At 61.4% G+C, this 230,686-nt stretch carries 194 protein-coding genes, 2 tRNA genes and 1 pseudogene (1 of these 197 cut by a window edge); 101 read left to right on the top strand and 96 right to left on the bottom strand.

Going from position 1 to position 230,686, the window contains the following annotated elements; genetic code table 11:
• Positions 1-149: the 5' end (the start) of a TonB-dependent receptor gene (locus tag MJQ68_RS12675; RefSeq protein WP_238751489.1), read on the bottom strand. 2,683 nt of this gene lie to the left of the window's left edge; 149 of the gene's 2,832 nt are visible here — the first part of the coding sequence; the start codon lies at positions 147-149; the stop codon falls past the left edge of the window.
• A 276-nt stretch (positions 150-425) separates the two neighbouring features.
• Entirely contained in the window at positions 426-4,619 is a 4,194-nt protein-coding gene (locus MJQ68_RS12670; RefSeq protein ID WP_238751488.1) for an ATP-binding protein, read from the bottom strand.
• Positions 4,620-4,880: 261 nt separating this feature from the next.
• Here MJQ68_RS12670 and MJQ68_RS12665 point away from each other — a divergent pair, with 261 nt between their 5' ends.
• Together MJQ68_RS12665 and MJQ68_RS12660 are read left to right on the top strand one after the other, a co-directional pair.
• On the top strand, positions 4,881-6,734 hold the full coding sequence (locus MJQ68_RS12665; protein ID WP_238751487.1) for a carbohydrate-binding protein: 1,854 nt from the start codon (positions 4,881-4,883) through the stop codon (positions 6,732-6,734).
• Positions 6,735-6,780: 46 nt separating this feature from the next.
• Complete coding sequence (locus MJQ68_RS12660) at positions 6,781-8,475, top strand: glycoside hydrolase family 88 protein (protein ID WP_238751486.1); 1,695 nt, start codon at positions 6,781-6,783, stop codon at positions 8,473-8,475.
• Here the strand turns inward: MJQ68_RS12660 and MJQ68_RS12655 are convergent.
• The gene (locus tag MJQ68_RS12655; RefSeq protein ID WP_238751485.1) at positions 8,472-9,236 is read right to left on the bottom strand and encodes a hypothetical protein; all 765 of its coding nucleotides are present in this window, start codon (positions 9,234-9,236) and stop codon (positions 8,472-8,474) included. The genes MJQ68_RS12660 and MJQ68_RS12655 overlap by 4 nt on opposite strands.
• An 86-nt stretch (positions 9,237-9,322) precedes the next feature.
• Between MJQ68_RS12655 and hemH the strand changes: the two genes are divergently transcribed.
• From hemH to MJQ68_RS12640, 3 genes are read left to right on the top strand one after another with little or no spacing between them, the layout of a single operon-like run.
• On the top strand, positions 9,323-10,405 hold the full coding sequence (gene hemH / locus MJQ68_RS12650) for a ferrochelatase (RefSeq protein WP_238751484.1): 1,083 nt from the start codon (positions 9,323-9,325) through the stop codon (positions 10,403-10,405).
• Positions 10,402-11,025 carry a dethiobiotin synthase gene (gene bioD / locus MJQ68_RS12645; protein WP_238751483.1) on the top strand — a complete coding sequence of 208 codons (624 nt, stop codon included), beginning with the start codon at positions 10,402-10,404 and terminating at the stop codon, positions 11,023-11,025. Before hemH ends, bioD begins: the two co-directional genes overlap by 4 nt.
• Positions 11,026-11,058: 33 nt before the next feature.
• Positions 11,059-12,051, top strand: a complete 993-nt coding sequence (locus MJQ68_RS12640; RefSeq protein ID WP_238751482.1) for a glycosyltransferase family 9 protein — start codon at positions 11,059-11,061, stop codon at positions 12,049-12,051.
• Here the strand turns inward: MJQ68_RS12640 and MJQ68_RS12635 are convergent.
• Positions 12,031-12,426, bottom strand: a complete 396-nt coding sequence (locus tag MJQ68_RS12635; protein WP_238751481.1) for a DUF4783 domain-containing protein — start codon at positions 12,424-12,426, stop codon at positions 12,031-12,033. The two genes, MJQ68_RS12640 and MJQ68_RS12635, sit on opposite strands and share 21 nt — an antisense overlap.
• Before the next feature lie 198 nt (positions 12,427-12,624).
• Here MJQ68_RS12635 and rplS point away from each other — a divergent pair, with 198 nt between their 5' ends.
• From rplS to MJQ68_RS12600, 7 genes are all read left to right on the top strand, one after another.
• A complete protein-coding gene (rplS, locus tag MJQ68_RS12630; protein WP_238751480.1) occupies positions 12,625-12,972 on the top strand; it encodes a 50S ribosomal protein L19 in 348 nt (115 codons plus the stop codon).
• Positions 12,973-13,188: 216 nt separating this feature from the next.
• On the top strand, positions 13,189-14,562 hold the full coding sequence (locus tag MJQ68_RS12625) for a lactate utilization protein B (protein WP_238751479.1): 1,374 nt from the start codon (positions 13,189-13,191) through the stop codon (positions 14,560-14,562).
• Entirely contained in the window at positions 14,559-15,131 is a 573-nt protein-coding gene (locus MJQ68_RS12620) for a LutC/YkgG family protein (RefSeq protein WP_238751478.1), read from the top strand. The genes MJQ68_RS12625 and MJQ68_RS12620 overlap by 4 nt, the downstream gene beginning before the upstream one ends.
• A gap of 147 nt (positions 15,132-15,278) precedes the next feature.
• Positions 15,279-16,295, top strand: a complete 1,017-nt coding sequence (locus tag MJQ68_RS12615; protein ID WP_238751477.1) for a hypothetical protein — start codon at positions 15,279-15,281, stop codon at positions 16,293-16,295.
• A gap of 99 nt (positions 16,296-16,394) precedes the next feature.
• Complete coding sequence (locus MJQ68_RS12610) at positions 16,395-16,712, top strand: hypothetical protein (protein ID WP_238751476.1); 318 nt, start codon at positions 16,395-16,397, stop codon at positions 16,710-16,712.
• A gap of 22 nt (positions 16,713-16,734) precedes the next feature.
• Positions 16,735-17,361: an O-methyltransferase gene (locus MJQ68_RS12605; protein ID WP_238751475.1), complete on the top strand. Its 627-nt coding sequence runs from the start codon at positions 16,735-16,737 to the stop codon at positions 17,359-17,361.
• A gap of 72 nt (positions 17,362-17,433) precedes the next feature.
• Entirely contained in the window at positions 17,434-18,300 is an 867-nt protein-coding gene (locus MJQ68_RS12600; protein WP_238751474.1) for an alpha/beta fold hydrolase, read from the top strand.
• Between the two features lie 72 nt (positions 18,301-18,372).
• Here the strand turns inward: MJQ68_RS12600 and MJQ68_RS12595 are convergent, their stop codons facing one another.
• From MJQ68_RS12595 to MJQ68_RS12575, 5 genes are all read right to left on the bottom strand, one after another.
• Positions 18,373-19,407 carry an NAD(P)/FAD-dependent oxidoreductase gene (locus MJQ68_RS12595; RefSeq protein WP_238751473.1) on the bottom strand — a complete coding sequence of 345 codons (1,035 nt, stop codon included), beginning with the start codon at positions 19,405-19,407 and terminating at the stop codon, positions 18,373-18,375.
• 59 nt (positions 19,408-19,466) lie between these two features.
• Positions 19,467-20,153 carry a phosphoadenylyl-sulfate reductase gene (locus MJQ68_RS12590; protein ID WP_238751472.1) on the bottom strand — a complete coding sequence of 229 codons (687 nt, stop codon included), beginning with the start codon at positions 20,151-20,153 and terminating at the stop codon, positions 19,467-19,469.
• Positions 20,153-20,902, bottom strand: a complete 750-nt coding sequence (locus MJQ68_RS12585) for a precorrin-2 dehydrogenase/sirohydrochlorin ferrochelatase family protein (protein WP_238751471.1) — start codon at positions 20,900-20,902, stop codon at positions 20,153-20,155. Before MJQ68_RS12585 ends, MJQ68_RS12590 begins: the two co-directional genes overlap by 1 nt.
• Entirely contained in the window at positions 20,895-21,722 is an 828-nt protein-coding gene (gene cobA, locus MJQ68_RS12580; protein ID WP_238751470.1) for a uroporphyrinogen-III C-methyltransferase, read from the bottom strand. The genes MJQ68_RS12585 and cobA overlap by 8 nt, the downstream gene beginning before the upstream one ends.
• Before the next feature lie 80 nt (positions 21,723-21,802).
• Positions 21,803-23,926, bottom strand: coding sequence for a nitrite/sulfite reductase (locus tag MJQ68_RS12575; RefSeq protein ID WP_238751469.1), 2,124 nt, complete (start codon positions 23,924-23,926; stop codon positions 21,803-21,805).
• A gap of 702 nt (positions 23,927-24,628) precedes the next feature.
• Here MJQ68_RS12575 and MJQ68_RS12570 point away from each other — a divergent pair.
• Positions 24,629-25,210: an RNA polymerase sigma factor gene (locus MJQ68_RS12570; RefSeq protein WP_238751468.1), complete on the top strand. Its 582-nt coding sequence runs from the start codon at positions 24,629-24,631 to the stop codon at positions 25,208-25,210.
• Positions 25,211-25,291: 81 nt separating this feature from the next.
• On the opposite strand, the gene MJQ68_RS12565 is transcribed toward MJQ68_RS12570, so the two are convergent.
• Positions 25,292-26,587, bottom strand: coding sequence for a RagB/SusD family nutrient uptake outer membrane protein (locus tag MJQ68_RS12565; protein ID WP_238751467.1), 1,296 nt, complete (start codon positions 26,585-26,587; stop codon positions 25,292-25,294).
• Positions 26,588-26,637: 50 nt separating this feature from the next.
• Positions 26,638-29,568 (bottom strand): SusC/RagA family TonB-linked outer membrane protein, encoded by a 2,931-nt coding sequence (locus tag MJQ68_RS12560; RefSeq protein WP_238751466.1) that lies wholly within the window; start codon positions 29,566-29,568, stop codon positions 26,638-26,640.
• A 309-nt stretch (positions 29,569-29,877) separates the two neighbouring features.
• Here MJQ68_RS12560 and MJQ68_RS12555 point away from each other — a divergent pair, with 309 nt between their 5' ends.
• Positions 29,878-30,993, top strand: a complete 1,116-nt coding sequence (locus tag MJQ68_RS12555; protein WP_238751465.1) for a GumC domain-containing protein — start codon at positions 29,878-29,880, stop codon at positions 30,991-30,993.
• Positions 30,990-32,420 (top strand): O-antigen ligase family protein, encoded by a 1,431-nt coding sequence (locus MJQ68_RS12550; RefSeq protein WP_238751464.1) that lies wholly within the window; start codon positions 30,990-30,992, stop codon positions 32,418-32,420. Before MJQ68_RS12555 ends, MJQ68_RS12550 begins: the two co-directional genes overlap by 4 nt.
• On the opposite strand, the gene crcB is transcribed toward MJQ68_RS12550, so the two are convergent.
• The 7 genes from crcB to MJQ68_RS12515 form a co-directional block, all read right to left on the bottom strand.
• Positions 32,414-32,788, bottom strand: coding sequence for a fluoride efflux transporter CrcB (crcB, locus tag MJQ68_RS12545; protein WP_238751463.1), 375 nt, complete (start codon positions 32,786-32,788; stop codon positions 32,414-32,416). The genes MJQ68_RS12550 and crcB overlap by 7 nt on opposite strands.
• The gene (locus MJQ68_RS12540; protein WP_238751462.1) at positions 32,785-33,918 is read right to left on the bottom strand and encodes a glycosyltransferase family 4 protein; all 1,134 of its coding nucleotides are present in this window, start codon (positions 33,916-33,918) and stop codon (positions 32,785-32,787) included. Before MJQ68_RS12540 ends, crcB begins: the two co-directional genes overlap by 4 nt.
• A gap of 119 nt (positions 33,919-34,037) precedes the next feature.
• Positions 34,038-34,802, bottom strand: a complete 765-nt coding sequence (locus tag MJQ68_RS12535) for a tRNA pseudouridine synthase A (protein WP_238751461.1) — start codon at positions 34,800-34,802, stop codon at positions 34,038-34,040.
• Complete coding sequence (gene tsaB, locus MJQ68_RS12530) at positions 34,799-35,488, bottom strand: tRNA (adenosine(37)-N6)-threonylcarbamoyltransferase complex dimerization subunit type 1 TsaB (RefSeq protein WP_238751460.1); 690 nt, start codon at positions 35,486-35,488, stop codon at positions 34,799-34,801. Before tsaB ends, MJQ68_RS12535 begins: the two co-directional genes overlap by 4 nt.
• Positions 35,488-35,811, bottom strand: coding sequence for an MGMT family protein (locus MJQ68_RS12525; RefSeq protein ID WP_238751459.1), 324 nt, complete (start codon positions 35,809-35,811; stop codon positions 35,488-35,490). The genes tsaB and MJQ68_RS12525 overlap by 1 nt, the downstream gene beginning before the upstream one ends.
• Positions 35,812-35,814: 3 nt before the next feature.
• Positions 35,815-36,474 (bottom strand): sterol desaturase family protein, encoded by a 660-nt coding sequence (locus MJQ68_RS12520; RefSeq protein WP_238751458.1) that lies wholly within the window; start codon positions 36,472-36,474, stop codon positions 35,815-35,817.
• A 3-nt stretch (positions 36,475-36,477) separates the two neighbouring features.
• Complete coding sequence (locus MJQ68_RS12515; protein ID WP_238751457.1) at positions 36,478-37,563, bottom strand: PLP-dependent cysteine synthase family protein; 1,086 nt, start codon at positions 37,561-37,563, stop codon at positions 36,478-36,480.
• A gap of 129 nt (positions 37,564-37,692) precedes the next feature.
• Here MJQ68_RS12515 and MJQ68_RS12510 point away from each other — a divergent pair, with 129 nt between their 5' ends.
• The 5 genes from MJQ68_RS12510 (at position 37,693) to accC (ending at position 41,452) form a co-directional block, all read left to right on the top strand.
• The gene (locus MJQ68_RS12510) at positions 37,693-38,118 is read left to right on the top strand and encodes an NUDIX domain-containing protein (RefSeq protein WP_238751456.1); all 426 of its coding nucleotides are present in this window, start codon (positions 37,693-37,695) and stop codon (positions 38,116-38,118) included.
• A gap of 67 nt (positions 38,119-38,185) precedes the next feature.
• Complete coding sequence (gene radC / locus MJQ68_RS12505) at positions 38,186-38,908, top strand: RadC family protein (protein WP_238751455.1); 723 nt, start codon at positions 38,186-38,188, stop codon at positions 38,906-38,908.
• Between the two features lie 85 nt (positions 38,909-38,993).
• On the top strand, positions 38,994-39,554 hold the full coding sequence (efp, locus tag MJQ68_RS12500) for an elongation factor P (RefSeq protein ID WP_238751454.1): 561 nt from the start codon (positions 38,994-38,996) through the stop codon (positions 39,552-39,554).
• A 12-nt stretch (positions 39,555-39,566) separates the two neighbouring features.
• Positions 39,567-40,097, top strand: coding sequence for an acetyl-CoA carboxylase biotin carboxyl carrier protein (accB, locus tag MJQ68_RS12495; RefSeq protein WP_238751453.1), 531 nt, complete (start codon positions 39,567-39,569; stop codon positions 40,095-40,097).
• 2 nt (positions 40,098-40,099) lie between these two features.
• Positions 40,100-41,452 carry an acetyl-CoA carboxylase biotin carboxylase subunit gene (accC, locus tag MJQ68_RS12490; protein WP_238751452.1) on the top strand — a complete coding sequence of 451 codons (1,353 nt, stop codon included), beginning with the start codon at positions 40,100-40,102 and terminating at the stop codon, positions 41,450-41,452.
• A 6-nt stretch (positions 41,453-41,458) separates the two neighbouring features.
• Here accC and MJQ68_RS12485 read toward each other — a convergent pair whose 3' ends face one another.
• The 3 genes from MJQ68_RS12485 to MJQ68_RS12475 are packed head-to-tail and all read right to left on the bottom strand — an operon-like array spanning position 41,459 to position 45,799.
• On the bottom strand, positions 41,459-41,722 hold the full coding sequence (locus MJQ68_RS12485) for a hypothetical protein (RefSeq protein ID WP_238751451.1): 264 nt from the start codon (positions 41,720-41,722) through the stop codon (positions 41,459-41,461).
• A complete protein-coding gene (locus MJQ68_RS12480) occupies positions 41,723-42,676 on the bottom strand; it encodes a sugar phosphate isomerase/epimerase family protein (RefSeq protein ID WP_238751450.1) in 954 nt (317 codons plus the stop codon).
• Positions 42,677-42,685: 9 nt separating this feature from the next.
• Complete coding sequence (locus MJQ68_RS12475; RefSeq protein ID WP_238751449.1) at positions 42,686-45,799, bottom strand: PQQ-dependent sugar dehydrogenase; 3,114 nt, start codon at positions 45,797-45,799, stop codon at positions 42,686-42,688.
• Between the two features lie 946 nt (positions 45,800-46,745).
• On the opposite strand from MJQ68_RS12475, the gene corA reads away from it, so the two are divergent.
• The 11 genes from corA (at position 46,746) to MJQ68_RS12420 (ending at position 59,405) form a co-directional block, all read left to right on the top strand.
• Positions 46,746-47,831, top strand: a complete 1,086-nt coding sequence (gene corA, locus MJQ68_RS12470) for a magnesium/cobalt transporter CorA (protein ID WP_238751448.1) — start codon at positions 46,746-46,748, stop codon at positions 47,829-47,831.
• Between the two features lie 33 nt (positions 47,832-47,864).
• Positions 47,865-48,794 carry a hypothetical protein gene (locus MJQ68_RS12465; RefSeq protein ID WP_238751447.1) on the top strand — a complete coding sequence of 310 codons (930 nt, stop codon included), beginning with the start codon at positions 47,865-47,867 and terminating at the stop codon, positions 48,792-48,794.
• A 71-nt stretch (positions 48,795-48,865) separates the two neighbouring features.
• The gene (locus tag MJQ68_RS12460) at positions 48,866-49,822 is read left to right on the top strand and encodes an acetyl-CoA carboxylase carboxyltransferase subunit alpha (RefSeq protein WP_238751446.1); all 957 of its coding nucleotides are present in this window, start codon (positions 48,866-48,868) and stop codon (positions 49,820-49,822) included.
• Positions 49,823-49,824: 2 nt separating this feature from the next.
• Complete coding sequence (gene dapA, locus MJQ68_RS12455; RefSeq protein WP_238751445.1) at positions 49,825-50,730, top strand: 4-hydroxy-tetrahydrodipicolinate synthase; 906 nt, start codon at positions 49,825-49,827, stop codon at positions 50,728-50,730.
• Between the two features lie 14 nt (positions 50,731-50,744).
• Entirely contained in the window at positions 50,745-53,273 is a 2,529-nt protein-coding gene (locus tag MJQ68_RS12450) for an AsmA-like C-terminal region-containing protein (protein WP_238751444.1), read from the top strand.
• A 78-nt stretch (positions 53,274-53,351) separates the two neighbouring features.
• Complete coding sequence (locus tag MJQ68_RS12445) at positions 53,352-55,085, top strand: T9SS type B sorting domain-containing protein (protein WP_238751443.1); 1,734 nt, start codon at positions 53,352-53,354, stop codon at positions 55,083-55,085.
• Positions 55,086-55,144: 59 nt separating this feature from the next.
• Positions 55,145-55,215, top strand: a tRNA-Cys gene (locus tag MJQ68_RS12440).
• A 201-nt stretch (positions 55,216-55,416) separates the two neighbouring features.
• Positions 55,417-57,576 carry a 30S ribosomal protein S1 gene (rpsA, locus tag MJQ68_RS12435; protein WP_238751442.1) on the top strand — a complete coding sequence of 720 codons (2,160 nt, stop codon included), beginning with the start codon at positions 55,417-55,419 and terminating at the stop codon, positions 57,574-57,576.
• A 65-nt stretch (positions 57,577-57,641) separates the two neighbouring features.
• A complete protein-coding gene (locus MJQ68_RS12430; protein WP_238751441.1) occupies positions 57,642-58,580 on the top strand; it encodes a GYDIA family GHMP kinase in 939 nt (312 codons plus the stop codon).
• A complete protein-coding gene (locus MJQ68_RS12425) occupies positions 58,577-59,308 on the top strand; it encodes a ferredoxin--NADP reductase (RefSeq protein WP_238751440.1) in 732 nt (243 codons plus the stop codon). The genes MJQ68_RS12430 and MJQ68_RS12425 overlap by 4 nt, the downstream gene beginning before the upstream one ends.
• 24 nt (positions 59,309-59,332) lie before the next feature.
• A tRNA-Ile gene (locus MJQ68_RS12420) sits at positions 59,333-59,405 on the top strand.
• Positions 59,406-59,411: 6 nt separating this feature from the next.
• On the opposite strand, the gene MJQ68_RS12415 is transcribed toward MJQ68_RS12420, so the two are convergent.
• The 4 genes from MJQ68_RS12415 to MJQ68_RS12400 all read right to left on the bottom strand — a co-directional run bounded on the left by MJQ68_RS12415 (position 59,412) and on the right by MJQ68_RS12400 (position 63,938).
• On the bottom strand, positions 59,412-59,612 hold the full coding sequence (locus tag MJQ68_RS12415; RefSeq protein ID WP_238751439.1) for a hypothetical protein: 201 nt from the start codon (positions 59,610-59,612) through the stop codon (positions 59,412-59,414).
• 81 nt (positions 59,613-59,693) lie between these two features.
• Positions 59,694-60,503 carry a 3'-5' exonuclease gene (locus MJQ68_RS12410; RefSeq protein WP_238751438.1) on the bottom strand — a complete coding sequence of 270 codons (810 nt, stop codon included), beginning with the start codon at positions 60,501-60,503 and terminating at the stop codon, positions 59,694-59,696.
• Positions 60,504-60,512: 9 nt separating this feature from the next.
• Positions 60,513-61,502, bottom strand: coding sequence for a glycosyltransferase (locus tag MJQ68_RS12405; protein WP_238751437.1), 990 nt, complete (start codon positions 61,500-61,502; stop codon positions 60,513-60,515).
• Between the two features lie 3 nt (positions 61,503-61,505).
• Positions 61,506-63,938: a DUF3536 domain-containing protein gene (locus tag MJQ68_RS12400; RefSeq protein ID WP_238751436.1), complete on the bottom strand. Its 2,433-nt coding sequence runs from the start codon at positions 63,936-63,938 to the stop codon at positions 61,506-61,508.
• A gap of 134 nt (positions 63,939-64,072) precedes the next feature.
• Here MJQ68_RS12400 and MJQ68_RS12395 point away from each other — a divergent pair, with 134 nt between their 5' ends.
• Complete coding sequence (locus MJQ68_RS12395) at positions 64,073-64,678, top strand: superoxide dismutase (protein ID WP_238751435.1); 606 nt, start codon at positions 64,073-64,075, stop codon at positions 64,676-64,678.
• A gap of 81 nt (positions 64,679-64,759) precedes the next feature.
• On the opposite strand, the gene MJQ68_RS12390 is transcribed toward MJQ68_RS12395, so the two are convergent.
• From MJQ68_RS12390 to MJQ68_RS12370, 5 genes are all read right to left on the bottom strand, one after another.
• Positions 64,760-65,569, bottom strand: coding sequence for a hypothetical protein (locus tag MJQ68_RS12390; protein ID WP_238751434.1), 810 nt, complete (start codon positions 65,567-65,569; stop codon positions 64,760-64,762).
• A gap of 259 nt (positions 65,570-65,828) precedes the next feature.
• Positions 65,829-66,713: an NAD kinase gene (locus MJQ68_RS12385; RefSeq protein ID WP_238751433.1), complete on the bottom strand. Its 885-nt coding sequence runs from the start codon at positions 66,711-66,713 to the stop codon at positions 65,829-65,831.
• 62 nt (positions 66,714-66,775) lie between these two features.
• Complete coding sequence (locus MJQ68_RS12380; protein ID WP_238751432.1) at positions 66,776-68,179, bottom strand: BamA/TamA family outer membrane protein; 1,404 nt, start codon at positions 68,177-68,179, stop codon at positions 66,776-66,778.
• 76 nt (positions 68,180-68,255) lie between these two features.
• The gene (locus tag MJQ68_RS12375) at positions 68,256-69,140 is read right to left on the bottom strand and encodes a DMT family transporter (RefSeq protein WP_238751431.1); all 885 of its coding nucleotides are present in this window, start codon (positions 69,138-69,140) and stop codon (positions 68,256-68,258) included.
• Between the two features lie 36 nt (positions 69,141-69,176).
• Positions 69,177-70,148: a Gfo/Idh/MocA family protein gene (locus MJQ68_RS12370; protein WP_264759012.1), complete on the bottom strand. Its 972-nt coding sequence runs from the start codon at positions 70,146-70,148 to the stop codon at positions 69,177-69,179.
• A gap of 388 nt (positions 70,149-70,536) precedes the next feature.
• On the opposite strand from MJQ68_RS12370, the gene nadA reads away from it, so the two are divergent.
• Positions 70,537-71,544 carry a quinolinate synthase NadA gene (gene nadA / locus MJQ68_RS12365; RefSeq protein WP_238751430.1) on the top strand — a complete coding sequence of 336 codons (1,008 nt, stop codon included), beginning with the start codon at positions 70,537-70,539 and terminating at the stop codon, positions 71,542-71,544.
• A gap of 81 nt (positions 71,545-71,625) precedes the next feature.
• Here the strand turns inward: nadA and MJQ68_RS12360 are convergent, their stop codons facing one another.
• The 10 genes from MJQ68_RS12360 to MJQ68_RS12315 all read right to left on the bottom strand — a co-directional run bounded on the left by MJQ68_RS12360 (position 71,626) and on the right by MJQ68_RS12315 (position 79,563).
• Positions 71,626-71,892: a hypothetical protein gene (locus MJQ68_RS12360; RefSeq protein ID WP_238751429.1), complete on the bottom strand. Its 267-nt coding sequence runs from the start codon at positions 71,890-71,892 to the stop codon at positions 71,626-71,628.
• Positions 71,889-74,459 carry an OmpA family protein gene (locus MJQ68_RS12355; protein ID WP_238751428.1) on the bottom strand — a complete coding sequence of 857 codons (2,571 nt, stop codon included), beginning with the start codon at positions 74,457-74,459 and terminating at the stop codon, positions 71,889-71,891. The genes MJQ68_RS12360 and MJQ68_RS12355 overlap by 4 nt, the downstream gene beginning before the upstream one ends.
• A 61-nt stretch (positions 74,460-74,520) precedes the next feature.
• The gene (locus MJQ68_RS12350) at positions 74,521-75,627 is read right to left on the bottom strand and encodes a PorP/SprF family type IX secretion system membrane protein (RefSeq protein WP_238751427.1); all 1,107 of its coding nucleotides are present in this window, start codon (positions 75,625-75,627) and stop codon (positions 74,521-74,523) included.
• Positions 75,628-75,663: 36 nt separating this feature from the next.
• Positions 75,664-76,170: a DUF2480 family protein gene (locus tag MJQ68_RS12345; protein ID WP_238751426.1), complete on the bottom strand. Its 507-nt coding sequence runs from the start codon at positions 76,168-76,170 to the stop codon at positions 75,664-75,666.
• Positions 76,160-76,756, bottom strand: coding sequence for an SMC-Scp complex subunit ScpB (scpB, locus tag MJQ68_RS12340; RefSeq protein ID WP_238751425.1), 597 nt, complete (start codon positions 76,754-76,756; stop codon positions 76,160-76,162). Before scpB ends, MJQ68_RS12345 begins: the two co-directional genes overlap by 11 nt.
• On the bottom strand, positions 76,753-77,190 hold the full coding sequence (locus MJQ68_RS12335) for a MarR family winged helix-turn-helix transcriptional regulator (RefSeq protein ID WP_238751424.1): 438 nt from the start codon (positions 77,188-77,190) through the stop codon (positions 76,753-76,755). The genes scpB and MJQ68_RS12335 overlap by 4 nt, the downstream gene beginning before the upstream one ends.
• 4 nt (positions 77,191-77,194) lie before the next feature.
• Positions 77,195-78,040: an alpha/beta fold hydrolase gene (locus tag MJQ68_RS12330; RefSeq protein ID WP_238751423.1), complete on the bottom strand. Its 846-nt coding sequence runs from the start codon at positions 78,038-78,040 to the stop codon at positions 77,195-77,197.
• A 40-nt stretch (positions 78,041-78,080) separates the two neighbouring features.
• Entirely contained in the window at positions 78,081-78,764 is a 684-nt protein-coding gene (aat, locus tag MJQ68_RS12325) for a leucyl/phenylalanyl-tRNA--protein transferase (RefSeq protein ID WP_238751422.1), read from the bottom strand.
• 3 nt (positions 78,765-78,767) lie between these two features.
• Entirely contained in the window at positions 78,768-79,064 is a 297-nt protein-coding gene (locus MJQ68_RS12320) for an ATP-dependent Clp protease adaptor ClpS (RefSeq protein ID WP_238751421.1), read from the bottom strand.
• A 28-nt stretch (positions 79,065-79,092) separates the two neighbouring features.
• Entirely contained in the window at positions 79,093-79,563 is a 471-nt protein-coding gene (locus MJQ68_RS12315; RefSeq protein ID WP_238751420.1) for a redoxin domain-containing protein, read from the bottom strand.
• A 72-nt stretch (positions 79,564-79,635) separates the two neighbouring features.
• Between MJQ68_RS12315 and MJQ68_RS12310 the strand changes: the two genes are divergently transcribed.
• Positions 79,636-79,959 carry a hypothetical protein gene (locus tag MJQ68_RS12310; RefSeq protein ID WP_238751419.1) on the top strand — a complete coding sequence of 108 codons (324 nt, stop codon included), beginning with the start codon at positions 79,636-79,638 and terminating at the stop codon, positions 79,957-79,959.
• Positions 79,960-79,963: 4 nt separating this feature from the next.
• Here MJQ68_RS12310 and hscA read toward each other — a convergent pair whose 3' ends face one another.
• Together hscA and MJQ68_RS12300 are read right to left on the bottom strand one after the other, a co-directional pair.
• Entirely contained in the window at positions 79,964-81,844 is a 1,881-nt protein-coding gene (hscA, locus tag MJQ68_RS12305; protein WP_238751418.1) for a Fe-S protein assembly chaperone HscA, read from the bottom strand.
• Between the two features lie 32 nt (positions 81,845-81,876).
• A complete protein-coding gene (locus MJQ68_RS12300; protein ID WP_238751417.1) occupies positions 81,877-82,800 on the bottom strand; it encodes a hypothetical protein in 924 nt (307 codons plus the stop codon).
• Between the two features lie 91 nt (positions 82,801-82,891).
• Between MJQ68_RS12300 and MJQ68_RS12295 the strand changes: the two genes are divergently transcribed.
• Positions 82,892-84,121, top strand: a complete 1,230-nt coding sequence (locus MJQ68_RS12295) for an ABC transporter permease (protein ID WP_238751416.1) — start codon at positions 82,892-82,894, stop codon at positions 84,119-84,121.
• A 63-nt stretch (positions 84,122-84,184) separates the two neighbouring features.
• Positions 84,185-84,796, top strand: a complete 612-nt coding sequence (locus MJQ68_RS12290) for an L-threonylcarbamoyladenylate synthase (RefSeq protein WP_238751415.1) — start codon at positions 84,185-84,187, stop codon at positions 84,794-84,796.
• Positions 84,797-84,804: 8 nt separating this feature from the next.
• Here MJQ68_RS12290 and MJQ68_RS12285 read toward each other — a convergent pair whose 3' ends face one another.
• The gene (locus MJQ68_RS12285; RefSeq protein ID WP_238751414.1) at positions 84,805-85,026 is read right to left on the bottom strand and encodes a hypothetical protein; all 222 of its coding nucleotides are present in this window, start codon (positions 85,024-85,026) and stop codon (positions 84,805-84,807) included.
• A gap of 152 nt (positions 85,027-85,178) precedes the next feature.
• Between MJQ68_RS12285 and MJQ68_RS12280 the strand changes: the two genes are divergently transcribed.
• Both MJQ68_RS12280 and MJQ68_RS12275 read left to right on the top strand, forming a co-directional pair.
• Complete coding sequence (locus MJQ68_RS12280; protein ID WP_406612997.1) at positions 85,179-85,991, top strand: beta/alpha barrel domain-containing protein; 813 nt, start codon at positions 85,179-85,181, stop codon at positions 85,989-85,991.
• Between the two features lie 88 nt (positions 85,992-86,079).
• Positions 86,080-86,697, top strand: coding sequence for a DUF4294 domain-containing protein (locus MJQ68_RS12275; protein WP_238751412.1), 618 nt, complete (start codon positions 86,080-86,082; stop codon positions 86,695-86,697).
• Here the strand turns inward: MJQ68_RS12275 and MJQ68_RS12270 are convergent.
• A complete protein-coding gene (locus MJQ68_RS12270; RefSeq protein WP_238751411.1) occupies positions 86,681-87,238 on the bottom strand; it encodes an FKBP-type peptidyl-prolyl cis-trans isomerase in 558 nt (185 codons plus the stop codon). The genes MJQ68_RS12275 and MJQ68_RS12270 overlap by 17 nt on opposite strands.
• Before the next feature lie 10 nt (positions 87,239-87,248).
• Between MJQ68_RS12270 and MJQ68_RS12265 the strand changes: the two genes are divergently transcribed.
• The 3 genes from MJQ68_RS12265 to MJQ68_RS12255 are packed head-to-tail and all read left to right on the top strand — an operon-like array spanning position 87,249 to position 89,875.
• Positions 87,249-87,992, top strand: a complete 744-nt coding sequence (locus MJQ68_RS12265) for a toxin-antitoxin system YwqK family antitoxin (RefSeq protein WP_238751410.1) — start codon at positions 87,249-87,251, stop codon at positions 87,990-87,992.
• A gap of 37 nt (positions 87,993-88,029) precedes the next feature.
• Positions 88,030-89,073 carry a type IX secretion system protein PorQ gene (gene porQ, locus MJQ68_RS12260; RefSeq protein WP_238751409.1) on the top strand — a complete coding sequence of 348 codons (1,044 nt, stop codon included), beginning with the start codon at positions 88,030-88,032 and terminating at the stop codon, positions 89,071-89,073.
• Between the two features lie 55 nt (positions 89,074-89,128).
• A complete protein-coding gene (locus MJQ68_RS12255) occupies positions 89,129-89,875 on the top strand; it encodes an MIP/aquaporin family protein (protein WP_238751408.1) in 747 nt (248 codons plus the stop codon).
• A 9-nt stretch (positions 89,876-89,884) separates the two neighbouring features.
• On the opposite strand, the gene MJQ68_RS12250 is transcribed toward MJQ68_RS12255, so the two are convergent.
• Positions 89,885-90,583 carry a hypothetical protein gene (locus MJQ68_RS12250; protein WP_238751407.1) on the bottom strand — a complete coding sequence of 233 codons (699 nt, stop codon included), beginning with the start codon at positions 90,581-90,583 and terminating at the stop codon, positions 89,885-89,887.
• 242 nt (positions 90,584-90,825) lie between these two features.
• Between MJQ68_RS12250 and secDF the strand changes: the two genes are divergently transcribed.
• Positions 90,826-93,891 carry a protein translocase subunit SecDF gene (secDF, locus tag MJQ68_RS12245; protein ID WP_238751406.1) on the top strand — a complete coding sequence of 1,022 codons (3,066 nt, stop codon included), beginning with the start codon at positions 90,826-90,828 and terminating at the stop codon, positions 93,889-93,891.
• A gap of 142 nt (positions 93,892-94,033) precedes the next feature.
• Positions 94,034-95,188, top strand: a complete 1,155-nt coding sequence (locus tag MJQ68_RS12240) for a Gfo/Idh/MocA family protein (RefSeq protein WP_238751405.1) — start codon at positions 94,034-94,036, stop codon at positions 95,186-95,188.
• Positions 95,189-95,313: 125 nt separating this feature from the next.
• Here MJQ68_RS12240 and MJQ68_RS12235 read toward each other — a convergent pair whose 3' ends face one another.
• On the bottom strand, positions 95,314-95,667 hold the full coding sequence (locus MJQ68_RS12235; protein WP_238751404.1) for a hypothetical protein: 354 nt from the start codon (positions 95,665-95,667) through the stop codon (positions 95,314-95,316).
• An 89-nt stretch (positions 95,668-95,756) separates the two neighbouring features.
• Between MJQ68_RS12235 and MJQ68_RS12230 the strand changes: the two genes are divergently transcribed.
• Positions 95,757-97,046 (top strand): metal-dependent hydrolase family protein, encoded by a 1,290-nt coding sequence (locus MJQ68_RS12230; protein ID WP_238751403.1) that lies wholly within the window; start codon positions 95,757-95,759, stop codon positions 97,044-97,046.
• Positions 97,047-97,079: 33 nt separating this feature from the next.
• Here MJQ68_RS12230 and MJQ68_RS12225 read toward each other — a convergent pair whose 3' ends face one another.
• The 3 genes from MJQ68_RS12225 to MJQ68_RS12215 all read right to left on the bottom strand — a co-directional run bounded on the left by MJQ68_RS12225 (position 97,080) and on the right by MJQ68_RS12215 (position 101,938).
• Positions 97,080-99,221, bottom strand: coding sequence for a T9SS type A sorting domain-containing protein (locus tag MJQ68_RS12225; RefSeq protein WP_238751402.1), 2,142 nt, complete (start codon positions 99,219-99,221; stop codon positions 97,080-97,082).
• Between the two features lie 232 nt (positions 99,222-99,453).
• Positions 99,454-100,959 carry a hypothetical protein gene (locus MJQ68_RS12220; protein ID WP_238751401.1) on the bottom strand — a complete coding sequence of 502 codons (1,506 nt, stop codon included), beginning with the start codon at positions 100,957-100,959 and terminating at the stop codon, positions 99,454-99,456.
• A gap of 193 nt (positions 100,960-101,152) precedes the next feature.
• A complete protein-coding gene (locus MJQ68_RS12215; protein WP_238751400.1) occupies positions 101,153-101,938 on the bottom strand; it encodes a ParA family protein in 786 nt (261 codons plus the stop codon).
• Between the two features lie 75 nt (positions 101,939-102,013).
• Between MJQ68_RS12215 and MJQ68_RS12210 the strand changes: the two genes are divergently transcribed.
• From MJQ68_RS12210 to MJQ68_RS12150, 14 genes are all read left to right on the top strand, one after another.
• Positions 102,014-102,541, top strand: a complete 528-nt coding sequence (locus tag MJQ68_RS12210) for a GNAT family N-acetyltransferase (protein ID WP_238751399.1) — start codon at positions 102,014-102,016, stop codon at positions 102,539-102,541.
• Positions 102,542-102,649: 108 nt separating this feature from the next.
• Positions 102,650-102,892 carry a hypothetical protein gene (locus tag MJQ68_RS12205; RefSeq protein WP_238751398.1) on the top strand — a complete coding sequence of 81 codons (243 nt, stop codon included), beginning with the start codon at positions 102,650-102,652 and terminating at the stop codon, positions 102,890-102,892.
• The gene (locus MJQ68_RS12200; RefSeq protein WP_238751397.1) at positions 102,889-103,548 is read left to right on the top strand and encodes an ATP-binding cassette domain-containing protein; all 660 of its coding nucleotides are present in this window, start codon (positions 102,889-102,891) and stop codon (positions 103,546-103,548) included. The genes MJQ68_RS12205 and MJQ68_RS12200 overlap by 4 nt, the downstream gene beginning before the upstream one ends.
• A 140-nt stretch (positions 103,549-103,688) precedes the next feature.
• Positions 103,689-104,543: a type I methionyl aminopeptidase gene (gene map / locus MJQ68_RS12195; protein WP_238751396.1), complete on the top strand. Its 855-nt coding sequence runs from the start codon at positions 103,689-103,691 to the stop codon at positions 104,541-104,543.
• Positions 104,544-104,669: 126 nt separating this feature from the next.
• Positions 104,670-104,888 carry a translation initiation factor IF-1 gene (gene infA / locus MJQ68_RS12190; RefSeq protein ID WP_099105792.1) on the top strand — a complete coding sequence of 73 codons (219 nt, stop codon included), beginning with the start codon at positions 104,670-104,672 and terminating at the stop codon, positions 104,886-104,888.
• A 34-nt stretch (positions 104,889-104,922) separates the two neighbouring features.
• Complete coding sequence (gene rpmJ / locus MJQ68_RS12185) at positions 104,923-105,039, top strand: 50S ribosomal protein L36 (RefSeq protein WP_183496124.1); 117 nt, start codon at positions 104,923-104,925, stop codon at positions 105,037-105,039.
• 9 nt (positions 105,040-105,048) lie between these two features.
• A complete protein-coding gene (rpsM, locus tag MJQ68_RS12180; protein WP_238751395.1) occupies positions 105,049-105,426 on the top strand; it encodes a 30S ribosomal protein S13 in 378 nt (125 codons plus the stop codon).
• Positions 105,426-105,827, top strand: coding sequence for a 30S ribosomal protein S11 (gene rpsK, locus MJQ68_RS12175; RefSeq protein ID WP_238751394.1), 402 nt, complete (start codon positions 105,426-105,428; stop codon positions 105,825-105,827). Before rpsM ends, rpsK begins: the two co-directional genes overlap by 1 nt.
• A gap of 13 nt (positions 105,828-105,840) precedes the next feature.
• Positions 105,841-105,969, top strand: a complete 129-nt coding sequence (locus MJQ68_RS17940; RefSeq protein WP_264759008.1) for a hypothetical protein — start codon at positions 105,841-105,843, stop codon at positions 105,967-105,969.
• A 21-nt stretch (positions 105,970-105,990) separates the two neighbouring features.
• Complete coding sequence (gene rpsD, locus MJQ68_RS12170; RefSeq protein ID WP_238751393.1) at positions 105,991-106,605, top strand: 30S ribosomal protein S4; 615 nt, start codon at positions 105,991-105,993, stop codon at positions 106,603-106,605.
• A 168-nt stretch (positions 106,606-106,773) separates the two neighbouring features.
• The gene (locus MJQ68_RS12165) at positions 106,774-107,775 is read left to right on the top strand and encodes a DNA-directed RNA polymerase subunit alpha (protein WP_238751392.1); all 1,002 of its coding nucleotides are present in this window, start codon (positions 106,774-106,776) and stop codon (positions 107,773-107,775) included.
• A 135-nt stretch (positions 107,776-107,910) separates the two neighbouring features.
• Positions 107,911-108,507 (top strand): 50S ribosomal protein L17, encoded by a 597-nt coding sequence (gene rplQ / locus MJQ68_RS18040; protein WP_238751391.1) that lies wholly within the window; start codon positions 107,911-107,913, stop codon positions 108,505-108,507.
• A gap of 113 nt (positions 108,508-108,620) precedes the next feature.
• Positions 108,621-109,643, top strand: a complete 1,023-nt coding sequence (locus MJQ68_RS12155) for an LLM class flavin-dependent oxidoreductase (RefSeq protein ID WP_238751390.1) — start codon at positions 108,621-108,623, stop codon at positions 109,641-109,643.
• 41 nt (positions 109,644-109,684) lie between these two features.
• Complete coding sequence (locus tag MJQ68_RS12150; RefSeq protein ID WP_238751389.1) at positions 109,685-110,962, top strand: metal-dependent hydrolase family protein; 1,278 nt, start codon at positions 109,685-109,687, stop codon at positions 110,960-110,962.
• Between the two features lie 641 nt (positions 110,963-111,603).
• Here the strand turns inward: MJQ68_RS12150 and MJQ68_RS18035 are convergent.
• Positions 111,604-111,801, bottom strand: a pseudogene (locus MJQ68_RS18035) (TM2 domain-containing protein); the annotation flags it as partial.
• Between the two features lie 196 nt (positions 111,802-111,997).
• Here MJQ68_RS18035 and MJQ68_RS12140 point away from each other — a divergent pair.
• The gene (locus tag MJQ68_RS12140; protein WP_238751387.1) at positions 111,998-112,411 is read left to right on the top strand and encodes an acyl-CoA thioesterase; all 414 of its coding nucleotides are present in this window, start codon (positions 111,998-112,000) and stop codon (positions 112,409-112,411) included.
• Positions 112,401-113,402 (top strand): YihY/virulence factor BrkB family protein, encoded by a 1,002-nt coding sequence (locus MJQ68_RS12135; protein ID WP_238751386.1) that lies wholly within the window; start codon positions 112,401-112,403, stop codon positions 113,400-113,402. Before MJQ68_RS12140 ends, MJQ68_RS12135 begins: the two co-directional genes overlap by 11 nt.
• 52 nt (positions 113,403-113,454) lie before the next feature.
• Here the strand turns inward: MJQ68_RS12135 and MJQ68_RS12130 are convergent, their stop codons facing one another.
• Positions 113,455-114,027, bottom strand: coding sequence for a type 1 periplasmic binding fold superfamily protein (locus MJQ68_RS12130; protein ID WP_238751385.1), 573 nt, complete (start codon positions 114,025-114,027; stop codon positions 113,455-113,457).
• Positions 114,028-114,099: 72 nt separating this feature from the next.
• Here MJQ68_RS12130 and MJQ68_RS12125 point away from each other — a divergent pair, with 72 nt between their 5' ends.
• Entirely contained in the window at positions 114,100-114,498 is a 399-nt protein-coding gene (locus MJQ68_RS12125; protein WP_238751384.1) for a Fur family transcriptional regulator, read from the top strand.
• A 7-nt stretch (positions 114,499-114,505) separates the two neighbouring features.
• On the opposite strand, the gene MJQ68_RS12120 is transcribed toward MJQ68_RS12125, so the two are convergent.
• Positions 114,506-116,350: a T9SS type A sorting domain-containing protein gene (locus MJQ68_RS12120; RefSeq protein WP_238751383.1), complete on the bottom strand. Its 1,845-nt coding sequence runs from the start codon at positions 116,348-116,350 to the stop codon at positions 114,506-114,508.
• 160 nt (positions 116,351-116,510) lie between these two features.
• Here MJQ68_RS12120 and metH point away from each other — a divergent pair, with 160 nt between their 5' ends.
• The 3 genes from metH to MJQ68_RS12105 all read left to right on the top strand — a co-directional run bounded on the left by metH (position 116,511) and on the right by MJQ68_RS12105 (position 122,860).
• On the top strand, positions 116,511-120,773 hold the full coding sequence (gene metH, locus MJQ68_RS12115; RefSeq protein WP_238751382.1) for a methionine synthase: 4,263 nt from the start codon (positions 116,511-116,513) through the stop codon (positions 120,771-120,773).
• Positions 120,774-120,862: 89 nt separating this feature from the next.
• Positions 120,863-122,017 carry a T9SS type A sorting domain-containing protein gene (locus MJQ68_RS12110; RefSeq protein ID WP_238751381.1) on the top strand — a complete coding sequence of 385 codons (1,155 nt, stop codon included), beginning with the start codon at positions 120,863-120,865 and terminating at the stop codon, positions 122,015-122,017.
• A 36-nt stretch (positions 122,018-122,053) separates the two neighbouring features.
• A complete protein-coding gene (locus tag MJQ68_RS12105) occupies positions 122,054-122,860 on the top strand; it encodes a sterol desaturase family protein (RefSeq protein ID WP_238751380.1) in 807 nt (268 codons plus the stop codon).
• 2 nt (positions 122,861-122,862) lie between these two features.
• Here the strand turns inward: MJQ68_RS12105 and MJQ68_RS12100 are convergent, their stop codons facing one another.
• Complete coding sequence (locus MJQ68_RS12100) at positions 122,863-124,272, bottom strand: exonuclease domain-containing protein (RefSeq protein WP_238751379.1); 1,410 nt, start codon at positions 124,270-124,272, stop codon at positions 122,863-122,865.
• On the opposite strand from MJQ68_RS12100, the gene MJQ68_RS12095 reads away from it, so the two are divergent.
• The 5 genes from MJQ68_RS12095 (at position 124,271) to MJQ68_RS12075 (ending at position 130,189) form a co-directional block, all read left to right on the top strand.
• Positions 124,271-125,533, top strand: a complete 1,263-nt coding sequence (locus MJQ68_RS12095) for an exo-beta-N-acetylmuramidase NamZ family protein (protein ID WP_238751378.1) — start codon at positions 124,271-124,273, stop codon at positions 125,531-125,533. The two genes, MJQ68_RS12100 and MJQ68_RS12095, sit on opposite strands and share 2 nt — an antisense overlap.
• A 108-nt stretch (positions 125,534-125,641) precedes the next feature.
• On the top strand, positions 125,642-126,658 hold the full coding sequence (locus MJQ68_RS12090; protein WP_238751377.1) for an SAM-dependent methyltransferase: 1,017 nt from the start codon (positions 125,642-125,644) through the stop codon (positions 126,656-126,658).
• Positions 126,659-126,721: 63 nt separating this feature from the next.
• Positions 126,722-128,155 carry a nicotinate phosphoribosyltransferase gene (locus tag MJQ68_RS12085; RefSeq protein ID WP_238751376.1) on the top strand — a complete coding sequence of 478 codons (1,434 nt, stop codon included), beginning with the start codon at positions 126,722-126,724 and terminating at the stop codon, positions 128,153-128,155.
• A 51-nt stretch (positions 128,156-128,206) separates the two neighbouring features.
• On the top strand, positions 128,207-128,920 hold the full coding sequence (locus MJQ68_RS12080) for an NUDIX hydrolase (RefSeq protein ID WP_238751375.1): 714 nt from the start codon (positions 128,207-128,209) through the stop codon (positions 128,918-128,920).
• 3 nt (positions 128,921-128,923) lie between these two features.
• Complete coding sequence (locus tag MJQ68_RS12075) at positions 128,924-130,189, top strand: pyridoxal phosphate-dependent aminotransferase (RefSeq protein WP_238751374.1); 1,266 nt, start codon at positions 128,924-128,926, stop codon at positions 130,187-130,189.
• Positions 130,190-130,241: 52 nt separating this feature from the next.
• On the opposite strand, the gene MJQ68_RS12070 is transcribed toward MJQ68_RS12075, so the two are convergent.
• Positions 130,242-131,420 (bottom strand): cystathionine gamma-synthase, encoded by a 1,179-nt coding sequence (locus tag MJQ68_RS12070; protein ID WP_238751373.1) that lies wholly within the window; start codon positions 131,418-131,420, stop codon positions 130,242-130,244.
• Positions 131,421-131,500: 80 nt separating this feature from the next.
• Here MJQ68_RS12070 and MJQ68_RS12065 point away from each other — a divergent pair, with 80 nt between their 5' ends.
• The 4 genes from MJQ68_RS12065 (at position 131,501) to MJQ68_RS12050 (ending at position 135,800) form a co-directional block, all read left to right on the top strand.
• Positions 131,501-133,669 carry an outer membrane protein assembly factor BamB family protein gene (locus tag MJQ68_RS12065; RefSeq protein ID WP_238751372.1) on the top strand — a complete coding sequence of 723 codons (2,169 nt, stop codon included), beginning with the start codon at positions 131,501-131,503 and terminating at the stop codon, positions 133,667-133,669.
• A 56-nt stretch (positions 133,670-133,725) separates the two neighbouring features.
• On the top strand, positions 133,726-134,286 hold the full coding sequence (locus MJQ68_RS12060; RefSeq protein WP_238751371.1) for a hypothetical protein: 561 nt from the start codon (positions 133,726-133,728) through the stop codon (positions 134,284-134,286).
• 466 nt (positions 134,287-134,752) lie between these two features.
• Entirely contained in the window at positions 134,753-135,313 is a 561-nt protein-coding gene (locus MJQ68_RS12055; RefSeq protein ID WP_238751370.1) for a phosphoribosyltransferase, read from the top strand.
• A gap of 1 nt (position 135,314) precedes the next feature.
• The gene (locus MJQ68_RS12050; protein WP_238751369.1) at positions 135,315-135,800 is read left to right on the top strand and encodes a GNAT family N-acetyltransferase; all 486 of its coding nucleotides are present in this window, start codon (positions 135,315-135,317) and stop codon (positions 135,798-135,800) included.
• Here the strand turns inward: MJQ68_RS12050 and MJQ68_RS12045 are convergent.
• The 3 genes from MJQ68_RS12045 to MJQ68_RS12035 are packed head-to-tail and all read right to left on the bottom strand — an operon-like array spanning position 135,784 to position 137,732.
• Positions 135,784-136,554 (bottom strand): TIGR03915 family putative DNA repair protein, encoded by a 771-nt coding sequence (locus MJQ68_RS12045; protein ID WP_238751368.1) that lies wholly within the window; start codon positions 136,552-136,554, stop codon positions 135,784-135,786. The genes MJQ68_RS12050 and MJQ68_RS12045 overlap by 17 nt on opposite strands.
• The gene (locus MJQ68_RS12040; protein ID WP_238751367.1) at positions 136,551-137,453 is read right to left on the bottom strand and encodes a TIGR01777 family oxidoreductase; all 903 of its coding nucleotides are present in this window, start codon (positions 137,451-137,453) and stop codon (positions 136,551-136,553) included. The genes MJQ68_RS12045 and MJQ68_RS12040 overlap by 4 nt, the downstream gene beginning before the upstream one ends.
• Positions 137,454-137,732: a hypothetical protein gene (locus MJQ68_RS12035; RefSeq protein ID WP_238751366.1), complete on the bottom strand. Its 279-nt coding sequence runs from the start codon at positions 137,730-137,732 to the stop codon at positions 137,454-137,456.
• Positions 137,733-137,893: 161 nt separating this feature from the next.
• Here MJQ68_RS12035 and MJQ68_RS12030 point away from each other — a divergent pair, with 161 nt between their 5' ends.
• On the top strand, positions 137,894-139,384 hold the full coding sequence (locus tag MJQ68_RS12030) for a Na+/H+ antiporter NhaC family protein (protein WP_238751365.1): 1,491 nt from the start codon (positions 137,894-137,896) through the stop codon (positions 139,382-139,384).
• Positions 139,385-139,488: 104 nt separating this feature from the next.
• Here MJQ68_RS12030 and MJQ68_RS12025 read toward each other — a convergent pair whose 3' ends face one another.
• The 5 genes from MJQ68_RS12025 to MJQ68_RS12005 form a co-directional block, all read right to left on the bottom strand.
• Positions 139,489-141,015, bottom strand: a complete 1,527-nt coding sequence (locus MJQ68_RS12025; RefSeq protein ID WP_238751364.1) for a GH3 family domain-containing protein — start codon at positions 141,013-141,015, stop codon at positions 139,489-139,491.
• Positions 141,016-141,094: 79 nt separating this feature from the next.
• Positions 141,095-141,790, bottom strand: coding sequence for an outer membrane beta-barrel protein (locus tag MJQ68_RS12020; protein ID WP_238751363.1), 696 nt, complete (start codon positions 141,788-141,790; stop codon positions 141,095-141,097).
• An 80-nt stretch (positions 141,791-141,870) separates the two neighbouring features.
• Complete coding sequence (locus tag MJQ68_RS12015; protein WP_238751362.1) at positions 141,871-142,413, bottom strand: RsmD family RNA methyltransferase; 543 nt, start codon at positions 142,411-142,413, stop codon at positions 141,871-141,873.
• Between the two features lie 22 nt (positions 142,414-142,435).
• Positions 142,436-143,284: a DUF3822 family protein gene (locus MJQ68_RS12010; protein ID WP_238751361.1), complete on the bottom strand. Its 849-nt coding sequence runs from the start codon at positions 143,282-143,284 to the stop codon at positions 142,436-142,438.
• Positions 143,275-143,856, bottom strand: coding sequence for a hypothetical protein (locus MJQ68_RS12005; RefSeq protein WP_238751360.1), 582 nt, complete (start codon positions 143,854-143,856; stop codon positions 143,275-143,277). The genes MJQ68_RS12010 and MJQ68_RS12005 overlap by 10 nt, the downstream gene beginning before the upstream one ends.
• A gap of 171 nt (positions 143,857-144,027) precedes the next feature.
• Between MJQ68_RS12005 and tsaD the strand changes: the two genes are divergently transcribed.
• Positions 144,028-145,020, top strand: coding sequence for a tRNA (adenosine(37)-N6)-threonylcarbamoyltransferase complex transferase subunit TsaD (gene tsaD / locus MJQ68_RS12000; RefSeq protein WP_238751359.1), 993 nt, complete (start codon positions 144,028-144,030; stop codon positions 145,018-145,020).
• 4 nt (positions 145,021-145,024) lie between these two features.
• Here tsaD and MJQ68_RS11995 read toward each other — a convergent pair whose 3' ends face one another.
• The gene (locus tag MJQ68_RS11995) at positions 145,025-146,149 is read right to left on the bottom strand and encodes a glycosyltransferase (RefSeq protein ID WP_238751358.1); all 1,125 of its coding nucleotides are present in this window, start codon (positions 146,147-146,149) and stop codon (positions 145,025-145,027) included.
• 3 nt (positions 146,150-146,152) lie between these two features.
• Complete coding sequence (locus MJQ68_RS11990; RefSeq protein WP_238751357.1) at positions 146,153-146,635, bottom strand: hypothetical protein; 483 nt, start codon at positions 146,633-146,635, stop codon at positions 146,153-146,155.
• Positions 146,636-146,775: 140 nt separating this feature from the next.
• Between MJQ68_RS11990 and MJQ68_RS11985 the strand changes: the two genes are divergently transcribed.
• Positions 146,776-148,125: a TlpA family protein disulfide reductase gene (locus MJQ68_RS11985; protein ID WP_238751356.1), complete on the top strand. Its 1,350-nt coding sequence runs from the start codon at positions 146,776-146,778 to the stop codon at positions 148,123-148,125.
• A gap of 27 nt (positions 148,126-148,152) precedes the next feature.
• Positions 148,153-148,641 (top strand): signal peptidase II, encoded by a 489-nt coding sequence (gene lspA / locus MJQ68_RS11980; RefSeq protein ID WP_238751355.1) that lies wholly within the window; start codon positions 148,153-148,155, stop codon positions 148,639-148,641.
• A gap of 143 nt (positions 148,642-148,784) precedes the next feature.
• Here lspA and queG read toward each other — a convergent pair whose 3' ends face one another.
• The 4 genes from queG to MJQ68_RS11960 form a co-directional block, all read right to left on the bottom strand.
• A complete protein-coding gene (queG, locus tag MJQ68_RS11975) occupies positions 148,785-149,714 on the bottom strand; it encodes a tRNA epoxyqueuosine(34) reductase QueG (protein ID WP_238751354.1) in 930 nt (309 codons plus the stop codon).
• A 65-nt stretch (positions 149,715-149,779) separates the two neighbouring features.
• Positions 149,780-151,012, bottom strand: a complete 1,233-nt coding sequence (gene porK, locus MJQ68_RS11970; protein ID WP_238751353.1) for a T9SS ring complex lipoprotein PorK/GldK — start codon at positions 151,010-151,012, stop codon at positions 149,780-149,782.
• 150 nt (positions 151,013-151,162) lie between these two features.
• Positions 151,163-152,143, bottom strand: coding sequence for a PorP/SprF family type IX secretion system membrane protein (locus MJQ68_RS11965; RefSeq protein ID WP_238751352.1), 981 nt, complete (start codon positions 152,141-152,143; stop codon positions 151,163-151,165).
• Positions 152,140-154,137, bottom strand: coding sequence for a thioredoxin domain-containing protein (locus MJQ68_RS11960; RefSeq protein WP_238751351.1), 1,998 nt, complete (start codon positions 154,135-154,137; stop codon positions 152,140-152,142). Before MJQ68_RS11960 ends, MJQ68_RS11965 begins: the two co-directional genes overlap by 4 nt.
• A 410-nt stretch (positions 154,138-154,547) precedes the next feature.
• On the opposite strand from MJQ68_RS11960, the gene MJQ68_RS11955 reads away from it, so the two are divergent.
• Positions 154,548-154,811 carry a GNAT family N-acetyltransferase gene (locus MJQ68_RS11955; protein WP_238751350.1) on the top strand — a complete coding sequence of 88 codons (264 nt, stop codon included), beginning with the start codon at positions 154,548-154,550 and terminating at the stop codon, positions 154,809-154,811.
• Positions 154,812-155,132: 321 nt separating this feature from the next.
• Complete coding sequence (locus MJQ68_RS11950; RefSeq protein WP_238751349.1) at positions 155,133-157,208, top strand: hypothetical protein; 2,076 nt, start codon at positions 155,133-155,135, stop codon at positions 157,206-157,208.
• Here MJQ68_RS11950 and MJQ68_RS11945 read toward each other — a convergent pair.
• Together MJQ68_RS11945 and MJQ68_RS11940 are read right to left on the bottom strand one after the other, a co-directional pair.
• Positions 157,205-158,071, bottom strand: coding sequence for a sterol desaturase family protein (locus MJQ68_RS11945; protein ID WP_238751348.1), 867 nt, complete (start codon positions 158,069-158,071; stop codon positions 157,205-157,207). The genes MJQ68_RS11950 and MJQ68_RS11945 overlap by 4 nt on opposite strands.
• Positions 158,072-158,108: 37 nt before the next feature.
• On the bottom strand, positions 158,109-159,026 hold the full coding sequence (locus MJQ68_RS11940) for a hypothetical protein (RefSeq protein ID WP_238751347.1): 918 nt from the start codon (positions 159,024-159,026) through the stop codon (positions 158,109-158,111).
• 368 nt (positions 159,027-159,394) lie between these two features.
• Between MJQ68_RS11940 and MJQ68_RS11935 the strand changes: the two genes are divergently transcribed.
• The 5 genes from MJQ68_RS11935 to MJQ68_RS11915 all read left to right on the top strand — a co-directional run bounded on the left by MJQ68_RS11935 (position 159,395) and on the right by MJQ68_RS11915 (position 167,170).
• Positions 159,395-162,331 (top strand): DEAD/DEAH box helicase family protein, encoded by a 2,937-nt coding sequence (locus tag MJQ68_RS11935; RefSeq protein ID WP_238751346.1) that lies wholly within the window; start codon positions 159,395-159,397, stop codon positions 162,329-162,331.
• Positions 162,328-163,032: a hypothetical protein gene (locus MJQ68_RS11930; RefSeq protein ID WP_238751345.1), complete on the top strand. Its 705-nt coding sequence runs from the start codon at positions 162,328-162,330 to the stop codon at positions 163,030-163,032. The genes MJQ68_RS11935 and MJQ68_RS11930 overlap by 4 nt, the downstream gene beginning before the upstream one ends.
• Positions 163,029-163,490 (top strand): DUF3592 domain-containing protein, encoded by a 462-nt coding sequence (locus MJQ68_RS11925; protein WP_238751344.1) that lies wholly within the window; start codon positions 163,029-163,031, stop codon positions 163,488-163,490. Before MJQ68_RS11930 ends, MJQ68_RS11925 begins: the two co-directional genes overlap by 4 nt.
• Before the next feature lie 142 nt (positions 163,491-163,632).
• Positions 163,633-165,981, top strand: a complete 2,349-nt coding sequence (locus MJQ68_RS11920) for an acyl-CoA dehydrogenase family protein (RefSeq protein ID WP_238751343.1) — start codon at positions 163,633-163,635, stop codon at positions 165,979-165,981.
• 97 nt (positions 165,982-166,078) lie between these two features.
• Positions 166,079-167,170 (top strand): alkene reductase, encoded by a 1,092-nt coding sequence (locus tag MJQ68_RS11915; protein ID WP_238751342.1) that lies wholly within the window; start codon positions 166,079-166,081, stop codon positions 167,168-167,170.
• Here the strand turns inward: MJQ68_RS11915 and MJQ68_RS11910 are convergent.
• Both MJQ68_RS11910 and MJQ68_RS11905 read right to left on the bottom strand, forming a co-directional pair.
• A complete protein-coding gene (locus MJQ68_RS11910) occupies positions 167,154-168,650 on the bottom strand; it encodes a rhodanese-like domain-containing protein (RefSeq protein ID WP_238751341.1) in 1,497 nt (498 codons plus the stop codon). The genes MJQ68_RS11915 and MJQ68_RS11910 overlap by 17 nt on opposite strands.
• Positions 168,651-168,701: 51 nt before the next feature.
• The gene (locus MJQ68_RS11905; protein ID WP_238751340.1) at positions 168,702-168,965 is read right to left on the bottom strand and encodes a hypothetical protein; all 264 of its coding nucleotides are present in this window, start codon (positions 168,963-168,965) and stop codon (positions 168,702-168,704) included.
• Between the two features lie 133 nt (positions 168,966-169,098).
• Between MJQ68_RS11905 and MJQ68_RS11900 the strand changes: the two genes are divergently transcribed.
• Positions 169,099-170,178 carry a sensor histidine kinase gene (locus MJQ68_RS11900; RefSeq protein WP_238751339.1) on the top strand — a complete coding sequence of 360 codons (1,080 nt, stop codon included), beginning with the start codon at positions 169,099-169,101 and terminating at the stop codon, positions 170,176-170,178.
• A 317-nt stretch (positions 170,179-170,495) separates the two neighbouring features.
• Positions 170,496-171,221, top strand: a complete 726-nt coding sequence (locus MJQ68_RS11895; RefSeq protein WP_238751338.1) for a LytR/AlgR family response regulator transcription factor — start codon at positions 170,496-170,498, stop codon at positions 171,219-171,221.
• A 160-nt stretch (positions 171,222-171,381) separates the two neighbouring features.
• On the opposite strand, the gene MJQ68_RS11890 is transcribed toward MJQ68_RS11895, so the two are convergent.
• Positions 171,382-177,423, bottom strand: a complete 6,042-nt coding sequence (locus tag MJQ68_RS11890; protein ID WP_238751337.1) for an alpha-2-macroglobulin family protein — start codon at positions 177,421-177,423, stop codon at positions 171,382-171,384.
• Positions 177,424-177,556: 133 nt separating this feature from the next.
• On the opposite strand from MJQ68_RS11890, the gene MJQ68_RS11885 reads away from it, so the two are divergent.
• Positions 177,557-178,558, top strand: coding sequence for a tocopherol cyclase family protein (locus MJQ68_RS11885; RefSeq protein ID WP_238751336.1), 1,002 nt, complete (start codon positions 177,557-177,559; stop codon positions 178,556-178,558).
• A 5-nt stretch (positions 178,559-178,563) separates the two neighbouring features.
• Here the strand turns inward: MJQ68_RS11885 and MJQ68_RS11880 are convergent, their stop codons facing one another.
• Entirely contained in the window at positions 178,564-179,718 is a 1,155-nt protein-coding gene (locus MJQ68_RS11880) for an SPL family radical SAM protein (RefSeq protein ID WP_238751335.1), read from the bottom strand.
• Between the two features lie 108 nt (positions 179,719-179,826).
• Positions 179,827-180,507, bottom strand: a complete 681-nt coding sequence (locus MJQ68_RS11875) for a DUF4349 domain-containing protein (protein WP_238751334.1) — start codon at positions 180,505-180,507, stop codon at positions 179,827-179,829.
• Positions 180,508-180,698: 191 nt separating this feature from the next.
• On the opposite strand from MJQ68_RS11875, the gene argE reads away from it, so the two are divergent.
• Positions 180,699-181,880, top strand: a complete 1,182-nt coding sequence (gene argE / locus MJQ68_RS11870; protein WP_238751333.1) for an acetylornithine deacetylase — start codon at positions 180,699-180,701, stop codon at positions 181,878-181,880.
• 101 nt (positions 181,881-181,981) lie between these two features.
• Here argE and MJQ68_RS11865 read toward each other — a convergent pair whose 3' ends face one another.
• Positions 181,982-182,491: a DUF4385 domain-containing protein gene (locus MJQ68_RS11865; protein WP_238751332.1), complete on the bottom strand. Its 510-nt coding sequence runs from the start codon at positions 182,489-182,491 to the stop codon at positions 181,982-181,984.
• Between the two features lie 99 nt (positions 182,492-182,590).
• Here MJQ68_RS11865 and MJQ68_RS11860 point away from each other — a divergent pair, with 99 nt between their 5' ends.
• Positions 182,591-183,784, top strand: a complete 1,194-nt coding sequence (locus tag MJQ68_RS11860; protein WP_238751331.1) for an OmpA family protein — start codon at positions 182,591-182,593, stop codon at positions 183,782-183,784.
• 5 nt (positions 183,785-183,789) lie between these two features.
• On the opposite strand, the gene MJQ68_RS11855 is transcribed toward MJQ68_RS11860, so the two are convergent.
• Positions 183,790-185,352: a YifB family Mg chelatase-like AAA ATPase gene (locus tag MJQ68_RS11855; protein WP_238751330.1), complete on the bottom strand. Its 1,563-nt coding sequence runs from the start codon at positions 185,350-185,352 to the stop codon at positions 183,790-183,792.
• Positions 185,353-185,452: 100 nt separating this feature from the next.
• On the opposite strand from MJQ68_RS11855, the gene MJQ68_RS11850 reads away from it, so the two are divergent.
• From MJQ68_RS11850 to MJQ68_RS11835, 4 genes are all read left to right on the top strand, one after another.
• On the top strand, positions 185,453-186,658 hold the full coding sequence (locus MJQ68_RS11850; RefSeq protein WP_238751329.1) for a hypothetical protein: 1,206 nt from the start codon (positions 185,453-185,455) through the stop codon (positions 186,656-186,658).
• Positions 186,659-186,999: 341 nt separating this feature from the next.
• Positions 187,000-188,511, top strand: coding sequence for an SUMF1/EgtB/PvdO family nonheme iron enzyme (locus tag MJQ68_RS11845; protein WP_238751328.1), 1,512 nt, complete (start codon positions 187,000-187,002; stop codon positions 188,509-188,511).
• Positions 188,512-188,538: 27 nt separating this feature from the next.
• Complete coding sequence (locus MJQ68_RS11840; RefSeq protein ID WP_238751327.1) at positions 188,539-189,243, top strand: T9SS type A sorting domain-containing protein; 705 nt, start codon at positions 188,539-188,541, stop codon at positions 189,241-189,243.
• Positions 189,244-189,289: 46 nt separating this feature from the next.
• Positions 189,290-190,438 carry a M23 family metallopeptidase gene (locus MJQ68_RS11835; protein ID WP_238751326.1) on the top strand — a complete coding sequence of 383 codons (1,149 nt, stop codon included), beginning with the start codon at positions 189,290-189,292 and terminating at the stop codon, positions 190,436-190,438.
• Between the two features lie 160 nt (positions 190,439-190,598).
• On the opposite strand, the gene MJQ68_RS11830 is transcribed toward MJQ68_RS11835, so the two are convergent.
• The 3 genes from MJQ68_RS11830 to MJQ68_RS11820 all read right to left on the bottom strand — a co-directional run bounded on the left by MJQ68_RS11830 (position 190,599) and on the right by MJQ68_RS11820 (position 195,334).
• A complete protein-coding gene (locus tag MJQ68_RS11830) occupies positions 190,599-191,180 on the bottom strand; it encodes a Crp/Fnr family transcriptional regulator (RefSeq protein ID WP_238751325.1) in 582 nt (193 codons plus the stop codon).
• Between the two features lie 80 nt (positions 191,181-191,260).
• Positions 191,261-192,685, bottom strand: a complete 1,425-nt coding sequence (gene rlmD / locus MJQ68_RS11825; protein ID WP_238751324.1) for a 23S rRNA (uracil(1939)-C(5))-methyltransferase RlmD — start codon at positions 192,683-192,685, stop codon at positions 191,261-191,263.
• 123 nt (positions 192,686-192,808) lie between these two features.
• Positions 192,809-195,334 (bottom strand): PIG-L family deacetylase, encoded by a 2,526-nt coding sequence (locus MJQ68_RS11820; RefSeq protein ID WP_238751323.1) that lies wholly within the window; start codon positions 195,332-195,334, stop codon positions 192,809-192,811.
• 58 nt (positions 195,335-195,392) lie between these two features.
• On the opposite strand from MJQ68_RS11820, the gene MJQ68_RS11815 reads away from it, so the two are divergent.
• Positions 195,393-196,262 (top strand): alpha/beta hydrolase, encoded by an 870-nt coding sequence (locus MJQ68_RS11815; protein WP_238751322.1) that lies wholly within the window; start codon positions 195,393-195,395, stop codon positions 196,260-196,262.
• Here the strand turns inward: MJQ68_RS11815 and MJQ68_RS11810 are convergent.
• A complete protein-coding gene (locus tag MJQ68_RS11810) occupies positions 196,222-197,217 on the bottom strand; it encodes a tetratricopeptide repeat protein (protein ID WP_238751321.1) in 996 nt (331 codons plus the stop codon). The genes MJQ68_RS11815 and MJQ68_RS11810 overlap by 41 nt on opposite strands.
• Before the next feature lie 39 nt (positions 197,218-197,256).
• Between MJQ68_RS11810 and ftcD the strand changes: the two genes are divergently transcribed.
• Positions 197,257-198,264 (top strand): glutamate formimidoyltransferase, encoded by a 1,008-nt coding sequence (gene ftcD / locus MJQ68_RS11805; protein ID WP_238751320.1) that lies wholly within the window; start codon positions 197,257-197,259, stop codon positions 198,262-198,264.
• Here ftcD and MJQ68_RS11800 read toward each other — a convergent pair.
• Positions 198,194-198,688 (bottom strand): hypothetical protein, encoded by a 495-nt coding sequence (locus MJQ68_RS11800; RefSeq protein ID WP_238751319.1) that lies wholly within the window; start codon positions 198,686-198,688, stop codon positions 198,194-198,196. The two genes, ftcD and MJQ68_RS11800, sit on opposite strands and share 71 nt — an antisense overlap.
• A gap of 84 nt (positions 198,689-198,772) precedes the next feature.
• Positions 198,773-199,636, bottom strand: coding sequence for a hypothetical protein (locus MJQ68_RS11795; RefSeq protein WP_238751318.1), 864 nt, complete (start codon positions 199,634-199,636; stop codon positions 198,773-198,775).
• Positions 199,637-199,722: 86 nt separating this feature from the next.
• On the opposite strand from MJQ68_RS11795, the gene MJQ68_RS11790 reads away from it, so the two are divergent.
• Complete coding sequence (locus tag MJQ68_RS11790) at positions 199,723-200,874, top strand: glycoside hydrolase family 130 protein (RefSeq protein WP_238751317.1); 1,152 nt, start codon at positions 199,723-199,725, stop codon at positions 200,872-200,874.
• 47 nt (positions 200,875-200,921) lie between these two features.
• On the top strand, positions 200,922-202,688 hold the full coding sequence (locus tag MJQ68_RS11785) for an acetate/propionate family kinase (protein WP_238751316.1): 1,767 nt from the start codon (positions 200,922-200,924) through the stop codon (positions 202,686-202,688).
• Here MJQ68_RS11785 and MJQ68_RS11780 read toward each other — a convergent pair.
• The gene (locus MJQ68_RS11780; RefSeq protein ID WP_238751315.1) at positions 202,636-203,523 is read right to left on the bottom strand and encodes a histidinol-phosphatase; all 888 of its coding nucleotides are present in this window, start codon (positions 203,521-203,523) and stop codon (positions 202,636-202,638) included. The genes MJQ68_RS11785 and MJQ68_RS11780 overlap by 53 nt on opposite strands.
• A gap of 228 nt (positions 203,524-203,751) precedes the next feature.
• Here MJQ68_RS11780 and MJQ68_RS11775 point away from each other — a divergent pair, with 228 nt between their 5' ends.
• Entirely contained in the window at positions 203,752-205,329 is a 1,578-nt protein-coding gene (locus MJQ68_RS11775; protein WP_238751314.1) for a M43 family zinc metalloprotease, read from the top strand.
• Between the two features lie 92 nt (positions 205,330-205,421).
• Here the strand turns inward: MJQ68_RS11775 and MJQ68_RS11770 are convergent, their stop codons facing one another.
• From MJQ68_RS11770 to MJQ68_RS11720, 11 genes are all read right to left on the bottom strand, one after another.
• Positions 205,422-207,620, bottom strand: a complete 2,199-nt coding sequence (locus MJQ68_RS11770; protein ID WP_238751313.1) for a xanthine dehydrogenase family protein molybdopterin-binding subunit — start codon at positions 207,618-207,620, stop codon at positions 205,422-205,424.
• Positions 207,620-208,081 carry a (2Fe-2S)-binding protein gene (locus MJQ68_RS11765; RefSeq protein WP_238751312.1) on the bottom strand — a complete coding sequence of 154 codons (462 nt, stop codon included), beginning with the start codon at positions 208,079-208,081 and terminating at the stop codon, positions 207,620-207,622. Before MJQ68_RS11765 ends, MJQ68_RS11770 begins: the two co-directional genes overlap by 1 nt.
• Before the next feature lie 109 nt (positions 208,082-208,190).
• Entirely contained in the window at positions 208,191-209,411 is a 1,221-nt protein-coding gene (locus MJQ68_RS11760) for a M14 family metallopeptidase (protein ID WP_238751311.1), read from the bottom strand.
• On the bottom strand, positions 209,411-210,823 hold the full coding sequence (locus tag MJQ68_RS11755; protein ID WP_238751310.1) for a SusD/RagB family nutrient-binding outer membrane lipoprotein: 1,413 nt from the start codon (positions 210,821-210,823) through the stop codon (positions 209,411-209,413). Before MJQ68_RS11755 ends, MJQ68_RS11760 begins: the two co-directional genes overlap by 1 nt.
• Positions 210,823-213,951 (bottom strand): SusC/RagA family TonB-linked outer membrane protein, encoded by a 3,129-nt coding sequence (locus MJQ68_RS11750; RefSeq protein ID WP_238751309.1) that lies wholly within the window; start codon positions 213,949-213,951, stop codon positions 210,823-210,825. Before MJQ68_RS11750 ends, MJQ68_RS11755 begins: the two co-directional genes overlap by 1 nt.
• Before the next feature lie 85 nt (positions 213,952-214,036).
• Positions 214,037-216,334, bottom strand: coding sequence for a transglycosylase domain-containing protein (locus MJQ68_RS11745; protein ID WP_238751308.1), 2,298 nt, complete (start codon positions 216,332-216,334; stop codon positions 214,037-214,039).
• 70 nt (positions 216,335-216,404) lie between these two features.
• Complete coding sequence (locus MJQ68_RS11740; protein WP_238751307.1) at positions 216,405-217,994, bottom strand: T9SS type A sorting domain-containing protein; 1,590 nt, start codon at positions 217,992-217,994, stop codon at positions 216,405-216,407.
• Positions 217,995-218,140: 146 nt separating this feature from the next.
• Positions 218,141-218,512, bottom strand: coding sequence for a LytR/AlgR family response regulator transcription factor (locus MJQ68_RS11735; RefSeq protein WP_238751306.1), 372 nt, complete (start codon positions 218,510-218,512; stop codon positions 218,141-218,143).
• 107 nt (positions 218,513-218,619) lie between these two features.
• Complete coding sequence (locus tag MJQ68_RS11730; RefSeq protein WP_238751305.1) at positions 218,620-219,426, bottom strand: hypothetical protein; 807 nt, start codon at positions 219,424-219,426, stop codon at positions 218,620-218,622.
• 162 nt (positions 219,427-219,588) lie between these two features.
• Positions 219,589-222,480 carry a PKD domain-containing protein gene (locus MJQ68_RS11725; RefSeq protein ID WP_238751304.1) on the bottom strand — a complete coding sequence of 964 codons (2,892 nt, stop codon included), beginning with the start codon at positions 222,478-222,480 and terminating at the stop codon, positions 219,589-219,591.
• A 143-nt stretch (positions 222,481-222,623) separates the two neighbouring features.
• A complete protein-coding gene (locus tag MJQ68_RS11720; RefSeq protein WP_238751303.1) occupies positions 222,624-223,346 on the bottom strand; it encodes an inorganic pyrophosphatase in 723 nt (240 codons plus the stop codon).
• Between the two features lie 224 nt (positions 223,347-223,570).
• On the opposite strand from MJQ68_RS11720, the gene MJQ68_RS11715 reads away from it, so the two are divergent.
• Positions 223,571-226,201, top strand: coding sequence for a CHAT domain-containing protein (locus MJQ68_RS11715; protein WP_238751302.1), 2,631 nt, complete (start codon positions 223,571-223,573; stop codon positions 226,199-226,201).
• A gap of 23 nt (positions 226,202-226,224) precedes the next feature.
• Here MJQ68_RS11715 and MJQ68_RS11710 read toward each other — a convergent pair whose 3' ends face one another.
• Positions 226,225-226,980 carry a hypothetical protein gene (locus MJQ68_RS11710; protein WP_238751301.1) on the bottom strand — a complete coding sequence of 252 codons (756 nt, stop codon included), beginning with the start codon at positions 226,978-226,980 and terminating at the stop codon, positions 226,225-226,227.
• A 378-nt stretch (positions 226,981-227,358) separates the two neighbouring features.
• Here MJQ68_RS11710 and MJQ68_RS11705 point away from each other — a divergent pair, with 378 nt between their 5' ends.
• Positions 227,359-230,145, top strand: coding sequence for a type I restriction endonuclease subunit R (locus tag MJQ68_RS11705; RefSeq protein WP_238751300.1), 2,787 nt, complete (start codon positions 227,359-227,361; stop codon positions 230,143-230,145).
• Positions 230,145-230,588 (top strand): restriction endonuclease subunit S, encoded by a 444-nt coding sequence (locus MJQ68_RS11700; RefSeq protein ID WP_238751796.1) that lies wholly within the window; start codon positions 230,145-230,147, stop codon positions 230,586-230,588. Before MJQ68_RS11705 ends, MJQ68_RS11700 begins: the two co-directional genes overlap by 1 nt.
• Positions 230,589-230,686 lie beyond the last annotated feature (98 nt).

Below are 230,686 nucleotides of genomic sequence, written 5' to 3'. Positions count from 1 at the left end.
GAGTAGCCGAGGTATGATGCCTGCAGCTCGTACTCGCCGGCGGGTAGGCTCATGCGGTAGCTACCGTCCAGATCCGTGATCGCTCCCAGACTAGTACCCGGTACGTTCACATTGGCGGCCAGCAGAAGCTCCCCCCCGGAATCTTTCACCAGTCCATTTATGTAGCCCTGTGCGTAACTACCTCCACTGAGCGCGCACGCCAGTAGGAGGAGGAGAACTATTCGGAGGAAAGGCGTTTGTTGATCGACTATGCTCATATGATACTATACCAGTGACCCGCAGAACATCCTTCTGCCGATCCGAATGGTAAGTTATCCTACCCGCCTACCCATGCCCTTTCCGCGGAGTACCAAAAGCGTCCAATATAGTACCACACCGTCCAACTTGTTGATAGTCAATCAACTAAACACCCGCCTATACGCTGTCTACGGGATTTGTTCCTCTTCACTCCCCACTGGATACTGGCTGGGGGGCACCCCGAATTTCTTCTTGAAGTAGGTGGAAAAGTGGTTGGGCGCGTTAAAGCCCGTCCGGTAGGCTACCTCGGCTACCGTTAGCTCACCCGCTTCGAGTAGTCCGGCCGCGTGACGCAGGCGGACCGACCGGATAAACTGGCTGACCGTCTGCCCGCTAAGGGCCTTGAGTTTTCGGTACAACTGGATACGGCTCACGCCCACCTCATGAGCCAGTTGCTCCGCATCCAGCTGCGCGTTGTCCAGATGATCCTCCACGGCCTGGTGGATGCGCTGCATGAATTGCTGATCGACGGAGAGCAGTTCCGGCTGACCCACCGCAGCTACCGCCTCTCCATCGCGAAACCGCTGCCGCAATTGGTCACGCTGCCGAATCAGGGCCCCCACCCTGCTGCGTAGCAACTGCCAGCTACAGGGCTTATCTACGTACGCATCAGCCCCGGTTTCGTAGCCCGTGATCTTATCGTGCTCCGCTGTTCGCGCCGTCAATAAGATCACGGGGATGTGGCTGGTATCGAAGTCGGCCTTTAGCCTGCGACACAGGGCGAAGCCGTCCATACCCGGCATGGACACATCGGATACGATCAGGTCAGGAGCTTCTTGCCGCGCCAGTTCCAACCCCTGTTGCCCGTCGGCAGCCTCGATGACCGTATAGGCCGGTGCGAAGCAGTCACTCAAAAAATGACGCGTATCGTCGTCATCCTCCACGACCAGGATCTTGATCGAGCTGCTACCCGGTGCCCGCTCCGTTGCAGGAGGCGGCTGTGTGTCATCCATACTCTGACCGAGCAGCGAGACCGCCTGCTGCAGGGCCGGGCTTATCTCCGGGGCGTCTGTCGGTAGCGCCTGCTCGCCGACCGGTAACCAGGGAAGCGCCACGGTGAAGGTGGTAGCGACCCCCGGCTGGCTCTCCGCGGTAATCTGCCCACCGTGCGCCTTCACCAGCTGGGTCACGTAGGCCAGACCGATCCCCAGCCCCGTATGGAAGGGGGAGTTCTGTCCGGCCTGCGTGTGGAAGAACCGCTCGAATATCCGGTCGAGTTTATCGGGCGGGATGCCCCGGCCATTGTCCCGCACGCAGAGGCGTATCATCCGCTCCTCCCGTTCGGCCGTCAGGCCTACCTCGATGCGCCCGCCGGAGGGGACATTCTTGAAGGCATTCGATAGTAGATTGAACAGAATTTTCTCCACCTTATCCGCATCGAAGCGGGCTGCCAGCGGCTGAGGAGGTAGGCTACAACTCAGGCTTACCCCACCCCGCTCCGCCAGGGGCTGGAACAGGGCCGTCATCTCCGCGCACTGTAGGGCCAGATCACCCGGCGCGGGCGCAAAGTCCAGCGTAGTCTCCTCTACCTTATAAATATCCAGGATCTGCTCGATCAGCTGCAGAATACGGTTGGCGTTGCGGAGCACGATCCCGTGGTAGCGCTTAAGCCGCCCCGCGGAGATCGCTCCACCCGCCCGCAGTAGCTCTTCTACCGGACCGATGATGAGGTTGAGGGGGGTGCGAAATTCATGACTCACATTAGTAAAGAAGCGGAGCTGCGACTGCGACAGTTCGCTCACCTGCTTGACCGTTTCCCGCAGTCGATCGCGCTGCCTGGCTACCTCGGCGCTACGATCCTGTAACTCACTGGACTGCTGCTCCAGTTGGTGGTTCAGTTCGAACAGTCGCTTGTTGCGCGAGAGGATCCGAAACTGTAGAATGATCAGACCCGAACCGGCCAGCAGCAGGAGTAGTACGAACTCCCAGCGCTTCCACCAGACCGGCAGCACGGAGAAGGACAGGACGGCCGGGCTGGGGTCCACCTGATTGTCCCGGTCCCTGGCCCGTACTTCCAGCAGGTAATCTCCCGGGGAAAGCGACGCAAACCGCTGGTAGTCAGCTACCGAATAATCCGACCAAGCCCCCCCGTTGAGGCGCCAGGCATAGCGTAAGTCGGTTGCCTTTGTGGCATTGAAGTGATCGGTCCCCTCCCAGAAGATCGTAAGGTCTCCGGCCGTTTCGACCTCATCGATGTCCGTGAGTAGCTGGGTCTGGGGTGCGAGCTTGTTATTGCGGTAACTTACGGTACGGAAGGACGAGAAATCCGATTGGTCAACGCCCCGTGCTGCGAATAGCTCCCTGCGCTTCCAGTCCAGGGGCGTATGGTTGAACCATAGTAGTCCGGCTTCGTCCTCCCGTAGACTGGCCCCCTCCTGGGTCTCGGCCAGACTCGTCGGGAACAGTCCGCTACTCCAGTTCCTGCCGTCGAAGTAGCCGTAGCCTCCGTAGGTCGTAGCCCATAGTGTACTGTCCCCCTCCGCCTGTAGGATCAGCGTGTTGTTACTTACGATCCCGTCGTTCATGGTGTACCGGGTCCACTGCGCCCCGTCAAAGCGGAAGATCCCGTAGAACCGACTGCCCAGCCACAGCTCGCCCGCCGGAGTGGTCTCGACGTAGTCGACGTAGTCCTGTACCGCGGGGATAGAATCGAAGATGCGCCACTGCTGCCCGTCGTAGGTCCACAGCGGCTTGCCGCCGACCCAGATGCGCCCGTCCAGGCTCTGACCGATGCCGTAGCTGGTAGTGATACGCGTGCCCTGCGTGGCTGCATGGTGTTCGTAGCGGTCCTTGTGGTGGCGGGGTTCCGGCAGGCGAATCACTCCACCACGGAAGCTGGCCGTCTGCATAAAGTCAGTGCTACACCCAAACCAGAGGCTACCGTCGTGCGCCTCGAAGGCTGCCCGGGGGTCGAAGCCCCAGGACACTTCGGAATACTTTTGGTGGTGCCACCGTTGCCCGTCGAAGTAGGCCAGGGCGGCTACGCCTTCGTGGCTACCACTGGCCCAGAGCTCCCCGTAGCTGGTCCGAAGCAGGCGCACGGGGGTATCGATGAGTCCGGACTCCGTACCGTAGGCGGTCCAGCGCGCACCTCGTTCCACCACCGCCCGCCCGTCGATGGATAGGTACCACCGCTGGCTATCCGTACCGCCCACCTGAAAGTTGAGTCCGGGGTAGCTAGCCCAGGTGGCGTACGTATTGTCGAAGCGGTACACCTGCCCCAGGCGTCCGGCGATCCAGAGGTGATGATCGCGGTCTTCGTACAGAATAAAGCGAGAAATAGTAGTAATGGGAATATCCGGATACTTGAACTCCATCCACGTCCCCTGCTGATAGCGGAACAACCTGCCGTGGCCATCTATCCATACCGAGCCGTCCGTCGCGACCATCAGGTTGCTCTGAGAATCGACCCCGCCGAAGCGGTCGCTCAGCTTTTCCGACCGCCAGACCTTGCCATCGAAGCGGTACAGCCCCAGTTCGTAGGCGTTGCTGATCACCCAGAGGTCGCCGTTCAGGTCCTCTTCTACCTTCACTTTGCTTCGTATGCGCAGCCCGTCGCGCTCCCCGTACGCATGCCGTACCGTAAACGGTTGTCTGCCGGCCCCGTAGTCCAGGACCAGGAGCCGTCCGGCCCGCTCCGTATCACTTATGGCCGCCAGTACCTGACCGTTCCGTCGCAGCGCCAGGTCGCGTACGTTCAGTACGTGCGCACTATCCTGTTGTACACGCCCGGGAGGGTCGGATAAGACCTCGACGGCCACCCCCGCGATACCGCCCTGCCGGGCCAGGTGCCGGGCTACGGCTGGACTGGTGTAGAGGGTGTAGGTAGCCCCGCGCTTGTGCAGTAAGCCACTCAGACAGTCCTGCCCCGTACGTTCAGCCAGCGCAAAGAGGAGGCTACCATCCGGCAAGCCTATGATGTCCTCCACGTTGACGGCCAGTGCCTGCGGTACGGTCAGTACGGCCCGCCAGCCCTGCGGACCTACCCGGTAGATTCCGTCGTCGGTACCTACGTACAGGCTATCGCCGGCTACCTGATACATAGCCTGGATGGAGCGCGGCCGCAGGTGCGGGGGTTTGTCCCAGCGTTCCCAGCCGTATCCATCGTAGCGGATCACGCCGCTCTCGACGCCGAAGAGCATGTCTCCGTCAGCTCGCTGTGTGATGACCCGGGTCTGTTCACTGTCGAGCTGATCGAAGTGCGTCCAGCGCCAGGGCTCGCCCATCGGATCGGCCAGGACCGGCTGGTAGGCCCGCTGGGCCTGTAGGGACAGGCAGCAAAACAGACAGAGAGGGGTAAGCCACGGGAGCCGTCCGGGCATAGATCGATGGGGTTATACTACGGGTAAGGTAGCCCGGCTTTCGGCAACGCGGAGCAGGGAAAACTTCCAATGTCAATATGCAGTCATTCGCACGCGCCCCGGCCCCGCACCCGCGCGCCGCCGCCCCATATCTCGCACAACTGGCATCCGGCTGGACACTTATGATACGCCACGGGACGCCACGGGGGGAGGCCACACCTAGCTTTGGCACCTCCGGTATGCACCGCTGCCTACCCATCCTTCCTACTCAATTTTCTACTCATGCCACACCAGTTTTCCAGCTTTTCCCGCACCCTTAGTAGCTCCGCTGCGCTGCTACTCACTAGCTGCTTACTCTTCCTATCGGTCAGCCTGGGGGCAGTGACTACCATCTACGTGAATAACGGCGGCAGCGACAACAACCCCGGCACCCGTAGCGCACCGGTGAAGACGCTGCTTCGCGCCAAGCAACTCATCGAGAATCAGTACCGGTCTAAGCCGAGCACGGAGCAGTACGAGATCCTACTGGCGGGCGGTCAGACCTTCGAAGGCTTCGCCCCCCAGACCAATCAGTTGCTGATCGACTTCGACGCAGCACGCAGCACCTTCGCCTTCGTATGGGACATCAACCGTCAACTGCGACTGTCCACCTACGGAGACAACAGCAAGGCCACCCTGATCGGTGACCGCTACACCTACCAGGGGGGACCCACCAACTGCATCGCCGTGGTAGCTCCGAGCACCCGCCAGGTAGAAATCCGCAACCTGCGGATCCAGCGCTTTCAGGTCGGGGCCATCTTTATCCACGAAACGCGCAACGTGATCGTGCGCGACAACGAGGTTTCCGAGATCGGTACGCTCTACTTCCCCGACGAGCAGGACGACGACATCTACTGTGCCGGAGTGATCTACCCCCGCAACTCGACCAACATCACGGTACGGGGCAATACGATCCGCAACTGCCACAACCAACGCGCATTCAAGCAGGAGCTGCACGGCGTATACATGACCCGCCTGGGCAACTCCTCGGTGTTCGACAATACCCTGGTCAACATCAGCGGCTCGGCCCTGAAGGTGCGCCGCCAGATCCGGTCGCGCGACGCCCCGAACAATATTGCCATCTACAACAACGACTTCATCCATACCAGCATCTCCGACCAGACACAGAACGTAGTGCAGCGGGGTTGGATGCGGCTGAGCGGCGACTCGCCCGACAACTGTGCCTACGGCATATCCATCTACGACAACAAATTTTACTATCCCTTCTGCGATACGGAGATCGAAGACTGTGGCAGCGCCCGGGCACGTAAGTGCAGCGTGAGCAACGGCCAGGCCTGCGGCCCGGACGGCTGCGACACCCGCATCGACTGGACGAACAACGACTACCGCTACAGCTGGGCCCGCCCGGCTGCCTACGCCAATCCGGTAACGCTACTCCGCGCCGAGAACCGTAACGTGCAATCGGGTACGCAGACCGAGAACGAGCATCCGGGCTACTACGGCAGCGGCTACGTCAACTTCGGCGGTCCCGGCACCTTCATCGAGTGGTCGCGCGTGAATGGCGAAGGCGGTGGCCGGCGGCGGTTTGAAATACGCTACGCCAACGGCTCCGGCAGCAGCCGGCGCTGCCACCTGCGCGTGGACGGGCAGTACATCGGTGCCGTTTCGTTCCCACCTACCGGCAGCTGGCAGACCTGGAAGACGGCCCAGGTGTGGGGCGACTTGCCACACGGAGACCACGTGATCCGACTCACGGCCAGCCCCGGCTACGATGGTCCGAACGTCGATCAGATCCGGATCGTCGACGCCACCCCCTCCAGCAGTGCCACCACCTCCTCGTTCCGGGCTCCCCTGGAAGCGCCTGCTACGGGTACGGTCAGTGTGTTCCCCAATCCTACTTCCGGTCAACTGACCTTCGCCTACGAGCTGGCCCAGCCGCAGCGGGTAAACATCGCCCTGTTCGATCTATTCGGCCGCCGGGTGGCTCAGGTGGTGGATAGTGAGCAGTCCGCCGGTCCGCAACGCATTCGGTGGCATGCCCGTGCCGCGACCGGAGGCGCCCTGCCCGCCGGCTCCTACGTATACCGCATCCAGACGGCGGATCGACAGTACCAGGGCAGTCTCGTGCTGCGCTAGATAGCCACCTCCCGTCCCCTACCCTATTCGTACAATTAAGCGCTTCATGGTTATTTCGTTTCGTCTATTCTATTTCTCGTTTGCCCTCCTGCTCGGACTACCGGCATCCGCGGTCACCGCCCAGGCACCACCGGCTCCCAAAGAGCTGGTGGCCCGGGTATTCAGCATGGTCGAGCGAAACACACGCTTCGAATTGGACTACGGTGGGGGCAGCGAACCACAGGAAAAGATCTACCTCTTTGATGCCGACTATCAGCAGGAGGGGCAGACCATCGACTCGTCCTATACGATTAGCTGGACCTTCTCCACCCGGGCGGATGACCTACGCATCGGCCTGTCCGGGTATCCCGCGGACTTGGAGCTATATATAGACGATGAGCGGATCAGCAGTACCCACGTAGGGGCGGGCGCGCCGGTGCGGTTAGATTACAGTTACTCCACCTTCGAGCGGCAGCTACCCCTACCGGCCCGGTATGCGGATGGGCAGCCGCACCAGCTGGAGGTGCGCGCACTGACCTTTGATCCGGCAACTACGCAGCGCCAACTGTTTCTCAGCTTCCTGGCTCCCAACGGCACCTCCGTCGGGGGGGTGGCGCAGGCCGTCCCGGTGGGTGAGGCGAGCTATCCCTACCGCTGGTGCTCCGGGCGTACTGACTGGCGGGCACCGACCTTCCCCGAACTACCCGAGAGTGGGGAGCAGCTGGACTGGTCTGACTTTCGCTACTTCACCGGTGCGTTGCTCGCTGCCCTGGGTGATGCCGAGCATTACTTCGATCAGTCCGCCTACGGTGAGTACGTCGACCGCCATCACCGCTACTTCTTCGATCACCGTGCGGAGGTGCTGGAACACCGGGCCACCTACGGTCACCGGGGAGGGCTGTTCAACCACTACGCCCGCTTCCGGATGCTGGATGACTTCGGGCCCCAGGGCGTGAGTCTGGCGGAACGGCTAAGTGATGCAGCCCCACATACCAATAATACCGAGTCGACCCAGGCCTCTCAACTCGTGCATGCCATTGCTCAACAGATCCTGACGGGTGTACCCCGGCTGGCGGACGGCACCCTCTGCCGCATTACGCCGGATAGCTTTACGGTGCAGTCTGACGATCTGTTCATGGCCAATCTATTCAGTCTACGGGCCGGGCTGGCGCTGGGACGGGAGGACCTGCTGGAGGATGCACTACTGCAGTCCGTCAACTTCAGTAGCTACCTGACGGATGCCGAAACGGGACTCTACCGCCATGCCTACAGTACAAAGACCGAAGACCAGAGCACGACCATCTGGGGCCGGGGTATGGGGTGGACCATGGTCGTCGACGCCATGCTACTGCAGCGGCTGGGTGACCGGCAGGACGAGCGGATCGAGCAGATCAGACGGAGCTTCGTAGCGCGCTGCGAGGCCCTGCTGCCGTACCAGGCTGCCGATGGCCGCTGGCACCAGGTGATCACCGACCCCACGACTTACCTGGAGACATCGGCTACGGCTATGTTCACCTACGCGCTGGCTACCGGCTACCGGGAGGGGTGGCTACCGGAGCCGCGGTTCAGCGAGGCCGCGCTGCGCGGCTATGCAGGGATGAGCAGTCAGATCGCGGCCGACGGTACGGTCGAGGGCATCGTCAGCGGTACGCCGATCCTGCCCAGTCCCGCGGCCTACAATGGGCATCCGACGCGCACAAACGATCCGCGGGGCATCGGCGCTATTATCTGGGCCGCCCTGGCGGTGGATGCACTGGACTAGCCCCGACCGACCGCATAGAACGCCCGCCGCTCGCTCAGCCAGATCCATACGCAGAGTCCTACCAGAAATACCGCACCTGCGCCGCCCGCCCAAAAAAGTAGGGGTGCATCCTGCTGCTTTATGGCTACTGCCACCAGCGCCCAGGCTACGGTACCGGCGTAAACGATGTCGGCCCGCAACGCTAAATAGGTGCCCAGGGCGGTGAGTACGCCCACCAGCGCCGTAGCGATGTATACGGCTGTATCTGCTTCGAAGGTGACCCCCAGCTGGTCGAGGGCCAGGGAGGCGGAGATCACGGTGGCCGCGCTGATCCACCCCAGGTACATGGAGGGGGCGAAGTAGCTCCAGCCGTAGGCCGGGGGCTTTATCTCGGCGACGTGAATGCGCAGGGAAGTATAGGCGGCCAGTAGGGCGAGCAGGTGCCACAGCAAGTCTGCGAAGCCCAGTACCTGGTCGCCGTACAGGCTGATGGGTACGAAGGCGATGCTGGCCAGACCGGCCAGCACCAGGTACTTGTAGGCCCGCTTGAGTGCCTTGGTCTTGCGCAGGGTGCGGAGCTGCACGGCGGCAAAAACGATCATCCCCGTAAAGATGACGCCCCAGATACTGAAGGCATAGCCCGCCGCGCTGACCCGCGTGGTCACATCATCAGTAAATCGGTCCTGCGAAATATCGAGGACGATCGGGAGGTAATTGACTATCGGCACCGTAATAAAGGTGACGAGCGGAATATAGCGCCAGGTTCGGGTGGATAAGTGCATGAGAGTTTAGGTAGTAGGTTAAGATAAACCCAATGCCCGCTCCGGGGTTAACTCCACGGACCCTATTTAACGTCACCTCCCCCCTTATGCCCCTTCAGCCCCACTTCGGAAAACAGGGCGTGCTGCTCGTCAACCTCGGCACACCGGACGCCCCCACGCCCAAAGCGGTGAATCGCTACCTGGGGGAGTTCCTCACGGATCCGCGGGTCATCGACAATCTGCCCGGCGTAGCCCAGCAGGTACTGGTGCGTGGCATCATCGCGCCCATCCGCTCCGGCATCGTCAATCCCTTCAAGCCGGGGGGGTCTACCAAACTGTACCAGGAGCTGTGGACGGAAAACGGCAGCCCCCTCAAGTACTACGGTGAGGTGGTCACCGAGAAAGTAGCCGCCGAGTTAGGGGATGAATTTGTGGTCCGCCTGGCCATGCGCTACCAGAGCCCCAGCATCGAGACCGCCCTCAACGAGCTGTTGGCCGAGCAGGTGTCCAGTATCCTGGTTTTTCCGCTGTTCCCCCAGTACGCCAGCGCCACCACGGGCTCGGTGCACCAGGAAGTGATGCGCCTGCTGAGCAAGCAGCAGACCATCCCCGACGTCAAGCTGGTCAACAGCTACTACGAGCAGCCCGATCTGATCAAGGTATTCGCCGACAACGCCCGCGACCTGGGCGACCTGGGCCGCTACGACCACATCATCTTCAGCTACCACGGCCTGCCGCAGCGGCAGCTCAAGAAGGCCGACGACTGCAACCACTGCTACGTTAAGGACGGCTGCTGCAGTACGATCAGTCGCGTCAACCAGTTCTGCTACTCGGCCCAGTGCCACGCGACCACCCGTGCCATTGCCGCCGAGCTGGGGCTAGCCGAAGATCGCTACACCACCAGCTTCCAGAGCCGGCTGGGCTTCGACGACTGGGCCAAGCCGTACACCATCGACACCCTCGAGACCTGGGCCAAGGAGCGCGGTGCCAAAAAGATCCTCTGCTTCAGTCCGGCCTTCGTTGCTGACTGCCTGGAGACCACCATCGAGATCGGTGTAGAGTATCAGGAGGAGTTCGAAAAATGGGGCGGCGAACACATCGACCTGGTGCCCAGCCTCAACGATGACCCCCGCTGGATCGCGGCCCTCACCAGCATGATCCGCGCCGAGACCACCGAGCCGGTCGCATGAGCAGTACGGGCTACTTCATCACCGGCATCGGTACCGAGGTGGGCAAGACCGTCGCCAGTGCCTACCTGCAGCTGGCCCTCGACGCCGACTACTGGAAACCCGTGCAGGCCGGCGACCTGGACTTCGGCGATACCGACCGCGTACGCAGCTACACCGGCATGGCGCGCGACCGCTACCACCCCGAGCGCTACCGACTCAATACCCCGGCCAGTCCGCACTACGCGGCACGGGTAGACGGGTTGGATATCTCTCTCGACGATTTCCAACTGCCCGATACCCACGGTAAGCCCCTACTGGTCGAAGGTGCAGGCGGCATCATGGTACCCCTGAACGAGCGGGACACGATGCTGGACCTAATCGTCCACCTGGGTCTGCCGGTCGTCGTGGTATCCCGGCATTACCTGGGTAGCATCAACCACACCCTGCTCACTTTAGCGGTTTTGCGGGGCCGCGGGTGCAAGGTTGCCGGGCTGGTGTTCAGCGGGCACAACCCGGAGTCAGCGCGTATCATCACTCAAATGGGGCAGGTAGCCGTGCTGGCGGAGATTCCGGAGCTTGAGGAGGTCAGTGCGCAGGCTGTGCGCGAGCTGGTAGCTGCTCGTCCGCCGAGCGTTGCGTAGCTTCGCTCGTCGGCCGAGCCCCTTCCCTATTATATGAAACTACTCATCGTTCGCTTCTCCTCCATCGGCGATATCGTGCTCACCACGCCCGTGATTCGCTGTCTGAAGCAACAGACCGGGGCCGAGATCCACTTCCTGACCAAGGCCGCCTTCGCCCCTACCCTACGGCACAATCCCCACCTGACCCGGCTGTGGACCATCAAAAAGGATATCCGGGAGGTAGGAGATGAGCTGATAAGCGAGCGGTTCACCCACCTGATCGACCTGCACGGCAACCTGCGCACGCTGGAGCTCAAGCAGCGCCTGACCTTCGGGCACCTGCGTACGGGCGTGCGTCCCCCACGCAGCAGCACCTTTAATAAGCTGAACGTGCAGAAGTTCCTGCTCACTCGCTTTCGGATCGACCGGATGCCGGACGTACACATCGTAGACCGCTACCTGGCTACGGTAGCCGACCTGGGTGTAGTCAACGACGGACAGGGGCTGGAGTATTTCGTAGGACCCGGGGAAGAAGTCAGCCCACCCGTAGCCGACTACCTGGCCTTCGTGATCGGTGCGGCCCACGCCACCAAGCGGCTGGAGGAGGGGCAGATGATCGACCTGTGTAAGCAGATTTCCTACCCCATCGTACTACTAGGCGGACCGGGGGAGCAAGAAATGGGCGAGCGAATCGCCACCACCGGAGACCATATATATAATGGTTGCGGGGCCTACGCGCTGAACGGCTCGGCGGACCTAGTGCGCAAGGCGCGGGCAGTGATCACCCACGATACGGGATTGATGCACATCGCGGCGGCCTACCGCAAGCGCATCATCAGTGTATGGGGCAATACGGTGCCGGAACTCGGTATGTATCCCTACCTACCGAACGCGCAGCCGCAGACGATCGCGGAGGTGAAGGGACTGAGCTGCAGGCCCTGCTCAAAGATCGGGTATGCGGCCTGTCCTAAGGGGCACTTCCGCTGCATGCGGGACCAGAATATCGCCGAGATCGCCCGTCGGGCCCTACTCGCGGTCGAAGCGTAGCTCCTGAAGCACGGTGCGTTCGCCCTTCTTGGCTACGTAGATGTAGACCCGGTAGACACCATTGGAGGTGGTGAGATTACCGATACAGTATTCGGCGTTGTCGGACTTAGAGGAGCCCTGGTGAACCTGACTGAAGCCGGAGGGGGTATTGGCGGCGAAGAAAGCCGTGAGCTTCTGCCGGGCCTGTTCCTTGGCGTAGGTGTTCTCGTCCGCCAGGATGCTGAGTTCCACCTCGGCGTCCATAAGATCGGTGAGGGTAGCGAGATCGCCACTGCCAAGGGCCCTGGTGATATCGCTGATGGACTGGGCGCTGACTGACTCCGTAACCACGAAGGGCGCAAAGGCCAGGGCGAGGGTAAGGAGGAGGGAGTTCATACGCAGTGAGTTTGTGGGGTAAAGACGGGAAGGTCCTTACTACCAGTTGCTCAGGCAAAACGTTGGGTTTGGGACATTAGGTCTATAAGGCCGCGTTAAAGTAAGCCAGAAAAAACTACTGCCTCAGCATTTGGCCGTGATCTGAATGCAGTGTACCTTTGCGGGCCGCTAAGCGCGGTAGGTAAAATTTAAGCAGCCATGGACGCCATTTCCTTCGTACACAATCAGGTCACCAAGCAAAAGGAGCTCCCCGCCTTTCGGGCCGGTGATACGGTGGTCGTAGACTACATCATCACGGAGGGCGAGAAGTCGCGTATCCAGCAGTTTCGCGGCGACGTGATCCAGATCAAGGGTGAGGGATCGACCAAGACCTTTACCGTCCGCAAGATCTCCAACGCCGTAGGCGTAGAGCGCATCTTTCCCCTGTTCAGCCCCAGTATCGACAAGATCACCATCGTCAAGCGCGGTAAGGTGCGTCGTAGCCGCCTGTTTTACCTCCGCGACCGGGTAGGTAAGAAGGCACGCATCAAGGAGCGTCGCGTCTAGTACTCCCCCGCCGGGTAGCCAGCACAATAAATCGGAGCTCGTTCTTTCTTTGGAAGGGACGGGCTTCTCTGTGTGGGGTAAGGTGGTGGAGGGGGGAGGTGGTGAGGTACGGCAGTGCTTCCTTCAGTCGTACGATCGCACCTGCGGCCCCGCCCCCTCCCTATCTTACCACCTTAGCACCTCACTACCTCACAAACTCTTCCGTACCTTTCTCCCATGACCACGCACGCCCAACGCGCCGCAACCTTCCTGGAAGACGGCCCCCGTACCGACTGGCACGATAAATCACTCTGGCACGTCCGCAGTAAGCGGGACGGCAGCATCGCCGGGATACCCGAATGGGAGGCGCTGCGGCAGTTGGGGTCGGATATAAAGGACAACGTGCTCAGTAATCTGGATACCTACCTGGAGGAGTTCGAGCAGCGGGCCACCGCCAATGGCGTGATCGTACACTGGGCTAAGGACGCGGAGGAGCACAACCGGATCGTACACGGTATACTGGCCCGCCACCGGGTGGACCGCATCGTGAAGTCCAAGTCGATGCTCACCGAAGAATGTCACCTCAATCAGTACCTGGAGGAGCAGGGCGTCGAAGTGATCGATACCGACCTGGGCGAGCGGATCATCCAGATGCGCAACGAACCGCCCAGCCACATCGTGATGCCGGCCATCCACCTGAAGAAGGAGGAGATCGGTCAGCTGTTTCACGAGCAGCTCGGTACGGACGAGGGGGCCAGCGACCCGCAGTACCTCACCGAAGCCGCGCGCCAGCACCTGCGCGCAAAATTCCTGGCCGCGAAGGCCGGTATCACGGGGGTCAACTTTGCCGTGGCGGAAACCGGCGGTATCGTCGTCTGTACCAATGAGGGCAACGCCGATATGGGGGTCCACCTAGCCCCGGTACAGATCCACTGCATGGGTATCGAGAAGGTGATCCCACGCGCCGAGCACCTGGGCGTATTTACCCGCCTGCTGGGCCGCAGCGCGACCGGACAGCCCATCACGATCTACACCAGCCATCACCACAAACCCAAGCCCGGTGGGGAGATGCACGTAGTGATCGTCGATAACGGCCGTACCGAGCAACTGGGCCGTGAAGACTTCCGCAACAGCCTGAAGTGTATCCGTTGCGGTGCCTGCATGAATACCTGTCCGATCTACCGCCGCAGCGGCGGGCATAGCTACGACCATACCATACCTGGTCCGATCGGCAGCATCCTCTCTCCCGGTCTGGATCTCAAGAAGCACGGTGATCTGGCCTTCGCCAGCACCCTGTGTGGCAGCTGCTCCGATGTGTGCCCCGTCAAGATCGATATCCACGCTCAGCTCTATAAGTGGCGGCAGGTCGTGAGTGAGGAAGGGCACCTAGCGAAGAGTAAAACTATCCCCCTACTGGGTGCCGGTGCGGTACTGAGCCGCGGCGGACTATACAATTTTATGGGCAAGGCCGCCCGCACCGCCCTCAACATCGTGCCCCGCGCCGTGGTCTATAACCGCTTCAACCCCTGGGGGGAGAGCCGCGAACTGCCCGAAGTACCGAAGGAGAGCTTCAAGGAATGGTATGCCCGCACCCAAACTCCCGAAGCGTGAGCAGTAAATCACTCATTATGGAAGGGATCCGGTCGAATAAGCCCGGTCCGCGACCATTGCCTACCCTACCCCCCGATCCACTCTCGCTGGATATCGACGAACTCGAGCGGGCGTTCCGTGAAGTATTATCCGCCAGTAAGACGACTTTCCTGGAGCCGGAGAAGCTGGCCGGCTACGTACGGGATTTCGGCGCGGACAAGACCATTGTATCTACCCTTCCCGAGCTGGGCGGCACCCTCGATCTGGTAACCATCGACGACCCCCTGCAACTGGCCGGTGTGGACCTGACTATCCTGCACGCCCGGCTCGGCGTAGCGGAGAACGGAGCTATGTGGCTGAGTGAGACGGAGATGGTACACCGCGTGCTACCCTTTATCACCCAGCACCTGGTGCTGATCGTGGATCGGGCTACCCTGGTGCCTACCATGCACGCAGCCTACCGGCGTATCGATATTTGTGAGACGGGCTTCGGGGTATTCGTTGCCGGTCCGAGCAAAACAGCCGATATTGAGCAAAGTCTGGTGATCGGTGCCCACGGCCCCCGTAGCCTCATCGTTTGCCTGCGCTAGGGTCATCAACAATTTAACACTATTTAGTAATACTTCTTCTGCCTGGAACGTTATGTATGCCGCCTTACCCAAGAGGTGGGTACTATCGGAATCCCGGGTGGCAATTGCACCAGTCTTCCCGACGATTCTTAATCAAACCAACGCCATATGGCTACTATTCAGAATAATCCCGATCCCAAGTTCACCCCGGCCCCCAAGCCCGAAAAGAACCGCACTCCGCTCCTGGCGGGCATTATCGGTGTCCTACTGATCGCCCTCATCGCCCTCGGTATCGGGTTCATGAATCGCGGCACGGACAACGCCAAGATCAGCACCGACCTGGTCGAGATGGAGCAGTTCAAGGCCCAGGCCGAAAAGCAGTACTACGAGTCGCTGGCCGAACTGGAGGAGATGCGCGGCAGCAACGAGGAGCTCAACGCCATGATCGATCAGCAGAAGGAAGAACTGCGCCTACAGAACGAAAAGATCACTAGCCTGACCAACAGCAACCGCAACCTGGAAGCAGCCCGCCGTGAACTGGCCGACCTGAAGTCCAAAACGACCGGTTACCTGGCCGAACTGGAAGAACTGCGTGCGTCCAACGAGCAACTCACCCAGGACCGCGACCGGCTCTCCACCGAGCGCGACCTGCTCAGCAACGACCTGCAGGTGGTGCAGCAGACCAATGAGCAACTCAGCACCGAACGGGCCAGCCTGGTCAGTGAGCGCGAAGAACTGGCCAATAAGAACAGCGAACTGAGCCGCAAGGTCAATGTAGCCAGCGTACTCAAGACCAACAACATCACCGTAGAGGGTCAGAAGCAGCGCAACAGTGGCCGCTGGGTCACCCGCACCAACGCCAAGAACGTAGAGCGGCTGTACGTCTGCTTCAATAGCCTGGACAACGCCGTAGCCCGTGCCGGCGAGGAGAACTTCCAGCTGCGGATCGTCAACCCGACCGGGGAGACCATGAGTATCGAAGCCGAAGGCAGTGGCGTACTCACCACCGATGCCGGTGAGCAGGTACCCTACACCAAGTCCGTACCCTTCGATTTTCAGGGCGATGCGGCCAACCACTGCGCCGAATGGAATATCCCCGGCCAGGAATTCGCCGAGGGCACCTACACCATCGAGCTGTACAATAAGGGCTTCCTGGTGGGTAACACCTCCATCGAGCTGAAGTAATTTCGAGATCGTGTCAGGCCGGGGCGTTGTACACCGAGTAGCTGCTTTCCCTAGTAGCTACTCGGCGTATAACGCCCCGGCCTGTTTATACCCTCTACTATGGCTCCGGATCCGGAAAGCATCGCCCTGCTGCGGCAGGACTTCGACCTTCCCGCCGGGGGGATGACGGAAGCCGAACTCCTCGACTGGCTGGCCCGGCAGATCGAGCAGATGTTGTGTACACGGCCGGACTACCTGATGAGTCTTTGCTACACCCTGGACGTCGATCAGGTACGTCTAGCGCGCATCCTGCATCCCTCCGCACCGGCGGCCCCGCCCCTAGGATTGGCCCGTTTGCTGTACGAACGGCAGTGCGCCCGGGTACGCAGTAAACAGGCCTATACGGTACCACCACTAGATAGCGAAGATGCCTGGTAAGCCCATCTCTTTACGTGATCAGATGGATCCTACCGCGGCCTACGCCGAGGCCTACAGTGGTCCCGTCCCGGATTACCTCCATGACGTAGCGCGACAAACCCACCTGCGCACCGTAGCGCCGCAAATGATGAGTAGCCGGTTACAGGGTCGGCTACTTGCGCTGCTTAGCACGCTACAGCGGCCCGAGCGGATACTGGAAATTGGCACCTTCACGGGATATGCGACCCTCTGCCTGGCCGAAGGGCTGGCGGAAAACGGACGGATCGATACCATCGAGGGGGACGAGGAAATGGCCTTTTTAGCCCGACGTCACTTTGCCGCCTCACCGTATGCGGACCGGATTACGCTGCACGGCGGTCAGGCCCAAACCGTGCTTGCCAACCTACTCGGTCCCTACGAGCTGATCTTTCTGGATGCGGACAAGCGGGGGTATCCGGATTACCTCCCCTCGCTGATCGAACGCCTCCGGCCGGGGGGGCTCCTACTGGCCGACAACGTACTCTGGGACGGGGCCGCGGGTGCGAAAGCGAGCGATAAGTCGGCCGCCGCGCTACACAGGTACAATGTGTTGGTACACCAAGACGAGCGGTTAGTCAACCTCATCCTTCCGCTACGTGACGGACTGTCCGTAGCGCGCCGCGTGGAGTGAACAAGCAACTAATGTACCGACATATATAGGGGTGAGTGTATCATTCACATTTATCTTAAAAAACCCCTATATATGCTTTTCGTCAAAACGACCGACCAACAATCCGGAAAAGAAGTCCGCCTACGCTACCAAGAATACGGCAGTGGTAAGCCCGTGGTGTTCATCCATGGCTGGCCCCTTACGGGTGACATGTTTGAATACCAACTGGAACCCCTGAGCCGGGAGGGCATGCGCTGTATCGCGTACGATCGCCGGGGCTTCGGCTTTTCCTCTAAAGTGGGTAACAGCTACAACTACGATACCCTGGCCGACGACCTGAACGCGGTACTGACCGAACTCGACCTGAAGGACGTGACCCTGGTCGGCTTCAGTATGGGCGGCGGCGAGATCGCCCGTTACATCGGCAAGTACGGCAACGACCGCATCAGCGCCGCTATTCTCGTAAGTTCGGTGACCCCCTATATGCTCGACACCGACTCCCACGACGGAGTAGAGTGGAGTGTCTTCCAGGGTATGATCGACGGCATCCGTGAAGATCGGGCCGACTTCTTTGCCACCTGGGCCAAGCAATTCTACGGTATCGGTCTGCTGAGCCACCCCGTCAGCGACTCCTTCCTAGGCTGGACGCAGGGCATGGCCCTGATGGGTTCGAGCCGGGCGGCCATCGACTACATCGAGGCTTTCGCCAAGACGGACTTCCGGGAAGACCTTAAGAAGTTTACCGTACCCACCCTGATCGTACATGGGGAAGACGATAAGATCGTACCCATCGAGGTAGGCGGTAACGCTACCCACGCACTGCTACCCAGTGCGACCTACCACAAGTACGATAATGCACCCCACGGACTGTTCTACACCCACCGCGAGCGGCTGAACCGCGATATCCTGGCCTTCATCCGCACGAAGGCGAGCACGAACCGCAGCATCTCTGTCAACTAGATTGGCTGATCACTGACGTAAAGAAGCCGGCCGCCCCCTAGGGGACGGCCGGCTTCTTCTGTATAGGTATAATCAGGCCGTTACCGATGCTTCCTCCTCCTTCGGCAGTCCCTGCACACCGTTGACGGTGGTGTACTTGAAACTAAGTTTCTTGTCGGGATAGATGTAGCTGAAGGCGGACTGTACCGCCAGCGTGCCCTCGTGGAAGCCGCAGAGGATGAGCTTGAGCTTGCCGGGGTAGGTATTGATGTCCCCGATAGCGTAGATGCCGGGTACACCCGTGGAGTAGTCCTTGGTGTCTACTTCGATGGCGTTCTTGTCGATGGTGAGGTTCCAGGCGGCGATGGGGCCGAGCTTTGGTGACAGTCCGAACAGGGGCACGAAGGCATCGACGGCGATGACCTCTTCCGTTCCGGACTTATGCTTGACGGTAATTCCCTCTACGGCACCGTTACCAACAATGCCCACTGCCTGCGCATTAGTGACCAGATTGACGCGGCCGGCCTGTGCCAGGTCGTGCACCTTTTCTACGCTGTCGAGGGCGCCCCGGAAGCTTTCGCGGCGGTGCACCAGGGTAACCTCCTTGGCTACGTCGGCCAGGAAGATGGTCCAGTCGAGGGCCGAGTCGCCGCCACCGGCCAGCAGCACCCGCTTGTCGCGGTACACCTCCGGATCACGGATCACGTAGGCTACGCCACTATCTTCATACTGTTCGATGCCGGGAATGGGCGGCTTGCGGGGCTCGAAGCAGCCCAGTCCGCCGGCAATGCAAATGACGGGCGCCTGGATGACGGTGCCCCGGCTGGTCGTGAGCCGGTACATCTTCTCTCCTACCTGCTCCAGCCGTTCGGCGCGCTCGCCCAGGGTGAAGCCCGGATTGAAGGGGGCGATCTGCTCCATCAGGTTTTCGACCAGCTCACCGGCCAGTACGCTGGGGAAGCCGGGAATGTCGTAGATCGGCTTTTTGGGGTAGATCTCGGTGAGTTGTCCGCCCGCCTGGCCGAGGCTATCGACCAGGTGGCAGCGCAGCTTCAGCAGACCGGCTTCAAAAACCGTGAAAAGGCCTACCGGGCCGGCACCGATGATAAGGATGTCGGTTTGGATCATAACGCTTGTTCTTCTGGGGGTTAGCTAGTTAACAACGGCTACGGACGCTGGTTGCCGGTTTACAAATGGAGGCCGCATTCATCCTTGCTTTGCCCGGCCCACCGCCCGGCCCGGCCCTGCCCCGGCTGGGTACAGTGGGTACAGCCAATGGATCCGTAGCCGAGGGCCTCCAGGGGGTGGCGCGGCAGGTGGTCCTTTTCGAGCAGGTACAAAAACTCGCCCTCCTCGATGTCGATCAGGGGATGAAAGTGGATGAGCCCGTCCACCAACTCGAAGATCTCCATGGCCGCCCGGTTCATGGTCTGGTAGCTGTGCACACCCGACATCCACACCGTATGGCGGGCCTTGACGGCCTTCAGCGGCAGCACTTTGTTGTAGTGACAGCAGCGGCCGGGCTGGCCCTCCCACATCTGCGTAGCGCGGCTAAGCTGGTGGCGCTGCGGATCGGGTAGGATCTCGACCACTTCCAGTCCGGTGAGTTCGGCCAGGGTATCCTTATAGGCCATGGTTTCCGGAAAGTGGTAGCCCGTATTGAGCATGTGCACTTTCTGCAGCGCGTTGGCGCGGCTGACCAGGGTGAGCATCACCACCGATTTGGTGCCGAAGCTAGAGGTGAACAGCACCTCCCGTACCGGGAAGTAGTCGTACAGGCGCTGGATGCGCGCCTGAAAGTCCAGATTGGCAAATTCCGCGTTCAGTGCCGCCAGGTCAGTAGTGATGGCGGTAGTAGTATGGGGTAAGCTCATCAGTCGGGTAGTGTAGGTTCGTCCGCAGGGGGCGATACGGCCAGGGCGGTGGAGACCATCAGGCAGCCGCCGGCCGGGCAGCGGTGTCCGCGCTGCGGAGAAGCCAGCAGTTCGCTGGTCACGGTATTGAGATCGCGCACCTTGGTCTGAAAGTCACCGGTGAGTCGGTCGCGAAACAGTTTGAGGTTATCGATAAGGTCGGTGGTTTCCAGCTCGGGAAGTTCGGCCTCCAGCCACTGCCGGAACCGTTTGGCAAAGGTAGGGCTCTGCCCGTTGGTGCTGATGGCCACCTTGAGTGGTCCACGGGTGACGATGCTGCCCAGGTAAAAGTCGCACAGTTCGGGCGTATCGGCAATATTGCAGAGCCGGCGCGCCGCCTTGGCCGCATCGTATACCGCCCGGTTGACGGCGCGGATGTCCGTAGCCGCCACTACGAGGTCCGCCTGCTGTACGTCTTCCGGTCGAAATTCCCGGGCGTAATATGCTACGCGCCCTTCTTCGGTGGTATGCCAGACGCCCGCCGCGCCCTCCTGGGACCTACCCGGCACCGGCGACCCCGCCCCCTTGTCGTAGCCGTCCAGCGCCGCCCGTAAGTCCTCCCCCATCCAGGGGGCGATCACGGTCACCTGTGCGTTCGGACTACTCTTGAGGATGAAGCGCAGCTTCTCTTCGCCGACCTGACCGGCCCCGACGACGAGTAGTTGCAGACGGTCCAGGCGGAAGAAGGCGGGGTACAGTGGGTTATTCATGTGCGGTGTACGCTTGTGCGGCGTGGGTAAAGGGGGTGAAATCTCGGTGCTGACGTACCGTTTCTCCAAGCACGATGATGCCCGGTCCGCGATCGCGCTCGGCAGCCACCCGTGCGGCGATGTCATTGACGGTGCCGACCCAGCAACGCTCGTCCGGCCGGCTACCGTTCTGGATCACCATGGCCGGTAATTCACCCTTTCCTTCCGCATCCCAGAGGGCGCAGATCTGGTCGAGCCGCCCCAGGCCCATGAGGATGATCACCGTAGCGGAGGACTGGGCGGCGCGGAACAGGTCCTGACTGATGCCCCCGTCGCGGGTGTGGGCAGTGAGCACCCAGAAGCTATCGGCGTAGCCCCGGCTGGTCGGTGCCACGCCCTGTAGCTCCGGCAGGCTGATGCAGCTACTGATGCCCGGCACCACCGCGACCGGGATACCGTGCTGTTCGGCGTAGGCCTTCTCTTCCTGTCCCCGCCCGAAGACGAAGGGGTCGCCGCCCTTGAGCCTGACGACGTGGCCATACTGCCGGGCACAATCGACGATGAGGGCGTTGATCTGCTCCTGCTTCCGGTAGTGGCAGCCGGCGCGCTTACCGACGAAGATGTGGCGGCAGTGGGTGGGGGTTTCGTGCAGTAGTTCGTCGCTGCTTAGTGCATCGTACAGCACTACGTCGGCCGTAGCGAGCGCCCGTAATCCCCGGCGGGTGATCAGGTCGGGATCGCCGGGGCCGGCACCTACCAGGGTGAGTCGCGGCGCTCGTCCGCCGAGCGCTGGCGTAGCCTTCGTTCGTCTGCCGAGGGGTGGATTGAGAAATTTAGGCATGTGTAGATAAGGTTTGTAAGATCCTCGGCGGACGAGCCAAGCTGCGCAAGACTCGGCCGACGAGGATGCGCCGACGAAGATTATGCTTTATAGTATTCGCTGACCACCGTTTTATCCAGCTGCCGCTCGCGGGTCGCGATCGCTTTACTGACAAAGGCCCGCGCCATAGCCAGGTAGTCGATGACAAAGTCGGGGGTAGGCTCATTCCGCTTGATTCGCAGCACCGTGGCCGGGAACGGACTCACCTCCGCAAACCGTTGACCGAAGTGGGTCTCGAAGTCGCCCAGTAGCTTGATGTGGGTGTTGCACTTGATGTCATCGGCTAGCAGCAGGGCCTTTGCGGCGGTGACCATGGCGGAGTAGGCGTGGTAGCCTGCGTCGGCATAGGCTTCTTCGGTGAGGCTACGGTCGGCAGCCACCAGTTTGTTGCTGCTGTCGTTAAGGATAGCTCCGACGACATCCAGGCTCACCCCGGCACACTCCCCTACCCCGATCTCCTGCCGGTAGTCTTCGTCCTGCCCCCAGTCGTAAAACTCCGTATCCAGGATATCGCTGGTATCTCCGAGGGGTTTGAGCAGACTGTAGAAGTAGCGCTTGCCCTGCCGCACGGCATAGTCGTTGTAGTACTCCCCCTCCGTAGCCTGCAGCCGGTAGTCCTCGAAGAGGATGCGCACCACCTCCGGTACCCGGCGGGTGGGCACCTTGATGACCTTCTGGGCGATGAAGCCCCGTCCGTCGGGCGCGATACCGCCACCTACGACCACCTGCATGGCCGGCGCGATCCGCTCCCCCACCCGGATACTAGAGCCGTGGAAGCCGATATTAGCGGCCATGTGCTGCCCGCAGGCGTTCATGCAGCCGCTGATCTTGATGCGGATGGCGGATTCCGTGACCATCTCGGGGTATTCATCGCGCACCAGGGCTTCCAGCACCTGGGCCAGTCCCGTCGAGTTCGTCACGCCCAGCGCGCAGGTATCGGTGCCGGGGCAGGCGGTGATATCGGCGGTAGTATCGTAGCCGGGCAGCCCCAGGTCCAGCGCGTACAGTGCGTTGAACAGGTGCGGCAGGGCGGAGGGCGGTACGTAGCGCAGCACCATACCCTGCTGTACGCTCAGGCGGATGTCGTCGCTGGCGTGGGTACGGATCACGCTGGCTAGCAGGCGCGCCTGTTCGGCCTCCAGGTTGCCTAGGGGGATGCGGATGGCCACGGCGCGGTAGCCCCCCTGCTTCTGCTCCAGTACATTGGTCGTAAGCCATTCGCGGTACAGGGCGGGGTGCGCCGGTGCGATGTCGGGAAAATTATCGGCGGGCACACTGCCCAGTTGCGGCACCAAAGACTCATCGATCGCGTAGCTTTTGTGGGCCACGGCGGGCCACTCCTCGTGGACCAGCTCCATGAAACGGTCAAAGCCGAGGTCCTTGATCAAAAACTTCATACGGGCTTTCATGCGCTTTTCGCGCTCACCGTAGCGATCGAATACCCGGATGGCCGCTTCCTGGAAGGGGATGATCTGGTCGGCCGGCAAAAACTCGAAGGCGGTGTGGGCGACCATGGACACGGCCCCCAGTCCTCCCCCTACCACGACCTTGAATCCCTTCTGCCCCTCCTTGATGCGTGGGATAAAGCCGAAGTCGTGGAAGTAGGTGAAGGCACTGTCGCGGTCGCTGCTCGAAAAGGCGGGCTTGATCTTGCGGCCCATCTCCTGGCAGATCGGGTTGCGCAGGAAATAGTCGAAGGTGGCGTATACATAAGGACTCACGTCGAACAGTTCCTCGGGGTCTACCCCGGCTAGCGGACTGGCGGTCAGGTTGCGGACCGTATTGCCGCAGGCCTCCCGGGCGGTCATGCCGGCGGCTACGAGCTCCTCCCAGATGGCGGGGCTATCGTTGAGTTTGACGTAGTGCAGCTGCACGTTCTGGCGGGTAGTGATGTGCAGCCGGCCATTGGTGTACTTCTCCGAGATGTCCGCCAGGGCGATGAGCTGGTCGGGCGTGAGGTGGCCAAAGGGGATCTTAGTGCGGAACATGTGTACGCCGACCTGCCGCTGCCCGTATACACCGCGCGTGAGGCGGTAGTGCTTGAAGCGATCCTCATCCTCCCTACCCCGCTGGTAGGCGTAGATCCGTGCACTGAGCTCTTCGATGTCCGCGCGGTTAGCCGCATCATCCGGGCGGTACGGTGGGGTACGTTCGGTCCTTGTCATACCCAAGCATACTACCAATCAGGGCACTCGGTCGAATCGCCGTAGGATCAATCGATCATATGAACGGACAATTCATAGATGCATGGTTCTGGCTATCAGCGACATACACATAGAGATAATCCTATACATGAGCAAGTTAACATATATTTTAAACCTACATGTATTCAAACCTTCCGTTCTGTAGGTGTACGGCCCGTTACTTCAGGTCATGATCGGGTAGCACGGGGGCCGGTCGCGGACTCAGGGGTGATGTCTGTCCCCGGCGGGTCCGGTTGTAGAAGGGATCTTGTCGAGTCTGCCTCCTTCAACACGCCTGCCGAAGACAGAAAACCTGGGGCATGGGGTAAGCAAAACCCCATAACCTCGCGTATTGTCGTCTAAATCTTAAAGTTCAAAATAAGATGTTATTCCAATTATTATTTTGACAGAAAGTCCATTTTTACGATCTAGCCACCATAAATTACTTAACGTACCGCAGTAAATTCTGTAGATACCGTTAAATCGGCGTTAAAAGACTTCTCAAACAGAAGAAATAATTGCGGAAGTCGCGGGGGCCGCCCTATATTTGAATCATTCAACGGGGCTGCACCCCCACTTACTTTTCCTAAAGTCTTTATATAGTCTAACGTCTACTAACTGTTGACTGGTCTCAGTACCAGGCTCCCACTTCGGGGATAATCCCAAATTGAAACATTGTTAGTTATGGACGTTACTACCTACAACGATCAGGAACTGATCAACCTTTACCTGTCTGGCACCGATCGCGCATTCGAGGAGCTCCTCGGCCGTCACCAGCAGAAGATCTACACCTCCATTTACCTTTTCACCAAGGACCACAGCAAGGCGGAGGACATCTTCCAGGAGGTGTTCATCAAGATCATCGATACGCTGCGCCGCGGCAAGTACAACCACGAGGGCAAATTCCTCCAGTGGGCGATGCGTATCTCCTACAACATGTGCGTGGACTCGTTCCGCCGCAACAAGCGCCGCCCCCAGGTCGGCCAGACCGAAACCTTCAACATCTTCGACGTCCTACAGTCGTCCGAAGACAACGCCGAGCAGGGAATGATCCGCTCGCAGACCCACGACAAAGTACGCAAGCTAGTCGACGCCCTGCCCGCCGAGCAGCGTGAAGTAGTCATCCTGCGGCACTACGCCGACATGAGCTTCAAGGAGATCGCCAAGCTGACCCGCGTCAGCATCAACACGGCCCTGGGCCGGATGCGCTACGCCCTGATCAACATGCGCAAGATGGTCGAGGAGAAGGAGATCGTGCTGCAGTAAGCACACCCCACCCGAAGAATAGAAAAGCCCCGCTCCCTTACCGGTAGCGGGGCTTTTTTTGGTCCTGCCGGACGGAACCGACTAGATCCCCTCACTCAGCGGAATTGGAAACTGCGTAAACACATCGTCCCCCGACCGGTCGATGGGCAGAAAATCAGCATTCAGCCGCCCGTAGCGGCGCAGGTCGAACATCCGGTGGCCCTCCCCCCAGAGGCTGTAGCAGCGCTGATAGAGTAGCTCGTCGATCAGTGCCTCCTGGGTCATGGCCCCACTGTAGTCATCGAGCCCGGCTGCGTTGCGTACCACGTTGAGCGCCGCTACTCCTTCCTCCAGATTACCCAGGTTGATGTTGGCCTCGGCGTAAATGAGTACGAGCTCTTCGTTGCGGATTATATCGATGGGGGAAGTGGCGGATTCGTAGAGAGCCGTTTCGAACTGTCCGTTCAGGCCATCCTGTCCGGCCGTCTGTTCCCGTTGCCTAAATTTATCGAGCCGGTTATCGCCCTCGGTTGCGTTGCCGATGATGCGGGGATGCACGACGAGCTGGTCACCGCTCTGTCCGGGTGTCTTAAAGAGCGGATTGAGCAGGTCACCCGGATTGGTACTGAATACGTGCTCTACCCCCTCCTCCAGATCGCCCGACAGGTCGAGAAAGCTGGCGTTCACATAGTCTAGCGCGGCCTCGTAGCGTGCTGCGCGCGTAGCGACGCGGGCCGCGATCGCCCGGTTGAATTCGGAGAAGGACTCTGGAGTATTGAAGCCGGCAAAGCCATCGGAAAGCGTGAAGGTAAATTCGGCTCCGCTCAGCTGTGCATTCGCCTCATCCAGCAGACCGAGGATGGCATCGTAGCTAGCCGACTCGCTCAGGAAGGGGCCGAGATTCTCGGGATCCGCTACGTCGACGCGTATCCCGTTAGTCCCCAGCATATCCAGCACCTGACTTAGCATATACGCCTTGATGGTATTGGCGAAGGCACGGTATCCCGCCTTTTCGGCATCCGTCACCAGGGTGGTGTTATCCAGTGCCTGTAGTAGCACGTTAGCAACCTTTACTACGGTGTAGCGGGAGGCAAAGGGGGCGGTGATGTAGAAGGTATTCGCATCCAGGGTCAGCTCTTCTTTGCCCAGCAGGTCCTCGGTATTACGGGGGTCGGCATCGAAGATGTACAGTTCGCGGGCGATCGTACCGGTAGCCGTGACGTAGCTGGCGTAGCCGACCCGCATGTCCGCTTCGATTCCGGTAGCCAGTAGGTTGAGTTCGGCCGGCGTGGCGTTATTAAGTACACTGGCTATGCTGGGCCCATTGGGGTCGAACTGCTCGTCAAGCTCGCAGGCCGTACATAAGCACAGTAAGAATACGTATAGTAGGGTGCGCATCGTGATTGTTTGATGGATAGTGGCAGGCAGAAAGTAGTAGGAGGATCCGGCTAAAAGTCGATACCGAGGTTGAGGTAGAACTGCTTACTGCTCGGGAAGGGAGCTACCTCCAGATTGGTGGATAGTCCACTACCCCCCTTGACCGAGGTTTCGGGATCGTAGCTGCTGTAATCCGTGATGGTGAATATGTTGCGCCCGGATACGCCGATGCGGAGTCCTTGCACCACCTCACTATTCAGGGGGACGCGGTACGTAATGCCCGCTTCGCGCAGCCGGAAGTAGGAGCCGTCTTCAATGAGACCGTCCAGATTGTCAAATTCTCTGGGCGTGGTATTACCCAGATCCGTCAGCAAGCGGGTGAGGTTGAGTACGTCGCTACCCTGCCGCCAGTGGAAGAGGAAGCTGACGTCCAGATTCTGAAGAATAGTCAGGTTATTGCTCCAGCCGAACTGGAAGTCGGGTTCGGTATTGCCGGTCTGCGTGGGTACCCCGTCGACGTTGTTCCACAGTCCGGTAATGGGTGAGCCTTCGTTGAGGTAGAAGGTACCCAGGCCGAGTCCGAACCCTACCCCGGGGGGCACGAAACTGGGTATGTCCTCCCCCTCGCTGCCATCTTCGATGCCCAGACGGGTGATCTCGCTACGGTTCAGCCAGAAGTTCAGGCTGGTACGGTACTCGAAGGCGGGTCCACGGAAGGGCGTCAGACCGAGCTGTAGTTCGAAGCCGCGGTTGCGCAGGTCCAGGTCGTTGCGGATCTCGCTGGTGAAGCCGGTAGAGGTAGGAATGGAGCGGTCATACAGCAGATTATCCACGTCACGGATGTAGTAGGTAGCCGTCACATTGATCTTGTTATCGAACAGTCCGAAGTCGGTACCGAATTCAAGCTCCTTACTCGTTTCGGGCTCGAGGTCTTCCCGTCCCTGAGAACCTACTACCGTAAGTCCGGAGCGGGCGCCTACGCTGTTGTTGGTCAGGGAGGTAAACAGGCGACCGAAGGTGGCACTGTTACCGGTCTGTCCGTAGGCGAGCCGCAGCTTGAACTGATCGACGGGGCCACCGTCCTGCCAGAAGTCGAACTCGCTCAGGTTGAGGGCTACCGAAGCGCGGGGGAAGGCAAAAAACTTGTTGGGATCGCCGTTCAGGGAAGACTTATCGAAGCGCACGCCGGCCGTCATGATGACCCGATCGTTGACGTTCACCTCTTCCTGGACGAGGTAGCCGAATTCTTCCACATCAGACAGCGTCTGGAAAATGGCCTGGGCACCTCCCTGAGACAGGTTCGTCTGTACGGGAATCAGCTGGGTCGTCTGGGCTAGCAGGTTGTCGGCCGACTGGTTGAGGTAAGTGATGCCGGCCTGCGTCGTGAAGTTGATGCCCCCGTCGGTATAGTAGTCGTATACCGCGATGGCACTGTAGTTGTAGTTGAATATATCGTTCTTCCCTTCGGCGAGAAAGCCGTTTTGCTGACCGCGCTGCGACTGGAAGGTCTCCGGCACGTAAACGAAGGTCTTACCCAGGATGAAGTCAAGACCGCCGTTCAGTACCAGATTGAGGGACTGCTGATTGGTCTGCAGCAGACGGTAGTTGATGTTTACTCCCTCGAGAATCCGGTCGATGTTCTCTTCGTTGCGGGTCTGGTCACGGGTTTGTAGCGGGTTGCCCGAGAAGTTCGGGTTGTCAGGATATATCCCGTTCTCGTCCGGGAATAGATTGACGTAGTCCCGCGTAAAGGCCAGGGTATATCCATAGGATAGCCCGCCCTCGTTTTCATTGCCGCTGAAGGAACGCGACGCGGTGGAGCGCACGTAGCTGGTATTGGACTGGATCTTGAGCCGGTCGTTTACCTGGTGGGTGACATTGCCCCGGAGGGTAAAGCGTTCGTAACCGGTGTTCTTGATGATGCCGTCTTCATCGCGCCAGCTGCCACTGACGAAGAAGTTGGTCTTTTCGCTACCTCCGCTCACCTTGAGCCGGCTATCGGTGATAAAGCCCTGCTCGCCGTAGATGATATCCTCGTAGTCGAATATTTCCCCGCGTGCCAGAGCAGCTTCGTAGTCTGCCCGGGCCTGGCGGCCCGCGGCCTGCTGATCGGGCTTCTCGCCGCCGAACTCTTCCTCCACCTGGGCGGGAGTGAACGTGCGCCGGCCGACCTTGCGGATGATGGTATTAAAGCCCAGGTCCTGATTAAAGGTCACCTTAGTGCGCCCGGAGGTACCCTTCTTGGTGGTGATGATGACTACGCCGGCGTTCGCGCGCGTACCGTAGATCGCCGCGGCCGAGGCTCCCTTGAGCACCTCGATACTTTCGATGTCGTCGGGGTTCAGGTCGGCTACCCGATTGGAAGATGACTCCTCGTTGGCGGCATTGGCCCCTGAGGCAAAGCGCGATCCACTGGGGATTTCTACATTAGAAATATAGATGCCATCCACGATGAACAGCGGCTGGTTGTTACCGGAAAGTGAGGATACGCCCCGTAGTCGTACCGCATAGCCACCGCCCGGTGCCCCGCTGGTCTGGGTGATGTTCACTCCGGTCATCTTACCGTACAGCGCACCGTCGACCGTCTGCTGGGTAGTGACCCCGGTGAGATCTTCCCCACTTACTACGGATACGGCATTGGCCAGATTGGATCGCTTGATCGTACTGGCCAGTCCGGTCACGACCACCTGCTCCAAATTGGCCACGTCCTCTTCCAGGGTGATCTGTAGCGGTCCGATATCGCGTGTCACCTCCACTACCTGGGGAGCGAAGCCGGTATAGCTCAACCGCAACTGACTCCGCTCGTCGGGCACTTCTACCTCGAAATTCCCGTCGAAGTCCGTGACTCCACCAGTGGTGGTGCCAACCACCAGGATGGACACACCCACGAGGGGTTCACCCGTGGCATCCTTGACCGTACCGGTCACGGGATACTGTGCCAGTAACGTACAGGGTAGTAAAAGAGCGAACAGCAAAGTCCAGGGGATGCAGATGCGTTTCATACCGTACGGAGTTAGTGTAATATAATACCAGGCAACAGCAGGATAGAGCGAAATTTCGCCCTTCCACCGGTTAAAACTACCGCAATAGTGGAATTTTACAAATCTATTCACGCATTATTACCGCTAATACAGAAGATTACGATAGCGGTGTCCGCTTCAGGGAGGCATCCGTGCCGGTTTTGCGTAGGCAAAAGGCAACGACATGCTGCACTCACCGTATCTACTTCCGCACCGGCGGACGCGCCAACTACCCTGTGTAGTCGGGATGGCCCCGGCCCCTTTGTACCTTTGCGCGCCTGATTCCTTTTTATGCTCTACACCACGTCTGACCGCCGCGACCCTCCTACTCACCTGCTGGGGGTGCTGCGTACCCTCTGGCAATGGCGTAAACCGATCGCGCTGACTACCCTGGCTGGCGCGCTACTGGCTATCGTCATTTCACTGCTGCTACCGGCCTACTACACGGGCTTCACCTCCTTCGTAGCCATTAGCCCCGAGCAGGTCTCCATCGAGAGCACCTTCGGTACGGGGGGCAACCGGACGCAGTTTTACGGCACGGGCGACGATATAGACCGCCTGCTGAGCATCGCGGAAAGCAATGAAGTGGTGCACTTCATCGTGGACAGCTTTAACCTCTACCGGGCGTATGGCATCGACAGCACGACGCTAAAGGGGCCGGTGAAGGTGGCCCAGAAGTTCCAGAGCTTTTACGACGTGGAGCGTTCCCCCCGCGATATCATAGAGCTGAGCGTCGAGGACCGCGACCCGATGCGGGCCGCCGCCATGGCCACCGCCGCCCGCCGGCGCATCGACGCACTAAATTTGGCCCTGATCCGGGCCACGCATAGCCGCAACGCCAATGGCCTCGCCGTGGAGATACAGCACAGCGAGCAGCAGCTGAGCGAGCTGAACGAGCGCCTGTCTACCCTGCGCCGGGATTCGGGGGTGTACAATACCGAGGCCCAGAGCGAAGCGCTATCCATACTATCGAGTCAGATCGACCAGCAGCTAGCGATCACCGAGGCCCGGCTGTCCGCCTTCCGCGAGCGGGGCGTGCGCGATAGCATCGACCGACTGAGCATCAATCTGCTCGGGCTACAGCGCTCGCGCAACTCCCTGGACGAGCAGCTCGTGAAGTACAACGGCAGCGTGAGCCAGATCGAAAACCTGGAGGAGGAGCGCCTACAGGCCAATGAGGCGCTCACGGAGAACCGCCTGCGCCTGAAACAATACCAGACCATCCTCTCGGGAGACCGCCGCACGCTGGAGGTCATCGAGGAGGCCCAGGTCCCCCTGGTCAAAAGCTCCCCCATCCGCTGGCTCATCGTGAGTGTAGCTACGGTGGTCACCTTCCTGTGTGCCGTGGTCGGGGTACTGCTACTGGAGAACGGGCGGCGCTACGACTGGGCAAGCATCACGCGATGACCTCCGGTCTGCTACGGATCTACCTGGGCTACGCCGCTGCCGTACTGCTGAGTCTGGCGGTCGCGATCGCTAGCGGAGCCTACTGGGTGGCGGGCCTGCCGCTGCTGCTCTGGGTGGCCGCACAGGCCGTGATGGACTTCAAGCCCCTCTTCTGGCTGCTGCTGATCATGATCCCCCTGGGTACGGAAGTGTATCTGCCGGGAGGGATCGGGACGGACCTACCCACCGAGCCACTGGCCGTAGGCCTGACCGGACTGCTCATACTGCACCTGGCCCGGCACTGGCCAAGCTACGATCACCGCGCCTTTCTGCACCCCATCGCGCTGCTACTCTACCTACACGTGGGGTGGATCCTGGTGGCCAGCGGCTTCAGTGAGATTGGCGTGATCAGCCTGAAGTTTTCGCTAGCGAAGCTGTGGTATGTAGGCGCCTTCTTCCTGCTGCCGTTGCTGTTGCTCCGTACGCCCCGACGGGTGCGCATATTTGCCCACTGCATTTTCTGGCCCTTGCTGTTCGTGGCGGTACAGTCGCTGCTGCGGCACGCTACCTATGGCTTCAGCTTTGCCGATCAGTTTCGTACGCTGCACCCCTTTATGCGCAACCACGTGAGCTATGCGGGTTGCATGGCCACCTTCACCCCCTGGCTGGGCTACCTGATCGTACAGCGCCGACGGGAGGGGCGTAGCTACAAGTGGCTGCTGTACGGACTGGGCACGGTATGGATGCTGGCCATCGGCCTGGCCTTTACCCGCGCGGCCTACGTCGCCCTGGCGGGTGCGGCGGCGGCCTTCTACGTCATCCGGTACCGGTTCATCCGGCCCGCCCTGGCCCTCGGGCTGGTGGGTGCGCTGGCTACGGCAGTCTACTTCACCCACAATGACAAGTACCTGGACTACGCCCCGGACTACGCTACTACTATCTCCCATCAGCAATTCAACGACCTGATCTCGGCGACCTATCAGCTGGAGGATATCTCCACCATGGAGCGTTTCTACCGCTGGGTAGCCGGGGGGAACATGGTTCCCTACCGCCCCCTCACCGGTTTCGGGCCGGGTAACTTCGTGGAGCTGTACCGGGGCTACACCAACAACAACTTCGAGACCTACGTAAGTGACAATCCGGAAAAGAGCGGGATCCACAATTACTACCTCATGACCCTGGTGGAGCAGGGCTACCCGGGGCTATTCTTCCTGCTGCTCTTCATGGGCGGCATCTGTGTATACGGCGAGTCGCTGTACCACGGACAGTCCGACCCGGCGGCCCGCGCGGCGGTCATGTCCGGGCTACTCTCCGTACTGATTGTAGTAGCCTTCTGTATTATCAATGACGTACTGGAGACGGACAAGATCGGCTCGCTGTTCTTCCTGAGCACCGCCATCATCATTACTATGGGCACCTACCGCAGGGTGGATGTACCCCCTCAGTAATCCGTGAGCCAGTACAGTACGGCCAGCAAGCTGACTATCCCCGTAACTAGGCTGACGAGTAAGTAGACGGCCGCTACGGCCCACTGTCCGGCGTGGGCCAATTCGAGAACCTCCGCCGCGAAGGTGGAAAAAGTAGAAAACCCGCCACAGAAGCCGGTAAGCAGGAAGAGCTGTGCCGGGCGGCCGAGCTGGCCACGGGTCATCAGTACCAGACCGAACGCAAGCAGAATACAGGCCAGTAAGTTAGCACCGAACGTGCCCCAGGGAAAGCCCCCTTCCCGCAGGGAGGGAGCAGGCAGCAGTAGGGCTACCCCGTAGCGGGTCACGGCCCCCAGCCCTCCCCCGAGGAAGACCCAGAGTAGGTTCATACGGGCTGGCTCACCTGCCGGCTACGGGCGGGTGCGGTAGTGGTGGCGAGGGCAGCCTCCTGCAGGCGGCGCTTCTCCCGCTTGATCACCACGGCGTGGGCATTGAGCCAGTAGGTCAGGCCCACCGCCAGGGCGATCTCGATACCAAGAATCAGGTGCAGATCCAGTACGGGATCCAGGAACAGGGCCAGACTGATGAAGAACAGATTGACCAGCGCCAGGATGAAGGTGGCCTGGATGTGGCTAAAGTTTGAGTCGATCAGCAGATGGTGTATGTGCCGGCGATCGGGCTTCATGGGGCTCACACCGCGCAGCGCCCGCGTGACGAACACCCGAATGGTATCGAACAGGGGGATGATCAGGATACCTACCGCCACGCTGATGGGGTTCTCGAAGCGGTACACGGCGGGAATGGCACCGGTGGAGCAGATGTCGATGAATTCGACGGTCATGATGCCGAGCAGGGTACCGATCACCAGGGCACCGGTATCCCCCATGAAGGTCTTCTGCGTCTTGGAAATGTTGTAGTACAGAAAGGCCAGTAGCCCGCCTGCCGTAGCCAAGGCCAGAATACCCAGGTGGGCCATACCCACTACGAAGAACCAGGTGCCGAAGGTCAGCATAGCGATGATACCGATCGTACCGGCCAGGCCGTCGATCCCGTCGATCAGGTTGAAGGCGTTGCTGATGACCAGCAGGGTAAACACGCTGAACGCAATGGATAGCCAGTAGGGCAGCTCACCGGATACGTAGAATAGATCGTAGAGCCCCTCCAGGCGTACCTCCCCGCGGGTGACCAGTATGGCGATGGCGATCATCAGACCGGCCGTCTTCTTGCCGGCCGAAAGCTCGGTGATATCGTCCTTGGTCCCGATCATAAACACGATCACCAGAGCGCACAGGATGTACTGCAGGCTGTCCCACTGCCCCATCGGGGTGAGTAAGAGCGAGCAAAAGAGCACGCCCAGGAAGATCGGGATGCCCCCCAGACAGGGCGTAATGATGTCGTGGCTGCTGCGGGCCTCAGGGTGCGCCACCAACTTCTTCTCAATAGCAATGCGGATCACGTTGGGCATGATCGCAAAAACTAGGGCAAACGAAATTAAAAAGCTGAGTATAAATTCAAACATACGCGCTAGGTTGGCTACAGTAAGTCGGCACTGCTAAGACTAACAAAATTACGCCCGGGGCTATTGTAAATACGTTACCCCCGGGTTAATTTTCGCAAAGATATACCGGTCCGTGTGCATTACGGACTCAATTCCCAGCTTGTTCGGTCATACGACACATGGGTCAGGTAAAGTCCGCCAGCCGGCACACTCCACGGTTGGGCTAGGCGCTTCTGCTCATCCAGCGCCCTGCGTACGTCCGCCACCGTCAGCCTGCCGCTACCTACCCGCAGGCACATGCCCACGATCAGGCGCACCATACCGCGTAGGAAGCGATTCGCCGTTACCGTGTAGTACATCTCCGTATCCCCAAACTCCCAGCGGCTCTCCGTCAGGCTACAGCGTAGCGTGTAGGCATCCGAGTTCGTCTTGCAGAAGGGCGCAAACTCCCCGTACTCCAGCAGCAGGTCTGCCGCCCGTTGCATGAGCGTGCGGTCCAGGTCCGGCAGGCTAGGCAGCCAGGCCACCGTATCGATCCGGAAGGGGTCCTTGGCGTAGCTGATGCGGTATACGTACGTACGCCCCGTAGCGGAAAAGCGTGCGTGTACGTCTCCGGGCACCGTATACAGCCTGTACAGGGCGATGTCCTCCGGCAGGTACCGGTTGAGCCGACCGAGTAGGCGCGGCGGCAGTGCCCCCCCGTAGTCGAAGTGGGCGGCGTAGTTGCTGGCGTGCACCCCGGCGTCCGTGCGCCCACAGCCGACCAGCTTAATGGGCTGCCCCAGCACGGTGCCCAGCGCCGTGTCGATCACTTCCTCTACGGAGCGGGCGTTGGGTTGTCGCTGCCAGCCGGCGTAGGCCGTGCCCCGGTAGGCCAGCTCCAGCATGTACCGTGTATCGCTCACAGCAGCGGACGTTTCTTCGACTTCGTCACGAAGGGAGGGTTCAGGTAGAACGGCTCGTACGACGCGACCGGCGGGCGGCGGCGCGCAGGTGCAAGGAGTAGTCCGGCGGAGCAACTCACGGGCCCCGCGAACCGAAAGGCGTTGTCCGCCTCATCCAGTGCCGCCCGCAGGCGCGCCTGCCCCGGGCCGCACACCACCACCCTGCCGAAGCTTTCCCCTCCGAGTAATTTGCCCCGCCACTGTGGGTCGGTAAGCCGTACGTTCATGATCTCACTGCGTGGCACGGGCGGTGACCCGGCGGTGAACAGCTGCCCGTACACCTCGCCCCTCCGGGAGGTGAGGGTAGCCATGATGTGATCCGCCCCCACGCTATCCGCTACGCCGTGCGCGAGTGCGGCCAGGGTGGGCACTACCGACAGGTGCAGGCCGGGCAGGGCCATACAAAGTCCCTTGGCGGTAGCTGCCCCTACCCGCAGACTAGTGAAGCTTCCCGGTCCGTCACTCAGTACGACCTCGGTGAGCTGGGCCATCGTCACGCCGGCCTCGGCAAGGGCCCGGGTGATGAAGCGCGTCAGGTGACTGGCGTGCTGCTGCACTTCAGCAGCGGCCACCTCCGCCAGAATGCGTCCTTCGTGCGCTACGGCTACGGAGCATACCTCCGTAGCGGTTTCCAGGAGCAATTCCATTAGTCGAGTAGTTCGGTGGGTGACCAGAAAACGGTGGCGAAGTCCTGCACGGTATCGTTTGCTACCCGTACCCCTTCCGCCTCCAGCCGTTCCTGCATCAGGGTGGGCGTACGAAAGTGGTTGCGGCCGGTGAGCTCCCCCTTGCGGTTGACGACGCGGTGGGCGGGTACATCGTCGGCGGTTACGCACTGAAACATGGCCCAGCCAACCATGCGGGCACTGCCCAGGGTAAGGTAGTCGGCGATGCTCCCGTAGGTAGTCACCCGGCCGCGGGGGATGAGGCGGGCTACGTCGTGCACGTCTGCGATGTACTGGGCAGCCAAGGACTAGCGGTGGATCTCGCGGGCCATTTGCTTATCCTTGACCGACTTTGGCATAGTGCCGAATACATAATCCCACAGGGGCTGAGAGACGCCGAAGAGCACCTCGTCCTCGCTGTAGTGGTGGATAGAGTGGTTGACCCAGAGCGCCCGCAGGAAGTTGCGCGGCGGTGCGTACATGTGTACCGTATAGTGGACCACCAGGTACAGGGCGTAGCCGACCACGAAGCCCGCCAGGTACGCAAAGGCATACTGACCGAGCAGGAACTCAAAGAAGAACAACAGACCCGTAGCCAGTGCGATGGCTACTACGGGGGGCATCGCCAGCCGCTTCTTATCCTTGGGGTAGTCGTGGTGCATTCCGTGCATCTTGTAGGTTGCCCGCTTATAGGTCTCCGAGGCCCCGTGGGGTGGGTGGTAGACCCAGCGGTGTACCGCGTACTCCATAAAGGTGAAGCCCAGCGTACCGGCCAGGAAAACGAGGATGACGATCAGGGTTGGAATGTCCGTGTGGGTCTCGGTATACCAGAGCAGCCCGATGGCGTAGACGAAGAAGATTACGATCGGTGTAGCTATATGGGTCTGACTCAGGCGGTTGAGCAGCTTGTTCTCAAACATCGGGGGGGACTCGTCCGCGTTCGACTTGTATTTTCGGGTGCGCGTCATAGCTTAGACCAGATTAAGGCGTTGTTTAATCTTACGACCGTACATACGTTTGTACACCCGGTACATACGCTGCAGGTGCTTCACGCTGTAGGTCGCGGGCTCGCCATTTGGCTTCAGGTACCCCTGCTCCTGCATCCAACCATCGTTAAACACTTTACCCAGGTACTTGCTACCGTGGTCGGGGAAGAGCACCACGACCACATCCTCCGGCGTGAGCTGCTTGCGGATGCTAAACACCGCCTCCAGGGCCGCTCCACTGCTGTAGCCGAGGAGTAGTCCTTCCCGCTGGGCCAGTTCGCGGACCCGCAGCGCTGCGGCCCGGTCACCGACCTTGATAAACTCATCGATCAGATCGAAGGCCACATTGTCCGGGATGATGGTCTTACCCAGCCCCTCGACCTTCCAGCTAAAGATCTCGTCGGCATCGAAAACACCCGTCTGCCAGTACTTCTTGAGTACGGAGCCGTAGGCGTCTACTCCGATGACCTGTATATCCGGGTTCATCTCCTTCAGGTAGCGGGCCGTGCCGGACAGCGTACCCCCCGTGCCCGCGCAGCAGACGTAGTGGGTGACCTTGCCTTCGGTATCCTTCCAGATCTCGGGTCCGGTGCTGTGGTAGTGGGCGCCGCTGTTATCCAGGTTCCAGTTCTGACGCAGGTAAAAGCTATTGGGGATGGTGCCGGCCAGCTCCTCCGCCCGGCTGTAGTAGCTCTCGGGGTCTTCGGGGGCGGCATCCTTGGGGCAGAGCACGATCTTGGCACCCAGCGCCTTCAGCAGCGCCTGCTTCTCGGGGCCGGCCTTGTCCGTAAGGGTAAGGATACACTTATAGCCCTTGATCGCTGCGATCATGGCGATGCTGAACCCGGTATTGCCGCTCGTAGCCTCGATCAGGGTAGCACCGGCCTGGATGCGGCCCTTGCGTTCGGCCTGCTCGATCATGTAGAGGGCGGCGCGATCCTTGGCTGACTGTCCCGGATTCATCGATTCCATCTTACCGTATACGGGGGCTGAAATGCGGGTCCCGCATATCCGGTCAAGACGGATCAATGGGGTATTGCCGATGGCTTGCAGGACACTGTCGTAGCGCATAGAGTAAGGTGAGATTTATAATAAGGGCTCGGGGCAAAGTTACTAGCTACGCGCTTAACGCGGGCAGCCCCCCGGGAGTTGGATGCATATCTTGCGCCACTCCTACACTAGTATACTAATTTATTTCGCATGGCAAATTTTCGGGTCTCCCTCAAGGCCAGGCTCATCCTGGAAGACCGTGGCCGCATATTGCTGCTCAAGCAGACCAAGCCCAATGGGGGAAACTACAGCCTGATCGGCGGCACCATCGAACGCAAGGAATACGCCGCCGAGACCCTCATCCGTGAAAGCTACGAGGAGGCGGGGGTAGAGCTCACTCGGGCCGATCTCACCCTGGTCCATATCCTGCACAAACGCTACAAGAAGGCCCACCGCATCGTCCTGTACTTCCGGGCCCACCACTTCGAGGGCGAATTGCGCAGCCGCGAACGCAAGAAGTTCGAGAACGTAGCCTGGCACCCCTACGACGCCCTACCCGACAACCTGACCCAGACCGTACGCCACGTACTGAGTGAATACGGCAAGGGCCGCCTGTATTCGGAAATGGAGAAATAGCCGGGCACCCTATCTTTGGCACCGCAAAAATTGTCTTCCCTTCCGGTCCCGTATCCCCTAGCGGAACATGACCAAGCCACCCTACCCGCCAGCAGCCCTACGCATCTGCGACCTGGCCGAAGACGAACAACCCCGTGAAAAGCTTTTGGCGCGGGGGCCCCGTGCCCTGACCGACGCCGAAGTACTGGCTATCCTCATCCGCAACGGTACCCAGGGCACGTCCGCCCTGGACCTGGCCCGCCGGGTGCTCCTATCCACGGGCCACGACCTACACGAACTGGCGCGCCGGGAAGTGCAGGACCTGACCCGCATCAGCGGTATCGGCAAGGTGAAGGCCATGCAACTGATCGCCGCCCTCGAGTTGGGCCGCCGCCGGGAGGCCTCCCTTACCCGCGCGGCCCCTACCCTATCCAACAGCGAGAGCTGCTTTCGCTACCTACGCCCGCTGCTGAGTGATCTCTACCACGAAGAGTTTCACCTGCTGTGCCTGAACCGGGCCAATCAGCTACTGGGCGCCCACCTCATCAGCCGCGGGGGCACTACGGGTACGGTAGCGGATGCCAAGACGATTTTCCGTACCGCCCTACAGCACGGCAGCGTGACCTCCCTGGTACTGGCGCATAACCACCCCAGCGGACAGACGCAGCCCAGCAGTGCGGACATCCGTCTAACGCGTAAACTCAGCCGCGCCGCCCGCGATCTGGATATGCACGTGCTGGACCACCTCATCCTGGCCGGGCAGACGTACTATAGCTTTGCCGACCACCAATTATTGGAGCGGTCGGAATGACTACGGGGAGAAAACATATCTTCGCCCTTCCTTAACCAGATTCAGCTACTGGGCTTCGATTGGCAGTAGCGACAAACGCACCCGTATGGCCACCTCCTCCGACATCAAGAACGGATTTACCTTCCGCCACAACCACGACATCTACAGCGTCGTCGAGTTTCAGCACGTAAAGCCCGGTAAGGGGGCGGCCTTCGTGCGCACCAAGATCAAAAGCCTCAGTACCGGTCGCGTACTGAGCGAGACCTTTCCCTCCGGCCATAAAGTGGACGAAGTACGCGTAGAGCGGCACAAGATGCAGTACCTCTACAAGGACGACATGGGCTTCCACTTCATGAATACCGAAACCTACGAGCAGGCACGCATTCGTGAAGAACTGATCGATAACCCCGGGTTCATGCGCGAAGGCGATACCATCGAGGTGCTCTACAACACGGAAGACAACACCGCCCTGACCGTCGATCTGCCCCAGTACATCGAGATGGAGATCACCTACACCGAGCCCGGCATCAAGGGGGACACCGCCACCAACACCCTCAAGCCCGCTACCATCGAGACCGGCGCCGAAGTGCGCGTACCCCTCTTCGTAAGCACGGGCGACCGCATCAAGATCGACACCCGAAACGGTGCCTACGTTAGCCGCGTTTAATCACATACCCATATGACGCTTAAAGACATCCAGGAGCTGATCAAACTGATCGCGAAAACCGAAATCTCCGAATTCAAGTACAAGGACGGGGATACCGCCGTGCACATCCGCGGCAAGTCCTACAACCCCGTCGGCCCGGCCCGCAGCGCACAGGCCGGTCCGTCGATCATCAACGTACCTGCTCCAGCTGCCGTAGCCCCGCAGTTTGCCGCTCCGGCCGCAGCCCCCGCACCCGCGGCCGCGGCCGCCGCAGCTGCCGCCCCTGCACCCGCCGGGGAAGATGCAGCACCCGACCAGAGTAAGCTGGTGGAGATCAAATCCCCCATGATCGGTACGTTCTACCGCTCCTCCTCCCCCGACAAGCCCGTCTACGTAAAAGTGGGCGACCGGGTAGCCAAGGGCGATACGGTGTGTATCGTAGAGGCGATGAAACTATTTAATGAGATTGAGTCCGAAGTAGCCGGCAAGATCGTCAAGGTGCTAGTCGAAGACGCCCAGCCCATCGAGTACGATCAGCCCCTCTTCCTGGTAGACCCCGCCTAGACATGGTGAAGAAATTCAACAAGATCCTGATCGCTAACCGCGGTGAGATCGCCCTGCGCATTATTCGCACCTGCCGCGAGATGGGCATCAAGACCGTAGCGATCTACTCCACCGCCGACCGCGAGAGTCTACACGTGCGCTTCGCCGACGAGGCCGTCTGTATCGGCCCGCCCGCCTCGGCGGATAGCTACCTCAATATCCCCCGCATCATGGCCGCCGTGGAGATCACCAACGCCGATGCGGTGCACCCGGGCTATGGCTTCCTGAGCGAAAACGCCGACTTTGCCGAGATCTGTACCGACTATGGCGTGAAGTTTATCGGCCCCGACCCGGAGCAGATCCGGACCATGGGCGATAAGATCACCGCCAAGGACACCATGATCCGCGCCGGCGTACCCGTCGTACCCGGTGACGGCACCCTGCTGAAGAGCGCCGAAGACGGAATCGAACGCGCCGAGAAGATGGGCTACCCCGTGATGATCAAAGCCACGGCCGGTGGCGGTGGCAAGGGGATGCGCATCGTGACGCGCCGGGAGGATTTCGTGAAACTGTGGGACAGCGCCCGCGCCGAAGCCAAGGCGAGCTTCGGCAACGACGGCATCTACATGGAGAAGTACATCGTGCAGCCCCGCCACATTGAGATCCAGGTCATCGGCGATCAGCACGGTAACGTAGTACACCTGAGCGAGCGCGACTGCTCCGTGCAGCGTCGCCACCAGAAGCTGCTCGAGGAGTGCCCCAGTCCCTTCATGACCGACACGCTGCGTGAGCAGATGGGGCAGGCTGCCATCGAGGCCGGCAAGGCCATCAACTATGAGGGCGTCGGTACGGTAGAGTTTCTGGTCGATGCCGACCGCAACTTCTACTTCATGGAGATGAACACCCGCATTCAGGTCGAGCACCCGGTGACGGAAGAGAGCATCGACCATGACCTCATCAAGGAACAGATCAAAGTAGCCTACGGTGAGGTACTGACGGGAGAGAATTACTACCCCAAGGGCCACGTCATCGAGTGCCGCATCAACGCCGAGGATCCCTGGAACAACTTCCGGCCTAGCCCCGGCAAGATTACCAGCTTCCATAGCTCGAAGGGCCACGGCGTACGCGTCGATACCCACGTTTACGCGGGTTACACCGTAAGTCCATACTACGATAGTATGATCGCCAAGCTGATCGTACGTGCGCCGACCCGCGCCGAGGCGATCACCAAGATGGAACGGGCGCTGGACGAATTCATCGTCGAGGGCATCAAGACCACCGTACCCTTTCATCAGTGGCTCCTGCGGCAGGAGGACTTCCGCGACGGCAACTTTGATACCGGCTGGCTGGCCAAACAGGAGATACCTACGAAGTAGGCTTACCTACAGGCCCCACCAGCCGAAGTACAGGCACAGTCGGTAGATGCCGTAGATCGCCGCGGTCACGCCGAGCAGCCATCCAATGAGTTCTAGAATGAGCTGGGGAGAGAAGGGCCGCAGGATCGGCAGTTCCTCCTCGTCGCTCATGATCACGGGTTCGGGAATGCCATCGAAGAGCATTCCGATGGGATCGGGCCGGGGCGTGTGCTTAGGCTGTTTGCCCTGCTTGCCGGTCGGCCAGTCGTCTAGTAGTTCGTCCTTACTCACCTATACCATACTGCCGGCACGGCGTAGCAGTTCAATGGTGGCCCGAATACCGGCCTCGGGGGTCATGCTACTGCCCTCGTACTCGATGCCCACCCAGCCGCGGTAGCCGGCATCCTTGACGATCTTGAGCATGCGCTGGTAGTCGGTGTGCGTCTCGGTGCCGTCGGGGTCGAAGTCGTGGGTCTTGGCGGAGACGGCCTTAGCGTAGGGCATCATTTCCTTCACCCCCTTATAGCGGTCGTACTCATCAGCACAGCCGTCGGCGGTACGCTGAATACAGAAGTTGCCGAAGTCGGGCAGGGTGCCGCAGTTATCCATGCCGGTAGCGGCGATGACGTCACTCAGCCACTTGCCGTCGCTGCTGTAGCTGCCGTGGTTCTCTACGATGATGTTGAGTCCGGCCTGCTGTCCGTACTCGCTCAGGCGCGCCAGTCCGTCGGTAGCCGCGGCGGCCACTTCCTCGCGCGTGCCCTCCCCGGCGGCGTTGACCCGGATGCTGTGGCAGCCCAGGTACTTGGCGGCATCGACCCACTTGTAGTGATTCTCCACCGCGGCGGTGCGCTCCGTTTCGTCGGTAGCGCCGAGGCTGCCCTCCCGGTCGACCATGATGAGCAGGGAGCGGACGCCGTTGTCCTCCGCCCGCTGCTTGAGCTGCCCGAGGTAGGCCTGGTCACCCGCCTTGTCGGGGAAGAATTGGTTGACGTACTCGATGCCGCCCAGCCCGTAGGTATCGCGGGCTACTTTGGCAAAGTCCAGATTATCCAGCTCCCCGGAGAAGAAGGCCTTGTTAAGGCTCCACTGCGCCAGACTGATATCGAACCACAGATCGCCCTCCGGCGCGGCGGCCGTGGCGGGGGATGTACTGATGGTATTCTTCTCGGCGGTAGGTGTGCAGCCGGCGAGGGTGGCGGCAGTCAGGATACCGGCGGTCTGAAGGAATTTTCTGCGTTGCATGATCTGGACTTATTTAAGGGACGTATAGCGGGCTGACCCACCCTGCCTGAAGGTAAGGTAATCGATCCAGCCGATATCCGCCGGGCGGTGGTGGCCCATGTCATCAGCTACTACGCCGCCTTCTCCGGACCAGACCAGGTACAGATCACCCCGCTCCCGACGGGGCGCGATGGACAGCTCCACCTCCGTGTATTCATTCCATTCGCTGCGGCCGGCTACGGACTGGCTGGCGAGCAGTTCTCCGTCCGGACTGCCCAACCGCAGCTCGATATCTCCGTCGCTACGGGGGTGCAGGTGTAGGTTGAGGCTACCGATATTCGTCAGGTCGATGTCGGCCATACGCATGTGACCCCCCGGTCGGAAGGCCACGACCTGGAAGGCATTGGGCTGACCGCTACCCGGTACTTCGGCGCGGTATAGACCGTCGGCGGCCGCTTCCGCTTGCAGGGTTGGTGGCCGGAGTACGATCACGCCCTGCCCTACCAGCGGAGGAGTGTCTCCCGCACCGCCGCCGTCGCGGTAGGTAGCGGCCAGTACGTAGCTACCCTCCCCCACTCCGGGTCGGGTGGTACCGGCCAGTGGCATCCGCCCACCGTTGTTGAGGGAGAGAATGTAGCCCACCATAGTCTCCGCGTCTTCCGTGCTGAGTGTGGGGTGGGCGGACATCAGGCGCTCCCCCCACACCCCGTTGCCGCCCCGGATAACCTTTTTCGCGATAGTGCTTACTGTAGCTTGAGCATCGTCGTAGTGCTCGGCCACCTGGAGGAATGAGGGGCCTACGTTCTCGCTGCGTTCTTTATGACAGGTGTAGCAGTCGCTGGCTTCGATCAGTGTTTCTCCGGCGGCATAGCGCAGGTCGCCGGCGGGCAGTTGGCGCTCGCCGCGGCGGATACCGTCGACGAGGGTCACATCGGTGATCCATGCGGCATTCACCACGGCCTTGCGGGTATCGAGGGTGCCGGCGGCGGCGTCTTCCGGGTCGCTGACCTGGGTACGGTACGGCAGTGCGCTGCCCGCGTCAAAGAGGAAGCTGCTGTTGCCGTCAGCCTGCAGGGCTACCTGCGGACGGGCATTGCCCACCGTGACCACCTGCGTTACCTCGCTGCGCGCGCCGGCCCGGTCGTACACTTCGAGGCGCACCGTATGCTTGCCCGCCCGACTGATGACGGGCGTGAGTCGTGCTCCGGTACCGGCTGTTTCCCCATCTACGTACCAGCGGTAGCTCAGGCGGTCCTTCGGATCCGGATCGGTGCTCGAAGCTGCGCTCAGTACGGGCCGGAAGGGGATGCCTCCGGCGGTTTCGTCGACCTCCAGGCGGGCCACGGGGGGGCGGTTGCCTTCGGAATAGCTGATGCGGACCAAGCGGGCATCGGGGTTGTTGAGGAAGTAGTCGTTGCCGTACTCCAGCAGGTAGATCGCGCCATCCCGGCCGATCTTGAAGTCGATCGGCTTGCTGATGGGTACGTCGGGCAGGAAGTCCTCGATCTGTACGATCTGCTGGCGCGCGCTATCCAGGGTCACCACTTTAATCCAGCTGCGGGCCCACTCGTAGATGAACCACTTGCCGTGGTAGTACGCCGGCAGGGCCTGACTGGCGATGGGGAACAGCCCGTCCGCATTATAAAAAGGTCCCGTCATGGCCGAGCGTGAGCCCTCCCCAAGCTGCGGGAACTCCTCGCTCGGTCCGTAGGGGTACCACATCAGCGCCGGCTGGGCGGGGGGCAGCTCGCGGCTACCGAAGTTGTTCGGACTCTCATTCACAGGAGCGGCGGGGTCGAAGAAGTCGCCTACCTCGTCCGTAGCAAAATCCCGTTCCCGAAAGGCGTAATTGTCGCCTACGAAGTAGGGCCAGCCGAAGTTGCCCGCCCGCCGGGCCTGGTTCCACTCGTCGTAGCTCTCGGGGCCGTACTTACCGGGCTCGCCCACATCGGGGCCCACGTCGCCCCAGTAGAGGTAATTGCTCCAGGGGTCGATGGTGATGCGGAAGGGGTTGCGCGCACCCATCACATAGATTTCCGGCCGACCGTCGCTGCCATCGGCCGCAAACAGGTTACCCTCCGGCACTTCGTAGCCTCCCGCGACAAGGGGGCGAATACGCAGGATCTTACCCCGCAGATCGTGGGTGTTGCCGGATGACTTTTGCGCATCCCAGGGCCCCCGGCCCGGCCGCTCGTCAATGGGTGAGTAGCCGTCGCTGGCCTTGCTGCTCGTGTTGTCGCCGGTGCTGAGGTAGAGCAGTCCGTCGGGCCCGAACTCCACGCTACCCCCGCTGTGGCAGCACTGCTCGCGCTGTACGGCTACCCGCAGCACCTCCGTCTCGCTATCCTCCTCCAACTGTCCGTTCTTAAACACCCAGCGGCTGAGCAGCTGATCGGTCGAGTCGCAGGGGGCCGGGCTGTAGTAGAGGTACACGTAGTGGTTCTCCTTGCCGTAGCCGGGGTCTAGCGCCAGGCCGTGCAGCCCGTCTTCATAATTGCCCTCGGTGCATACATCGAAGTCCTTCACCACCGTGGTCGTACGCCGGAAGGGGTCGTAGAGCTTCATTTTTCCACGCCGTTCCAGGAACAGCACTTCGCCCCCGGGCAGCACCTCCATCTCCATGGGCTCGTAGATATTATTGTCGAGCACCTCTACCTGAAAGCGGTCCCAGCGGGGCGCGGCCGGCACTAAGGCGGGCGGGGCCACGGGTGCAATGGCAGTGGTGAAGTACTGTCGCGAACTAGCCGTATCCAGTGGCGAGGTCGGTGCATATACCAGTCCGGCACCCAGCGGGGAGGCCTCCTTGGCGCCCGCCCGCCGTGCCTTGGCGTACCAGGGCCAGGCGTAGGGTATATCAGGCTGTGCATCACGAATGAGCAGACGGCCGCCCGCCAGTACGAAGCGCTCCACGGCCCGGCGGCGGTGCACCGTCAGGCTATCCGGCTCAATATCGATCAGGGCCAGGTTGCGGTACTGGAACAGGGAATCTTCGTCCAGCATCCGGTAATTGCCGGGCTGTATCGTTAGTAGGGGACTGTCCTCGGGCAGGTCGATCCGTTCTAGTTCCCGGCGCTCGTCTGCACAGGACTGAACTAGCAAAATGAACACTACAGAAAACAGAAGAAGCAGACGGGAAACGGTCATACAGAATGGGCCACCGGTGATATGGATGAATACGTCCAGCAAGGTAAGGTGGCTAAGGGGATTAAAACGTCAGCCGCCCGGCGGCTCGCACCGGCTCGCACCTTGCAGGTGCGGCGCCTGCGGGTCAGCACAAGCTTCTCTCACCCGACCCGCCTACACCGCGGCTGCAAGCCACGAGCCGGCCCTGACCCCCACAGATGGCACCGAGGAACGGCTCCCCCCTCCCGGCTCGCACCTTGCAGGTGCGGCCCCTGCGGATCTGCACGAGCATTTCCGGCGTGACCCGCCTACACCGCGGCTGGACCGCCGAAGGTAGCAGCGTAGCTAAGCCACGAACCGGCCCAAACCCCCACAGCTGGCACCGCGGAACGGCTCCCCCCTCCCGGCTCGCACCTTGCAGGTGCGGTCCCTGCGGATCTGCACGAGCATCTCCGACGTAACCCGCATGCACCGCGGCTGGAAGCCACGAACCGGCCCAAACCCCACACTTGGCACCGCGGCTGCAAGCCACGAGCCACCCCTACCCCCACAGCTGGCATCCCGGAAACGGCCGCCCCTCCCGGCTCGCACCTTGCAGGTGCGGTCTTTGCGGATCTGCACGAGCATCTCCGGCGTGACCCGCCTACACCGCGGCTGGACCACCGAAGGTAGCAGCGTAGCTAAGCCACGAACCGGCCCAAATCCCCACAGCTGGCACCGCGGAACGGCGGCCCCTCCCGGTTCGCACCTTCCAGGTGCGGTCTCTGCGGATCTGCACGAGCATTTCCGGCGTGACCCGCCTACACCGCGGCTGGACCACCGAAGGTAGCAGCGTAGCTAAGCCACGAACCGGCCCTGACCCCCACAGCTGGTACCAAGGAACGGCGGCCCCTCCCCCCCCAACTGGTTTCTACGAACCGCTCCCGCTACGGAAGCTCGCACCTGCGTCCCCGCCCTATTTTGCGGCATGCGTATTACCAACCTACTCCGCTCGAAGGAAGAAAAAGCTACCCTGACCCGCAAGAAGGCCGGTGCCCCCCCCGGCACCATGGTGTACACCGGACACCGGCACATGGAGCAGATCCACGTGCACCTGACGCAGTACCACGGCGATTTCTTCGACGTGCAGACGGCCCAGGACGCCTTCCCCGAACCCCAGACCGAGCGGGCTACGCTCTGGTACGATATGCGGGGCCTCCACCACGTCGAGCTGGTGGAGCAGCTGGGCAAGAAGTACGGTATGCACCCCCTGGCCCTGGAGGACGTAGTAGACGTACAGCAACGTCCTAAGATGGAGCTGTTCGAAAATGGCGTGATGTTCGTGATCAAGGCCTTTGCCTTTAATGCCGAGCGGCTGGAGCTGAGTATCGAGCAGGTGAGTATCTACGTGACCGACGGCGTAGTACTGAGCCTGCAGGAAGACAGCGGTGACCTGTTCAAGAGCGTGCGCAAACGCCTGGAGACCAGTACCGGTCGCATCCGCAGCCGGGGGGCGGACTACCTGGCTTACGCACTGGTGGATAACGTAGTGGACAAGTACTACACGGTCATCGATCAGATCGAGGAGGAACTCGATAAGGTGGAAGAGACCATCATGCGCTCGCCCGAAGTGGAGACCAAGGCCAAGATCCACGACCTGCGCCTGTCGCTGCTCACGCTGCGTAAGAGCATCAGTCCGCTGCGCGAGCTCATGAACCGCTTTGCCGATACGGAGAGCACCCTCATCACCGCCGATACCCAGCTGTACGTGCGCGACCTGCGCGACCACGTGATCCAGATCACCGACCTGGTGGAAACCTACCGCGACGTCACCAACGGACTGTACGACCTCTACACCAGCGAGATCAGCTTCCGGATGAACAGCGTGATGCAAACACTGACCATCGTATCCACCATTTTTATCCCCCTGAGCTTCCTGGTGGGCGTGTACGGGATGAACTGGGATAATATGCCGGAGCTGCACAGCCAGTACGGCTACTTCATTCTGTGGGGGGTGATGATCAGTTTGATCCTGGGTATGCTGGGGTGGTTTCGCTCGCGTCGTTGGATTTAGTCGTAAATTTGCCGCCTCACTAGCCTGCGGCATATGAACAAGCGTACCATCACCATCATCGCCATCCTGCTGGCCCTGCTTTTCGTGGGTAGCCTCATCTGGGGGGTGACCACCAAGAATAAGCTGGAAGCCAACTATACGGAGAAGTCCAGCGAGGCCGAACAGCTCACGCTGCTACGCGACAACCTGATGAAGTCCGTCGACAGCCTCGACCAGGCCTTTCAGGAAGTGAGCGGCGAAAACGCCCAGCTACAGGGCGAGCTCACCACCGCCCAGGAGACCGCTCAGGCGGCGCTTTACGATATGCGCCGGGCCCAGAAAGCCCGGAAGAACGACAATGACGTAGCCTACGAAATGCGCAAGCAGATCGAGGATCTCATGAACGTGCGCAGTATGCTGGAGACCAGCATCACCGAGCTCACCGAAGAGAATAAGGACCTACGCCAGCGCAACGTCGTGCTGCGGCAGGACCTCAGCACCGCCAAGACCGAAGCCTACGAGAGCAACAAGAAGGTCGACAACCTGAGCCGCCTCAACGAGAGCATCGAGGCCGACCTGGAACGGATGACGCTGGGCAACTTCAAGGCCACCGCCATTCAGGTAGATCTGCTACGCAAGAACGGCAGCAACACCGCCAACGCCAACCGCGCCCGGCGCATCGCCGTGAGCTTCGACCTGACGGACGTGCCCAGCGAGTTCCTCGGCGTACGCCCCATCTTCCTGGTGCTGACGGACGAATCGTCCACCCCCGTGATCAGCGAGAACCCTGTGCGGGCCAAGTCGATCGTCAATGGTGCCGAGAAGGACATCATCGCCCTCGAGGGCCGCGACGTCAACCTGGAACGCAACCAGCGCATCAGCTTCACCCACGAACTGAGTGATAAGCTGGATGAGGGCTTCTACCGCGCCGAAATCTACACCGACATCGGGATGTTGGGATCGGCTAAGGTGCAGCTCAGGTAGTACTCCCTCGGCCGACGAGCCAACCTGCGTATAGCTCGGCGGACGAGTGACTACCTCACTAAACGACTAACATGGTATTTCTAGATTTCGAGAAGCCCCTGGAAAAGCTGTACGAGCAGCTGGATAAGGTGAAGGAGGTCAGCGATGACGGAGTGGTAGATATGAAGCCCACCATCGAGGAGCTGGAGGGGCGCATCAAACAGACCCGCCGCGACATCTACAGCAACCTCACGGGCTGGCAGCGGGTGCAGCTCAGCCGCCACCCCGAACGGCCCTACACCCTGTACTACATCGAGCAGATGTGCCGCAAATTCGTGGAACTGCACGGCGACCGCTACTACGGCGACGACAAGGCCATCGTGGGCGGCATCGGGAATATGGACGGGCAGACCGTCGTCTTCATCGGCCACCAGAAGGGCGTCAACACCAAGATGCGGCAGTACCGCAACTTCGGTATGGCCAACCCCGAGGGCTACCGCAAGGCCCTGCGGCTGATGAAGCTGGCCGAACGCTTCGGCTTCCCGGTCGTCTCGCTGATCGACACCCCCGGTGCCTTCCCCGGCATCGAGGCCGAGGAGCGCGGACAGGCCGAGGCCATCGCCCGCAATCTCTTCGAGATGGCCCAGCTGCGCGTACCCATCGTCTGCGCCGTGATCGGCGAGGGGGCCAGTGGCGGAGCCATCGGCATCGGACTCGGCGACCACGTGATGATGCTGGAAAACACCTGGTACTCGGTCATCTCCCCCGAAAGCTGCAGCAGCATTCTCTGGCGGAGCTGGGACTTCAAGGAGCAGGCCGCCGAAGCCCTCAAGCTGACGGCTGAGGACATGTACGGCTTCGGTATCGTAGACGAGATCGTCAAGGAGCCCCAGGGCGGCGCCCACAACGCCCCCGAGGAGATGGCCAAACTGCTGAAGCGGCACCTCAAAAAGGCCATCGCCGCGGTGCAGGAGAAGTCCGTAGACCAGATGATAGAGGACCGGATCGAGAAGTACGCCGTGATCGGACAGGTCACCCACGTAGACTAATTATGCAAGCATTCCCCCCCCGCTTTACCGGCACCGGCGTCGCCCTGATCACTCCCTTTCGGGCCGATAAGTCCGTGGACTATCCCGCCCTGGGCCGCGTGATCGACCATGTGATCGCCGGTGGGGTGGACTACGTCGTCTGCCTGGGCACTACGGGGGAAGCCATCACGCTCAGCGCACAGGAGTGCCGTGAGATCCTCGACTTCACCATTCGCCACGTTGACGAGCGGGTGCCTATCGTCGCCGGCTTCTTCGGCGGCAACTACACGGAAAAGCTGGTGGGATTCATCCGCGACTACAACTTCGACGGGGTGGCCGGTATCATGTCCAGCAGCCCGGCCTACAGCCGGCCGCCGCAGGAGGGCATTTTTCAGCATTATATGCGCGTGGCCGAGGTGGCCCCGCTCCCCCTGATCATCTATAACGTGCCGGCGCGCACCAGCAGCAACGTACTGCCCGAGACCGTGCTACGACTAGCCGAGGCTACGGACCGCTTCGCCGCCGTCAAGGAAGCCAGCGGCATTCTGGGTCAGGCTACCGAGATCCTGAAGCACCGGCCCGATCACCTGGCGGTGCTCTGTGGCGACGACCCTCTGGTGACAGCCACGATCGCGGTGGGCGGCCACGGCGGTATCAGCGTCATCGCCAACGCCCTACCCGCCCAGTTCAGCCGCATGGTCCGCGCGGCGCTCGACAACCGCATCGACGAGGCCCGTCAGCTCAACTTCGACCTGCTGGACGTACACCCCCTGCTGTACTGCGAGGGCAATCCGGTCGGCATCAAGGCGGCCGTCTCGATCCTGGGGCTGTGCGATAATTACCTGCGCGTGCCCCTCGTTCCCCTTTCGGCACCGAGTATGGAGCAGTTGCGGCAGGTGCTGCACCGCGTCCCGGAGTTGGTGCCGTAACGGCTACCCCACCTATGCGATTTCTTCGGCGTGCCCTCTTTCTGATCTTCCTCCTTGCCCTATTGCCCCTGCTGGCGATCGAGCTGTTCGGTGACCCCATCGCCCGGCGGGTCGTAGCGGCCCTCAACGAGCGGGTGCAGACCCGCATCACGGTGCAGGAGTATGACCTGAGTCTGCTGCGCGCCTTCCCGCAACTGGCGGTCGATCTGCAGGGCGTGCAGGTCGAAGGCAGCGACGGCAGTGCCCTGCTGGAGGCCGATCACCTGGCGTGTGTACTGGACCTGAGCAGTCTGCTGGGTACCGTGCGGGTCACGAGCATTCGGCTCTCCGACGGTAAGCTCCAGTTATTCACCGACCGCGACGGCAACACCAACTACCAGATCACCCACACCTCCATAGGCGACCAGGCGGCAGCGGGCAAAGCGGAGGGCGGGGCCGCAGGTGCGCTATTCTCCCTGGAAGCGGCGCAACTGGACCGCATCACCCTGGTCTACCAGGATGCCCGCCTGCAGACCGATGCATTGCTAACCATAGATGAAGGGATACTCAGTGGCGACTTCGGTAGCAGTCAGTATACCCTGGAGGTAGACGGGACGGTAGGGGTAGGCTACTTCGACCAGGACGGCACGCGCTACCTGGACGGTAAGGCGTTGGGCCTGAGCGGTCAGCTCACCGTAGACCATGTCACAAACAGCTACCGCTTGACCCCGCTCCGTATCGCCAGCCGCGCGCTGGAAGTGGAGGCAACCGGTGTACTCACCCTCACCGATGCAGGGGTAACGACGAACCTCCGCCTCAGCAGCACCGCCGGGGAGCTGGAGGACGTCCTTAGCCTACTGCCCCCTACCTACGCTGCTACCCTCGGCGGGTTGGAAACCGACGGCCGGCTCAGTCTCCAGGCTGATATTACCGGTGCGTGGACCGACCGGACCTACCCCCGGCTCACCGGCACCCTCGACTTCCGGGACGGCAAACTGAGTAGCCCCCGGATGAACGCTACCGCGCGGGAGGTTGATCTACAGGCCACTTTCGACTACGTGGAGGGGCCCGGCGGCGGGGTGCAGACCATCGCCGTAGAGCGACTGACCGGCAGCTTCCGCGGCGCGCCCTTCGATCTCCGGTTCCGGCTGGAAGATCTATACGACCCCGTCATCGCCTTCAGCGCCAATGGTAGCCTGCCGCTGGATGTGCTACCCGCTTTTCTACCCACGGCTACCGTGACCGGGGCGGACGGGCTCCTACATTTCACTGACCTCTCCCTGACGGGCCGCTACGCCGATATGATCGAGCCACGGCGGGCCGCCCGATTAGGGTCAGGTGGTACACTACGGGCCGACGATATAGTATTCACGCTAAATGAGCAAACAATCTCCCTACCCTCCGGCACCCTCGAGCTAAACGATAATGAAGTAGCCGTAACAGCACTGCAAGTGGTCCTAGATGGTACGGATGTACTACTGGACGGTCGGGGCAGCAACCTTATTCCCGTACTGTTCGCCGACAGCCTCAACTCCCGCGATGCGGCACTACGCTTCGAGGCTACACTGGAGGGGAAGTCGCTGGACGTGGCGGAATTGCTTGCCGTAGCTGGGTTCGGTGATTCCGAAATTACTGTAGACCGTACACCGACTAGTACGCCGGAGCCAACCGCCCAGATCAGAGCCCAACTCACCGATCTGCTGCACGGTACCTTCGAGGCCCGTGTGGCGGACTGGCAGTGGGATGCCTACCGGGGAGCGACCTTCCGGGGTCAATTCGTTTTCCTGCCCGGCCGGCTCGACGTGCGCGGGCTCACTACGGCGATGGGAGGAGAGATCGGGCTGGATGCGATCACCTACTTCGACCAAACTATCGCGGTCGATGCGCGCCTCACGGCCCGGGGCGTCGATGCCCGGGAATTCTTCCGGCAGTCCGCCGACTTCGGGCAGGAGGTGCTTACCTCCGACCACCTGACCGGCACCATGAACGCCAAACTGCTCCTCGACCTGCACTACGACGACGCCGGCGAACTGGAGTACGAGGACCTCGGCGTACTGGCAAGTATTGAGATCCTGGACGGCGAACTGCGTGACTTCGACCTACTGGAGAACTTTGCCTTTGCCCTTAAGTCGGGGGATCTGGAACGGGTACGCTTCACCCGCCTGGCCAATGTCTTCGAGATCCGCGACCGGACGGTGTACATCCCCGCCATGTTCATTCAGAGCAGTGCCATCAACCTGACGCTAAGCGGCACCCATACCTTGGATCAGTACCTGGACTACTACGTGAAGGTGAACGCGGGACAGGTAGTGACCAATAAGCTTAGTCGCCACGACAATAGCCTAGAGGTGTTACCGGCGCGCAACGGGCTGTTCAACGTTTACTACACCATCAGAGGCCCGCTGGAATCCTATGGGGTCGAGAGTGATAAGCAATCCGTAAAGACCAACTTCAGGCGAAGCGACTACCGACGTGATCGTATCCGTAAGGCACTCGCTGACCGTTTTCGCACGCCGATCGCCCTGTTTGACCTCCAGGGAGAGCAGGACGACGTGGCGGACTGAGCGCCTGTCTGCCGTATGCTATAACTTGGTGGGTAGCTTCTGCGTTTTCTAAGCGACTGACACTAAGCACACCACATTTTGTTCCTACGCTTCTTACTCTTTGGCCTGACCGTATGCAGTTGGCTCTCCGCTCAGGAGATCGCCGCGCCGGATTTTTTGTGTACCCGCTCGGAGGCCGGCGGCGAGGTGCTGAGCTGGGAGAACGTTACGAATCCCTGTGGTCCGTACGTGGCCACCGATGTCTACCGGAGTACTGACGAAGCGGGTCCCTATAATTTACTGACTAGTATCACGGACCTATCGGACACCGAGTACCGGGACGAAAACCCTACCGGAGCCCAGTTTTTCTACTACCTCAGTTACCGTTACGACTGCCCGGGAACTACGGCGCTGACCAGTGACACGCTCGACAATCGCATTCCCGACCCCGTCATCCTGCGCTCCGTAAGTGTGGAGGAGGGTGATCTGGTAGTGGGTTGGGACCCGTCACCGTCGCCGGAAGTCAGTGGGTACGTGATCCTGGAGGTGACCGCCGCGGGTACCTTCCCCCTGGACACGGTGACTACGGAAAACAGCTACCGCATCACCGGGGTCCCGGCGGATTCCCTGACCACTCGGGAGTACGTGGTGGTGGCCATCGATCCCTGCGGCAACGATACGCCCCAGAGTCAGATCACCTCGGCCACCGGGCTGACCGGGTCAGGGGGTACGGGCTGTACCTCCGAGGTAAGTCTTACGCGCGTGCAGACCGCCACGTCCACTAATCTGGATACGCTTGCCGAGCCCCTTTTGCTCTTCGCATCCGTAGATGGGGGTCCGTTCACCGAGCAGCCCTACCGCATGGGAGGAGGCGACACCCTGGTGTACGATGAAGGCAATGACGGGGAAACCATCTGCTTCTATCAGCAGGGACAGTACGCTACGGGGGAGACCGTGCGTACCGATACCTTCTGCATCACGCTCGACATCGTTCCGCCCCTCCGCCCCTTCGACGTGTACGGCATCGAGGTGAACGGCTCGATGGCTCGCCTGCCCTTCGAGGCGACGAACAACCCCCTACCCGTACAGGCCCGATTGGAACTGTACCGGCGTGGTGTGGTGGAAGAGCTTCCCCTCCTACCCGATGACTTTGCGGTGAGTGGCCTGACGGTCCCCTTCGCCGGATCACCGCAAGAGATCATCGATTCAGCCCGCCTGGTACTGGAAGATGCCTGTGGCGATATTCTGATTACCAATACGGTAGGCCCCGTTTACCTCTTTGCCAGTCCCGGAGCGGGGGGTACTAGGCTGGACTGGACCCCGCTGGTCAACAACCTGCCGGGTACGGTGACCTATGACGTCCTGCGGGTGAACCCCGACGGTAGTTTCACCTCCCTGGCCGACTCGCTCACCGACCTGACGTACCTCGACCAATCTGCCCCGCCCACTGAGGGGCCGAACTGCTACGTCATCACGGCTAACTACAGTCCTGCCGACACGGACAGTTCCTTTCCCTTCCTTTCCAACGTGGCCTGTGTATTCGAAGAGCCGGAGGTTTTCTTTCCCAATGTATTCAGTCCGGCCGCGCAGCAGCCCGAGAACCGGGTCTTCGGTCCCTTCTTCAACGCGGCGCCGCAGTTGGTGGACTACGAATTTCTGATCTTCAACCGCTGGGGCGCACTGGTCTTTTCTTCCGACAACCCCGGCCTACCCTGGACGGGGCGCATCGACGGCCGGCCGGCGGCTTCCGGCACCTACCTATACACCCTGAAGTACACCACCCCCACCGGCAACTTAAGCCAGCGCACGGGCGTTGTGCACTTGATCCGGTAAATAAACCGGCGGCAAAGTTTGGTACTGCCCCCGTGGCGCACCTACTTTTGCCCTCCCCTGGTTGGGTGGCCGAGTGGCTAGGCAAAGGTCTGCAAAACCTTGTACGGCGGTTCGAATCCGCTCCCAACCTCTTGTTAAACCGCGTCGGGCTTTGCCCTGACGCGGTTTTTTTGATTAGAAGTTTAGTGTTGCAGTTTAACTAATCTTCGCAGCGGCACACCAACAAAATGCCGTATCTTTGCGCTCCCTTACGCGGACCCATCCGCCCGGGGAGGGCAACAGCTGCCCCTGAAGCAGCTCAACCGTTTCACCCTTTTAACCCCTTTTCGCTATGCCAGTAGACGAAAACAAGGACCCGCAAGTAGACGGGACCGAAAAGACCTCCACCGAGTCGCTGACTCCGGAGACCACCCCCACCATCGAAGAACAAGTGAATCCCGGCGCGGCCGCCGACGGCTCCATCGCCGTGACCGAGACGCAGTCCGTGATCAAGCCTACCCCCGGCGCACCCGCCGAGGTCGTAGACGAAGCACTCGAAGAAGCTTCCGATAGCCTCGAAGAAGAGGAAGAGGAAGAAAAAGCCCCCACCGCCAAGGTGATCCGCAAGGAATCGTCTAAGGTATCCGTAGCCCTCACCGAAGAGGTCAAGGAGGAAGCCGTAGAGATCGAGGAGGCCGACACCAGTGGTGCGACCGGCTCGGCGCACGACGATTTTGCCTGGGACGCCATCGCGCGCATCGACAACCGCTACAGCGATGCCGAGCGCACCGCCATGGAGAAGGAGTACGAAGCCTCGATGACCAATATCCAGGAAGCCGAGATCATGTCGGCCAAGGTATCGGCCATCATTGACGGCGACGTGGTCCTGGACCTCAACTACAAGAGCGACGGCCTGCTGCCCCTGTCTGAATTCCGCGACCAGGACATCGAGGTCGGCACGACCGTAGAAGTCTACGTAGAGCAGCAGGAAGACGAAAAAGGACAGCTCGTACTCAGCCGCCGCAAGGCCAAGCTGCTGCGCGCCTGGGACCGTATCCGCGACAGCTACCAGAACGGTACGGTCATCAACGGTAAGGTGATCAGCAAGACCAAGGGTGGCCTCATCGCTGACTGTGGCGGACTGGAGACCTTCCTGCCCGGCTCGCAGATCGACATCAAGCCCATCATCGACTACGATGCTTACGTAGGTAAGACCATGGAGTTCAAGGTGGTCAAGATCAACGAGACCATTAAGAACGCCGTCGTTTCGCACAAGGCCCTCATCGAATCCGATCTGGCCGAGCAGCGCGAAGCCATCATCGCCAGCCTCGAGCGCGGACAGGTACTGGAAGGTATCGTCAAGAACATCACCGACTTCGGGGCCTTCCTCGACCTGGGTGGCGTCGACGGACTCCTTTACATCACCGATATCAGCTGGGGACGGATCAACCACCCCTCCGACGTACTCGAGCTCAACCAGAAGGTCAACGTGGCCGTACTGGATTTCGATGAGAACAAGAAGCGGATCAGCCTCGGCCTCAAGCAACTCCAGCCCCACCCCTGGGAAGTACTGGACGAGACCATCACCGAAGGCAGCACCGTCGAAGGCCGCGTAGTCAATATCGAAGACTACGGTGCATTCCTCGAGATCATGCCCGGCGTAGAAGGCCTGGTACACGTGAGCGAAGTGACCTGGAGCAACCAGCCCATCAACGCCCGCGAATACTTCACCGTCGGGGAGACCCGCGACGCCAAAGTAGTGACCATCGACCGTGACGATCGCAAGATGTCGCTATCGATCAAGCAGCTGCAGCAGGATCCCTGGGATACGATCAACATCAACTTCCCCGAGGGCAGCAAGCACAGCGGCAAGGTCAAGAACCTCACGCCCTACGGTGTATTCGTCGAGCTTAACGACGGTATCGGTGGCATGATCCACATCAGCGACCTGAGCTGGACCAAGCGCTTCGGCCACCCCAGCGAGTTCGTCAAGGTGGGTGAAGACATCGACGTCGTAGTCCTCGAAGTAGATGACCGCGACCGCAAGATGTCACTCGGCCATAAGCAACTCGAGGAGAACCCCTGGGATAGCTTCGAGAGCGTCTTCCCCGAAGGCAGCTACCACGAGGCTACCGTCCTGCGCAAGGACGACCGCGGCGCCATCGTACAGATGCCCTACGGCCTGGAGGCTTACGCCCCCATCAAGCTCATGCGCAAGGAAGACGGCAGCATCGCTGAAGTAGACGAAACCCTGACCGTTAAGGTCATCGAGTTCGACCGCGATCAGAAGAAGCTGATGGTCAGCCACAGCCGCTACGTCAACGATATCCGCCGCGAGGCCAAGGATACCGTAGTCCGCGAGCGCCGCGAGGAGCAGCAGTACACCCGCAAGGCCGTCAAGCAGACCAACTCGAGCAACGAGCGGTCTACCCTCGGCGACCTCAGCGCTTTCGAGCAGCTGCGCGAGCAACTGAACAACGACGGAGACGAACCCACGGAAGACGACAAGTAGTCCGCCGACTACTAGCTAATCTAAGGCCACGCTACTTCGGTAGCGTGGCCTTTTCTTTGTGCCCCATGCCCCCCAAACCCACTACCTACTACTTCCACGGCAAACTGCTGCTCACCGGGGAATACTTCGTCCTCGACGGTGCCACCGCCCTGGCCATCCCCACCAAGCTCGGGCAGCGCTTCATGGTGCGTACGAAGCCCGCCGCTTCGGAGGCCGAAACGGTCTGGAACATCCACTACCCGGACGGTAGCGCGAGCCGGCAGATCCTACTCTACCCGGGTGATTGGACTACCGATCCGCAGCCGAACGAAGCTTCCTTCAAGGAGGGGTTACTGCGCCTACTCCAGGCTGTGCGCCGGCTAGGGATAGACAGTCGCGCCATCGTACAGCATAAACAGATAGACTGCTACCTCGAATTCCCATCAGACTGGGGGCTAGGCAGCAGCTCAACCCTCGTTGCCTTTGCCAGTCAGTTATTCAGCGTAGATGCCTACGCGCTACTGGCCGGCTGGCTGGGGGGCAGTGGCTATGACCTGGCTTGTGCTACGGCCCGGGGCCCGCTGCTGTACCGGCGGACGGAGAGTAGGCCCGAAGTCACCCCCCTCGACTGGTCGCCCGCCTGGCTGCAGCAGACCTACTTCGTCCACCTCAACCGTAAGCAGAATAGCCGGGAGGGCATTGCGGCCTACCGGGCACGTGATCCGGAAGTGGAGGACCTTGCAGCGATCAGTCGGATCAGTACGGCCCTCTTGGAACCTACCCTGCACCTGCGCGCCGCCGCCCGCCTGCTGGAGGAGCACGAATATCTGGTGGCACATACTCTGAAGTTACAGCCGGTGAAGGAGCGGTTGTTTCCTGACTTCCCCGGTACGGTCAAGAGTCTGGGGGCGTGGGGGGGCGACTTCGCATGGGTGCTGAGCGAACGACCAGCGCAGGAAGTAGCGGCTTACTTCAACTCCCGGGGCTATACCACCTTTCTACCCTATAAAGATCTAGCCCTATGAGTAAGTGGAAGGAGGCCGTCATTACCCGCATCGCGGACCGCAGTCCCAGCGTGCGCAGCTTCTGGCTGGCCCTGCCCGATCGGGAGCGACTGGAGTACCGGCCCGGACAGTTCCTAACGCTCGACCTACCCATCAGCGAGAACCGACGCGAACGCTGGCGCAGCTACTCCATCGCAGCTGCCCCCGACGGCACAAACGAGGCGGAGCTCTGCATCGTACAACTGCCCGACGGGCGTGGCACCAGGTATTTATTCGAAGAGGCGGAGGTAGGGACCCGGGTACTCACGAAGGAGCCCGGCGGCGTGTTCACGCTGCCCGAGCGGCCGCTCGACTATGATGTGGTGATGATCTGTACGGGTACCGGAGTGGCCCCATTCCGCGCGATGCTGCAGGAACGACTCGGACGCGAGACCCGCCGGTTTCACCTAATATTTGGCTGTCGGACTGCAGAAGATCTACTGTACCGGGAGGAGTTCGAGGCGTTGGCCCGTAAGCACCCCCACTTCAGCTATACGGCTACGGTGAGCCGCGAGCGGGTGGAGGGTACGGCTGAGCTGGAGGTCCTATCCGGCTACGTACATCAGGTCTATCAGCGCGACTACGCTACGCCGCGGCCCGACCTGCGGTTCTACCTCTGTGGGTGGAGTCAGATGGTGGATGAGGCCGCGGCCAACCTACTCGCGTTAGGGTACGCGAAGGAGCAGGTAATTTTGGAGCTCTACGGCTAGCCGGTTATCTTTGCGTCCGCACTGGGGCCCATAGCTCAGTGGTTAGAGCCGCGGACTCATAATCCGTTGGTCGTAGGTTCAAATCCTACTGGGCCCACTCACTTTACTCCTTACTGAAGCCGGTACCGTCGCCGTAGCCGCCCTTGCTCTGGTCGACGTTCTTCAGGTCGTCATCGTCCTGATTAGGGAAGTCCTTTTTGGGATCTTTATCGGTCTGCTTGTCCTTCTTATCGTCGGCGAGGATCGGACGCTGGGTCTTAGCGTCGAATAAGCGGTAGCGGGAGGGGGTGCGATTGAATTGCATGGTCGGGTCTTTCTGATCTAACCGATCCGCCCGATAGCTGGTTCAGCCCCGGGCACCACACGATACCCTTTACCGAACGCCTTATTTGCCCTTTCGCCGCTGCTCGTCGATCACCTGCACCAGCGTTTTCACCTCCGTGCTAAAGTCCTTTTCCAGAATCCAGCGCAGGTAACTGGGCTCCTTGGCGAAGACCTCCGCGACCGGCTTGCCGGCGTGCTTGCCGAAGTTGAATACGGGGATGCCGTCCGGACCGCGCTTGAGCCGCCGGGTAGCGTCCAGGAAGCGATCGTCCTTACAGAAATCCGCTACCGCGTCGAGGTCCGTAAACGGCTCGATGACGGTGCCGTCGTCCTTGGTATAGGTCGCTCCGGCGTAGTGCTTGAGTTGTCCGGCGAATACATCTACGGTGGCGCGCACGTCGGCCAGGGCGTCGTGGGCATTCTCCATTTCCTTACCCGCGTAGAACTTCAGCGCCGCACCCAGCGTCCGCGGCTCCATCTGGTAGAAGATCTGCTGGGCATCGATCAGCCGGCGACCATTGGTGTCGAAGAAGATGCCCGCACGGTAGAATTCCTCCTGTAGCAGGGGCACGTCGTAGCGGTTGGAGTTGTAGCCCGCCAGGTCCGCATCTCCGATGAAGTCCTGAATACGGGCGGCTACTTCCGGAAAAGTAGGCTCGTTGGCTACGTCTTCGTTGCTCAGTCCGTGGATCGCACTGGCCTCGGCGCTGATCGGCACAGTGGGGTTGAGCTTCATTTCCAACTCCTCCTGCGGCCGTCCGTCGGCGAACAGTTTGATCAGCGCGATCTGTACGATCCGGTCACGGGTGATGTTGAGCCCGGTGGCCTCGAGGTCGAAGAATACCAGATCGTTGGGCAGGGAAAGCAGCATAGGATAAAATTAGGCGGTCAGGCGAAGGTACAGCGCGTGGTAAGCGTCGATCATCTTCTGTACGTGGAAATGATCGACTGCATAGGTACGACACGCAACGCGATCCAGCCCGGCAGCCTGAGGAATCGCCTCCGCCAGTCGCAGCACGTCCCCAACGGGAACTAGCCGACTGACCGCATCCGTCACCAGCTCGGGCGCCGCTCCACTCGCGAAGCCGACCACCGGCGTTCCACAGGCCAGCAGCTCGGGAATGACCAGTCCGAAGGGCTCCTCCCACACCGAAGTGAATAAGCCCACCGCGGCATTCCCCATATGTGGTAGTAGCGCATGCTGATCGAGATGCCCCAGGTACTCCGCATCCTGACCCAGCAAGGGCAACAGCCGGTCCCGGTGGTACGCCGCGTCACCGACTGGCCCCGCGAGTCGGATCCGGTAGCCCGCCCTACGCGCTGCCAGGATCGCCAGGTGGGGGGCCTTCTCCGGCGTGATCCGTCCGTACCACAGGGCGCTACACGCAGGTGCGCTGCTGGTGAAGGACCAGTCCGCGGGGTCGATCCCGTTGTGAATGACCGTACACGGCCCGGTATACCGCTGCCACCGGCGGGCCAGGTGCCTACTGATGGCTACGAAACTCGCCCCCCCCAGTACGCGCGCACTCAGTGCACCCGGCAGTAGGCGGCGGTAGGGCGGCGTGTGTAGGGTGGTCACTACCGGATAGGGCAACCGGAAGGACAGCAGCGTAGGCAGGAAGTTGATCGTGTTGTTGTGCAGCAGGTCGTAGTCTGCCGTACGCAGGTGGCGCAGTAGCTTGCCGTAGTTCGTAAAGTCGGTTACCAGTTGTATACCCGGTAGGGGTTCGGAGCCCGGCCGTGCGAATAGCGTCAACTCGTGACCCAGCGCGGCCAGTCCCCGGGCCAGCTGCACGGTATGCCGTTCGAGCCCACCTACGTAGGGTTGCGTGAGCGGATACTCCAACGGAGCGAGCAGGGCGAGACGCACGACCTAGGCGGACTGTAGTTCGACTACCGCGGGCGCGACGTCTACAAATCCCAGTTGAAGCTCCAGCTCCCGGGCCAGGGCCAGGCCTGCTGTGCGGTGCTCGTCGCTACAGGAAGCTGCGTATGCGGCGGTCCACCGCTCCATCATACTGGTCTGTGCCCGGTAGAGATTGGGTCGCAGTCCGAGTTCACGTAGTCCGCGCACCAGCTCCAGCGTCCAGTGCCAAAGATCGGGACGACGCACGGCGGCCTGGACCAGCACGTGTACGGCGTGGGCGGCGGTCGTTTCCAGGAGGGCCGTCTGCTTGTAGCGATGGTTCCAGTGGCGGTGATCGGAGACGATACGCTGTAGGCGCGGCCGGTCTGCTTTTTTCGGTGTTTGCAGCAGGTCGAGCAGTCGCCGCCGCATATTGAATTCGATGGCAGCCCGGTAGCTGTCCGGCAGGGGCAAGCCACTGGCCCGCATGGTACTCATGAGCTGGTAGCTATCGTAGTACACGTCGGAAAAGCTCGCCGCGGCGATCTCCAGCGTACGCTCGGTCATTTCGAGCAGGATCTTGCGCTTCTCGTCGCGGAACAGGTGGTGCACCGAAAAGCTCTGGTGACAGAAATGGTCCTTCATCAGATTGATCACCTCACTGACGTGGCCGTCGCGAAATTCCTGCTCCAGCTCAGGAAGCACGGCAGCAAACTGCTCGGGCGTCATCTCCCGACAGATCTCCCCGATCATTGCCTGCTGGCCGAGGTAGAGCACTGCGTAGCTGAAATCTGAAGAGCTGTAGGTAAGTTTGGAGGTGATCCGCATCTGCCCCACCGACAGACGGAAGGATCCGGCCCGGTACTGCCGCAGGCTCTGTAGCTGACTCCGGTAATTGAACAGCTCCAGTTGGGCGGGTTCCTCCTCGAATAAGCTGGCTGCGGCAAAGTGCATTCCCACGCGTAGCAGACCGACCCGTGCCGGCATCACCGTAGCGGCGTAGGCTACCGCTGCATTAGGCAGTACGTTACTCTCTATGCCTTCCAGATCGGTCAGGAATTCGGGATGGTAGTCCCGACCCGTTAGCACCTCACACAGGTGGAGGGCCCGGTTAGCGTACTGGAGCACCTGCAGGGTTTCGATGCCGGTGACTTCGTTGAAGAACCAGGCGCAGCTGGTATACATCAGCATGGCGTGCCGTTGCATCTCGAGCAGACGCAGGATGCGTACCTGCTGCTCTTCGGTTACCTCCTCCTGCTTGGCAAACTGCTGTAAAAAGGCTGCGACCCGCTCCGGCGAACGGTCCAGTACCAGGCCAATGTAGGCATCGCGTGCCGTCCAGCAGTCGGTCAGCAGGTCGGCAGACTCTGCCTCAAAGACCTGCACGAGGCGGTCGCGGACCCGGTCCAGCGCGGCCCGTAGCGGCGCGCGCCAGCGCTGATGCCAGCCCGGGCCACCGCCCGTCTCGCAGCCGCAGTCGCTGCGCCAGCGTTCCACGCCGTGTACGCAGGACCAGGAGCTGTTTTCGTGAATCTGAGCTTCCCACTCCGGGGGGTGTAGTGCCAGAAATTCCCCGTAATTCGTCAGCTGGTAATCGGGGTGCTGGTCGATATCGTCCAGGCAGGCGGCCAGGGCCATTTCACCCTTACCGTGGTGGTGGCCGTAGCTCTCGCCGTCGGTGGCGATCTGAGCCAACTGCACTTCATCTCCCCCGTCCAGACTATTCATCAGCCGCTGCGCGAGTAGCCTGCCGTCATTGAGTAGCCCCTCGAAGGCTACGGCCTTGGCTACATCGCCGTCGTAGAAGAACAGTGCGATAGAGCGGCCACTGGGTAGTGTGCAGCGGTAGGCCCGGCGTGGGTCTACCCCCCCGTGCACTTCCCGCCAGTCGGCGGACGTTGCGGGCCGCACCGCCCTGCACTGTCGGGGAGCCAGGATGGTATACAGTATATCATTATCGACGAGCGCCTCCAGGCAGTCCGTATCGACCGCTGTTTCGGCTAGCCACATCCCTTCGGGTTTGCGGCCGAAGCGCTGCTCGAAGTCTGCAATGCCCCACCGGATCTGCGTCTGCTGATCCCGGGCGTTGGCCAGCGGCATGATGATGTGGTTGTAACTCTGTGCTACGGCCGAGCCGTGTCCGCCGAACCGTTGCTGGCTCTGTTGGTCGGCCGCTAGTACGTGCGCGTAGGTAGCGGGGTCATGCTCCTGCAGCCAGGATAGCAGGGTGGGCCCCATATTCCAGCTGATGCGCGCGTAGTTGTTGGAGATCGCGGCGATGTGTTGTTCCGCGTTCAGTACGCGCGCCGTGGCGTTGGGGGCGTAGCATTCCTCGTTGATGCGTTCGTTCCAGTCGTGGTAGGGCGCTGCGCTATCCTGGATCTCGATGGTTTCTAGCCACGCATTCTCCCGGGGTGGTTGGTAGAAGTGACCGTGAATACAGATGTACTTATGGGGCATAGCCCAAAGGTAGTACGCTCAGGTACTGTGGGGTCAACACTCCATGGGGTGTGGCGTTGTACAAAGGCGTAGTTACTAGCCCCGCGTTGGTAATCTCGCCTACATTACCTCATTTTCATTTATATCATCCCACTATGTTTACCCTACCCGATCTTCCCTACGCCTTTAATGCACTCGAGCCCCACATCGACGCACGTACGATGGAGATCCACCACGGCAAGCACCATGCCGGCTATACCAACAAACTAAACGCTGCCCTGGAGGGCACCGATATGAGCGGTAAGTCCATCGAGGACATCCTCAAGAACGTCGGTAGCGCGAGCACCGCCGTACGCAACAACGGCGGCGGCTACTACAATCATAAACTCTTCTGGACCGTCATGAGCCCCAACGGCGGCGGCAAGCCCAGCGGTGCGCTTGCCCAGGCCATCGACAAAGCATTCGGAAGCTACGACAGCTTCAAGGAGAAGTTTGCCACCGCTGCCGGCGGACAGTTCGGCTCCGGCTGGGCCTGGCTCATTGTCAAGAGCAACGGCGAACTGGCCGTTACTTCTACCCCCAATCAGGATAATCCCCTGATGGATGTAGTGGACGTAAAGGGCACTCCGATCCTCGGGCTTGATGTCTGGGAGCACGCCTACTACCTCAACTACCAGAACCGGCGGCCGGACTACGTGTCTGCCTTCTTCGACGTAGTCAACTGGGAGGAAGTCAGCAAGCGTTACGCTGCAGCGAAATAAGCACGTTGCTTACCCACATTAAAAAAACCGCCACCCGTTTCCGGGTGGCGGTTTTCTTTTTAAAGCCGTAGTGGGATCTGTCTAGGACTCCGAAGACTGCATGGCATCACGGGCGGCGCTGCGGTAGCTCTCCATGCGGGTAGCATCGGCACTGCGGTAGCGGGGACCACACTTCTGCAGTACCTCCTTCATGTCGTCGTCCGACAGCTTAGCAAACTGCTCTACGGTGGTCACGCCAGCCTCTTCGAAGCGGGTAGCCATGGTAGCGCCTACGCCATTGATCTTGGTCAGGGGGCTGGCGGGCGGCTTGGTGGAGGGGCGACCGCGACGTCCGGTACCGCTAGTAGCTCTGGGCTTCTTCGCAGCGCTAGCCTTGGGGGCACCCGATTTGGCGGGGCGGCCCCGGCGGGGCTTGGGGCTGGTCTTTTCGGCAGCGGCTTCGCTTACGGTATCGGGAGCGTCGGAAACAGCCTGAGCCAATTCTTCGGCGGATACGTTGTTGTTGTACTGCTTGGCAGACTTAGCTGTTTTGCTTCCGTTGGAAGACGACGTACTGGACGAGTCGCTCTTTTTGGGCCGTCCGCGACGTGCGCCGGTAGATTTAGCGGCACTGCCGGAAGAGTCCTTCGACGCGCGTTTTGGCTTACTGGCCGTGGTAGCGGTAGAGTCGACGGGAGTAGCGGGGGCCTTGGAGGCTTTGCTCTTCTTGCGGGCCAGTTTTAGCTCCTGCTTGAGGCTGGCTACCTTTTGCTCCAGGCTCTTGATCTTGGCCTTGGAAGCCTTAAGCTTCTTCTTTGATTTCTTGTGCTTATCGGCACCTTCGGTAAAGGCTTCCTGTGCCGCGTCGAAGCGCGACATGATTGCCTTTAGCTCTTTTTTAAAACTTGCCATTAAGGTTGAATTGAGTGAATCGGACGGTCTATACTGGAGAATACCGCCTCGGGAGGAAGCAGCAGTAAAAACATCCGGTGAATAAATGAAAAAAGGACAGTTCTCCTAGGTTATACTTAAGCGTGTGCGTTTAACTAGGGTATAGGCTTCGCGCAGAGCATTGAGGGCCCGGCGCACCATCCATTTGGATATAGTATATAATACACGAATCCTTCAGATGTTCCAAGTATACTAAAAATATACTAAAAAAGGCTGTCCTTTAATGATTTCTCCGGTCCTCCCCCCAATTCAACTTCCCCCGTAGCGTATCCATGAAGGTAATTTCGGGCAATTTGACCAACTCGATACCGAAATCGTTCTTGCGCACCGCCAGCTCGTGCACCGCCGTAACGGTCTCAAACCGGCTATCGAGCGTAGACAGGAAGTTCTCCGCCCGTCCCTCGATCTGAAAGCTGACCACCGCATCATCGCTAATGACGATCGGCCGTACGTTCAGGTTGTGCGGCGCTACGGGTGTGACTACAAAATTACCGCTGCCGGGAAATACGATCGGCCCCCCGCAACTCAGGCTATAGCCCGTACTGCCCGTAGGGGTGGCCACGATGATGCCGTCCGCCCAGTAACTGTTCAAATATGCGCCATTGATATAGGTATGGATGGTGATCATCGAGGAGGTATCCCGCTTGAGCAGCGTAAAGTCATTGAGGGCATAGGGCGTATCGCCGAATATCGGCAGGTTGCTTTCCAGGTAGAGCATGTCTCGCCGCTCGGTCTCGAACCGGCCCCGGGCCAGTAGGCGCATGGCCTCCACCATCTTGGTCTTCTCTACCCGCGCCAGAAAGCCCAGCCGCCCCAGATTGATACCGAGGATGGGGATCTGGTAATTTTTGACCATTAGTAGCGCACTCAGGATCGTGCCGTCCCCACCCAGCGTGATGAGGATATCAAACTTCTTAATCCGGAAATCTAGATGGGTGTCAAAGATGCCCACATCCCGGCTGAAATTGATATGTGGCCGAATTTGCTCCAAGTAAGGCCCGTATACATACGTGGAAAATTTCTCAATTGCCAGCAAATTGAATAATTCCTGTACCGGACCCCGGTCATCTTCCTTAAATACCTGACTGTAAATGACTACCTGCATAATGGAGCCGATTGACGCGCGACCTATGGCAAGGTTACGAAATATACGGGGCACCCGGGTGGCTAGAAGGAAAGATTGAGGTTGAGGTACACCCCACCCTCTCCCAAATGGTTGCGGTTGTACTGTACACCAGCCACCATGTCGTAGTACAATACCACATCGAGGCCCGCCCCGACGCCGGTAAGCAGAATGTTGTTCAGGCGGTTCGATCCATCCACAAAGGGCGCATTGGCAATGCCCTGGTTGAACTGTAGGCTGAACAGCATCCGTAGGGGGATATACCGAAACGCATCAATAAATACGAGCTTACCCAGATCAAGTTTGGTCTCGAATAGTTCCCGCCGTACCCCCAGGCGCCAGATCAGCATATCCAGCCCGTCCACTACGTAAAATTGGTAGCCAATAAGGCCATTACTGCCGAACCCGATGGCCCGGTTCTCCAAAAATGGCTGGCGCGTACGGATCAGGCTGTACTTGCCCGCTAGACTATAGTTAAGGGAATACCGCTTGCCAAAGGGCACGAACCGCCGGTAATCGCCGTGTACCTCCAGTCCGTCCCGCTCTCCGTATATCCCGAGTCCTTCCTTGGCTATTCCGGCCGATAGATAGGTACCCTTCCAGGGGTAATTGCGCACGTCGCGCCGGTCGTTTGTAAAATCGTATCCCAATCGCACGTAGCGTTGATCGGTCCGGCCGCCACCGAAGAAATCCGGATTAAGCACCTGACCGATCGTATCGGCGATCTCCGAATGCCGCCAGCCGAACGAGACGCTGTGGGATACGTAGATACGGCGGCGGTACGACAGGGAGACCTCCGCCGAAGACCGCCGGTACACGAAGTTGTTGGGGTCGGAGTAGAATTCCTGCCGGTTATTACGCGTCAGGTAGTTCTGCTCCCGCCGCCGCAGGTAGTTGAAACTGACGTCCATTCCGATCGAGCCGCTCCGGTTGAGGTAGGGAAAGCCGTAGCTAGCCTGTAAGGATCGCGTATAGCCCGTAGTGAACCCCAGCTTGAGCCGGTCGCGCTGCCCGGTAAAATTGTAATAGTTCAGCTTCCCCCCTACGTTCACGCGGTCTAGCGAGCGGTCCTGCTCGTTCCACCACACGTTGAAATTGCGATCCGCCAACGAGAATACGGGGACGGGATAGATATACCAGGTTTCGCGCATGCTCACGATGAGGGTCATCTGCCCGCCATCCATCAGCTGCGCTGTATCGTAGGTGACCGTGGCCGAAGCAAACAGCCCCGTATTCATCAGGTTGTTGTAGCTGCGCGCCACCTCCTGCTCGAAGTCCGCTACGGCCAGCCGGTCGCCCCGCCCGAAGGTCATCTCCCGGTACACCACCCGGGGCCGGGTCTTCTTGTGGCCCACGAGATAGACCTCCTCTACGGTGAGGGAATCCCCCGGTCCCGCCCAGCACGGCAGACACAGTAGAGTAAAGGCAGCGAGTAAAAAAATCTTCATGCAGCAAGCTTAACACCACCCACGGGCTTTAAGTGGCGGACCAAGAACGACAAAAGCGAGGACTTAAACTGTCCTGTCAGCTACGCTTGCTCATAAACACGCCGACTAATACCAGTGCAATAGCCGGAACCTGTATCCAGACGACCCCTTCACCATCCACTACTCCCCACAGCAGGGCCACCACCGGGATCAGGTAGCTCACCGTACTGGCGAACACCGCCCCCGTACGCTGCACCAAACGGTAGTAGACCAGGCCGGCCAGCACGGTACTGCCTACCGCCAGAATACTCACGTACAGCAGGGCCATCGCACCGGCGTGCCCCGCCCCCACTACCGTAGGAATGACCTCGCCCACCGCCACGGCATAGACCAGCGCCGGCAGCCCCACCAGAAAGTAGCTCACCACCGTGATGGTCAGCGCCGGTACGTCCTGAAAGTAGTTCGCCACCAGATTGGCCGAAGTGCCGTAGCAGAAGCAGGCCAGCAGCACCAGCCCCGCGTACAGTAGCTGCTGGGTACCGCCCTGTCCGCCGGGGGAGTAGTAGGCCAGCGCAATGGCCCCCAGCAACCCTAGCGCAATGCCGATCACCTGCCGCTGCGCCGGCCGGTCGCGGAACACCAGCCAGGCCACCAGAAAGGTACACAGCGGCACCAGGCTGCTGAGCATACCCGTCAGACTACTGCTCAGGTACATCTGCGCCACGGGAAACAGAAAAGCCGGCAGCGCCGTCCCCGTCAGTCCTACTACGATCAAGAGCGGGATCTGCCCCAACCGCACCCGCCGCAGGTGGGTGATCGCAAGCGGCGCCAGGGCGATGGCCGATAAGCCCAGCCGCAGCACCGCCACCTGCCGGGCCGTGAAGACGTCCAGGCCCCACTTGATGAGTACGTAGCTACTTCCCCAGATCAGGCTCAGACCAAGTAACGTAAGAAAATCGCGCGCCGTAGGCCCTTCCTGCATGGCGGCGAAGGTACGTGCGCGGCCGCTGGTGCGATGCTACTCCCCGGGGTAGGTGACGCCGATGGTGTGCCGTACCTCCGTCAGCGTACGGTGTAGTAACAGACTGTCGTCGAGCGACCAGCGGGCAGACTCCCTAAGGCCCGCACGCACGTCCTCCATCACGGCCTGGGCCTCGTACAGGTAGCCCTTGCCCTCAAAGGCGTGGTAGTGGTTTTCCGGGGGTACGTCTTTGCCCCGCAGGATGCTGTAGCCCCGGGCCTCGTGGAAGCGGGGGTGGATGTGCAGACTCCCCTCGGTGCCCAGAATGAGGGCGTCGCACTTCGTAATGCCGAGTAGCGTGGAGTAGCAGTGGGCCAGCTTGCCCCCGGCGTATTCCAGGGTGACCTGGGTATCTACGTCGGCCCCCAGTGCGGTGCGTCGGGCCGTAGCGTGAATGGCCTGGGGGGCACCGAAAATGTACTGCGCCAGCCAGATGGGGTAGATTCCGATGTCCAGCAACGCGCCGCCGCCCAGGGCGGGGTTGAAGAGTCGGTCGCGATCGAAATCCTCGCGGGGCTGCCCCAGGAAGCCGAAATCGGCCCGCAGACTCTGCACCTCGCCGATACCTCCGGCGTCGATCACCTGCTTGGCTTCCAGTAGCGCCGGCAAAAAGCGAGACCAGAGGGCCTCCATCAGGTAGGTGCCGCTGCTACGCGCTGCGGTAATCATTTCGTTCACTTCCTCCAGGTTCAGTCCTAGGGGCTTCTCGCAGAGCACGGGGATGCCCCGTTCGAGGCACAGCAGGGTGAGCTCGCGGTGGCTGGTGTGGGGGGTGGCGATGTAGACGGCATCCACGCGGGGCCCGTCGAAGGTAGCCGCGTAACTGCCGGCGGCGTGGGGGGCGCCGTATTCGGTGGCGAAGGCTTGGGCGCGCTCCTGCGAGCGGGAGCCTACGGCGATGAGTTTAGCGTCGGGCAGGTGGCGGAGGTCCTGTGCGAAGCTGTGGGCAATCTTGCCGAGACCGAGAATGGCCCAGTGGAAGGTGGCGATGGTGGGGTGGTTTTGTGGGGGGGAAGGTAGGGGTTAGACGCCTTTGGCTGGTAGATCGCTTTGCTCGTTAGACGCCTTCGGCTGGTTAGACCCCTTCGGGGGTAGACCGCTGCGCGGGTAGGTGGGGATGCTCGCTTCGCTCGTGGGTGTGGTAGGTGGGAATGCTCGCTTCGCTCGTGGGTGTGGTAGGTGGGGATGCTCGCTTCGCTCGTGGGGTGTGGTAGGTGGGGATGCTCGCTTCGCTCGTAAGGTGTGATAGTGGGGATGCTCGCTTCGCTCGTGGGGTGTGATAGCTTAGCTTTAACTTTAAGCAAAGCAACCTTGTTGGGGGGGATCCGTTATATTGCCGTTCATTAAACTATCTGCTATGTCTGTTCAGCTTGATCTTGCTACTACGAATTTGAAACGCCGGGGCTTTTTGGACCTGGATGTGGATCCTACGCTGGACCTGGCGGCGGAGATCAACCGCCTGAAGAAGGAGCGCAATGCGGTGATCCTGGCGCATTACTATCAGGAGTCCGAGATACAGGATATTGCTGATTATATCGGGGATAGCCTGGGGCTGAGCCAGCAGGCGGCCTCTACGGATGCTGATATCATCGTGTTTGCCGGGGTGCACTTTATGGCGGAGACGGCGAAGATGCTGAGTCCACAGAAGAAGGTGTTGCTGCCGGACCTGAAGGCGGGCTGTAGCCTGGCGGATAGCTGTCCGGCACCCGTTTTCAAAAAATTCAAGGAAAAATATCCCGATCATGTAGTCGTGAGCTACATCAACTGTACGGCGGAGCTGAAGACGCTGACGGACATTTGCTGCACTAGTACGAACGCCCGCCACGTGATCGATTCGATCCCCCGCGACCAGCCCATCATCTTTGCGCCGGACGTGAACCTGGGCCGCTGGCTGATCAAGGAGACGGGCCGCGATATGGTGCTGTGGAACGGTAGCTGTATGGTCCACGAGATCTTCAGCCACGAGAAGATCACCAAGCTCAAGATGGCCCATCCGAAGGCGGCCTTTATCGCCCACCCAGAGTGCGAGGCGCATATCCTGGATATGGCGGATCACGTCGGGAGTACTTCGAGCCTGCTGCGCTTTACGCGGGAGAGCGCCTTCGATGAGTTCATCGTAGCTACCGAGCCGGGTATCATCCACCAGATGGAGCTGGCGATGCCGGATCGCGTATTCTACCCCGCCCCGCCCAATAATACCTGCGCGTGCAATGAGTGTCCGCACATGAAGCGCAATACCATGGAAAAGCTCTACCTCTGCATGGAGCACGAGCTGCCCGAGATCAAGCTACCGGAATGGGTGATCGAGCGGGGCGTGAAGAGTATCGACCGGATGTTGGAGATCTCCGCTAAGGCTGGGTTGTAGGCTCGCCTGGCGGCTGGTTGGACGCCTTCGGCTGGTTAGACGCCTTCGGGGGTAGACCGCCTGCGGCGGGGTAGACCGCTTTCAGCGGGTAGATAGGTGGCGGAGGAGGCGGGTGGTGATGGCTAGGCCGGGGAGGAGTAGGACCAGGCCGTAGAGGAGTCCGATGAGACGGAAGAAGCCGTCGGCGGTGAGGTATTCGAGGAAGGCCAGAAGTAGCGTGATGCTCAAGTTGACGATAAGGAAAGAAAGGTAGGCGCGTCCGATGGTGGTGCCGCTGAAGTCTGCATAGCGCGTCAGGCCCTCGTAGTATGCGCCGAATGCCTGGTTAAGGGGACGGGGCAGGGTCACTGCGGGGTGATGCTGAAGCTGTATTCGACCAGTTCGGTGACGGGTCGGCCGGTGGGGTGGGTTTGTTCCAGGAATACATCGATGCCGATAATCTCGGCGGTGTCCTTGCTGCTGCTGTCGAAGACCACTTCGAGGGTGCCGCTGTCGCCGGGTTGGTAGACCCTGCTGTTGTCGTGGGTGACGGTGGTGCAGTCACAGGCCTGGATGAGCATGATCTTGGCGGGTACCTGCCCCGTATTAGTGAAGGTATAGGTAAAGCTCCGCTGTTCGCCCTGCTTCACGGCACCGAGCTCGAGCTTGCGCTGGTCGAACCGTAGAATGGGCAGTGCGGCTACCTCCGCGGCAGGCTTGCCGTACAGTGTACTCATGGGATTGATCGGAGCAATAGAATCGGTACGGGCGGGCGGGGACGCCGGTGCAGTAGGCAGTCCGTTGCGCTCAGGACCCTCGATGGCGCGCTCGATGATATCCCGGCGGATGATGATCGAAGTAGGGCCCTCCAGTACCTTGAACTCCGTGCGGCGGTTAAGCTGGTGGGCGATCTCCTTGACGTCATTGCCGGCTAGGGATCTGATGTAGGGCTCCGAGAGTGTATCGCCGGCGGAGAATACGTTGCCAGTCCGCTCGGCCAGTCGCTCGGATACCACGATGGGCTGCGTCTCTCCGTAGCCCTTGAACTTGATGCGGGCGGCGGCAATACCGCCCTGGGCGATGAGCCAGCGGCGGGCGCTGTCGGCACGGCGCTTACTGAGGTTGAGGTTGTATTTATCGTCGCCGCGGAAGTCCGTATGGGAACCCAGCTCAATGACCAGGTCGGGGTACTCTTCCATGAGGGCGGTGAGTACGCGTAGGTCACCCTCTGCATCCGGACGGATATCGGATTTATCGAGGTCGTACAGGATATTCTCCAGGGCAATGGATTCTTCGATCTCGATGGTATCGTAGACCGGATTAGCTGCTGGATCCAACCTGAGGAAGAACACCTGTTCGTAGTCCTTGCTTTCTACTAGGCCGAGCGTATTGATCTCTACGGTATCGGGATAGTAGCCGGGGTGACTCGCTACTACGCTATACTCAGTTTCCAGGCTGAGCCCGAAGTCGAAGCGGTTGCCGTCGTCCCGTGACTTCTGGGTGCCATCGCCGAGGGGATTACCGTTGCGGATGGGTTGCAACTCGATAGTGCCATTGGAGAGGGGCTGGCGGTCTTCGCTGAATAGTCCAACGACCAACTTAGCACGGATGGTGGGGATCTCGAAGCCGTAGATATCGTCGCAGCAGGTTTTGCTCTTGACGGAGCGGCCTTCGCCCGGGCGGTTGCTGGTCATGAATCCGACTAGTCCGTCGCCGTAGACGCTCAGACTCTGGTCATCGACGGAGCTGTTGAAGCCAGGCCCCATATTGGTGGCTTCACTCCAGTTGCTGCCGTTCCAGGCGGAGTAGAACAGGTCGGTGCCGCCCATGGTGGGTAGCCCATTAGTGCTCCAGTACAGCGTGCCATCGAAGTAGAAGGGCGTCATATCATCGCCGACCGTATTGATGGCCTCGCCCAGGTTGACGGGGCTGGCGTAGCGGCCATCTCCCCGGTAGGTCGCGTAGTAAATATCGTAGCCGCCGAAGCCGCCGGCCATATCGCTGACGAAGAAGAGCACCTCCTCCCCGAAAAGCTCGCCGGTAGCCGGCTGCAGGGCTAGGTAGTCGTCGCTGTTGATGCCGCCTACGGGGTTGCCGCTCTTCCAACCATCGTCGCCTACATCGCTCAGGTAGATCTTGGCTTCAGCTACCTTGTTGCTCTTCATCCCGATGCGGTTATAGTACAGGCGGCGGCCGTCAGCACTCAGGCTGGGGTTGGCGCTGTGCACGCCGGGGCGGTTGACCTCACGGCCCAGGGGCTCGGGATCTTCCCATTCCCCTTCTTCGCCACGGGTAGCGCGGTAGACGCGGACGTACTGCCCATCGTCGTTAGCATCCGTAAATTCGATAGCCGCCGAGGCATCGGCCGTAGCGTAGTACAGCGTGGCCCCATCGGCGGAGAGCACAGGGGAGTATTCACTCCAAACAGTATTGATGCTGCGGTCCAGAAACTCCAGCTCCACGTCACCGGATTCCCGATCTACGTCGCGGTACATTCTGGCCCCTTCGATCTCGGTGCGGGCCAGGTAGTCGAGCACGGTATCCTGATTGAACTGTAGGAAGTTCTGCAGGTAGGTGACGGCCTCGTCGTACTGCTCATCCATCTTCAGGGCGCGGCCAAAGTAGAAGCGATGAATATTGTTGGTCGTGTCACTGGCTTCGGTGCGGCGGAAGGCGCGGGTGTAGCCGCGGATAGTAGCGGCTACGTCGCGCAGTTCGTAGTTCATCTGCGCGATGAGGGGTAGCAGGGCCTCATCCTCGTTCTTATCGTAGGCTTCCCGGTAGTTGTCCAGGGCGACGGTCCAGTTGTACGTGGCCCGGGCGGAATCTGCGGCGGCCAGCAGTTGCTCTTCGTTGGAGCTACCGGCCAGGGGCTGTGCGACCAAGGGGAGGCCGAGCAGCAGAAGGAGGGCCGACAGGGTAAATGTGATACGCATGAAGCAGCAAAGTGAATGAACAAGAAGAACGCGGAAGAAGCTAAAACCGAGGGAGAACCGGCTAGATTTTTGGACATAACATCGTGGGTACGACGGTCGGCTTCTTGTAGATATTAATAATGTAGGCCGCGCTGAGCTCGAAGCCCCCCTGGTAGTTGGTCACCGTCCGCGCATCGCTCAGGGTGATGTCGTAGCTGAGCGCGGCCCGCAATTGCTCGTAGTCTATACCCACCAGCACCTGCGCCGCGTCGCCCGTCCGGTACCCCAGCCCCAACCGCAGGTTGACATTAGGTTTGAGGGAGCGGCTGCCCCAGGCCTGTACGGAAGCCGCCGTCACGCCGGCTGAATTCTGCACGAATACCGAGGGCTGAAAGCGCCACTTTTCGCTCAGCTCCAGGTCGAGCCGGGCGTGGCCATGTAGTGTGCCCCGGCGGCGGCGTTCGTCGTCGCCGGCCCGCGGACCGCTCACCAGGGTATCGATGCCCGTGGTGTCGTTGCTCATCGGCAGCAGGGAGTTGCGCTTCGGGCCGTTCAGGTGGATCAGGGATATACCTACTTCCAGCAGGTTATTCTTGTCCGGATCGAGTACCGAGCGTAGCATTACGCCGGCATTGATGTCGGTGTAGCTTTCGCCATCTCCACCGGCACCGCCCATGCCCTGGGGCTGGAACTCGCCCTGCGTCTGCCCGCCACCGCCCAGTCCGGGGTCGATCGTGAGCTGCTGCACCAGTACGGGATTGCTTACGTCGAGACTGTAGGACGTGCTTCCGTACTGCGCGCCCAGGGTGAACACATTGCGGCGGTTATCATCCAGGGCCAGGTGGTAGGCGGCCGAGAAGCCGAAGTAATTGGACTTGAGGGTGAGGTCGCCCCCGGCGCCGGCCCGGTCGCTAATGAGGTTGGCCCCCGCACCGATCCAGTCGTTCTTGCGGAAGCCGCGCACTACGGGAGCGTCGACGTAGGCACTCGGGGTGGAGAGTCCGTTGAGGGTGTACCACTGTCCGCGGTAGATGCCGCCTACGCGGGCCGAACCGCTGAAGGCGCCGGTCTGCGCCGGATTGAGCCAGAGCGGATTGTAGTCGTGCAGGGTAAAGTGGGTATCCTGGCCCTGTAGGCGTACCGTGGCCAGCAAGAACAGTAACGCAAGCGGGTAAAGGATGGAACGCATGGGCAAGGTTTACGGGCCAAGATAAGGCACCGTTCCTTACTTCCGCACCAGGGGTCGTTTGTATACCGGCACCGTGCTGCAGGGCTCTCCGAACATGATGGAACGGGCCACGGGCCGCAGCTTAGCGGTGATCTCCAGGTAGGCCGCCGGAGGCAGCTCGCGATCCCCGCACCCCTTGACTACTACGCGCTGATCGCGGTAGTCCGCCGCGTCCAGTCCGCGCACTGCCGCACGGTAATGATCGCGCAGGTACTCGGCTTCCGTGCCCTGATAGATATCGCTGGCGTGGGGAGCAGCGGCGGCGGCAACGAGCATATAGGCCCAGGCCGGAATGATGGCATCGGCCGAGCAGAATACCAGGAGCACCTTATCCTGATACTGACTGAAGTCGTGGGCCTTAATCGCCGCACGGAAGTCCTTTTCCTTCAGGATCAGCTCCATAAAGAGGTAGTCCTTCAGGTCGAAGGCGACCAGCGGCTGCTGGGGCCAGAAGTCTTCGAGGTTGAGGGTGATGAGTCCGGAGTTCGCTACCTTATTTACCATCTGCTGTGTCGGATGCGTCCACGAGAATATCTTCGGGGGTACCGATGCTCTCGGGCAGTTTAAACTCCTTCGGGTGGGGCAGGTCCGTGAGGGCCTTGAGGCCGAAGTAGTCCATGAATCGGTCGGTCACGCCGTACAGCAGGGGTTTGCCCACGCTGTCGGCCCGTCCGGTGATGGTAACAAGCTCCTTTTCCAATAGTTTCTGCAGGGCATAGTCGCAGCTCACCCCCCGGATCTTCTCCAGCTCGGAGCGGGTCACGGGCTGGCGGTAGGCGATGATACTGAGGGTTTCTAGGGCCGAGCGGCTGAGTTTCTTCGTACTCTGTTGCCGCAGGTGGGTGCCGATGGTCTGGTGGTACGCTCCCTTGCTCATAAACTGGTAGCCGCCGGCGATCTCTACGATCTCAAAGCTGTGCTGGGCGTGGTCGTACCGCCGCCGGAGCACCCCGATGGCTTCGCGCACGGAGTCGTTGGTGAAGGCCAGTCCGAAGGTTTCCTCCAGCACCCCGCGGATCTCGTCCAGGGGAATGGGCTGCGGCGCGGCGAAAATGAGGCATTCGACGTGCTGGGGCAAAAACTCCATCATTCTTCCTCGAAGTTGGTGCGGATATGCCGTAGTAGGCCCTGTAGGCGGTGGTAGTCTTCCTCCCCCAGCCCCGCCCAGGTCTGCTTGCGCAGTTGCTCTACACGTGGCATGAGTTTGTCGTGCACGCCCCGCCCCGCGGTAGTGAGTGCGACCAGGTAGCGGCGGCGGTCGTTGGGAAAGCGCTGCCGCTCGACCAGCTTTTTCTTAGCCAGCTTGTCGATGATGCGGCTCACGGTCGGTGCATCCTTGAAGGTGCCGTTGGCCAGTTCGGTCTGGCTGGCGCTTCCCTCGGTGTAGAGCCGGTCCAGCAGTACCCATTGTTCGGTGCTGATGTCCACTCCCTCCTCCTTAAATGCGCGCAGGTAGTACTGTTTGAGCAGACGCGTGGTACGGTCCAGTACGGTACCGACATTGGGGTAGGCAAGTGTGTTCACGTCGCTAAGGTACGGTGGTCAGCAAACTATTCCGGTAGTACTCCCCCAGCAGCCGCTCCGGTAGCCAGTGACTGCCGGAGTAGTGGTGGAGTGCCACCGACGGCAGGGGACCATAAATGCTCTGCAGCCGATCGTGGTGCAGCAGCGGATCCCTATCTCCTACGAATACCGTACACACCATCGCGTGGCGCTGTAGCGCGCGCTCGAATGCCTCGGCCCGGGGAGGAAACTTGAGCACGCTGCGTAGGGTGCCCGCGATGCGCCGGCGGAACGGCCGGTCGTTCAGGTTCGACTTCAGGTACTCGGCCGAGTAGCGGTTGATGATGCCCCGCTTGCTCAGCCAGCCGGAGAGGCGCAGGATCGAGCGCGGCCGCTCCGAGATGCGCGCCAGGGGCCGCACCAGCATGGAGGGCAGGGTATCGATCCAGTTGGTGTACCGGCCGCCGGCTCCGTCGGGCGCTACCAGCACCAGGTCGCGCAGGTCCGGATGTTCCAGTCCCGCCAGGCAGGAACTCAGGTACCGCCCGCCCAGGCTATGTCCCATGAGAAAGACCGGCCGGTCGGGGTAGCGGTCCAGCAGCTGCTGCAGGATGCGCGAGAACTCCCGCGGCGTATAGCGGTCGTCGTACCACTCGGTCTTGCCGTGGTACGGCAGGTCGGGAGCCAGGGTAGTAAACTGATCACCCAGTTGCAGGCCGAGCCGTTCCATGCGCGCGCCGCTGCGGCCGAATCCGTGCACCGCCAGCAGGATCGCCCGGCCATTGCCGTACTGCCGCACGTATACGCGGTTCTCCGGAGCACCGGCTTGCCGGGCAGGACGGGTTTCATTAAGCCAGAAATGGGTAGTCATAGGCAGGTAACACTACGAAGGTGGAATAGGATTGCACCGCTCAGGTCCACGGACCGCGCTCCGTTGTCTCCCCATCAATGAGTGCGAGGTGATCCACGAAGTCCGTGCGCGGTATGCCCTGCCCCCCCAGGGTCTTCAGGTGCTTGGTCTCCTGCTGGCAGTCTACCAGGCGGTACCCGCGCTGCTCCAGCCTACGCACCAGGGAGATGAAGCCGAATTTACTCGCATTAGGCCGGCGGAAGAACATGCTCTCGCCAAAGAAGACCTTTCCGAGCGCGAGTCCGTACAGCCCCCCGACCAGCTCGTCCCCTTCATATACTTCTACACTGTGCGCGATGCCGAGCTCGTGGAGACCTACGTAGCCCTCGATCAGTTCGTCCGTGATCCAGCTGCCCCACTGCCCGGGCCGGTATAGTCCACGACAGGCTTCCATCACCTCGCGGAAGCGGGTGTCGTAGGTGACGCGGTATTTCTGCTGATTGAAGTAGGGGCGCATGCTCTTACTCACCTTCAAGTCAGCGGGGAACAGCACGAAACGTGGATTAGGGTGCCACCAGAGGATGGGCTCCCCTTCGGCAAACCAGGGGAAGTAGCCCAGGCGGTAGGCCGCAAAGAGCCGCTCCGGACGCAGGTCCCCCCCAAAGCAGGCGGGGCCCTCTCCATTAGACCGCAGGGGATCGGGAAAAAGGTCCGGAAAGCGTGGATCCAGACGGTACAGCGACATGGGCTAGCCTTTGCCCTCGATGACGGCGCTCAGGCCGCGGTCGCACAGGGCGTCTTTTTTCGGCCGCAGCTCGTTGAAGGCAGCCGACTTTACCGTAGCCTTACCCTTGAGGTGGATCATCAGCGCGAGCTGCTCGCTCTGTTCGGAGCTGTGTCCCAGCACTTCCACGAAGCTCTGCATCACCCAATCGAAGGTGTTGTGGTCGTCGTTGAACACGATCAGGTCAGCGGGCTCGCCGATGCTGACGTCGATGTCTTCTTCCAGTAAGACATCCTCCTTGCCGGATGCGAATATGCTCATAAGTAAAGGCACTAAAGTCAAGAAAAAACTACGCCAGGGCCGTCAAAGTTGCCTTAATAGCAGAATAATCGGGTTGATCCCCCGCCGAGGCCAGTACTTCCGTATACCGGATCACCCCCTCCTCATCCACCACGAAGGCCGCGCGCTTACTTACGCCCTCCATACCCAGTACGAAGGTGTCGTACAGGGCACCGTACTGCCGGCTTACCTCCTTATTAAAGTCACTCAGCAGGGGGAAGTTCAGGCCCTCGGCAGCCCGGAAGCGCTCCAGGGTGAATACACTATCTACGCTGATCGCCACGATATCCGTTTCCAGACTGTTGTACTCGCTCAGGGCATCGCGCATCGTACAGAGCTCCTCGGTGCAGGTACCGGTGAAGGCCAGCGGGAAGAATAGTACGAGGAGCCGGCGGCCCCGGTAATCGTCCAGCTTTACCGCGTTTTTTTCGTGGCTGTAGAGTTCGAACAGGGGGGCTTTGTCGCCTATTTTCAGGGGCATATGCTGGTAGGTATGGATAGGGGTAAAGACACCCCGCGGCGGCGAATGTTTGCCACGTCGTACTTTACCTGCATGGCATTCCCCCTCCTCCGCGACGCCTTCGAAGGCGATTCCGCCGAACTCAGTGATTTTAGTGCCATCCTCCAACGCGAACTGCGCCAGGCCGCACAGGAGTTGGATAGCGCCATCCGTACCCGCGACGCACAGGCCGTAGCCGACCTCAAACACAAGCTCAAGACCAGCCTACAGCTGCTCGGCGATGCACAGCTCAAGGTCAACCTCGCCCGGCTCGCCACCGATATGCAGGGGGGGCACGCTCCCTCCCCCAGCGCCCGCGAGCAGGTCGTCGTACGGCTGCGCCAATTGGCCACTGCCCTGGAACGCGAGCAGTGGTAACTTCCTAGGCGATCCCCTTGCCCTTCATTGCTGCGGCTACGTTCCGGTCCAGCGCCTCGTGGGCCAGCGGCGCGGTAAATTCGTTAAGCTCCGCCAGCCGGTCATTGATCGCATCCTTATCGTCTCCGGCTACACTCGCAGCCAGCCGCTCCACGTAGCGGTTGATCTCAGTGACCTGCTCCTCCGTCAGCCACGTATTCTGCTGTAAAAATTTGCGCGCACTGAGCAGTACGTTGTTCGCTTCCGTGCGGGCTTCGGCCAGACTGCGCGCCGCCATATCCGCCTCGGCATTGTTCAGGCTGTCGATCAGCATCAGCGCCATTTCTTCCTCCGTGATGCCGTACTGCGACTTGATGGTCACGCTCTGCTCCGTCCCGCTGCGGTGCTCGGTAGCCTTCACGCGCAGGATACCGTCGGCATCCAGGTAAAAGTGGATCTCGATCTGCGGTATCCCGGCCGGCATCGGCGGGATACCCGTCAGTACGAATTCCCCCAGCTTGCGGTTGTCCGCCACCATATCACGCTCGCCCTGGTACACGGCTACCTTCAGTTTTACTTGCCCGTCTACACTGGTGGTGTACTTGCGGCCCACCCGGGTCGGCACCTTGGAGTTGCGCGGTATGATGGGGTCCATCAGTCCGCCGACCGTCTCGATGCCCAGACTCAGCGGCGTGATGTCCAGCAGCAGTACGTCCTGCTGGTTGCCCGCCAGTACGTCGGCCTGTATCGCGGCACCCAGGGCTACTACCTGATCGGGGTCCAGACTGTCGTTCACATCTTTGCCAAAGAACTCCCCCACCCGGTGCTTCACCAGCGGTATGCGGGTGCTCCCCCCCACCATGATCACGTGGTCGATAGCGCTCGTCTCCAGCTCAGCGTCACTCAGGGCGCGGCCGCAGGATGCGATGGTTTTCTCCACGAGCGGCGCAAATTTTTCCTCGGCCGCCGTGCGGGTGATGGCTACGGAAGTACCGCGGTAGTCGGCAGTGAACGACTCCTCCCGGCTCAGTGCTTTTTTGGCGCGTTCGGCCAGCAGGCGCAGCTCACCCCGCTCCTCGGCGGTGTCGGCGCTCAGGCCATAGGTCGAGCGCCAATAGTCTATGATGGCCTGATCGAAGTCGTCACCCCCCAGGAAGGTATCTCCATTGGTAGCTAGCACCTCGAAGATGCCCTGCTCTATCCGTAATATGGATACATCGAAGGTGCCGCCGCCAAGGTCATATACCGCGATCGTACGTCCCTCATCCTCATCCTTGAGTCCGATCCCGTAGGCCAGGCTGCTCGCGGTGGGCTCATTGACGATCCGCAGCACGTCCAGCCCGGCGAGCTTGCCGGCATCGCGCGTGGCCTGCCGCTGCGTATCGTTGAAGTAGGCCGGCACGGTAATTACCGCCCGGGTGACGGGGGTGCCCAACTCCTCCTCGATGCGCAGTTTGAGCTCCGCCAGAATTTTGGCGGATAGCTCGATGGGACTGTAGTACTTCACGCCCCCCTCCCGATCGGGCACGGCGATCTTCACTAGCCGGTCTTCGTCCTCGTCGATGATGCGGTAGCCGAAGCGGTCCTTCACCGCGGTCAGGTCGGAGTAGCTCTTGCCCAGCAGGCGCTTGACGGAGTAGATGGTCCGCTCCGGGGCCGTGGTCAGGTACTGCTTGGCGGACTCACCGACCAGGGTACTGCCGTCGTCCTTGAAGTGTACGATGCTGGGTACCAGCACGCTCTTGCCGTCCTTGCCGGCTACGGCGACGGCCTTGCCGTCCTGCACGTGGGCGACCAGGCTATTGGTGGTGCCCAGGTCGATGCCGACGATGGTTTCCCCGCGGGTGGATACTGCTGCTGATTCGGCGACCTTGCCGGCCTGGAGGTCGATACTATACTTTGCCATGGGGTGAATACATACACGGGGCGGGGCGGGTTCTACACGCGGCGGGCCTGCAGCCGTTCGGAGCGGTCGTTCGGGGGGTCGCCAGGGCGCGGAACGTAGGCGTGCACCCCCTTGTCGAACGCACGATCCACCCAGCGATTGAGTTTATTCCGCGTACCGGAAGACCGCATATAGATAGGTAAGGCGGTAAAGTCTATGTCCTGACTCGCAGCGATCTGGTCCTCCACGCCGGCCGCCTGCAGATGCTGCGCCAGAAAGAAGCCGGCGATCCGTTCGTTCCAGCCCGCCTTATTCCCCCAGTAGTGCCCGATGCTGCCGTTGGCCGCGGCTAGTCCGCCCCGCTCGGCCAGGGCTACGGAGAGCGCAAACTGCTCCACGAGCCGGCGGGTCACCCCGGCCGCGCACATTGCATCGCACAGGTCGAGCGCGAGCTGAATGGCCTCCGCGGCCCGGTCGGCGGCCAGACCCACTACGCCGGCATTGTACATCGTACTCTTCCCGTCGATGGGTATACCGGCGAAGTTGTTGCCACTGCACTGCCGGTACATCCTGCGCTCGGTGCTGGTGGGTAGCTCCCCCAACTCCCCCTCCCGGGCGTGCATCAGGTGAGTACCGGTGGCCAGCACCTCCTCCAGTGTAGATAGCTCGCCGAAGCAGAAGGTATCGGCGTCCAGGTATACGAGTGACTCGCCCGGATACTGTTGTTGTAGCGCCTCCAGGGCCTTGATCTTGATGCGCCAGAAAAAGTCGTGCGGTCCCCGCCACTCCTGCAATTGCCCTGGTGTGGTGACGCGCAACTGTACCCGATCACCGAGCAGGCGGTAGTAATCGGGTGCATCGGTGTAGACGACACACTGCACCCGCGGCCCCGCCCCCTGGAGTACGGTCATGGCGGAAAAAACGGCTTGTTGGTGGACCCGGACGTCCTGTCCGAAGGTGAGATACAACACGATCATGGCGGTAAAGCTACGGTGGTGGGCCTTCGTCGATAAAAGTTGGTGGTCTGCCCCGCCGCTGGCATGTTTGCGCTTACCTAATCAACCCTACATGCTTACCGCTATTTACACCGCCTTCGTGGAGGCCTTTCGCAACCTGCGCAGTAATTTCTTTCAGACGTTTCTCTCCGTACTCGGCATCATCATCGGGGTGGGTGCCCTGGTGACCATGCTGGCCCTGATCGACGGACTGGAGCAGCTGGCCCGCGATAGTATTGCTGACAAGAGCGCCATGGAGACGGTGACCGTGCGCAAGAACACCTTCCGTATGGTGGACGGGCTGCGGGTGCAGCTGGACCGCACCATCGATATATCGCAGCCGCTCATGGACAGTATGCTGGCCGACCTCCCCTACCCCGCCGCCAGTCAGTTGTTCGCTACGGGCACCGTACTGATCGACCGGCCGGATACGACCGAGGAGCTGGCCGTGCGGTATACGGCCGTCTCGCTGCCCCTGGTGGAAGAGCTGGATAGCGTAGCCTACGGACGTACGCTCGAGGCCGAGGACCGCGAACGTGATGTCGTGGTGATCGGTCATACCCTGGCGCGCCGCCTGATCGGTACCTCCCGGGATGTAGTCGAGGCCGTGGGGCTCCGTATAGCGGTATTCGGGCAGGAGCTGGAGGTGGTAGGCGTGAGTCCGCCGACCGAAGACGATATTCTGCAGACTATGCTACCACTGCGCGTGCTCGACCGGGCGGACAATGGACTGACCTACTCCGCAGCCGGGCTGGTCAATTTTGCGCGAATCGAGGACGTGCGGCCGGGCAAGGTATTTATCGACGACTGGTTTGCCGCCCGCTTCCCGGCCATCGAGCAACCCGTACAGACCTTAGCCAGCCTGGAGATGGTCGAGAACCTGGAGCTGGGCTTCAGTCTGTTTCGGCTGGTGATGAGCTTTCTGATCGGGATCGCGGTGGTCGTGGGCGGCGTAGGCGTGATGAACGTACTACTCATGTCGATCACCGAGCGCACTGCGGAGATCGGCGTGCGCAAGGCGGTGGGTGCCAACCGACGGCGCATCGTTACGCAGTTTTTGTCGGAGAGTGTGGCCATCTCGGTGATCGGTAGCGTGTTCGGGCTGCTGCTAGGCATAGTGATGGCACTGATCAGCGCGGCGGCCATCTCGTACTTCGCCGGCTTTGATTTTTCGGCCGTATTCAGCGGGCAGACGATGGCCGTGGTGGCCGTAGTAGCGGTGCTCACCGGTATCGTATTTGGCACGTACCCAGCGCGGCGGGCGGCGGCGCTCGACCCGGTGCGGGCGATCCAGCGCACGTGAACCAGACCGTCGAATGGACCGTATCGCCGGGCTGACTATATTACCCGCTAAACCTAGTACACCATGATGGTATCCATTAATTCTGACAACCCCCAGGCACGACTGATCAAGCAGATGGTCGGCATCCTCGAAGAGGGCGGGGTGATCATCTACCCCACCGACACCGTCTACGGGATCGGCTGCGACATCACCAACAAGAATGCCGTAGAGCGCGTAGCCCAGATCCGGGGCATCGACCCCCAGAAGGCGATGTTCAGCTTCATTTGTCAGGATATCAGTCAGGTCACCGAGTACTCGGCTACCATCAACAACGACATCTTCCGGGTCATGAAGCACAACCTGCCCGGTCCCTTCACCTTCATCCTGAAGTCTAACAACCGGACCCCCAAGGTGCTCAAGAACCGCAAGGAAACCATCGGCGTACGCATCATCGATAACAATATCGTAGACGCCCTGGTCCGCGGACTAGGCCGGCCCATCCTCACGGCCAGCCTCAAGCACGACGATACGGTGATGGAATACTACACCGACCCCCACGAGATCGATGCCGCCTACGGCAAGCGCGTGGACGCGATCATCAACGGGGGAACGGGTGGCGATCAGGCCAGCACCATCATTGACTGCACCGGCGAGCAGGCCGTGCTGCAGCGCGAAGGGGTCGGCGTACTGAAGTAGGTCAGCCTCTAGAGCTCTTCCCGCGACCAGTCCGTCTGCCCTACGTAGATGAGCACCACGCCACCGATGATCATCGCCAGGCGCACGGCAAAGGACAGGGCCACACTGTAGGTATACAGCCACGACAGGAAGAAAATATCCACGCCTACCAGATTAAGCAGGATCGAAACCAGGCCCAGGAAGAATAGAATGAAGCCGATGACGGTCAGGGTAGTGGAGTGCTTGAGCATAGTAGGTAGGATCGCTTTGCAGGGAAACTACCCGGGGGCCGGTGGTGTTGTCGGGCCAGGAAGGAATCCTGGCCCCGACCGGCCCGGCACCCCTTAAAAAACGCATTGATTTGCCTAGAGCCATCAAACTTATCGAGTGTCCCCGCGACGCCATGCAGGGCCGGCACGCCTTCATCCCTACGGCGGTGAAGACGGCCTACCTGCAGCAGCTACTGGCCTGTGGTTTCGATACGCTCGACTTCGGCAGCTTCGTCTCCCCCAAGGCCATCCCCCAGATGCGCGATACGGCCGAGGTGGTCGCGGGCCTGGACCTGAGCGCCACCCAGACCAAGCTGCTGGCCATCGTAGCCAACCGCCGCGGCGCTGAGGCCGCCCTGCAGCACCCCCAGATCGACTACCTGGGCTACCCCTTTTCCGTCTCCGAGACCTTCCAGCTGCGCAACACCAATGCTACCCTGGCCGACAGCGTAGAGCGGGTCAAGCGCATCCAGGAGCTCACGCAGCGGGCCGGCAAGCAGATGGTGGTATACCTGAGTATGGGCTTCGGTAATCCCTACGGGGATCCCTGGAACGCGGAGGTCGTGGAGCAGTGGCTGGTCCGGCTGGCGGAGCTCGACATCACCATTTTTCAGCTTTCGGATACCATCGGCGTCAGCTCACCGGCCAGCATCAGCTACCTGTTCGCCAACCTGATCCCCCGCTACCCCCAGCTGGAGATCGGTGCCCACCTGCACACCACCCCCACCAGCTGGCAAGAAAAAGTGGTGGCGGCGGCCGAGGCCGGTTGCGTGCGCTTCGACGGGGCGGTGCGCGGCTTCGGGGGCTGCCCCATGGCCCGCGACGAGCTCACGGGCAACATGCCTACGGAGCGGCTGGTGGAGTACTTCGGTGCGGAGCGAAGCGGGATCGACGCGGACTGCTTTGCCGCCGCGATGGCCTCCTCTCTCGACGTATTTCAGGACTAAGGTCGAGCTCTCGACCCAAAATATTTAATGGGGGCCACACACCTAAGCCCGCCCGGAAAGCATTTACTTTACGGAACACATCCAGCGTATGCGTCATCTTCTCCTTGGTTTTGCCCTGCTTTACTCCCTCCTGGCCGTAGCCCAGACCGGCTACACCAAGGTAGACGGCAAGTATTACCCCTACGCCCTGGATGACTGCGGAGACACCCTCATCATTGCCGAGCTCAGCGACGTATCGATCAGTTCACCCGAGTTCTTCGCCAGCGAGGAGGAGTACAAGCTCTACCGCCGCTACCGTATTTACGCCCAGCGGGTCTACCCCTATGCGGTAGATGCCATCCGCGTATTCCGCGAGACCGAGTACATGACGCAGAACATGAACAAGCGCGACCGCCGCAAGTACATCAAGCGGCTGCAGGACGAGCTGGAGACCAAGTTCGAGGATCCCCTCAAGAAAATGTCTAAGACCCAGGGCAAGGTGCTCATTGCCATGATCGAGCGCGAAATCGATACCCCTATCTACGAGCTCATCAAGGACCTGCGCGGCGGACTTACCGCCCGCTACTGGGCCACCCTGGCGGGCTTCTACGGCCACAAGCTCAAGCATAAGTATACCGTGGGCGACGACCCCATCTTGGACGCCGTGCTCGACGATTTCGACGTCAGCTATGAGCTACCGGAGCAAACGGCTACTCTTCCAAGATAACGATCTCCTCCAGCAGAAATTCCAGCGGCGTATCGGCCGGCACCAGCGTATCCCCGTTCGGCGCTACCAGCCCCTCGGTCCCGTAGGCCAGCTCGCTCGGCGTGAGGATGCGCAGCCGTGCGCCCGGCCGCACCCGCTGCAGGGCCAGGTTCCAGGCTGGAATGAGATCCCCCAGTCGAAACCGCAGCGGCGTACCCCGCTTGAAACTGTTGTCGAATTCCCGCCCGTCCAGGAAGTTACCTACGTAGTGTACGCTCAGGATATCCCCCGCTAGCAGCGGGTTGTAGGCACCTGTATCCAGCACCTCGTAGAAGTAGCCCTCCGGCGCGGCGTATACGTCGTAATTGCGGTCGATGGCCCGGTTGATGATCGCGTTGCGTTGCCGGCCGGCCAGGTCGTCCGAGGGACTGAGCTGCGTGATCAGTCGCTCCTCGATGGCCCCGCGCTCGGCTGGCGCGCGTTCGGCATCCGCGGTAGGTTCCGGGGCGGTTCCGCAGGTGCAAAGAAATAATACCATCCAGGACAAGAGCAAGCGATACATACACGACAGTTTGAACATACAGGGACCGGCTAAAGTACCGTTTCTACATCCTACCCTGACCCCACTCTACATGCGCTACTTCATCGCTTGCCTCTTCTTCATCATTCTTTGCACCTGGCTTACATGCGGGGCCCCTTCCCCACATGACGCAGGCCTGGACGAACACACGGAGATCGACGACCTGGGCTACCGCACCGAGTACACCACCGACCCCGGCACCGGCGAGCGCGAGGGCATGGCCCGCCGCTACGGACCCGACGGAAAACTCGTAGCGGAGGAAAACTACCTGGCCGGTCAGCTCGACGGCACCCGCACGGCCTACTACCCCGACGGCAGCGTAGAGATCGTGGAAAACTACCGCGCCGGACAGTTCGAGGGTGAGTACATCACCTACGACTCCACCGGCAAGCTGCGCCTGCGGGGGCAGTACCGCGACGGTAGTATGGGCGAGGTCTGGACGCGCTACTGGCCCGACGGCGGGGTGCGCGAAGAAGTATCCTTTGCCGACAACCGGGAAAATGGCCCCTTCCGCGACTGGTACGAGAATGGCCAGCCCAGTGCCGCCGGCAGCTACCGGGATGGCAAAGAGCAGGGGACGCTCTACGTATTCGATGAGCTGACGGGTGAGCTGACGGCCATCCGCGACTGCCAGGTGGGGGTATGTACTACGCAGTGGCGGCGGGAGGAGGGCACTCCGGCACCGTCTGCGGCACCGGACATGACGCGTCCGCCCGCAGTCAATGCCACGAACTAGCAGCAACTAGCATCCTAGCTTACGTAACTTGTGGGCTATGCGAGCTTTGTGTGTTTGGGTACTGGTACTGGCGTGGGGTGTAGCGGGCGCGCAGATCGGTGGCGTGTCGGCCTACGAATTCCTCAATGCACCTAATTCAGCGACCGTAGCCGCTATGGGCGGGCACCATATAGCCCTGATGGACGACGATGTCACCCTGGCCAACCGCAACCCCAGCCTGCTTAACTCCACCATGCACGGCAAAGCTGCCCTGAGCCATGCCTTCCTGCCCGCCGGCATCAACAACAGCTACCTCACCTACGCCCGCCACCGCGAGAACCTGCGTACCACCTTCCAGGCCGGACTACAGTACATCAATTACGGTGGTGACCTGGTGCGGCGCGATCCCACTGGTCAGGCCCAGGGGGACTTCAGCGCCTCTGAATTCGCGCTCACGGCGGGGGCGGCCCGCGAGGTGGCCGACCGGCTCAGCGTGGGCGTTAATGTAAAATTGCTGGCTTCCCAACTGGCGGGCTACAACAGCTTCGGGCTCGGGCTGGACGCCGGGGTGCACTACCGGGATACCTCGGGCCGCTTCCAGATCTCACTGCTGGCGCGCAACTTCGGCCGGCAGCTTAGCCACTACGGCGATACCCGCGAGCCTATGCCCTTCGAGCTACAGGTCGGCGTGGTGCGCGAGCTCAGGTATCTGCCCTTCCGCTTTTCGGTGGTCTATCGCTACCTCGACCGCTGGAACGTCCTCTACGATGACCCCGAAGCCGAGGACAACAACACGCTGACCTTTCTGGGCGAAGAACAGACGGGCGGACGGGGCGCCGGTGCAGTGTTTTTCGATAACCTGGCCCGTCACTTCGTCGTGAACGGCGAGCTGCTGATCGGCAAGCGGCGCAACCTGCGGGCCCGCATCGGGTACAACCACGGGCTGCGGCGGGAGCTGCGGCTGACGGATTTCCGCTCCGGAGCGGGTTACAGCTTCGGCTTCGCCTGGGAGACGCGGCGCTTCAGCCTGGCCTACGGGCGGGGCACGTACCACCTGGGCGGCGGGGTGAATCAGCTCAGTCTGGGCACGACCATTCGCTAAACCGGCGGGGCGTGTATCTTGGCTGGCCGTTGATCACCCGTTAAACCCAACTTACGTGCTTACCCCCGAACTTGTATCCTACCTCGGCGAGCTGCTGGGTACGGCAATTCTGATCTTACTCGGCAATGGGGTGGTCGCAAATATGCTACTGGCCAAAACCAAGGGAAACGGCAACGGGCTGATGCCCATCGCGGTAGCCTGGGCCGTGGCGGTGTTCGTGGGGGTATTCGTGACGGCTCCCATGAGCGGAGCACACCTCAACCCAGCCGTCACCCTCGGGCTGGCGGTAGTCGGCAAATTCAGCTGGCTATTGGTACCCGGATACGTGGTGGCCCAGATCGCCGGCGCCTTTTTGGGTCAGGCGCTGGTCGTGCTATCCTACCGCGATCACTACGCCGCAACGGAAGATACGGGCCTTGTACTGGCCACCTTCAGTACCGACCCGGCCATCCCGAATCACCTGTCTAATATCCTGACCGAGGCCATCGGCACCTTCGTGCTGGTCTTTGCCGTGCTGTACATCACGGGACCTAAATTCGGTGATGCGCCGGGCAGTCTGGGTGCCCTGGATGCCCTGCCGGTAGCCCTGGTGGTACTGGGGATCGGTCTTTCGCTGGGGGGCCCGACGGGCTATGCGATCAATCCGGCCCGCGATCTGGGTCCGCGTATAGCGCACGCTCTGCTGCCGCTGGCCAATAAGGGGGGAAGCAACTGGGCGTATTCGTGGGTGCCGGTAGTGGGACCCATCATTGGTGCACTAGTAGCGGCGGGGCTGTGGCACGTCGTGCCGGTAGCGCTGTAAAAAATCGGTTCAGTTGTCCAGGTGGACCCGCAGGGATATACCCGCCTCGAAGCGCACTGTCGAGGTGGTCGCGTTTTCGATCCTGAACTCGGTGGGTACGTAGGAGACATAGGGCTCTATACCCAGCACCAGCACTTCGGATAGGTAGGTCTCATAGCCCCCGAATACCGTGACGGTATGTTTGGGGTAGGCGATGCTGTTGTCACTCGTTCCGTTGAAGGAAGACGTGATCTTGGGGTCGCCGCCCCAGCGCGTCAGGGTGGTGGCCACGCCCAGCAGGAAACTATCGTAGTTGCGCCGGTAGCCGAAGCGGTACAGCAACGCAACGGGCAGCTCGATGCTGGCGTAGCTAATGAAGTTGCTGCCGTTGCGTACGGTGTCTACCTCAGCTACTGTGCGCTGCGTGGCGTAGCGGTTGCGTTTGTAGGCTACGTCGATACCGCCGCGGACGTACCAGTGGTCGGTCAGTGCATACTCCAGGTAGCCCCCCGCGGTGGCGCCCAGCGCGAGGCCGTCGCGCCCGCTGGTCGTGACGCGTCGCTGTACCCCGTCGGGGGCGCTGGAACTGATGTACCGAATCTGAGGGGAGAAGTGCAAACCTACGTCCAGGGGCGACTGTGCGGATACGCCAGAGGTAGTAACTGCACAGAGAAACGTAACGAGTAAGGCCACCCAGTAAGAGGCCGTTATGGCAGCTAGTTGATTCAAGGCGTCGTTGGTTAAAGGGGTAGTCCGTTGTGTAACACCGTACGGGGGAGGTAGGGTTCGGTCTCCGCTCACACAATGTGTGCCGGCCGACAGCATATTTTTCCCGGTGCCGCGCCGTATATTTGCGCCCCTTCGCGCGCCAGGTCTGGGAGGCTCTGGTCGCGCGGGTTTTCACCATCCTTCTTCAAATGGTGGTCCGCCCGATTCCGACGGCGGCTCCGCCGGAACCTAAATTCTTCATTATGCAAGGCAAGGGACTGATCAAGTTTTTCCTTGTCGTCATGCTCCTCGTGACCATTGCGCAGTACATGTTCGTCATCCCCACCAATGCGGTGGAAAACGATGCCGACAACTACGCACAGGATCTCACGGGCGACGACACAGGCGAAGCATATCGCATTGCTCGCGCGTCCTATCTGGACAGCATCTCCGACCAGGAAGTCTTCCGACTGCCCCTGATCAAATCGTACACCTACCAAGACCTCAAGGCCCAGCAGCTGGCCCTGGGCCTCGACCTCAAGGGCGGCATGTCCGTCGTCCTACAGGTCGACCTGCGTGAGTTCTTACTCACCATGGCCCGAAACTCCAGGGACACCACATTTGAAGAAGCCATTTCCGCAGCCTCCCAAGCGCAGCAGTCGGCCGACGACGATTTCATCACCCTGTTCGGCAACGCCTGGGCAGAACGCGCCGGCGACGATCAGAAGCTCGCCACCATCTTCAGCCGCAACGACGCCCTGCGCGACCAGATCGGCATCAACACCAGCGACGCCGAAGTAGTCCGCATCCTGCGCGAAAAGGCCGACGAAACGGTCAACCTGACCTTCGTCATGCTGCGCAACCGCATCGACCAGCTCGGCGTAGTGCAGCCCAACGTGGCCCTGGACGCGGAGCGCGACCTCATCGTAGTCGAACTGCCCGGTATCGAGAACCCCGCCCGCGCGCGTGCTTTCCTCACCGGTACCGCTAACCTGGAGTTCTTCGATGTGCTCAACGTCGACCAGACCAGCATCAACGCCCTGATCCAGGCCGATCAGATTCTGCAACGCCGCCAGGACCTGGCCGCCGGTCTGGATAGCACGGCCGTAGAGCAGACCACCACGGTCTACGACACCGTCTACGCTACCAACGACCTGGGGAACCTGACCGACAGCATCGAGTCGATCACCCCCCGGGAAGTGCAGAACCAGACGGCCGGCCCACTCTTCAGTGTGCTCACGCCTAACAATGGCAACTTCGGTCCCGCCGTACTCGGTATCGCACAGGGCAGCAACCGCCAGCAGGTGATGCGCTACCTGAACGATCCGGAGATCAAGCGGCTGTTCCCCCGCAACGCTTCCTTCCGCTTTGCGGAGACGCCCCTGGACGCGGATGACAACGGCACGGCCGGCAGCCTCTACCAGTTGTACCAGCTCGACCTGCCGCGCGACGGCACCGCTCCCCTCACGGGCGAGTACGTGACCCGCGCCGGCTCCGGTCCCGAGCCCGGTGGCCAGGTGGCCGTCAACCTGACGATGAACTCTGAGGGGAGTCGCATCTGGGCGCGCATGACCACCGATGCCGCCAACAACGGCAACCGGCAGGTCGCCATCGTGCTGGATAGCATGGTAGTATCCGCGCCGCGGGTGAACGGTCCGATCACGGGCGGTAGCACCAGCATCACGGGTGACTTCACCGTACAGGAGGCCACCGACCTGGCCAATATCCTGCAGGTAGGTCGACTGCCCGCACGTACGCAGATCATCCAGGAGAGTATCGTAGGTCCTTCGCTGGGCGAGGCTAACATCAAGAGCTCCGTGACGGCGCTGCTGATCGGCTTCGGTCTGGTGCTGGCCTTTATGCTGTTCTACTACGGTGGAGCCGGTGTGGTAGCTATCGTAGCCCTGCTGCTCAACCTGGTGTTCATCTTCGGTGCCCTGGCCAGCCTTGGTACCGTTCTCACCCTACCGGGTATTGCGGGTATCCTGCTTACCATCGGTATGGCCGTGGATGCGAACGTGATCATCTACGAGCGTATCCGTGAAGAGCTACGGGTAGGCAAGACCGTACCCAATGCGGTACGCGACGGCTTCTCTAACTCTTACTCGACCATCATCGACGCTAACGTGACCACCATCCTGGTCGCGGCGGTACTGGCCTACTTTGGTCTGGGCCCCATCAAGGGATTCGCCGTGGTACTGATCGTGGGTGTCATCGCCTCGGTCTTCACCGCCGTACTGGTGGGCCGGCTCATGGTCGACTACTGGATCAACAAGCGCGGCACCATGACCTTCTGGACCGCCGGCAGCAAGAGCCTGTTCGCCAACGTGAGCGTCGACTGGCTGAGCTTCCGCAAGATCAGCTACGGCATCAGCGCGGTCCTCGTGGCGGTATCCTTGTTCTTCATCTTTACCCGGGGTTTCGACCTGGGCGTAGACTTCAAGGGGGGGTACAGCTACACCGTGGCCTTCGATCAGGAGGTATCGGCTCAGGAGCTGCGCAATGCGCTGGAAGGCCCCCTGGAGGGCGTGCCGACCATCAAGTCCGTTGATGCCGACAATACCTACAATATCACCACCAACTACCTCATCGACCAGACCGCCCAGATCGACGGTCAGGAGCCGCAGGACGTAGTACTGGCCGCCCTCTATGAAGGAGTGACGGCCGCTACCGGTGACAATTCCGTCACGCTGGATCAGTTCGGCAGTACGGAGACCACGGTGGGTACACACATTACCAGTGTAAGCAAAGTAGGTCCTACGATCGCCGACGACATCAAGCGCTCGGCGCTCGAAGCCGGTGTAGTAGCCCTGCTGGGTATTTTCTTCTACCTGCTGCTGCGCTTCAAGGGCAAGCGCTACTCGACCGGTGCCGTAGTGGCCCTGTTCCACGACACCATCATCGTCATGGGTGTCTTTGCCGCCTGCTGGGGGTGGATCGGCTTCAACATGGAGGTCGATCAGGCCTTCATCGCCGCCATCCTTACGGTGATCGGTTACTCCATCAACGATACGGTCGTTGTCTTTGACCGCATCCGCGAGTACCTCACCAACTACACCAAGCGCGACCGCCGGCAGCTCATCAACGATGCCATCAACTCCACCATCAGCCGTACGGTGATGACCTCCTTTACGACCATCCTGGTCGTGCTGGTGCTCTTCCTCTTCGGTGGTGCGAGCATCAAGGGTTTCGCCTTTGCCCTACTGGTGGGTATCGTAGTGGGTACCTACTCCTCGATCTTCATCGCCAGCCCGATCGTCTACGATCTGTCCAGCGACCAGGAAGTGAAGGAAGTAAAGACCGCCTCCGATACGCCCGTGACGGCCTAGGGTAGCTGTCCTCCCACAGTATTCCTGGTGCTACGAAGCCCCGCCTGACGTGTGTCAGGCGGGGCTTCGTACGTAAGCGGGGCGGGGTCGCGGGTGCGGGGAATGGTACCTTTTTCCTATACTACGCCAAAATCAATACAGGATGTCAAGAAAGTTACGGATGGGTATGGTCGGCGGCGGTCGCGGGGCCTTTATCGGAGGAGTACACCGCTTCGCCGCGGCGCTGGACCAGCAGATCGAGCTGGTCTGTGGGGCTTTCAGCAGTAACGCTGAGAAATCCCGGCTGTCGGGGGAGGACTTCTTTCTGCCCGCCGACCGCGTATACGGCAGCTACGAAGAAATGATCCGCACCGAAAAGGGCCTGCCGGAAGGTAAGCGGATGGACTTCGTCTCCATCGTCACCCCCAATCACGTACACTTCGGACCGGCCAAGATGGCCCTGGAGAATGGCTTCCACGTCGTGTGTGATAAGCCCCTGGCCTTCAATGTAGACGAGGCACGGCAGCTGGTCGATCTGGTCGAGCGGACCGGGCTCACCTTCGCCCTTACCCACAACTATACGGGCTACCCCATGGTCAAGCAGGCGCGCGACATGATTGCCCGGGGCGACTTCGGTAAGGTGCGCAAGATCGTCGTGGAGTACCCCCAAGGCTGGTTGTCCACCAAATTGGAGGACACGGACAGCAAGCAGGCAAGCTGGCGAGTCGATCCGGAGAAGTCCGGTATGGGCGGCGCGATGGGTGATATCGGAACCCACGCCGAGAACCTGGCCGAATACGTCTCCGGCCTACACGTCACGGAGGTCTGCGCCGAGCTCACCTCCTTCGTCGAGGGCCGTCGGCTCGACGACGACGCCAATATCCTGCTCCGTTTCGAGGAGGGGGCGAAGGGCGTACTTCACTGCTCGCAGATCGCCGCCGGGGAAGAGAACGGTCTCAACATCCGGGTATGGGGCGAGACCGGCGGCATCGAGTGGCACCAAATGGAGCCCAATACACTGCTGGTCAAGACACACGGCGAACCGACGAAAGTGTTCCGCACCGGGGTGGGTAGTGAGTTGACCGAGGCGGCGCAGCGGGCTACCCGTATTCCAGCCGGTCACCCCGAGGGCTACCTCGAGGCCTTCGCCAACATCTACCGCAACTTCGCCGATACGGTGCGCGCGGGTATGGCGGCGCGGGAGGCTACGGCGGCGGAACGGGACTTCCCTACCGTACGGGATGGCCTACGCGGCATGCGCTTCGTGGAAGTCGTGGTCGAGAACTCGCGGGGGGACCAGAAGTGGAGTAAAGTATAGGTAGGTAAGAGGTCGAGTGGCCTCCGGTCCGAGACGCCAACGTGCGGTAGCTGTGTGACCACTCGGACCGGAGGCCACTCGACCTTTGCCTTGCACCCGCGACCGCGACCGCTAACTGACCGACTTTAGGCTATCCTACCTGCCTGGTTGTCAGTGAGCCAGGGACGGTACAGCGCCGCGCCTACGTAGAGCAGTGTGTTGAGGGCGATGCCGACAATGGGGGTCTCCTGCTCGACCAGCCAGCTGAAGGCGATGATGCCCCCGATGTAGTTGGCCGCCAGAATGATACCCAGCAGGCGCGTGCGGGGGATGAGCAGCGCCGTCACGATGAGGAGCTCCACCACGGCCAGGGTGAGGAGGGGGCCGACACCCATAGCCTCCACCATCTCGGCGGGCTGGGTGAACTTCATGATGCCGCTACCGAGCAGGGCTAGGCCGACAAGACCAAGGAGGATGAGGCCGATGCGTTCTTTAGTCATGATAGACAAGAATGAGTAGGTGAGTAGTGTAAATGTAGGTACACGCTAGTCGACTAGCTGAAGTAACTGCGTTGCGTACCTTGATCCGTATGAAATTACTGATCGCTTGCCTATTGCTTCCACTTTTTGCCTTCGCCCAGACGACCTACCTGCACTGCGGTCGCCTGATCACCGGTACGGATGAGGAGGTCCTGACCGAACACACCCTGGTCGTAACGGACGGCCGCATCGCCATGGTGGAAGCAGGCTACCTGGAGCCCACCGATAGCGTGGCCGTGATCGACCTGCGTGCGCATACCGTGCTACCGGGACTGATCGACCTGCACGTACACGTGGAGAGCCAGAGCAGTCCGACGGCTTACAGCGAGCGGTTCACGATGGACCCGGCGGACGTAGCCCTGCGGGCCACGGCGTACTGCCGCAAAACGCTGGAGGCGGGCTTCACTACGGTGCGCGACCTGGGGGGGAGCGGCGTAAACGTGAGTCTGCGCGATGCCATCAACCGGGGCCACGTAGTGGGCCCGCGCATCTTCACCGCCGAAAAAGCGATAGCCACAACGGGCGGGCACGCCGATCCGAGTAACGGGCGAAACCGGGAGCTGAGCTTCGATGCCGGTCCGGAGGCGGGCGTGATCAACGGCCCCGAGGAAGCCTATAAGGCGGTGCGGACGCGCTACAAGAACGGTGCCGACTGCATCAAGATCACTGCTACCGGCGGGGTGCTGAGTGTGGCAAAGGATGGGTCCGGTCCGCAATTCACCGATGCAGAGTTGGAGGCCATCGTAGCCGCAGCCAAGGACTATGGCATGCATACCGCCGCCCACGCCCACGGCGTGGAGGGGATGAAGCGGGCCATCCGCGCCGGCATCACCACCATCGAGCACGGCAGCCTGATGGATGAGGAAGCCATGGCGCTAATGATCGAGCACGGAACGTACTACGTACCTACCCTAAGCGCGGGGAAATTCGTAGCCGAGAAGGCCAAGATCCCGGGCTACTTCCCACCGGTGATCGTACCCAAAGCGTTGAGCATCGGCGCCGCGCTGCAGGCCACCTTTAAGCAGGCCTACGACCGCGGGGTGAAGATTGCCTTCGGGACGGATAGCGGGGTGAGTCCGCACGGGGATAACGCCGGGGAGTTCGTGTACATGGTAGAGGCGGGTGTCCCCCCCCTGGAGGCCATCCGCACGGCTACCGTGACGGCCGCCGAGGTGCTGGGTATGGAAGCCGAGCTCGGTCAGCTAAGCGTAGGTTTCCTGGCGGATGTGGTGGCCGTACCCGGTGATCCCAGGGAGGATATCGGGGTGATGCGGGAGGTAATGTTTGTGATGAAGGAAGGAGTGGTAATGAAAAATAGCCCTACCTCCAGCAGGAAGTAGGGCTACGTAAGCTGGTTAAAGCTCGTGCGGGGCTTAGTTCAGGCTAAGCTTGCTAGTAAGCACTTCGGTAGGAAGCGTGAGCTGGATCAGGTAGATACCACCTGGTAGCTGCGTCATATCCAGTTCGAGCTGCTGCGCACCGTTGGCGGTGGCCACGACTGCACGCTGTAGCACCTTCTTTCCCTGTGCATCCAGTACCCGGAGGTCGTAGGTGCCAGCATCCGGTAGCGACATACTCAGTGTGACAAGTCCGTCTGCGGGATTGGGGTAGCTGAGTAAGGTAGCGGTGAGCGAAGTGGACGTCGCGGTCAGTGATTCGGAGTCACTCATGCGGGCCGAGGAACTCCCGTAGGTTACGAGATCCTTACGGACGTCCTCGTAGTTGCCAAGCACGAATCCCTGGATGCTAGTCGCGCCACCCTTGTAGATCGCAAGCGCACCGCGGACATCGTCGAATTGGTCGGCCTCCGATGTTCCGCAGGTGTTGGTCCGGAAGTCTAACCGCAGATTGTGGGCTTTAGGACTTACGGCTGCATCGCCGACGGTAAAGGTGGCCCCGGGGGCTAACTCACCGTATAGATTGACGGACAGGCAGGCAGGAGCCGCGTCGTCGTATCCACGGGGGAAGGCGACCAGCACATGGTCATCCATCTGTGCGGGGTAGTCGCTGTTGTTGGTGATCGTCACCGACTCCTCGGTAGCACCTTCAACGGTGAAGGACGTGATGACCAGGTCGGTAACGAAAGCTTCCGAATTACGCTCGTGGGCGCCCTTGTCGGCTTGCCCGCCGGCGGGACGCAGAAAGCCGCGTGCATCGAAGTCATTATCCATGATGGTGGTGCCGGTATTCACTACCGGACTGCCCGACCGGGGTTGACGAGTGGGTACCGCTTCGTCGCTATTCTGGTTCAGGCCATTCAGCTGTGGGTCGATGCCCCGTTCGCCATTCCCAATACGGTCGCCCTCCTTCTTGCGGAATGCGCCGGAAGCGTTCTTTGTCCCAATCAGGTTATACCCCTGGGAGGTGAAGCGCTTTCCACCATTGTTGTCGTAAAAGTCGGTACCAGGTTGCGATCCGTCTTCGGTATCGTCACCGGCAACGTTTCCTGCCACGATGGTATTGAGCAGGGTGGCCGTACCCTGAGTGACCTGCTCCTCATTGATGAACCGGGCCAGGGCTATTCCACCGCCGGAGCCGCCTTCGCCGGCAGCACCTTGTTCACCACCATTTACGCCGGCGGCACCACCCGTGGGGTCACCTCCAAGGTTATCCGTGATGGTACAGCTTAGGAGCTCTAGTGCGCCTGCACTGTATATAGCTCCGCCGTTACCGCCGTTGCCGCCCCGGCCGCCCTCGGCGGGCGTGCCGTTGCTCTGACCGGAGGCGGGGCTGCCGCCATCGCCGGTACCGTTGCCGGAAAACGTACCCCGTGTGATGGTGACATCAGCTCCCTCACCGATGTAAAGGGCGCCGCCGTTGCCGCCACTGCCGCCGTTACCGCCGTCGATACGTGCGATCGACGAAGCCGGTGCAGCACCGTTGCCACCGCTCTGTGTAAAGTTGGAACTAAAGGTGACCTGATCCATGGTGACCTCCTGACCGGGGGCCACGCGCATGGCTCCACCATTGGCACCGTTCTCTCCGTCAACGCCGAAGCTACCGGAACCGTTGGAATTACCGTTGCGACCAGCCCGTGCCGTGCCGCCCGTAAAGTGGATGCGTTCGACCGATACCCGGCCGCCGCTCACTACGTCGAGAATGCGGTCGTTGGGGGAAATACTGAGCGTGGGTCCGGGTGTACCGGTACCCTGTAGCAGTAGTGAATTGAAACTGCCGTTGAGGTCCAGGTCGCCGTATGCGTTGTCGTCTTCGTAGGTGTTGAAGGCTACGTTAGGGGCTACCCGGCTAAGGGTGAACTTTCCGGTATTGCTACCGGGTAGTAGTCCGGGAATGACTACGGTGACGTCGAGTCCGGTACTTGCGTTAGCCTCGTCAATGGCTGCACGGAGGGTACAGCGGCCGTCCATGTCCTCACACACACCGTCACCGGGATCGGCGTCGCGCGCTTGTGCGTCATCGTTGGTAGCAGTGACAATGAGGGTAAGTGATTGCGCACAGAGGTCGTGTCCCAGGGGTAGTAACCCAAGGAATAAAAAAGGTAAAATTCGAAGCATGAAATGGTTTTTTGTGGATGCCCGCTGCAAAATGTGGCAACGAACGATAGTGTCTCTTACCCGCTGCAACTAGCGTCAGAACACTCAGGTTCGACGCAGAATACGTCGCCATCCGAGGGGCCACCTAACCAATAACACATCAACTGAAATTATATGTGTTTAAGCTACATATATCCGGTTACCAAGTGTATACCGGCCACTTCTACGGAAATTATTAAACTCGTAGTTCCGGTTATTTGACCGCCCGCAGACCAAACCCACTGGGTCGCACGATCATCCGCCCACGCACCTGCGTGCCCGCAGCCGCCTGTGTACTGTCCGTCAGTTCGTAGCGGTATAATTCGTATGTCCCTGCCTCCCGCAGCTGCCAGCCAGCCTGCTGGAAGTACGGCAGGGCCGAACTGAGTTCGCTGTCGTCCGCCTCGTCGGGCAACTGTAGGCTACCGGGGGCTAAACTTGCCTCCTTTAGTAATTGTCGGGGCCAGGAGCGTTCGGCCTCGAGGTAGGGATATACCTGCACCCAGAAGAACATGATGGTGAGCAGTCCGGCCAGTATCGATCCGCCGATGGCAAAGTCGCGCCGCTCGCCGAATACCCCCAGGGTGGAGAGCAGACTGAAGATCCAGTAGGCCGCCGCCATGCCCAGTGCCGCCCGGAAGCCCGCGCCCGGAAAGGCGATACCACCGCCCGCCAGCAGCAGGAAGGCCGCGCCGAAGGCCAGGATCAGGTGCAGTACCGAAGCCGTCTTGACGTAGTCCTTCCAGGGGTAATTCTCGCCGTCGAAGTACAGCTGCATCTGCTTGCCGGCCACCAGGGCCAGCAGGAGCATGAAGAGCAGCGACTGCGCCAGTAGCGTACCCACCAGCGCCATACCGACGATGAGGGAAAATTGCTCGAATTTCTGCGCCTTAAAGGCCAGGTCCCGCACTCCCGCCACGAGCCAGCCAGCCAGCGGCAGCATGCCCAGCAGACCATAGTAAAGCAGGTCCAGCAAGCGGCTGTCCTCCTGCCCGTAGTACCAGTAGGTGTTGGCGCCCTGCGGACCCTGCACCAGTAGCACCAGACAGGAGATACCCACCGCGATACCCGCGGGTACCTGCCAGCCATAGTCCATCCGCTGAAAGACGGCCAGGATCACAAGCATCAGGGCAAGCAACAGCGTGGATACCGGTGCGGCGATCGCCCCCAACAGCGCGAAGGCACCGAAGGGAAATAGTTTACGGCGGTCCTTGGTGAGCCCGAACAGCAGGACCGTCCAGAACATACCCGAATGCCCCAGCAGGGCCAGAGCGTCCGCCGTAGCCACCTTGCCGAAGAAGGGCAGAAAGAAAGAAGCCCCCGCGCAGAGCAGCGTCAGCTGACTCACCTGCCGACCGAACAGCTGCGTCATCCAGCGGTAGGTGAATATCGTGGTAAGGATCAGGCACAGCGCCGATACCAGCCGGGGAAATAAGAAGTCGGCATTACGCGCCTCGCTTACGCCGTCCCCCAGGCCCAGCAGCATGTGATTGAAGGCGGCGGGCAGGTAGCGGCCGTAGTCCACCCCCACGGCCTGGGCCAGGGAAAAGCCCTCGGCACCCGGCCAGGCGGTCATCACGTCGAGCTGTACGAGCAGGCCGGCCACGAAAAAGAAGCAGGACATCCACACAAAAAAGCGCCACCGCCCGGTGGAGGGGGTATTGGTCGCCGGGGCGGTAGGGGCGGGTTGGGTGGCCTTGCGGCGTTTTCTTCGGGACATGTGTCCAAGGGGTTAGGGGGTGGAGGAGTTAAGGGGTTAGGGCAAGCGTTGGAGGCGTTACAGACGTGGTAGGTGCGCTGACCGTCGTGTCGTAAGATGCGTCATCACAGCATCACTGTAGTGGATGACTACCTCTCAGAACCGACGAGCGAAGCGAGCATCCCCGCCCTTAACTCCTTCTCCCCCTCACCCCTTAACTCCTTGTAACAGTCTCGCCGTTCTTAAGCAGGAATTCCTCGGCAAGGTTCAGGAAGTTCTTGGCGCCGCGGCTTCCGGCATTGATCATCACCACGGGCATGTGCATGTTCGGGGCCTCGCTGATGCGGGCGTTGCGGTGAATGATGGTCTCGAAGGCCTGGGTGCCGTAGGTCGATCGCACCTGCTCCACCACCAGGTTAGCCAGGCGCAGCCGCTGGTCGAACATACTGAGCAGAATACCCTCTAGCTTGAGCTGGGGGTTGAGCTGCTGCTGCACCAGTTTGATCGTGTCCTGCAGCTTCGACAGTCCCTCCAGGGCGAAGTACTCGCACTGTACGGGCACGAGCACGGAGTCGGCCGCCGTGAGCGCATTGATGGTGAGTAGTCCCAGGCTCGGCAGGCAGTCGATCAGGATGTAGTCGTACTGGTCGCGCAGGGGCTCCACCACGCTGTTCTTGAGCACGTCCTCGCGGCGAAAGCGGTTGATCAGCTCCACTTCCGCTCCCACGAGCTGGATGCTGCTGGGTACGATATGGAGATTGGGCGTTTCGGTTTCGTAGACGACCTCGTTGACGTCCAGGCCGTTGATCAGCACGTTGTAAATACTACCCTCCAGCTCCTCGGGCGGGATGCCTACGCCGCTGGTGGCATTGGCCTGGGGGTCGGCATCGATGATGAGCACGCGGCGCTCCAGAATAGCCAGCGAAGCCCCCAAATTGATGGTCGTCGTGGTCTTCCCTACCCCGCCTTTCTGGTTCGCAATCGCTACGACTTTAGCCATGGCCGCGAAGGTAAGCACAAAGGCCGGGGCGGGGCCGCCGGTGCGGTGCATCGCGGGAAGGCGTACTTTCCCCCCATGCTCCCCAATCCCCTGCCTACCCTCCAGAACGACCTGGTCACTCTGCGGCCCCTCGTGCCCGCTGACCGCGAGGACCTCTACGCCGTTGCCAACGACAAGCTGCTCTGGGAGCAGCATAGCCGTAAAGATCGCTACCAGCGCCCCGTATTCGACGCTATGTTCGACGATGCGGTAGCCTCGGGCGGTGCCTTCACGGTCCTCGACCGGCGGAATGGCGACCGCATCATCGGTAGCACCCGCCTGAAGTACATCAGCCCCACAGCGCTGGAGATCGGCTGGACCTTCCTCGACCGGCGCCTCTGGGGCACCGCCTACAACCGCGCCATGAAGTCGCTACTGATCGACTACGTGTTCGGCCGCGATATGGACGTGGTCTTCTACGTGAACGAGTTCAATTACCGCTCGCAGCGCGCCGTGAGCAAACTCGGTGCTACCCTGCTTACTGATACGGATCACCCCCTCTACTCCCGCTCTGCGGAGGATGGGCTGACCTACCTGCTGCGCCGACCAGCTAGTAGTAAGTAACGAAGCTGCTGCTGTCCGTATCTCCGTAGTCCACTAGCCCATCACCGTATGCGGGATGCTGACCGGCGCCTCCGATTGCTTTTTGTTTTTGCTCGTAGTTACTGGTTTGTGACCGGCATGGTAACGGCCGTCTCCCTCGCAATCTACTGGCAGCGCGGACCGAGAGCGCTCCAGTTCCTGATCTACTTCAAGCTGATCACCTCCGCCATCCTGATGATCGCTAACTACCGACGGCAGTTTCCAAGTGACGTATTCTACCTCAACTTCGGCGTTTCGCTGCGCTTGTTAACCGCGATCACCGTTAGTACGGACCTCCTGCTGTGGATTGCCGGCTTAATAGTTTTCACATGATCCGGGCCGACAGCATCCGTCTGTCCTTCGGGCAGCGGGAGATTATCCGGGACGCTGTGCTGCACCTACGGGAGGGGGAGATCGTAGGGCTTTTGGGCCGCAACGGGGCCGGCAAGAGCTGTCTCTACCGGATCCTGCTGGGAGAATTAAAGGCGGACTACGCGACCATATTTGTCGACGGCACCTACACGAAGCGACCTTTCGCCGTTCCAGGTCTGATCAGCTACTTGCCCCAGCGGTCGGTCCATCCGCGGACTATGCGGGTGCGGACTTTGCTATCGCTCTATGGCCTTTCGCCGGCGAAGTTGCTTGAGGATTTGCCTGAATTTGCCGAGCGGCTGGATAGTCGGTTCGCTAACCTATCCGGGGGAGAAGCCAGGCTGCTGGAACTGGTCTTGGTGCTATCGTTACCCAGCCGGTTTAAACTACTGGATGAACCTTTTACGGAACTATCTCCCCTGGGCACCGCGCGAGCATCCGCCCTGATCGTGCAGGCGGGACGCACCCAGGGTATCCTGATCAGCGATCACCGGTATGGGGACATGCTAGCGATCACGGAGCGAAACTACCTGCTTCATGACTTGCGCCTTGTGCCGTTTGCAAGGTGGGAAGATCTCATCGCTATGGATTATCTACCACCGACTGCTGCTGGCTAGGCTTCGGACCCTCGTCCGCCGGCTAAAGCAGTCGGACGGGGTCTAATCATCGCACCTGCGGCCCCGCCCTCAACTACTCCTACCCCTCCGCGTTAACAACTGCTGAAACCCCGACCACTATGGGCAGAAAAGGCCGTAAGATGATTTACAAGACTCCGGAAGAGATCGAGCGCAGCCGCGTCGCCTGTCTCCTGGTCTGCGAGACCCTGACCGAGGTGGGCAAATTGCTGCGTCCCGGCATGACCGGACAGCAGATCGACACCTTCGCCGAGGAGTATATCCGCGACCACGGGGCCGTGCCGGGCTTTAAGGGACTGTACGGCTGTCCGTCCACCCTGCTGGTATCGCGTAATGAAGAGGTCGTACACGGTCTGCCGGACGAGAACCAGGTCTTTGAGGACGGGGATATTTTATCCATCGACTGTGGCACGATCGTCGACGAGTTTTACGGGGATGCTGCCTATACCTTCTGCGTAGGCGACGTAGCGGAGCCGACCATGGAGCTCTGCCGCCGTACCAAACACAGCCTGTACCTGGGTATCGATGCGGCCCGGCAGGGCAACCGCGTCGGGGACGTGAGCCACGCCGTACAGCACTACACGGAACGTGAGTGTGGCTACGGGGCCGTGCGTGAGTTGGTGGGTCACGGACTGGGCCGTAACCTCCACGAAGCGCCCGACGTACCTAACTTCGGCAAGCGCGGCCGCGGGCCGGTACTCAAGGCCGGTCTGATCATCGCCATCGAGCCGATGATTACGCTCGGTAAGCGCAGCGTGGTGAGCCGCGAGGATGGCTGGACCATCATCACGGTAGACGGCAGCCCCGCCGCTCATTACGAACACTCGATCGCGATCACGGCCAACGGCGCGCCCGCCGACCTGATGAGCGACCACCGGCCCATCGAGGAAGCCATCCGGAATAACCCCAATCTGAAGGTGGTAGACAACCTGGATGAGGAGCTCGTAGCGCGGTATCAGCCGCTAGTAATGGCGTAAGTGAGTGCAGTAGGCTGTTGGAAGTCAACTACTTCGGTGGCTCAGGCCTTTACTTAGAGAAAACTTACTTACCCCCCTTGGGCGGTCCGAAATATAATCGTACCTTTGCCCTCCGAAATTTAAAAGATGTCCAAAAAAGACCTGATCAAGCAGGATGGTGTGATTGAGGAAGCTCTGTCGAACGCAATGTTCCGGGTTCGCCTCGAAAACGATCACGAAATCAAGGCCACGATCTCGGGAAAGATGCGGATGCACTACATCAAAATCCTTCCCGGTGACAAGGTGGCGGTAGAGATGAGCCCCTACGACCTGAGTCGTGGACGCATCACCTACCGGTACAAATAGCCACAGCACTGCCGCTGGTCGTAAATCAAGCATTATGAAAGTTAGACCCTCCGTTAAGAAGCGCTCGGCCGATTGTAAGATCGTGCGGCGTAAGGGCAAAGTTTACATCATCAATAAAAAGACCCCCAAGTTCAAGCAACGGCAGGGATAAGCGAGTAGTATGGCACGAATTGCAGGAGTTGACCTGCCGCGTAACAAACGCGGCATCATTAGTTTGACCTACGTCTTCGGCGTAGGTGCTACCCGCGCCGGCGAAATCCTCGACCGCGCCGAAGTAGATCACAATACCAAGGTACAGGACTGGACGGACGAGAACATTCGTACGATCTCTAACCTGATCACCAATGAGTACAAGGTCGAAGGTGACCTGCGTACCGAGGTAAGCACCAACATCAAGCGATTGATGGACATTGGCTGTTACCGTGGTCTGCGTCACCGTAAGGGGCTTCCCCTACGTGGTCAGCGTACCCAAACCAATGCCCGTACCCGTAAGGGCAAGCGGAAGACCGTAGCGAACAAGAAAAAAGCGACTAAATAATGGCAAAGCGTCAAGCATCCAGTGGCCGCGTAGTAAAGAAGCGCAAGGTCAAGGTAGACAACGAAGGCCTCGCCTACGTACAGGCTACCTTCAACAACATCATCATCACGATCACCAACAAGCAGGGTGACGTCATCAGCTGGGGTAGCGCCGGTAAGGAGAAATTCCGCGGTAGCAAGAAATCCACCCCCTACGCTGCCCAGGTCGCTTCCGGCAACGCTGCCCGCGTAGCCTACGAAGCCGGTCTGCGCGTCGTCGAGGTGTACGTCAAGGGCCCCGGTAGTGGCCGCGAAGCTGCGATCCGCGCCATCGACGGTGCCGGTATCCGCGTCGCCAAGATCAAGGATGTGACCCCGATGCCCCACAATGGCTGTCGCCCACCTAAGCGCCGCCGCGTCTAAAATTATCGTTGGTATGCCCCGACTTCGCCCCTCTCCCCTGGAAGAGGAATCGGAGGAGAGAAATTACCAACACTCCGGACCTGTCAGCGCTATGCAGCAGGATACTACTATATCTCTAGCTCCGGAAGAGATCATTCAGTAACAACTCAACCCCCTTGTCACTATGGCTAGATATACTGGTCCCAAGGCGAAGAAAGCCCGTGCACTCGGCGAACCGATCTTCGGTTATAGCCGCGCCTTCGAACGCAAAAAATACAAGCCCGGTCAACACGGTAACAGCCGTGGTCGCCGTCGCCAACCCTCCGACTATAAGCTACAGCTGACGGAGAAGCAGAAAGCTAAGTACACCTACGGCGTACTCGAGCGTCAGTTCCGCAACCTATTCGAGAAAGCCGCCGCCTCGCGGGGTATTACCGGTGAGTTGTTGCTGCAGTTTCTGGAAGCCCGCCTGGACAACATCGTGTTCCGTCTCGGTCTGGCCCCCACCCGTCGCGCTGCCCGTCAGCTCGTCAGCCACCGCCACATCATGGTGAACGGCCGGCTCAACAATATTCCCTCCACTCAGATCCGTCCCGGTGATGTAGTATCGGTACGTGGTAAGTCGCAGGGCCTGGAGGTCATTCGCGATACCATGAACGGCAAGAGCGATGTGCGCAACCACGGTTGGCTGTCCTTTAGCTCCGAGAAGATGGAAGGAACCTTCCTTGCCTACCCCGAGCGGGAGAACATCCCCGAGAAGATCAACACCCAGTTGATCGTCGAGCTCTACTCGAAATAATATGAAGGGGTGGCGACCTACCGGCGCCACCGCACCACAGGTTGCCACCCCTTTTTCCCTCGCCCTGATTTGGCCGCGCGCCAGTTGGGGCAACCTAATTTTATAGTCCAGGTGTTGTCGCCCCAGTCACTCGCGGCCATAATGCACTCTAAGTCAAGCAAATAACGTATGAGCAGTATCCTAAATTTCCAGAAGCCGGACAAGATCACGATGAGCAAGTCGGACGAGTTCCACGGCAACTTTGAATTTAAGCCCCTGGAGCCCGGATTCGGACAGACCATCGGTAACTCCCTGCGTCGCGTGCTGCTGAGCAGCCTCGAAGGATTTGCCATCTCCGCCGTACGGATCGCCGGTGTCGACCACGAGTTCGGTACCATCCGCGGCGTAGTGGAAGACGTCGTCGAGATCATCCTCAACCTGAAGCAGGTACGCCTGAAGCAGCAGATCGAGAACGATGAGATGGAGGAGGAGAAGATCTACCTCACCATCAGCGGCAAAGAGCAGTTCACCGCTAAGGACATCGACGACCACACCAATGTGTTCAAGGTCATGAACCCCGAGCTACTGCTCTGTACCATGGAGCCCTTCGTCAACCTGGAAGTCGAACTGACCGTAACCAAGGGGTACGGCTACATTCCCGCAGACGAGAACCTGCCCAAGAACGCCCCCATCGGCGTGATCCCCGTAGACGCGATCTACACCCCCATCAAGAATGTCGCCTACCGCGTAGAGTCTACCCGGGTAGGACAGCGTACCGACTACGAGAACCTGATCCTAGAGGTCAAGACCGACGGTACCATCCACCCCGAGGATGCCGTACGCGAAGCCGCCCGTATCCTGATCCAGCACCTGATGCTGATCACCGACGAGCCCATCGAATTCCAGAGCACCAGTGCTCGGGAAGAGACCATCGTCGACGAGCACATCCTGCACATGCGCAAGCTGCTTAAGACCAGCCTCGAAGACCTCGACCTCTCGGTACGCGCCTACAACTGCCTCAAGGCCGCCAAGATCAACAGCCTCGGCGAACTGGTCCGCTACGATACCCACGAGCTCCTCAAGTTCCGCAACTTCGGTAAGAAGTCCCTCGTGGAGATCGAAGAGCTACTAGTAGAGAAGGGCCTGACCTTCGGCATGGACCTGAGCAAGTACAAGCTCGACGAAGAATAGTAGTATTGAATTCGGGTCACTGACCACAGTGTAGTTTATTTCCAATAAACCAGCGGTACTAACCCCTTCTCCCTCGCAGTTGCCCGAGCTGCCCAGGAGGCGAAGGTGCGTGGTGCCGGCCAATTTCATCCTGACATGCGTCACGGTAAGAGAATTAATCACTTAAGTCGCACCAGCGCCCACCGCAAGGCCCTTCTGCGCAACCTCACCATCGCCCTGATCACGCACAAGCGGATCAATACGACGCTGGCGAAGGCCAAGGCGCTGCGCAAGTACGCCGAGCCCCTGTTCACCAAGTCCAAGAGCAACGACACGCACAACCGGCGTGTGGTCTTTAGCTACCTGCAGGACAAGGAGGCCGTTACGGAGCTCTTCAGCACCATTGCCGACAAGATCGGTGACCGTCCCGGCGGCTACCTGCGCGTCATCAAGACGGGCTTCCGTCTGGGAGACGGCGCGGAGATGGCCATGATCGAATTGGTCGACTTTAACGATGTATACGATAAGGACGGAACGAAGTCTGCCGGTAAGACCCGTCGCAGCCGTCGCCGTCGTGGAGGCAAGGGAGGCAGCAGTGATGCCAGCCAGGCAGCCGCACCGACTAGCACGGCCGATGTAGCGGATAAGCCCGCCGCAGCACCCATCGCAGCCGCTGCCGCACCCGTAGCGGAGGAGCCTAAAGCCCCCAAGACACCGGACGTAGCCGACGCTACTACCAGCGAAGAGGAATAGTCTATACTATTTCACCTAGCTTACTTAAAGCCCGGAACTGCCTGCAGTTCCGGGCTTTTCTGTTGGGGCAACTTCGTATCCTATCGTGTGTTGATACATTAAATACACCTACTATGGAAATTGGTATCGACGATTTTGGCGCCAGCGTACTGGATCCGCAGACGGATGCGGTAGTCCACGCACAGCAGTCCATGGCGGAACTGCTGGAGCGAATTGAGCAGGCGGACAAGAGCGGACTGCACCTTTTCGGTATGGGAGAGCACCACCGAAAGGAGTTTTTCGATTCCTCACCGGTGACCATTCTCGCAGCGGCCGCCAGTCGGACCAGCCAGATTAAGCTCAGCAGTGCCGTGACCGTACTGAGTGCGGCCGACCCCGTACGGGTATTCCAGAGTTACGCTACCCTGGACCTGATCTCCAATGGGCGTGCGGAGATGGTGGTAGGCCGTGGCTCATTCATCGATGCCTTCCCGCTCTTCGGCCTGGACCTCGGCAACTACGACGAATTGTTCGTTGAGAAACTAGGCTTGCTCCTGAAGATTCGCGACAACGAGCGGGTCACCTGGTCCGGCCGGTTCCGTGCACCCCTGAACGACCAGCCGATCTATCCGCGTCCGGTCAATAAGCTGCCGATCTGGGTCGGGGTAGGCGGTACCCCGGCTTCCTTTGCCCGGGCGGGTACGCTGGGTTTGCCCCTGATGGTGGCCGTAATCGGTGGGGAGACGCACCGCTTCCGTCCCCTGGTCGATATGTACTGGGCGGCGGCCGAGCGCGCCGGTCACGATCTGGACACCCTGGAGGTAGGGCTGCATTCGCTGGGCTATGTGGCGGACTCCACCGAGCAGGCTGCCGACGAGTTCTTCCCCGGATATGCCCGACAGATGACCCGTATCGGTAAGGAGCGCGGCTGGGCGCCGATCACCCGGGGTCACTTCGATGCACAGCGCGGTAAGCTCGGCGCACTCGTGGTCGGCGGACCGGAAGAAGTAGCCGAGAAGATGCTCCGGCACAGTAAGGCACTCGGTGGGGTTACCCGCTTCAGTTTGCAAATGGGGGTAGCTGACCTGACGCACGAGCAGCAAATGAATGCGATCAGGCTGATTGGAGAGCAGGTGATCCCGCGGGTCAATAGCTAGTCAGGCTGCCATAGCGTGGTGGGCAGGCTTATCTTGCTTCCATGCCCCTACCCTATACCACGTTGAGCTATTGTCTTTTCCTCCTGTGCGCTAGCCTGACGGCCCAGGACAGCTGTACGCTCATCACTCCACAGTACGTATTTGACGGTACCACGCTGCACGAAGACCTGGCCGTACTGCTGCTACACGATACGATCGCCCAAGTGGCAGAGGCAGGGAGCCTACGTGCGCCCGCCGGCTGTACAGTTCGCGATTTCCCCGGGGGCACCCTACTGCCCGGCATGATCGAGGGGCACGCTCACCTACTGCTACATCCCTACAATGAAACCTCCTGGACTGACCAGGTCCTCCTGGAATCCCACGCCGAGCGGGCCATCCGCGGCGGGGAACATGCGCGGCGTACGCTGCAGGCCGGCTTCACTACCGTGCGTGACCTGGGTTCGGAGGGAGCGGGGTATGCGGACGTAGGACTCAAGCAGGCCATCGAGAAGGGGGTCATCCCCGGTCCCCGCTTACTAGTGGCGGGCAAGGCCATCGTAGCCACGGGTAGTTACGGTCCCGGTGGGTACGCTGAGCACGTTACCGTGCCCCTTGGTGCCGAGGTAGCTGACGGACAGGACGAGCTCACCCGCGTAGTCCGCGACCAGATTGGCCACGGCGCCGATGTGATCAAGGTTTACGCCGATTACCGTTGGGGCCCCGACGGCAGCGCACAGCCCACCTTCACCGAGCGCGAACTGGCCCTGATCGTAGAACTGGCCGAAAGCAGTGGCCGCCCCGTAGTAGCCCACGCCGCCACCGCCGAGGGCATGCGCCGCGCCACCCTGGCCGGTGTATCCACCATCGAACACGGAGACGGTGGCACCCCTGAAGTATTCGCCCTGATGGCGGAACGCGGTGTAGCCCTCTGCCCCACCCTGGCCGCCGGCGACGCTATCCTACAGTACCGCGGCTGGCATAAGGACACGGACCCCGAGCCGGAGCGCGTCGTCCAGAAGCGTCAGTCCTTTTCCGATGCCCTGGCTGCGGGCGTCACCATTGTAGCCGGTGGCGACGTAGGTGTCTTCCCCCACGGCGACAACGTGCGCGAGCTTGAGCTGATGGTCGACTACGGCATGTCTCCCCTCGAGGTACTCCGCTCCGTCACCTCCGGCAATGCCGATGTATTCGACCTGGCCGATCGCCTGGGTCGCATCACTCCTGGCCTACTAGCTGATCTGGTGATCGTCCAGGGCGACCCCACCACTGATATTTCCGCCCTACGTCAAGTGGTCTACGTCATGCAGAAAGGCGTGCCCGTCCCCCTACCCCACCCATAAAATCCGCGATAATCTGCGACAAAATCTGCCTGAATCTGCGTTTAGACTGACCACGCCTACGACCGCAGGATCTTAACCTTCTCCCGCTCGAACGACTCCTCGGTAAGGATACCATCGTCTTTCAGCCGGGCCAGCCGCTCGATCCGCGTAATCAGATCATCAGAAAGTTCCAGGGTTTCCGCAGGTTGCTCCTCGGTGGGTGGCGTGACCGGCGGCGCACTAGCTACGGGCGGCATCCGGTAGCCATTCGACTTGAAGGCGTGAAACTCCGGCGTAGACCGTAAGTACGCCAGGTGATCGTTCTGCTCGATGGCATCGAAGTCGTAAAAGCCGTGCTCCAGTGCTAGGGATAGATGACGAAGGGCAGCCGCGGTATCCTCGTGAATACTGTGCAGCGCAGCCAGTTTGTAGTGGACTTCCCCCTGCCGCGGATCCACGTTCAGCGACTTGCGGTAATCTTCCATGGCCCCGTCAAAATCATACTGTTGGTACTTCCGATCGCCACTGACGCGGAAGGGATCCAGCTTTGGTTCCGGAGTGCGCACTACATGTTTGGTCGCCGGGGGCGGGACAACGGGCGCGACGTAGATGACCTGCTGCTGTGCTTGCTGCCGCTGCAAGCTGGCGTAGTACTCGGCTGGATTGTACTTTCGGTCAAACTTGTCCTCGCTCTGAGTCAGGAAAATGATCCCGTCGATCATGGAGATGATGGTGGGAATGAAGGTCCAGATGAAGAACAGGTACAGTAGTCCCCTGCCCACCTGTCCGAGGTAAAAACGGTGCACCCCGAGGCCACCAAAAATGAGCGCCAGAATGCCGGCTGTCGTTTTGTCTTTCATTGCTGCTGGTAAAACGCCTGATCGGATGCGAAAGGTTGGGACATCTGCCGCCGATCGGAGGGAAGCCACCGGGAATTCGACGTACAACACGAATCGGTAGATAATCGACCCACACCGCACCCGCGGCCCCGCCCCCCGTTCCGCCTCCGGCACCTCATACCCTTAACCCCCTTAACCCCCTTAACTCCCTAACCCCTTGCTAACTACCACCACTACCCACCGCGTACGCTACGGCGAGACCGACCAGATGGGCTACCTCTACTATGGCCGCTATGCGCTGCTGTACGAGATCGGGCGGGCGGAGATGCTGCGCGATCTGGGCCTGAACTACGCCGATATGGAGGGGGAGGAGGGCATCATGATGCCGGTGATGAGCCTCAACCAGCGGTTCGTGCGGCCGGCACACTACGACGAAGTGCTCACAATCACGACTACCTTACGGCGCATGCCGGACCGTACGATCACCTTCCACCTCGAAATTCACAACGAAAAGGGTAAATTGGTGAACGGTGGGTCGGTCAAGCTGTGTTTTGTAGCGGTCAAGACCCAGCGGACGGTGCATGCCCCCGACTACCTGCTGCAGGTCTTACGTCCCTACTTTGAAGCCTAAGTTCGACATCCACGCCTTTACCCGCTACTTCACCGAGCACCCCTGGGTGATCGGCCTGACGAAGTACGCCAAGGAGAACAGCTTCATCGGCTTCAAGGGCGTACCGATCTATGATGTGGTGGTCTTCGTGATCAACGAGGCCACGCGCGACGACCTCTTTACGCGGGCCAATAGTGTGGCCTTCAGTTTCTTCCTGTCGCTCTTCCCCTCAATCCTGACGCTGTTCACCCTTACGCCCTTCGTGCTGGACCTGCTGGCCATCTGGTTCCCCGAGCTGGAGAACTTCAACATGACCCTGTACGAAGAGATCAAACGGGTCATGCCGGGGCAGGCCGGCGATATCCTGTTCGGCTTCGTGCAGGACGTGACCAACTCACCCAAGATCGGTCTGCTCAGTTTCGGCTTTCTGCTGGCCATCTACTTTTCCAGCAATGGCATGATCGCCCTCATGCAGGCTTTTGAAAAGAGCTACGTCAAGGTATTTCGCCAGCGGGGCTTTCTGCGCAAGCGCATGGTGGCGGCCGGACTGACCTTTCTCATCTTCCTCTTCATCGTGGCCAGCGTCATGCTGGTCATCGTCGGCGACACCTTCATCGGCTGGATCGACAGCTGGCTGGAGCTGGGCGGCTTTTCGGTCTTTCTCATCAACCTGGTGCGCTGGGTGACCATGCTGTCGCTCTACTACATCATCATCGGCAGCCTGTACCGCTACGGGGCGGCGACCATCCAGCGCTTCAGCTACGTCTCGCCGGGGGTGACACTGGCTACCATCCTGAGCCTGGCCACGTCGGTCGCCTTCAGCTTCTACATCGACGGCTTCAACCGCTACGATACCTACACCAAGTTCTACGGCTCCATTGCCACCATCATCATCGTCATGCTGTGGCTACAGCTCAACGCGCTGATCCTGATCATCGGCTTCGAGCTCAACGCGGCCATCGCGGTGCACCGGGATCTGACGTTGGGGATGGAGGAGGCAGAGGAGGAGTAAGACGCCTTCGGCTGGTTAGGGGGGCGGGGTCGCGGGTGCGGGGAAACGTTCCCTAAAAGGCGACCTGGAACGTAGTCTCCACATCGGTAGCACCTCCTGCGGGTGTAGGATTGCTGATGGAGATGCCGGCGGCCGTTTTATTGGGCTCGTGGCGGAGGATGATCGTCATGTCGCCACTAGACGAGGCGCCCGTGGTGAGGGTAGTGCGGATACCGATGGGGTTGCCATCGGCGTCGGCGTCCGCGTAGTCGACGGTGACGTCCAGCGCGGTGGCGGTCTGGTAGAAGAACTGATGCTCCTCGTCTTCTTCGGCGACTTCGAGCGTGATGTCTTCCACGTCGGAGGGGTCGGATGCATCGAGCAGTTGAACGGTGCCGAGGTATACCGTATTGGGTACGAGGGTACCGTTGGTAGCGATTACGGGGGGTTGGCCGCCGTCGCCATCACGATCCTGGAAACTGAAGGTAACCGTTCCGCCGGTTCCACTGTTGGGTACTAGCGTGTAGATCAGATCGGTGATCAGCTCTTCCTCGTTAGGTATTATGGGATCGTCGTCATCGCCGCAGCTTACTGCGAACAGGATGAGCGCGAATAGCATAAAGTAGGTAGTAGGTGGTCGGTACATGCGCGAGTGGTTATTTTACCGCAAGGTATACCTAATTTTCGTTAATGCAACATTGTTGCTATAAATTTAATCATGTCATCTCGCCGCAGAACTGAAGCTCAGACTCAACTACTCGACCTGCTTCGCCGCGAGTCTACGGCCCTGAGCCACGATGACATTTCCGCGAAGCTGCCTACCGATATCAACCGCGTGACGATCTACCGCATTCTCAACCGCTTCGTGGCCGATGGCTTAGCGCACCGGATCGTGGCCGACGACGGTCGCCAGTATTTCGCCAGTTGCGCAGATGGCTGCGCACACGATACTGCGGCACACGGCCACCTTCACTTTCGCTGTCTGGTATGTGACCGTGTAGAGTGCCTGCCCGAGCAGGTAGCCTTTAGTTTGCCGGAGGGCTATCGGGTAGAAAACTACAATGTCACGCTCTCCGGAACGTGCAATAGCTGCTCGGCCCTTGCAGAAGCAAACTGATGGCAACCTACTGCTTAATGAATCGCCGCGTGGTATGCCGCTCGTTCTCCAGGAGGCGGAGATAGTATACACCCGGGGGTAGTGCACGTAGATCTAGTGCCTGGCGTGCCCATCCCACTGCCTTCTGTAGCGTAGCCTGCCGCAGCTGCCGGCCGTGGGCGTCGGTGATGACCATACGGACTGGACCCGCGAACGGGCTTTCCCACTGAAACGTAAGTCGACTGCTTACCGGGTTAGGGAACAGACTGAGCTCAGCGCCTGCCCAGTCATCCACGGCAGTGAAGGCCGGGGCGGAGGGCTGGGCAGCAGCACTGCAATTCGTAGCGGGATCGCCGAATGTGTCGCCGGTCAACTCACTAGCCGTGAGCGTGAGGTAGATCTTATCCAGGACCGCTCCATCCTCCCGGAATGCGAAGTCGAGGGTATTGGCCCCTTCTTGCAGGGCAAATGCTACGGGAGTCTGCTGCCAGGAGTAAGCATCCACGAACTCGAAGCCACGGTCCCATTCGTACCAGGGCCCTCCGTTGGTCCGTATCCAGTACGAGTCGCTGAGGTTGTCCGGTGTTTTAACCCGCGCGAAGAGGTTATAGCTGCCTGAATCCGCAGCCGCGATGGTAAAGCGCAGGAGGTTAGCCGGCTCATCGGTCGGGGGGGTATCCGTTGCGGTGGCTCCCCGCACCACTACCGCCGCGTCACTACTTGCGGCGGCGTCGGACTCTACGCTCCACTGGTCTCCCACCGTGGCACACTCAGCTTCCAGCGAGAACGTATTGCGGTCGGTAGGCTCCGGGGACGGGGTGAAGGGGCAGCTATCCGCAGGACCACCCAGGAAGCTCGGTACGATACTGTACTTGGTGAGGAGCAGTTTGTCAAGTTGGAAACCGGCGGACAGGTAGGCGATGTCTATCGTATTGGTGCCCGCTACCAGTGCGCCCCGGGGAACGGAATAGCCCGCCCAGGCCAGGCCCTTTCCCCTGATCCTGGCGGGTTGCCGCAGGGACCACGGTCCGTCGTTGTACCGTACCCAGAACATTTCTCCATTGTCGATATTGGCGCGGAACCAAATGCTAAACCTACCCGACTCGATGGCCGGATCTTCAATGACGAAGCGGATCAGGTTGCTAGGAAGATCGACGGGGGGCATGAAGCGGCTGGCACCGCTACGCGTGCTGGTTAGTACGATCCCATTGGACGCAGCGGGGTCGCGCGCTGGTGCCCAGGTACTGCCTACTATGGCACATTCAGCTTCTAGCCAGAAGAGGCCTTTATCCACCGGAGGCGAGGTGATCTTCTGGCACTCCTGTGTCGCAATGCCTAGTCCGGTGGGTTTCAGGTCAGCATTGTTGGTGAGCAGAATTTTATCCAGGCGGGTACTGTTTTCCCGGTACGTAAAATCGACGGTGTTGGTGCCGTTCACCAGCTCCGCCGTAGTTAGCTGCACCCACTGGAAGCCCTGTCCGATACGGAGGCCCTGCTTGATTTCCTGCCAGGCCCCGTTGTTGATACGCAGCCAGTACGAATCGTTGGTCCGCGTGGGGGCGTTCACCCGAGCAAAGAGTTGGTAGGGGCCTGGTTGGGTGTTGGCTACGGTGAAGCGCACGAGATTTTCGGCTACGTCATCGGGCGGGCCCGTCAGTGATACGAATTGTGTTTCCACGTACGCGCCACCTGCCGCGCTGTCGCTGAGCACTTTGGTCCAGCGGCTACCGATATCGGCACACTCGGCTTCTAGCCAGTAGGAGGTATCCGTCAGACCGATAACGGGTCCAGTCGTAGCCCGTATTCCGTGTAGAGCAAATACGGTAAGCAGGATGATCCATAGCAGGGACCGCAGGGTAGCTGTTTGGTGCATAGTTCATTGCTTGGGTGATTGAATAGTAGGTACGATTAAGGTACTACTTAATCATTGTTCCGCCATATGCGAAAAGTTAAATAGACTATTTCTTTCTTCGCGGGCTTCTGCACGGCGTTCGCTAGGTCATTCGGTACCTTTGTCGGTTCAAGCGTACTGTATGTTCCGACCCCAATTAGCCGACGTATTCGCCCAGCGTATTCTAGTCCTCGACGGCGCGATGGGCAGCCTCATTCAGGGTTACGGACTCACCGAGGCCGACTACCGCCACGGCTACTTCGAGGACCACCCCAGCGACCTGAAGGGCAACCACGACCTGCTGGTACTTACGCGGCCTGACGTGATCGAGGAGATCCACCGCGCCTACCTGGACGCCGGAGCAGACCTGATCGAGACCAATACCTTCAGCGGCACCGTCATCGCCCAGGAGGACTACGGTACCCAGGGCATCGTATATGAGCTGAATAAAGCGGCCGCCAAGGTTGCACGGCGGGCAGCGGATGCCTACTCCACCCCCGATAAACCGCGCTACGTGGCCGGCGCGATCGGTCCCACCAACCGCACGCTAAGCATTTCCCCCGACGTGAACGACCCCGGCTACCGCGCCATCACCTTCGAGCAGCTGGCCGCTGCCTACAAAACACAGGTCGAGGGACTCACCGACGGTGGAGCCGACTGCATCCTGATCGAAACCATCTTCGATACCCTCAATGCCAAGGCTGCCCTGTTCGCCCTGCAGGAAGTACGGGACGAACGCGGTATCGAGCTCCCCGTCATCATTTCCGGCACCATTACGGATGCTAGTGGGCGCACGCTGTCCGGACAGACCGTAGAGGCCTTCTACATCTCCGTAGCCCACGCCCGGCCCCTCTGCATCGGCCTCAATTGTGCCCTAGGCGCGAAGGAGATGCGTACCCACCTGGCGGCACTGTCCCGGATCGCCGAGTGCTACGTCCACGCCTACCCCAATGCCGGCCTGCCCAACGAGATGGGTGAGTACGACCAGGATGCAGACGAGATGCGGGCTTTCATCCGCGACTTTGCGGATAGCGGACTGGTCAATATGGTCGGTGGATGCTGCGGCACCACGCCGGCCCACATCGCCGCGATGGCCGATACCACACAGCACCTGCGGCCCCGCCCCCTGCCCCGGCCCAGCAGCAATACCCGCCTGAGTGGCCTGGAACCCCTGGAGATCCGTGAGGAGACCAACTTCGTCAACGTAGGCGAGCGCACCAACGTGACCGGCTCGCGCAAATTCGCCCGTCTGATCAAGACCGGCGACTACCCCACCGCCCTCGACGTGGCCCGCGATCAGGTGGAGGGCGGTGCCCAGGTCATCGACGTGAATATGGACGAGGGCCTGCTCGACTCCCAGGAGGCCATGACGACCTTCCTGAACCTGGTCATGGCCGAGCCCGATATCGCCAAGCTGCCCGTGATGATCGACTCCTCGAAGTGGGACGTGATCGAGGCCGGTCTGCGCTGCGTACAGGGCAAGTGCGTCGTCAACTCCATCAGCATGAAGGAGGGGGAAGCGGAATTTCTGCGGCAGGCACGGCTCGTGCGCCGCTACGGTGCCGCGGCAGTCGTGATGGCCTTCGACGAGCAGGGACAGGCCGACTCCATCGACCGCAAGGTGGAAATTTGCGTGCGCGCCTATAAGCTGCTCACCGAGCAGGCGGGCTTCGATGCACAGGATATCATCTTCGACCCCAATATCTTCGCCGTGGCCACCGGCATCGAGGAGCACAACAATTACGGGGTAGACTTCATTGAGGCTACGCGGCAGATCAAGCAGCGCTGCCCGGGCGCGAAGATCAGCGGTGGCGTATCCAATGTGAGCTTTTCCTTTCGCGGCAACGACCTGGTGCGTGAGGCCATGCATTCCGCCTTCCTCTACCACGCCATCGGGGCGGGCATGGATATGGGCATCGTCAACGCCGGCCTGATCGAGGTCTACGCCGACATCCCGGACGATCTACTGCAGCGGGTGGAGGACGTCATCCTCAACCGCCGCGACGACGCCACGGATCGCCTCATGGAGTTTGCCGAGGGCCTCAGGAACGTCGGCGGCCGTACCGTCGAGCGGGACCTGCGCTGGCGGGAAAGTACCGTACAGGAGCGCCTGCGCCACAGCCTCGTGCGCGGCATCACCGAGTACATCACCGAAGATACCGAGGAGGCGCGCCAGCAGTACCCCCGCCCCCTGCACGTCATCGAGGGTCCTCTCATGGACGGCATGAACGTAGTGGGTGATCTCTTCGGCGCCGGCAAGATGTTCCTGCCCCAGGTCGTCAAGAGTGCGCGCGTAATGAAGCAGGCCGTGGCGTACCTGCAGCCATTTATTGAGGCGGAGCGGGAGGCGCGGGCACTGAATTCCTCTCCCCCGACCCCTCTCCAGGGGAGAGGGGAGCTGACCCGCGGTGATGGTCGGTTGACGGAAGATTATTGGAGGGTAGAGCCAGCTGATTTCAAGACTCTCCTCGGCTACGCAAAAGAAATGCGTAAAAACCCCACCGAAGCGGAGCGGCTGCTATGGTCATACCTACGGGCGGGCGGGGTCGCTGGTGCGAAGTTTTACCGGCAAAAACCTCTTGGTTCCTGCATTCCTGACTTTGTGTGCCTACAGAAACGGGTCGTCGTTGAGATAGACGGCGGCTACCACAATGAGCCAGAAATCATTCTACAGGATGCAGAAAGAGATAAAATGTTTGCGGATGTGGGCTATCAAGTCTTACGCTTCTCAAATAAGCAGGTGATAGAAGATGCAGCAGGCGTAGTAGATAAGATTACCGAGGTCGTAGCGAAGGCACGCCCACGTCCAGTGCCGTTCCCTAAAGAACACTACTACGAAGCAACCAGCAAAGCGGCTGGCTCACCCCTCTCCCCTGGAGAGGGGCCGGGGGAGAGGGAAGAACACCAAGAAAAGAACTCCCACCACAAAGGCAGCATCCTACTAGCCACCGTAAAGGGCGACGTCCACGACATCGGCAAGAATATTGTAGGTGTAGTATTGAGCTGCAACAACTACCAGATCCACGACCTCGGCGTGATGGTGCCCGCCAGTAAGATCCTCGACGAAGCGGAGCGGCTGGGTGTAGACATCATCGGGCTATCGGGCCTGATCACGCCCTCGCTGGACGAGATGGTCAATGTGGCCGCCGAGATGGAGCGCCGCGGACTGCAGACTCCCCTACTCATCGGTGGGGCTACCACGAGTAAGACCCACACCGCCATACGGATCGAGCCGGCCTACTCCGGACCTACCGTACACGTACTGGACGCGAGCCGGGCCGTGGCGGTGGTGAGCGAGCTGCTGAACTCGGAGGAGCACGTCCGCCAGACCTACCGGGAGGGTATTACCACCGAGTACGAACGGGTACGCGTGCACCGGGCCGGACAGCAGTCGAACAAGAAGTTTCTGCCCATCCAACAGGCCCGGCAGAATGGGCTGAAGCTGGACTGGGATACCTACACCCCGCCCGTTCCTACCTTTTTGGGTAATAAGGTATTCAACGACTACCCCCTGGAGGAACTCGTGGATTTCATCGACTGGACGCCCTTTTTCAGCAGCTGGGGGCTGGCGGGGAAGTTTCCGGACATACTTACGGACGAGGTGGTAGGTGTACAGGCTACGGAGCTATACCAGGAGGCGCGTACTATGCTCCGGCAGCTAGTAGACGAAAAGTGGCTCACCGCCCGGGGCGTCATCGGCTTCTACCCCGCTCAGGCGGAGATTGAAACGGATACGGTGGTCGTCTCCCCTCTCCCCTGGAGAGGGGCCGGGGGAGAGGGAAAGAAGGCAAGGCAGGTTATCCCTCTCTACCAGCTCCGCCAGCAAAGCAAAAAAGCTAAGGGCCGACCCAACCAGTCGCTGACCGACTATATCGCGCCACTGGAAGGCGATAAGCAAGACTACATCGGGGCCTTTGCCGTCACTACTGGCATCGGGATCGAGGAGCACGTCAAGCGCTTCGAGGCGGCCCACGATGATTATTCCGCCATTATGATTAAGGCGCTGGCCGACCGGCTGGCCGAAGCCTTTGCCGAGGTACTGCACCTGCGGACGCGCCAAACGTACTGGGGCTACGAACCGGAGGAACAGCTGGCCGGAGAGGACCTGATCGCTGAGAAGTACCGCGGGATTCGTCCTGCCCCCGGCTATCCGGCCTGTCCGGAGCATACGGAGAAGGCCAAGCTCTGGCAGCTACTCGACGCGGAGGCCGCCACCGGCATCACGCTTACGGAAAGCTACGCGATGTACCCGACGGCTAGCGTGAGTGGTTGGTACTATAGTCATCCCGAGGCCGCCTACTTCACCGTGCGGGGTATACAGCCGGATCAGGAGCGCGATTATGCCGAGCGTAAAGGCTGGGATCCGGTGACGGCCGACCGCTGGTTGGCGCCCATTCGGGGCTAGCGCCGCTAAGGCGACGTTAAATCCGCAGGGGATACCGCCGGACCGCTGGAAAGCACCTACCTTAGAGGCTACCCTTAGAAACCCGGCTTATGTTCCGCACCTTTACGCTGTTGCTTTGTCTTTGTTGGACGCTGGCCGCATCAGCGCAGATCACCCTGACCACCGCATACTTCCCGGCAGCGGGCGATACCCTGGTGTACGGAGAGGCCGCAGCGGCTGATGGTGTTGATCTACTGAGCCCCGGAGCGGACCGGCAGTGGGACTTCGGGCAGCAAGTAGCCGTAGATACCCAACTACAGATCATCCTGCCCTACGACGACAATCCGGAATTTCCGGATGCGGATGTGATCGTGGCCATCGATAGTGCCAATCAGGGCTATTACGCGCTCACCGATACGACCTACGAATTAATAGGCATACAGGGTAGACTGGCCGACGTACTCCCGGGTTTTGAGTACAACACGCCCCTGGAGCCCGGTCGCGCCCAGCGGCGTGCCCCCCTGAACTACGCCGACAGCTATGCTTCCACGACCGTGAACGTGATTGCCGTAGATGCAGACAGTCTGCCCGCTGAGGCTTTAGATGCGCTCGGGGAGTTTGGTCCGCTACTAAGTAACATCGATTCGATCCGCCTTACCTCGACCAGCGTACGGACGGACGAGGTGGATGCCTACGGTACACTCACCATCAACGGTCAGTCTTACGAAGTGCTGCGGGAGCGGCGCACGGAAACGACCAGTGGAATGGTGGAAGTTAAAGCAGGCTTTCTGGGCTTCCTGGACGTAACCACGAATGTACTGAGTGAGGATCCTACACTAGACAATATTTTGGGTACCCAGGATCCCGTAACCACCTACTACTACTGGACCAATACCGAGAAGGAGGCCGTGGCCATCGTGACCGTCGATGATACCGATACCCCGCAGAGCCTGCGCTTCATTCAGGGTGACGTGACGAACTCCGTGCGCGGTCCCCGGCTGGCCCAGGCGCAGGTCAGTGTATATCCTAACCCCGCCCGCAACCTGACCACTTTCGAGGTGGACGGACTGGAGCCCGGCACGTACACCCTGCGCGTGGTCAATATGCTAGGCCGCGAGGTCATTACCCAGCAGCTGGTGCCCGCCGGCGCGCAGGCCCGCACGGAGGTCGACGTGAGCCGGCTACCCCGCGGCCCGTACATATACAGCCTGACCAACGAGCGTGGCCGCATTCTGACTACCCGCCGCCTGCTGGTCAACCGCTAGACAAACGGTCTGCCGGAGGTAGCGTAACTTGGGGGCATGGAAGCGATCATCCACTACTTCGAGACCATCCCCAGCAGTCACCGCACCCTGATATTGGTCGGAGGGCTCACTATATTCTGGGTGCTGGAAAGCGCCGTGCCGCTGGCCCTGGCCGAATACAAGAAGTGGCGCCATGCGGGTATCAACCTCTTTTTCACCCTTACGACCATCGTGGTGAATTTTCTGCTGGCCTTCATCCTGGTCAAGGGCAGCGACTGGGCGGTGGCTAATGAATTCGGTATACTGCAGTGGCTCCACCTGCCCCTGTGGGCGATGGCTATTGTCGGTCTACTGCTGATGGACTTCTTCGGTGCCTACCTAGCCCACTGGACCGAGCACCGCGTACCCCTCCTTTGGCGCTTTCACCTGGTGCACCACACGGATCAGAATGTAGATACCACCACCGCGAACCGCCACCACCCCGGGGAAAGCGTCATCCGCTTTGCCTTCACTACGGCGGCCGTCGTGCTGTTAGGTGCGCCGATCTGGCTCGTCTTCCTATACCAGAGTATCAGTGTAGTGCTAAGTCAGTTCAATCACGCCAACATCACCGTACCCCGTACGATCGACCGGGCACTGCGCACGGTCCTGGTCACGCCGGACATGCACCGCGTGCACCACCATTACCAGCTTCCGTACACGGATTCCAACTACGGCAACATCTTCAGTATTTGGGACCGGCTATTCGGCACCTATTCCGAGCTGGATAATAGCAAGCTTGTCTACGGGGTAGATACGCACATGGAGGAGCACCATCACCAGAATATCCGCACTATGTTAGGTATACCTTTTGGGAAGAAGTAGTACTACCGCACCACCTTCCCGGTGGCCAAGCTCACCATCTTGCCTCCCTTTTCACTCACGTAGCGCTGGATGATACGCGCCGTATCGGGATAGGTCACCGATCGCTTCACGCTGTCGATGGCTGTGGCAATGTTGGTGCACTGCTCCTTATCGATAAATCCGAAGCCCTGGTACTTACCCTCTTCTACCAGGATGACGGAGGCTTCGTCGTGCGTACGTCCGGTATCGAACAGGAGGAAGTCGTCGTCGAAAACGTTACGCAGGTGCAGGCGGGCATCCTCGGCGCGGAGATTGTATTCCGAAGCATCTTCCTGACCGGCGCAGCCGCCGCGGCACTGCTTGAGGTGGAAGTGGAAGCAGGCTCCCCGACTGGGATAGATGTTGGTGAAGGCACTGCAAAGCTCCAGGTGCTTGCGCACGAAATTAAGGCGGCCCTTGGCGCGACTCAGTCCCGGGTACTCGCTGATAATGTCGAGCTCCTTGCGGGCCTGGGCCGTATTGCGCACCACGTCGAAACAGCGGAAGCCCCGCTCATTGAGGTAGCTGTGAATGGCATAGTTGAAGTGCTTGCCCCGCTGGGCGCGGTTGATGCGGGGCTGCAAGCGCTTGATCTCCTCGCTTTCTAGTAGCAGAGCTACCAGTTCGCTGCCGGTGATCTCGTAGGTGATGTCGGCGACCTTCTCGGCGATGCGACTGCCTTTCGTGGTGTGATCGTTGAAGTGCTGGGCGATGCGCTTGCGGATGTTGGTACTCTTGCCCACATAGACTACATCACCGTTCGCGTCGTGGAAGTAGTATACGCCGGTCTCCTCGGGCAACTCCGTGATCTGCTCGAGCTTGATCTGCTTGGGAAGCCGCGTTTCCTTGATACCGTAGTTGATGAGGCGCTTGGCTTCTGCGGCACAGTCTTCGCCGGCCAGGCACATCTGTAGCAATTCCGTGGTAGCCTGGGCGTCGGCCAGCGCGCGGTGGCGGGCCTCGACCGTGAAGCCGAAGTGCTGAATCAGCTTGCCGAGGCTGTAGCTCTTCAGACCGGGAAAGCACTTACGGGTGAGGCGAACGGTGCAGAGCTTGCGGCGGGAGAAGGTGTAGCCCAGGCGGCCAAACTCCTCGCGCAGGAAGCCGTAGTCGAACTTGGCGTTGTGGGCGACGAAGATGCGGCCCTCGGTCAGCTCTACGATCCGTTTGGCGACCTCGTAAAATTTGGGCTTCCCCTTCACCATTTCCTGGGTGATGCCCGTTAACTCTACGATACCGGCGGGGATATACTGCTCGGGATCCAGCAGGGTCTCGAAAGTCTCCGTTACCTTTTCGCCGTCAAACACTACGATACCGATCTCGGTGATGCGCGCCCGACTGGCGCGACTCCCCGTGGTCTCAATATCAACGATCGCGTACTCTTGTTTACTCATGACTCCTTCGCCATACGGCGGACTGCAACCCCTTACTCGGATGGCCAAGGTATACCTTCTTCTTTGTTTTTTCTTAACGTTTGCCGCAAATTGTTTTAAGTCGGGCGCTCCGGTAGCTACCACCGACGGCGCGGAAAACATCTCCATTGCCCCCGCACCCGCGGCCCCGGCTGCTTATGTGCCGGAGGATTACCTGCCGAAGCTGGCGGGGAAAAGACTGGGCATGGTCGTCAATCAGACATCGACCCTGGCCGACGGGACCCACCTCGTGGATACCCTGCTGGCGCTCGGACAGGACGTGCGTCGCATCTTCGCTCCAGAGCATGGATTTCGCGGCACCGCCGATGCCGGAGCGAAGGTGAAAGACGGGGTGGATGTGACGACGGGGCTACCCATCCGCTCCCTCTACGGCAGCAATAAAAAGCCCACGCGGGAGGACCTGGCTGACGTGGACCTCATCGTGTTTGACATACAGGACGTGGGCGCGCGCTTCTACACCTACATCTCTACGCTGCACTACGTGATGGAATCCGCGGCCCGCTACGGCAAGCCGGTGCTGGTGCTGGATCGGCCCAATCCGAATGGCCACTACGTGGACGGCCCTCTGCGTAAGTCGGGGTACGAAAGCTTCGTGGGCCTCGATCCTATTCCGGTCGTGCACGGGCTCACGGTAGGAGAATATGCCCGAATGGTCAACGGCGAAGGCTGGCTCGGGGAGGGACTGCGGTGCGCGCTGGACGTACAGCCGTGCGCGGACTATACCCACACTACCCCCTACGAGCTGCCCGTGCCCCCCTCCCCCAATCTGCCCAACCAGCGTAGTATCTACCTCTACCCCAGTCTGTGCTTCTTCGAGGGTACTGCGCTGAGCGTGGGCCGGGGTACGGACCGGCAGTTTCAGCTGTACGGCCACCCCGCCCTGGACGCGCCGGATACCTTTACGCCGCGGCCCGGTCCCGGCGCGGCCGATCCAAAGCTGAACGGTACCCTCTGCCGGGGCTATGACCTGAGTACCGAGCCTGCGGCGAGCTACCGCATCGATTTCCTGGACCTGGGTCCGCTCCTACAGACTTATGGGGAACTCACGGCTAAGGACGTGGCCTTCTTCACCCGGCCGGACTTCTTCGATCTGCTGGCGGGTACGGACGCGCTGCGGCTGATGATCGAGCGTGGGGCTACGGAGGAGGAGATTCGTGCTAGCTGGGCTGGTGACCTGTCAGCGTACCGGATGTTGCGGGAGAGGTATCTGCTGTATCCATGATGGACAGCACGGGGTAGGGTCCTTTGTAGACAACGGATTATGGACCAGGAATAGCGTACCTTTGCCGGGATGCAGCTTTCCGTTCCGGCCGGCCGCCAAGGCCCCTGAATGACCAAGTATGCTACCCTCGCGTCCATCACCGATGTACTCTTAGATCCTACTACCACACCACAGCTGCGGCGGGATACCATTGAGATCTACCGCGACTTACTGCTCACGGCCTCGGGGGTCGACCTGGGGGATGCCGCCAGCGTAGATCACGTAGATACCGGTAAGGGCGTGGCCATCGGCATGACCTGGGCGGCGCTGTGCGTAGACGATATGATCCGTACCCAGCGCTTCGTTACTGGACTGCACCGGGCGATACAGGACGTAGCCGCCCGGCGTGGCGGACCGGTCCACGTGCTCTACGCCGGCACCGGACCCTTCGTGACCCTGGCGCTGCCCCTGATGACGCGCTTTACCCCCCAGCAGCTACAGTTCACCTGTATCGAGATCAATCCGGCCAGTCTGCGGGCGGCGCAGCGCGTGATCCAGCAGCTTGGGTTTGAGGACTTTATCGCGGACTTCATCGAAGCGGATGCGGCTACCTACGTGATCGATACGCCGCGGCCCATCGACATCGTACTGAGCGAAACCATGCAGTACTGCCTGATCGACGAGATGCAGGTGCCCATTACCCTTAATCTGATGGCGCAGTTGCCAGAGGAAACGATCCTCATTCCGGAGCAGATCCGGCTCAGTCTGGTCGTGCTCGATGAGGCCGGGGATAAGATCGTAGCGGAGCTGGGCCCGATCTTCTCGGTGGATAAGAATAGCCTACGGATCCACAGTATTGGGGCTGCCAATGCGGACTTTCCAACGGTCCGGCTGCCGGTCCCCATTCACGTGCCGCCCGCTAAGCTAGAGCTGACCTCCGGTCCCCTGGCGATCCGCACCGGCATCACGGTATACGGCGAGGAAGTACTGTACGACTACGACAGCGGGCTCACCATTCCCAAAATCATCGGCGACTACCCCAGTGCGGAGGACCCCCTGGAGGCGATCGACTTCACGTACCACCTCGCTCCTTCCCCCTTACTGTGGATGGATTTTGTAGTACCGGAAGCCGTCGCAGCAGAATAGGTCCTACTTCCTTGGTAGTTCCACGACGATTTAGTAGCTTTGCTTAGAATTTAAACTAAGCTAATGACTACCGCTCCCCTCGCGCAGGTGTACCGCCCTACTTTCGGTCTGCTCACCGATCTGTACCAACTCACGATGGCCGCCGGCTACTACCAGCAGGGTATTCACGAGCGGCGGGCGGTGTTCCACCTGTTCTTCCGTAAAGCACCCTTCGGGGAGCGGGCAGCGCTAGCAGCCGGTCTGCCCCTGGCCATCGAGATCGTCAAGGGCCTCCAGTTCAGTGCCGACGACGTGCAGTATCTGGGTCGGCTGAAGGGTGGTAACGGAGAGCCGCTGTTCCGCGAACCCTTTCTGAACTACCTGCAGCGAATGAAATTCACCGGCGACATCGATGCCGTACCGGAGGGCGAGATCGCCCTACCCCACGAGCCGCTATTGCGCATCGAGGGACCCCTGATACAGGTCCAACTACTGGAGACCGCCCTACTCAACGTGATGAACTTCTCGACCCTCATCGCCACCAAAGCAGCCCGCATCAAGGCCGCCGCCGGTGATGACCGGGTGATCGAGTTCGGCCTGCGCCGTGCCCAGGGCATCGATGGCGGCCTCACCGCCTCCCGTTCCGCCTACCTGGGCGGTTGCGACGCAAGCAGTAATGTCTGGGCGGGCCGCTACTTCGACGTACCAGTGCGGGGCACCCACGCTCACAGCTGGGTCATGGCCCACACCGACGAATTAAGCGCCTTCGAAGCATACGCCGAGGCGTTGCCGAACAACTGCATCTTCCTGGTCGACACCTACGATACGATCGAAGGGGTGCGCAATGCCATTCGGGTCGGAAAGCAGCTGCGCGAGCGGGGCCACGACCTACGCGGTATTCGCCTGGATAGCGGTGACCTGGCGGAACTCTCCATCCACGCCCGCCGGATGCTCGATGAGGCCGGCTTTCCGGATGCAATCATCAGCGCCAGTGACAGCCTGGATGAATACGCCATTGCACGACTCAAAGCCGCCGGCGCACGCATTACCGTCTGGGGTATCGGCACCCGCCTGGCTACTGCCTTCGATCAGCCCGCTCTGGGGGGCGTGTACAAGTTGGCCGCCATTCAAAACGCAGCGGGGGAATGGGAAACGAAGGTCAAGCGTTCCGAGACCCTCATCAAGGTCAGCAATCCCGGTCGCCTGGCGGTGCGCCGCTACTACGAAGGCGACCGTCCCGTAGCCAGCCAGCTTTACAATACGCTTACCGGTGAGCCCTCGCTGGCCGTGGTGGATGGTGTCACGGTATCGCATTCCCTTACCGGGCAGTGTACCGAGCTTCTGCAGCCTATATTTAGGCAGGGCGTCGATGTGTATCAGCCCGTCGACCTACACCGCACCCGCGAACGCGCCCTGGTGAACTGGACGCGGTGGCACCAGCCGGATATGGATACCTTTGTGTACGGTCTGGCCCCCGAGCTCCTGGCCGAAAAGCAAGCCCTCCTCACGACCAAGTGACGCCTGCCCCCCATAGGCCTTAACCCCTTAACCCCCTAAGTCCCTTACTCCTTGTATACCTACAAATATCCCCGCCCCTCCGTCACCGTAGATGTCGTTGTGTTCGGCTACGACGGGGGGCGCGACCTGAAGCTGCTGCTGATCCAGCGCGGCGGCGAGCCCTTCAAGGGGCAGTGGGCACTGCCGGGCGGCTTTGTGGATATGGACGAGGACCTGGAGGCCAGCGCCCTGCGCGAACTGGAGGAGGAAACGGGAGTGCGCGACCTGTTCGTCGAGCAGCTGTTCACCTTCGGCGCGCCGGACCGCGATCCGCGCGGACGGGTGATCAGCGTGGCCTACTTCGCGCTGGTCAATCTGACGGCCCACCCCGCCGTGGCCGCCTCCGACGCCGAGCAGGCCGAGTGGTACCCCCTGCACGAGCTGCCGGAATTGGCCTTCGACCACGCCCGCATCATCGAGATGGCCACCAACCGGCTGCGGGCCAAGGTGCGCTACCAACCCATCGGTTTCGAGCTGCTGCCGGAGGAGTTTACGCTGGCCGAGCTGCAGGCACTCTACGAGACGGTGCTCGGTGTACCGGAATTTAACAAGCGCAACTTCCGCACCCGCATCATGAAAACGGGGATGCTGGAGGAAGTGGGCCGACAGAAGAACGTGGCCCACCGGCCGGCGGTACTCTACCGCTTCAACGAAGACACCTACCAGCAGCTCATGGAGCAGCGCGACTCGGCAGTCCTGCGGCGCGCCCTCGACTTCGAAATTTAAGCTATGCTCTCCCACCGCGGCCGCCAAAAGGCCACCGAACCCCTGCGTCCTGATTTTGCCCTCTTCAAACGCGCTCAGGAAGATCTTTACGCTCCCGACAATCCCGACGGGGCCATCACCCTCTGCATCGCCGAAAACCTGTTGCAGTGGGAAGCCATGCGCGACAAACTCCAGGACATCGCCACCACTACCACCTGGCCGGAGTGGGTCGCCGCCTACGCTCCCCTGAGTGGTGCACCTCCCTTCCGGGAGGCGGTGGCACAGTTCGTCAGTACGCACATCGCCGGTGTCCCCCTCGCGGCCGACCGTTTTTGCGCGAGCGCGGGTGCAACGGCGGTGATCGAAGTGACGGCCCTCTGCCTGGGTGATCCGGGAGACTATGCCGTATTCCCCGCCCCGGCCTACCAGGCCTACCGGCCGGACGTACACAGTAAGGCCAGGCTAGAGCGCTACGATATCCAGACCTACGCGGCGGACTTCGGTGCCAACTTCCACCCCCTCTCCGTAGCGGAACTGGACGAGGCTTACGAGCAGTTAGGCGATAAATTCCGGATGCTGGTGCTCACGCAACCGGATAATCCGACGGGCGCGGTCTACTCGGCCGCTCAACTGGAGGAGTTTGCCGATTGGTGTGAGGAGCACAAGATACACCTGGTGGTCAACGAGATCTACGCCCTGAGTCAGTTCTCCGATGATCTGACGCTGGACAATCACTCCCCCTATACCTCCTTCCTGCCGCTGCTGGAACGGCGGGACAGTCCCTACCTCCACTGGTGGTACTCCTTCTCGAAGGACTTCGGCATCTCGGGCTTCCGGGTGGGTCTGCTGTACAGCCGCAACGAGGAGCTACTGAGCGCCTACGCGAACTTCAACGCGCCGCAGCAGATCGGCACCATCGTGCAGTGGCTACTCAGCGAGCTACTGCAGGACGACGCCTGGGTCAGGACCTTCCAGCAACGCAACCAGGAACTACTTACCAAGGCCTACCTCACCGTCACCGATGCCATGGACGAACTACAGCTACCCTACGCCGCGGCCCGGGGCAGTCTGTTCGTCTGGGTGGACTTCTCGAGTTGCTTACCGGAGTCTACGCAGGCAGCGGCGGAGGCCTGGTGGGAAGGTGTATTTGAAGAAACCGGCGTACTCCTTACCGCCCCGGGTGGCCTGGGGCAGCCGGAAGTAGGCTGGTTTCGCATTGTATTTAGCGGGGTGAGTCCGGCCGCGCTCCAGGAGGCTATGGCGCGGCTGGTAGCCCACGTCACACAGTAAAAGCTAAGGTCGAGTGGCCTCCGGTCCGGGTACCAGAGACCACTCGGCTACGCTAGACCGAAGCTGGCACGGCCGCAGCCAAGGCAGCTTCCAGATCCTTCACCAGATCCTCGCCATCCTCTACCCCAACGCTGAGGCGGATGAGACTATCGGTGAGTCCAACGCTCAGGCGCTGCTCCCGCGGGATGCTGGCGTGCGTCATCGATGCGGGGTGACCGATCAGGCTCTCTACACCACCAAGGCTCTCGGCCAGGGTGAAGTAGCGGGTGTTCTTCATCACCTCGGTGGCGGCCTCCAGGGTATCTTCCTTCAGATCGAAACTGACCATGCCCCCGAAGTCGCGCATCTGCTTGGCGGCGATCTCGTGCCGGGGGTGATCGGCTAGTCCGGGGTAGTAGACGTTGGCGACCAGGTCGTTGGCCTGAAGTACCTCCACGATCTTGCGGGCATTCTCACAGGCGCGCTGTACGCGCAGGTGTAGGGTCTTGATGCCGCGCAGTACGAGGAAGCAATCCTGGGGACCGGGCACGGCCCCCACCGCATTCTGTAGGTAGTATAGCCGCTTGGCCAGGTCGTCATTGCGCGTGATGACGGCGCCCATGACCACGTCGCTGTGGCCACCGAGGTACTTGGTAGCACTGTGCAGCACTAGATCAGCGCCGAGCTCCAGGGGCTGTTGCAGGTAGGGGCTGGCGAAGGTGTTATCCACACAGGTCAGTACGCCGCGCTCCTTGGCCAGGCTGGTGAGGGCTTCGATATCGACGATGTTGAGCATCGGATTGGTGGGCGTCTCGATCCACAGTAGCTTGGTGGCGTCCGTGATGGCGGCGGCTACCTTATCGGTATCGCGCATGTCTACGAACTGGCTCTTGATGCCGAAGGTGCCCAGCACGGCGGTGAGCAGGCGATAGCTGCCGCCGTAGAGGTCGTCGCTGGCGATGATCTCGTCACCGGGCTCGAAGAGGCGGATGACGGTATCCATCGCGGCCAGTCCACTGCTGAAGCATACGCCGTGCTTGCCCTTTTCGATGGCGGCCAGGTTGTTCTGCAGGGCGGTCCGGGTGGGGTTACCGGTACGCGCGTACTCGTAGCCCCGGTGCTCGTTGGGGGCGGACTGAGCGTAGGTAGAGGTTTGGTAAATGGGGGTCATCACGGCTCCGGTCTGGGGGTCGGGCTCGAGACCACCGTGGATGCACTGGGTGGCGAAGTGGGCGTCGGTGCGGGCTTTCATAGGCTATAGCGTTAGTGGGGAGAACGTTAGCTACGGCGGGGTAGTTGTAGGTCCGTGCGGCTGCTTCGTACATTCGGGCTATGCTCCGCTTTCTCGTGGTTCTGGTCCTGCTATCGCTACTGGCTTGCGACACCGCACCCGCGCCCCCGCCCCTCTCTGACCGGCCGGCGAACTGGGGGCACTACCTAGGTGATGCCGCCACCACGCAGTATAGCGCACTCACCCAGCTAGATACTTCCAACGTAGCCCGCCTGGTACCCGCCTGGAGCTATGCCTCCGGCGACCTGGACACCCTGAACCGCAGCCAGATCCAGTGCAATCCGCTGGTGATCGACGGTACGCTGTACGGCACTAACCCGCAGCTCAAGGCCTTTGCGTTGGACGCCGCAACCGGGCAGGAGCGCTGGACCTTCGACCCCGTCGTGTTCAGCGATGAACTGCTCGGGATGAGTACGAACCGGGGCCTGAGCTACTGGACGGACGGTAGCCAGGCCCGTATCTACTATCCCGCCGGACCCTTCCTCTATGCGCTGGATGCCACTACGGGAGAGCCGGTACGCGCCTTCGGCACGGACGGACGGGTGGATCTGCACACCGGACTGGGCGAGGGCGCGCAGGAGCAGTTCGTGATCTCTACCAGTCCGGGCGTGATCTTCGAGGACCTGATCATTATGGGCGGTCGGGTCAGTGAGGACCTGGGTGCCGCTCCGGGCCATATCCGGGCCTTCGACTTGGAAACGGGTGCGCTGCGGTGGATCTTCCATACCCTTCCCGAGCCGGGAGAGGCGGGGGCCGAGACCTGGCCCGCCGACCGCTCTCCCCTCACCGGCGGGGCCAATGCCTGGGCTGGCATGAGTCTGGATACAGAACGCGGTTACGTCTATGTACCCACGGGTTCGGCAGCTTACGACTTCTACGGCGGCAACCGCCCCGGCGACAACCTCTACGCCAACTGCGTACTGGCCCTCGATGCGCGTACCGGCAAACGAGTGTGGCACTACCAGACCGTGCACCACGACCTGTGGGATCGCGACCACCCAGCCACCCCCGTCCTACTGACGGTGCAGCACGACGGCGCGGCGCGGGATGCGGTAGCGCAGGTCACCAAGGGCGGCTACCTGTTCCTGCTCGACCGGGATACCGGCGAGCCGCTATTCCCGGTCGAAGAGCGCAGTTTTCCGGCCAGTGACCTGCTGGGCGAGACCAGTAGTCCGACCCAGCCTATGCCCGTACTGCCGCCGCCCTTTACGCGGCAACGGCTCACCGCCGAGGACTTGTACCCCTTCGATAGCGTGATGAACCGTGAGGCTCGGGAGCTACTGACCCGCAGCCGGTATGGCGGTCCCTTCATTCCGCCCAGCGAGCAGGGGACGGTCATGTTTCCGGGCTTCGATGGCGGGGCGGAATGGGGTGGGGCATCCTACTCCCCCACCGACCGGCTGTTCTTCGTCAACGCCAACGAGATGCCCTGGATGCTGAAAATGAACCCCGTAGCGGACCTGGCCGGTCAGGATCCCGGGCGGGCAGTCTACGCGATGGCCTGTCAGGCCTGCCACGGCAGCGACCTCCGGGGCGGCGGCGTATTCCAAAGTCCCTCGCTACTGGGACTGGCCGGTCGGCTCGACGGCCCACAAATCACCCAAACCATCCTGAACGGACAGGGGGCCATGCCAGCCGTCAATTGGCTGAGCGACCAACAGGTCCGCGAGGTCACCGAATGGATACTGACCCTCCCCGAGGATGCTGTGCTAGAAGCTCCGCAGGCAGCGGACGGCCAGAGTGACAAGGTGGAAGCCACCGGCGCGGGGCCCTGGCCCTACCCCTACATCATGGACGGCTACCGGCGACTGAAGACCCGCGACGGTCACCCCATTACCGCCCCGCCCTGGGGTACCCTGACGGCCCTGGACCTCGACCTCGGCAGTATCCGCTGGCAAGTGCCCCTGGGTAGCTACCCGGACCTGGCCGCGCGGGGCATCGACGATACGGGGAGTGAGAACTACGGCGGACCGGTCGCTACGGCCGGTGGCATCCTGTTCATCGCCGCTACGCTGGACGAGAAGATCCGGGCCTTCCGCACCCGCGACGGCGCGCTGCTCTGGGAGGCTCCGCTACCGGCAGCCGGCTATGCCACGCCGTCAGTATACGCCGTAGCCGGGCGGCAGTACGTGGTGGTCGCCTGTGGGGGCGGCAAACTCGGTACGAAGTCGGGCGACCGCTACGTGGCCTTCGCCCTACCCGCCAAGTAGCGCCCCACCCACGGGGGCAGGGCAACCTACGCTACCCTCGCAGGTTTACATCCTCGATGACTTACCGACTTCCCTCCCTGTTGCTACTGCTGCTGTGTTTCCCCCTACTGACCGGCTGCTACGCCGACGAGCTACAGCAGGATATGGAGCGGGAGCCCTTCTTCGACCTGGCGGGCTATATCGACGCACAGGTGGATAGCCTCACCGCTCTTGATCCTACGGTACGTAAAACGATCGTGCTCAACGGCGTAGAGGAATCGAAGGAGCTGGATGACCTGCGGTTTGCCACCGATCTGCGGCTCTTCCGGGAGGCAGACATCAATAAGCCGGCCTGGCTCGATAAGTACACGCTCGCGGAGGAAGAAGCGCAGGGCGGCGGGGCGCAGGTGCGGGTGTATACCGCTACGGACAGCAGTATGCAGACGCGGCAACTGGAGGTCACCCTGATCGATGATCGACCCACCAAGATTGTCGTGCTACGCAAGACCGGCACGGTGCTCTCCGATGGTACGCACCGGCTGACCTACGATCCGGCGCTCGGCTACGATATCCGGACGGAGCAGGTCAACCGTTTTGGCGACGATCTGGACGCGACCATTACGGTCCGCTGGAAATAAAAAAGAGGTAGTGCCACCACAGCACCACCTCAGCCCTAACCAAATAAAACCAAATTATTCATCGTCACGCAGGTGGCCCGGGAGCCGTACGTGCATTCAAATATAGGGACTATCGGCAGGGAATTTCCAAGTCTCAAGGCATAAAAGTTATGCAGACCGTATTTCGCGTATGCAGTACTCAGTAAAACTATCGGTAAGTATCTAGGTATAATTGCAAATTAAAGTTTGAATTATTGCCATAGCAACGAATAATATAGATTCGGTATTCCGCATGATCGACTGTGGCTCATCATATGATGAAACATTGTTTTGTGTTACCACAAGATTGTATCGTTTAGTTCTAAAACGAGTATAGGACAATACGCTACTGTTAGCACGTCAATTCCCGTACTACGGCAGCACGCGTACCGCTGTCCGACCGGTCCGGCGGCAATTTTGCGTTCCTTTGGCCTACAGAAATTTTAGCATGCTCCCTCCCCTCCCCGCTCGTATCCAGCTCCACGAGCACACCTTTCAGCCCTTCATCGGGGAGCAGGAGATCCAGCAGCGGGTAGAGGCCATGGGGCAGGAACTGTACGACCGGCTATCTGGAGGAGCCCCCAGTTTCGTCGTGATGCTGAAGGGAGCTTTCGTTTTCGCCGCCGATCTGGTGCGGGCCAGCCGGCTGGGTGGCGAGGTGTGTTTCGTACGCACCAGCAGCTACACCGGCACGGAATCGGGCGGTCAGGTCAAGTTGCTACTCCCCCCCGAAGAGGAGTTGGTACGGGACAAGGACGTAGTGCTCATCGAGGATATCGTCGACAGCGGACTCACCATGCAGGCTTTCCTACCCGTGCTCCGCGAGCTGCAGCCCCGCTCGATTACGTTGGTCACCCTACTCCATAAGCCGGATGCCCAGCGGGTGCCCGTCGACATCGACCTGATCGGATTCAGCATACCGACTAAATTCGTAGTGGGTTACGGGCTGGACTACGACGGTCTCGGCCGCCAGCTACCCGCCATCTACCAACTTGCCGAAGACTACTGAGATGCTTTCCCTACGTCCCATCACCCCCGCCGACAATCCCGCCGTAGCCCGGGTCGTACGCACCGTTATGCCGGAATTCAACTGCGTCGGTGAAGGGTTTTCGATCAACGATCCGGAGCTCGACGATATGTACGCCGCCTACCGGCAGCCCCGCGCGGCCTTCTACGTGCTCACTACCGCCGCAGATGCCATAGTAGGCGTAGGCGGCTATGCCCCCCTGGACGGTGGCGACGGCACGGTCTGCGAACTGCGCAAGATGTACCTGCTGCCCGAAGCCCGCGGCCTGGGCGGCGGTAAGCTGCTGATGGAAACCTGTCTGGCTGCTGCCCAGCGGGATGGCTTTGCAGCGATGTACCTGGAGACGGTCACGGCCATGACCACGGCCGCTCAGGTCTACGCGAAGTACGGCTTCGAGCCCATCGACGGCCCCATGGGAGCTACCGGACACAGTGGCTGTGACCGCTTCATGCTCAAATCTTTTCGGTGAGGTACTTCCAGTAGCGCTTCGGTACGTGCTGCAAGTGCAGCTTCAGGTTCTTCCGCTCGGGAATATCGACGGCCTTGAAGTAGGTCTGCCAGAGTTGCTGGTAGTCGGTCTCGGCCGCATCTAGCATCTCGGTGGATAAGCTGCGCAAATTCCCGTCCTGACCGGAATCGAGCGTGATGAACTCCGCCCGCTTCGTCTGACTGTTCCAGTGCAGGCCGTAGTGACGGTTCGTATCGTAGATCAGCCACTCCATAGCCGGGTAGCGGGCCGCGAAGTGATCGCCGATCAGGGGCAGGCAGTTGAAGTCGGGATTGACCAGGGCCACATACATCCCGTCCGGCGTAAGCTGAAAGCGGGTAAAGGCATGCATCCGGTGCACCTCGCGCCCCATCTGCTGCTTGAGCCGGAGGATGCGGCGGATCTTCTCGTCGCCCGCATCCTTGCTTACGTCCAGGGCGTGTACCGCCATCTGCCGCCGGATAAAGTGCAGGATCAGCCGCTCCACCTCCGGCTGCTCGGTCAGAAAGGCGTGTCGCAATAGTTGGATGACCTGGGAATTCTCGCTGCGTTTCTTCAGCCCTACCCGAACTCGCTTCGCATGCGCCTCATCGGTTGGCACGTGGATCGCTTCGGCAAACAGCTGCTGCTGGTAGCGGTCTTCCGCCACTACGTCGATGGCATCGGCCCGCAGGCGAAACACCTCGAAGATGGCGGAGAGTAATCCCGCAAACGAGCCGTCGTAGGTAAAGATCACCCCAGCAGCTGTTCGAGGGCCTGACTGAGTTCGGGGTAAGCGAAGCGGAATCCGGTGGCTTCGATCTTCGCCGCCGAGCAGCGGGCACTGTCCAGCACGGTATGGCTCATCTCCCCTAGGGCGACCTTCAGTGCCGGCACGGGTGCGGGTAGCACGACGGCCTTCTTATTTATTGCCGGCCCCAGGGCTTCGGCAAATTGCTTGTTGCGGACCGGATTCGGAGCCGTGCCGTTGTAGACGCCCGTCAGCGTATGCTGTAGCATGTGCGCATAGACACTCACGATATCCTCTATGTGGATCCAGCTGTAGTACTGCTGCCCGTCGCCGAAGTAGGTCGAGGTCCACACCTTCAGGGGCAGCAGCATCTTCTGCAAGGCCCCCGCCTCCGGGTGTAGTACGATACCGGTGCGGTTGATGCAAAGCGGGATACCCAACTGGGCGATCGCCTCGGTCGACTGCTCCCAGGCCACACAGGATTCGCTTAGAAAGCCGGTGCCCGGCCGGTCTTGCTCCGTCAGCAGCTGCTCTCCCCGATCGCCGTAGTAGCCGATGGCACTGGCGGAGATGTATAGCTTGGGCCGCACGTCCAACCGCTCCAGCGACCGCGCCAGTAGCTGGGTAGACTGGGTGCGGCTGCTAATGATGACCTGCTTGCGCGCCTCCGTCCAGCGCTCGTCGGCGATGCCGGCGCCCGTCAGATTGATCACGTAGTCGACCCCGGTGAAGGCCTCGTCCTCCGCGGTACCGGCCATGACGTCCCACTGGAAGGTGGGGAATTCGGCGTTTGGTCGCTTGCTTCGGCTCAGGTGGCGTACGGCGTAGCCGTCACGGCGCAGTCGGCGCGACAGGTGCATGCCCACGAATCCACTTCCTCCCCCGATGAGTACGGTCTGCATCATCTAGGCGTTGGCGGGTACGAACTCATAGAAGTAGGGATCGTCACCGTCCTCCTCGTAGGCTAGGGCGAGCTCCCGGTTCTGCATCTCCAGGAAGAAGACCTGCCAGCTGACCGGATTGAGGTCGAAGGCATCTTTATTATCCACCTCATCGAAGTGAAACCGCAGGGGCTGGCTGTTGTAGCCATCCTGCACCTGGTCTACCATGGCCGGCAGCCCGTTGCGTGCCTCGGCAAAGGCCTTGATGAGGTTCTGATCGATGGTCTTGATGGTCTTTGCCATGTGTAGCTAATTTATACTTTGCTAAGCGCGCCGCCCGCCCGCAATGTTTAGACACGCCGGGCCCGAAAGAGTTCCTCCCTCCAGGCCCTACCTTGCACCCATCGAGCCGAAGGCGAGCTACCCGCGATACGCGGTCTAAACCCGCGCAGCGGCCCCTACCTATGGCTGAACAACTAGGCATCCTCACCCTCCTGCCCCCCGTCATCGCGATCCTGCTGGCGATCCTCACCCGGCAAGTCTTCATCTCCCTCCTGGCGGGCATTTTTCTAGGCTACGTGATCCTGGCCGACGGCAACCCCTGGATCGGCTTCCTGGATACGATGCAGGGACTGGTCGATGTCTTTGCCGACGCCGGTAACACCCGCACCATCATGTTCTGCGCCCTCGTCGGAGCACTCATCGTGTTCATGCAGCGCAGCGGCGGCGTAGCGGGCTTCATCACGGCCATCGAGCGGCGACTACGGAGCTACGAGGAGCGGCAGGATGGCTCCAGCCGCAAGGTCGTGCAGCTACTGGCCTGGATCACCGGCGTGCTGGTCTTCGTGGAATCTAGCATCAGCGTGCTTACCGTCGGCACCCTGTACCGCCCCATCTTCGACAAGCTGGGCCTGAGTCGGGAGAAACTGGCCTACATCGCCGACTCCTCCTCCGCCCCCAGCTCCATCCTGATCCCTTTCAACGGCTGGGGGGCCTTCATCATGACCCTGCTCGCCGCCCAGGGTTTCGAGAATCCCTTCAGCACGATGCTACAGGCCATGGGCTACAACTTCTACGCCCTGGCCGCCATCTTGCTGGTGCCCACTGTCATCCTCACCGGCGTCGAGTGGGGCCCCATGAAGCGCGCCGAGCAGCGGGCCCGCCGGGGACAAACCCTCAACGAAGGCGCCACCCCCGTAGTCGATGAGGAGCTCACCAGCATCGAGGCCAAGGAGGGCGTCACACCCCGGGCGGTCAATATGGTCATCCCCATCGCGGTTATGGTCGTCTTCATGCCCTTCATGCTGGCCTACACCGGCTGGGAGGAGGCCCGTACCGCACTGGGAGCGGGCGCGTCCGCCGGTGCAATGATCTTCCAGGCCATCGGCAGTGGTAGTGGATCTACGGCTGTACTGGTGGCGGTTACCCTGTCCATCTTGGTGTCCATGACCTTCTACAAGGCCCAGGGCATCTTCGGTATCCGGGAGTCGGTCGATCTGGTCCTGAAGGGTATTGCCGGACTGATCCCCCTGGCCCTGCTCATGCTCCTGGCCTTCGCGATCGGCGGACTCTGCCGCCAGTTGGAGACCGGTATCTATGTCTCCGAGGTGGCCCGGGGCTGGCTCTCGCCCGGCCTGGTGCCCTTCCTGGTCTTCGTCGTGACCTGCTTCATCGCCTTCAGTACCGGTACGAGTTGGGGCACCTTCGCCATCATGATCCCCATCGCCGTACCCATGGCCCGTGATATGGACGCCAACGTGCTCATGGCCGTAGCTGCCGTCCTGGGCGGGGGGGTGTTCGGCGATCACTGCTCCCCTATTTCGGATACGACCATCCTGAGTAGCATGGCCTCCTCCACCGACCACATCGACCACGTGAAGACGCAGCTGCCGTATGCGGGGCTGGCTGGGGGGATTGCGGCCGGGCTTTATTTGGTGTTGGGGTTGGTGTGGTAGGGTTTAAACACGGAGGTGGACGGAGGTAGGGCACGGAGGGACACCGAGGTGTTACGTCTCACGCTCAGTGTACCTCCGTGCATTCACCTCCGTGTACTCCGTGTTTAACCCAAAAACGCCAGCAAGTCAGTAAGCTTCTCCTCCGGCATCACCTTGGGGAACTTGATCTGTCCGCCCTTCTTCTTGGTCTGCTCCAGGAAAGCGTAGAGGCGATCGGCGGGGACTACCTTCACGCGCAGGTCCTTGAGGGCTTTCTGGCGGGCTACGGCGTAGTTCTTGTTGACCTCCTTGAGGTGGTCGTCGATGATCTGCTTGGCGCGCTCGGCGTCTAGTTCGCCGGCTTCCAGACCGAGGATCCACTGGTGGACGTACTCTCCGTCTTCTGCGCGCTTGACCGCGCCTACGGCAAATTCTTTCACCTGCGACCCCGCCGTCTTGTTGAGTACCTGGATGGCCTTGTTGAGTTTCTCTTCGGAAAGCTGACTGCCGACTACGTTGAGGAAATACTTGGTGCGGCCGGTGATGACGATCTCCATTTTCGCCTTGTCGACGAATTTGATGGTGTCGCCGATCATGTAGCGCCAGGCGCCGGCGGGGGTGGAGACGATGAGGGCGTAGTCCGTACCCTCTTCTACCTGCCGGAAATCCAGGACCTCGGGCTTATCCAGAATAGTGCCGGTGGCGTCGAAACCACGTTCGTTGTGGGGCACGAATTCGAAGTACATGCCGTGGTCGAGTGCGATCTCCATGGCCATGGTGTCGGGCCGGGCATTGAAGGCAAAGAAGCCTTCGCTGGCCAGGTAGGTATCCATGATCACGATGGGGCGGGCCAGCAGCGACTCGAAGACCTCGCGGTAGGGCTCGAAGGCCACGCCACCGGTGGTGTATACGCTTAGGTTGGGCCAGATGTCGTGGATGTTCTTCAGCTTATTGTGCTCGATGACCTTGCGCAGCATCATGACCATCCAGGAGGGGATACCGGCCAGGGCGCCGACATCCCACTTCGGGGCTTCCTCGGCGATGCGCTGTACGCGCTCGTCCCAGTCGGCGATCTGGGCGATCTCCAGGCCGGGCTTGTAGACGCCTTCCATGAATTCGGGCATGTTGCTGACGTTGATGCCGCTGATCTCGCCCTCCTTGTAGCCGTCCTTCTCGTCGAGGTCGGCGGAGCTGGTAAGCATCAGGATATCCTTTTCGAACAGCTCTGCGGGCAGGTCGAAGTTGGCCAGACACTCGGCCTGTCCGCGGCCCACGCGCTGGGTGCACTCAAGCATCTCTTCGGTGACGGGGATGCGCTTGCTTTTCTTACCGGTGGTGCCGCTGCTGAGGGCAAAGAATTCAGGGCGCCCGGGCCAGGTGATGTCCGGATGGTGGCGTTGCTGCTTCCACCACTCTTCGTTCATGGTTTGGTAGTCGTGCAGGGGGACCCGCTCGCCGTAGGCCGTGCGGATGTCCTCCGCCTCCAGGATACCGGCGAAGTTGTAGTACTTACCGAAGGCGGTATCCTTGGCAGTCTCGAGTAGGTCACGCAGCTGCTCCTCCTGGGCGGCGGCCGGATCGTTGGGCTCGTGCGGTAGCAGCGCGTGCTTGGTTTCGATCAGGGCTTTGATAACGTGTCCGTAGAAGGCCATAGGAGGGGGCTAAGGTGAAGCAAGCAGTACGGGTGGAGTAACGTAAGTGGCTGGCTACACGTTCGCGTGCGGAGTGCGACTAGATAAATAGCCGTCGCACCACTACCCGCAGGCCCACCTGATAGTAGTTGCGGTTGGCTACCGTAGTATCGGTAGGACGCAGGTTACCATTCAGGAAGAACTGAAAGGTCGGCTGAAAGCGGATAGCCCAGTCACTGCTCAGCTTGCGATCGTAGCCGATGCCGGTGGTCAGGGAAGTGACCAGCCCCCGGTAGTCTACCGCATCGTCCGGGAGGCGCTCGGTGCCCTGTGCCTGCCCGTCCTGGTAGATGGTACGCTCGGTGCGGCTGCCAAGGTGGTACTGTAAGCCGACACCAAGGAAGAACATCACGCGATCCCGCTCGGTAGCGTCCTGGTAGAAGTTGAGCTCGAAGGGGATGGCCAGGTAATTAGCCGTCAGTTCTTCGGAGAAGGTCCCCCCCGTCACTCCGGGACGTGCCTGCTGCATAGTAGTATAGCCCAGGTGGGTAAAGCGCAGTCCGGTGGTGTAGCCGATGCGGTCGACCCGCGATTCGTAGGTCAGTCCCAGGCCGTAACTGAAGCCGCCCTGCTCCAGGCTATCCAGCCGGTCGAGTTGGGTGAAGGTGGCATTGCTGGTGCCGGAAATCCGTTGTCCGCCGAGCTGGGGGGTGAGCTCCAGACCGAAGCTTCGCTCCAGGGTCTGGCCGGATAGCGCGCAGGAAAACAGCAGGAACAACAAGCAAAGCCGGCACATACACCCTCGGTTTGCTAGCTAACGCTTCCGCCGGCCCGTGTCGCGTGTCATGATCGGCCTACCGTCGATTCTCGCCGTACTTAGGTCTGGAAGAAGCTAAAGATCGTCTTACCATAATTGCGCACTTCCGTACAGCGCTCATCGCCCGTGAAGTCGTGGTGGGGGTTGTGCTCCAGTACGAACAGGCCACCCGGCGCGATCAGGCCGGCGCCAAAGATCAGGTCCGGCAGTTCCGGGATATTGGGCAGCGGGTAGGGCGGACCGGCGAATACGTAGGTATAGGGTTCCGTGACCGGGCGGGCGATGAACTTGAATACATCCATGCGCCATACCTGCATACAGTCTTCGATACCCAGGGTAGCGACCGTCTTCTTCACGAAGTTGACCGCCGGGGGGTGCTTGTCTACGTAGGTCACGTCACAGCAGCCCCGGCTCACGAATTCATAATCGTGACTACCCGTACCGCCGAACAGGTCGAGCACCCGCTGGTCTTCGAAGTAGAAGCGGTTGTTGAGCAGGTTGAACAGTCCCTCCTTGGCGTAGTCGGTGGTGGGCCGGGTGGGCCAGTTGTCCGCCGGTGGGCTGAAGCGGCGTCCCTTGAACTTGCCGGAGATGATGCGCATGGTAGAGAAAGGTAGGGCGTACTCAGGCCAGGCAGAGCAGGTCGAAGTAGCGGTGGGGGGGCAGCTCTTCCAAAATAGGCCCAACGGTAGGGGGCACGGGATAGACACTGAACCGAATATCCTCTACGTAGCGGTAAAACTGGTAGTAGAGTTCATCCGTCGTCCCGATCTCCCCGCTGAGGTAGAGCGCGGCACGACTGGGGGAGAAGCCGGCCTGGGTGTAGGCCAGCAGCAGATAGTACACGGCATCCTGAGAAGACTCCCAGGTGAAGGTATTATAATACAGCAGCTTGCCGTTGCGGTGACCGGCCAGCAGTAGGCGCTTGCCCCGTACCGAGCAGGAGATTGCCTCGTGCTGCAGCCGGCGCGCGCGCGATGCCCAGGCCGTCAGCAGGCCGCCGGCGTAGTGCTGTATGCGGGGGGTGTGGAACAGACGGGCGGTCTCCAGCAGGTCATCCCGGCGCGCTACGTAGACCAGGCTACTACCCAGCTCGTGGTAGGTTTCGTGGCGGACCTCGTCCTCCAGACCCACGACCGTGAGCTGCTCGAGGTAGCTGCGGGCCTGGGTGCCGTCGAACAGATCGTCCGGTACCAGCGTGAAGGCCGGCGTATCCCATCCCAGTAAAACGTTTCCGTACCGGAGGTCACGCAGGCGGACGTCGGCTTCTACCAGCTGTGCCAGTCGGGCAGGTCGGTCTACGGCTTCTACGGCCGGCAGCTCGCTGCGGTGGTAGGCCAGGAGCTGGTTGGTGATCCGGTTGCGGATGACATACACAAAACTGTCTACCCCCGTGAGGATAGACAGTTCGTAATCAGGCGTAGCATCCGGCCGGAAGGCCGGTGCGGTAATATCGTTGTTGCTTATTCCCAATTCCCGGCCAGGCTGGGCTTACTGAGGTCACCGAACTTGAGCGGCTTGTTGGGATCGTACATCTGGTCGTAGCGCTTGAAGCGGACGTCGCCGAAACGGTCCATGAACTCCTTGCGGGCAATACCCACCTGCACTACGGGCACCTTAGTCGACTGGTAGTCGATGGTGTCGGCGGCGATGTCGAAGCTCATGTCGTCGGTGTAGGGCACGTACTCCAGCCGGTCCAGGTCGATACCCAGCGCGTTCACGCTATCGATGGCGGGGAAATAGGTCGTGTCGTAGGCCGTGGTGGGGTCGAAGTTGGGGTCATCGGGGTCGCCGATGATGCGCACTTCGGTGAAGCGACCTTCCCGCAGTACTTGCTTGAGGGTATCGAAGTTGGGGGCGAACATGCCGGTGATGTCCCGGTACATTTCCTGGGTGGTGCGAATTATTTTGAGCTGGTCGGATACCGCGTCTTCCCGCAGTGCGCGCTGATCGGCGAAGGTGATGGGCTCCTCGATACTGCGGTACAGGAGGAAGGCCAGGACAAAGGCCAGGACCAGAAAAGCCAGGCTAAATAGTTTGCGCATCGTAGACAGTTAAGTGGTGCAAGTATAAAACAATTTCCCGTGCCGGCTACCGGCACCCGGGGTAAATATACGTTTTCCACCGGGGCTGCGTTAGGGCATCTTGTCCCATCTAGATGCAATTGCCTTCCGACTTGGTGCAACGCTGGCTTCGATTTTGTTGTTTGACCGGCTATGCCTACCCTACTCGCCATTGAATCCAGCTGCGATGACACCTCCGCCGCCGTCGTCCGCGATGGTCGGGTGTTGAGCAACGTCACCGCCGGACAGGCCGTTCACGTCGAATACGGAGGCGTGGTGCCCGAGTTCGCCAGCCGCGCCCACCAGCGCAACATCGTACCCACCGTAGCCGTAGCCCTGCAGCGGGCCGGGGTGACCGCACAGGACATCCAGGCGGTCGCCTTCACCCGCGGACCCGGACTCATCGGCTCGCTCATGGTAGGCGTCAGTTTCGCCAAAGCCTTTGCCCTGGCGCGGGACCTGCCTCTGATCGAGGTAGACCATATGCAGGCCCATGTCCTGGCCCACTTTGCCGAGCCCCCCTATCCCGACTTCCCCTTTCTCTGCCTCACCGTTTCCGGCGGCCACACCCAACTGATCGTCGTGCACGACGCGCTCGACCAGGAGATCATCGGCTATACCATCGATGATGCGGCGGGGGAAGCCTTCGATAAATCCGGCAAGCTACTGGGCCTACCCTACCCCGCCGGCCCCGAGATCGATAGACTAGCCGCTGCGGGTACGCCCGTCCTACAGTTCGCTCAGCCCGACCCGGGGGAGTTGAACTTCAGCTTCAGCGGACTGAAAACCAGTATCCTCTATACCCTACAAAAAAAGGCGAAGGAAGATCCCGGCTACGTGCGCGACCACCTGCCCGATATCTGCGCCGCCGTACAGGAAGCCATCGTAAGTACGCTCATCGGCAAGCTCGTCACCGCAGCCGAGCAGACGGGGCTAAAACAGGTCGCCCTGGCCGGTGGAGTGAGCGCCAACAGCGCGCTGCGCGCCCGACTCGAAGCGGAGGGGCAGCAGCGCGGCTGGACCACCTTCGTCCCCCGCCTCGAATACTGCACGGACAATGCAGCCATGATCGGCGTGACGGCCAACTTTAAGTACGTCAAGGCGCTGTTTGCAGGGCAGGATGTAGCCCCGGCTGCCCGGTTCTAGTAGATCAACCACGCCCCTTCCAGGCTACCTTTACGCCCAGTAACGCCGCCGTCCCCACCCCCACCAGGTAGAAGGGGTAGATCAGCTGGGCCAGGGCGTACCACCGCATCAACGCGCCCCGCCCGTAGTGCCGACTGACCGACCGCAGTAGCACCGCATCCGCCACTCCCTTGAATAGCCAGGCTACGGCCGCAGCCCACAGAAAACGACTATCGAATAGCCCCCACAGCAGACCTACCAGGATACCCAGGGAGGTCAAAAAGGCCAGGCCCTGGGCTACGCTCAGGGCGGTGCTTCCGTAGTTCCCCGCCTTGCCCGCCCAGCGGATGCGCTGCAGTAGCATAGCCCGCCAGCCGGCTTCCGGCTTCGTCGTCACCTGTACCGCGGGGGAGGTGGCACACGCGATCCGGAGGCCCGCCGCTACGAACTTATGCAGCAGCAGCACGTCATCGCCGGAGGGGAGGTGATCAACGCCAGTGTAACCCCCTACCCCTTCGAAGGCCGTGCGCCGGAAGGCGAAGTGGGCCCCGTTGGCCAGTGCCGGCGTACCCGCCGCTGCGGTAGCCGCCGTGAAGAGTTGGTAGCCCAGCACATCCAGGGCCTGGAAGGCGGAGCAGGCATCATATACCGGGGCAATACCCACTGGCCCCAGCACTACATCGTAGCCCGCCGCGGCGATACGGTTGAGTTCGGAGAGTACTCCGGCTGGCCACCGACAGTCTGCATCGGTGGTCACGATGAGCTGCGCGCTCGTGCTATCCATACCTAGCCGGAGGGCAGCTTTTTTGTGGGCTACGTCGGTGTGATAGTCTGGGTGGTCCTGCAGTCGGACTATCCTAATGTCCGGGTATAATTCCCGCGCACCCGCGGCCCCGCCATCCGTAGAGTGATCGTCCAGCAGCACGATCTCGTAGCGGTCGGTGGGGTAATCCTGCTGCCGCAGCGATGCTACTAGGGCCGGCAGGTGGGCGGCTTCGTTGCGGAAAGGGACCAGAATGGCGATAGTCAGCCGCTCGGTAGTAGCGGGATACCGGACGGCAGCAGCCCGCCGCCAGTAGTAGAAATTATAGGCCTGCCACAGGCCGTAGACCAGGGCCAGGAGCGGGGGGACGGCTGCCAGTACGCCCAAAGCTTACTTGAAGTACTCGTCGTAGCCCGGTTCGTCGCGGCGGCGGGGCTCGGGGGGGGGAGGGGGCAGCAGTTCGATGTCGGCGTCGATGTCCATGGGCTCGTTGCTTACTTCCTCGTAGTCGACCCATTTACCGTGGCGTTGCACGTCGGCTTCCCGCCGGGCTTCGCGGACCTTCTTTTTGAACAGGGCGGTGCCCAGGAAGTAGAGGAATACGAAGGGGTAGAGCACTACGGTCAGAGCGCTGGCGGCCAGGCCGTAGACCCAGTTGCGCTGGAACAGGTTCTTGATGCCGGTCACGTAATTGACCACCACCTTGTAGTCGATGATGAGCGCGGCGACCAGGGCCAGCGGGGCCAGACGGTACAACAGCGCGATGATCCACCCGACGATGGAGAAGAGCACGTACAGTACGACCAGCGCCACGACGATACCCAGGGCGGTACGGATGGGCGAGCGTTCGAAGGGGGAGCGGATGGATGCCATGCCGACTAAACAGGCTATACGTACGGCGGGTTGGCGGCGGGGGCGCATGCTGCGGCGTTTTTCGTCGGACGGCCGTGTTTTATCGGTCAACACCGGTGGGCGGGGTCGCGGGTGCGGAGGTTTGGCCGTAAATTCGCGGTATGCTGCGTATCCTTCTCCTGCTTTGTGTACTCACTACCGGTACGCTGACCGCCCAGCGGCAAGTGACCCTGACCGCCGAGCTTGCGGACTGCACCCAACCCATCCAATTATTTCGCTTCACCGGCTTTGGCTTCGAGCCATTGCTACCGCTGGCAGAGCGGCCGGACGGGTCGTACCAACTCAGCCTATCGATACCCGAACCCGTATTTCGCTACATAGGTACCGATGCGTCTAACGCCGTGCCGATCATCCTCGGCGGTGAGGATTCCCTAACGCTGCATGGCAACTGCGAAGCGCTACGTCAGGCTACGGTAGGGGGTAGCGCGATCAATACCGCCTACGTACAGCTCAAGGCCGACTTCGAGGCCTTCAACGAGCGCTACACTACCCTGATCCAGGACATCCAGGTGATCCAGGACGAGCGGGTCAACCGCGAGGGGAAGGAGGCCATGCGGCAGCTCGATCAGGACAAGCGCGAGCTGGTCGCCCGTATGGCAATCGAATATCCCCTGCTCGGCCGCGTCGCCAGCCTGAATACCTACCTCAGCTACTACTCGGCGGATCAGGAGCAGTACCCCAGCGAGGTCGGTCACTACGCGCAGACCTACTTTCAGTTCGTAGACTTCACGGACCCGGGCTATGACGACCTGTCGTGGACCTTCGAGGGCACCCGCGGCTTCACCACTACCCTACTCAAGGCCCTGCCGGCCGACGAGATCGCCGATGTCATACTGGAGCAGACGGCCCACTGGCCCGCCGGTGGCAAGGCGCGTTTTCTGGCCCGCAGCGGCGCCCTGGGTGCACTGTTCCCCGCCAAGCACCCCGCCACCATGCCCGTAGCCCGCGCGCTTATCGATGAATACGAGGACAGCGAGCCCGGGGCTATTGCATTTGTGAAGCAGCAGACGGCCGGGCTGGCCAGTTTCATCATCGGTGCACCGGCACCGCTCTTCACGGCGCCTACTCCGGCGGGCGAGGAGTTGAGTCTGGAGTCGCTGCGCGGACAAGTCGTCCTCCTAGATTTCTGGGCCAGTTGGTGTGGTCCCTGCCGCCGCGAAAACCCCAATGTGGTGAAGATGTACCACAAGTATAAAGATCGGGGTTTCGAGATTCTGGGCGTCAGTCTGGACGATCGCCGCGAGCGCTGGGAGGGGGCTATTGCTGCCGATAAGCTGGACTGGCTCCACGTCTCCGACCTGCAGGGCTGGCAGAGTGCGTACGGGCAGTTGTACGGGGTCACCTCCATCCCGCAGACCGTACTGCTCGACCGCGACGGCACCATCCTGGCCCGCAACCTACGCGGTGCCGAGCTGGAGCGCAAGCTCGCTGAGGTGCTGGGTAGTCGCTAAGACTCCGGTACGCTACCTTTGCCCCCCATGAAGACCTTTCGTTCCCGGCTGCTGGTCGTACTCGTCGTCGTAGCCGTCTCGGTAGGGCTCGATCAGTGGACTAAGTACCTGGCTACCGTTCACCTCCAGGGGGAGCCCGATCAGTTCTACCTTGACGGTATCCTACGCCTGACCCACGTGCACAATACGGGAGCCTTCCTCAGCATCGGCTCCGGCCTCAATGACACCTGGCGCCCGATCCTGCTCAACCTCTTCCCGGCCCTGCTCCTGATCGCGCTTCTCTACTACATCTTCCGCGAAAAGCTCCTCAACGGCTGGCAGGTCGTAGCCCTGTCCCTCATCGTCGGCGGCGGCCTGAGCAACATCGTCGACCGACTCCTCTACGGCCACGTCGTCGATATGCTCCACCTCAAGGCCCTCGGCCTGCAGACCGGCATCTTCAACGTCGCAGATATGGCGATCATGGGGGGGATGTTTATTATGCTGCCTTTTGCGCTTCGGCCTTCTCGGACTTAGACCGCTTCGCGGGTAGACCGCCTTTGGCTAGATAGACCACTGTCGTGGGTAGACCGCTTCGCGGAGTGGACCATCTACTCCGCGAAGCGGTCTACCTGCGAAGCAGTCTACCCCCAGCGAAGCTGGTCTACCCACAAAGTGGTCTACTCCCCCAGGAACCTAACATTCCGCCGCAAGCCCCCAAACTTCGTACGCTTCACCGCAGATTTGCGGAAGACCCGGCTGAAGACCTCCTGCGTCATCTCCTGCCATTCGCGCGGGCCCATGGCGGGGAGCTCCGGGTGCGGGAGGAAGGCGGGCTCGTCGTGGGGCGTGCTGAAGCGGTTCCAGGGACAGACCTCCTGACAGATGTCGCAGCCGAAGGCCCAGCCCTCCATGCGGCCGGCGAACTCTTCGGGGATAGCCTCTCTGAGCTCGATGGTGAGGTAGCTGATGCACTTGCTGCCGTCTACGACGTAGCCGGACGGGCTGATGGCCTCCGTGGGGCAGGCGTCGATGCAGCGGGTGCAGGTACCGCAGTGGTCGCGGATGCGCTGGTCTACGGCCGGGGCCAGATCGGAGATGAGCTCGGCAAGGAAGAAGTAGCTACCGGCTTTGGGGTTGAGCAGCAGGGTGTTCTTGCCCACCCACCCCGCACCGGCGCGCGCGGCCCAGTCGCGTTCCAGTACCGGGGCACTGTCTACGAATACCCGGCCGTCGATGGGGTGCGCGAGCGATTCCTCCAGGCGGTGCACCAGTTCCTTTAGCTTGGCGCGTACGACGTGGTGGTAGTCCTGCCCGTAGGCGTAGCGGGCCAGCTTGGGGGCCTCCTGGCTGGGGGTATCGTCGGCCGGGAAGTAGTTGTACAGCAGGCTGATGACCGACTTCGCGCCGGGCACCAGCTTGGTGGGATCGACGCGCTTGTCGAAGTGGTTCTCCATCCACTGCATCGTGCCGTGGTGGCCGGCGTTGAGCCAGGCTTCCAGACGCTGCTCTTCGGGCTCCATGCGTTCGGCCCGGGCGATGCCCACGAAGCCGAAACCGAGGTCGTAGGCCGTCTGCTTGATGTGGGTGGCGAGCTGGGTGGGATTCATGGTAGACGCAAAACGGCCGCCCCGGATGATCGGAGCGGCCGTTAAGGTAAGGAAGGGGGGCCTTCCTAGAAATCGTTGATCGAGCGACCGGTGAAGGACATCACGTTGCGGAAACCGATGTAGGACTTCGTCGTATCCTGGTATTCGAAGGTACGGGTGCCGTTCTGGAGGTAGAAGCTGATGTCTTTCCAGCTACCGCCGCGGATCACCTTACGCTTATAGGAGATCGGATCGTCGTCCTTGGCGTTGTAGCGGATATCGGGGTTGAAGTCGTGGACGAAGCCGGTGGCGTTTTCCTGGAAGGAGGTGATGGTCCACTCGGCTACGTTGCCGGCCATGTTGTAGAGGCCGTAGTCGTTGGGGTAGTAGGCATCGACGGGTACGGTGTAGGAGCCACCGTCATCAGCGTAGTTGCCGCGGCCGGGCTTGAAGTTAGCCAGCAGACAGCCCTTCGAGTTGCGGGTGTAGGGGCCACCCCAGGGGTAGGGCGCGCTCTGCTTGCCGCCGCGAGCGGCGTATTCAAATTCGTACTCGGTGGGCAGGCGGAACTGCTCGATGAGCGCTTCTTCGTTGTACTGATTCCACAGCGTGGTGCGCCAGAAGGAGAAGGCGCGGGCCATGTGCCAGTCGATACCCACTACGGGGAAGTTATCGTAGGCCGGGTGGCTGAAGTAGACCCGGGTCATGGGCTCGTTGTAGGCGTAGGCGAAGTCACGGACCCAGACCAGCGTATCGGGATATACATTGACGGTCTTCTCGGAGATGTAGGGCGTGATGCCGTTGCCGTCTTCGCCGCGGGGGCGGGCCATGGAGGCTTCCGTCCAGTCGACTTCAGAGTAGGTGTATTCGTAGAGGTTGGTGTTGACCTGCTTCTTGCCGGCGTAGTACTCTTCGAGGTACAGTTCGGACAGGGCCTCATCGCCGTAGTCGATGGGGAGTTCCCAGTCGATGTTGCCGTTCTCGTCTACGTCACCGAGGATGACGTGGGCGATCGAGTCGCGTACCCACTCCATGAACTGCCGGTACTCGTTGTTGGAGATCTCGGTATCGTCCATGTAAAAGCCGTTGATGGTCACGGACTTGGGACGCTGGATGAAGGTACCCGTGATATCCTGGTCGCTGTTGCCGACGTGGACGGTACCGGCCGGTACGTAGACCATGCCGTAAGGCTGTACACCCTTCCAGGTGGGTCGATCGAGGGAGCCGACGAGCTCGCCGGTTTCTTTGCTACCGCCGCAGCTGGAGAGCATCAGGGCCAGCGCGGAAACAGCTAGTACGGTATGTAGAAAGTTTTTCATGCGGGTGGCCGTGGGATGCGGCTTGGTTTTCGAAGGAGGGGAAGGACAAGTACGAAACGAAGGTAAAAACATAGTTAGTACGTTAGGCAGCGGGTAACGCTAAGTTTAACGTGCCGCAGTCGTCTGAAGGGCGGCAGGCCGACAAAGCCCCTACTGTTTGGTGCGGGGATTAAAGATCACGGGTGGCGGGATACCCGCTCCGATGCGCTGCCGCAGATTGTACTTCAGGCTGATCTCGTGGCTGCCGTCCTGCACCGTGCGCAGTTCCGAAAGCGTGAGGTCGTATGCATACGCTACGGAAATCTTATCGCTCAGGTTCAGTCCGGCCATTAATACAATCGCATCCGAGGTAGCATTATTGTAGCCCCGGTAGGCCGCGCCCGCGAAGATATTTTCATTGTAGCGCGCAATGCCCCCGAAACTGAGCTGGTGCTGCGTGCCGTCACTGACCGCAAAGAGCATCGGTGAAACGTCCCAGGCCCGCAGCACGTCGAAGCGCGCCCGCAGGTAGCCGTGGTACTGCCGCCCCAGCTGGTAGTCTAGCCCGGGATACGTGATGGTACCCTCATTAAGGTTGCGTACGGAGAGGCCGCCCTCCAGCCGCTCGGCCTGGTAGTAGAGTCCGGCGGCGATGGTCAGCGTACCCGCCCCCTCCGTGCCGGTGGGGATGAGGTCGTCATTGTGTACGATCACGCCCGGCTCGTCATACAGTCCGTCGGTACTGCGTAGCAGGGCGCCGTTTAGGCTCATCTGCTGGTAGCGGGCCGACAGGCCGACCGACCACACCGCCGTGGGGCGCACCAGCTGGTAGTTCCAGCTGGCCCCGAAGCGGTTCATCGTACGGGCACCGATCTCGTCCCGCTCGCCCTCGACGCCGAAGCCACTGCTCAGAAAGTAGACGGGGAGGTGCGCGCTGACGCGCTGTCCGGTAGGCTGTCCGTCCAGTCCGGTCCACTGCGCCCGGTAGGAGGCCGTGACGCTGAGGCTATTGTCCAGTCCGGCGTAGGCGGGGTTGAACTGCACCGGGTCGAGCCAAAACAGACTGTACTGCGCAAATTGCTGCGCCCCGACAGCTATCGGGGCGGTTCCGGCTACCAGTAAACAGACAAAGAAGAATAGCTGTCGGGTCATGTACGTAGGTCTAACAGTTCGCGTGCCGCCTCAGCCGTAGCAACCGGCAGTTGGCAGCTTCGGTTCTCGCAGACAAAGTAGCGTAGTTCCGAAAGGTAACGATTCTCTAACAGGGGAAGCGACCACCGGTCGTACTCGGCTGCGACAATAAGTAAGCCGGGTCGGTAGTCCGACAGGAATTCGGTCGCCGCCGCCACTGCCCCCGGTCCGGTCACCACCAACTCCCGCTCCGGATAGGCCTGTAGCAGGGCCGTCAGCCCCCAGCCGGCAAAACTCGTAGGGTAGCGCTGCAGGGCTCCGGCCAGGGCAGACAGCATTCGCTCGGCCCGCCGGGTGTATACCTCTTCCCCCGTTAGACGACCCAGCCGGTACAGCGTATGGGCCATCTGGGAGTTGCCGCTAGGCAGGGCATTGTCATAGAAGTCCTGCGTAGCCACGGGCAGCTCGCTTTCCGCCGGCGGGCGCAGGTAGAACATACGATCGTCCGCGTCAGAGAAGGTAGCCAGTACGTGATCGACTAGCTGACGGCCGTCCTCCAGGGCATACCGCAGGTCCAGCGTAGCCTCGCTCAGGTCCAGGGCGGCGGCGGCCAGGGCGGCGTAGTCGTCCAGGTAGGCCGGCGCACCGAGCTGACCGCTGGTCAGGTTGCGGTACCACTGTCCGTCGTGGTGCAGTTTTTCCCGCAGGTGCCGGTAGAGATAGGTAGCCAGCTCTAGGTAGCGCGCCTCGCCCGTGCCGCGGTAGCACTGGCACCAGCCCGATATCAGCAGGGCGTTCCACTGCAGGATCAGCTTATCGTCGGCCCCGGGGGGCACGCGCTTGCGGCGCTCGGTGGCCAACAGCTCGCGGGCGGCGGCGATCCTCGGGGTCAGCTCGGCGCTTCCCACGGGCCGGTAGGGGATGTTGGTGGCTTCCTCCTCCCAGTTGCCGGCGTGGGTGATACCGTAGAATTCAGCCACGGCCTCCACGTCCTCGGCCGGCAACAGGTCTTCCAGTTCACGGTACTGCCAGACGTAGTACTTGCCCTCTACCCCCTCGCTGTCGGCGTCGAGTGCGGCGCGGTAGCCGCCACCGGGCAGGGCCATCTCGCGCTGCAGCCAAGCGGTGGTCTCCTCAATGGCCTGCAGGTAGCGGTCGTCGGGGGTTACGGCCTGCAGCTTACCCAGCAGGCGCAGCAGCAGGGCGTTGTCGTAGAGCATCTTCTCGAAGTGGGGTACCCGCCAGTGGGCATCTACCGTATACCGACTGAAGCCCCCGCCGAGCTGGTCGTAGATGCCGCCGTCGAGCATGGCGCGCATACTCCGTCCGGCGCGGTAGACGTCGTGGTTGTTCCCGCTCAGTATGCCGTGCGCCAGCAGCAACTCCAGCGCCTGACTCTGCGGAAACTTGGGTGCTCCGCCGAAACCGCCGCGCGCCTCGTCGTACGCTCCCCGCAGCTGTTCCATCAATTGCTCCATACCGGCGTTCTCCGGTAGTTCGATACCCAGCATCCGGTCGCTGCCGGTGCGGATGTTCTCTACCAGTTTTTGCGCCTGCTCCTCGATCTCCTGCCGGTCTTCGCGATAGGTGCGGGCGATGTACTCCAGCAGCTCGGTCCAGGACGGGCGGTTGTACTTGCGCTCCGGCGGGTAGTAGGTGCCGGCGTAGAAGGGCCGCGCGTCGGGCAGCAGGAAGGCGTTCAGGGGCCAGCCACCCCCGCCGGTGATGGCCTGACAGGCATCCATGTATACTTGGTCCACATCGGGCCGCTCCTCGCGGTCTACCTTGATACAAACGAAGTGGCGGTTCATCACCTCCGCCGTAGCCTGCACCTCGAAACTCTCCCGCTCCATCACGTGGCACCAGTGGCAGGTCGAGTAGCCGATGCTGACCAGGATGGGTTTATCCTCCCGCCGCGCACGCTCCAGCGCCTCGTCGCCCCAGGGGTACCAGTCTACGGGATTATGGGCGTGCTGGAGCAGGTAGGGGGAGGTTTGCTGGGCTAGGCGGTTCATGGGAAGGGGTTAGGGGGGTTTAGGCGGGCATTGGGGGGCGGGGCCGCGGGTGCGGTGGAAAGAAAAGGCTCGCTACCAGCAAAGGTTGACGGTAGGAGCTTCGGTCGAGTGGCCTCCGGTCCGAGCTGCTGTTACCTGATCGTATAGTGTATAACCGGATATCTACGCACCTCCTGCTATCGAATAGAATAGTATGCAGCAGAAGTGGACCTTTATCCCATGATCAGACCGCTACTGGCACATGACCTTCCTTCAGTCCGCGCCCTACTCGATGCTCCACGCTCTTTCCCGGGGAGCTACTCGACGAGATGACCGATGACTTTCTGTCCGACCGAGTCACCGATTAGCAGTAGCTGGTCCACGTCACCGGAGAGCAGGTGGACGGGATCGTGTACTATGCCCCGGAAGCAATGACCGAGGGCACCTACAACATCTACCTCATCGCGGTGCACCCCAGTATGCAGGGCCGGGGCATCGGCAGCCGGCTCATGACCTACGTGGAAAACGCGCTGCGGCAGACCGGGCAGCGCATCCTTCTGGTAGAAACCTCCGGACTGGCGGTATTTGCCCGCACCCGTTCCCTCTCCCACAAGCTAGCGTATACGGAGGAGGCCCGCATCCGAGAATTCTACGCGGCGGGAGAGGATAAGGTGGTATTCTGGAAGAAACTATAGGCCTATCCGAAGGACCGGTTAGAAATGCACTGCAATAGAAGCTTCATTCCGGTCATTGATAGGTCGACACGATGTATTACCGGTATTCAACGACGCAGGCAAGCATATAGCGGTAGTTCGGATTTCGTTCTGATTCAACGGGGTAGACCGCATCGCACCTGCGGCCCCGCCCGGCATGTTGTATATACACTATTTACATTTCCCATTGAGCACATGTATTGAGTAACAAACTGATACATATACCCCTGTAAAATATACGTATAAGTTGTAACGCACAACTGACGGATTGCATAAACGGGAGAATCAAAACCCGTCGTCATTATGTCGTCTACTCCCACTACTATAGCCTATGCATTTGACCAGGAGGGGCAGCTACTGGAAAAGCAGTCCGTCAATGGTCAGGAAATCGCCTTCGAGCAGTCGGAGGACGGTGCCGAGATCGCGCGCGTGTTCGTACTACCCGAGCCTCCGGAGGGGGCCGTGGATGAGGAGCTTACCGTCGAGCGGCTGGAGCGCGCCGAAGCCTACGAACCGGTCCTGCGGGTAGCCAACGGCCGCCTGCTGGCCACCAATCGGATCCCCGACGGACTCATCGACCGCTGGCGGTGGGTGCGCTGCAATGCCCGCGGTAAGGTGACCAAAACGTTCATCATCGACGGACGGCGCGAGGAGCGGCCCATCTGCGGTGCCACCGTGCACGTCTGCGAGGTAGATCCCCTCCTGAAGCGGATCCCCCAGCTCTCCGACAGGCTCGTACTGGACCTGCGGGACCGCCTGATCCCAAAGCTGCCCGATCCGCTTCCCCCGCCGCCCCGGGGCATACTTCCCACTCCCCCGCAGCCCCCGCTGCCGGAACCACCCATTAAACTGGCGAAGGCTGCTCCGCAACTACACGGTCAGCTCCGGCGCGCGGACGCTAGCGGCATCCGCAACCTGCTGACCGCCCACCTCGACGTGCTGCGGCCCTACCTCTGCCTGCTGCCCCGCTACTGGAACTACTTCTACCGCTGCGATGAACTGCGCACGGCCCGGACCGACCGCAACGGCCGCTTCGAGGCGCCCTTCTTCTACCAGCGGGGGGGCGACGTGCCCGATCTGTACTTTTGGGTAGAGTTCCCGATCGACGGGACGCTGCGTACCGTCTACCGTCCGCCCATCCACTGCAATACGCACTGGAATTACCGCTGCGGTAAGGAGGTGGGTCTGCACATCACCGACCCCCGGGTACCCCTGACCTGCGAACGGGCGGTGACCGGACAGGTGGCCTGGATCAAGACCGTCGGTACGGCCACCAACGTGCGGAGCATCCAGCAGCGCTTCTCGGCTACCATCCCCTATAACTCCGAAACCTTCCGGACGGTGGGCCTGACGAACTTCGCTACCTCCGGTCTAGGATCCTACGGACTGGCCGGGCGGCAGGTGCGGCCCTTTGCCAGCGACCTCTCCTTCCGGGTGCAGTTCGGCAGCGGGTTCCCCAACAACGAGGCGCGCTACTTTCGCTGGATGTACCGCCGCACCCACAACGACAAGCTCGTAGCGGCAGCTACCTCCTGGAAGCCACTGACCGAGGCCAAGCTCCGGAAACCCTACACCATCGAGGTGGAGATAGGCGGCAACACCATCTTCATGACCCGACACTACCAGCTGCATGAGGTACCCGACGGCGTGGTGGGCTACCGTATTCCTCCGGTGTCGCCCAAGGTGGCGGAGGTATCCGGTAACCCCACCGCGGAGTGGCTCAGCCAGAACACCATTACCGCCAGCTTCGACTCCGCGGGCCTACCCAGCGACGGTCTGTACGAATTCAAATTCGAACTGCTGGACAAGGACGGCAACGTCAGCGGACTGCCCGCCAACCCCTTCCACCTGACCGACGATATGCTGGCCGGACGGTCGGAACCCGCCGAGCCCGGCTACCTGCTGCCCGCCGACGGAGTAGCCCACGGTGCCTTCCGGATGCGGATGCGGGTGGACAACCAGCGCTGTACCGCCCGGATCTACAACATCGCCGTAGACGGTAACAGGGCCAGTACCGAGTGTGGGTTCGTGACGTATAACGACAAGCAGACCTCCGAGGCTACCTTCCGCTTCGAGGCCAGTCACCCCAATGACTTTGCGGTGTTCAACTTCAACGTGCAGCGCGGCACCAGCAGCGATCCGCTGGCCGAGGCGGATACCCGCGGCTTTGTACTCGCCAGCACTACCGATGGCTACACCCTGGCCGGTGGAACGTATAGTGAAGAGGTCAGCGTGAAGCGGCTGCTACGGGGCTGCGACCAGGCGGCCTTTGCCGAGCACCTGGGCGTGTACGGATTGCACACGAACGGCTCGACGACCCTCAGCAGCTTCAATGCCTCCGACCTGGCGGCCTTCGCCCTGGAGCCTGCGACCAGCTAGGCTAGATCTGATATCAGTTTTCTGCTTCGTGGCAGCTGTCCGTCGGGTAGCTGCCACGGGCGTATAGCGGCTAGTGGCATCGTGTGGAGTTTCGGTACCGTGAGCTCCGCCGGATCTTGCCAGGCGGGTATGCCGATGGTGATCTGCTCCTGCGGTACGTCCGTGCGGTGCGACCCGTGCAGGCGGTCCCAGAAGCTGAACACCACGCCGTAATTGGAGTCGAACTCATCGCGCACCACGCTGTGGTGGATACCGTGGGCACTGGGGGTGATCATGATCCGCGACAGGGCGGCTTCCACGCTGGGCGGCAGGCGCAGGTTGCTGTGGTGGAAAGCGGTGCAACCTTCGAAGATTGCCTCGTAGCCCAGGACCAGGTCGGCCGGTGCCCCGGTGAGCGCGATCATTCCGCCGCGGTATACGATCGAGAATACCTGCTCGCCCAGGTGGAAGCGGAAGCCGGTGGTCACGTCCATATCCAGATCGGAATGGTGTACGCGGTGGAAGCGGTACAGCAGCGGCATGCGGTGGGTCAGGGTATGCCACAGGTAGTTGGTGTAGTCGAGCAGTAACGCTCCAATAGCGTAGCCGGCCCAGCGCGGCAGTGGCAGCCACTGGATGAGGCCGAAGCGGCGGCGGTCCGCCCACTCTCCGGCGTACACCATGATCGGCAGCAAGGCCAGCCGGGCAACGGTGAATCCGCTAGCCGCAACGGCGGTATTAATCACCGTGCGTTTTACCTTGCCGTGCTGCTGCTCGCGCAGCGTGAAGACTTCCTCGAGCAGGTAGAGTCCGGCCACGACAACGGCCAGTACGGGGAAGGCCCGGCGGTCGAACCAGGGGAAGGAGAGGCGGAGTTTGGGCATGGGTGGGTAAACTGCCGGGGGGCTAGGAAGTTTTGTCCTACTTACCGGCAGCTGCCTCGTGGTACAACTTGGCCACCTTTTTATTCATGGTGAAGGAATTGCCCTTGGAAAGATTGACCGGACCGAGGCTGAGGGCAACGGCGGGATAGGCTGCGCCCATGGTTTGGCCCGAAGACGCGTCGACCAGGTAGTGGACGTACACGTGGCGTCCACCCAGGGGCACGGGACTGACAATAGCGTAGGCTGCTCCTTCCTCCTGATTGAGAATTACCTCTGACCAACGCGCTAGCCCCACGACCTTCACCTCGAAGCCATAGGTATCGATAAATTCTTCGGCGGAATACTTCTTTTCGAAGACTTGATCAAGCACGTAGAGCGTTTTGGTTTTTAGCCTGCGACCCCGCTTTTCAATGGTTTCCTTGTAGTACTGCGCAGGCTTTTTGGGGGCACGGTTGATGGTGCGGGCCATGTCTTCCAGCGTAGCTACGCCGAAGTGCACGGCCGCGGCGGGTAGCTCGTCGTCATCTCCCAGCGGCAGCGCTACGTAGGCCATCATGTTCTTCTTCAGGTTCTTTCCCGCGCTAATGGTGAGGACGGCACTGCGGCTGGCCGGGCCGGGAATCCAACTGGTAACCAGCGCCCCACTGCCATTGAGACTGTTCGAGGCAAGCGTCGTCTCCGACCGAAGCTGATCCAGATAAAGGACCATCATACGGTCGTCCTTGTGGGCTTTTGCCAGGGCATCCTTGTAGGGCAATTCCTCCACTACGCGGGCAAAGCGGAAGAAGCTATCGACGGCCGTACGTAGGGTGTTGTCTACGGCCTCATTGCCAGACAGGCCCAGAATGATCTTGCTACGTTTGACCTCAGCAAAGGCTTTTTTGGTGTTGGCCATTTGCCCCATTAGGGGAAATAACATAAATAGGGCCATCAGGCCGGTGAGGATAACTCTCATAATACCAGTACGTGAATGTGATGTAAATGCGAGGCCAAAGGTATAGAATTCCGCGCGGCTGTATCTCACTTTTAGCCAATAGTGCTCTATTTAGAGTATATAGTTAGTATATGGGTAGTTCAAGCTTGATTATATACCGATTAATATAGCTTTACCATGTCAAGACATATGTCCAGCTATACGTTTATTTCTGTCTATGGGTCACCGACCCTTTGGAAGACCTTCTTATGAAGTGACATGCCGGGCACAATGAATTACCCGGGGCTAAATGGGAATGGTAGGTCTAGCGTGCGCGAAGCATGTATTTTTTATTTTACGAACACAGAGCGCTTCATTCGTTCATACTCCAAACGCCCTATCTTCCCTCCGTGACCCCACCCCTACTTACCTTCAAGTACCCCTGGCGGGCCTATCAGGCGCGTATTCTCGGCCGGCTGGAGCTATACCGCGACGACCGCAAGATCCACGTCGTAGCCCCGCCCGGCGCCGGTAAGACGGTGCTTGGACTAGAGATCATGCGCCGCATCGGGAAACGCGCGCTGGTCCTGGCCCCCTCGCTGACGATCCGCGCGCAGTGGACCGAGCGCTACATACGCGACTTCGGGGCCGATGAGGCACACATCTCCAACGACCTTTACGCGCCCGGCGCACTGACCATCGTCACCTACCAGGCCATGTACGCCTACCACGAGAAAATGGGTACTGACGGGTTAGACTGGGCCGAGGTACTCGTAGTGGACGAATGCCACCACCTGCGCCGCGAGTGGTGGCGGGTGCTGGACGGCGTGATGGAGCGCTACCAACCCGAGCTCGTGGCCCTTACCGCTACCCCACCCTACGACGTCAGCGGCGTGGAGTGGCGGCGCTACCACTCGTTCTGCGGCGAGATCGACGAGGAGATCAGTATCCCGGAGCTGGTGGCTAGTGGAGACCTGTGTCCGCACCAGGATTTCATCTACCCCATTCTGCCCCCGCCCGGGGAGTCGCGCCTGATCACCGAATGGCAGCAGCGCAAGGATGCCCTGCTGGAGCTGGTCCACACCCGCGGCGAACTGGCCTACTTCGTGCGCCAGCACCCCTGGCTGGCCGATCCGGAGGCACACTACGAGGACATCTTCGCCACCCCGGAATACTTCACCGCCCTGCTGAGTATACTGCGGGCGCAGGGCAGCGAGCCGCCCGCTACGGCCCTCGGCGTGCTGCACGGCGAGACCACCCTGGCCCCGGCCCTCGACGATCACTGGCTTACGCTGTTCCTGCAGCGGGCCCTGCGCGACGACGACTACTTCACCAGCGACCGGGGCCGCGACCTGCTGCGCCCCTACAAGCGCGCCCTTTCGGCAATGGGGGCCTGGCACGACGGCAAGCTGCACCTTGCCGCTGCCCTGCCGCCGGCCTCCGGCGCCGAAGCCGAGCAGCTGGAGAGTCCCCAGGCGAAGCTAGATGCGATGACCAAGATCGCGGCTTTCGAGTCCGATGCGCTGGTAAATGAGCTGCGCATGGTCATCCTGACCGACAACATCTACGACGAATTTCTGCCCACTACCGAGCACGACCGTCGGGCACTGACCCGGGTAGGTACCGTGCCCGTCTTCGAGACCCTGCGCCGGCAGGAGGGAGCCTACTACCGCGATACGCTCTGTATCCTGACCGGTTCCCTCGTCGTGATCCCGCAGGCGGCCGAGCACCGACTACTGGAGATCGCCTACGATCAGCTGCCCGACCAGCGGGTGATCAAGACCGCGCCGTTGTTTCCGGACTCGAAGTACGTCGTAGTGGATACCGGTACGCTGGCCAATAAGTACGCCGTAGGCTGGCTTACCCAGCTGTTTATGGAGGGGCTGATCCATATCATCGTGGGTACGAAATCGCTGCTCGGCGAGGGGTGGGATGCACCGGTGGTCAATAGCCTGGTCCTAGCCAACCGCGTAGGTAGTTTCGTGTTGAGCAACCAGATGCGGGGGCGCGCCATTCGGACGGTACGCGGTCAGCCCGATAAGACCGCCAACATTTGGCACCCGATGATCGTGCACCCCACAGTGCGGCGGGGCGGACCCGATGTAGACCGGATGCGCCGTCGCTTTCGGGGCTTCGCCGGGCCCCGCCTGGACGGCAAACCGGCCATTCAGAACGGACTGGAGCGGTATAGTTTGCTGTTCACCGCACCGGCGGGCGCGCCCACGGAGACGCAGCAGCAGCTTCTGCCCGCCGACCGCAGCTACAGCACCACCGATGCCGAGGCCATGACCGCCCTGCGCCGGGTGAGTCTGCAGCGGGCCACCGAACGCAGTCAGCTGGCCGAGCGCTGGACCGAGGCCCTCGGAGCCGGCACCCAACTGGTGGAAGCCATTCGGCCGCCGCAGGAACGCTACTACGAGCGCAAGGATCCGCTGACGCTGCACTACCGCGAGTCGATCGACCGCCACGTGGAGGAGCAGTACCGCCTGCTGCTGCTGAACATGAAAGTGGCTACTATGGTGAGTCTGCTGGTGGGTACGATCGTGGCGGCCGTGCTGGCCCGTGTAGCCCTGCCGCTACTGATCGTGAGTGGCGTACTAGCGGTGATCGCCGTGCCGGCGGGGGTGTATTTCTACCGCCACTTCGCAGCCCTGCGCCGGCAGGTGGCGGGCCGCCTGAGCGATCCGAACCGAAATCCGGCCTTCGACCGGGAGCTGAAGCTGCGGCCTTACGTGGTGTTTCCGCTGCTGTTTGCCCTATTGCTGCTGCCCTTCGGGTACGTGGCCTCCCTGAGTGTATTGACGGTGTATAGCCTGTGGATGGCCGGATGCGCCCTGCGCTCCCCCGTGCAGCGGCGCAACGAGGCGGTACGTCGGCACACGCTACTGTCTAATACCCGCGAGCGGCTGCTGAGCTACGGCAAGGCCCTGGCCGGTGCGCTGGGGGCGGGGGAGCACTTCCACGTGGCCAGCCCGGACAATCTCAAGCTCGAGGAGGAGGGCGACGAGCAGTTCCTATACCTCTCCGACGCCGAGCACCACGACAGCCAGTTGTTTGCTTCCTCGCTGGCGGAGCTGATGTCGCCCATCGATAACCCGCGCTACCTGCTGCGGCTCAAACTCCCCGATGATTGGACGCGCGGCGAGTACTACCTGGCCGTACCCGGATCGCTGGGTACCCGCAAGGATGCGGAGGCTTTGGCCGGGGCCCTTGGGGAGTCGGTCGACCAGGAGTTCGAAGCTATCTACACCCGGGAGCCCGCCGGCCGGCTACACCTTCTCACCGCCCGCCTCCAGGCCAGCTCCAAGACCGAAGAGCTGGCCCGACGCGAAATGCTCTGGCGATGATCAGTAGCACCGTGGCCCTGCTGCTGTTTGCCCTGGTGGCCTGGCGCTTCGTGCGCCGCGCGACCCAGGAAGCCCGTCGGCAGCGGGCCCTCACCTGGCCGCGCGCCACCGCCGTGCTGAATCCCGAGACCGCCGGACTGGAGCCGGCGGCAGCCAACAGATTAGGCGACGTACTCTTCTACCGCGCGCGACTGCGGGAGCCCTACGTGTTCTACGCCCGGGGGGAGCGCTTCACCGGTCATCGCCTGGCACCGGAGCTGGAGCGGCTGAACCCCGAGGAGACCAAGCTGTTCCTGCGCGCCCTGCAGCAGCACGCACGCTATCAGATCTGCTACGACCCGAACGACCCCGAGCACAACTACCTGACGGTAGGCCGGCACCTGCTGAGCAATCGGAGTCTGCTGCTGTATGCCGTGTTTGGCCTGGCCCTACCGGCGTGCCTATTAGTGATCGGCGTGTACGGCACCCCGGCTACCTTGGTCCAGGAGCTCGTGATCGTTGGGACTGTCCTGGGTAGTACGGGCGTTCTATTAGCTGCTTACTACGCAGCCAAGTCCGTACTGAACGTAGGTACCTACCTCGTACCTACGCCCGAGCGGCCGAGTCTGCCCGCCGCCGAGCCACCCGACGAACTGCTGGAAAGCCTGGCCGAGCGTGCCTTCGCCGCACCCGCGTCCCCGCAAAAAATATCCCGCGCATGACCGTCTTCCTCTTCGGGCTATACTATGCGGCCCTGCTGTTCTTTATCGTCCCCCGTATTCGTACCGCCCACAACCGGCAGCGGGTGCTTACCTGGCCGCAGACCAAGGCGATCATCGACGAGAAGGTGGTCCTGGAAGAGGCGCGGCCGTCCCGACAGGGTACGGGACTAGCTCACGCGTCGCAGGTGCACGGCCACCTTAAGGAGCGCTACGCCTACTACGTGGGCGGGCAGAAGTACGAGAGTCAGCTGATCGAGCCGGGCTTCGACCAGCAGCACCGCCACTACCGGAATATGGCGCGCTTCCACCTGATGCGGCGCGAGCAGCCGGTCGTGTACTTCAATCCTCAGCAGCCCGAGGAGGCCTACCTGCAGCCGGGGCAGGACCCCCTGAGCTGGCGGGTGCTCGGGTGGGGAAGTCTGCTGCTGGGCGGGTGGCCGCTGTTGTTGCTAGTGTGATAAGCAAAGGTCGAGTGGCCTCCGGTCCGAGTACTTTAGTATTGCTACTGCGCGTAGAGACTCGGACCGGAGGCCCTCGACCTTTTAATTCACCAACCCGCGGGGCATAGTGCACGTTCCGTAGACAAATCAAGTAATGTACATGGGCATCGATCTTCCTGCAACCACCTCTACTACTCCCGGCATTCAGGCGATGCTGCCCTTTTTGTACGCGGCCTGGTCGGACCGTCACCTTAGCGTACCGGAGATCCAGGCCCTGCGTAAGGAGGCCGATGCACTGGACTTTCTGTCCACCGAAGACCGGGGCGTGCTGATGGAGTGGAGCAACCCGGTGCACCCCCCCAGCCGCGAGCGCTTCCAGCAGTGGCTGACGAGCGGACGGCAGGCCGCCGAAACCCTACCCGAAGACAAGCCCGCCAGTCTGGCGGAGCTCGCCGTGCTGCTGGGGCTATCCGCTGAGGAAGCGCCGGAAGAGAAGCATGCCTACTGGGCCGGCCAACTCGCCGCCCTCCGCCAACTCGAGGAGGGGCTCGGCGGCGTACGCGAAGACACCTACCGCAGCCTGTTCCCGCGCTACGACCAGCGCGAGAAGCTCTTCGAGGCCATCCGGGAGGGCAGCGTGGCCCCGGCCGATCTGCAGGCCGTGCTGGACGGCGAGCACGCGGCCGTCATCCAGCGGGTCAAAAACATCCTGCTGCGGCCGAGTTTCGAGCGGTCTACCCTGCGCATTAAGGAGGATTACCGCGAGCAGGTGCTGCGCTGGTGCAAGGAGTTGGCGCAGGAGGGCATCGGTGCACTGTCTTACCCCGTGGCTTACGGCGGACAGGACAGCATGGACGACTACGCCGCCGCCTTCGAGACCATCGCCTACCACGACCTGAGCCTGGCCATCAAGTTTGGCGTACAGTTCGGCCTATGGGGCGGGGCAGTTTATAACCTGGGCACCAAGCGGCACCACGACCGCTACCTGCACGCTACCGGCACCCTGGAACTGCCCGGCTGCTTCGCCATGACCGAGACCGGGCACGGCAGCAACGTGCGCGGACTGGAGACCACGGCCGTCTACGACCCCGAGCACCGCGAGCTCATCGTACACTCCCCCAGCGTGGAAGCCGGCAAGGAGTACATCGGCAACGCCATGCACGCCCGGATGGCGGCGGTGTTCTGTCAGCTCATCGTAGACGGGGAAAGCCACGGCGTACACGCGGTAGTCGTACCGATCCGCGGCCAGGACGGACTCACCCTGCCCGGTATCCGCGTCGAAGACAACGGCTATAAGATGGGCCTCAACGGCGTCGACAACGGCCGGCTCTGGTTCGATAGCGTACGCGTGCCGGTAGAGAACCTGCTCGATAAGTATGGCGGCATTCAGGAAGATGGGAGTTACTCCAGTCCCATCGAGAGCCCTACGCGCCGCTTCTTCACGATGCTGGGCACCCTGGTGGGCGGACGCGTCTTCGTGCCCCGTGCCGGACTGAGTGCCGCTAAGTCGGCCCTCACCATCGCCGTACGCTACGGACTGCGGCGGCGGCAGTTCCCCTCCGAGTCGATGCGTTCGGAGACCATCATCATGGACTACCCCAACCAGCAGCGCCGGCTGATCCCGCTGGTGGCTAAGGCCTACGCCGTGCAGTTCGGGCTGGACCACCTGCTGGACCGCTACGTCCGCCGCACCGAAGAGCAGATGCGCGAGATCGAGGCCATGGCGGCCGGACTTAAATCCTATGCTACCTGGTTTGCCACGGCTGCCATCCAGGAGTGCCGCGAGGCCACCGGCGGCAAGGGCTACCTGGCCGAGAACCGCTTTGCCGCGCTCAAGGGCGACACCGACATCTTTACCACCTTCGAGGGCGACAACACGGTGCTGATGCAGCTACTGGCAAAGTCACTGCTGACCGAATTCAAGAAGTCGTTCCAGGAGGACGGCAACTTCGCCGTGCTCAAGTTCATCGGTCGCCGAGTGGGCACCATCGTCACCGAGCAGAACCCCTATACCGTGCGGCAGACCGACCGCGAGCACCTCGAAGGCCGCGGCTTCTACCTGGCCGCCTTCCAGTTTCGGGCACGGCGACTGGTCAGCACGCTAGGTAGTCGCCTGCGGGCCTACATTAAGGGGGGCATGAGCAGCTACCAAGCGGGCCTGCTTTGCCAGACCCACATGATCGAAGCCGCCGAGGCTTATGTGGAACTGCTGGTGCTGGAGGCTAGCCTGAAGCGGGTAGACGATCGTCGGCCGACGAACCAAGCTGCGCAAGATTCGGCGGACGATGTGACCCGGGTATTGGAAAAGACCATCCTCCTCTACGCTATGCACACCATCGAGCAGCACCGCGGCTGGTACCTGGAATCGGACTACATCAGCGGACAAAAGAGCAAAGCCGTGCGCAAGTTGGTGGATAAGCTGTGCGCCGAACTGCGTCCGGAAGTGGGGGCACTGGTGGACGGGTTCGGGATACCGGATGAATTGCTGGGGGCGCCTATTGCGCGCTGATTGACTGGGGGGATGGCTCCGAGGCCTTATGTACCGGGAGCAGCTGAAGTAGAACAGTGGGACCACACGAGGGGTTACCTCCCAAACCCCACCAGCCATGTTAGACCACCTCCTCTCCTCCCACACCCTAGGCAGCCTCCAGCTCAAGAACCGCGTCGTCATGGCCCCCCTGACCCGCTCGCGGGCTGAAGGAAATATCCCTAATGAAATGATGGCCGCCTACTACGCGAGCCGCGCCGGGGCCGGACTCATCATCAGCGAGGGTACCTCGCCGAGCTTCAACGGACTGGGCTACCCCCGTATCCCCGGGGCCTTTACGCCGGAGATGCTGCACGGCTGGCAGCAGGTCACCGATGCGGTACACCGCCAGGGCGGCACGATCTTTCTGCAGCTCATGCACACCGGCCGCGTCAGCCACCCAGATAACCTCTGGACCGGCGGCCGCGTCCTCGCCCCCAGCTCCGTGGAGATGACGGAGACCAAGATGTACGTAGACGGCAAGGGCGAGCAGGATATCCCCCTGGCACAGGAGATGAACCTCGAAGACATCACCTTCGCCGTTAAGGAATACGCCATGGCCGCCAAGGTGGCCATCGATGCCGGCTTCGACGGCGTAGAGCTCCACGCCGCCAACGGCTACCTACTCGAGCAATTCATTCACCCCAAGACCAACCTGCGTACCGACCAGTTCGGCGGCACCATCGAGAACCGCCTGCGCTTCGTGCGCGACGTCGCCGAAGCCACCGTAGCCGCCGTTGGTGCCGAGCGAGTAGGCATGCGCATCAGCCCCTACGGTACCTTCGGCGAGCTTGGTGCCTTCCCGGGTATTCTGGATACCTACCGCCGCCTGGCCGAGATAGCTAAGAAAGTCGGACTGGTCTACCTGCACCTGGTCGATCATGAATCCATGGGCGCGCCCAGCGTACCGGAGGAGATGAAGACCATGCTACGCGAAACCTTCCCCGGCAGCTTCATCCTCAGCGGCGGTTACAACGCCCAGCACGCCGAGCGCGACCTGGCCGCCGGCAAGGGAGACCTGGTCGCCTTCGGCCGCCCCTTCATCGCCAACCCCGATTTGGTGGAGCGCTTCCGGCAGGGCGCGCAGCTGGCCATTCCCGACCAAAGCACCTTCTACACGCCAGGACCGGAGGGCTACCTGACCTACCCCAAGATCACCGACCAGGCTTAAAGTCCTTGATGTGCTCGCCCAGGTCGTAGACCTTCACCTTGCCCTTCAGGTTCTTGCGCAGCAGACTAGCCCCGATGGCCGACTGGTAGCCGCCCCCACAATGCACCACGATGGGGCGGTCCTGCGGCACCTCCTTCCAGCGGTCGCGCAGCGTCCAGACCGGAATGTTGATGGCACCGTAAAAGCGGGTATCCTCCATGGCCGGCTTCGCGGGCCGCACGTCCACCACGGTATACTTACCGATGTGGTGCTCGCGGAAGTCCTCGAGGTCCAGCGGCTCTTCCATCAGTTCGGCTAGTCCGGTCACGTAGCGGGTAGCGCCGGTCAGCTGCTTGTCGTAGCCGATCTTGGCGATACCCTGCGCGACCTGGTAGGCGGCCTCGCCGTCTTCCACCAATACGTAGAAGTCTTCACCGGGCCGTACGATCGACCCCAGCCAGAGCGCAAAGTTGCCCTTGGCCTGGATGTTGATCGCATTGCGCGGGTGACCGGCCTTGAAGTCCGCCGCGGGGCGGGTGTCGATCAGCCAGGTATCGGTGCCCAGCGGGATGGCTGCGGGCGCGGTCGCAGGTGCGGTGGGCGTACCGGCGGGTGCGACCTCCTCATTACCGATGATGACCACGTTACCCTTTTTCTCCACGACGGGCTGGGTGACGGTCGTCTCGTGCTGATGGTCTCCGTCCAGCAGACTGCGGAAGGGTGCCATCGCTTCGGCCCAGCTGGGGTAGCCCTCCTGGTTGCCGGCCAGGCAGCCCGTCACGTAGGCGGGTACGAAGGGGTAGTCTTCCAGCAGCCAGTCGGCAAACTGGTCGGCGTTCTTGATCTTCTTGTCGAATACGGGACTCTCGTCCTGCGCTTCGGTCAGGTTGAAGCGGCCGTGGGTTGCATCGCCCATCTTACTGAAGTGTGCATCCTCACCGAAGCCGGCATAGACCGTAGCCCGCTGGTCGAAACCGCGGATCTTACCGTAGATACTCTCGTAGGATTCCTTGGCGTAGGTGCGCTCGTTGTGCAGGGGGTTCTTATCCTCGGGGCGTGGCAGGGGGTAGCCGGCGCCGTCCTGCAGCAGTACGTTACCGGTGAAGATGGCCTCTACCTTACCGTCCGCGTTCGTGGCGATCAGGCTGATGCTGTCGGCCGTGTAGCCGGGGGTGAGCTGGGTGCGCACGTGGCAGCCTTCGCCGAACTCGATCATCGTGGCCCGGCCTGCCTCGCGGTACAGCCCTTCGCCGTGGAAGTGAAACTTGGCCGCGCCGACAATTTCCGCGCCGGTGAGTTCGCGCAGTTCGGCCCATCCGCTGGCAAAGGCGCCGGGGCGGTGGGTCATCACGATGGCCCGCAGGGTCAGCTGCTGGTCCCGGAGGTACTCGAAGTAGGGCTCGATGCGTCGGGGGGGATCAATGGCTACGGCCTCTCCCCCGTCACTGATCAGGTAGGAGTATTGGTCGATGGTCTCGTCGTGGAAGCGCTGTACGGTCATGGTTGCTGCGGTTAAGTGTACCGGTGTAACCGTAAGCGGGCGGGCGCATGTTTAGTACCGCCGTTCGATGAGGGGGGCGTCGGCGCCGGGGCCACCGGGTCGTTTGCGCAGTTCGTCCAGTCGGTCGCGGCACTTGTCGCAGGCGCCCAGGTGTTCGCTGATCTGGCGGTAGGCCGAGCGGTCTTCGGTCTTGGTCACGTCGCGCCAGTAGTCGAGCAGCTCGTCGTCATCGGGGTGGCGGAAGCTGCCGACCACTTCGCGCCCGATGCGGTAGATGATGGCCGCGGCGACGGCGGCGATGAGGTAGGTACCCATGCGCAAAGCAACGCCGGGCCGGCCGCCTTGGTTGGCTGACCCCCGCACCTGCGGCCGCGCCCCCATACGTGAAAGCGCGCCGTTGGTCGAATTCCGGAAGGGACGAAGGGGCCGAATCACTTACATTGCAACGATGTCCGTCGCCACCACCCCGACCACGCCCCTCCGTAGCCTGACCGAGCGCCTGGGCGATACCCTCTCGCAGCGCCCCTTCTACCACGGCCTCGGGTGGCTAGCCTTCTTCGGCATCCTAGTAGCCCTGCAACTGCAGGCCGGGGAGTACAGCCTGAGTCTGGTGCTGATCAATGAGCTGATCACTATCGTGGTCTTTGCCGTAGTGGTGTACGCCAACCTGTTCCTGCTCTTCCCCACCTACCTCAAGACGGGCCGCTACTGGATCTACCTGGCCGGACTAGTGGGCCTGTCCGTACTCTTCACCCCCCTGGAGCTGGTGATCAAGTACTTCCTCTTCTCCGCCCGCGAGGCCGTACAGATCGACCTGCTCGATAATATGGAGGCCTACTTCCTCGGCAACTTCCTGGTGGGCGGCGTCAGCACCATCGGCAAGATCATGACCGACTGGATCGCCGAGAACCGCAAGAAGCAGGAGGTAGAGAACGAGACCATGCAGAGCGAGCTGCGCTTCCTCAAGTCGCAGATCAACCCCCACTTCCTGTTCAATACCCTCAACAGCCTCTACGCCCTCACCCTCAAGAAAAGCGATAAGGCCCCCGACATCGTCATCAAGCTTTCGGAGATGATGCGCTACATGCTCTACGAGTGCAACGAGCCCGAGGTACCGCTGCGCAAGGAGATCAACTACCTGCAGAACTACCTCGACCTGGAGCGGCTGCGCCAGCGCGAAGGTATCGACATCACGCTCGATGTGCAGGGACAGGTCGTAGACCAGCAGATCGCCCCCCTCCTGCTCATCCCCTTCCTGGAAAATAGCTTCAAGCACGGCATCAACGCGGCCATCCAGGGCGGCTTCGTCCGCGCTACCCTCCGGGTGGAGCCGCGGGCCATCCGCTTCGACCTCGAAAACACCAAGGGCAGCCACATGCCCCGCTCCCCCGACGCGGCCCGCCCCAGCGGTGGTATCGGCCTGGTGAACGTCCGCCGCCGCCTGGAACTACTCTACCCCGAGCGCTACGATCTGGAGATCCGCGAGACGCCGGGTACTTATGCTATTCGACTTGACTTACAGTTGTGAGGGGGTCAAGGGGGGGGTCAAGGGGTTAGGGAGAGAAGGGGTTAAGGGGTTAAGGGTGGGGATGCTCGCTTCGCTCGTTGGTGGGGGGTGGGCTTGTGTTGGTCGGTTTTTTACTTTGTAGCTGTAGTCCCGCCCTATATTCATGAGTCTATCGCCACTTACACTACTACCGCCTACCACTACTATCGAGTCTGCCCCGCCTACAACGCCTATCGAGCCTGTCACACCTATCCCCCCTACAACACCTATCCCGCCCTTAACCCCTTAACTCCTTTCCCCCCTAACCCCTTCCTCTTACACCTTAACTCCTTGCATCCATGATCAACGCCATAATCGTCGACGACGAACCCCTAGCCCAGGATATCCTGGAGACCTACCTCGAGCGTATTCCCGAGATCGAGCTGGTCGCTAAGTGTGCCAATGCCTTCGAGGCCAACGACGTGCTGCAGAAGGAGGATGTGGACCTGATGTTCCTGGACATCAACATGCCGCAGCTTACGGGTACCGACTTCCTGCGCGGCCTGACCGATCCGCCGGTCACCATCTTCACTACGGCCTACCCCAACTATGCCCTGGATGGCTTCGAGCTCAATGCCCTGGACTACCTGGTCAAGCCCATCAGCATGGACCGCTTCCTGCAGGCCTGCAACCGCGCCGTAGAGCAGGCGGAGCTTCAGCAGAAGGCCAAGGCTCTGCCCGTGGAGGACGGCGGCCCCGGCTACTTCTTCGTCAAGGCCGACAAGAAGCTCGTGCGCGTCAACATCGACGAGATCGTCTACATCGAGGGCCTCAAGGACTACGTTATCATCCGCCTGCCCAACGACCGCGTCATCACCCTGCAGACCATGAAGTCGCTCGAAGCCAAGCTGCCCACCAGCGACTTCCAGCGCATCCACCGCAGCTACATCGTCAACCTGGAGCGCATCGAAGCCCTACAGGGCAATATGGTGGAAGTGAAGGAAAAGGGCAAGATCACTACCCTCCCCGTGGGCAAGAGCTACCGGGAGGTACTGGCTGAGCGGATTGAGAAGCTGAAGTTGTAGACCCAGCTTCGCTGGGGTAGAGGGCACGCTATCGCGTCGGCCCGGTAGACCGCTAAAGCGGAGTAGAAGCCGACGTCATAGCCATGCGGCAGCTCTACTCCGCTTTAGCGGTCTACCCCGAACGCGCCAGCGAGCGGTCTACCTTCGGCAAAGCCGACGTCTACTCCACAGAAATCCGGCTTCCGGAGCTATTCCCCCCAAACTCAGGCGCATACAAGCACTGCACCCGGCCCAGCCCGTTGCTGAACTCCCCCGTATAGGTAGCGAAGAGGTCGTACTCCAGGACGTAGGTGCCCTTCGGGAGGTGGTCGATGAAGAAGTTGGTGGCCAGGTCGCCGGGGGCGAAGTAGTAGCCCAGTCCACCCTGCCGCTGGTAGCCGGAGAGGACGTCGACGGGTTCGAAGGTGGCGGCGCGGCGGTCCTTGACGTGCACGTAGTCCATGGCGCGGTCGCTGCGGATCGTGAGCCGCACGGTGATGCGGTCGCCGGGGTGTAGCGGGGCGGATGCGGAGATGGGTTGGAGCCGGTCGCCTACCTTTTTGTAGAGGGTACGCTCCAGGCTAAGGGGGCCGTCGCTGTTGGCGTTTACGCGTGCGGCCACGTCGGTGTACTGCCAGAAGACGCCGCCCCAGACCAGGTCGTTGCCGGGGTTCTTTAGTTGTACGGTGGCTAGATCAGGGGTTACTTCGGTGCCGGGTACGCGCAGGGTGAAGGCACCGGTAGCAGCCTCCGCGCTTTCCTGTAGTGCGCGGACGCGTGTGCCGAGTTCTTTCCCGGAGCGGCCAGACCAGCTGGCTTCCAGCGGCCTGGCCGATTGCTCGACGGTGTACTCCGCTCCACCGCTCAGGATGGCGTAGACGGCCGCGGCAGTGGCTTTGGTGGTGGGCCAGGCGTTGGTCCGTTTGTTACTGAGTAGCCAGAGGCGCATATTATCCAGCTCGTCTTGTCGGGGGTCGATCGTGCGGAAGGCTTCCAGGAGGCGGGTGTGGGTCTCGATGGGCAGCTTATTCCAGCGGTAGCCCTGGGCGTACTTCCAGTACATCCCGAACTCGTCGCTGTGTAGGGCGCGCTCGCGCAGCGACGCGATGATCGCTTGCGCGACAGCGCCTCCCCTCTCCCCTGGAGAGGGGCTGGGGGAGAGGGAGGCAGCGGTCAGCGCAATCAACGCCTGCTCGTACAGCCCATATTCCGTCCAGCTAGCATAGGCCCGCTCCCGGAAGAAGTCGAAGGCCTCGCCGTCCACGGGCGGGGCGGATACGAGCTGCGTGCGGGCGTAGAGATAGTGCAGCTGCAGGGCAGTGGGCTGGTAGGCGTCGCGTAAGTCTGCAGAATCCCGAGTCTCGGCGAACAGGCGACGGTAGTCTGCGGCCAGCTCCCGATCCAGGTAGTCGATGGCTGCCGTGGTGATCTGCTTCACGGTAGCCTGCTGGGTCTGATCGATGACGCCGAGCTGCTGCATGCGGGCGATCGTCTCTACTACATACTGGGTCATGTAGCGGTTGGAGGGTCCGCCGGGGAACCAGCTGTACGCACCGTCGCATTCCTGCCGGGCGGCCAGTTTGGCCAGGGTTTTGGTTTGCTCCCTGGCGAGTCGCTTGAGCTGGAAGAGCTCGCCGATACGGGCCCGCTGGGCGGCTTCGGACTCGGCTTCGCGGACCCAGGGGGTCTCGGTAAGCAGGGCGTTCTTGAGGTCCTGGTTCTTCTCCAGTTCGCTGAGCAGGGCGGTGGAGTCGGCCTGCCACTGGCGAAAGACCTGCTCCAGTACGGGCTTGGTCGAGACGGTCTGGTAGGCCAGCTGATTGGCGAAGTAGCGGTTGGCGAGCTGCTCGGTGCAGTCGTAGGGGTACTCCATCAGGTAGGGCAGCGCCTTGAGGGCCAGCCAGGCGGGGTTGGTGGTGGCCTGCAAAGTATAGGAGATGGGGGTGCGGATGGACGCCTGGGCTGACAGATCGGCCAGACCGGGCAGGGTCACGGACTTGTTTTCCCCACGCTTGAGGTAGAAGGGCTGGGAGACAGTAATCAGCGTGCGGTCGGAGAGTACGGGCACGACGTTCTCCTCCCCGTCGCTGAAGTCCGCACTGCGGGCGATCACGCGGTAGCCCAGGGGACCATCGAGCGAGGCACCATCGGGGATACTGAGGGGGAAGCGGACGGTAGTAGAGGTGCCGGCGGTAAGGGCTACCTCCTGCGAGAGTGCATTCGCACCTGCGGCCCCGCCCGTCAGTGTCTGGAGCTGCTCGGCACCGAGGACTTGCAGGGTGACGGGATCGAACAGCTCGAGCGTGACGGTGACGGGCAGCTCCTGATCGCTCAGGTTGGAGACCTTGGCGGTGAGCTCCATGCGGTCGCCCTCACGGAGGAAGCGGGGGACATTGGGCAGTACCATGAGCTCCTTCTGGGTGACGATCTCGCGCTGACTGATGGTGTAGTTCAGGGCCTTGTCGTGGGCAAAGAGGCGAAACTTCCAGGCCGTCAGGGCTTCCGGACTCGTGAAGCTGACCTGTAGGCTACCGTCCGGTCCGGCCGTAAGCTCGGGGAGCCAGAAGGCGGTTTCCTGAAGGTTGGTGCGGATGTCGATGGGAGGCTGAGGGGTAGCAGCGTTTTCCTCCATCACGCTAGGCGGCGGCGGGGGCGCAAGGGTAGTGATAGCGGCGGTGACTTCAGGCGATGAGTCAGAATCGGCAAAAGCCATTTCCTCCAGTTCCGGTGCGGCGCTGGAGCGAACGCTACTGTGGCCTCGGATGCTTACCCCCATAACCTTACCCTGTAGCATTCTACTTGCGTAAGCGTCGTTTCCGTAACTCAGCCGCAGCCGGGGGAGATCGGGGATGGTATCCGAAGACCTACTGCTTGGACTGCCGAACGAGCGCGCAGACTGGCTACCGAAGCTAGTATTTTCGACCAGCGGACCACTCCCCCCATAGCTGGGATAGGGCGAGAACTGCCAACCCTCACCGGCGTAGAGCTGATCCAGGCTAGCGTCGTACATCGTGGCCAGGGCGGCTGCGGCGGCGGGCAGACTATCGTCAGACCGCAGCTGCAACGTCCACTGCTCGGGCTCTCCCGGGCGGAGCTTGCTGCGGAAGGTGGCGTAGGTGACGTGCAGCTCCTTGTTGTACCACGGCAGGGACAGGGAGCGGGTCTCCTGGAACACCCGGTTGAGGCGGGTGAAGGCCAGGCTGTGGTAGATCCCCCCACGGTCCGCCTCGGTGGGCGTATAGCGTAGGGTGAGCCGGCGGGCGGTGGTGCTATCGCGCGCCACACTTAGGCCGGCCCGGCTTTCCCAGCGACTGAACACCAGGGGCAGGTCGAGGGCGGAGATCAGGGTGAGCTCGGTGGGTTCGTTCGGATGTACACTATCTGTGGCCTGGGAGAACCGGTAGAGCGTACCGGCGGGTAGCTCGGCGGTAGCGGCACTATACACACTAAAGGTAGCGGGCGTGCCGGGGGTGCCGTCGGCGTAGGTCCAGTCGATGCGGTAGTGACCGACGGGGAAGTCGGCGGGCAGGGTCAGACTAGCCGTTCCCTGACGGAGCGTGGTGGCTGCGGTGTACACGGCGGCACCCGTAGTGGGCCATTCGGTGAGTTCCGGCACGGCAGCGTAGGCCAGGTACGGGAAGCTGCGGGCGAAGGCGGCGGGGTTGATCACCGGCCGGTCCGGCATGGGCCAGTCGCGTTCGAGGAGCGCGGCGTTGGGCTTGGTGACGGGGGTGATGCGCAGCTCGATCGTCAGGGTGGTATCCTCCTGATCGGTGAGGGCGCGTATGGTCAGGCTGTCCCCGCGGTCGACACTCTCCTGGAGCGTAGTGACGGCCACGGCGGGCCGCTCGCCCCGTACGCGGACCGAGGTGGTGGCCATATGGGTCTCGCCGGTCTGATCGGCCACATCGGCTTCGATGACGTAGCGGTAGCGGGCGTTACCGGTCAGGAGGAGGTCTTCGGCGGGGGTGAAGGTCAGGGAGAAGGCCCCTTCGTTATCCGTCGTGGTGGTGCCGCTCTCGATCAGTGCGCGTTCGCCGCCGCCGCCTCCACCGCCGCCAAAGCTACGGTAGTAGTACCAGCGGACCTCTTCCAGGTATACGCGGTACTTCACTCCTGCTTCCGTTACGGCCGGACCGGCGTAGGTAAGTGCTTCGCCCGTGACGGTCACGGCGGTTCCCGGCACGGCAGCCGCCGGGGCGTCCAGGGTCACCAGCAAGCGGGGGCGCTTGTACTCCTCGACGCGGATCGAGGTATTTCCATTGCCCGTTTCGATCGTGAAGACGCCGGTCAGGCCGCCCTCCGGTAGTTCGAAGTCCAGGCTGAAGCGCCCGTAGGCGTCGGTAGTGGCCTGCTGCCGGGCCACCTCCTGGTAGTTGGCATCCCGTAGTACGACCTCGACCTTACTGTTCGGCAGAATAGCGGGTAGCCGTTCTGCATCCGTCTTATACTCCAGGCCGTAGACGTGTACGCGCTGACCGGGCCGGTAGATCGAGCGGTCGGTAAGCAGGGTGGTGTAGTGTTCGTTGCGGGTGGTGTACTGATTATCGCGGTAGGCGTATTGCTCCATCACCAGGCGGTCGCCCGTAGCGGGGTCGGTAAGGATGAGTTGGTACTGGGCATAATTCTTGGGTACGGGTAGGGTGAAGGTGCCATCCGGACCGGTGCGGCGGGTAGCGACCTGGCGGTAGCTTCGGTTGCGGCGGTCGAGCTGCCGCACCTCCACGCGAACATCCGCGCGTGCTGCGCCGGTGGTACGGTGTACAACCTGTACGAGGTTGCCCTCCGCGTTCAACTGCAGGGTAGCCAGGTCGGTGACCTGGAAACTCGCTACGGTGAAAGTGCCCACGGCGGGGTCGAAGGACGCATCATCCGTGATCACCAGCTGGTAGCCACCGGCGGGCAGCGCGTCCAGATCCAGCTCGGTGATGTGGTGGCTGTAGTCTTCATTAGCCACCAGCCGCTGGCTACCACTGGTCGCTAGGGTGCCCTGCTGGATGCTGGCCAGCCGGTCCGAGATGGACCGCGTGTATTCGTCCTCCACCGTAGCATCGTAGGTATAGACCCGGTAGAACAGCCGGTCCACGTTCTGATAGGCCACGCTGACCAGTAGGTGCTCCCCCAGCGGATAGTGGGTCTGGGTCTGAATGCTCAGTCCCGTGGCAGTGATGGCGGCCCGCAGCCGGTCGGCCTCCACCCGGGCTACCGGATCGGTCTCCCCTACCCGATCCAGTAGGGCCAGGGCGCGTACGCGGGGGCGGGTGCCGAGCAGGGTATCGTCACGGTGCAGCAGGCGGGCCGACTTCACCAGAAAGCGGTCGCGCAGCGGGGAGTCGGCATGGCGGGCGTAGGCATCTTCCAGGGCGGTGAGGTAGAATGAATCCGCCGCCCCCAACTGATGCACGTACTTCATGCGCTCCAGGTCGGCGTGGAGCAGGGCGGGGCCACCCTCGTCCAGGTGATACGCGATCCAGTCCTGGTACAACAGTAGCTTGCGCGGAGTAGCCTGGGTGGTATCGTAGCGGGAAGCCAGGTCAAGATCGCAGTAGTCTGCGGCGGGCAGCAGTAGCTCGGCGGCGTCCAGGGGCCGCTCATCGGTGAGCGAGCCGAGCCCGCTGGAGAGTAGATCCAGTGCCCTGCCGACGACCAGATCGTACAGGGTGGGGAGCTCCGCCACGCGGTCCTGTCCGCCCATAATGAGTGCGGGCACTTCTCCGAGCGCGGTCTGTCCGGCACGGGCCAGGGCCAGGCTCCGGTATAGGTGATCGCTGCCGATGTCGAGGAGTTGAGCTAGGGAATAATCCGCCAGGGGCAGGCTATCCGATACCTCCGCACCCGCGATCTCCGTCACCTCCCGCAGCCGGTACTGATTTTGTTCCGCATAGCTGAAGTAGGCCTCTCCCAGCAGCAGGTGGGTCAGGGCGGTTACGACCGGATCGTCGCGGTGCGTAGCTAGTGCCGTGCGCAGTAGGGTCAGGGCGTCCTGCTGCTCGTCTTCGGCAAGCACCTGCGTGAGCGATACCCGCTCGCTCAGCGCCCGCAGGATCTGGTCCGACTGCCCCGCCGCGGAGGCCTGCGCGTAGATGCTGTCGGCGACTTCCAGCGCGCTCCGGTACCGGCCGGCTTCGACGTGAGCTGCGAGCTTGGCGTAACCGGCGGTATAGGATTGGGCCATCAGGGCGGTGGTCAGGGTAAGGAGGAGTACGGAAAGCAGGTAGCGCATAGTGGCGAAGTTCGGGGTTTCGCTCAGTGGATGCACTATGCACAGGAAATGCACAGTCCGCTCGCGTTAAGAAAAGCCTAAAGCCCAACCGCTGCCCCGGTTGCTCTACCCCCTTTCTCCCGACCTTCACCCCATGACCGATTTTCTGCTCCGCCGCCGCGCCACCTTCGATCCGCCCCGCTTCCAGGGCTGGGGCCGGCAGCGACACTACTTCGAAGGCTGGTACTTCAAGGTGGTGGTCGCGGAGCATGACCTGGCCTACGCCTTCATCCCGGGCATCAGCTACGACCGGGCTGGAGAGGGGCACGCGTTTCTGCAGGTGCTCAACGGGGTAGCCGCTACCTCTGAATACCACGAGTACCGGGTGGACCAGTTCGATCCCGCGCCGGACCGCTTCCACCTGCAGCTCGGTCCCCACACTTTCGCTACCGATCGCCTCAAAATCGATCTGCCCGACCTCCAGCTCGATCTCCGCTTTTTAAATACCACGGCCTGGCCGGCGCGCGCCACGGCCCCCGGCGTAATGGGCTGGTACGGCTACGTGCCGGGCATGCAGTGCTACCACGGACTGGTCAGCTTCCACCACCGCACGCTGGGCTCGATCCGCGTGGGGCAGCACACCTACGACGCCTCCTCCGGCATCGGCTACACCGAAAAAGACTGGGGCACCGGCTTCCCCGACGCCTGGATATGGACCCAGAGCAACCACCTCAGTCACACCACCCAGCCCGCCAGTCTGATGGCCAGCGTAGCCAGCATTCCGTGGCTGGGCAACAGTTTCACCGGCTTCCTCTGCACCCTGCTGCTGGAGGGCGAACTCCACGTCTTCACCACCTGGGCGCGGGCGCAGGTGCGGGTCCACTTCGGGGAAGGCGGAGAGGCCGTCCGGCTGGTATTCAGCAAGCAAGACCTGCAACTTACCCTCACCGGACATCCGGCACCGGGCGGTCACCTGGCCAGCCCCATCGCCGGGGCCATGACGGGCAAGATCAACGAAAGCTTACAGGCGGAGGTGGAGGTATTGCTGGAGCGCGGCGGGAATGAGGTGTACCGGGGTACGGCTAGCTGGGCTGGCCTGGAGGTAAGCGACAATGCACGGGGTATACTAGGTCGAGGAGTTGCACGCCGAATCTAGGGGGATCAGGTGAAGTACAGTACCTCTGCCTCCGGGAAGCGTGCCTCGACCTCCTCAGTGAACCAGCCCTTCAGTTCCTTCATCTGCTCCTTCTGGTACACGAATTTGTGGCTGCCGAACTTATTAAGCTTCTTGCTGCGCTTGTCTTCGTCGAAGTCCAGGGCCGTGTTGGGGTACCAGTCGAGCAGGATCTGCTTGGAGCCGGGCGTGAAGCGGTGGGTGATGAGCTCGAAGGTGAGGTCGACCTCGAAGTCGAGCGCCTCACGCAGCCGCTGCAGCAGGTCGGTGTAGTCGTCCTGCCAGTTGTCGAAGGGCATCAGGGGGGCCAGTACGGCACCGACGTGGTAGCCCGCCTGACCGAGCTTGCGCATGGCCTGCAGCCGCGCTTCCAGATCGGCCGTACCGCCCTCCAGGCGGCGGGTCACCCAGTCGGCGTTGAGGCTGATGCGGCAGCGGGTCTGTCCGTTGTGGTGCAGGTCCAGCAGGGCGCTCACGTCGTCGTACTTCGTCACCCAGCGCAGTCGCGCGTCGGGCTGGGTGCCGAACCAGCTGATGGTACGGCTCAGGGAACCGGTCAGGTGCTCGATGCCCAGGGGGTCGGTGTAGCAGCTCGCCTCGAAGGAGGTCAGCTGCTTGTTGGGATCAATGAAGTTGGCGTTGTTTTCCAGGATCTGGTCCAGGTTGGCGTAGGCGCGTGTCACGGGGGCGCCGGACAGACTACCCGCCAGGTAGCAGTACTGGCAGTGGGCCGGGCAGCCCTTGGCCAGGTGGAACTGCCAGTCGGCCGAGGGCGGGATCGGCGTGAGCTTCATCGTACTGGGCGGCGCGTTCACGATGGCCAGGGTATTCTTGGCCTTCTGGTAGGTTTCGCGGGTAGTGGAGCCGCCGAGCTTGGGCAGGCGATTGGCCTTCATCACCTCGTAGTTCAGGCCCAGTGCATCGAGCCGCTCGGCGATGCGCCGTCCGTGGGCTTCCTCCCAGGCCCCGGCGGTAAAGTAGACGTGTTTCGGCTTCCACAGCTTGGCCGACCGGCCCTTGCCCCGCGGCTGTACCGCAAACGTATCCACCGGCGGCGCATCGGCCTGACTGATGGGTACCTCAGCGTGGTCCTTGGGTAGACGGCCACTGAGGTGGGGCGCTTCGGAGAGGGGACGGGGCATGGTGCGGGGGAGTAGTTGGCTTCGCCAGTCTAACGAACGGAAGCCCGGGTGGTTTTGAAGCACTCCCTCCCCTGCGGATCTACCCACCGATTAAGCCTCGCCCGTGCCCTAATACTTCTTCAGCTCCGCCTTCGTATCCTCCACCACGCGCATCTGCGCCTCGATCTCGCGCTGCTTGTTTTCCTGCGACACGATGTTCTGCTGGATCTCGGCCTCGCGCTCGGCAATGAGTTGCTGGGCGTCTACGATGTCTTTTTCGGCCCGCTCCTTATCGCGGCGCAGGCGGTCGAGGTCCTTTTCCAGGTTCTTGAGCTTGTCCTCCTGGGTGTCTACGTCCTGCTCGGTCTGCGCGCGGCTCACCGCTAGGGCGAAGCGCATAAGCATCTTCTCGGCCTCCAGGTACTGACCCTGGTCGAGGTCAGGACTGACGTAGCCATCGGGCGTTGCAATCCACACGCTGAGTTCGCTGCCGTTACCTACTTCACGGACGTGGCTGTACATATCCACTTTGCTGCCCGCGCTTACGCCGGGCAGACCGAAGTTCAGGCTGGCCAGCTCGCCGGTACGCACCTTTTTGGTCTTGCTGGTCTTGACCTTGTAGTTGTCCTTGAGCCAGTCCTCCCAGAGGTCTTCGACCAGCTTATCGTCGGCCGAGGGGAGCTCCAGGATGAGGGCGTCATTGTTGCCGCGGCTCATCATCTGCTGCTTGCTGCTTACCTGACCGGTCAGCTGGGTCGCCGCCAGCACGAGCAGGGCAATGAAGGTGAGGGGGAAGAGTACGTCTTTCATGGGGGATGCGCTTAGTTCATATATAGGACGCTGTCATACCATCCGGTCACCAAGATAATCAATGCAGGCGTAGAATCATTGGGCGCGCACGCAGGTGCAGTGCTATGGATTCACTGGCGATCGGCGGCGGGCTGGGAGAACTCTGCGCCTACTTTGCGCTTTGGTAGCCTTAGTACCCTTAACTCTATCACTTGAGCCTACCCGCCCCGCCCCGCACTACCGCTGCCACCGCTACTGAAATTCTCGCCCGCCTAGTGACCTTCCCGGTCCTCGGTGGCCAGAGCAACCTGCCCGTCCTCCAGTGGATCGAACGCTACCTGAGCGAACAGGGCGTAGCCTACACCCTGGTACCGAATGCGGACGGCGACAAGGCCTGCCTGCACTGCCGCATCGGTCCCGCCGTAGACGGTGGCGTGATCCTGAGCGGCCATATGGACGTGGTGCCTACCGAAGGCCAACCCTGGCACACCGATCCCTTCCAGCTTGTGGAGCAGGACGGCAAGCTCTACGCCCGCGGCAGCTGCGATATGAAGGGCTTCGTCGCCTGCTGTCTGGCGGCGGTACCCATGCTGCAAGCCGCGGAGCTCAAGCGGCCGGTCTACTTCGCCTTCAGCTACGACGAGGAGATCGGCTGCATGGCCGGCGACATCATGGCCGAAGCGATCCGCGATCACTACCCCGAGCAGCCCCTGGGGGCGATCATCGGCGAGCCTACGATGCTGCAGCCCATGGTGGGGCAGAAGGGCATTATGGTCTACACGACGGTAGTGACCGGCAGTCAGGGTCACAGCAGCCGCATCCTGGAGGAGGTCGATGCGGTGCACGAGGCGGCCCACCTGATCGTCTGGCTGGAGCAAAAGATGAAGGCCCTCATCGCCGCCGGCCACACCGACGACCGCTTCCACCCCAACCACACCAGCATCCACGTCGGCAAGATCAACGGAGGCACGGCCTTCAATATCATCGCCAATGAGTGCCGCTTCGACTGGGACTACCGCACGATCCCCCGCGACGATGCCGCGCAGCTGTTTGCCGACTTCGAGGCCTTCTGCCAGGAGCGGGAAACCCTCCGCAGACAGGTGTACCCCGACTTCCGCATCGAGCACATCCCCCTGCACCCGCCGGTCCCGCCCCTGGATACGGCCGAAGACCTACCCATCGTCGATCTAGTAAAAGCCATCAGCGAACAGGACACGACCGGCACCGTAGCTTTTGCCGCCGAGGCCGGACAGTTTTCCAAGGCCGGCTTTGCGAGCGTGATCTGCGGTCCCGGCGATATCGCGCAGGCACACCGGGCGAATGAATTCGTGGCGATAGAGCAGCTAGAGGGCTGCGTGCGGATGCTGGAACGGCTGGCCGCTGCGCTGGCTTAAGTCGAGGCGTCAAAGGTCGAGTGGCCTCCGGTCCGAGATGTGTTAGGTAGTTGCTATGCGTTGGAGTCTCGGACCGGAGGCCACTCGACCGATTTCTTTTATCACCCGTATTTTTCGATATACGCCGCCTTCTGCCGCACATATTCCGGGTGCACCTTGGCCTCGTCCCACTTAGCCTTAAAGATGCGGGCGCTTTCCGCCTTGACCGGATCTTCGGGTTGCCGCTCGAGTTGCTCCCGGCCATGGCTGCCGCTCTGCCCCTTTTTATCGTCGGGGACGGGACCGTCGTATTTCTTCCCGCCGCGGTAGTTGGCGTAGCGGCGCGCGCGGGTGTAGCCCATCTGGATGAACTTGCGGGCCATGTCGGCACCGACGAAGTCCTCCGCCTCGAGGTAGGCCAAAAACATTTTGTAGATGGTTTCTGAAGAGGCCGTGGCGGCTTCCGGATCTTTGAAGCGCCAGTGGGGAAGGATCTCCGACTTGTAGGGCTCTACCATGAGCACCCCCTGCTCGCCCCGGCCGATGGCGTAGAGCTCGGGCTGCTCCCGCAGGTTGAGTTGCTTATAATCCAGGCTGTAATCGAAGGCGCGCACGGAACGGTAACAAAACATTTGCACCAATTTGTTGCCTGCCGCGTTAAGGAAGGTACTATGGATTTTTCGATGCGCCGGCCAGCGTAGGTCGCCGGCGGTCAGCACAACTGAGATGAGATGCACTATTGTTACCTGCCGCTACTGCTTCTGCTAAGCTTCGCCCTGGGTGCCCAGACCGATACGGATACCGCCGACCCCGAGGGCACCATCTACCTGACCAATCCCTCCTTCGAGGATAAGTACCCGCGTGTGGGTGCCGCGCCGCGGTCCTGGCAGGACTGTGGCTTCATCGGGGAGTCCGCCGTAGACATTCAGCCCGACCCCAAGCGCGAGTTTCGGGTGGTCAAGCCGGCGCAGTCCGGCCAGACCTACCTCGGCATGGTCACGCGGGACAACGATACCTACGAGCGGGTCGGCCAGCGCATGAGTGCCCCCATGGTGGCCGGTCAGTGCTACGAGTTTCGCATCCAGCTGGCGCGCTCCGAACTGTACTGGTCCAAGAGCAAACTCACCGACGACGATGCCAACTACATCAAGCCCGTCAAGCTGCGCATTCGCGGAGGCTACAGCGTCTGTGACCTAGGTGAAATTCTGGGGGAGAGTCCGCTGGTAGAGAACTGGGACTGGCAGGAATACCGCATCAAGCTGGAGCCCAGCCAGAACTATAGCTATATCGTGCTCGAGGCCTTTTACAAGCAGCCTATCCTGTTTCCCTACAACGGCAATATCCTGCTGGACAATGCCCAGGCCCTCGTACCGGTAGCCTGCGATCAGGACCTCTACGCTCCCCGCCCCGTACCGGAGGAGGTAGTCAGCAACGAGCCGGAGCCCGAAGCGACGACAACGCCGCCCACCGCGGAGCGGCAGCGCCCGAACGCGCCCGTAGCCAACCGCCCGGAAGCGCCCGCCGCCCCGGTGGTCAAACTCGGCAAGACCGAAGGGCAGCTCAAGATCGGGCAGGTCTTCGAGATCGAAAACATCACCTTCCAGGCCAACAGTGCCCGGCTGGAGAAAGAGAGTGAGGAGGCCCTGCGGGAGATCGCCGACTTCCTGCGTCAGAATACCGACGTGATCGTCGAGATCGGTGGTCACGCCAGCTACCGGGCCGGACCGGTCTACGCCAGCCGCATCAGTGAGGAGCGGGCTGTAGCCGTAATCGACTACTTGCAGTCGCAGGAGATCGGCGCGGCACAGATGCTTCCCCGGGGATACGGAAAATCCCGCCCCGTCTGTATGGAAGACACCGAAGCCTGCAATCAGCGCAACCAGCGGGTAGAGGTCAAGATCATGAAACTGCGCAGCTCGCGGTAACTCCCTCACTGCTCCCCCCAACTGCTGCGGTCCAGACTGCGGAAATTGATGGCTTCGGCCAGGTGCGCCGGTGCGATACCCGGTGCGGCTTCCAGATCGGCTACCGTGCGGGCTACCTTCAGGATACGATCGTAGGCCCGCGCACTGAGTTGCAGTTTTTCCATGGCTGTACGCAGCAGCTGTTGGCCGGCGGTGTCCAGTCGGCAGAACTGACGGACCAGCCGGCTAGGCATCTGGGCGTTGCAGTAGATCCCCTTATGGTCGGCGAAGCGAAGCTCCTGGATGGTACGGGCTGCCTGCACCCGCTCGGCGATGGTCGCGCTCGTCTCGGCTTTGCGTGCAGGGGCCTGAGTGAGCTTATCCAGCGAGACGGGTGTAACCTCTACGTGCAGGTCGATACGGTCTAGCAGCGGGCCGCTGATTCGGTGCAAGTAGCGCTTGACGGCACCGGGTGCACACATACACGCCCGGTCGGGGTGGTTGAAGTAGCCGCAGGGACAGGGGTTCATACTGGCGATGAGCATAAAGCTGGAAGGGAACTCTACGGTGAGCCGGGCGCGGCTGATCACCACGCGGCGCTCCTCCATAGGCTGGCGCATCACCTCCAGGGCGCTGCGTTTGAATTCCGGTAGCTCATCCAGGAACAGCACCCCGTTGTGGGCCAAACTGATCTCTCCCGGACTGGGAAAGCTGCCGCCGCCGACCAGGGCCACGTCGCTGATCGTGTGGTGGGGCGCCCGAAAGGGACGGCGGGTGATCAGGGCATTGTTGGCCGGTAGGGCACCGGCTACGGAGTGGATCTTGGTCGTCTCCAGCGCCTCCCGGAGGCTGAGGGGGGGCAGGATGGTCGGCAGGCGGCGGGCCAGCATCGTCTTACCGGCGCCGGGCGGGCCAATCAGGATCACGTTGTGCCCACCGGAGGCCGCGATCGTGAGTGACCGCTTGATGTTCTCCTGCCCCCGTACGTCGCTGAAGTCGACATCGAAGACCGTACGCTCCCGGGTAAACTCGGCGCGGGTATCTACCTCGGTGGCGGCAATGGGCTCCTGTCCGGTAATGAAGGCGGCGGCCTGCTTCAGACTACGTACGCCGTATACGGCCAGTCCGTCGACAATGGCTGCTTCGCGGGCGTTCTCCACGGGCAATAGCATACCCTTGTAGCCCAGCTGCCGGGCCTTGATGGCGATGGGCAGGGCTCCCTTGATGGGCCGGACCTCGCCGCCTAGGGAGAGCTCGCCCATGATGAGGTAGTCCTTGAGATCGGGGGTATGCATCTGGTTGGTGGCCTGCAGGTAGGCCATGGCGATGGGTAGGTCGTAGGCCGCCCCTTCCTTGCGCACGTCGGCGGGAGCCAGATTGATCACCGTGCGCAGGCGCAGGTTGCGGAAGCCGCTGTTGCGCAGGGCGGTCTCTACCCGGTAGCTCCCCTCGCGGATGGCGCTGTCGGGTAGGCCGATCACATTGTACCAGGGTTTATTCTCCGGGACGTTGCCGCCGGCGTTTACTTCTACGATGATGGAGCGTGCGTCCACTCCCTGGACGGCACTGGCATAAGTCTTTACTAACATGGGCTGCGGTTGGCAGCGCACTAGATCCGCGACAAGTATACAGCATTTGTTTATAATAGATAAACTATCCTACAATTAATTTCATCCTATCTTCGCCGCAATGGGCACCACCCTCCGAGAACGCTTCATTCAGAACGCCGTGGCCGAGCGGCTCAACCGGCAGTATTATCGGCGCAAGCCGGCTTACGTCAGCACGGAGGTGTACACCAAACTACGCCGCGCCGACGTGTTGCTGGCCTTCATGCGGGCACCCGGTAGGCCCTATGTCGTAGTGGTAGAGGCTAAAAGCCGCACGACCATTCATCAGCTCAAACTGCGTACCGATGCGACCAAGGCTGCCTGGACGGGGCGCATCCTTTCCCTGCTACTTATCGTAGGACTGAGTCTGTTTCTGGGCTACGAGTGGTACTTCAATGCCTGGAACACACTGTTGCTGCTGGGGCTCTTCGTACTCGGTGCGGTGGGAATCACTGCGCTGGTCACCCAGCTCCAGCTAAACTTCACTAAATCCATCGGAGCCATCGAACAACTGGGGCGCTACCCGGCCAATGAGAGCTGGATCGCGGTAGGTACCGACACCTTCACCCAGCCCGCGGAAGCTAAGCAGCTACGCCGGCAGTGCCGTAAGAACGGTGTAGGGCTCATCGTGGTGAACGAGCGGGGCCGGCTGAGTCTGACGGAAAAACCCCGCCCGCGCCACGCCTTCAATGACTACCTGAGCCGCTACGGGAAGCGCAAGTCCATCCTGACCGAGATCGACCAATCGCCCGACTACGGCCCCACCCCGCCCGAACGGCGGCAGAACCGGCGGCGGTTCCTGAATATTGCGCTGATGCTGGGGCTGGTGGGCGTGCTGATACTACTGGGTTATGAGCGCAGCTACGGTCCGGTACTGCCGGACCCCTTCGATCATGCCCGCTACGCTACGCCCCCCGGGGTTGTGATCGGCACGTCGGCCGGGGAAGGGAAGGACGACGCCTTCGGGGAGCCCACCGCACCGGCGGCCCCGCCCCCGGACTGTGCCGCGGCAATACGAGAGGAAGGTAGCTACGTGGTGGTGGATGCGGTACTGCCCCGCCAGGAGGCGAACCTGCGCCTGAGCGTACTGCGGGCGGCCGGGCTGCGGGGACACGAACTGATGCGGGGAGCATGCATCGGTGCCGCTGCCGATCAGCTGGTCGTCTACACCGGTAAGGGCTACCCCGATCAAGCACGGGCCGAGGAGACGGCGCGGGCGTACCGCGTACTGCTTGGCAAGCTGGGTGTGGAGGTACGGCGTGGAGAAGCGGAGGGGCTCCTGCGGTAATGTTAGCCCGCTGACGAACTACGGATCGTACGGACCCCATCGCCATGGGGCACCTACACCATTCGTACAGCAATATCACAGGGGTGAGTCTGTTAAGTAGCAATACATTCTTAAAAACCGACATACGCCGCTATATTTGCGGCCCCATAGGTGGCGACTGAATCATGATATGCCGGCGCCTATGGACTATTGCTTTGCTCTCGTGAAAGATAACCGGTAGTGCGCCGGTAGGTGATTGGCACTTCCGCTGTTGCGGTGGTGCATCCTCAAATTTTTCGTGGGTTTCATCCGCAGACAGTTCACTGGACGAACTGCCGTGCTCGTTCATTCTAACACTTACCATGAAAACCTACCTTCTCCTCCTTGGCGCGCTAATGCTATTGTGTGGTAGCCTGGCGGCTAACAATATTACTGTCTCCAACGCCCGGGTGATCGCCCCTACGGACTACACTACAGCCGATATTGCCTTCGATCTGAGCTGGGACAATTCCTGGCGCCTCGATACTAGCCCCAATAACTGGGATGCCGCCTGGGTATTCGCCAAGTACCGCGTAGACGGTGGCCCCTGGCAGCACGTCACCCTGGGTAGCGTAAGCTCCTCGCCCACGGACGTGACGGTGGAGCTCATGGATAATAAGGGTGCCATGATCTACCACAGCGTTACGGCAAGTGGCACGGCGTCCTTCACGGACGTGCGGCTGGCCTGGGACGTAGCGACGGATGGCTACGACGGGATGGGCCTGCTGGACCTGCAGGTCTTCGCTATCGAGATGGTGTATGTACCGGAGGGGGCGTATTCACTGGGGACGGGCCCCGATCCTGACCCGGCGAATAACGAGGTAGATGAATTTTATACGTGCTGCGAAGATCGACTACCCTACGTGGTCGCTGATGCAGGCGCCATCTTGGTGGATAGTGTAGCCGGCGCCTTATTTTTTAATGATACGGAAGACCCAAATGCTACCGTATCAAAACGTCCGGCCTTACGTACCGGTAGTATTCCGGCCGCATTCCCGGAGGGTTTTTCTGCCTTTTACCTCATGAAGTACGAGATGTCGCAGCAGCAATGGGTTGAGTTTTACAATACCCTCACCCCCTCCCAGCGTACGGCACGGAATATCTCCGTACAGACCAGCGATCGGGACAACGATGGGTGGCGCAACCGGGTAGATACCTCGCTGACCAACGTGGCGTCTACCACCAACCCCTTCGTGCCGGTCGGCTACCTTAGCCAGAATGACATGTACACCTACCTGGACTGGGCGGCACTTCGGCCGATGACGGAATTGGAGTATGAAAAAGCCGCGCGGGGTACGGCCGCTCCACTAAACAGGGAATATGCCTGGGGCACTACGGCAAGTCGTACGGGAAGCTATGTTTTGAGTAATAAAGGCGCATCTAACGAGACCGTACAGGGACCTACAGTTTCCGGAACGGTCCGCGGCAACGCGACCCTAGGTACTACGGATGATACGGAAGGAATAATTGCAGGCCCCCTGCGCTGCGGGATTTTTGCCGCCAGTATTCCTACGGCCAGTCGTCTCTACGCCGGTGCCAGTTTCTATGGCATTATGGAGCTTTCCGGTAACCAGTGGGAATCCGTGGTCGTAATGACCTCACTGGAAGGAAGAGCCTTTACGAACACCCACGGGGACGGTACTATTACTTCTCAAGGCCTATACGACGTGGCCACCTGGCCAACTACCCGGAATGGCGTCGGCTTCAAGGGCGGTCGCGCGGATAATGGTCCTAATTTCGGTCGCGTATCGGACCGTACCTACACGACCCTACAGTTCTCTACGGCAAACAGCCGCTACAAATGGCTACAGACCCGTGGCGTTCGCGGCCTCTAATCGTTTGCTTGTCCCAAAAAACTACCTATGCCTACTTTATCTACGCTCCTGCGGGGCCTATTGATCCCCTGCGCCCTATGCTTTTTCAGTTTCACGGTATCCGCTCAATTCGGCGGAGGTAACGGGGACGGCTTCGGCTCCGCTGCCGCCACGGAGGAGGTCATCATGCCGCTCGATCTCATTTCCTTCGACGCCACCCTGGCGTCTAATGGCGTACGCGTGGAGTGGACCACGGAAAATGAATCGGCCACCAGTCACTTCGTCGTGGAGCGCACAGCGGACGGCACGACCTACACCACCATCGGTACCCTGGATGCCGCCGGCTACTCTATGCCCGGTGACCGGCTGCACTATAGCCTCGTGGACGGTGATCCGGTAGCGGGTACCGCCCTGTACCGCCTGCAGTCGGTAGACCTGGACGGCACCTACGAATACTCCGACCTAGTGGAAGTACGCTACACCACTCAGACGGCCTTCGCACTGGGAGTATATCCCAATCCCGGCACGGGCAGTACGCTCAACGTCAGCCTGAGCGGTCTGCCGGCCGGAGCAGCAGCCAGCGTGCACCTCTTCGACCAGATGGGGCGTCAGGTAATCACGCAGAATTTGGTTACCACTTCGGCCCGATCAGTAGCTATACCGCTCGCCGGCCGGCTACCCGCCGGCACGTATACCCTGCGGGTACAACATGCCACTCTTGGCACGCAGACGACCTTAGTAGTGGTGCAGTAGCCACATTGAATGCATCCAAAGTAAGGATTAGGATGTCTTCTCTAGTATGCCCCGTCACCATCCCCGCCGGTCGTACTGGCGGCTGCTCCTCCCCCTGATTGCTATTGCTATCTACCTCAACGGAGGTTGCTCCGGCCTGCGTACGGGACTGGAACGCTGGATAGATCGTACGTTCGGTCAGGCTACGCCACGCGAGCAGTACCGCTGGAGTAATAGTGTAGATGCGGCTACTCTGGTCCGCTGGGATACGGCCTACCTACGGGCCCGCCGGGATACCCTGCGCATAGATCTGCCCCACGAGGAGATACTGGCGGCCGATACCAACGTGCTCTACACGGCCCACGCCTGGCGGTTCTTCCTGCCCCCGGGCCGGTTGCTTACGATCGAAGCGGTAGCCCCGCCGTCTGCCGCCGCGCTGTTCGGAGAGCTCTACGGGGCGGACGACCGGCGCCTGCTCCTCTGGGACACGCTGACCCATAGGCTGACGTACGAAACGTCCGCTCCCCTGGGTGAGAACCTCCTGTTCCTTTTACAGACCGCTCCCTACCCCGACAGCACGTACCGAATACGCCTGCGTACCGACCCCTCCCTGCTCTTTCCCGTAGCGGGGGCGGACGAGGGGGACATCCGCAGCTTCTGGGGCGCCAGCCGGGCCGGGGGGCGACGCCGCCATGAGGGCAACGATATTTTCGCCGCGCGGGGTACGCCCCTGCTGGCCGTCACCGACGGGCGCGTGTCGCGGGTACGCAACGGGGGGCTGGGCGGCAAGACCGTCTGGCTGCGCGACGGACAGCGCGGACTGAGCTACTACTACGCCCATCTGGATAGTCAGCTCGTCGCTGCCGGCACCTACGTACAGCGGGGCGATACGGTCGGCCTGGTCGGCAATACGGGGAATGCCCGCACTACCCCACCCCATCTGCACTTCGGCATCTACGCCAACGGTGCCCGCGACCCCTACCCTTACTTACAGCGGCAGGATCCGGAGCCGGACGCGCCGGCCTTTCTGCCCGGTCGGCAGACGCAGGTACCTCTGCGGGGCAAGCACTACCTGCGGAGCGGCCCTACGCGGAGTGCGGCGAACGTGCTGCGGCAACTGGAGGGCGGTGAGTCGTTCATCGAGTTAGGCACGACCGGGCGCTACCGCCGCATTCGCACCACGCGGGGCGAACTGGGCTATGCCAACTTCGACTAACGAAGGAGCCCGCATCCTCAAAGAAGATGCGGGCTATACCTTTACAAAAAACTGAGTCTGTTCAAAGTGTCATCTGTAGCCTAAAAAATCTGCTACAAAGATGCGGCGCTTTGTTGTTTTGACAATTCACATTGGTTAATTATTACCAATAAAGTGATTCTTAACGCAGGCTGTGCTTGATCCTACTCAGCGATTGTGGGCGTACTCCGATATAATCGGCGATGATTCCCGCGGGTATATTATCCACGAAAAGCGGATAGCGCCGCTTGAAGTACAGGTAGCGGTCCGTTGCACGCAGGGGTAACATATCTTCCTTCTCCCGGGACAGGGCAACGATCCGGCGCAGGATGAAGGCCTGGAGGAGTCGGAACCACTCGGACTTCTCCCGCACCATCCGCTGAAAGTGTCCGTCGATGATTACAAATTGACACTTGGTGATACACTCCGCGGTATAGAATGCGGGCTGATCGTACAGGGTAGCCTCTACGCAACCCGCAAAGTCGCCCGGCCCGGCGAGAATACGCACATTGGTCGTGCCGTCCGCCTCCGTAGTATACAGCTGCAGGTAGCCCGAGAGTACGTACACCATAAAGGGGTACTGATCGCCCTCGGTGAATAGATGCTCCTTGGCCTGATAGGTCCGGCAGTAGAACTTTTCACTGAGTAGGGCAGCATCCGCCGGGGTGACCCCATACTTCAACAACTTATGAATAAGCGGACGGAACCGTTCGATATACGACATTACAAAAGGACTACCTGAATATCATGGCTGCCACGCAGCCAGCACGGCACGTCCTATCCGGAAGCTTACCCGCTAGCGTACTACAAGTTACGCAACCTTAATGAAACTACGCTTTCCACGTGGCTAGTATGCGGAAACATATCTACCGGTCGGGCACGCTCGATGACGTATTTCGCGTCCAAGACAGCTAAGTCACGCGCCTGGGTGGCCGGATTACAGCTCACGTACACGATCCGCGGACTAGCGAGTTGCAACAGCATATCGACTACTTTGGGGTGCATGCCCGCCCGCGGGGGATCGGTGATCAGTACGTCCGGCCGGCCGTGCCGAACGGCAAATTCCTCGGTCAGTATGGCCCGCACGTCACCGGCGTAGAAGGTCGCGTTCGTAATACCGTTTAAGTCAGCATTCACGCGGGCATCCTCGATGGCGGCGGGAATTTCCTCTATTCCCACCACCTGCCGGCAGCGGTCGGCCAGGTACAGGCCGATCGAGCCGATTCCGGTGTACAGGTCGTAGACGTTTTCGGTCCCCGTCAGGCCGGCATACTCCCGCGTAATGGCGTAGAGGCGCTCGGCCTGGGCCGTATTGGTCTGGAAGAACGACTTCGGGCCGATCCGGAATTGCACGTGCTCCAGCCGCTCGGTCACGTAGTCGGTACCGGCGTAGTGGACCATCTCCAGGTCCATCATGTACTCGTTGATCTTGGGGTTGATGCAGTAGAACAGACTGGTAATATCACTGCCGAACCGCTGCAGGGCGGTATCCAGGAAGTTGGTGATGATATCCTGTTCGTCGGCAAAGAAGGCCACCACCAGCATACACTCCCCCGTGGTGGTGGTACGGATCATGAGCTGCCGCAGCAGACCGTGCCGCTCCCGCATATCGAAGAAGGTGACGCCCAGCTCGGTGGCCAGCGCACGCAGTCCGTTGCGCAGTTCGTTGCTGGGGCCGTGCTGCAGGTGGCAGTGCTCGATCTGGATCAGCTTATCGTAGGCCCCCGACTTATGGAAGCCGATCACCGGCACCTCGTTGTCGATGTCGGTCCCAATCTCTTCGGTAGTTAGCCAGCGCCGGTTTGCACAGCCATATTCCAGTTTATTGCGGTAGTATTCGATGGTCTCGCTACCCAGGATCGGGTCCCAGGCTTCCACCTCCACCTTCCCCAGTCGGGCAAAGGCGTCGTGCACCATACGCTCCTTTTCGCGCAGCTGACCGGTATAGGCGAAGTGCTGCCACTTACAGCCCCCACACACCCCGAAGTGCTGACAAAAGGGCTCCACCCGCTCGGCCGAGCGCTCGATAAACTTCAGCGGTGCGGCAAACAGCAGCTTCTTTTTCTTGCGGAACGGCCGCACGTCCACCACATCGCCCGGCGCTACGTGCTCCACGAAGATCGTCATCCCATCGGGTGCTTTGCCCACGCAAAAGCCCTTGTCCGCCAGGCCGGTAATCGTAACCCCCTCGATACGTTCGGGAAAGCGGTTTTTTCTGCGTCGGGCCATAGGTCGGTAGAGGTATAGTTGTAGCGAGGTCAATCCCCAACCCAGTAAATAACTAGGGGCGGGGTCGCCGGTGCAAGGTAGATACTAAGGGGTCGATGTACGCCGAGCAGTGCCGTTATCAGGTTACCGGCTAGCCCCCAGCGCGATCAAGTTGGCAAACAGGCGGTAGGCACCCGGCACGCCGGCCGGCAATTCGCGGAAGAAGCTGTAGCCGGTGTACACGAAGTGTCCGCTGCCGTATTCGGCCACCAGCAGACCGCCGTCGTGCGATTCCTCCCCCGGATCGTTACTGCCCAGCAGGGCGGTGTATTCCGGGGCCCACTTATCGGGGAAGTAGAGCCCACGCTCCTGCACCCAGCCGTCGAAGTCGGCCGCCGTGATCTTGTTGGGATAGTTCAGGGCCGGGTGGTCAGGGGCCAGGATGCTGACGGGGGCATCCTCCACCGTGACCCGGTCGCGGCTCAGCTCCAGGGCGTAGGGGCCGAGGTTCTTCTCGTCGATCTTGAGCCGGCGGTTCGTGTTGTACTGCACGATCAGGGTGCCGCCCTGCTTCACGTACTCCAGCAGGCGGGGCTGGTAGACGGGCATGCGGTCCAGGGTATTGTAGGCGCGTACGCCGACTACGATGGCGTCATACTTCCCGAGGTCGCCGATCGAGGCCTCGACGTCGTCGAGCAGGGAGACGTCAAGCCCGATCGAGCTCAGGGCTTCGGGGATGGCATCACCGGCACCGGGCAGGTAGCCTACGGTACGACCGGCAGTCTGGAGGTCTACCCGGGCCACGGCAGCTCCGCCGGGCAGGGCGGCACGTTGGGTGGGGATGTGGGGATGATCGATCACCACCAGGCGCCGGTCGTATACCCCTTCCATGCCCTGTAGGGTGAGCTCGGGAGTGATCCTGCCCTGCCCCTGTCCGCTGGGCGGACGGAGCGTAAAGGTGTAGAAGCGTTCCTGTCCCCGCTTGCCGAGGGTGATGTCCTGCTGTTCGGGAGTTACGGACCAACCCGTAGGTACGTTCAGCCGCAGACTTCCCTCCCGCTCCTCCGTAGCGCTGGTCACCTTGACCGTCACCGTGCGGGCATCGTCTTCAGTGAACAGGTAGCTCGATTCGGTGCATTGCACGAAGACCGGCGGCAATAAGCCGAAGGGCTGAAACTGCTCGCCGTCTACCGGATCGGTGTAATGGTGGCGGACGGGTACATCTACGGAGACGTACGCCCCGTCGTCCCCCGACACGGAGACCTCGACGCCCAAGTAGTCACGTCCTTCGGCCTGTCCGCGCTGCCGCCAGTTCGGTACGGTATACATCCCCAGGGTCCAGTCGCTACGCAGCCAGTACGGGCTACTCTGCGTCTCGGAGGACCGCGCTACGTGGTACAGGGTATCGAAGTGAGGCACTCCCGGCAGCAGGGGGCGCCGCGCGTAGCTTCCCGGGGCGCTTACCCAATCCTGACTGGTGAGGTCGATTCTGCCCAGCTCCAGGGTGTCCTGGCTACGGTTGCTGACCTCGACGATCACCCGGGCGGTATCGCCCGGCACTACGAAGGGCGTATCCGTAGTAGCCGAGATGTAGAGTCCCATAGCGGCCGCCATGATCCGGCGCACCTCCCGGATCTTTGGCCACTTCTCGGGGAAGTCGGGCATCTTCTGCAGCCGCCGGCTCAGGGTATTCAGCAGGGGCACGGAGGCGGCCGGGTCGTCGAAATCGAAGTCCGCTACCAGGCTATCGACGAGTATGCCGATCTCCGTTCCGCCGGCCAACCGACTCCAGTCCGTCGCAATGCCGGCAAAGGGGTCGCCGTCCACTCCGTTACTGCCCCCCTTGAGCAGTTCGAGCTTCTCTACGGTGGCGGCCCGGCTACCGGCACTGCCGAAGCCCTGACTCTTGTGCTGACTGCGGCTACGGGCGGCGATCTCGGCTACGCTCTCCCCTAGCTTGGGCAGGTAGCGGTTGATCTCTACGGTGATCACGTCGTTGGTGTCGACGTAGTCCGGCAGTTTGCTGTTGCCCCAGCTGTACGCGTTCCAGTACAGGCGCTTAGGCTGCCAGACCGCTACGTCGGTCAGCTGCTCAGGAAAGGCCTCGGGGTCGCCCGCTAAGTCGAAGGCCTCCATGCCGATGATCGCCGAGGCGGTATGGTGGCCATGGGTAGAGCCCGGGGCCCGGGGGTCGAAGCGCAGGATCATGATATCCGGCCGCTGTTGCCGGATGACCCAGACGGCATCCTCCAGCACCTGCTGCTTGTCCCAGATGGTGAAGGTCTCGTCGGGGTGCTTGGAGTAGCCGAAGTCGTTGGCCCGGGTGAAGAATTGCTTGCCCCCGTCGATCCGGCGTGCGGCTAGCAGCTCTTGCGTACGCGTCAGGCCCAGCAGCTCGCTGATGTCGGGGGCGATGAGGTTCTGCCCCCCGTCCCCGCGGGTCATGCTGAGATAGCCGGTCTCTACCTGCTCCACGTTCGCCAGGTAGGCGATCATGCGCGTGTTCTCGTCGTCGGGGTGGGCGGCCACATAGAGCGCCGAGCCCAGTACACCCAGCTTTTGGATCGCGGCGTGCAGCTCCCCGGAGGTAAGCCGTTCGGGCGCCTGGGCCTGCAGCGACAGGGACACAGACAGAATCAGTAGCGTAAGCAACGAGTACAGGTGACGCACGTACGGGGGAGTTTTGGGGACTAAAACAATAAGGACAATCCAACCGTAAAGGTAGTTGATGCAGCAAGGCCCACCCACCCCCGATTGGACGCGTACCCTACACCACGGCCTACGCGACACCCTGGGGCTACCCGCCTACTGGCGTCACAGCGCACGTGCACGCCGCAGCATGCCGCCCCACCGCCGTATCCCCTACGGGCCCCACCCCCGGCAGTACTACCTATTACTGGAACCTCCCGGCAGCCTACCCACCGACGTACTGCCCTGGGCGCTGTACCTGCACGGCGGCGGCTGGACCTTCGGCACCCCCGAAGCCTTCCGCCCCGCCGCCCGACCTTGGCTGCGGCAGGGCTTTCGCGTCGTACTGCCGAGCTACCGCCGCCCGCCTACAGTCCGGCTACCGGAGATCGTAGCCGACTGCCGGACTGCTGTGACCCACCTGGCCAACTTCGCGCGGACCACCGACCGGCCCCTCTCCGCTCCCCAGATCGGTGGCATCAGCGCCGGCGGGCACCTGGCCGCCCTCCTCGCCCTCCACCCACAGTGGTGGACCGCAGCCGGCTGGCCCGCCCCACCCACCCACGCTCTGCTGTGCGCCGCGCCGCTAGACTTCAGTCTGCTGCGGCCCCGGCGGATATTCGCCCACCGTCGTGCACAGGACCCGATACTACAGTTAGCCCACCCACCGCAGCAGCAGTTGCGCTGGCTATTACTTCACGGGACACGGGACGGACTGGCCGACTACCGGCACAGCCTGCATTTTCACCGCGCGCTGGAAGAGTCCGGTGCAGCGGCAGAGCTGCACACCATCCCCGGCGGCGGCCACCTCGCCAGCGGCCGCTGGACCTACGATGACAGCGATCCCTACGCCGCCACCGTGGCTGACTTTATCCGTTCAGCCGCGCCAGCGCCTCCTGGGCCGGCATGAAGTCGGGGTCCATACGCAGCACCGTCTCGAAGTCGCGCCGCGCGGCCGCCAAGTCACCGAGCTGCTCGCTGGCGTAGCCCCGGTAGAGGTAGGCCTCCATATTCACCGGGTCGTTACGGACCGCAATATTGAACTCCGTATATGCCTGCGACAGACTGTCCAATTCCAGCAGGATGAGCCCCGCATTAAAGTTCCCCTCCACGTACTGTCGGTCAATGCTGCTTACGCGGCGGTACTCGGCTAGCGCTCGTTGTACATCACCCGACTGGTAGAGGTAATTGGCGCGGGCGTGCACGGCGATCACATCCTGGGGCGCTCTGCGTACGGCCTCATCGAAGGCCGCCAGGGCGGCCGGGTCACCCTGTCCGGCACGTAGTTCCCCTAGCAGGAGCATCGCATCCGTCATTTCCGGATCCTGCCGCGTGGCCTGCTCTGCTGCCGCTAGGGCCTGTACCGTGTCCCCCGCCTCGGCGTAGACCTGGCTTAGCAGGTAATAGGCCTCGGCCTGCGGACCTTCCAGTTCGAGAGCTGTAGTCAGGGTAGCCTCGGCGGCCGGAAACCGACCCTGCATCAACTGGGCCTCCCCCAGACGCAGCCGGGTTTCCAGCCGCTGGGGGTGGCGGCGAAGGGTCTGCTCCAGTACGCGGACTGCCCGCTCGGTCTGCTCGCTATCGAGGTAAGCATCCGCCAGGGCGTAGGCATAGCCCGGGGTGAGACTATCTAGCTCCGTAGCGCGGGTGAGATCGGCGATGGTGGCCGGGTAGTTACCGCGCTCGTAGTACAACTGCGCGCGCTGGGCGTGTAGCGTGGCGTCCTCCGGGCTTGCTTCGATCAGCTCGCTGAGCTGCGCGACGGCGGGATCGGTACCCGGCGTCAGCGGGTCAGGATCTGTTGTGGGGTCAGGACCACAGGCCAGCGCGCCAAGGAGCAGCAACGGGAGGAGGTAACGCAACATTGGTTTTCTTTGCTAAACGCGCCAAGCCCAAAAAATCCTATGCCCCCCTCCCCCCTCCTGGAATGTGTCGTCAACGTCAGCGAAGGACGCGACCCCCGGGTCCTGCAGGCCATTGCCCAAGTGATCCATGCTACGCCGGACTGCTACCTGCTACACCAGGATACGGGCCATGGGGCGCACCGTACGGTATTCACCTTCGCCGGCACCCCGGCAGCGGTATTCATGGCGGCCGAGGAGGTATACACCGTAGCGGACCGGCTCATCGACATGCGGCAGCACCGGGGCACCCATCCCCGTAGCGGCGCGGTGGACGTCTGTCCCTTCATCCCCGTCTCCGGCGTGACCGAGGAGGAAGCGCGGGCGGGGACGCAGGTGTTGGGCCGCCGGCTCGCCGAACGCTTCGACCTACCCGTGTACCTGTACGCTGACAGTGCCCTTCACCCCACCCGCTGCAACCTGGCCGCGATCCGGCGGGGGGAATACGAAGGCCTGACTGAGAAGTTAGCCGACCCGGAGTGGCAGCCGGATTTCGGTCCGGCACGCCCCCACCCCCGGCTGGGGATTACGGTACTGGGCGTACGCCCCTTTCTCATCGCCTGGAACATCAATTTGCACCCCACCGCTACCCTGGCGCAGGCCCGGCAGCTGGCGGGACGCCTGCGTGGCAGTGGTACGGGGGGACGGCCCGGACTCTTTCCCGGCCTCAGGGCCATCGGCTGGCACATCGATGAGTACGACCGCTGTCAAGTCAGCTGTAACGTAGTGGATCCAGATCGGACACCGCTGGCCCAGGTATACCTCACGGCCACCGGACTGGCCCGGGAATTGGGTACGGAGGTTACAGGCTCCGAGCTGGTCGGTCTGGTACCCGCATCGCACCTGCGCGCCGCCGCCCGGGGCTTTTGCTGGGAGACGGACTACGCGCAGGAGATGGACCTGGCTGTACTGGTACTTGGATTGAATGAGTTGGCCCCCTTTAACTGGCAGGATCGGGTGTTGGAAGAGGCAGTTCGTCGCGCCGTGCGTACAGCTCATCCGAACCGATGAAGTAGGATTTTCCGTTGCGCATCCGTACGCAGATGCCGCGCCGTCCGCCGAAGTCGATGCTGGTAAAATCGGAGGCCGGATGGGTCAGGGTGCCGGACCAGCGGGCGCCGGGGGCCACGTCTACGTAGGTGCAGTCGACCATATCCTTCGTGGGGAGCTTGAGCTTGTGCAGCAGGATACCCTTGGTCTTCACCTTCAGGTGCCGCGCGCTAACCTTGATGCGCAGTCGGGAGCGCAGCACGAAGTACCAGGCTACTCCGATGACCGCACCGATGAGAGCAAGTACGGCCAGTTGGGCTACCGTAGCGCCTACGACCAGCAGTACCGTGAGGCGGTATACAGCCAGTACCGAGAACAGGCCAAGGAGGGCCAATAGGCCGGGGTTGCGAAAGCGTTGCTCTTCACGAAAGCAGGTAGAAGCCATGAGATATTCCTTTACAATGAACGAATATAACGAACTGGCTTAACACATAGTTTACATTGAGTTAACATTGCAGCCTACCCGACACTATTGAATCAGGATATCCTGCGCGTTGTCGGATAGCTGCGTGCAGCGGGGGCGGCCCCGTGGATCGGTACGGATATCATCGAGTGAACCCCCGATAAACTGCGTGATCTCCGTGTCTTTGGTGCCATAGCTGAGGCCGTATACGTCGTAAGCTCCACGGGCCAGGGTGCGGAAGTCGGCGGTTTCCGATGCTGCCACTACCACGCTACGCTGTACGGCCAGGTAAGTGTAGGCGGTATCGTCCGTCGGAGGGGTACCGCGGTAAAAAGTCGGGACCGTGCCAGTCTCGTTGCTTACTTCGATGGTGTAGTCAAATGGAATGGTATCGGTGGGCGCCTGTCCTGCGGCCACGACCAGAACGTAGGTCACCCCGCCCACCAGGTCGACCGTGAGCGACGGTGTGTTACCGCTCAGTACAAAGGAGGAAGTAAGAAAATCGGGGCAGTTGTCCGCAGCCGGATCGTAGCCATCGCGGAATACGGTAAAGCTGATGCGGTCGATGGCGTCGACGGACTGCCGGAAGGTGACCGTGGCACTTTTGTCCGGTACCAGGGTGTAGCGTACGGGCTCGAAGGTGGTCGTATCTGGTATAGCATGGCAGTCCGCCGGATCAATGATGCCCCGGCGGTAGGTCGTCAGGGAGTCTGGCTCCGGCAGTCTCGAAAGACTCCCCCGCAGCGGGACCGGGACGACCGCGCCACTCAGGTAAAACGCACGGAAGTCGGCCTCCGTACTACCCGCAGGGGCAAAGAGCGGCTGTTCGTTGATGCCCACCCGGCTGGCGATCGTGCGGCAGGTCTGGGCCGTCAGCGGGCTGCTCAGTAAGAGGCTTAGAAGTAGAACGGGGAGGCTACGGACAAACATAGTGTACAGTAATATCATCCTATACACCGGCTTTATGCCCGGAGCCCTTCACAAAGTGTTAAACTTGTCGATCAACCGACCCCTCCATGCGCTACCTCCCGCTCTTCTTTACTGCCCTGCTGACCCTGACCCTCGGTGCCTGCCGTACGTCTACCGCTCCGGCCACTACGGATACCACGGTCGCGGACGCGGCACTCTCCGGAGCCGACCCCTGGCTCACCGGCTTCACCAAGCCCGCCGAAAACCCCATTCTGCAAGCCGATAGTAGCTATTCGTTTTCCGATCCGCTGACGGGCAAGGATGTCCGCTGGCAGCGTGCCGATGTATTCAACCCCGGTGCCGTCGTGCGCGGCGATAGCGTGTACCTGTTCTTTCGCGCCGAAGACAATCCCCGCGCCACGCTGGGCCGCCGCACCAGCCGCATCGGTCTGGCCGCCAGCGGAGACGGCATCAATTTCGTGCGCCGCAACGCCCCCGTGCTCTACCCCGGGCCGGACAACAACCAGGAGTTCGAAGACCCGGGCGGCTGCGAAGACCCCCGCGTAGTGCAGCTTCCCGACGGCAGCTACCTCATGCTCTATACCGCCTACAATCAGGAGGCGGCGCGGCTTTGCTCCGCTACCTCGACCAACCTGACCGACTGGACCAAGCACGGCCCCGTCTTCCAGGATGCCTTCGGCGGCAAGTTTCACGATACCTGGTCGAAGTCGGGCTCCGTGGTCTGCCAGCTCAACGCCAGGGGCGAACTCGTCGCCACGCCCATCAACGGCAAGTACTGGATGTACTGGGGCGATGCCGTCGTAGGCTTGGCGCACAGCGACGACCTGCTCGACTGGACGCCCGTGCTCAACCCCGACTCCACCCTCTTCGATCCACTGCCCCTGCGGCCCGGACAGTTCGACAGCCGGCTGAGCGAGCCAGGGCCGCCCGCCCTGCTCACCGACGCCGGGATCCTCGTGCTCTATAACGGACAAAACGAGCTGACCGACTCCCTGCGCTACATGGGCGCCGGACCGGGGGCCTACAGCGGTGGACAGGCCCTGTTCAGCGCCGAAGACCCCACCATACTACTGGACCGGATGGAGGAACCCTTCATCCAGCCCAGTCTGCCGCACGAGCTGACGGGGCAGTACGCCTCCGGTACCACCTTCATCGAAGGGCTGGTCTACTTCCGGGGCAAATGGTTCCTGTACTACGGTACGGCTGATTCTATGGTAGGCGTAGCCGTGCGCGACTGAACGGGAAGGGGGCGTTCGGGGTTAAGCGGCCATACCCCCTCTGACCTATGCATATTTTAGTCCTCAACGCCGGCAGCTCCTCCATCAAAGCAGCCGTGGTGGAAGCCGGCACCGGCGAACGTGTTTTCGAACTTGGTGCCGACCGCCTGCTCGACCGCGGCGGCCACCGCAGTGCCCTGCACCCGTTCCTGCTGGAGCTGAAGGATAAGGTCAGCGGCCTGAACATCGAGGGCATCGGCCACCGCGTCGTACACGGCGGAGCGGCGTTCGACGGGGCTACCCGCATCACGGATGGGGTAGAACAACAGATCGAAGCCCTCAGCGACCTCGCCCCCCTGCACAACCCCGTCAACCTAGCCGGTATCCGGCTGGCGCGGGAGCTCTGGCCCGACCTGCCGCAGTTTGCCGTGTTCGATACCGCCTTCCACCACAGCCTGCCCAAGCGGGCGCAGACCTACGCCCTGCCCAAGGACCTGATGCGGGAGCACGGCATCCGCCGCTACGGCTTCCACGGCATGAGCCACAAGTACGTGGCCGGTCGCGCCGCCACCTTCCTCAAGGACGACTACCGCAACCTGCGCATCATCAGCTGCCACCTCGGCAACGGCTGTAGCGTCACGGCCATCGAATTTGGCCGCAGCATCGAGACCAGCATGGGCATGACGCCACTAGAGGGGCTGGTGATGGGTACCCGCAGCGGTGACATCGACCCCGGCATCCCCGCCTACCTGCAGCGTAAGACCGGTATGGACACCGCGGCCATCGACGCACTACTGAACCGCGACAGCGGACTCAAGGGCCTGAGTGGCGCCGGCAACGACATGCGCAGCATCCTGGAGCGCTCCGCCGAGGGCGACCCCGATTGCCAGCTGGCCGTGCAGGTCTATACCCACCGCCTGCGCAAGTATATCGGTGCCTACGCCGCAGTCATGGGCGGGGTGGACGCCATCGTCTTCACCGGCGGCATCGGCGAGAACTCCAGCGTGATCCGCCACCGCGCCGCCCAGCGGCTCGACTACCTCGGCGCCATCATCGACGAGGACCTCAACAATACCCTCGCACTCACCGACACGGAGGACGTGATCTCCTTCAGCCGCTCCCACAGCCGCGTCAAGCTGCTGGCCATCCGCACCGACGAGCAGCTCGCCATCGCCCGCGACTGCGCCAAGCTGCTACGCCATGAGGATGAGGTCAATACCCTGCCCACTATCCCCATCGCCATCTCGGCCCGCCACTGCCACCTCACGCGTGCTACCCTGGACAAGCTCTACGGCGAGGGCCACGAGCTTACCGTCAAAAAGTACCTCAGTCAGCCCGGACAGTTCGCCGCCGAGGAGACCGTCACCGTAGTTGGCCCCCGCAACCGCATCGAGCGGGTCCGCATCCTGGGTCCCCTACGCTCGGCCGATCAGGTGGAGATCTCGCGGACCGATGAGTTCTTTCTGGGCATCGACGCGCCGGTGCGGGAGTCCGGCAAGGTGGAAAACACGCCGGGCTGTCAGCTACTGGGCCCCGCCGGCTCGGCCGATCTGGAGGACGGTGTGATCTGCGCCTGGCGCCACATTCACATGACTCCGGAAGATGCCGCCCAGTTTGGCGTACAGGACCGCGACGTGGTGGAGGTAGCCATCGGCACCAGCGACCGCGGCCTCACCTTTGGCAACGTGCTCATCCGCGTCTCCCCCGACTACAAGCTGGAAATGCACATCGATACCGACGAGGGCAACGCCGCCGAGATCCAGTCCGGCGACTCCGGCGTACTCAATGTGACGGCCTCGGAGGGCCAGCTGCGTCGCCGCGCCACGGTTGGATAAGAGGAGCGGGCACGAACTCCTGCCCGTCGAATAGGTGTACCTGCTCTACACCGATATCCTGTAGCATACCGTAGGCCTCGGCAAAGCCTCCCGAGATATGGTCCTTGCGGTGGGCATCGGAGTTCACCTGCAGGCGGATACCGCGGGCGTGGGCCAGTTCCACGATCCAGCGGCTGGGGTAGGTATCGGTGATTTCGTTGAGGTAGATACCGCGGGTGTTGACTTCAAGGATACAGCCGGCGGCGGCTACGGCGTCCAGGGTTTCTTCTACGGCGGCAACGTGCCAGTCAGCGCGCTCGTCCCAGTACGTACCGTCGGCGTTGCGTTTTTTGACCCGGTCGAGGTGTGCGACCACATCCGGGGGATGCTGGGTGACCATCTCGCGCACCAGGGCGTAGTAGCGCTCGACCATCGCGCGGGCGCTGCCCCCGAAGATCGTATCGATGCCGCGCTTGAAGACCGGATTGGGCCGTTGAAAGCTCCACGGTTGACCGCCGGGAAGCTCGTCTACAAAGTGCACCGCCCCTACGGTATAGTCGAGTCCGGCCGCCAGGATGTGGGGGCTGCTGACGTTCATCACGCCGGGCAGGTAATCGACTTCGAGGCTCTTGAAGAGCGTGATCTGACCGGCAAACTCCGTCTGAAGCGCGGCGATCGCAGCGGAGTAGTCGGTCAGTGCGGCCAGCTTCATAGAGCCGATGTCGCGCGGTGCGATGGGGGCGTGGTCGCTGAAGCCATAGCTGGTGAACCCCTCCCGGATGGCCTGACGGACGTAGTCACGGGGCTCCCCCACCCCGTCGCTAAAGTGAGTATGGGCGTGGTGGTTGGCTAGCATGGGGCAAAGGTAGCACGCGGCTGAAGGTCAGGCGGTAGGGCCGGGACGAGCAGTAAGGAGCAGCCAAAAAGGAGCGTCATCGATTTTGTCAAAATGACTACCGCCCTAATAAAAATGGTTGCTGCGGCAATAAATAAGTATTTCAATCGGTCAGAAGTACTGTTCCTACATCTTTATGGTTTACATTCGCCCCCCATCAAGCGAATTGAACCCTCCTAACCCATACTCATGAATTTAAGACTTCTACTCTTTACGTGTTTACTGGCCGTGTCCGGCCTGGCTTCGGCCCAACGCAACTGTGGCTCCATGGACTACCTGGAACAGCAGATCCAACAGGACCCCACCCGCCAGCTGCAGCTGGAACGCATCGAACGCTTCACCGAGCAGTACGATGCCGCCGCACAGGAAAAAGCCCTCTCCGGAGGCATACTGACCATCCCCGTGATCGTACACGTCGTGTACAAGAACAGCACCGAAAACATCTCCGACGCCCAGATCAATAGCCAGATCCAGGTACTGAACGAAGACTTCCGCCGCCTCAACGCCGACCGCAGCAATACCCCCGCCGACTTCGTCGGGGTAGCCGCTGACTCCGAAATCGAGTTCTGCCTCACCACCGTCAACCGCGTGGCGACCACCCGCAGTAGCTTCGGCACCAACGACGCCGTCAAGTCATCCGGTACCGGCGGCGCCAACGCCATCAACCCCACCCAGTCGCTCAACATGTGGATCTGCGAGATCGGCGGTAGCATCCTCGGCTACGCCCAGTTCCCCGGCGGACCCGCCGCTACGGACGGTGTCGTGCTGGATTACCGCTTCGTAGGTACTACGGGCACCGCTTCGGCGCCCTTCGACCTGGGTCGCACCGCTACCCACGAGGTAGGCCACTGGCTCAACCTGCGCCACATCTGGGGCGACGGTGGCTGTAGCGTAGACGACTTCGTCAGCGATACCCCCACCGCCGGCGCACCCAACTACACGGGTGGAGCTTGCGTCTACCCCGGTCCCAACAGCTGTGCCCCCAAGGGTAAGAAGAACACCGGCAATGACCTGCCCGACATGTTCCAGAACTACATGGACTACTCGGACGACGGCTGCATGAACCTGTTCACCATCGGTCAGAAGGACCGTATGTGGGCTGCCGTAAGCGCCGCCCGCCCCGAGTTGCTCTCCTCGTCCTGTGACGGCACCGTTACGCCTCCCACCGATCCCGAGCCCGAGCCACCTACCGCAGGCTGTGCCGCGCCCACCGGACTGCAGGCTACCCGTAGCAACCGCAACCGTACCGCGAACTTCTCCTGGCTCGGTGCCTCCGGCGCCCTCAACTACGAGATCGAGGTGTACGCCAACGGCAGCCTTTTTGCCTCGGGTACCGTCAACGGTACAGCCGCTTCGCTTACCGTCGACCGCCGCACCACCTACACCTGGCGTGTCCGTAGCAACTGTGATGGCGCTACCTCTGACTGGACCAATGGCAACAACTTCCGTCAGGCAGCCAGCAGCGCGCTTGCACAGGAGATCAGTGTATTCCCCAACCCCAGCGACCTGGGTGAGGTGACCGTAAGCTGGGATCTCCAGCCCGCCACTACACTGGCCGCCCCCACCGCAGTGCTCACCGAAGGTGCCGTCATCCAGCAGATCAGCATCGAACTGCGCGACATGACCGGCCGCCTGCTCCGTCAGGTATCCGTAGCCGACACCGGACGCTCCATGCTGCCCGTCAGCGACCTCGCCCCCGGCGTCTACCTGATCCACGTACGGGATGCAGAGGGCTACGCCGTCAGCAGCCGCTTCGTTAAGCTCTAGGCCATACGGCCCCGGCTTACCCCACACGATAAAGCCCGGTACAGCAGCTGCTGTACCGGGCTTTTCTATTGGCGGTGGGTGGGAAGGGGAAACTAGCCCCGCAGCTCCCGCGGCTGCACGAAGGGCTGGCGGTACACCCGTTGGCCCGTCTGCCGGTATACGGCATTGGCCAGCGCACCGATCACGGGGGGTAGCGATGGCTCACCGAGTCCGGTAGGCGCGGTCTCGGACTCCACGAAGTGGGTGTGGATGGCGTGCGGTGCCTCGTTGTGGCGGATGAGCCGGTAGGTGTCGTAGTTCTGCTGGTCGGGCACGCCATCGGTAAGGGTAAGCTGTCCGTACAGCGCATGGCCGATCCCGTCGGTGATGCCGCCTTCGATCTGGTTAAGGGCACCCTCGGGGTTGACGACAATACCGCAGTCGACGGCACAGTGCACCTCGGTCACGTGGGGTTCGTCGTTTTTCATCTCCAGCTCCAGCACCTGGGCAACGTAGGAGTTGTGGCAGTAGTAAGCGGCTACGCCGCGCTTATCATCGTTGGTGTTCCAACCCGACTTATCACGCACCAGTTTGAGTACCCCGGCGTAGCGCTCGGCGTCGTAGTCGTTTTCTTCCCCTACCGGGTCCTCGATGGCGCGGTCGAAGAGTTCGAGTCGGAAGGCGATGGGATCCTTACCTGCAGCCTCGGCGACTTCGTCCAGAAAGGCCTGCTCGGCTCCGGCGATGAAGTTGGAGCGGGGCGCGCGCCAGGCTCCGGTGCTCACGTTGGTCTCGCTGCTGAGGTTCTCAGCCAGGTAATTATCTACCGTACCGGCCGGGAAGCGGTTGGCGAATACGGGGCTCTCGTTGGTCCCCGTGCCGCGCACGTGGAAGCCGATGAGCCGACCGTCCTCGTCCAGGGCCGCGCGGTAGCGCACCAGGTATTCGGGGCGGTAGGTGCCCTGGGTCATATCATCCTCGCGGCTGTAGACCAGCTTGATGGGCAGTCCGCCGGCAGCCTCGCTAATCAGAGCGGCTTCCACGCCGAAGTTGCCGTACAGCCGCCGGCCGAAGCCGCCGCCCATGCGGGTCATCATGATACTGATCTGCTCTTCGGGTAGGTCCAGCAGACGGCTCACGGTCGTGCGCAGAAATTCGGGCGTCTGAATGGGTCCCACTAGCTCAGCTTTGTCCGCCGTCACGTGGGCGAAGAAGTTCATGGGCTCCATCGTATTGTGGGGCAGGAAGGGGGCCGAGTAGGTCGCCTCCACCACCTGAGCGGCGCGGGCAAAGGCAGCTTCGGGATCACCATCGCGGCGGGCCTCTTCGGCCGTACCGTTGTCGAGCAGCTCCTGCAACTTCTGCCGCTGGGCGTCGGTGGATTCGGCGGCGCTGTCCGTTTCCCACTCGATCTGCAGGGCCTTCCTGGCCTGGAGCACACGCCAGGTATTGTCACCCACTACGGCGACGAGCTCGGGAAAGGCGTTGACGTCAGACCACTGTAGCTCTACCCCCTCGGGGGCGGCGTTGATACGTACTACGTCCCGGATACCCGGCATACTGCGGGCGGCGCTATCGTCTACCGACTTCAACTTCATCCCGAAGGCGGGGGGATGCACGATGGCGGCGTAGAGCATATCGTCCCGCTGCAGATCCAGTCCGAAGAGCGGCTGACCGGTGACGATGGGCTTAGCGTCCACATTCTTCTTACCATGTCCGATGATCTTGAAGTCCCCGGCGGCCTTGAGGGTAACCTCTTCAGGGGGGCTCAGGGTGGCGGCCAGGCTGGCCAGCTCGCCGTAGCCCAGTTTGCGGTCGCTACCGTCGTGGTAGACGTATCCGTTCTCGGTGCGCAGTTCGCCGGCGTCGACGTCCAGTTGCTGCGCCGCGGCGGCTACCAGCAGGTAGCGGGCCGTAGCACCGGCCTTGCGCAGGGGTTCCCAGGCTACGCGGATCGACTGGCTGCCGCCGGCCAGTTGCCGGCTGTACTGCTCGGTGTCCAGTCCGGCCTGCTCGACGACGACATTCTTCCAGTCTACGTCCAGCTCCTCGGCCACCAGCATGGGCATGGAGGTCTTGACGTTCTGGCCGATCTCGGGGTTAGGCGACATGATGGTCACCACACCGTTGTCGCCCACCTTGAGGAAGGCGCTGACGGTGACCCATTCTTCGGGCATGACCAGGGAGGGGGCGGCCTTGGCCACCTGCTCGTTCTGGCAGCTACTCAGCCAGCTCAGGCCCAGGAGCATGCCGCCGCCGGTAGCGGCCGAGACTTTCAGAAAGGAGCGGCGGTTGGTGCGGGTAGTGGACATTAGCTTAATTTTTGGGCGGCAGTTTTCACTGCGGCGTGGATACGAGAGTAGGTACCGCAGCGGCAAATATTGCCGCTCATACCGGAGCTGATGTCGGCCTCGCTGGGGTCGGGCGTCAGGTTCAGCAGGCTGGCCGCGCTCATGATCTGTCCGGCCTGACAGTAGCCGCACTGCGGCACGTCGTGTTCCAGCCAGGCGAGCTGTACGGGGTGGTCTCCCTCCGCACTCAGTCCCTCGATGGTCGTGATGGCCTCGCCGTTCAGCTTACCCAGCGGCAGGGAGCAGGAGCGCATCGCTACCCCGTCCAGGTGTACGGTGCAGGCTCCACAGGCGCCGATGCCGCAGCCATATTTGGTGCCCACCAGGCCGAGTTCGTCGCGCAGGGCCCACAGGAGGGGCATTTCGGGTTCCGCTTCGAGGGTGCGCGGTTGCCCGTTTACGGTAAGTCGGTAGGTAGCCATGGCAGGAGATCTTGGTGAAACATACAAGGTAAGGAAAAAGGTAATGCAGTAAGCGGATACTTGGTTTGCTCCGTTCACTAGCCTGCGCACCCGCGTGCGCGCCCTCCGTTTAACGCCCCAGCAATACCTCGATCATGGCTTCGGCCGATGCCCGGCCCTTGCGCTCCACGAAGTCGCGGTCGGTAGCGTCGCCGATCTCGTAGGTGATACCCTCGGCGTTGAACTGCGTCTTGAACCAGCCAGAAGAGGTGGGCCGGCCCACCGGACCGGGCTTCTCGTTGACCCGGAAGCCGCCGCCCAGTCGCCGTTCGATGTCGCGCAGCCAGGCCTCCGTAAAGTCGGGCAGCACGGAGGGTGGCGTGTCGTCATCGAAGGTGTAGTACACGTCGTGGTAGGTGGAGTGGAAGTCAATGCCCAGCAGCACCTCCGCCTCGTTCCTGCGGGCCTTGCGGACGATATAGTCGGCGACCTGCCGCGCTTCCGGCTGCTCGTAGTAGGCCCAGTCGCGGTTGGAGTCGATGCCGCCGGCTGTATGCCGCCAATGGCCAAGATCTACCCCGTCGGGATTGAGCAGCGGAAAGACCATCAGCTGGTAGCGGTCCAGAAATTCGTCGATGCGCGGATGCTCGACCAGGCCCGCCATGAAGGCCTGCAGGGCCAGGTAGCCGGTCACCTCCGGCGGGTGCTGCCGGCTGAACAGCACGATCAGCGGACGGTGTCCGTAACGGCCCTCGCTAGCCATACGCAACACCGGGATCACGCGGTCGAGCGTACTGCGGCCGGCCTCCTCCACCCGTATGTAGGGCTGGCGAAAGGTGGACAGCCACTGCATCACGTCGCGGGAGCTGATGATCTCCTGCCCGGCCAGGTAGGTCACGCCCTCCGCCAGGGAGAGACGCACGTCCAGGCTGGTACTATCGGCGTTGTAGGTGATCTGACTGCTGTCTACGGGCGTCCAGTCCAGGTCCGTCCGCAGCACCCGCGGCCAGTAGCGGTGGCGGGTTTCCGGGGGGTAGGTGAGGCGTACCGTGATGTCGCGCGGCCGCTCGGCCGTAATGCGCATGGCGTACCAGGGGCTGGGGTTGATGGGCGCGTTTTCGGGCAGAATGGTGGCCACGAAGGTGTCCAGGCCGCGGCGCTCCAGTTCGTTCAGGCGGGCCCCGTCGAAGCGGTTGTCGAAGGTGAGCGTAGCCTCATCGTAGCTGTAGGTCTGCCGCTCCTGACTGGCTACCGGACGGGTCGTGGTATCCACCGGACGCGGAAAGTCAAAGGGGCGGGCGGGGCGCGCGCAGGTGCCAAAGAGGAGGAGAAGGGCGAGGAGTCTCAGCATTATTGGTCCCAGAAGATGGGGTCGGTCATCGTGACGTCGGGTACGTTAGCGGCATTGCGGTCGGTCTCGGTAGCGGGATACCGGACGCGGAGGGGGAAGGTAGGCAACGCAGCGTTCACCGCCAGGCTAAAGTCTTTGTAGGCGTAATCGTAGCGACGGGCATCTACCCAGGTTTCCGGACTGAGGAAGAGGGCCACATACTTCTCGCGGAACACATCGTCGCGATCCACATCGTCCGTCCCATAGGCCTCATTCAGGTAGTTAGCGATGGCGGCCGAGTCCACGCCAATCTCCTGCATACTGGCGGTGACCCCGGCGGTGAAGGCCGTCTCGGCCCGCTCCTGATCGCCACTGGCCAGAGCAGCCTCCGCCTCGATGAACTTGAGCTCGGCGAAGGTGATGATGTCCAGCGGACTATCCTCCCGCGACAGTGCCCCCTCCAGGACCAGGTAGGATTCCAGCACCTCCGTACCGTCGCCCCGGCGGCCGGCACCGTTGACGGTGCCCACGAAGAGGCTGTCTACGTTGCGGTTGGTCAGCAGCGGCAGGCGGGGGTCCTTCACGCCGAAGGTGGTGCCGTTGAGCGCATCGACGAACTGCTCGGACAGCCAACCCCCCAGCAGCAGATTAGCATTGTTCTCCGCGACCTGAGCCCAGGGGTTGCGCACGGTGAAGCTGGTCACGGCTGCGTCCTGGCTGAAGTCGCTGAAGCCGGCGTCCACAGCAGCCAGCACGGCGGCGGGGTCGTAGCGGCCCGTCTCGCTTAAGTGGTTGAGGTAGCGGGCCCGCAGGGTGCTGACGGCGCGCTGCCAGGCGTCCAGGTCACCGTCGTAGATGAAGTCGCTACCGGCGCGAAAGGGGGGTGCATCCTCAGCGGCGGGCAGCTCGGCGTCTGCTTCATCGAGCAGGCGGAAGATGGTGGTGTAGAGGTCTTCGGCGCTATCGTAGGTGGGCCGTAGGGTCTCTCCGGTAAAGGCGTCCGAGTAGGGCGCAGCCCCCCAATTGTCTACTACCAGGCCTAGGTTGACCGCCATAAGGACCTTGGCGATGGCGACGTGACGCGCCAGGCCGTCCTCCTCCCCGAAGCGGATGAGGTCGTAGATGTCGGTCATCGTATCGTACAGATCGCTCCAGGCTCCCCCGCTGGTCACCTCCAGGTAGATGTCATCGGTATTGCCCTGGTTGGGGCTGGCCAGGTACTGCACGAAATTGGCGGTGTGGCCGTTGCTGACCGAGAACTGGTTGAGTGCGGTGCGGGAACTGGTACTGGCCAGCAGGCCGTCTAGTGGGGGACGAGTAGCGGCATTGGGATTCTCGTTCACGTCCAGGTAGTCCGCTCCGCAGCCCGTGAGCAGGACTAGGAAGAGTAGTGCGAGGAGGTAGAGCTGGGGCTGGTGGGTGATGGGGTTCATTAGAAGCCGACGTTGAGGGTCACGAAAAAGCTGCGCACGCTGGGATAGGTGAAGCCGCCGAAGCCATCGTCTCCGTTGCCGTTACCGCGGTTACCCTCCGGATCGAAGCCACTGTAGGGGGTAGAGAGCCAGAGGTTGTTGCCGGTCAGGGCGATGCTGGCCGACTGCACGAACACGGTTTCCAGCAGCGTAGTGGGCAGTTGGTAGCGCAGGCTCAGGTTGCGTAGGCGGAACCAGTCGGCATCCTCCACGAAGTTCTCCGTAGACCCCCGGTAGCGGTTGCGGTAGTAGCCCGCCCCGTAGTCTACTCCATCAGGACCTACGCCCTGACCCAGGAATACCGGTGTGGTGTTGGGTGTACCATCCGCCAGTACGCCGTCGAAGACGATGGTCTCGTTGCGGTTGAGGGTATAGGGGGCGGTACCGAAGGCGGAGAAGAAATTACCCTGCTGGTTATACTTCTGCACGCCCTGCCGGGTGTCGAACTGAAACGACAGACTCAGGCCCCGGTAGGTTACCGTATTGATGAGCGCGCCGAACCAGTCGGGCTGGGTGTTGCCGAGGATCTTGGGGGTGGTTTCGATGACGGGGAAGCCGTCTTCACCGATCAGCAGGGGGGCACCGCGCTCCAGGAACAGATCGTCTTCGTCGGCACCGAAGCGGGCGTAGCTGCGTCCGTAGATATTGCCGTACGGCTGGCCCTCGATCAGACGGATCGCCGCCGAGCTCCCCGCGTAGCCGAAGGAGGTGCCGATCAGAATATCCTCCACCCCCTCGAAGATCTCGAGCACTTCATTGCGGTTGCGGGTGTAGTTGAGATTCACTTCCCAGCTAAAGTCATCGGTCACCACGGGCGTACCCTTTAGCAGCAGTTCGACGCCCTGGTTGCGCATCGAGCCGGCGTTGAGTACGAAGGTGGAAAAGCCCGTAGCGTTGGAGACCGGCACGGGGATGATCTGGTCTACGCTCTTAGCGTTGTAGTAGGTAGCATCCAGCGACAGGCGGTTACTGAAAAAGCGCAGGTCCGTGCCGAACTCGATGGTATTGGTCCGCTCCGGCTTCAGGTCGGGTGCGCCCTGCTGGTCGTCGCGCGTCCAGCCGGTGACGTTATTGATCGGAAAGCCACTAGCCGGGTCGTACACCACGTTGGTGCGGTAGGGGTCGGTGTCCTTACCGATCCCCGCGTAGCTGGCCCGCAGCTTGACGAAACTGAGTCCGTCGGGTAGCTGCATGAGCTCACCCAGTACTACCCCCAGACTTACCGAGGGGTAGAAGAAGGAGCGGTTGGCCTGCGGCAGGGTGCTGGACCAGTCATTGCGTCCCGTCACGCTCAGATACACCGCATCGAGGTATGACAGCGACAGATCACCGTACAGGCCCAGCAAGCGGCGGTCGACCAGGGCACTGCTGGTGCGGATATCGGCCGCATTATTGAGACTGAACAGATTAAAAATATCCAGGTCGTTACCGGTGGTGGTGACCCGGTCGTAGCTCGAGTCGAAGGCATCGAAGCCGGCCAGCAGGCGTAGGTTGAGGTCGGGTGTAAGGGTACGCGAGTAGATCGCGTTGAGGTTGGAGGTCACGTCGCGGCGGCGGATGCGGGTCTCGGTGACGAAGCCATTGCCATTGGATAGGTTATCCTCGAAGTTGGGCGCACCCTGAAAGACCGAGCCCTGCCCGAAATTGTTACGGAAATCGCTGTACTGGTCCAGCCCGATCGTGTAGTTGATACTCAGGTCGGGAAAGGGCGAGTAATTGAAGTTGAGGTTACCGATGTAGCGGTCTACGTCGTCGATGAATTTATTCGTGGCCTCGCCGTAGACTGGGTTGTTACCTACCGTACCGTTGTTGCGGTAGCCGATCATGGAGCCGTCTTCGCGGATGTAGTCCTGTACGTCGGCCTGCGGGGCCCAGTAGACCAGACGCTCGTTGAAGCGATCGGCGTTCACCCGGTTGCCTCCGCTGCGGATGTAATTCACGCCGCCTCCGAAATTGAATTTCTCGCTGGCTACGTAGTTGGCATTGATGCGAAAGCTCGTGTTTTCGTAGGTACTGAAGGGCAGCACCCCCTCGTGATCGAGCCGGGAGATCGAGGTGCGGAAGGTGGCCTTTTCGTTGCCGCCCGATACGCTGATGGTGTTGCGCCACTGGTCGCCGCGCACGTAGGCGTTTTCGAAGTTATTGAACAGATCGTTCGGTCGGGGCAGTCCACGAGCCGCGGCCGTGTCGCGGGCTTCGGCTACGGTAGGACCCCAGCTGGGCCAGAAGCTATTGGGGTCGTACACCCCACCGAAGCCCTGGGTGTAGGTCTTTTGTGTCTCCGGAAATTTATTCACCTCCTCGGTACCGTAGGTGGAGGTCAGATCGACCGATAGCCGGCCGGCCTGACCCCGCTTGGTGGTGATCACGATCGCGCCGTTGGCCGCGCGCAGGCCGTAGAGGGCGGTAGCCGGACCGCCCTTCAGCACTGTCATCGACTCGATGTCCTGGGGATTGAGGTCGGCGATCCGGTTGGAGACGTTGCGGCTGCCGCCGCCACCTACGGTGAGGGTTTCGTTGGATACCGGTATACCGTCCACCACGAAGAGCGGCTCGTTGTTCGCCCCAGGATCCAGGGAGTTGACGCCGCGGATGATGATCCTGGAGGCCTGACCGGGTCCGCCGCCCGCGCTCGATATCTGTACGCCGGCGACCTGACCCTGCAGCGCGTTGACCAGGTTGTTCTGCTGGGAGCGGATGATCTCTTCGTTGTCGATCTCCTCTACGGCGTAGCCCAGCGCCTTGCGCTCCCGGCTCAGGCCGAGGGCGGTAACGACTACTTCGTTGAGTTGCGCACCGGCCTGCATGGTCACGTCGATCACCGTCTCGCCGGGATTGACCGTGCGGGTCACGCTGCCGTAGCCGGTGTAGCTGTACACCAGCACATCGCCCTCCTGTACCGTGAGACTGTAGAAGCCATCCAGGTCGGTCACCGTACCGCTACCGCTGCCCCGCACGAGAATGCTGACTCCGACGAGCGCTTCTCCCTGGTCTCCGCGGACCGTACCGGTGATCGTCTGCTGGGCCCAGGTGCCCATACTCAGCAGGAGTAAGACGGCCAATAGGCCGAGGTGGTGTAGTCGTTTCATTAGTGAGTTGTTCAAATGAGTGGCTCAACCGCCAAATCAACTACACTAACATACACAATTCTATGGACACGCGCGAAAGCTCCCCCTACAGTTCCGTACTCAGTACCGGCACGACCCGCACCTCCCGCTCTTCCGGCTCCTCCAGTAGCTCGACCTGCTGTACCGGGGGGATAAAGTCGGCACACCGCAGGCTTTGCTGTACTTCCTCGGGTGGCTCGGGGAAGTCCTCCTGCGGCCCCAGCACGAGTGCGGTGTCCGCCTCCACGTTCTGCAGGAAGTAGGCCCAGATCGGCAGGGCCGACCGTGCACCGTTACCCATTTGTCCGGAGCGGTATCGCACGCCCGTGTTCTCTCCGCCCACCCAGGCTCCGCCGGTCAGACCCGGCGTGCTGCCTACGTACCAGCCGTCGGCCATGTTCTGGGTAGTTCCGGTCTTGCCGATGGTGGGCGATAGCACCCCGTACTCCCAGCGCAGCCGGCTGGCCGTACCACGCTCGACGACCCGCCGTAGCATGGTCACCATCGTAGCGGCCTGCGCTTCGCTGAGTACGCGCTCTGCTTCGGACTGGTGGGTATAGATGACCTCCCCGTCGGCATTCTCGATGCGACTGATGAAGTACGGCTCGGTATAGGTACCTCCACTGGGGAAGGTAGCGTAGGCTCCGACCATCTCGAACAGGGTGCTCTCCACCGTACCCAGGGCGATACTGGGAATGGGGCGGATCTCGCCGGTGATACCGAGTTCCCGCGATAGCGCTACGACCGGCTCGGGGGTCTCTTCCATGATCATCTTCACGGCGGCTACGTTGCTGGAGTGCGTCAGGGCACCGTGCATACTGTAGGTGCCCCCGTGTACCCAGTCGGAGTTGTGCGGCGTCCAGGGTCCGTCTTCGTCGGCGTAGGTCTGTAGGCTGTTGCTGATGCGGTAGCAGGGGTCGTAGCCCTGAGCGAGGGCGGCAGCGTACACAAAGGCCTTGAAGGTGGAGCCCGTCTGCCGGCGGCTGGTCACGTGATCGTAGCGACTGAAGCCAAAGTCCGATCCCCCCACCCAGGCGCGCACGGAGCCGTCCGTATGATCTAACACCAGGAAGCCGGCCCGCAGGTAGCGCAGGGAGTGGGCTACACTATCCAGGGCGCTGTACTGCCCCACCAGTGGTTCGCCGTGCGGCACGGGCAGTTGCATGGCGCGTTTGACGTTGAAGCTATCGACCAGGGCGAGGCTATCGATGCCGGCCTGCCGACCCTGCCGCCAGCGGTCGCTGCTGCGGATGGCGCCGGCCAGGGAGGCCTGGGTCTCCCAGGGATCGCGCCGGCCCAGGTGGCGCTCGAAGTCGCGCTGTAGGATCTTCATCTGCCGCGTGACAGCCCGCTCGGCGTGGGCCTGGTAGCGCAGGTCGAGCGTGGTATAGATGCGCAGGTTGTCGGTGTACAGGTTATACGGCCGGCCGTTCGGGTGGGTCAGCTCGGCGAGGAGCTCCGCGGTCTGCTGCCGTACTTTTTGCGTGAAGTAAGGGGCTTCTACGGCCCGGGGCGGCTCGCGGTAGTAGACCATGCAGAGGGGAGCGGCCTGGGCGGCGGCAACTTGCTCGGCGCTGAGGTAGCCGGCCCGTCCCATGAGGGTCAGTACGAGGTCTGTCCGCTTGGCGTTGCGCTCCGGAGCGCGGCGGGGGTCATAACTGCTCGTGCCCTTCAGGGAAGCGACCAGACTGGCGGCCTGCCGCACGGTCAGATCGGCCGGCTCCACCTGGAAGTAGCGGCGGGAGGCGGCGGTGATGCCAAAGGTATTGCCCGGAAAGCTGACCGTATTGAGGTAGCGCTCCATGACCTCCTCCTTAGGCATAACGTCCTCAAGGCGCCGGGCCAGGATAGCTTCGCGTAGCTTATGTAGTAGCATATCGAAGCGGTAGCCGTACCCCAGTGCCGGCCGGCCGTAGGCGTTCTTGATCAATTGCTGGCTAAGCGTAGATCCCCCACCCTGGTCGTCGTTGCCCTGCAGGATGGTTTTGTAGAACACCCGTCCGTAGGCCTCCCAGTCTACCCCGCCGTGGGTGTAGAAGCGGCTGTCTTCCGTAGCCACCAAGGCCTGTACCAGGTGCTCTGGCAACTCTTCATAGGTAGTTTCCTCGCGGTCTTGTTTAAAGAAGCGGCCCAGGCTCTGCCCGTTCACGTCGTAGGCTTCACTACCGATATCATTGCGGTAGTCGAGCAGCTCCTGCCGGCTAGGCATATGCCCGAAGCCACTGTAGCTGACGGCAAGTAGCAGACCGACGACCGCCACGAAGCCTACCGTAGCCAGGCCAAGCACCGTCGCCAGCGCGTAGAAAGTCTTCGGTCGCGAGGCCCGCCAGTGGTGTAGCCGGGCCAGTGGTTGGTGAAGGTTCATAGGCAAATGTCCCCCCCAGTAACCCGTGGACCGGGGGTGTAGTTGCATGACCCAATATCAGAGCTTCGTACTACTCGACCCGCAGCCGGCGCAGCTGACCCTCGCGCCCGTCGTGCAGCTGTAGGAGGTATACGCCGGCAGACAGGTCCGTGAGGTCGACGGTGAGTTGGCTCCGCCCGGCACCGACGTCCTGCCGCCACTGCCGTAGTACCTGACCGGTGATGCCGTACAGCCGACCGGTCAGGGTGCGAGACTGCTCGGTGGTATAATCCAGGGTCACCTGCGTAGCGGCGCTCGGATTGGGATAGGGATTGCCGAGTATCGAGTGGGTGACTACGAAGTCGACCGAGACCACGTCGCTGAGGCTGAAGGTACCGTCGAAGTCGGTCTGCCGTAGCCGGTAGTAGGTAGTGCCCGCCCGGGGGGTGGGATCGGTCAGGCTGTAGTGCTGCGTCTCGGTCGTCGTGCCCTGACCAGCCACCTCACCGATAGCGGCAAAGCGGGTACCATCCGGGCTAGCTTCTACGGTGAAGCCGGCATTTTCGGTTTCGGAGCTGGTGGTCCAGCGGAGCAGCACCCCGGCATCGTCCGCCGTGGCGGTGAAGGCCAGCAACTCCACGGGGGCGGCGACCTGATTCTGTCCGGCCCAGCCGATGGACTGCATGACGGCGGCGGCGTTGCCGGGATTGCGATTGAAGGCACCCTGCCTCTGCCGGTAGTACATGACCTCCTTGGCGTCGTCGAGGTGGCTGTAGGACGAGCCCCGATTGTACACGTCCGGCGTGTACAGTTTGAACCGCTCCTCCTGATCCGTAAAGGCACCGAGCTGCTCCTGATCGAAGAACAGTCCACCTTCACGCCCCAGTAGGGCATTATCTAAGGTCTGCGACCCGGCGGGTAGCTCCACGATGGCGATCGGCGCGCTGCCCAGGGCCACCCCGCGGTCGAATACGGTGGGGATAAAGATGGGCTCCTGATCACCCATTTGTCCCTGATTGAAGCCGATAGAGCTATTGCCGGGGGAGTAGGTCGGCTTACCCGAAAAACCGAGACCATGGCCCAACTCATGTACCGCCAGCGTCGTAAAGTCGAAGGCAATGGCGGGCAGGTCGAACTCATCCTCCCCGTAGTAGAAGAACTGATCGGCGTTGAAGTAGATACTCATGTCCGTACCGCTCAGATTGCTCCCAACGAGTTGTTCGTATACGGCCTTGGGGTAGAACAAGTCCTCGTTCCCCAGGTCGGCACTGTTTGCCGGCCGGATGAAGCTGGTGCTGGCCTGGCCGAGCGTACCGTCACTGAGGTCCTTGGTGAAGCAGACGTCGATATTCAGCTGCTGCTCGGGGCGCAGTACGTCCACCCAGATGGCTACCGCGCGGTCAAAGGCGGACTGGGCACCCTCTTCGAGGTCGACGCAACGCCGGCCGTTGAGCGATTCCCCGGCCTGGAAGTAGGTGATCGCTACATCGGCGGCCTTGGTGGGTACCCCCTTGCGGAAGACGTAGGCTTCGCCCACCGGCTGCGTACCGTCGAAGGGCGCGGCGGGCAGGTCGCACAGGAGGTGATCGTGAATGATGGTGTAGTCGTCGGGGGTCTGCGCGGTGAGCGAAACAGCGAGCAGCAGCGCCGGTACGGCGAGCTGAAAACGAAGGAAAAACATGGGCGTAGGTAGTGTAAGTTCGTGAGTCTCAAAACAGTCGGTCGTAGCGCGACCGGACCACAAACTACTACTTATGCGGTAAACAGCCATACGCGTTGTACCATCATTCACCCGCTCACCGCTGCGCATTCCCGCGACCGCGCCCCTTAGTGAATGAAGCGCAGGTGGCGATCCAGTTCCGTACGCTGCGCGCGGGCTACCGGAATACTGGTGGTACCGATCACGAGGCAGTGGTCGGCCACCGCTTCTACCCAGCACAGGTTGACCAGGTAGGAGCGGTGCACCCGCAGGAGACCGGAGCCGGTGAGCTGCCGCTCCAGCGCGCCCAGGGAGATGGACAGGGTGTAGGTGGCCGACGTAGTGACCAGGCGGCAGTACGCGCGTTGGGCCTCGATGTAGTGGATATCGCGGAGGAAGACGCGCAGTAGGCGGTCGCGGTGATGGATGAAGATGCGGTCGGTGAGGCGACCGTCGAGGTAGGAAGCTGGGTGAGCTGCCTCCTCCCGGAGGGGAGACACGGTGGGGGTATTTAGTAGCTGCGTCGATATTGACCTTTGCAAGATCGACAGCGGCCCCTCCGTCGGGAAGGTTTCACGATGAACCTAGGCCGAAGTTCGGCCAACGGCTAGAGGCGGAACAGGGCGCACTGGTCCATCATGCCGTCGAAGCTCAGGTCGCTCAGCTGATCGAGCAGCTCGCCGCGGGTGGCGGCTACGGCGACGACCGAGTTATTGTACACCGCGAAGTGGCGCTCGCGTACGCCGTTGGCCTTAAGTTCCTTCTTGATGCTGCGGGCACTGAGCTTGGAGTACATCTGCATGTACACGTCGTGCAGTTCGGGAAATTTCTTGAGCACCTTTTCGATATCGTCCCGGTGCTTTTCCTGGGTAGCGGAGGTTTTCAGGTACTGCCGCAGTTGCTTCTCGGCGCGCTGGGCGGCGGGGCTGGCCTGTTGTTCCAGCATTCGGGGGTCGAGGGTTTCGGTAATTCCGCGCACGTCTTTAATCTGTTTGAATTCGTATTCGATGTCACTGCGGCTCGGGGCGTCTTCCCCCGCGTCGGTGGGTGACAGTTCGGCGATTACGATTTTGTTATCGAAGGGTTGTAGCACGGCCTCCACCAGGGCCGGCAGCTCGCCGTCCACCATCTGCTCGGGACTCTCGCACATGCCCACCACCCCGTACAGGCGGTGGTCGTCCATGAGTACGGCGTACTTCTTGTACTGCTTGACCAGGTAGAACTGCCCCTGCTTCACGGTACTGAAGTTGCGTACTTTACGGCGCTGCTTCTCGTTGAGCCCGGCACCGGACTCGCTGCTCAGAAAGCGCTCGATCAACTCAGGATTGCCGAACACGGCATCGTTGCCGGCAAAGGCCAGGAGGCGTTCGTTGAGCGTCGTAAATTCCTCGCACGCGGCGGGACTGAGGTGCATAGTCGGACGTTGAAAGTGGGCGGTGCCCCCCGTCGGCCTTCACAGCTTCCGGGGTGCTATGATCGTAAACGGATAGCTAGGCCATTTGGTTATACGCCGTAAAAGTAGCACCTAACGGACGCTATTCCTACGGTTGTCAGCCCTAAGTTTAGCCCGCCCCGCCTACCCCCGCACCACCCGCCACCGCTGTACCACTGCGCCGTAGCGCGTCCGCAGGCTATACACCCCCCGCGCCAGGCCCTCCATGGGCAGGCTAATGGTAGCGGCGTAGGGCTGTACCGTGACCACCGTAGCGTACACGCAGCGGCCGCGCTGATCGTACAGCGATAGCTGCACCTCCCCCCCGTCTGCCGTGGGAAAGTCGAGCTTCAGCACGTCCCCCACCACCGGGTTTGGATACACCGTGCCCGCGGCGTCCACTGCATAGGTCGCCGCCACCACCCGGGGGTATACCGTGCGGCTACCGTCGTAGTCGACCTGGGTGAGGCGGTAGTAGTTGATGCCGGCACCGGGCGTCGGATCCACGCTGCGGTACGACCGGGCCACCCGCGTGGTGCCCGCCCCGCCCACCCGGCTGAGCGCGGTGTACTCCCCCTGCGCCGTGCGCCGTTCGATCAGGAAGTGGTCGTTGTCCGACTCGCTGGCGGTCTCCCACTCCAGTATTACCTGCCGCTGTTCCTGCCGCCCGCTGAAGGACAGCAGGTCGACCGGCATGGCCGTGCCGGCCTCCTGTCCGCTGACCGTGAAGTTGTCCACCTGCGCCCCCCGGCGATACCCCTGCGGGGAGTAACCGCCCGCCACGCTGAACACGAAGCGGAAGATAACGGAGGCTTCCCCCTGCAGGGCGTCCAGGGGGTAGGCAAAGGACTCGCCGGGACTGCTGAACAACCAGCCCGTCTGGTCGGCAAATACGCCGGCCGCCAGGGGGCAGTCGTCCGCCGGGTCCTTGTTGTACCAGTCCGGATCGGCCGCGCTACCCAGTCGGGTCCAGCTAGCTCCCCGGTCGGTGGTGTACTGCAGTTGCATGGCATAGGGCGCATTACAGTACAGGGCCTCCATGCCCAGATCGAACTGCACGACCGGATTGGTCACCGTACGCAGGTCGAACTCTGGTCCCAGCAGCACCGACCGGCTCGTACGGCCCGCTACGTCGCCGGAGAGCTTAGTGACCCAGCTGGTGGACTGGTTGCTGAAGTAGTCCACCGGCCGGCCCTGCTCGAAGAGTACCTCCTGCCCCGGGGTGAGACTACCCACCGCGAAGTCGCCCCCCTCCATATTACCGCCATCGTCGACGGCGTAGGGGGCGGCCACCTCGGCACGTAGCAGCTGCACCAGGCCGGTACGCGTCGTACTGTGGCCGCCATCGTTCACCGTCAGGCGCACGGTGTAGTGGCCCGGTGTCGTATAGGTATGGGTGGGGTGCTGTGCGGTGGAGGTGGTACCGTCGCCGAAGTCCCAGTCCCAGCGCGTAGCCTCCAGGGAAAGGTCCGTGAAGGTCACCGGCAGCGTACCCCAGGCGAAGGTGGTGTCGGCTACGAAGTCGGCACAGCCCGCCGCGGTGTAGCGCAGCAGCAGGGTGACGGGCGGCGCGTACTCCCCTGCCCCACAGTCCGTAGCCACACTCACCCGGTAAGACCGGCAGCGCTCCCAGCCGGGCGGCTCGATCAGTCCCGGTGCGTTCGAGCTTGTGGTCTGTTCGTACAGTTGCACATCCGTCTGCGCGTCCACTACGCGGATTTGGTAGCTACCCGCCGTACCAGCTGTCCAGCTCAGCTCGAAGCCGCTGGCGGTGAGCGCGTCGATCGTCACGTCTTCCACCGGGGCGCAGGCCGGGGCGGCGCAGGCGTTCAGACAGGCCTGGCTGTCGTCCACCGTCTGATCGATCGTGGTGACCGAAGCGGCCGACCAACTGGTCGTGCGATTGATCGACGGGGCCATGATCGTACTGCTGCCGCTGGCATCGTGGGTGGCGTTGAGGTTGTGGCCGATCTCGTGGGAGGTGAGCACACGCAGCAGTTCCGGGTCGCTGGTATAATCCTGCAGCACGTGGTTGGCACCCTGACGGCACAGCAGGTCAGGGCTTCGCCAGGCCAGTCCTACGGTGCTGCCGTCGAAGTTGCGGGTCGTCCGCAGCTGGCCCATGGATACGGGCTGACTAAAGCCTCCCCCGTCGATCCAGTCCCCGAAGTCGCTCAGCAGTTCGCCGGGATCGGTGGAGGGCGTCCAGGGGTCGCAGTCCGCGCAGGTGGCGATCACCTGCTCTGCGATCTGGAAGTCGAGCGCGTCGTCGAAGTCGTCCGTGGTGTAGTCGGTCACTACGTCCAGCATCACGGTAGCGACGTGGTTGATGACGTTCTGCACGTCGCTGCCCTGGTCCTGGTACAGCTGGTAATCGGAGGCTACCCCTAGCGCGACCCGATAGCACTGCCCGGTCAGCTGCTGGGCGTTCGCCTTCCGGGTCGCCCGTTTATCGTGCGCCGCGGCTTCGTCCACGCCGCAGCGTACTTCGGGGGCGGGGGCCTGCTTCCGCGCTGCTTCCTTATACAGCACGAAGCGGTCGGGCGGGGCCGCAGGTGCGAGGGTATGCGCGGGCACCAGGTAGGTCCGCTGTCCATTGCGCAGGATCTGTCCCGACAGGTAGCTACCGGACCGTACGAAGGCTGCCCGCTGGTCGGGCCTGCCCCGCACGTGGCCGCGGTAGGTGAGCCGGCGGGGCAGCGGATGTTGCTGTTCTCCCGTGGGCGTGAGCAGGCGCACCGTGGCGGTGGGGGCATAGAGGTCTACCGGATGCAGGTCCAGCACGATATTGCCCTTGCCGTCGGGGTCGGGGATCCGCAGTACGAGGGTATCGCCTGTGGTGTCCGCTTGGTCCGCGGCGGCTTTTTCCGTACGCAGGCTGAGGGTCCGTACGCCGGGGGCAAACTGTTCGCCCAGGGTACGGCGTAGTTCGGGGGTGGAGGGGGAAGGTGTGAAGTCCAGCTGCTGCGCCGAAAGACTCAGGGGGACTCCACCGCAGAGCACGACCAATAGGCCGTAGCGGAGAGTAGATAGCACGTGTAGAAAGCTTGGGTCGGAAAGCCGACTGTCATGAGAGTCCTCCAAAGATACGCCCTCCCCCACGCACCGTGCGGGGACTAACTGTCAGTTTCCACACATAAAACCTCCTTGATCACAGTAATTTTCCCCTGCGTGTCGCGCTAGAGGCTGCTCAGGATGTCCTGCTGCCGCTGTCCGATGCTCAGCGCTTCCATCAGGGTGGCGCTCATCATGGTCTCCAGGTTGCCGAAGCTTTCGGCGTAGTCGCGCTGGCTCAGCCGGATCACCTCCTGGGCTTCTTCGCGGTTGTAGGTGTGGGTGATCTCCACCTTGGGCTCCTTACCGGGCAGTTGCTTGTAGGTGAGGAAGTAGTGCTGCAGCCGGTCGAGGATGGAGGGGGGCAGGTCCGTGATATCGTTCCAGCTGCCGTACACCTCGTCGTTTTCGAGCACGGCGATGATCTTATCGTCGGCCTCGCCGCCATCTAGCATGCGGAAGCCGCCGATGGCCTTGGCCTTTACGATGATATTACCGTGGGTGACCTCCCGCTCGGTGAGCACGCAGATGTCCAGCGGGTCGTCGTCGCCGATGATGCCCTCGCGGCCGGTCTGCTTCATGCAGAAGTCGGCCACGTGCTGCTTGCAGTAGGTCTGGGGGATAAAGCCGTACAGGGCCGGCACGATGTTGGAGAACTTCTGCGGCCGGTCGATCATCAGGTAGCCCGATTTCTTGTCCACCTCGTACTTCACCGTATCGGAGGGGATCACCTCGATGAAGGCGCTCACGATGCGCGGCGTGCGGCTACCGATATCGATACCGTGCCAGGGGTGGCTCTTGTAGCGAAGACCGATAAGTTTCCAGAGGTTGTCGTATGCGTCAGCCATAGGGGCGGGGGGTATGCGTAATTGGGGCCGCAAAGGTACGTCTATCGCGGGGGTGTTCCTAGGCTAACGCAGGAAGTAGGTAGTGAGGTGTGCGGGTGGGACTATGCCGCCTGGGCACGGAAGTGGTCGGCCCATCGCCGGAGCGGAGGATTTCAGAAATCGCGTGTTCGTACAGCTTTAACGCCGCGCGGGACTTAACTTAGTCAGCACCTAGCCCAGTCACCGTGTATCGCATCCTTGTGCCGTACTTGCTCCTTTCGTTATTGCTGATCGGCTGCACGGCGGATCCGGTGGACACACCAGTGGACGTACCGGCACCTACAACGGTCGTTACGCCCCTGACGGCCGACGAGCTGGCCCTGCGCGATTCGCTGGACGGGGTTTGGGACGACTACCGTGCCCTCCGGCTAGACCGCGCATTCCTGCGTGCGCGCCGACTACCCCACCTGCTCACTGACCGGATCGCTGCGGAGCTGCGGGCTGAAGCGTACCAGGCCCTGGCGATCCTTCACTTCGACCATATGGTATACGTCGATTCGGTGGCCCACTATACGGAGCGGGCGCGGCCGCTGGTGCGATACGATGCCCCGGCCAAGCTGCGGGCACGGCAACTGCTCTGCGCGGCCTACACGAGCTTCGATACCTGGACCTGGCTGGAAATGCAGCTCCACGCGCAGCTCGGTCGGCGGTTGCTGGAGCGGGCACACCGCACCACCTCGCTGCTGTACGCGCAGTTGTCGATCATCGAGGCACGGGGGGCGAAGCAATTTGCTGACCGGGCTACGCCCCTGCAAAGACAGCAGGCACTGTGGGCGCGCAGCGATACCCTGTTCGAGCGGGCAGCAGGTGTACTGGCCGCACTGGATTCCCCCTGGGAAGGGCACGCACGGGAGCACCAGATCATTCTGCTCTCCCGGCAGCCGCAGCACGACCCGCGGATCGAGCAGCTACTGGCTACGCTACCGGAGCGGGGCCGGCCGGGTGGACCTACCGATGCGCCGGCTTACCTGGGCTACCGTGACCACGCCGCCCACTACTGGCACCACCGGCGGGGACGGCGGGATAGCGCACGGGCATCCGCCGAGCGCCTTTTGGCTGCAGGACCCTACTTCGCCAATAAGCGCGTACAGGGTGCGCGCTACCTACTCAAGGAATACAGTCAGGACGACGGGCGGTACGCTCGGGCCGTGGATTATATGCTGGGGGATTTGGTGGATCAGGGTTGCTGTCCGCCGGATGCCGACCCAACGGATGAGGCAGCGTTATTTCGCTGCAATCGGCGGGCCAACTGCATGTACTTCATCAGTGCACTGGCAAGTACCTACCAGCAGTGGGGCCACCATGAGGCGAACGAAGCGCAGCTGGAACGGGCCTTCCGCTACACCCAGGCTGCCCTGGCCAACTACGAGCGCACCCTGCTGCACCAGAGCGAGGAAGCCGTACTCAACCGTACCCTCGTGCTGGGCGACCGGCTGATCACCGCCGCCCTGGCATCCGCCCACGAGCGGCTCCGCACCTCCACCGGCGACGCCCGGTACTACAACGCTCTGCTCAACGCCATGGAGCTGGGCAAGACCGTGCTCTACACCCGCGAGCTCGCCGCCGTACACGCTACCCTCGCCGTGGAGACCGTAGACCCGGAGCGGGTACGACTGCGGCAGATCGAGGCGGAGATGAAACTACTCAAGGGCGCCTTTGCCGCCCGGCTTACCCTCCCGTATGATCAACTGCTTCGCTTCGATCGGCTGTACCGGGAGTCGCTGCTGCTGGCCGAGCGGCTCGATCTGACCGCTTCCCCGACGGAGCCTAGCCCGCAGGCGGCAGCCACCGCCCCTACCCTAGCGCAGATCCGCGGAGAGCTCACTGCCGATCAGGCCCTGATCGAATACGCCGAGACGGAGCACACGCTCTATGCCCTGTACGTAGACCGCGATACCGTGCTCGCCCACGCCCAGCCCCGCGAGCCGGTCGCCGAGCGGGTGGACGCGCTCACGGACATTTTGAGTGGAGGCATGCCAGCGAGTACCGTGGCCTATACCGCTTCGGCCCACGAGCTGTACGGGGAGCTACTGGGCTTTGCCGCCGGTCAGTTGGCGCGGCGCAGGGAGTTGCTGGTCATTCCTACGGCCTCGCTGACCAGTCTGCCGTTCGTAGCCCTGCTGCGCAGCGCGGACACGATCGGCGGACTACCAGCCTACCTCATCCGCAGCCACCGCATCCGCTACCTGGACAGCTGGCGTAGCGAGCAGCAGCGCCACCGGCTGCGCGAGCGGCTGCTGCGCCGCAGCGCCCCTACCGTCGGAGCCTGGACCCATCCCGACCTGACGGCCTACCTCGGTCCGCTCGCCGAGTCCGTACTAGCCCGGGTAGCGGGCGGCACCCACTACCGGCGGTCGGCCTGCACCTCCGCTACCCTACTGGCCGATATGGACCGCTACGACTGGCTCCACCTCTCGGTACACGCCGCGGGCGACCCCACCCGCCTCAACGAGAACTACCTCTACCTCAATAGTACTGACAGTCTCAACGGGGTATACATCGGCCGCGCGGTACTGCGGGCGCAGCTCGTGGTGCTGGCCGCCTGCTCCACCGCCCGCGGCTACCGCAACCGCCGCGAGGGCACCTACAGTCTGCGCCGCAGCTTCCACCGCGCCGGCGTACCGGACGTAGTGGCCTCGCTCTACGACATCCCGGCCGCGGCTACGGCGGGGATCCTCGACCTATTCTACGCCGAGCTACTCGCCGGTGCCGCCCCCGTGGAGGCGCTCACGGCGGCGCAGCGGCGGTGTGCGCGGGGGGAGCTTAGTGCGCGCTGGGCGTGGCCTGGGTTTTGGGCGGGGTTGGTGGTGGGGTGAGGGGGTCGACATTAACCCTATTATCAATAACTACCTATCCAAATATTGGGTCCGTCCAAGTAAACTGGATTTAAGAGCACAAAACATTTAGACAGATTTGCGTTAATGCCCTCTATGGTTTCACCTTTAAGGAGTGGTATCCAGATGACCGTCCGGTTTGGTGTGGTAACAGCTAGCATGACCACAGATTTACTCGGCCAGCTATAGGTCAAACGCAATGCCTGTCTTAACTGGGTATATTCAATACCCGAAGTGGCATCCTCCCAGTCCCACTCAGTAATAAAGTAGCTGTCCTTGTCCCCTCCGGTCGGGCGCAGTGGGTAGGCACAGGGGTTATCCACTCCGTGCTCACCAAGAAGCCCCGGCATCCTATCCGCGCAGAAATCCGTGATTGTCACATCGTTATTTGAAGTCCAGGTACGACGCTTAGTAGTAAGTTGGTCGAGTAAAAATACAAGACCGGAATTATCTCCCACTGGCAAGTTTATGATCGGCGGTTGCTTACTGGTATCAACCGATGCTACATCGGTGAAGTCCTTCACCCGTTTCATCTTGTCTGGTAGCGCTAGCAAAGTAAGCTGACAATATTTTGTTCTTAGTCTACCAACATCCCGATTTCTATCCTGCAATGACGGTGCCTGCTTGCCTACGGCAAGTAATTCTACGCAGGGTACCCCAGCCATGGACAACACCTCGAAAGATTCAGTATCTACCGGTAGGCTATGATTCTTTCTACCTATCTTCTTAAGTTTTAGTTTTTCGCGTTTTTGCTTAGGCATGATTTATGGGTGGTTAGAGAGTAAGCTATATGCCAAGCAGTAACTTGGCTGTCTACTCACTATACCTAAAGTTTTTAATAAGTAACCCCGCGGCCCAGGTAAAATTTACAGTCCTAAGACTCCACTGCAGAGGTTCGTTCATCCAGTAGCAGCTATCAAATTTTCTTCTTCCCCCTCGCGAGAGTATGCTCCGCGGACTAGTGTGGGCTGAGTAGCCAGTTGAGTACATGGCGGAAGAAGAATACTGGAAGCTTATCGTAAAATAAATGAATGATAATCTAGAGTTGCAAAATGAAGACGAACGTGCGCAAGTGGAGTACGCGGCAAACTGCCTACATTTAATCCTACGTATAGTATCGCCCTAGCGCACCGCCCCAGATGAATCAAACCCCCGAGCAAGTCGCCCGAGACCGCATCGACCGCCTACTGCGGCAATCCGGCTGGGTGGTACAAGACAAGAACGCCGTAGACCTATACGCCAATACCGGCGTAGCCGTACGCGAGTTTCAGACGCAGGAGGGGCCGGCCGATTACGTGCTGTTCGTGCAGCAAACTCCGATGGGAGTCATCGAAGCGAAGCGCGAAGAGGCCGGCATGAACATCACCGTCGTAGAGGAGCAGAGCCTGCGCTACCTCACCGCCGGGATGAAATTCGTTAATACCGATCGCCTCTGTTTCGCTTACGAGAGTACCGGCGAGATCACCCGCTTCACCGACTTTCGCGATCCCCTACCCCGGAGCAGGGAAGTTTTTAGTTTCCACCGCCCGGAAACCTTGCTCGACTGGGCGTCTAGTATTCCTCCGCTCCGCGCCCGACTGAAGCGCAATATGCCCGCGCTGCCGGAGCAGGGACTGCGTCCCGCCCAGATCGAAGCGATCAATAATCTGGAGGTTTCCTTCGCCGATAACCGCCCGCGCGCGCTGATCCAAATGGCGACGGGGGCCGGAAAGACCTTTACCGCCTGCACCTTCGTATACCGCCTGCTGAAGTTCACCAAGGCCAAGCGGGTGCTTTTCCTGGTCGATACCCGTAACCTGGGCGAGCAGGCCGAGCAGGCCTTTCTGAGTTACCAGCCGCGCGACGATAACCGCAAGTTCAGTGAGCTGTACAACGTACAGCGCCTGAGCAGTAGTTACGTGGCCGGGGATAGTCAGGTGGTCATCTCCACCATCCAACGACTGTACGCGACGCTGAAGGGGGAAGAGATCGACGAGACGGCCGAGGAGGAAGTAGACGACGCAGCCTGGCAGAAACGCCCGCCGCTGCCCGTCGTGTACAACGAACGCAACCCCATCGAGCAGTTCGACTTCGTCGTAATCGACGAGTGCCACCGCAGCATCTATAACCTGTGGCGGCAGGTGCTCGACTACTATGACGCCTTCCTCATCGGCCTCACCGCCACCCCCGACAGCCGCACTTTCGGCTTTTTCAATAAGAACGTGGTGAGCGAATACACTTACGAGCAGTCGGTAGCCGATGGCGTGAACGTACCCTACGACGTGTACTCCATCGAAACGCGCATCACTAAGTCGGGCGGCCTGATACCTAAGTCAGAGCAGCGCATCGAGCAGCGCGAAAAACTCAGCCGCCGTAAACGCTGGGAAGAGATCGACGAGGATGTAGCCTACGAGGGTCGCCAGCTCGACCGCGACGTGGTGAGTCCGGACCAGATCAGGACCATCATTCGGGAATTTAAGGAGGTACTGCGTAAGCTATTCCCCGACCGCTACCACGCCGACGGTAGTTTCGAGGTGCCCAAAACGCTGGTGTTCGCCAAGAGCGACAGCCACGCCGACGACATCATCCAGTGCATCCGCGAGGAGTTTGCGCAGGGCAACGAGTTCTGTAAGAAGGTGACGTATAAGTCGGAGGAGGACCCGAAGAGCGTCCTCAACCAGTTCCGCAACAGTTGGGCGCCGCGCATCGCCGTGACCGTAGACATGATCGCCACCGGCACCGACGTGAAGCCGCTGGAGGTACTGCTGTTCCTACGCGACGTCAAGAGTAGCAACTACTTCGAGCAGATGAAGGGCCGGGGCACCCGCACGATCGACTTCGACGCCCTGCGGGAGGTCAGCGGTACGGCCAAACACGCCAAGACCCACTTCGTGATCGTCGACGCCGTGGGGACCACCGAGAGCAAGAAGACCGTGAGCCGTCCGCTGGAACGCAAGCCCGGCGTACCCATGAAGGACCTTCTTAATGCCGTCAAAATGGGCGTGCGCGACGAGGAGCTGTTCAGCAGCCTGGCCAACCGGCTCATCCGACTGGAAAAACAGATCACCCCCGACGAGCGCGCGCAGTACGAGCAACTGGCGGGCGGGCGCACCATCAAGCAAAGCGTCAAAAAGCTACTCGACGCCTACGATCCGGACGTGATAGATGCGGCGCGGACGCAGGTGCAGGCCGAACTTGTGGGGGCTGCGCCCGCAGACCTCCAACGCGCGACCGAGCAAGCCCTCGAAGACCTCACCCGAGAGGCCGCGCGGGTATTCAACGGGGCACTGTGCGAATACGTCGAGAACGTACGCAAGGTGCACGCGCAGACCATCGACCATGTCAGCGTAGACGAAGTGCTGCGTAGCGAGGCGGCCGGCTTCAGCCGGGAGCGGAGTAAGGAAGTAGTAAAGGACTTCGCCGCCTGGCTAACCGACCACGCCGAAGAGATCACCGCCCTGGACATCTACTTTCGCCAACCCCACCGGCGGCGGGAGGTCACCTTCGCCATGGTCAAGAGCCTGCTGGCGACCCTGAAGGCCGACCGGCCCAACCTGGCCCCGCCTTACGTATGGGAAGCCTACGCTAAACTAGACGAGGCGAAGGGCGATAAGCCGGAGAGCGAGTTGGTGGCCCTGGTAAGCCTGCTCCGCCACGTATCCGGCACGGACGAGCGACTCACCGCCTACCCCGGCCAGGTAGACCGCAACTTTCAACGCTGGATTTTTGCTCGTAATAACGATACCGGTCTGCCCAAATTCACCGACGTGCAGCTGGACTGGCTCCGCATGATTCGCGACCACGTCAAGCAGAGCTTTCACCTAGAGGTGGATGATCTCGACTTCTCCCCCTTCGACAAGCGCGGGGGGCGTGGGGGGATGTACCGGGCCTTTGGCAAGGAGATGGAGGGGGTTATTTTGGAACTGAATGAAATATTGGTAGCGTGATGGTGGAAATTGGTGATAAAAAAAAGCTCAAGTCTGTCTGGCCATTTTATTCCTTAGGAGACATCTTCACTTTTAAAGGTGGCGGAACTCCTAGCAAAAGAATAGTAGAATATTGGGAGGGGAATATACCTTGGGCCTCAATCAAAGACATAAAGGGCGAAACTCTAGAATCTACAATTGATCACATCTCTCAGAAGGGGGTCGAAAATAGCTCTACTAGTATAGCAGATGCAGGCAGCCTAATTTTAGCTACTCGCATATCTCCGGGCCGGCCGATCATCACAAACATTCGGACTGCCATCAATCAAGACCTAAAAATTGCCATACCGAAGGTAGATGCAGATATTCAATTTCTCTTCTACCTCCTAAAATCTATCGAAGATAAGGTAATTAAAATATCGAGTGGCACCACCGTGTTCACGGCCATTAAGCTAAGCATTTGACGGCATTAGTCTGCTGCCGAACTTAGGAGCATGACCCGCGCCCTGACTCGCTTTCTGACTCTTCTGCGCAGCTTCCCTGACCTCACCACGGAGGCCCA

It is taken from the genome of Neolewinella maritima (assembly GCF_923081025.1).
Classification (GTDB): Bacteria; Bacteroidota; Bacteroidia; order Chitinophagales; family Saprospiraceae; genus Neolewinella; species Neolewinella maritima.
Note: the sequence above shows the minus strand (reverse complement) of the source record. Positions and strands in the feature narration are given on the sequence as shown.

Excerpts from the sequence above, each read along its gene's own strand:
- MJQ68_RS12600 (WP_238751474.1), top strand. The coding sequence starts at position 17,434 with ATGCTTTTCGTCAAAACGACCGACCAACAATCCGGAAAAGAAGTCCGC.
- MJQ68_RS11800 (WP_238751319.1), bottom strand. The coding sequence starts at position 198,688 with ATGGCTTCTACCTGCTTTCGTGAAGAGCAACGCTTTCGCAACCCCGGC.
- MJQ68_RS11835 (WP_238751326.1), top strand. The coding sequence starts at position 189,290 with ATGCCCCGTCACCATCCCCGCCGGTCGTACTGGCGGCTGCTCCTCCCC.
- MJQ68_RS11880 (WP_238751335.1), bottom strand. The coding sequence starts at position 179,718 with ATGCCCCGTCCCCTCTCCGAAGCGCCCCACCTCAGTGGCCGTCTACCC.
- MJQ68_RS12605 (WP_238751475.1), top strand. The coding sequence starts at position 16,735 with ATGGATCCTACCGCGGCCTACGCCGAGGCCTACAGTGGTCCCGTCCCG.
- porQ (WP_238751409.1), top strand. The coding sequence starts at position 88,030 with ATGCGAGCTTTGTGTGTTTGGGTACTGGTACTGGCGTGGGGTGTAGCG.
- MJQ68_RS11885 (WP_238751336.1), top strand. The coding sequence starts at position 177,557 with ATGACCGATTTTCTGCTCCGCCGCCGCGCCACCTTCGATCCGCCCCGC.
- MJQ68_RS12655 (WP_238751485.1), bottom strand. The coding sequence starts at position 9,236 with ATGCACTTATCCACCCGAACCTGGCGCTATATTCCGCTCGTCACCTTT.
- MJQ68_RS12355 (WP_238751428.1), bottom strand. The coding sequence starts at position 74,459 with ATGCGTATCACATTTACCCTGTCGGCCCTCCTTCTGCTGCTCGGCCTC.
- metH (WP_238751382.1), top strand. The coding sequence starts at position 116,511 with ATGTTCCGACCCCAATTAGCCGACGTATTCGCCCAGCGTATTCTAGTC.
- porK (WP_238751353.1), bottom strand. The coding sequence starts at position 151,012 with ATGAAAAACTTTCTACATACCGTACTAGCTGTTTCCGCGCTGGCCCTG.
- MJQ68_RS12390 (WP_238751434.1), bottom strand. The coding sequence starts at position 65,569 with ATGGCAAGTTTTAAAAAAGAGCTAAAGGCAATCATGTCGCGCTTCGAC.
- MJQ68_RS11845 (WP_238751328.1), top strand. The coding sequence starts at position 187,000 with ATGAAAACCTACCTTCTCCTCCTTGGCGCGCTAATGCTATTGTGTGGT.
- MJQ68_RS12595 (WP_238751473.1), bottom strand. The coding sequence starts at position 19,407 with ATGATCCAAACCGACATCCTTATCATCGGTGCCGGCCCGGTAGGCCTT.
- MJQ68_RS12575 (WP_238751469.1), bottom strand. The coding sequence starts at position 23,926 with ATGACAAGGACCGAACGTACCCCACCGTACCGCCCGGATGATGCGGCT.
- lspA (WP_238751355.1), top strand. The coding sequence starts at position 148,153 with ATGAAGACCTTTCGTTCCCGGCTGCTGGTCGTACTCGTCGTCGTAGCC.
- nadA (WP_238751430.1), top strand. The coding sequence starts at position 70,537 with ATGTCTGTTCAGCTTGATCTTGCTACTACGAATTTGAAACGCCGGGGC.
- MJQ68_RS12610 (WP_238751476.1), top strand. The coding sequence starts at position 16,395 with ATGGCTCCGGATCCGGAAAGCATCGCCCTGCTGCGGCAGGACTTCGAC.
- rpsM (WP_238751395.1), top strand. The coding sequence starts at position 105,049 with ATGGCACGAATTGCAGGAGTTGACCTGCCGCGTAACAAACGCGGCATC.
- MJQ68_RS11750 (WP_238751309.1), bottom strand. The coding sequence starts at position 213,951 with ATGAAACGACTACACCACCTCGGCCTATTGGCCGTCTTACTCCTGCTG.
- MJQ68_RS12165 (WP_238751392.1), top strand. The coding sequence starts at position 106,774 with ATGAGCAGTATCCTAAATTTCCAGAAGCCGGACAAGATCACGATGAGC.
- infA (WP_099105792.1), top strand. The coding sequence starts at position 104,670 with ATGTCCAAAAAAGACCTGATCAAGCAGGATGGTGTGATTGAGGAAGCT.
- MJQ68_RS12050 (WP_238751369.1), top strand. The coding sequence starts at position 135,315 with ATGCTTTCCCTACGTCCCATCACCCCCGCCGACAATCCCGCCGTAGCC.
- hscA (WP_238751418.1), bottom strand. The coding sequence starts at position 81,844 with ATGGCAAAGTATAGTATCGACCTCCAGGCCGGCAAGGTCGCCGAATCA.
- queG (WP_238751354.1), bottom strand. The coding sequence starts at position 149,714 with ATGAATCCCACCCAGCTCGCCACCCACATCAAGCAGACGGCCTACGAC.
- MJQ68_RS11910 (WP_238751341.1), bottom strand. The coding sequence starts at position 168,650 with ATGACCGTACAGCGCTTCCACGACGAGACCATCGACCAATACTCCTAC.
- MJQ68_RS12555 (WP_238751465.1), top strand. The coding sequence starts at position 29,878 with ATGCTCTACACCACGTCTGACCGCCGCGACCCTCCTACTCACCTGCTG.
- MJQ68_RS12270 (WP_238751411.1), bottom strand. The coding sequence starts at position 87,238 with ATGTATCGCTTGCTCTTGTCCTGGATGGTATTATTTCTTTGCACCTGC.
- rlmD (WP_238751324.1), bottom strand. The coding sequence starts at position 192,685 with ATGGCCCGACGCAGAAAAAACCGCTTTCCCGAACGTATCGAGGGGGTT.
- MJQ68_RS12125 (WP_238751384.1), top strand. The coding sequence starts at position 114,100 with ATGTCATCTCGCCGCAGAACTGAAGCTCAGACTCAACTACTCGACCTG.
- MJQ68_RS12450 (WP_238751444.1), top strand. The coding sequence starts at position 50,745 with ATGCGATTTCTTCGGCGTGCCCTCTTTCTGATCTTCCTCCTTGCCCTA.
- MJQ68_RS12515 (WP_238751457.1), bottom strand. The coding sequence starts at position 37,563 with ATGCGCTACGACAGTGTCCTGCAAGCCATCGGCAATACCCCATTGATC.
- secDF (WP_238751406.1), top strand. The coding sequence starts at position 90,826 with ATGCAAGGCAAGGGACTGATCAAGTTTTTCCTTGTCGTCATGCTCCTC.
- MJQ68_RS11945 (WP_238751348.1), bottom strand. The coding sequence starts at position 158,071 with ATGCCCAAACTCCGCCTCTCCTTCCCCTGGTTCGACCGCCGGGCCTTC.
- MJQ68_RS11755 (WP_238751310.1), bottom strand. The coding sequence starts at position 210,823 with ATGAACCCCATCACCCACCAGCCCCAGCTCTACCTCCTCGCACTACTC.
- MJQ68_RS12060 (WP_238751371.1), top strand. The coding sequence starts at position 133,726 with ATGACTTACCGACTTCCCTCCCTGTTGCTACTGCTGCTGTGTTTCCCC.
- MJQ68_RS12075 (WP_238751374.1), top strand. The coding sequence starts at position 128,924 with ATGCTCTCCCACCGCGGCCGCCAAAAGGCCACCGAACCCCTGCGTCCT.
- MJQ68_RS11985 (WP_238751356.1), top strand. The coding sequence starts at position 146,776 with ATGCTGCGTATCCTTCTCCTGCTTTGTGTACTCACTACCGGTACGCTG.
- MJQ68_RS12090 (WP_238751377.1), top strand. The coding sequence starts at position 125,642 with ATGACCAAGTATGCTACCCTCGCGTCCATCACCGATGTACTCTTAGAT.
- MJQ68_RS11960 (WP_238751351.1), bottom strand. The coding sequence starts at position 154,137 with ATGAACCGCCTAGCCCAGCAAACCTCCCCCTACCTGCTCCAGCACGCC.
- MJQ68_RS12070 (WP_238751373.1), bottom strand. The coding sequence starts at position 131,420 with ATGAAAGCCCGCACCGACGCCCACTTCGCCACCCAGTGCATCCACGGT.
- MJQ68_RS12295 (WP_238751416.1), top strand. The coding sequence starts at position 82,892 with ATGCTTACCGCTATTTACACCGCCTTCGTGGAGGCCTTTCGCAACCTG.
- MJQ68_RS12585 (WP_238751471.1), bottom strand. The coding sequence starts at position 20,902 with ATGAATAACCCACTGTACCCCGCCTTCTTCCGCCTGGACCGTCTGCAA.
- MJQ68_RS12035 (WP_238751366.1), bottom strand. The coding sequence starts at position 137,732 with ATGGCAAAGACCATCAAGACCATCGATCAGAACCTCATCAAGGCCTTT.
- hemH (WP_238751484.1), top strand. The coding sequence starts at position 9,323 with ATGCCCCTTCAGCCCCACTTCGGAAAACAGGGCGTGCTGCTCGTCAAC.
- MJQ68_RS12350 (WP_238751427.1), bottom strand. The coding sequence starts at position 75,627 with ATGCGTTCCATCCTTTACCCGCTTGCGTTACTGTTCTTGCTGGCCACG.
- MJQ68_RS11785 (WP_238751316.1), top strand. The coding sequence starts at position 200,922 with ATGCATATTTTAGTCCTCAACGCCGGCAGCTCCTCCATCAAAGCAGCC.
- MJQ68_RS12065 (WP_238751372.1), top strand. The coding sequence starts at position 131,501 with ATGCTCCGCTTTCTCGTGGTTCTGGTCCTGCTATCGCTACTGGCTTGC.
- MJQ68_RS12225 (WP_238751402.1), bottom strand. The coding sequence starts at position 99,221 with ATGCTTCGAATTTTACCTTTTTTATTCCTTGGGTTACTACCCCTGGGA.
- MJQ68_RS11840 (WP_238751327.1), top strand. The coding sequence starts at position 188,539 with ATGCCTACTTTATCTACGCTCCTGCGGGGCCTATTGATCCCCTGCGCC.
- MJQ68_RS12560 (WP_238751466.1), bottom strand. The coding sequence starts at position 29,568 with ATGAAACGCATCTGCATCCCCTGGACTTTGCTGTTCGCTCTTTTACTA.
- MJQ68_RS11780 (WP_238751315.1), bottom strand. The coding sequence starts at position 203,523 with ATGCTAGCCAACCACCACGCCCATACTCACTTTAGCGACGGGGTGGGG.
- MJQ68_RS11865 (WP_238751332.1), bottom strand. The coding sequence starts at position 182,491 with ATGTTTTGTTACCGTTCCGTGCGCGCCTTCGATTACAGCCTGGATTAT.
- MJQ68_RS11915 (WP_238751342.1), top strand. The coding sequence starts at position 166,079 with ATGTTAGACCACCTCCTCTCCTCCCACACCCTAGGCAGCCTCCAGCTC.
- map (WP_238751396.1), top strand. The coding sequence starts at position 103,689 with ATGATTTACAAGACTCCGGAAGAGATCGAGCGCAGCCGCGTCGCCTGT.
- MJQ68_RS11700 (WP_238751796.1), top strand. The coding sequence starts at position 230,145 with ATGGTGGAAATTGGTGATAAAAAAAAGCTCAAGTCTGTCTGGCCATTT.
- MJQ68_RS11795 (WP_238751318.1), bottom strand. The coding sequence starts at position 199,636 with ATGTTTGTCCGTAGCCTCCCCGTTCTACTTCTAAGCCTCTTACTGAGC.
- crcB (WP_238751463.1), bottom strand. The coding sequence starts at position 32,788 with ATGAACCTACTCTGGGTCTTCCTCGGGGGAGGGCTGGGGGCCGTGACC.
- MJQ68_RS12425 (WP_238751440.1), top strand. The coding sequence starts at position 58,577 with ATGAGTAAGTGGAAGGAGGCCGTCATTACCCGCATCGCGGACCGCAGT.
- MJQ68_RS12110 (WP_238751381.1), top strand. The coding sequence starts at position 120,863 with ATGTTCCGCACCTTTACGCTGTTGCTTTGTCTTTGTTGGACGCTGGCC.
- MJQ68_RS12380 (WP_238751432.1), bottom strand. The coding sequence starts at position 68,179 with ATGAAGATTTTTTTACTCGCTGCCTTTACTCTACTGTGTCTGCCGTGC.
- MJQ68_RS12210 (WP_238751399.1), top strand. The coding sequence starts at position 102,014 with ATGCTCCCCAATCCCCTGCCTACCCTCCAGAACGACCTGGTCACTCTG.
- MJQ68_RS11890 (WP_238751337.1), bottom strand. The coding sequence starts at position 177,423 with ATGCGCTACCTGCTTTCCGTACTCCTCCTTACCCTGACCACCGCCCTG.
- MJQ68_RS12550 (WP_238751464.1), top strand. The coding sequence starts at position 30,990 with ATGACCTCCGGTCTGCTACGGATCTACCTGGGCTACGCCGCTGCCGTA.
- MJQ68_RS12565 (WP_238751467.1), bottom strand. The coding sequence starts at position 26,587 with ATGCGCACCCTACTATACGTATTCTTACTGTGCTTATGTACGGCCTGC.
- MJQ68_RS11940 (WP_238751347.1), bottom strand. The coding sequence starts at position 159,026 with ATGAGAGTTATCCTCACCGGCCTGATGGCCCTATTTATGTTATTTCCC.
- MJQ68_RS12400 (WP_238751436.1), bottom strand. The coding sequence starts at position 63,938 with ATGCCCCATAAGTACATCTGTATTCACGGTCACTTCTACCAACCACCC.
- MJQ68_RS12025 (WP_238751364.1), bottom strand. The coding sequence starts at position 141,015 with ATGGCCTTCTACGGACACGTTATCAAAGCCCTGATCGAAACCAAGCAC.
- dapA (WP_238751445.1), top strand. The coding sequence starts at position 49,825 with ATGCAAGCATTCCCCCCCCGCTTTACCGGCACCGGCGTCGCCCTGATC.
- rpsD (WP_238751393.1), top strand. The coding sequence starts at position 105,991 with ATGGCTAGATATACTGGTCCCAAGGCGAAGAAAGCCCGTGCACTCGGC.
- MJQ68_RS12130 (WP_238751385.1), bottom strand. The coding sequence starts at position 114,027 with ATGTACCGACCACCTACTACCTACTTTATGCTATTCGCGCTCATCCTG.
- MJQ68_RS11850 (WP_238751329.1), top strand. The coding sequence starts at position 185,453 with ATGGGCACCACCCTCCGAGAACGCTTCATTCAGAACGCCGTGGCCGAG.
- MJQ68_RS12345 (WP_238751426.1), bottom strand. The coding sequence starts at position 76,170 with ATGGTAAATAAGGTAGCGAACTCCGGACTCATCACCCTCAACCTCGAA.
- MJQ68_RS11790 (WP_238751317.1), top strand. The coding sequence starts at position 199,723 with ATGCGCTACCTCCCGCTCTTCTTTACTGCCCTGCTGACCCTGACCCTC.
- accC (WP_238751452.1), top strand. The coding sequence starts at position 40,100 with ATGGTGAAGAAATTCAACAAGATCCTGATCGCTAACCGCGGTGAGATC.
- MJQ68_RS11860 (WP_238751331.1), top strand. The coding sequence starts at position 182,591 with ATGCACTATTGTTACCTGCCGCTACTGCTTCTGCTAAGCTTCGCCCTG.
- MJQ68_RS17940 (WP_264759008.1), top strand. The coding sequence starts at position 105,841 with ATGCCCCGACTTCGCCCCTCTCCCCTGGAAGAGGAATCGGAGGAGAGA.
- MJQ68_RS12465 (WP_238751447.1), top strand. The coding sequence starts at position 47,865 with ATGAACAAGCGTACCATCACCATCATCGCCATCCTGCTGGCCCTGCTT.
- MJQ68_RS12240 (WP_238751405.1), top strand. The coding sequence starts at position 94,034 with ATGTCAAGAAAGTTACGGATGGGTATGGTCGGCGGCGGTCGCGGGGCC.
- MJQ68_RS11930 (WP_238751345.1), top strand. The coding sequence starts at position 162,328 with ATGATCAGTAGCACCGTGGCCCTGCTGCTGTTTGCCCTGGTGGCCTGG.
- MJQ68_RS12230 (WP_238751403.1), top strand. The coding sequence starts at position 95,757 with ATGAAATTACTGATCGCTTGCCTATTGCTTCCACTTTTTGCCTTCGCC.
- MJQ68_RS12310 (WP_238751419.1), top strand. The coding sequence starts at position 79,636 with ATGGCATTCCCCCTCCTCCGCGACGCCTTCGAAGGCGATTCCGCCGAA.
- MJQ68_RS12615 (WP_238751477.1), top strand. The coding sequence starts at position 15,279 with ATGGCTACTATTCAGAATAATCCCGATCCCAAGTTCACCCCGGCCCCC.
- MJQ68_RS12055 (WP_238751370.1), top strand. The coding sequence starts at position 134,753 with ATGCTCCCTCCCCTCCCCGCTCGTATCCAGCTCCACGAGCACACCTTT.
- MJQ68_RS11740 (WP_238751307.1), bottom strand. The coding sequence starts at position 217,994 with ATGTTTTTCCTTCGTTTTCAGCTCGCCGTACCGGCGCTGCTGCTCGCT.
- MJQ68_RS12640 (WP_238751482.1), top strand. The coding sequence starts at position 11,059 with ATGAAACTACTCATCGTTCGCTTCTCCTCCATCGGCGATATCGTGCTC.
- MJQ68_RS12375 (WP_238751431.1), bottom strand. The coding sequence starts at position 69,140 with ATGCAGGAAGGGCCTACGGCGCGCGATTTTCTTACGTTACTTGGTCTG.
- MJQ68_RS11990 (WP_238751357.1), bottom strand. The coding sequence starts at position 146,635 with ATGGCATCCATCCGCTCCCCCTTCGAACGCTCGCCCATCCGTACCGCC.
- MJQ68_RS12105 (WP_238751380.1), top strand. The coding sequence starts at position 122,054 with ATGGAAGCGATCATCCACTACTTCGAGACCATCCCCAGCAGTCACCGC.
- MJQ68_RS11705 (WP_238751300.1), top strand. The coding sequence starts at position 227,359 with ATGAATCAAACCCCCGAGCAAGTCGCCCGAGACCGCATCGACCGCCTA.
- MJQ68_RS11955 (WP_238751350.1), top strand. The coding sequence starts at position 154,548 with ATGACCGAGGGCACCTACAACATCTACCTCATCGCGGTGCACCCCAGT.
- MJQ68_RS11905 (WP_238751340.1), bottom strand. The coding sequence starts at position 168,965 with ATGGGTACCTACCTCATCGCCGCCGTCGCCGCGGCCATCATCTACCGC.
- MJQ68_RS12020 (WP_238751363.1), bottom strand. The coding sequence starts at position 141,790 with ATGTGCCGGCTTTGCTTGTTGTTCCTGCTGTTTTCCTGCGCGCTATCC.
- MJQ68_RS12670 (WP_238751488.1), bottom strand. The coding sequence starts at position 4,619 with ATGCCCGGACGGCTCCCGTGGCTTACCCCTCTCTGTCTGTTTTGCTGC.
- MJQ68_RS12625 (WP_238751479.1), top strand. The coding sequence starts at position 13,189 with ATGACCACGCACGCCCAACGCGCCGCAACCTTCCTGGAAGACGGCCCC.
- MJQ68_RS12540 (WP_238751462.1), bottom strand. The coding sequence starts at position 33,918 with ATGTTTGAATTTATACTCAGCTTTTTAATTTCGTTTGCCCTAGTTTTT.
- rplQ (WP_238751391.1), top strand. The coding sequence starts at position 107,911 with ATGCGTCACGGTAAGAGAATTAATCACTTAAGTCGCACCAGCGCCCAC.
- MJQ68_RS12635 (WP_238751481.1), bottom strand. The coding sequence starts at position 12,426 with ATGAACTCCCTCCTCCTTACCCTCGCCCTGGCCTTTGCGCCCTTCGTG.
- rpmJ (WP_183496124.1), top strand. The coding sequence starts at position 104,923 with ATGAAAGTTAGACCCTCCGTTAAGAAGCGCTCGGCCGATTGTAAGATC.
- MJQ68_RS12235 (WP_238751404.1), bottom strand. The coding sequence starts at position 95,667 with ATGACTAAAGAACGCATCGGCCTCATCCTCCTTGGTCTTGTCGGCCTA.
- bioD (WP_238751483.1), top strand. The coding sequence starts at position 10,402 with ATGAGCAGTACGGGCTACTTCATCACCGGCATCGGTACCGAGGTGGGC.
- MJQ68_RS12215 (WP_238751400.1), bottom strand. The coding sequence starts at position 101,938 with ATGGCTAAAGTCGTAGCGATTGCGAACCAGAAAGGCGGGGTAGGGAAG.
- MJQ68_RS12095 (WP_238751378.1), top strand. The coding sequence starts at position 124,271 with ATGACTCCTTCGCCATACGGCGGACTGCAACCCCTTACTCGGATGGCC.
- MJQ68_RS11815 (WP_238751322.1), top strand. The coding sequence starts at position 195,393 with ATGCAGCAAGGCCCACCCACCCCCGATTGGACGCGTACCCTACACCAC.
- MJQ68_RS11875 (WP_238751334.1), bottom strand. The coding sequence starts at position 180,507 with ATGAAAGACGTACTCTTCCCCCTCACCTTCATTGCCCTGCTCGTGCTG.
- rpsA (WP_238751442.1), top strand. The coding sequence starts at position 55,417 with ATGCCAGTAGACGAAAACAAGGACCCGCAAGTAGACGGGACCGAAAAG.
- MJQ68_RS11895 (WP_238751338.1), top strand. The coding sequence starts at position 170,496 with ATGATCAACGCCATAATCGTCGACGACGAACCCCTAGCCCAGGATATC.
- MJQ68_RS12300 (WP_238751417.1), bottom strand. The coding sequence starts at position 82,800 with ATGATCGTGTTGTATCTCACCTTCGGACAGGACGTCCGGGTCCACCAA.
- MJQ68_RS12320 (WP_238751421.1), bottom strand. The coding sequence starts at position 79,064 with ATGAGCATATTCGCATCCGGCAAGGAGGATGTCTTACTGGAAGAAGAC.
- MJQ68_RS11855 (WP_238751330.1), bottom strand. The coding sequence starts at position 185,352 with ATGTTAGTAAAGACTTATGCCAGTGCCGTCCAGGGAGTGGACGCACGC.
- corA (WP_238751448.1), top strand. The coding sequence starts at position 46,746 with ATGCGTATTACCAACCTACTCCGCTCGAAGGAAGAAAAAGCTACCCTG.
- aat (WP_238751422.1), bottom strand. The coding sequence starts at position 78,764 with ATGTCGCTGTACCGTCTGGATCCACGCTTTCCGGACCTTTTTCCCGAT.
- MJQ68_RS12415 (WP_238751439.1), bottom strand. The coding sequence starts at position 59,612 with ATGCAATTCAATCGCACCCCCTCCCGCTACCGCTTATTCGACGCTAAG.
- MJQ68_RS12410 (WP_238751438.1), bottom strand. The coding sequence starts at position 60,503 with ATGCTGCTTTCCCTGCCCAACGATCTGGTATTCTTCGACCTCGAGGCC.
- MJQ68_RS12385 (WP_238751433.1), bottom strand. The coding sequence starts at position 66,713 with ATGCAGGTAGTCATTTACAGTCAGGTATTTAAGGAAGATGACCGGGGT.
- MJQ68_RS12285 (WP_238751414.1), bottom strand. The coding sequence starts at position 85,026 with ATGCTCAAGCACTCCACTACCCTGACCGTCATCGGCTTCATTCTATTC.
- MJQ68_RS12030 (WP_238751365.1), top strand. The coding sequence starts at position 137,894 with ATGGCTGAACAACTAGGCATCCTCACCCTCCTGCCCCCCGTCATCGCG.
- rpsK (WP_238751394.1), top strand. The coding sequence starts at position 105,426 with ATGGCAAAGCGTCAAGCATCCAGTGGCCGCGTAGTAAAGAAGCGCAAG.
- MJQ68_RS11775 (WP_238751314.1), top strand. The coding sequence starts at position 203,752 with ATGAATTTAAGACTTCTACTCTTTACGTGTTTACTGGCCGTGTCCGGC.
- cobA (WP_238751470.1), bottom strand. The coding sequence starts at position 21,722 with ATGCCTAAATTTCTCAATCCACCCCTCGGCAGACGAACGAAGGCTACG.
- MJQ68_RS12520 (WP_238751458.1), bottom strand. The coding sequence starts at position 36,474 with ATGACGCGCACCCGAAAATACAAGTCGAACGCGGACGAGTCCCCCCCG.
- MJQ68_RS12005 (WP_238751360.1), bottom strand. The coding sequence starts at position 143,856 with ATGCGCAAACTATTTAGCCTGGCTTTTCTGGTCCTGGCCTTTGTCCTG.
- rplS (WP_238751480.1), top strand. The coding sequence starts at position 12,625 with ATGGACGCCATTTCCTTCGTACACAATCAGGTCACCAAGCAAAAGGAG.
- MJQ68_RS12200 (WP_238751397.1), top strand. The coding sequence starts at position 102,889 with ATGATCCGGGCCGACAGCATCCGTCTGTCCTTCGGGCAGCGGGAGATT.
- MJQ68_RS12155 (WP_238751390.1), top strand. The coding sequence starts at position 108,621 with ATGGAAATTGGTATCGACGATTTTGGCGCCAGCGTACTGGATCCGCAG.
- MJQ68_RS12290 (WP_238751415.1), top strand. The coding sequence starts at position 84,185 with ATGATGGTATCCATTAATTCTGACAACCCCCAGGCACGACTGATCAAG.
- MJQ68_RS11745 (WP_238751308.1), bottom strand. The coding sequence starts at position 216,334 with ATGAACCTTCACCAACCACTGGCCCGGCTACACCACTGGCGGGCCTCG.
- MJQ68_RS12330 (WP_238751423.1), bottom strand. The coding sequence starts at position 78,040 with ATGACTACCCATTTCTGGCTTAATGAAACCCGTCCTGCCCGGCAAGCC.
- ftcD (WP_238751320.1), top strand. The coding sequence starts at position 197,257 with ATGCCCCCCTCCCCCCTCCTGGAATGTGTCGTCAACGTCAGCGAAGGA.
- MJQ68_RS11710 (WP_238751301.1), bottom strand. The coding sequence starts at position 226,980 with ATGCCTAAGCAAAAACGCGAAAAACTAAAACTTAAGAAGATAGGTAGA.
- MJQ68_RS12275 (WP_238751412.1), top strand. The coding sequence starts at position 86,080 with ATGCGTCATCTTCTCCTTGGTTTTGCCCTGCTTTACTCCCTCCTGGCC.
- MJQ68_RS11770 (WP_238751313.1), bottom strand. The coding sequence starts at position 207,620 with ATGTCCACTACCCGCACCAACCGCCGCTCCTTTCTGAAAGTCTCGGCC.
- MJQ68_RS12015 (WP_238751362.1), bottom strand. The coding sequence starts at position 142,413 with ATGCGCATCATCTCCGGCAAGTTCAAGGGACGCCGCTTCAGCCCACCG.
- MJQ68_RS12590 (WP_238751472.1), bottom strand. The coding sequence starts at position 20,153 with ATGAGCTTACCCCATACTACTACCGCCATCACTACTGACCTGGCGGCA.
- MJQ68_RS11760 (WP_238751311.1), bottom strand. The coding sequence starts at position 209,411 with ATGCTGAGACTCCTCGCCCTTCTCCTCCTCTTTGGCACCTGCGCGCGC.
- MJQ68_RS11950 (WP_238751349.1), top strand. The coding sequence starts at position 155,133 with ATGTCGTCTACTCCCACTACTATAGCCTATGCATTTGACCAGGAGGGG.
- MJQ68_RS12315 (WP_238751420.1), bottom strand. The coding sequence starts at position 79,563 with ATGCCCCTGAAAATAGGCGACAAAGCCCCCCTGTTCGAACTCTACAGC.
- tsaB (WP_238751460.1), bottom strand. The coding sequence starts at position 35,488 with ATGGAATTGCTCCTGGAAACCGCTACGGAGGTATGCTCCGTAGCCGTA.
- MJQ68_RS12475 (WP_238751449.1), bottom strand. The coding sequence starts at position 45,799 with ATGACCGTTTCCCGTCTGCTTCTTCTGTTTTCTGTAGTGTTCATTTTG.
- MJQ68_RS12665 (WP_238751487.1), top strand. The coding sequence starts at position 4,881 with ATGCCACACCAGTTTTCCAGCTTTTCCCGCACCCTTAGTAGCTCCGCT.
- MJQ68_RS11900 (WP_238751339.1), top strand. The coding sequence starts at position 169,099 with ATGTCCGTCGCCACCACCCCGACCACGCCCCTCCGTAGCCTGACCGAG.
- efp (WP_238751454.1), top strand. The coding sequence starts at position 38,994 with ATGGCCACCTCCTCCGACATCAAGAACGGATTTACCTTCCGCCACAAC.
- radC (WP_238751455.1), top strand. The coding sequence starts at position 38,186 with ATGACCAAGCCACCCTACCCGCCAGCAGCCCTACGCATCTGCGACCTG.
- MJQ68_RS12150 (WP_238751389.1), top strand. The coding sequence starts at position 109,685 with ATGCCCCTACCCTATACCACGTTGAGCTATTGTCTTTTCCTCCTGTGC.
- MJQ68_RS11965 (WP_238751352.1), bottom strand. The coding sequence starts at position 152,143 with ATGACCCGACAGCTATTCTTCTTTGTCTGTTTACTGGTAGCCGGAACC.
- MJQ68_RS12570 (WP_238751468.1), top strand. The coding sequence starts at position 24,629 with ATGGACGTTACTACCTACAACGATCAGGAACTGATCAACCTTTACCTG.
- MJQ68_RS12120 (WP_238751383.1), bottom strand. The coding sequence starts at position 116,350 with ATGCACCAAACAGCTACCCTGCGGTCCCTGCTATGGATCATCCTGCTT.
- MJQ68_RS12280 (WP_406612997.1), top strand. The coding sequence starts at position 85,179 with ATGCAGGGCCGGCACGCCTTCATCCCTACGGCGGTGAAGACGGCCTAC.
- scpB (WP_238751425.1), bottom strand. The coding sequence starts at position 76,756 with ATGATGGAGTTTTTGCCCCAGCACGTCGAATGCCTCATTTTCGCCGCG.
- MJQ68_RS12430 (WP_238751441.1), top strand. The coding sequence starts at position 57,642 with ATGCCCCCCAAACCCACTACCTACTACTTCCACGGCAAACTGCTGCTC.
- MJQ68_RS12480 (WP_238751450.1), bottom strand. The coding sequence starts at position 42,676 with ATGCAACGCAGAAAATTCCTTCAGACCGCCGGTATCCTGACTGCCGCC.
- MJQ68_RS12395 (WP_238751435.1), top strand. The coding sequence starts at position 64,073 with ATGTTTACCCTACCCGATCTTCCCTACGCCTTTAATGCACTCGAGCCC.
- MJQ68_RS11830 (WP_238751325.1), bottom strand. The coding sequence starts at position 191,180 with ATGTCGTATATCGAACGGTTCCGTCCGCTTATTCATAAGTTGTTGAAG.
- MJQ68_RS12660 (WP_238751486.1), top strand. The coding sequence starts at position 6,781 with ATGGTTATTTCGTTTCGTCTATTCTATTTCTCGTTTGCCCTCCTGCTC.
- MJQ68_RS12040 (WP_238751367.1), bottom strand. The coding sequence starts at position 137,453 with ATGATGCAGACCGTACTCATCGGGGGAGGAAGTGGATTCGTGGGCATG.
- MJQ68_RS12220 (WP_238751401.1), bottom strand. The coding sequence starts at position 100,959 with ATGTCCCGAAGAAAACGCCGCAAGGCCACCCAACCCGCCCCTACCGCC.
- MJQ68_RS11765 (WP_238751312.1), bottom strand. The coding sequence starts at position 208,081 with ATGGCTACCTACCGACTTACCGTAAACGGGCAACCGCGCACCCTCGAA.
- MJQ68_RS11925 (WP_238751344.1), top strand. The coding sequence starts at position 163,029 with ATGACCGTCTTCCTCTTCGGGCTATACTATGCGGCCCTGCTGTTCTTT.
- MJQ68_RS12510 (WP_238751456.1), top strand. The coding sequence starts at position 37,693 with ATGGCAAATTTTCGGGTCTCCCTCAAGGCCAGGCTCATCCTGGAAGAC.
- MJQ68_RS11920 (WP_238751343.1), top strand. The coding sequence starts at position 163,633 with ATGGGCATCGATCTTCCTGCAACCACCTCTACTACTCCCGGCATTCAG.
- MJQ68_RS11810 (WP_238751321.1), bottom strand. The coding sequence starts at position 197,217 with ATGTTGCGTTACCTCCTCCCGTTGCTGCTCCTTGGCGCGCTGGCCTGT.
- MJQ68_RS12100 (WP_238751379.1), bottom strand. The coding sequence starts at position 124,272 with ATGAGTAAACAAGAGTACGCGATCGTTGATATTGAGACCACGGGGAGT.
- MJQ68_RS11720 (WP_238751303.1), bottom strand. The coding sequence starts at position 223,346 with ATGGCTGACGCATACGACAACCTCTGGAAACTTATCGGTCTTCGCTAC.
- MJQ68_RS12085 (WP_238751376.1), top strand. The coding sequence starts at position 126,722 with ATGACTACCGCTCCCCTCGCGCAGGTGTACCGCCCTACTTTCGGTCTG.
- accB (WP_238751453.1), top strand. The coding sequence starts at position 39,567 with ATGACGCTTAAAGACATCCAGGAGCTGATCAAACTGATCGCGAAAACC.
- MJQ68_RS11730 (WP_238751305.1), bottom strand. The coding sequence starts at position 219,426 with ATGCACCTCAGTCCCGCCGCGTGCGAGGAATTTACGACGCTCAACGAA.
- tsaD (WP_238751359.1), top strand. The coding sequence starts at position 144,028 with ATGCCTACCCTACTCGCCATTGAATCCAGCTGCGATGACACCTCCGCC.
- MJQ68_RS12460 (WP_238751446.1), top strand. The coding sequence starts at position 48,866 with ATGGTATTTCTAGATTTCGAGAAGCCCCTGGAAAAGCTGTACGAGCAG.